General features: G+C 62.4%; 211 protein-coding genes, 2 tRNA genes, 1 other RNA gene and 6 pseudogenes (2 of these 220 only partly in view). 99 read left to right on the top strand and 121 right to left on the bottom strand.

The annotated features are described in order from the left end of the window. On the bottom strand, nt 1–49 hold the 5' portion of the coding sequence (locus ASC80_RS17950) for a patatin-like phospholipase family protein (RefSeq protein WP_056300074.1). It extends 1,061 nt beyond the left edge of the window; 49 of the gene's 1,110 nt are visible here — the first part of the coding sequence; the start codon lies at nt 47–49; its stop codon lies beyond the left edge, outside the window. 209 nt (nt 50–258) lie between these two features. On the opposite strand from ASC80_RS17950, the gene ASC80_RS17945 reads away from it, so the two are divergent. The 3 genes from ASC80_RS17945 to ispG all read left to right on the top strand — a co-directional run bounded on the left by ASC80_RS17945 (nt 259) and on the right by ispG (nt 3,074). Then, nucleotides 259–750 (top strand): Fur family transcriptional regulator, encoded by a 492-nt coding sequence (locus tag ASC80_RS17945; protein ID WP_056300071.1) that lies wholly within the window; start codon nt 259–261, stop codon nt 748–750. Between the two features lie 79 nt (nt 751–829). Continuing rightward, nucleotides 830–1,771: a DMT family transporter gene (locus ASC80_RS17940; protein ID WP_056300962.1), complete on the top strand. Its 942-nt coding sequence runs from the start codon at nt 830–832 to the stop codon at nt 1,769–1,771. Nucleotides 1,772–1,784: 13 nt separating this feature from the next. Further along, nucleotides 1,785–3,074, top strand: coding sequence for a flavodoxin-dependent (E)-4-hydroxy-3-methylbut-2-enyl-diphosphate synthase (ispG, locus tag ASC80_RS17935; RefSeq protein ID WP_056300068.1), 1,290 nt, complete (start codon nt 1,785–1,787; stop codon nt 3,072–3,074). 72 nt (nt 3,075–3,146) lie between these two features. Here ispG and ASC80_RS17930 read toward each other — a convergent pair whose 3' ends face one another. From ASC80_RS17930 to ASC80_RS17920, 3 genes are all read right to left on the bottom strand, one after another. After that, nucleotides 3,147–4,754: a Na+/H+ antiporter gene (locus ASC80_RS17930; protein WP_056300065.1), complete on the bottom strand. Its 1,608-nt coding sequence runs from the start codon at nt 4,752–4,754 to the stop codon at nt 3,147–3,149. A gap of 102 nt (nt 4,755–4,856) precedes the next feature. Then, on the bottom strand, nt 4,857–5,486 hold the full coding sequence (locus tag ASC80_RS17925; RefSeq protein ID WP_056300960.1) for a DUF1345 domain-containing protein: 630 nt from the start codon (nt 5,484–5,486) through the stop codon (nt 4,857–4,859). Nucleotides 5,487–5,591: 105 nt separating this feature from the next. After that, nucleotides 5,592–6,518, bottom strand: a complete 927-nt coding sequence (locus ASC80_RS17920) for a polyprenyl synthetase family protein (protein WP_056300957.1) — start codon at nt 6,516–6,518, stop codon at nt 5,592–5,594. A 179-nt stretch (nt 6,519–6,697) separates the two neighbouring features. Here ASC80_RS17920 and mtgA point away from each other — a divergent pair, with 179 nt between their 5' ends. From mtgA to ASC80_RS24200, 3 genes are all read left to right on the top strand, one after another. Further along, a complete protein-coding gene (gene mtgA / locus ASC80_RS17915) occupies nt 6,698–7,372 on the top strand; it encodes a monofunctional biosynthetic peptidoglycan transglycosylase (RefSeq protein ID WP_056300063.1) in 675 nt (224 codons plus the stop codon). A 137-nt stretch (nt 7,373–7,509) separates the two neighbouring features. Continuing rightward, nucleotides 7,510–7,695 (top strand): 50S ribosomal protein L32, encoded by a 186-nt coding sequence (gene rpmF / locus ASC80_RS17910; RefSeq protein ID WP_056300060.1) that lies wholly within the window; start codon nt 7,510–7,512, stop codon nt 7,693–7,695. 138 nt (nt 7,696–7,833) lie between these two features. Beyond that, nucleotides 7,834–8,538 (top strand): hypothetical protein, encoded by a 705-nt coding sequence (locus ASC80_RS24200; protein ID WP_056300057.1) that lies wholly within the window; start codon nt 7,834–7,836, stop codon nt 8,536–8,538. A 45-nt stretch (nt 8,539–8,583) separates the two neighbouring features. Here ASC80_RS24200 and ASC80_RS17900 read toward each other — a convergent pair whose 3' ends face one another. Beyond that, nucleotides 8,584–8,919, bottom strand: a complete 336-nt coding sequence (locus ASC80_RS17900; RefSeq protein ID WP_056300055.1) for a hypothetical protein — start codon at nt 8,917–8,919, stop codon at nt 8,584–8,586. A gap of 279 nt (nt 8,920–9,198) precedes the next feature. Here ASC80_RS17900 and ASC80_RS17895 point away from each other — a divergent pair, with 279 nt between their 5' ends. Further along, nucleotides 9,199–10,899, top strand: coding sequence for a putative bifunctional diguanylate cyclase/phosphodiesterase (locus ASC80_RS17895; RefSeq protein ID WP_056300953.1), 1,701 nt, complete (start codon nt 9,199–9,201; stop codon nt 10,897–10,899). 74 nt (nt 10,900–10,973) lie between these two features. Here ASC80_RS17895 and phaR read toward each other — a convergent pair whose 3' ends face one another. Then, the gene (gene phaR / locus ASC80_RS17890; protein ID WP_056300052.1) at nt 10,974–11,576 is read right to left on the bottom strand and encodes a polyhydroxyalkanoate synthesis repressor PhaR; all 603 of its coding nucleotides are present in this window, start codon (nt 11,574–11,576) and stop codon (nt 10,974–10,976) included. Nucleotides 11,577–11,858: 282 nt separating this feature from the next. Here phaR and ASC80_RS17885 point away from each other — a divergent pair, with 282 nt between their 5' ends. From ASC80_RS17885 to yddG, 3 genes and pseudogenes are all read left to right on the top strand, one after another. After that, nucleotides 11,859–13,034, top strand: a complete 1,176-nt coding sequence (locus ASC80_RS17885) for an acetyl-CoA C-acetyltransferase (protein WP_056300050.1) — start codon at nt 11,859–11,861, stop codon at nt 13,032–13,034. Nucleotides 13,035–13,188: 154 nt separating this feature from the next. Further along, nucleotides 13,189–13,914: an acetoacetyl-CoA reductase gene (gene phbB, locus ASC80_RS17880; RefSeq protein WP_056300048.1), complete on the top strand. Its 726-nt coding sequence runs from the start codon at nt 13,189–13,191 to the stop codon at nt 13,912–13,914. A gap of 99 nt (nt 13,915–14,013) precedes the next feature. Continuing rightward, a pseudogene (gene yddG / locus ASC80_RS17875) lies at nt 14,014–14,888 on the top strand (aromatic amino acid exporter YddG). Between the two features lie 64 nt (nt 14,889–14,952). On the opposite strand, the gene ASC80_RS17870 reads toward yddG, so the two are convergent. Both ASC80_RS17870 and gloB read right to left on the bottom strand, forming a co-directional pair. After that, the gene (locus tag ASC80_RS17870; RefSeq protein WP_056300045.1) at nt 14,953–15,384 is read right to left on the bottom strand and encodes a cupin domain-containing protein; all 432 of its coding nucleotides are present in this window, start codon (nt 15,382–15,384) and stop codon (nt 14,953–14,955) included. Continuing rightward, complete coding sequence (gene gloB, locus ASC80_RS17865) at nt 15,381–16,148, bottom strand: hydroxyacylglutathione hydrolase (RefSeq protein WP_056300042.1); 768 nt, start codon at nt 16,146–16,148, stop codon at nt 15,381–15,383. Before gloB ends, ASC80_RS17870 begins: the two co-directional genes overlap by 4 nt. A gap of 147 nt (nt 16,149–16,295) precedes the next feature. On the opposite strand from gloB, the gene ASC80_RS17860 reads away from it, so the two are divergent. After that, a complete protein-coding gene (locus ASC80_RS17860) occupies nt 16,296–17,063 on the top strand; it encodes a class I SAM-dependent methyltransferase (protein WP_056300041.1) in 768 nt (255 codons plus the stop codon). A gap of 21 nt (nt 17,064–17,084) precedes the next feature. Here the strand turns inward: ASC80_RS17860 and ASC80_RS17855 are convergent, their stop codons facing one another. The 6 genes from ASC80_RS17855 to ASC80_RS17830 all read right to left on the bottom strand — a co-directional run bounded on the left by ASC80_RS17855 (nt 17,085) and on the right by ASC80_RS17830 (nt 24,791). After that, complete coding sequence (locus ASC80_RS17855; RefSeq protein ID WP_056300037.1) at nt 17,085–17,798, bottom strand: DUF4167 domain-containing protein; 714 nt, start codon at nt 17,796–17,798, stop codon at nt 17,085–17,087. Nucleotides 17,799–18,280: 482 nt separating this feature from the next. Continuing rightward, nucleotides 18,281–19,168, bottom strand: a complete 888-nt coding sequence (gene prmC / locus ASC80_RS17850; protein WP_056300035.1) for a peptide chain release factor N(5)-glutamine methyltransferase — start codon at nt 19,166–19,168, stop codon at nt 18,281–18,283. Then, on the bottom strand, nt 19,165–20,241 hold the full coding sequence (gene prfA, locus ASC80_RS17845; RefSeq protein WP_056300033.1) for a peptide chain release factor 1: 1,077 nt from the start codon (nt 20,239–20,241) through the stop codon (nt 19,165–19,167). Before prfA ends, prmC begins: the two co-directional genes overlap by 4 nt. Nucleotides 20,242–20,299: 58 nt before the next feature. Next, complete coding sequence (gene ptsP / locus ASC80_RS17840) at nt 20,300–22,567, bottom strand: phosphoenolpyruvate--protein phosphotransferase (protein ID WP_056300031.1); 2,268 nt, start codon at nt 22,565–22,567, stop codon at nt 20,300–20,302. A 278-nt stretch (nt 22,568–22,845) separates the two neighbouring features. Then, nucleotides 22,846–23,511: a MarC family protein gene (locus ASC80_RS17835; RefSeq protein WP_056300029.1), complete on the bottom strand. Its 666-nt coding sequence runs from the start codon at nt 23,509–23,511 to the stop codon at nt 22,846–22,848. Nucleotides 23,512–23,537: 26 nt separating this feature from the next. After that, a complete protein-coding gene (locus tag ASC80_RS17830; protein WP_056300027.1) occupies nt 23,538–24,791 on the bottom strand; it encodes an aspartate kinase in 1,254 nt (417 codons plus the stop codon). A gap of 148 nt (nt 24,792–24,939) precedes the next feature. Between ASC80_RS17830 and ASC80_RS17825 the strand changes: the two genes are divergently transcribed. The 3 genes from ASC80_RS17825 to ASC80_RS17815 all read left to right on the top strand — a co-directional run bounded on the left by ASC80_RS17825 (nt 24,940) and on the right by ASC80_RS17815 (nt 27,186). Then, nucleotides 24,940–25,407, top strand: a complete 468-nt coding sequence (locus tag ASC80_RS17825; RefSeq protein ID WP_056300025.1) for a PH domain-containing protein — start codon at nt 24,940–24,942, stop codon at nt 25,405–25,407. A 30-nt stretch (nt 25,408–25,437) separates the two neighbouring features. Further along, complete coding sequence (gene ubiG / locus ASC80_RS17820; RefSeq protein WP_056300022.1) at nt 25,438–26,187, top strand: bifunctional 2-polyprenyl-6-hydroxyphenol methylase/3-demethylubiquinol 3-O-methyltransferase UbiG; 750 nt, start codon at nt 25,438–25,440, stop codon at nt 26,185–26,187. 99 nt (nt 26,188–26,286) lie between these two features. Further along, nucleotides 26,287–27,186 (top strand): EamA family transporter, encoded by a 900-nt coding sequence (locus ASC80_RS17815; RefSeq protein ID WP_056300019.1) that lies wholly within the window; start codon nt 26,287–26,289, stop codon nt 27,184–27,186. Here the strand turns inward: ASC80_RS17815 and ASC80_RS17810 are convergent. From ASC80_RS17810 to ASC80_RS17795, 4 genes are read right to left on the bottom strand one after another with little or no spacing between them, the layout of a single operon-like run. Then, nucleotides 27,183–27,650 carry a DUF1178 family protein gene (locus tag ASC80_RS17810; protein ID WP_056300016.1) on the bottom strand — a complete coding sequence of 156 codons (468 nt, stop codon included), beginning with the start codon at nt 27,648–27,650 and terminating at the stop codon, nt 27,183–27,185. The two genes, ASC80_RS17815 and ASC80_RS17810, sit on opposite strands and share 4 nt — an antisense overlap. Then, nucleotides 27,647–28,537 (bottom strand): carbon-nitrogen hydrolase family protein, encoded by an 891-nt coding sequence (locus ASC80_RS17805; RefSeq protein ID WP_056300013.1) that lies wholly within the window; start codon nt 28,535–28,537, stop codon nt 27,647–27,649. Before ASC80_RS17805 ends, ASC80_RS17810 begins: the two co-directional genes overlap by 4 nt. Beyond that, nucleotides 28,534–28,809 (bottom strand): glutaredoxin 3, encoded by a 276-nt coding sequence (gene grxC / locus ASC80_RS17800; RefSeq protein WP_056300010.1) that lies wholly within the window; start codon nt 28,807–28,809, stop codon nt 28,534–28,536. The genes ASC80_RS17805 and grxC overlap by 4 nt, the downstream gene beginning before the upstream one ends. A 31-nt stretch (nt 28,810–28,840) precedes the next feature. Then, nucleotides 28,841–29,671 (bottom strand): ComF family protein, encoded by an 831-nt coding sequence (locus ASC80_RS17795; RefSeq protein WP_056300008.1) that lies wholly within the window; start codon nt 29,669–29,671, stop codon nt 28,841–28,843. An 86-nt stretch (nt 29,672–29,757) separates the two neighbouring features. Between ASC80_RS17795 and ASC80_RS17790 the strand changes: the two genes are divergently transcribed. Next, a complete protein-coding gene (locus ASC80_RS17790) occupies nt 29,758–30,609 on the top strand; it encodes a methyltransferase domain-containing protein (RefSeq protein ID WP_056300007.1) in 852 nt (283 codons plus the stop codon). Nucleotides 30,610–30,691: 82 nt separating this feature from the next. On the opposite strand, the gene mutT is transcribed toward ASC80_RS17790, so the two are convergent. From mutT to ASC80_RS17775, 3 genes are all read right to left on the bottom strand, one after another. Continuing rightward, nucleotides 30,692–31,093 carry an 8-oxo-dGTP diphosphatase MutT gene (mutT, locus tag ASC80_RS17785; RefSeq protein WP_056300004.1) on the bottom strand — a complete coding sequence of 134 codons (402 nt, stop codon included), beginning with the start codon at nt 31,091–31,093 and terminating at the stop codon, nt 30,692–30,694. Beyond that, nucleotides 31,093–32,334 (bottom strand): bifunctional glutamate N-acetyltransferase/amino-acid acetyltransferase ArgJ, encoded by a 1,242-nt coding sequence (gene argJ / locus ASC80_RS17780; protein WP_056300001.1) that lies wholly within the window; start codon nt 32,332–32,334, stop codon nt 31,093–31,095. Before argJ ends, mutT begins: the two co-directional genes overlap by 1 nt. 160 nt (nt 32,335–32,494) lie before the next feature. Continuing rightward, on the bottom strand, nt 32,495–33,418 hold the full coding sequence (locus ASC80_RS17775) for a peptidylprolyl isomerase (protein ID WP_056299996.1): 924 nt from the start codon (nt 33,416–33,418) through the stop codon (nt 32,495–32,497). A gap of 341 nt (nt 33,419–33,759) precedes the next feature. Here ASC80_RS17775 and secA point away from each other — a divergent pair, with 341 nt between their 5' ends. Continuing rightward, the gene (gene secA / locus ASC80_RS17770) at nt 33,760–36,597 is read left to right on the top strand and encodes a preprotein translocase subunit SecA (RefSeq protein WP_056299993.1); all 2,838 of its coding nucleotides are present in this window, start codon (nt 33,760–33,762) and stop codon (nt 36,595–36,597) included. A 32-nt stretch (nt 36,598–36,629) separates the two neighbouring features. Here the strand turns inward: secA and ASC80_RS17765 are convergent, their stop codons facing one another. The 6 genes from ASC80_RS17765 to ASC80_RS17740 form a co-directional block, all read right to left on the bottom strand. Beyond that, complete coding sequence (locus ASC80_RS17765; RefSeq protein ID WP_056299991.1) at nt 36,630–37,751, bottom strand: hypothetical protein; 1,122 nt, start codon at nt 37,749–37,751, stop codon at nt 36,630–36,632. Nucleotides 37,752–37,753: 2 nt separating this feature from the next. Further along, complete coding sequence (locus ASC80_RS17760) at nt 37,754–39,121, bottom strand: MBOAT family O-acyltransferase (RefSeq protein ID WP_056299988.1); 1,368 nt, start codon at nt 39,119–39,121, stop codon at nt 37,754–37,756. A gap of 100 nt (nt 39,122–39,221) precedes the next feature. Further along, nucleotides 39,222–40,724 carry a L,D-transpeptidase family protein gene (locus ASC80_RS17755; protein WP_056299987.1) on the bottom strand — a complete coding sequence of 501 codons (1,503 nt, stop codon included), beginning with the start codon at nt 40,722–40,724 and terminating at the stop codon, nt 39,222–39,224. Between the two features lie 263 nt (nt 40,725–40,987). Continuing rightward, entirely contained in the window at nt 40,988–41,950 is a 963-nt protein-coding gene (locus ASC80_RS17750) for an acetyl-CoA carboxylase carboxyltransferase subunit alpha (RefSeq protein ID WP_056299984.1), read from the bottom strand. 120 nt (nt 41,951–42,070) lie between these two features. After that, nucleotides 42,071–43,030 carry a site-specific tyrosine recombinase XerD gene (xerD, locus tag ASC80_RS17745; RefSeq protein WP_056299982.1) on the bottom strand — a complete coding sequence of 320 codons (960 nt, stop codon included), beginning with the start codon at nt 43,028–43,030 and terminating at the stop codon, nt 42,071–42,073. 15 nt (nt 43,031–43,045) lie between these two features. Continuing rightward, the gene (locus tag ASC80_RS17740; RefSeq protein ID WP_056299979.1) at nt 43,046–43,192 is read right to left on the bottom strand and encodes a hypothetical protein; all 147 of its coding nucleotides are present in this window, start codon (nt 43,190–43,192) and stop codon (nt 43,046–43,048) included. Nucleotides 43,193–43,382: 190 nt separating this feature from the next. Here ASC80_RS17740 and ASC80_RS17735 point away from each other — a divergent pair, with 190 nt between their 5' ends. From ASC80_RS17735 to ASC80_RS17725, 3 genes are read left to right on the top strand one after another with little or no spacing between them, the layout of a single operon-like run. After that, nucleotides 43,383–43,994: a shikimate kinase gene (locus ASC80_RS17735; RefSeq protein WP_056299976.1), complete on the top strand. Its 612-nt coding sequence runs from the start codon at nt 43,383–43,385 to the stop codon at nt 43,992–43,994. A gap of 2 nt (nt 43,995–43,996) precedes the next feature. Then, the gene (gene aroB / locus ASC80_RS17730; RefSeq protein WP_056300951.1) at nt 43,997–45,148 is read left to right on the top strand and encodes a 3-dehydroquinate synthase; all 1,152 of its coding nucleotides are present in this window, start codon (nt 43,997–43,999) and stop codon (nt 45,146–45,148) included. A gap of 10 nt (nt 45,149–45,158) precedes the next feature. Next, nucleotides 45,159–46,460 (top strand): HlyC/CorC family transporter, encoded by a 1,302-nt coding sequence (locus ASC80_RS17725; RefSeq protein WP_056299974.1) that lies wholly within the window; start codon nt 45,159–45,161, stop codon nt 46,458–46,460. A 68-nt stretch (nt 46,461–46,528) separates the two neighbouring features. Here ASC80_RS17725 and ASC80_RS17720 read toward each other — a convergent pair whose 3' ends face one another. Then, nucleotides 46,529–46,804 carry a BolA family protein gene (locus tag ASC80_RS17720; protein WP_056300949.1) on the bottom strand — a complete coding sequence of 92 codons (276 nt, stop codon included), beginning with the start codon at nt 46,802–46,804 and terminating at the stop codon, nt 46,529–46,531. Between the two features lie 145 nt (nt 46,805–46,949). Here ASC80_RS17720 and ASC80_RS17715 point away from each other — a divergent pair, with 145 nt between their 5' ends. From ASC80_RS17715 to ASC80_RS17685, 7 genes are all read left to right on the top strand, one after another. Beyond that, complete coding sequence (locus ASC80_RS17715) at nt 46,950–47,606, top strand: J domain-containing protein (protein WP_056299971.1); 657 nt, start codon at nt 46,950–46,952, stop codon at nt 47,604–47,606. Between the two features lie 374 nt (nt 47,607–47,980). Continuing rightward, nucleotides 47,981–48,979 carry a cobaltochelatase subunit CobS gene (gene cobS, locus ASC80_RS17710; protein WP_056299969.1) on the top strand — a complete coding sequence of 333 codons (999 nt, stop codon included), beginning with the start codon at nt 47,981–47,983 and terminating at the stop codon, nt 48,977–48,979. 165 nt (nt 48,980–49,144) lie between these two features. After that, entirely contained in the window at nt 49,145–51,043 is a 1,899-nt protein-coding gene (gene cobT, locus ASC80_RS17705) for a cobaltochelatase subunit CobT (protein ID WP_056299966.1), read from the top strand. 4 nt (nt 51,044–51,047) lie between these two features. Next, nucleotides 51,048–52,082, top strand: coding sequence for an esterase-like activity of phytase family protein (locus ASC80_RS17700; RefSeq protein WP_056299963.1), 1,035 nt, complete (start codon nt 51,048–51,050; stop codon nt 52,080–52,082). Between the two features lie 227 nt (nt 52,083–52,309). Further along, nucleotides 52,310–53,323 (top strand): Bug family tripartite tricarboxylate transporter substrate binding protein, encoded by a 1,014-nt coding sequence (locus ASC80_RS17695; protein ID WP_502690981.1) that lies wholly within the window; start codon nt 52,310–52,312, stop codon nt 53,321–53,323. A 66-nt stretch (nt 53,324–53,389) separates the two neighbouring features. Next, a complete protein-coding gene (locus ASC80_RS17690) occupies nt 53,390–53,893 on the top strand; it encodes a tripartite tricarboxylate transporter TctB family protein (protein WP_056299960.1) in 504 nt (167 codons plus the stop codon). 53 nt (nt 53,894–53,946) lie between these two features. After that, the gene (locus tag ASC80_RS17685; protein ID WP_056299957.1) at nt 53,947–55,458 is read left to right on the top strand and encodes a tripartite tricarboxylate transporter permease; all 1,512 of its coding nucleotides are present in this window, start codon (nt 53,947–53,949) and stop codon (nt 55,456–55,458) included. Nucleotides 55,459–55,611: 153 nt separating this feature from the next. Here the strand turns inward: ASC80_RS17685 and rpmB are convergent, their stop codons facing one another. Further along, nucleotides 55,612–55,905 (bottom strand): 50S ribosomal protein L28, encoded by a 294-nt coding sequence (rpmB, locus tag ASC80_RS17680; RefSeq protein WP_056299954.1) that lies wholly within the window; start codon nt 55,903–55,905, stop codon nt 55,612–55,614. 376 nt (nt 55,906–56,281) lie between these two features. Between rpmB and ASC80_RS17675 the strand changes: the two genes are divergently transcribed. The 5 genes from ASC80_RS17675 to ASC80_RS23250 all read left to right on the top strand — a co-directional run bounded on the left by ASC80_RS17675 (nt 56,282) and on the right by ASC80_RS23250 (nt 62,777). Continuing rightward, on the top strand, nt 56,282–57,130 hold the full coding sequence (locus ASC80_RS17675) for a DUF3108 domain-containing protein (RefSeq protein WP_056299951.1): 849 nt from the start codon (nt 56,282–56,284) through the stop codon (nt 57,128–57,130). Nucleotides 57,131–57,428: 298 nt separating this feature from the next. Beyond that, nucleotides 57,429–60,788 carry a helicase-related protein gene (locus ASC80_RS17670; RefSeq protein WP_056299948.1) on the top strand — a complete coding sequence of 1,120 codons (3,360 nt, stop codon included), beginning with the start codon at nt 57,429–57,431 and terminating at the stop codon, nt 60,786–60,788. An 8-nt stretch (nt 60,789–60,796) separates the two neighbouring features. Beyond that, nucleotides 60,797–61,066, top strand: coding sequence for an RNA-binding S4 domain-containing protein (locus ASC80_RS17665; RefSeq protein ID WP_056299946.1), 270 nt, complete (start codon nt 60,797–60,799; stop codon nt 61,064–61,066). 198 nt (nt 61,067–61,264) lie between these two features. Continuing rightward, a complete protein-coding gene (gene fdxA / locus ASC80_RS17660) occupies nt 61,265–61,603 on the top strand; it encodes a ferredoxin FdxA (protein WP_056299944.1) in 339 nt (112 codons plus the stop codon). 391 nt (nt 61,604–61,994) lie between these two features. Then, entirely contained in the window at nt 61,995–62,777 is a 783-nt protein-coding gene (locus ASC80_RS23250; protein WP_502690980.1) for a CarD family transcriptional regulator, read from the top strand. Between the two features lie 94 nt (nt 62,778–62,871). Here the strand turns inward: ASC80_RS23250 and ASC80_RS17650 are convergent, their stop codons facing one another. Genes ASC80_RS17650 through ASC80_RS17635 form a run of 4 tightly spaced genes read right to left on the bottom strand, consistent with a single transcriptional unit; the run spans nt 62,872 to nt 67,451 of the window. Then, on the bottom strand, nt 62,872–64,359 hold the full coding sequence (locus tag ASC80_RS17650) for a M48 family metalloprotease (RefSeq protein WP_056299941.1): 1,488 nt from the start codon (nt 64,357–64,359) through the stop codon (nt 62,872–62,874). A 23-nt stretch (nt 64,360–64,382) separates the two neighbouring features. Next, nucleotides 64,383–65,138, bottom strand: coding sequence for a thermonuclease family protein (locus tag ASC80_RS17645; protein WP_349509669.1), 756 nt, complete (start codon nt 65,136–65,138; stop codon nt 64,383–64,385). A 38-nt stretch (nt 65,139–65,176) separates the two neighbouring features. Continuing rightward, entirely contained in the window at nt 65,177–66,493 is a 1,317-nt protein-coding gene (locus ASC80_RS17640; protein ID WP_056299938.1) for a flavin-containing monooxygenase, read from the bottom strand. After that, the gene (locus ASC80_RS17635) at nt 66,486–67,451 is read right to left on the bottom strand and encodes an NAD-dependent epimerase/dehydratase family protein (protein ID WP_056299937.1); all 966 of its coding nucleotides are present in this window, start codon (nt 67,449–67,451) and stop codon (nt 66,486–66,488) included. The genes ASC80_RS17640 and ASC80_RS17635 overlap by 8 nt, the downstream gene beginning before the upstream one ends. A gap of 229 nt (nt 67,452–67,680) precedes the next feature. On the opposite strand from ASC80_RS17635, the gene ASC80_RS17630 reads away from it, so the two are divergent. The 4 genes from ASC80_RS17630 (at nt 67,681) to ASC80_RS17615 (ending at nt 72,668) form a co-directional block, all read left to right on the top strand. After that, the gene (locus ASC80_RS17630; RefSeq protein ID WP_056299934.1) at nt 67,681–68,886 is read left to right on the top strand and encodes an ABC transporter substrate-binding protein; all 1,206 of its coding nucleotides are present in this window, start codon (nt 67,681–67,683) and stop codon (nt 68,884–68,886) included. A 75-nt stretch (nt 68,887–68,961) separates the two neighbouring features. Continuing rightward, nucleotides 68,962–69,750: an enoyl-CoA hydratase gene (locus tag ASC80_RS17625; RefSeq protein WP_056299931.1), complete on the top strand. Its 789-nt coding sequence runs from the start codon at nt 68,962–68,964 to the stop codon at nt 69,748–69,750. Nucleotides 69,751–69,763: 13 nt separating this feature from the next. Beyond that, on the top strand, nt 69,764–70,528 hold the full coding sequence (locus tag ASC80_RS17620; RefSeq protein WP_056299928.1) for a VOC family protein: 765 nt from the start codon (nt 69,764–69,766) through the stop codon (nt 70,526–70,528). A gap of 10 nt (nt 70,529–70,538) precedes the next feature. After that, nucleotides 70,539–72,668: an acetate--CoA ligase family protein gene (locus tag ASC80_RS17615; RefSeq protein ID WP_056299926.1), complete on the top strand. Its 2,130-nt coding sequence runs from the start codon at nt 70,539–70,541 to the stop codon at nt 72,666–72,668. A 179-nt stretch (nt 72,669–72,847) separates the two neighbouring features. Here ASC80_RS17615 and ASC80_RS17610 read toward each other — a convergent pair whose 3' ends face one another. The 3 genes from ASC80_RS17610 to ASC80_RS17600 are packed head-to-tail and all read right to left on the bottom strand — an operon-like array spanning nt 72,848 to nt 75,938. Continuing rightward, nucleotides 72,848–73,633 (bottom strand): enoyl-CoA hydratase/isomerase family protein, encoded by a 786-nt coding sequence (locus ASC80_RS17610; protein WP_056299923.1) that lies wholly within the window; start codon nt 73,631–73,633, stop codon nt 72,848–72,850. A 55-nt stretch (nt 73,634–73,688) separates the two neighbouring features. Then, nucleotides 73,689–74,849 (bottom strand): acyl-CoA dehydrogenase family protein, encoded by a 1,161-nt coding sequence (locus tag ASC80_RS17605; protein ID WP_056299920.1) that lies wholly within the window; start codon nt 74,847–74,849, stop codon nt 73,689–73,691. 30 nt (nt 74,850–74,879) lie between these two features. Next, a complete protein-coding gene (locus tag ASC80_RS17600) occupies nt 74,880–75,938 on the bottom strand; it encodes an acyl-CoA dehydrogenase family protein (RefSeq protein WP_056299917.1) in 1,059 nt (352 codons plus the stop codon). A gap of 267 nt (nt 75,939–76,205) precedes the next feature. Here ASC80_RS17600 and ASC80_RS17595 point away from each other — a divergent pair, with 267 nt between their 5' ends. Continuing rightward, nucleotides 76,206–76,988, top strand: coding sequence for an SDR family NAD(P)-dependent oxidoreductase (locus tag ASC80_RS17595; protein WP_056299914.1), 783 nt, complete (start codon nt 76,206–76,208; stop codon nt 76,986–76,988). A gap of 36 nt (nt 76,989–77,024) precedes the next feature. On the opposite strand, the gene ASC80_RS17590 is transcribed toward ASC80_RS17595, so the two are convergent. The 3 genes from ASC80_RS17590 to ASC80_RS17580 all read right to left on the bottom strand — a co-directional run bounded on the left by ASC80_RS17590 (nt 77,025) and on the right by ASC80_RS17580 (nt 78,340). Further along, nucleotides 77,025–77,294, bottom strand: a complete 270-nt coding sequence (locus ASC80_RS17590) for a GlsB/YeaQ/YmgE family stress response membrane protein (RefSeq protein ID WP_056299911.1) — start codon at nt 77,292–77,294, stop codon at nt 77,025–77,027. A 93-nt stretch (nt 77,295–77,387) separates the two neighbouring features. Beyond that, on the bottom strand, nt 77,388–77,954 hold the full coding sequence (locus ASC80_RS17585; RefSeq protein WP_056299909.1) for a YidB family protein: 567 nt from the start codon (nt 77,952–77,954) through the stop codon (nt 77,388–77,390). A gap of 104 nt (nt 77,955–78,058) precedes the next feature. Further along, nucleotides 78,059–78,340 carry a DUF6496 domain-containing protein gene (locus tag ASC80_RS17580; protein ID WP_056299905.1) on the bottom strand — a complete coding sequence of 94 codons (282 nt, stop codon included), beginning with the start codon at nt 78,338–78,340 and terminating at the stop codon, nt 78,059–78,061. Nucleotides 78,341–78,672: 332 nt separating this feature from the next. Between ASC80_RS17580 and ASC80_RS17575 the strand changes: the two genes are divergently transcribed. Continuing rightward, nucleotides 78,673–81,039: an efflux RND transporter permease subunit gene (locus tag ASC80_RS17575; RefSeq protein WP_056299903.1), complete on the top strand. Its 2,367-nt coding sequence runs from the start codon at nt 78,673–78,675 to the stop codon at nt 81,037–81,039. Nucleotides 81,040–81,114: 75 nt separating this feature from the next. On the opposite strand, the gene ASC80_RS17570 is transcribed toward ASC80_RS17575, so the two are convergent. From ASC80_RS17570 to ASC80_RS17560, 3 genes are all read right to left on the bottom strand, one after another. Further along, nucleotides 81,115–81,615, bottom strand: coding sequence for a hypothetical protein (locus tag ASC80_RS17570; RefSeq protein ID WP_056299901.1), 501 nt, complete (start codon nt 81,613–81,615; stop codon nt 81,115–81,117). Nucleotides 81,616–81,885: 270 nt separating this feature from the next. Next, on the bottom strand, nt 81,886–82,296 hold the full coding sequence (locus tag ASC80_RS17565) for a VOC family protein (RefSeq protein WP_056299899.1): 411 nt from the start codon (nt 82,294–82,296) through the stop codon (nt 81,886–81,888). Between the two features lie 88 nt (nt 82,297–82,384). Then, complete coding sequence (locus tag ASC80_RS17560; RefSeq protein WP_056299896.1) at nt 82,385–82,807, bottom strand: DUF1810 domain-containing protein; 423 nt, start codon at nt 82,805–82,807, stop codon at nt 82,385–82,387. A gap of 128 nt (nt 82,808–82,935) precedes the next feature. Here ASC80_RS17560 and ASC80_RS17555 point away from each other — a divergent pair. The 4 genes from ASC80_RS17555 to ASC80_RS17540 all read left to right on the top strand — a co-directional run bounded on the left by ASC80_RS17555 (nt 82,936) and on the right by ASC80_RS17540 (nt 86,328). Beyond that, nucleotides 82,936–83,012 (top strand) — tRNA-Arg (locus ASC80_RS17555). A 283-nt stretch (nt 83,013–83,295) separates the two neighbouring features. Next, nucleotides 83,296–83,496, top strand: coding sequence for a hypothetical protein (locus ASC80_RS17550; protein WP_056299895.1), 201 nt, complete (start codon nt 83,296–83,298; stop codon nt 83,494–83,496). A gap of 60 nt (nt 83,497–83,556) precedes the next feature. Continuing rightward, the gene (locus tag ASC80_RS17545) at nt 83,557–84,333 is read left to right on the top strand and encodes a hypothetical protein (RefSeq protein ID WP_056299893.1); all 777 of its coding nucleotides are present in this window, start codon (nt 83,557–83,559) and stop codon (nt 84,331–84,333) included. Between the two features lie 189 nt (nt 84,334–84,522). After that, on the top strand, nt 84,523–86,328 hold the full coding sequence (locus ASC80_RS17540) for a glycoside hydrolase family 15 protein (RefSeq protein WP_056299890.1): 1,806 nt from the start codon (nt 84,523–84,525) through the stop codon (nt 86,326–86,328). On the opposite strand, the gene ASC80_RS17535 is transcribed toward ASC80_RS17540, so the two are convergent. From ASC80_RS17535 to tkt, 7 genes are read right to left on the bottom strand one after another with little or no spacing between them, the layout of a single operon-like run. After that, nucleotides 86,329–87,135 carry a Cof-type HAD-IIB family hydrolase gene (locus tag ASC80_RS17535; RefSeq protein WP_056299888.1) on the bottom strand — a complete coding sequence of 269 codons (807 nt, stop codon included), beginning with the start codon at nt 87,133–87,135 and terminating at the stop codon, nt 86,329–86,331. Beyond that, the gene (locus ASC80_RS17530; RefSeq protein ID WP_056299885.1) at nt 87,132–87,683 is read right to left on the bottom strand and encodes a gluconokinase; all 552 of its coding nucleotides are present in this window, start codon (nt 87,681–87,683) and stop codon (nt 87,132–87,134) included. Before ASC80_RS17530 ends, ASC80_RS17535 begins: the two co-directional genes overlap by 4 nt. Before the next feature lie 16 nt (nt 87,684–87,699). Then, nucleotides 87,700–88,428, bottom strand: coding sequence for a 6-phosphogluconolactonase (pgl, locus tag ASC80_RS17525; protein WP_056299882.1), 729 nt, complete (start codon nt 88,426–88,428; stop codon nt 87,700–87,702). After that, nucleotides 88,425–89,942, bottom strand: a complete 1,518-nt coding sequence (zwf, locus tag ASC80_RS17520; RefSeq protein ID WP_156464441.1) for a glucose-6-phosphate dehydrogenase — start codon at nt 89,940–89,942, stop codon at nt 88,425–88,427. The genes pgl and zwf overlap by 4 nt, the downstream gene beginning before the upstream one ends. Beyond that, the gene (gnd, locus tag ASC80_RS17515; RefSeq protein WP_056299878.1) at nt 89,942–90,976 is read right to left on the bottom strand and encodes a phosphogluconate dehydrogenase (NAD(+)-dependent, decarboxylating); all 1,035 of its coding nucleotides are present in this window, start codon (nt 90,974–90,976) and stop codon (nt 89,942–89,944) included. Before gnd ends, zwf begins: the two co-directional genes overlap by 1 nt. Before the next feature lie 10 nt (nt 90,977–90,986). Next, on the bottom strand, nt 90,987–93,836 hold the full coding sequence (locus ASC80_RS17510) for a bifunctional transaldolase/phosoglucose isomerase (RefSeq protein ID WP_056299873.1): 2,850 nt from the start codon (nt 93,834–93,836) through the stop codon (nt 90,987–90,989). Continuing rightward, nucleotides 93,833–95,935 (bottom strand): transketolase, encoded by a 2,103-nt coding sequence (gene tkt / locus ASC80_RS17505; protein ID WP_056299870.1) that lies wholly within the window; start codon nt 95,933–95,935, stop codon nt 93,833–93,835. Before tkt ends, ASC80_RS17510 begins: the two co-directional genes overlap by 4 nt. 218 nt (nt 95,936–96,153) lie before the next feature. Here tkt and ASC80_RS17500 point away from each other — a divergent pair, with 218 nt between their 5' ends. The 3 genes from ASC80_RS17500 to ASC80_RS17490 all read left to right on the top strand — a co-directional run bounded on the left by ASC80_RS17500 (nt 96,154) and on the right by ASC80_RS17490 (nt 100,071). Beyond that, the gene (locus ASC80_RS17500; RefSeq protein WP_056299867.1) at nt 96,154–96,957 is read left to right on the top strand and encodes an N-acyl homoserine lactonase family protein; all 804 of its coding nucleotides are present in this window, start codon (nt 96,154–96,156) and stop codon (nt 96,955–96,957) included. A gap of 409 nt (nt 96,958–97,366) precedes the next feature. Then, complete coding sequence (locus ASC80_RS17495) at nt 97,367–98,263, top strand: patatin-like phospholipase family protein (RefSeq protein ID WP_349509668.1); 897 nt, start codon at nt 97,367–97,369, stop codon at nt 98,261–98,263. A 176-nt stretch (nt 98,264–98,439) separates the two neighbouring features. Further along, nucleotides 98,440–100,071 (top strand): FMN-binding glutamate synthase family protein, encoded by a 1,632-nt coding sequence (locus tag ASC80_RS17490; protein WP_056299864.1) that lies wholly within the window; start codon nt 98,440–98,442, stop codon nt 100,069–100,071. Between the two features lie 176 nt (nt 100,072–100,247). Here the strand turns inward: ASC80_RS17490 and ASC80_RS17485 are convergent, their stop codons facing one another. From ASC80_RS17485 to ASC80_RS17475, 3 genes are all read right to left on the bottom strand, one after another. Next, complete coding sequence (locus ASC80_RS17485; RefSeq protein WP_056299862.1) at nt 100,248–102,212, bottom strand: carbohydrate porin; 1,965 nt, start codon at nt 102,210–102,212, stop codon at nt 100,248–100,250. Between the two features lie 365 nt (nt 102,213–102,577). Further along, the gene (locus ASC80_RS17480) at nt 102,578–102,853 is read right to left on the bottom strand and encodes a hypothetical protein (protein ID WP_056300940.1); all 276 of its coding nucleotides are present in this window, start codon (nt 102,851–102,853) and stop codon (nt 102,578–102,580) included. Between the two features lie 144 nt (nt 102,854–102,997). After that, a complete protein-coding gene (locus ASC80_RS17475) occupies nt 102,998–103,813 on the bottom strand; it encodes a creatininase family protein (protein ID WP_056299860.1) in 816 nt (271 codons plus the stop codon). Between the two features lie 124 nt (nt 103,814–103,937). Between ASC80_RS17475 and ASC80_RS17470 the strand changes: the two genes are divergently transcribed. Genes ASC80_RS17470 through ASC80_RS17450 form a run of 5 tightly spaced genes read left to right on the top strand, consistent with a single transcriptional unit; the run spans nt 103,938 to nt 108,330 of the window. Continuing rightward, nucleotides 103,938–104,987, top strand: a complete 1,050-nt coding sequence (locus tag ASC80_RS17470) for an ABC transporter substrate-binding protein (RefSeq protein ID WP_056299857.1) — start codon at nt 103,938–103,940, stop codon at nt 104,985–104,987. A gap of 49 nt (nt 104,988–105,036) precedes the next feature. Then, complete coding sequence (locus tag ASC80_RS17465) at nt 105,037–105,807, top strand: ABC transporter ATP-binding protein (RefSeq protein ID WP_056299854.1); 771 nt, start codon at nt 105,037–105,039, stop codon at nt 105,805–105,807. After that, a complete protein-coding gene (locus ASC80_RS17460; RefSeq protein ID WP_056299852.1) occupies nt 105,804–106,604 on the top strand; it encodes an ABC transporter permease in 801 nt (266 codons plus the stop codon). Before ASC80_RS17465 ends, ASC80_RS17460 begins: the two co-directional genes overlap by 4 nt. Next, a complete protein-coding gene (locus ASC80_RS17455; RefSeq protein ID WP_056299849.1) occupies nt 106,604–107,590 on the top strand; it encodes a 2-hydroxyacid dehydrogenase in 987 nt (328 codons plus the stop codon). The genes ASC80_RS17460 and ASC80_RS17455 overlap by 1 nt, the downstream gene beginning before the upstream one ends. A 2-nt stretch (nt 107,591–107,592) precedes the next feature. After that, a complete protein-coding gene (locus ASC80_RS17450; RefSeq protein ID WP_056299846.1) occupies nt 107,593–108,330 on the top strand; it encodes an AprI/Inh family metalloprotease inhibitor in 738 nt (245 codons plus the stop codon). Nucleotides 108,331–108,504: 174 nt separating this feature from the next. On the opposite strand, the pseudogene radC reads toward ASC80_RS17450, so the two are convergent. The 4 genes and pseudogenes from radC to ASC80_RS17430 all read right to left on the bottom strand — a co-directional run bounded on the left by radC (nt 108,505) and on the right by ASC80_RS17430 (nt 112,323). Continuing rightward, nucleotides 108,505–109,225, bottom strand: a pseudogene (gene radC, locus ASC80_RS17445) (RadC family protein). A 109-nt stretch (nt 109,226–109,334) separates the two neighbouring features. Continuing rightward, nucleotides 109,335–110,162: a type I methionyl aminopeptidase gene (map, locus tag ASC80_RS17440; RefSeq protein ID WP_056299843.1), complete on the bottom strand. Its 828-nt coding sequence runs from the start codon at nt 110,160–110,162 to the stop codon at nt 109,335–109,337. 128 nt (nt 110,163–110,290) lie between these two features. Beyond that, nucleotides 110,291–111,004 (bottom strand): DNA/RNA nuclease SfsA, encoded by a 714-nt coding sequence (gene sfsA / locus ASC80_RS17435; protein WP_056300936.1) that lies wholly within the window; start codon nt 111,002–111,004, stop codon nt 110,291–110,293. 5 nt (nt 111,005–111,009) lie between these two features. Beyond that, entirely contained in the window at nt 111,010–112,323 is a 1,314-nt protein-coding gene (locus ASC80_RS17430) for a mechanosensitive ion channel family protein (protein ID WP_056299840.1), read from the bottom strand. A 233-nt stretch (nt 112,324–112,556) separates the two neighbouring features. Between ASC80_RS17430 and ASC80_RS17425 the strand changes: the two genes are divergently transcribed. Next, nucleotides 112,557–114,350 (top strand): potassium/proton antiporter, encoded by a 1,794-nt coding sequence (locus tag ASC80_RS17425; RefSeq protein WP_056299838.1) that lies wholly within the window; start codon nt 112,557–112,559, stop codon nt 114,348–114,350. Here ASC80_RS17425 and ASC80_RS17420 read toward each other — a convergent pair. After that, the gene (locus ASC80_RS17420; protein WP_056299835.1) at nt 114,347–115,132 is read right to left on the bottom strand and encodes an ABC transporter ATP-binding protein; all 786 of its coding nucleotides are present in this window, start codon (nt 115,130–115,132) and stop codon (nt 114,347–114,349) included. The two genes, ASC80_RS17425 and ASC80_RS17420, sit on opposite strands and share 4 nt — an antisense overlap. Further along, nucleotides 115,129–116,139 carry a FecCD family ABC transporter permease gene (locus tag ASC80_RS17415; protein WP_056299831.1) on the bottom strand — a complete coding sequence of 337 codons (1,011 nt, stop codon included), beginning with the start codon at nt 116,137–116,139 and terminating at the stop codon, nt 115,129–115,131. The genes ASC80_RS17420 and ASC80_RS17415 overlap by 4 nt, the downstream gene beginning before the upstream one ends. Nucleotides 116,140–116,210: 71 nt before the next feature. Here ASC80_RS17415 and ASC80_RS17410 point away from each other — a divergent pair, with 71 nt between their 5' ends. After that, nucleotides 116,211–117,059, top strand: coding sequence for an ABC transporter substrate-binding protein (locus ASC80_RS17410; protein ID WP_056299828.1), 849 nt, complete (start codon nt 116,211–116,213; stop codon nt 117,057–117,059). Here ASC80_RS17410 and modC read toward each other — a convergent pair. From modC to mepA, 6 genes are all read right to left on the bottom strand, one after another. Further along, nucleotides 117,043–117,726, bottom strand: coding sequence for a molybdenum ABC transporter ATP-binding protein (modC, locus tag ASC80_RS17405; RefSeq protein ID WP_056299825.1), 684 nt, complete (start codon nt 117,724–117,726; stop codon nt 117,043–117,045). The two genes, ASC80_RS17410 and modC, sit on opposite strands and share 17 nt — an antisense overlap. Nucleotide 117,727: 1 nt before the next feature. After that, nucleotides 117,728–118,423: a molybdate ABC transporter permease subunit gene (gene modB, locus ASC80_RS17400; protein ID WP_056299821.1), complete on the bottom strand. Its 696-nt coding sequence runs from the start codon at nt 118,421–118,423 to the stop codon at nt 117,728–117,730. 3 nt (nt 118,424–118,426) lie between these two features. Then, nucleotides 118,427–119,233, bottom strand: a complete 807-nt coding sequence (gene modA, locus ASC80_RS17395) for a molybdate ABC transporter substrate-binding protein (protein WP_056299818.1) — start codon at nt 119,231–119,233, stop codon at nt 118,427–118,429. Between the two features lie 170 nt (nt 119,234–119,403). Continuing rightward, entirely contained in the window at nt 119,404–119,604 is a 201-nt protein-coding gene (locus ASC80_RS17390) for a hypothetical protein (RefSeq protein ID WP_056299815.1), read from the bottom strand. Between the two features lie 2 nt (nt 119,605–119,606). Then, a complete protein-coding gene (locus tag ASC80_RS17385; protein WP_056300935.1) occupies nt 119,607–119,816 on the bottom strand; it encodes a TOBE domain-containing protein in 210 nt (69 codons plus the stop codon). A gap of 153 nt (nt 119,817–119,969) precedes the next feature. Further along, nucleotides 119,970–120,893 (bottom strand): penicillin-insensitive murein endopeptidase, encoded by a 924-nt coding sequence (mepA, locus tag ASC80_RS17380; protein WP_056300931.1) that lies wholly within the window; start codon nt 120,891–120,893, stop codon nt 119,970–119,972. Between the two features lie 369 nt (nt 120,894–121,262). Here mepA and ASC80_RS17375 point away from each other — a divergent pair, with 369 nt between their 5' ends. Beyond that, complete coding sequence (locus ASC80_RS17375) at nt 121,263–123,011, top strand: putative bifunctional diguanylate cyclase/phosphodiesterase (RefSeq protein WP_244487307.1); 1,749 nt, start codon at nt 121,263–121,265, stop codon at nt 123,009–123,011. Between the two features lie 92 nt (nt 123,012–123,103). Here the strand turns inward: ASC80_RS17375 and ASC80_RS17370 are convergent. Next, nucleotides 123,104–123,285 (bottom strand): annotated as a pseudogene (locus tag ASC80_RS17370) (YegP family protein). Nucleotides 123,286–123,499: 214 nt separating this feature from the next. Beyond that, the gene (gene lepA, locus ASC80_RS17365; RefSeq protein WP_056299814.1) at nt 123,500–125,305 is read right to left on the bottom strand and encodes a translation elongation factor 4; all 1,806 of its coding nucleotides are present in this window, start codon (nt 125,303–125,305) and stop codon (nt 123,500–123,502) included. Between the two features lie 175 nt (nt 125,306–125,480). On the opposite strand from lepA, the gene ASC80_RS17360 reads away from it, so the two are divergent. Next, entirely contained in the window at nt 125,481–127,169 is a 1,689-nt protein-coding gene (locus tag ASC80_RS17360; protein WP_082512650.1) for a glycosyltransferase family 39 protein, read from the top strand. Here the strand turns inward: ASC80_RS17360 and ASC80_RS17355 are convergent, their stop codons facing one another. The 5 genes from ASC80_RS17355 to ASC80_RS17335 form a co-directional block, all read right to left on the bottom strand. Beyond that, nucleotides 127,170–127,475 carry an HPr family phosphocarrier protein gene (locus ASC80_RS17355; RefSeq protein ID WP_056299809.1) on the bottom strand — a complete coding sequence of 102 codons (306 nt, stop codon included), beginning with the start codon at nt 127,473–127,475 and terminating at the stop codon, nt 127,170–127,172. It lies immediately after the preceding gene. Beyond that, nucleotides 127,472–127,873: a PTS sugar transporter subunit IIA gene (locus tag ASC80_RS17350; RefSeq protein WP_056299806.1), complete on the bottom strand. Its 402-nt coding sequence runs from the start codon at nt 127,871–127,873 to the stop codon at nt 127,472–127,474. The genes ASC80_RS17355 and ASC80_RS17350 overlap by 4 nt, the downstream gene beginning before the upstream one ends. Nucleotides 127,874–128,066: 193 nt before the next feature. Beyond that, the gene (locus tag ASC80_RS17345; protein WP_056299802.1) at nt 128,067–128,528 is read right to left on the bottom strand and encodes an HPr kinase/phosphorylase; all 462 of its coding nucleotides are present in this window, start codon (nt 128,526–128,528) and stop codon (nt 128,067–128,069) included. Then, entirely contained in the window at nt 128,525–130,222 is a 1,698-nt protein-coding gene (locus ASC80_RS17340; protein ID WP_244487321.1) for a sensor histidine kinase, read from the bottom strand. Before ASC80_RS17340 ends, ASC80_RS17345 begins: the two co-directional genes overlap by 4 nt. 225 nt (nt 130,223–130,447) lie before the next feature. After that, complete coding sequence (locus tag ASC80_RS17335; RefSeq protein WP_056299798.1) at nt 130,448–131,152, bottom strand: response regulator transcription factor; 705 nt, start codon at nt 131,150–131,152, stop codon at nt 130,448–130,450. Nucleotides 131,153–131,362: 210 nt separating this feature from the next. Here ASC80_RS17335 and ASC80_RS17330 point away from each other — a divergent pair, with 210 nt between their 5' ends. From ASC80_RS17330 to ASC80_RS17300, 7 genes are all read left to right on the top strand, one after another. Further along, nucleotides 131,363–132,100: a HugZ family pyridoxamine 5'-phosphate oxidase gene (locus ASC80_RS17330; protein WP_056299795.1), complete on the top strand. Its 738-nt coding sequence runs from the start codon at nt 131,363–131,365 to the stop codon at nt 132,098–132,100. Nucleotides 132,101–132,297: 197 nt separating this feature from the next. Continuing rightward, nucleotides 132,298–133,914, top strand: a complete 1,617-nt coding sequence (locus ASC80_RS17325) for a phosphoenolpyruvate carboxykinase (protein ID WP_056299794.1) — start codon at nt 132,298–132,300, stop codon at nt 133,912–133,914. A gap of 262 nt (nt 133,915–134,176) precedes the next feature. Continuing rightward, on the top strand, nt 134,177–134,422 hold the full coding sequence (locus tag ASC80_RS17320) for a hypothetical protein (RefSeq protein ID WP_056299791.1): 246 nt from the start codon (nt 134,177–134,179) through the stop codon (nt 134,420–134,422). Next, nucleotides 134,419–134,685: a hypothetical protein gene (locus tag ASC80_RS17315; protein ID WP_056299790.1), complete on the top strand. Its 267-nt coding sequence runs from the start codon at nt 134,419–134,421 to the stop codon at nt 134,683–134,685. Before ASC80_RS17320 ends, ASC80_RS17315 begins: the two co-directional genes overlap by 4 nt. Then, nucleotides 134,682–134,978, top strand: a complete 297-nt coding sequence (locus tag ASC80_RS17310; protein WP_056299787.1) for a hypothetical protein — start codon at nt 134,682–134,684, stop codon at nt 134,976–134,978. The genes ASC80_RS17315 and ASC80_RS17310 overlap by 4 nt, the downstream gene beginning before the upstream one ends. Nucleotides 134,979–135,053: 75 nt before the next feature. Continuing rightward, nucleotides 135,054–135,233: a hypothetical protein gene (locus ASC80_RS17305; RefSeq protein WP_056300929.1), complete on the top strand. Its 180-nt coding sequence runs from the start codon at nt 135,054–135,056 to the stop codon at nt 135,231–135,233. A 35-nt stretch (nt 135,234–135,268) separates the two neighbouring features. After that, a complete protein-coding gene (locus tag ASC80_RS17300) occupies nt 135,269–135,547 on the top strand; it encodes a DUF1488 family protein (protein ID WP_056300927.1) in 279 nt (92 codons plus the stop codon). 78 nt (nt 135,548–135,625) lie between these two features. Here ASC80_RS17300 and ASC80_RS17295 read toward each other — a convergent pair whose 3' ends face one another. The 4 genes and pseudogenes from ASC80_RS17295 to ASC80_RS17285 all read right to left on the bottom strand — a co-directional run bounded on the left by ASC80_RS17295 (nt 135,626) and on the right by ASC80_RS17285 (nt 138,293). Beyond that, nucleotides 135,626–136,462, bottom strand: coding sequence for an acyl-CoA thioesterase (locus tag ASC80_RS17295; RefSeq protein ID WP_056300924.1), 837 nt, complete (start codon nt 136,460–136,462; stop codon nt 135,626–135,628). A 147-nt stretch (nt 136,463–136,609) separates the two neighbouring features. Beyond that, complete coding sequence (locus tag ASC80_RS17290) at nt 136,610–136,969, bottom strand: adenylate/guanylate cyclase domain-containing protein (protein WP_283805053.1); 360 nt, start codon at nt 136,967–136,969, stop codon at nt 136,610–136,612. Next, nucleotides 136,966–137,343, bottom strand: coding sequence for an adenylate/guanylate cyclase domain-containing protein (locus ASC80_RS24575; RefSeq protein WP_283805052.1), 378 nt, complete (start codon nt 137,341–137,343; stop codon nt 136,966–136,968). The genes ASC80_RS17290 and ASC80_RS24575 overlap by 4 nt, the downstream gene beginning before the upstream one ends. Before the next feature lie 142 nt (nt 137,344–137,485). Beyond that, a pseudogene (locus tag ASC80_RS17285) lies at nt 137,486–138,293 on the bottom strand (tripartite tricarboxylate transporter substrate-binding protein). 444 nt (nt 138,294–138,737) lie between these two features. Here ASC80_RS17285 and ASC80_RS17280 point away from each other — a divergent pair. Then, complete coding sequence (locus tag ASC80_RS17280) at nt 138,738–139,169, top strand: hypothetical protein (protein ID WP_056299784.1); 432 nt, start codon at nt 138,738–138,740, stop codon at nt 139,167–139,169. A gap of 177 nt (nt 139,170–139,346) precedes the next feature. Next, a pseudogene (locus ASC80_RS17275) lies at nt 139,347–140,396 on the top strand (alpha/beta fold hydrolase); the annotation flags it as partial. A 41-nt stretch (nt 140,397–140,437) separates the two neighbouring features. Here ASC80_RS17275 and ASC80_RS17270 read toward each other — a convergent pair. The 4 genes from ASC80_RS17270 to pyrE all read right to left on the bottom strand — a co-directional run bounded on the left by ASC80_RS17270 (nt 140,438) and on the right by pyrE (nt 144,407). Beyond that, nucleotides 140,438–141,208, bottom strand: a complete 771-nt coding sequence (locus ASC80_RS17270; RefSeq protein WP_056299781.1) for a DUF2865 domain-containing protein — start codon at nt 141,206–141,208, stop codon at nt 140,438–140,440. A gap of 183 nt (nt 141,209–141,391) precedes the next feature. Further along, nucleotides 141,392–142,279, bottom strand: coding sequence for a ketopantoate reductase family protein (locus ASC80_RS17265; RefSeq protein WP_056299778.1), 888 nt, complete (start codon nt 142,277–142,279; stop codon nt 141,392–141,394). 12 nt (nt 142,280–142,291) lie between these two features. Further along, nucleotides 142,292–143,737, bottom strand: a complete 1,446-nt coding sequence (locus tag ASC80_RS17260; RefSeq protein WP_056299766.1) for a sodium:proton antiporter — start codon at nt 143,735–143,737, stop codon at nt 142,292–142,294. Nucleotides 143,738–143,843: 106 nt separating this feature from the next. After that, the gene (pyrE, locus tag ASC80_RS17255; RefSeq protein WP_056299765.1) at nt 143,844–144,407 is read right to left on the bottom strand and encodes an orotate phosphoribosyltransferase; all 564 of its coding nucleotides are present in this window, start codon (nt 144,405–144,407) and stop codon (nt 143,844–143,846) included. A gap of 110 nt (nt 144,408–144,517) precedes the next feature. Here pyrE and ASC80_RS17250 point away from each other — a divergent pair, with 110 nt between their 5' ends. Then, on the top strand, nt 144,518–145,144 hold the full coding sequence (locus ASC80_RS17250) for a glutathione S-transferase family protein (protein WP_056300921.1): 627 nt from the start codon (nt 144,518–144,520) through the stop codon (nt 145,142–145,144). A gap of 30 nt (nt 145,145–145,174) precedes the next feature. Here the strand turns inward: ASC80_RS17250 and ASC80_RS17245 are convergent, their stop codons facing one another. From ASC80_RS17245 to ASC80_RS17235, 3 genes are all read right to left on the bottom strand, one after another. Next, nucleotides 145,175–145,885 carry a glutathione S-transferase family protein gene (locus tag ASC80_RS17245; RefSeq protein ID WP_056299762.1) on the bottom strand — a complete coding sequence of 237 codons (711 nt, stop codon included), beginning with the start codon at nt 145,883–145,885 and terminating at the stop codon, nt 145,175–145,177. Between the two features lie 115 nt (nt 145,886–146,000). Further along, the gene (gene polA / locus ASC80_RS17240; protein ID WP_056299759.1) at nt 146,001–149,078 is read right to left on the bottom strand and encodes a DNA polymerase I; all 3,078 of its coding nucleotides are present in this window, start codon (nt 149,076–149,078) and stop codon (nt 146,001–146,003) included. A gap of 114 nt (nt 149,079–149,192) precedes the next feature. Further along, nucleotides 149,193–150,254 carry an acyltransferase family protein gene (locus ASC80_RS17235; RefSeq protein ID WP_056299757.1) on the bottom strand — a complete coding sequence of 354 codons (1,062 nt, stop codon included), beginning with the start codon at nt 150,252–150,254 and terminating at the stop codon, nt 149,193–149,195. A 192-nt stretch (nt 150,255–150,446) separates the two neighbouring features. On the opposite strand from ASC80_RS17235, the gene ASC80_RS17230 reads away from it, so the two are divergent. From ASC80_RS17230 to ASC80_RS17220, 3 genes are all read left to right on the top strand, one after another. Beyond that, nucleotides 150,447–151,754, top strand: a complete 1,308-nt coding sequence (locus tag ASC80_RS17230; protein ID WP_056299755.1) for a UDP-glucose dehydrogenase family protein — start codon at nt 150,447–150,449, stop codon at nt 151,752–151,754. A 209-nt stretch (nt 151,755–151,963) separates the two neighbouring features. Continuing rightward, a complete protein-coding gene (gene hrpB / locus ASC80_RS17225) occupies nt 151,964–154,441 on the top strand; it encodes an ATP-dependent helicase HrpB (protein WP_056299754.1) in 2,478 nt (825 codons plus the stop codon). A 140-nt stretch (nt 154,442–154,581) separates the two neighbouring features. Then, nucleotides 154,582–155,118 carry a TIGR02281 family clan AA aspartic protease gene (locus tag ASC80_RS17220; protein WP_056299751.1) on the top strand — a complete coding sequence of 179 codons (537 nt, stop codon included), beginning with the start codon at nt 154,582–154,584 and terminating at the stop codon, nt 155,116–155,118. 155 nt (nt 155,119–155,273) lie between these two features. Here the strand turns inward: ASC80_RS17220 and ASC80_RS17215 are convergent, their stop codons facing one another. Continuing rightward, a complete protein-coding gene (locus tag ASC80_RS17215; RefSeq protein ID WP_056299749.1) occupies nt 155,274–155,876 on the bottom strand; it encodes a DUF938 domain-containing protein in 603 nt (200 codons plus the stop codon). A 145-nt stretch (nt 155,877–156,021) separates the two neighbouring features. On the opposite strand from ASC80_RS17215, the gene ASC80_RS17210 reads away from it, so the two are divergent. Beyond that, nucleotides 156,022–157,521, top strand: a complete 1,500-nt coding sequence (locus ASC80_RS17210) for a phosphomannomutase/phosphoglucomutase (protein ID WP_056299745.1) — start codon at nt 156,022–156,024, stop codon at nt 157,519–157,521. A gap of 260 nt (nt 157,522–157,781) precedes the next feature. Here the strand turns inward: ASC80_RS17210 and ASC80_RS17200 are convergent, their stop codons facing one another. From ASC80_RS17200 to ASC80_RS17185, 4 genes are all read right to left on the bottom strand, one after another. Beyond that, a complete protein-coding gene (locus ASC80_RS17200) occupies nt 157,782–158,288 on the bottom strand; it encodes an Lrp/AsnC family transcriptional regulator (RefSeq protein WP_056299741.1) in 507 nt (168 codons plus the stop codon). Between the two features lie 88 nt (nt 158,289–158,376). Further along, a complete protein-coding gene (locus tag ASC80_RS17195) occupies nt 158,377–159,327 on the bottom strand; it encodes a sugar kinase (RefSeq protein WP_056300918.1) in 951 nt (316 codons plus the stop codon). A gap of 87 nt (nt 159,328–159,414) precedes the next feature. Next, nucleotides 159,415–160,353, bottom strand: coding sequence for an NAD(+) diphosphatase (gene nudC / locus ASC80_RS17190; RefSeq protein WP_056299738.1), 939 nt, complete (start codon nt 160,351–160,353; stop codon nt 159,415–159,417). Between the two features lie 4 nt (nt 160,354–160,357). Next, nucleotides 160,358–160,780: an HIT domain-containing protein gene (locus ASC80_RS17185; RefSeq protein ID WP_056299735.1), complete on the bottom strand. Its 423-nt coding sequence runs from the start codon at nt 160,778–160,780 to the stop codon at nt 160,358–160,360. Between the two features lie 266 nt (nt 160,781–161,046). On the opposite strand from ASC80_RS17185, the gene ffs reads away from it, so the two are divergent. The 5 genes from ffs to ASC80_RS17165 all read left to right on the top strand — a co-directional run bounded on the left by ffs (nt 161,047) and on the right by ASC80_RS17165 (nt 164,530). After that, nucleotides 161,047–161,143, top strand: an RNA gene (ffs, locus tag ASC80_RS23245) — signal recognition particle sRNA small type. A gap of 120 nt (nt 161,144–161,263) precedes the next feature. Further along, nucleotides 161,264–163,117, top strand: coding sequence for a DNA polymerase III subunit gamma/tau (locus ASC80_RS17180; RefSeq protein ID WP_056299733.1), 1,854 nt, complete (start codon nt 161,264–161,266; stop codon nt 163,115–163,117). 21 nt (nt 163,118–163,138) lie between these two features. Then, a complete protein-coding gene (locus tag ASC80_RS17175) occupies nt 163,139–163,459 on the top strand; it encodes a YbaB/EbfC family nucleoid-associated protein (protein ID WP_056299730.1) in 321 nt (106 codons plus the stop codon). A 1-nt stretch (nt 163,460) separates the two neighbouring features. Next, entirely contained in the window at nt 163,461–164,066 is a 606-nt protein-coding gene (recR, locus tag ASC80_RS17170) for a recombination mediator RecR (protein WP_056299728.1), read from the top strand. Between the two features lie 92 nt (nt 164,067–164,158). Then, nucleotides 164,159–164,530: a hypothetical protein gene (locus ASC80_RS17165; protein WP_200941214.1), complete on the top strand. Its 372-nt coding sequence runs from the start codon at nt 164,159–164,161 to the stop codon at nt 164,528–164,530. A 6-nt stretch (nt 164,531–164,536) separates the two neighbouring features. Here the strand turns inward: ASC80_RS17165 and ASC80_RS17160 are convergent, their stop codons facing one another. Then, complete coding sequence (locus ASC80_RS17160; RefSeq protein WP_056299722.1) at nt 164,537–165,889, bottom strand: AmpG family muropeptide MFS transporter; 1,353 nt, start codon at nt 165,887–165,889, stop codon at nt 164,537–164,539. Between the two features lie 44 nt (nt 165,890–165,933). Beyond that, on the bottom strand, nt 165,934–167,139 hold the full coding sequence (locus ASC80_RS17155; protein ID WP_056299720.1) for a DNA recombination protein RmuC: 1,206 nt from the start codon (nt 167,137–167,139) through the stop codon (nt 165,934–165,936). A 173-nt stretch (nt 167,140–167,312) separates the two neighbouring features. Here ASC80_RS17155 and def point away from each other — a divergent pair, with 173 nt between their 5' ends. The 3 genes from def to truA all read left to right on the top strand — a co-directional run bounded on the left by def (nt 167,313) and on the right by truA (nt 169,642). After that, nucleotides 167,313–167,828 (top strand): peptide deformylase, encoded by a 516-nt coding sequence (gene def, locus ASC80_RS17150; RefSeq protein ID WP_056299717.1) that lies wholly within the window; start codon nt 167,313–167,315, stop codon nt 167,826–167,828. Between the two features lie 144 nt (nt 167,829–167,972). Beyond that, a complete protein-coding gene (fmt, locus tag ASC80_RS17145) occupies nt 167,973–168,905 on the top strand; it encodes a methionyl-tRNA formyltransferase (protein WP_056299715.1) in 933 nt (310 codons plus the stop codon). Further along, complete coding sequence (truA, locus tag ASC80_RS17140) at nt 168,905–169,642, top strand: tRNA pseudouridine(38-40) synthase TruA (RefSeq protein ID WP_056299713.1); 738 nt, start codon at nt 168,905–168,907, stop codon at nt 169,640–169,642. The genes fmt and truA overlap by 1 nt, the downstream gene beginning before the upstream one ends. On the opposite strand, the gene ASC80_RS17135 is transcribed toward truA, so the two are convergent. The 11 genes from ASC80_RS17135 to rpmH form a co-directional block, all read right to left on the bottom strand. Further along, nucleotides 169,636–170,202: a phosphorylase family protein gene (locus ASC80_RS17135; RefSeq protein WP_056299711.1), complete on the bottom strand. Its 567-nt coding sequence runs from the start codon at nt 170,200–170,202 to the stop codon at nt 169,636–169,638. The genes truA and ASC80_RS17135 overlap by 7 nt on opposite strands. Then, complete coding sequence (dapE, locus tag ASC80_RS17130; RefSeq protein ID WP_056299708.1) at nt 170,199–171,356, bottom strand: succinyl-diaminopimelate desuccinylase; 1,158 nt, start codon at nt 171,354–171,356, stop codon at nt 170,199–170,201. Before dapE ends, ASC80_RS17135 begins: the two co-directional genes overlap by 4 nt. Nucleotides 171,357–171,486: 130 nt before the next feature. Next, nucleotides 171,487–172,332: a 2,3,4,5-tetrahydropyridine-2,6-dicarboxylate N-succinyltransferase gene (gene dapD / locus ASC80_RS17125; protein ID WP_056299706.1), complete on the bottom strand. Its 846-nt coding sequence runs from the start codon at nt 172,330–172,332 to the stop codon at nt 171,487–171,489. Between the two features lie 97 nt (nt 172,333–172,429). Continuing rightward, nucleotides 172,430–173,125, bottom strand: coding sequence for a pyrimidine 5'-nucleotidase (locus tag ASC80_RS17120; RefSeq protein ID WP_056300914.1), 696 nt, complete (start codon nt 173,123–173,125; stop codon nt 172,430–172,432). After that, nucleotides 173,125–174,135: a DUF1036 domain-containing protein gene (locus ASC80_RS17115; RefSeq protein WP_082512676.1), complete on the bottom strand. Its 1,011-nt coding sequence runs from the start codon at nt 174,133–174,135 to the stop codon at nt 173,125–173,127. Before ASC80_RS17115 ends, ASC80_RS17120 begins: the two co-directional genes overlap by 1 nt. A 112-nt stretch (nt 174,136–174,247) precedes the next feature. Continuing rightward, a complete protein-coding gene (gene argB / locus ASC80_RS17110) occupies nt 174,248–175,144 on the bottom strand; it encodes an acetylglutamate kinase (protein WP_056299704.1) in 897 nt (298 codons plus the stop codon). A 93-nt stretch (nt 175,145–175,237) separates the two neighbouring features. Further along, a complete protein-coding gene (locus ASC80_RS17105; protein ID WP_156464460.1) occupies nt 175,238–175,591 on the bottom strand; it encodes a DUF423 domain-containing protein in 354 nt (117 codons plus the stop codon). Nucleotides 175,592–175,602: 11 nt separating this feature from the next. Then, on the bottom strand, nt 175,603–176,274 hold the full coding sequence (gene yihA / locus ASC80_RS17100; protein WP_056300910.1) for a ribosome biogenesis GTP-binding protein YihA/YsxC: 672 nt from the start codon (nt 176,272–176,274) through the stop codon (nt 175,603–175,605). A gap of 146 nt (nt 176,275–176,420) precedes the next feature. After that, entirely contained in the window at nt 176,421–178,250 is a 1,830-nt protein-coding gene (gene yidC, locus ASC80_RS17095) for a membrane protein insertase YidC (RefSeq protein ID WP_056299700.1), read from the bottom strand. 3 nt (nt 178,251–178,253) lie between these two features. Next, a complete protein-coding gene (rnpA, locus tag ASC80_RS23240; RefSeq protein ID WP_082512649.1) occupies nt 178,254–178,643 on the bottom strand; it encodes a ribonuclease P protein component in 390 nt (129 codons plus the stop codon). Nucleotides 178,644–178,684: 41 nt separating this feature from the next. Further along, the gene (gene rpmH, locus ASC80_RS17085; RefSeq protein ID WP_006609582.1) at nt 178,685–178,819 is read right to left on the bottom strand and encodes a 50S ribosomal protein L34; all 135 of its coding nucleotides are present in this window, start codon (nt 178,817–178,819) and stop codon (nt 178,685–178,687) included. Between the two features lie 425 nt (nt 178,820–179,244). On the opposite strand from rpmH, the gene ASC80_RS17080 reads away from it, so the two are divergent. Together ASC80_RS17080 and ASC80_RS17075 are read left to right on the top strand one after the other, a co-directional pair. Then, nucleotides 179,245–180,618 (top strand): ATP-binding protein, encoded by a 1,374-nt coding sequence (locus tag ASC80_RS17080; RefSeq protein WP_156464459.1) that lies wholly within the window; start codon nt 179,245–179,247, stop codon nt 180,616–180,618. A gap of 175 nt (nt 180,619–180,793) precedes the next feature. Continuing rightward, nucleotides 180,794–180,870 (top strand) — tRNA-Arg (locus tag ASC80_RS17075). 187 nt (nt 180,871–181,057) lie between these two features. On the opposite strand, the gene ASC80_RS17070 is transcribed toward ASC80_RS17075, so the two are convergent. The 4 genes from ASC80_RS17070 to ASC80_RS17055 form a co-directional block, all read right to left on the bottom strand. Further along, nucleotides 181,058–181,495, bottom strand: a complete 438-nt coding sequence (locus tag ASC80_RS17070) for a hypothetical protein (RefSeq protein ID WP_056299693.1) — start codon at nt 181,493–181,495, stop codon at nt 181,058–181,060. Between the two features lie 13 nt (nt 181,496–181,508). Then, nucleotides 181,509–181,910, bottom strand: coding sequence for a DUF1398 domain-containing protein (locus tag ASC80_RS17065; protein WP_056299691.1), 402 nt, complete (start codon nt 181,908–181,910; stop codon nt 181,509–181,511). A 41-nt stretch (nt 181,911–181,951) separates the two neighbouring features. Beyond that, nucleotides 181,952–182,404, bottom strand: a complete 453-nt coding sequence (locus ASC80_RS17060; protein WP_056299688.1) for a MarR family winged helix-turn-helix transcriptional regulator — start codon at nt 182,402–182,404, stop codon at nt 181,952–181,954. A 517-nt stretch (nt 182,405–182,921) separates the two neighbouring features. After that, nucleotides 182,922–183,548: a TetR/AcrR family transcriptional regulator gene (locus tag ASC80_RS17055; RefSeq protein WP_056299685.1), complete on the bottom strand. Its 627-nt coding sequence runs from the start codon at nt 183,546–183,548 to the stop codon at nt 182,922–182,924. Nucleotides 183,549–183,741: 193 nt separating this feature from the next. Between ASC80_RS17055 and ASC80_RS17050 the strand changes: the two genes are divergently transcribed. The 6 genes from ASC80_RS17050 to ASC80_RS17025 are packed head-to-tail and all read left to right on the top strand — an operon-like array spanning nt 183,742 to nt 189,273. Further along, nucleotides 183,742–184,626, top strand: a complete 885-nt coding sequence (locus ASC80_RS17050) for an ABC transporter permease (RefSeq protein ID WP_082512648.1) — start codon at nt 183,742–183,744, stop codon at nt 184,624–184,626. Next, the gene (locus ASC80_RS17045) at nt 184,626–185,399 is read left to right on the top strand and encodes an ABC transporter ATP-binding protein (protein WP_244487306.1); all 774 of its coding nucleotides are present in this window, start codon (nt 184,626–184,628) and stop codon (nt 185,397–185,399) included. The genes ASC80_RS17050 and ASC80_RS17045 overlap by 1 nt, the downstream gene beginning before the upstream one ends. Before the next feature lie 39 nt (nt 185,400–185,438). Further along, nucleotides 185,439–186,449 (top strand): ABC transporter substrate-binding protein, encoded by a 1,011-nt coding sequence (locus ASC80_RS17040; protein WP_056299679.1) that lies wholly within the window; start codon nt 185,439–185,441, stop codon nt 186,447–186,449. A 41-nt stretch (nt 186,450–186,490) separates the two neighbouring features. Continuing rightward, nucleotides 186,491–187,456 carry an NAD-dependent epimerase/dehydratase family protein gene (locus ASC80_RS17035; protein ID WP_056299678.1) on the top strand — a complete coding sequence of 322 codons (966 nt, stop codon included), beginning with the start codon at nt 186,491–186,493 and terminating at the stop codon, nt 187,454–187,456. A gap of 18 nt (nt 187,457–187,474) precedes the next feature. Continuing rightward, complete coding sequence (locus ASC80_RS17030; RefSeq protein WP_082512647.1) at nt 187,475–188,416, top strand: transketolase family protein; 942 nt, start codon at nt 187,475–187,477, stop codon at nt 188,414–188,416. Then, nucleotides 188,413–189,273: a transketolase gene (locus ASC80_RS17025; RefSeq protein ID WP_056299672.1), complete on the top strand. Its 861-nt coding sequence runs from the start codon at nt 188,413–188,415 to the stop codon at nt 189,271–189,273. Before ASC80_RS17030 ends, ASC80_RS17025 begins: the two co-directional genes overlap by 4 nt. A gap of 320 nt (nt 189,274–189,593) precedes the next feature. Here the strand turns inward: ASC80_RS17025 and ASC80_RS17020 are convergent, their stop codons facing one another. The 10 genes from ASC80_RS17020 to ASC80_RS16975 all read right to left on the bottom strand — a co-directional run bounded on the left by ASC80_RS17020 (nt 189,594) and on the right by ASC80_RS16975 (nt 200,155). Beyond that, a complete protein-coding gene (locus ASC80_RS17020) occupies nt 189,594–190,775 on the bottom strand; it encodes a LysM peptidoglycan-binding domain-containing protein (protein WP_056299669.1) in 1,182 nt (393 codons plus the stop codon). A gap of 351 nt (nt 190,776–191,126) precedes the next feature. After that, the gene (locus ASC80_RS17015; protein WP_056299667.1) at nt 191,127–193,457 is read right to left on the bottom strand and encodes a xanthine dehydrogenase family protein molybdopterin-binding subunit; all 2,331 of its coding nucleotides are present in this window, start codon (nt 193,455–193,457) and stop codon (nt 191,127–191,129) included. Further along, on the bottom strand, nt 193,454–193,933 hold the full coding sequence (locus tag ASC80_RS17010) for a (2Fe-2S)-binding protein (protein ID WP_056299665.1): 480 nt from the start codon (nt 193,931–193,933) through the stop codon (nt 193,454–193,456). Before ASC80_RS17010 ends, ASC80_RS17015 begins: the two co-directional genes overlap by 4 nt. Then, on the bottom strand, nt 193,930–194,799 hold the full coding sequence (locus tag ASC80_RS17005) for an FAD binding domain-containing protein (protein WP_056299662.1): 870 nt from the start codon (nt 194,797–194,799) through the stop codon (nt 193,930–193,932). Before ASC80_RS17005 ends, ASC80_RS17010 begins: the two co-directional genes overlap by 4 nt. A 5-nt stretch (nt 194,800–194,804) precedes the next feature. Beyond that, complete coding sequence (locus tag ASC80_RS17000) at nt 194,805–195,587, bottom strand: alpha/beta fold hydrolase (protein WP_056299660.1); 783 nt, start codon at nt 195,585–195,587, stop codon at nt 194,805–194,807. Between the two features lie 11 nt (nt 195,588–195,598). Then, on the bottom strand, nt 195,599–196,318 hold the full coding sequence (locus tag ASC80_RS16995) for an ABC transporter ATP-binding protein (protein WP_244487305.1): 720 nt from the start codon (nt 196,316–196,318) through the stop codon (nt 195,599–195,601). Beyond that, nucleotides 196,308–197,051 (bottom strand): ABC transporter ATP-binding protein, encoded by a 744-nt coding sequence (locus tag ASC80_RS16990; protein ID WP_056299656.1) that lies wholly within the window; start codon nt 197,049–197,051, stop codon nt 196,308–196,310. Before ASC80_RS16990 ends, ASC80_RS16995 begins: the two co-directional genes overlap by 11 nt. Then, nucleotides 197,048–198,049, bottom strand: a complete 1,002-nt coding sequence (locus ASC80_RS16985) for a branched-chain amino acid ABC transporter permease (protein WP_056299654.1) — start codon at nt 198,047–198,049, stop codon at nt 197,048–197,050. The genes ASC80_RS16990 and ASC80_RS16985 overlap by 4 nt, the downstream gene beginning before the upstream one ends. Beyond that, complete coding sequence (locus tag ASC80_RS16980) at nt 198,049–198,909, bottom strand: branched-chain amino acid ABC transporter permease (protein WP_056299652.1); 861 nt, start codon at nt 198,907–198,909, stop codon at nt 198,049–198,051. The genes ASC80_RS16985 and ASC80_RS16980 overlap by 1 nt, the downstream gene beginning before the upstream one ends. Nucleotides 198,910–198,934: 25 nt before the next feature. Next, entirely contained in the window at nt 198,935–200,155 is a 1,221-nt protein-coding gene (locus ASC80_RS16975) for an ABC transporter substrate-binding protein (RefSeq protein WP_056299651.1), read from the bottom strand. 233 nt (nt 200,156–200,388) lie between these two features. Here ASC80_RS16975 and ASC80_RS16970 point away from each other — a divergent pair, with 233 nt between their 5' ends. The 7 genes and pseudogenes from ASC80_RS16970 (at nt 200,389) to ASC80_RS16945 (ending at nt 207,615) form a co-directional block, all read left to right on the top strand. Further along, nucleotides 200,389–201,024: a GntR family transcriptional regulator gene (locus ASC80_RS16970; protein ID WP_056299648.1), complete on the top strand. Its 636-nt coding sequence runs from the start codon at nt 200,389–200,391 to the stop codon at nt 201,022–201,024. A 35-nt stretch (nt 201,025–201,059) separates the two neighbouring features. Then, the gene (locus ASC80_RS16965; protein ID WP_082512645.1) at nt 201,060–202,127 is read left to right on the top strand and encodes an amidohydrolase family protein; all 1,068 of its coding nucleotides are present in this window, start codon (nt 201,060–201,062) and stop codon (nt 202,125–202,127) included. 262 nt (nt 202,128–202,389) lie between these two features. After that, on the top strand, nt 202,390–202,665 hold the full coding sequence (locus ASC80_RS16960) for a hypothetical protein (protein ID WP_244487304.1): 276 nt from the start codon (nt 202,390–202,392) through the stop codon (nt 202,663–202,665). 298 nt (nt 202,666–202,963) lie between these two features. Continuing rightward, complete coding sequence (locus tag ASC80_RS16955; protein WP_082512644.1) at nt 202,964–204,859, top strand: hybrid sensor histidine kinase/response regulator; 1,896 nt, start codon at nt 202,964–202,966, stop codon at nt 204,857–204,859. Between the two features lie 127 nt (nt 204,860–204,986). Next, a pseudogene (locus ASC80_RS24795) lies at nt 204,987–205,097 on the top strand (ABC transporter permease); the annotation flags it as partial. Between the two features lie 36 nt (nt 205,098–205,133). Next, nucleotides 205,134–206,876 (top strand): L-arabinonate dehydratase, encoded by a 1,743-nt coding sequence (araD, locus tag ASC80_RS16950; protein ID WP_056299645.1) that lies wholly within the window; start codon nt 205,134–205,136, stop codon nt 206,874–206,876. Nucleotides 206,877–206,898: 22 nt separating this feature from the next. Then, nucleotides 206,899–207,615 carry a ribonuclease activity regulator RraA gene (locus tag ASC80_RS16945; protein ID WP_056299644.1) on the top strand — a complete coding sequence of 239 codons (717 nt, stop codon included), beginning with the start codon at nt 206,899–206,901 and terminating at the stop codon, nt 207,613–207,615. Nucleotides 207,616–207,711: 96 nt separating this feature from the next. Here the strand turns inward: ASC80_RS16945 and ASC80_RS16940 are convergent, their stop codons facing one another. Further along, nucleotides 207,712–209,526, bottom strand: coding sequence for a chloride channel protein (locus tag ASC80_RS16940; RefSeq protein ID WP_056299641.1), 1,815 nt, complete (start codon nt 209,524–209,526; stop codon nt 207,712–207,714). Nucleotides 209,527–209,611: 85 nt separating this feature from the next. Between ASC80_RS16940 and ASC80_RS16935 the strand changes: the two genes are divergently transcribed. Next, nucleotides 209,612–210,067: a MarR family winged helix-turn-helix transcriptional regulator gene (locus ASC80_RS16935; protein ID WP_056299638.1), complete on the top strand. Its 456-nt coding sequence runs from the start codon at nt 209,612–209,614 to the stop codon at nt 210,065–210,067. Between the two features lie 32 nt (nt 210,068–210,099). On the opposite strand, the gene ASC80_RS16930 is transcribed toward ASC80_RS16935, so the two are convergent. Further along, nucleotides 210,100–212,451, bottom strand: coding sequence for a mechanosensitive ion channel domain-containing protein (locus ASC80_RS16930; protein ID WP_056299637.1), 2,352 nt, complete (start codon nt 212,449–212,451; stop codon nt 210,100–210,102). A gap of 127 nt (nt 212,452–212,578) precedes the next feature. After that, nucleotides 212,579–213,199 carry a hypothetical protein gene (locus ASC80_RS16925; protein ID WP_056299636.1) on the bottom strand — a complete coding sequence of 207 codons (621 nt, stop codon included), beginning with the start codon at nt 213,197–213,199 and terminating at the stop codon, nt 212,579–212,581. Between the two features lie 138 nt (nt 213,200–213,337). Between ASC80_RS16925 and ASC80_RS16920 the strand changes: the two genes are divergently transcribed. Then, a complete protein-coding gene (locus ASC80_RS16920; RefSeq protein ID WP_056299633.1) occupies nt 213,338–214,627 on the top strand; it encodes an acetyl-CoA C-acyltransferase in 1,290 nt (429 codons plus the stop codon). A 5-nt stretch (nt 214,628–214,632) separates the two neighbouring features. Here the strand turns inward: ASC80_RS16920 and ASC80_RS16915 are convergent, their stop codons facing one another. Next, nucleotides 214,633–215,532 carry a transcriptional regulator GcvA gene (locus tag ASC80_RS16915; RefSeq protein WP_056299631.1) on the bottom strand — a complete coding sequence of 300 codons (900 nt, stop codon included), beginning with the start codon at nt 215,530–215,532 and terminating at the stop codon, nt 214,633–214,635. A gap of 190 nt (nt 215,533–215,722) precedes the next feature. Here ASC80_RS16915 and ASC80_RS24460 point away from each other — a divergent pair, with 190 nt between their 5' ends. Both ASC80_RS24460 and ASC80_RS16905 read left to right on the top strand, forming a co-directional pair. Next, complete coding sequence (locus ASC80_RS24460) at nt 215,723–215,857, top strand: DUF1127 domain-containing protein (protein WP_244487303.1); 135 nt, start codon at nt 215,723–215,725, stop codon at nt 215,855–215,857. A gap of 71 nt (nt 215,858–215,928) precedes the next feature. Beyond that, nucleotides 215,929–216,549 carry a GNAT family N-acetyltransferase gene (locus tag ASC80_RS16905; protein WP_056299625.1) on the top strand — a complete coding sequence of 207 codons (621 nt, stop codon included), beginning with the start codon at nt 215,929–215,931 and terminating at the stop codon, nt 216,547–216,549. Between the two features lie 9 nt (nt 216,550–216,558). On the opposite strand, the gene ASC80_RS16900 is transcribed toward ASC80_RS16905, so the two are convergent. Further along, nucleotides 216,559–217,395 (bottom strand): enoyl-CoA hydratase, encoded by an 837-nt coding sequence (locus tag ASC80_RS16900; protein ID WP_056299622.1) that lies wholly within the window; start codon nt 217,393–217,395, stop codon nt 216,559–216,561. A 175-nt stretch (nt 217,396–217,570) separates the two neighbouring features. Here ASC80_RS16900 and ASC80_RS16895 point away from each other — a divergent pair, with 175 nt between their 5' ends. The 3 genes from ASC80_RS16895 to ASC80_RS16885 are packed head-to-tail and all read left to right on the top strand — an operon-like array spanning nt 217,571 to nt 219,624. Beyond that, complete coding sequence (locus ASC80_RS16895; protein WP_056300890.1) at nt 217,571–218,242, top strand: LemA family protein; 672 nt, start codon at nt 217,571–217,573, stop codon at nt 218,240–218,242. A 21-nt stretch (nt 218,243–218,263) separates the two neighbouring features. Next, on the top strand, nt 218,264–219,127 hold the full coding sequence (locus ASC80_RS16890) for a TPM domain-containing protein (RefSeq protein WP_056300888.1): 864 nt from the start codon (nt 218,264–218,266) through the stop codon (nt 219,125–219,127). 2 nt (nt 219,128–219,129) lie between these two features. Continuing rightward, nucleotides 219,130–219,624 (top strand): TPM domain-containing protein, encoded by a 495-nt coding sequence (locus ASC80_RS16885; protein WP_056299619.1) that lies wholly within the window; start codon nt 219,130–219,132, stop codon nt 219,622–219,624. Between the two features lie 324 nt (nt 219,625–219,948). On the opposite strand, the gene putA is transcribed toward ASC80_RS16885, so the two are convergent. Beyond that, nucleotides 219,949–222,960: a bifunctional proline dehydrogenase/L-glutamate gamma-semialdehyde dehydrogenase PutA gene (putA, locus tag ASC80_RS16880; RefSeq protein WP_056299617.1), complete on the bottom strand. Its 3,012-nt coding sequence runs from the start codon at nt 222,958–222,960 to the stop codon at nt 219,949–219,951. Between the two features lie 114 nt (nt 222,961–223,074). On the opposite strand from putA, the gene ASC80_RS16875 reads away from it, so the two are divergent. Together ASC80_RS16875 and ASC80_RS16870 are read left to right on the top strand one after the other, a co-directional pair. Continuing rightward, nucleotides 223,075–223,536: an Lrp/AsnC ligand binding domain-containing protein gene (locus tag ASC80_RS16875; protein ID WP_056299615.1), complete on the top strand. Its 462-nt coding sequence runs from the start codon at nt 223,075–223,077 to the stop codon at nt 223,534–223,536. A gap of 171 nt (nt 223,537–223,707) precedes the next feature. Next, nucleotides 223,708–224,259 (top strand): hypothetical protein, encoded by a 552-nt coding sequence (locus ASC80_RS16870; protein ID WP_244487320.1) that lies wholly within the window; start codon nt 223,708–223,710, stop codon nt 224,257–224,259. Between the two features lie 468 nt (nt 224,260–224,727). Here the strand turns inward: ASC80_RS16870 and ASC80_RS16865 are convergent, their stop codons facing one another. Continuing rightward, nucleotides 224,728–225,704 carry the 3' portion of an acyl-CoA synthetase gene (locus ASC80_RS16865; RefSeq protein WP_056299612.1) on the bottom strand. Its footprint extends 559 nt past the window's final position, so only the last 977 of its 1,536 coding nucleotides appear in the window; its start codon lies off the right edge, out of view — the gene reads right to left on this strand; the stop codon is at nt 224,728–224,730.

The following is a 225,704-nucleotide window of genomic DNA, read 5'->3' as shown; positions in this document are numbered from 1 at the left end:
TGCTCCACGGCGTCAGGCTGTCGAGGTAGGATTTGAGATTGGCCGCCACGGGCGCTCCTTTCTCTCAGGACCGAACGGATGATATGGTCCGGGTCCTGGCGCGCTTTGGCGCAGGTGATGCAGGTGATTAAGTGTGTCGGATCATCTGGTGCTTCTATGGTGCAATGCAATAGATAATGCTGCATTGCGAAATATTCATGATGGCAGGGTGTTGAAAAAGCACGCGAAACCGGCCTCGTTGGGTGACATGGTTCCATAATGACGCTGACAAAACCGGCCTTTCCCACACCCGGTCACGATCACGGCAGGTGCACCGAAGATGCGATCGCCCATGCCGAGCGCATTTGCCAAAATCGCGGACAGAAGTTCACGCCGATCCGGCGGCAGGTGCTCGAGGCGCTGCTGTCGAGCCACCGCCCGCTTGGCGCCTATGAGGTGATCGATGCACTGGCGAAGGACATGCCGCGTCCCGCGCCGATTACGGTTTATCGCGCACTCGATTTTCTCATGGAGAACGGGCTCGTCCATCGCATCGAAAGCCGCAACGCGTTTCTTGCCTGCGCGCATAATCACGATGCCGGGTCAGTGGTCGCGTTCCTGATTTGCGAAACGTGCGGGTCTGTCGGCGAATTTCCTGCTACAACTCTGGCGAAGAATTTCAACGACGCCGCGCGCAGCACCGGCTTCGTGCCGAAAATGTCGGTGGTGGAAATCACCGGGGTCTGCGCCCATTGCCAGAAGGCGGCGTAGTCACCACAAAATCATGTTGCTCTCCTGCTGTGACCTGCAGCAAGAACAACAACACGGCGGGAAGCCGGACCGGAGCGTCATGCCGAAAAATCAGAAAACACCCGGGGCGCGCCCGCTCGATGCGATGGCGATCGCGTTGATGCTGATGCTGTGCCTGAGCTGGGGCTTCAACCAGATCTCGGTCAAGGTCGCGCTTCCTGACATTCCCCCGTTCACGCAGGCGACGATCAGGTCGATCGGCGGGCTGCTGGTCATCATGCTGGGTGCATGGCTGCGCGGTGTGAAAATGTTCGAGCGTGACGGCACGCTCGGCGCAGGCCTATTTGCCGGTGTTCTGTTCGGCTTCGAATTCATCCTGATTTATCGCGGGCTGGTCTACACCACGGCGTCGCGCGCCGTGGTATTTCTCTACGTCGCGCCGTTCGTGGTCGCGCTTGGCTCGAAGCGGTTTCTCGGAGAGCACCTGACGCCGATGCAATGGGGCGGACTTGGCCTGTCGTTCGCCGGCGTCGCGCTCGCGATCGGCGTGCCGCAAGCCTCGGTCGATACCAGCGTAATCCTGGGCGATCTGATGATCGTCGGTGGTGGTGTGCTGTGGGCAGGGACCACGCTCGTGGTCAAGGCAACAAGGCTTCTTCATGCGCCCGCGGAGAAGATGCTGGCCTACCAGGTCGCTGTCTCGATTCCGATTCTCGCCGCCGGCGCCTGGTGGTCCGGCGAGCAGATCACCCATATGCCGGGGATCGTCGCCTGGGGGTCGATGATCTATCAAACGGTGTGGATCGTCGGGACGACGTTCCTGATCTGGTTGTTCCTGGTGAAGTATTATTCGGCCAGCAAATTGTCGGCATTTACCTTTTTGACCCCTTTATTTGGTGTAATTGGGGGCTATTTCATCATGCATGACACCCTGACGCTGGCATTCGGCGGAGCGGCCTTACTGGTCATGGCCGGGCTGTTTCTGGTAAACCGGCGCCAGGAAGTCGCCGCCGATCCCCTGTTTCCTGTCACAAAGACCTGATATTTGGCCCCCCATGACTGATCTCCAAGAACGAACCAAGACCATCGAGGCCGGACCGAAAGGCCGCCACCGGACCGTTCAGGTCGTCGTCGGCGGCGTGAAGGTTGGCGGCGGTGCGCCCATCGTGGTGCAGTCGATGACCAACACCGACACGGCTGACATCGAGGGTACAGTGAACCAGGTCGCGGCGCTGGCGCGAGCCGGTTCCGAAATGGTGCGCATCACTGTCGACCGCGACGAAGCGGCCGCGGCGGTTCCTCATATCCGCGAGAAGCTCGACAAGCTCGGCGTCGACGTGCCGCTGATCGGCGACTTTCACTACATCGGCCACAAGCTTCTGGCTGAGCATCCGGCCTGCGCTGCGGCGCTCGCCAAGTACCGGATCAATCCGGGCAATGTCGGTTTCAAGAACAAGCGCGACAGCCAGTTCACCGACATCGTCGAAATCGCCATCAAGAACAACAAGACCGTTCGCATTGGTGCCAACTGGGGTTCGCTCGATCAGGAATTGCTGACGCGCCTGATGGAAGAGAACGCCAAGTCACCGAATCCGATCGACGCTCGCGCGGTGACGCGCGAAGCGATGGTGCAGTCGGCGCTTCTGTCGGCGGCGCGCGCCGAGGAAATCGGCCTGCCGAAGAACAGGATGATTTTGTCGGCGAAGGTTTCCAACGTGCAGGATCTGATCGCGGTCTATCGCGAACTCGCCGCACGCTCCGATTACGCAATCCATCTCGGTCTCACCGAAGCCGGCATGGGCTCGAAGGGCATCGTCGCATCGTCGGCGGCGCTCGGCATTCTGCTTCAGGACGGCATCGGCGATACCATCCGCGTCTCGCTGACGCCCGAGCCGGGCGGTGATCGCACCCTCGAAGTGAAGGTCGGTCAGGAAATCCTGCAGACCATGGGCTTCCGCACCTTCGTGCCGCTGGTCGCGGCATGCCCGGGTTGCGGCCGCACCACTTCAACCGTGTTCCAGGAACTGGCGCGCGACATTCAGGCTTTTATCCGCGATGAAATGCCGAGCTGGAAAACGCGCTATCCCGGCGTCGAGCAGCTCAATGTTGCGGTGATGGGCTGCATCGTGAATGGCCCCGGCGAATCCAAGCACGCCGACATCGGCATTTCGCTGCCGGGCACCGGTGAAACGCCGGCCGCTCCGGTGTTCGTCGATGGCCAGAAATTCCGTACCCTGCGCGGGGCGACTATCGCCGCCGACTTCAAGTCGCTGGTGATCGACTATATCGAGCAGCGCTATGGCGCGAGCAGCAGCAAGGCGCCGGCCGTGACCGCGGCGGAATGATCGCCCGATAAAATCTTAGGCATGAAGACGATATGTAGTGGCCGGGATTGCCCGGTCATCGGCATTTCCGATCTAGAGCGGCGCGTTCTTCTCGCGGTTGTCGACCACCGCTTCCTCGAGGTCGAGATCGCGTTCGATCCGCCGCCGCGTTTCGTCGGTGATCTGCCCCTCGCGCAAAAGCTTGTGCAACAGTTTGCGCTCGATGTTGATCATCTCGCGAACCAGCCCGGCTCCCTTGGTGGCAGGCGTATGCTGACCTTCCTCGGTGGGAGGATCGGGCAGTGCCCGCATCCGGGTTTCGTGGCGCGCTTCGAGGAATCGCGCGAGGCTTTCCGGCAGATTGCGCTCGGCGATGATCGTCTTCAGCGAGCCGCGCGCCGCATGGAGGATATTCCGCCGCGCTGTGATCTCGGCCTCGCGTTCGTGAATCGCTTCGGCGTGGCCGTGTTTTGACAGACCAAGCACATTAACCAGCAGCGGCAGCGTCAATCCGATTCCGATCAGTGTGACGCAGATCACCCCGAAGGAAACAAAGAGGATCAGATCGCGATGCGGGAAGTCGCTGCCGTCAGGCAATGCCACCGGTAGTGCCAGTGCGACGGCCAGTGACACCACCCCGCGAATGCCGGTGAAGCCGATGATCACGACCGAACGCCAGTCGGGCGTGGGGTCTCGCTTGGAAAGACGCTTGCTAAATGCGCGCGTCAGATAGGTGCCGGGGAAGACCCAGAGAAAGCGCGCCACGATGACGATGGCCGAGATCAGCGCGACGGCGGCGAGCACTTCGTTCAGCGGAGTGGCCTTGGCTTTCTCCATGAGCAGCCGCATCTGGAATCCCGCCGACAGGAACAGCACGCCTTCGATCAGCCAGATCACGAAGTCCCAGAAGAACACGCCTTGCAGGCGTGTTGCGGCCGAAATCAGCAACGGTCCGTTCCAGCTGACGTAAAGCCCCGCGGCGACTGTGGCGAGGACGCCGGAGCCGCCGAAATGTTCGGGAACCCAGAACGCGAGATACGGCGTCAGCAGCGACAGGCAGATTTCGACACGCGGATCGCGCGACCACTGGCGGAGTCGCAGGCTGAGCCAGCCGACGGCGATGCCGAACAGCACTTCACAGGCGACGATCGCGACGAACGACTCAGAGGCTTTGGTCAGTGAAAATGTGCCCGTGCTGACCGCCAGCACGGCAAAGCGATACAGGATCAGGGCGGTGGCATCGTTGGCGAGACCCTCGCCTTCGAGAATGACAAGGATGCGATGCGGCAGATTGAGCCGCCGCGCGATCGCCAGCGGTGCGACAACATCGGGCGGCGATACGATGGCGCCGAGCACGAAGCCGACGCCCCACGGCAGGCCGAGAATCCAGTGCGCGGCGCCCGCCACGGCGCAGGTGGTGAAGATAACGCAGCCGATTGCGAGCAGGGTGATCGGCTGCAGATTGGCCTTGAACTCGCGCCAGCTCATCGAGACGCCGGCCGAATAAATCAGCGGCGGGAGAACCAGAAGTAGCACGCCCTCCGGCTTCAGCTCGACGACCGGGAACCCCGGCACGAAGGCCAGCGCGATGCCGACCAGCAAGAAGACGATGGCGGGCGCGAGCGCCAGCTTCCGCGCCACGATCGCGGATGCCGACAGCGCAGTCAGGATCAGCAGAAACGTAAAAAAGCCTTCGATCATGGCAGCGGAAATCCGAACGGATCATCATGGTTTGCAAGCGGGCAGTGTCGCCAATATGTCGTTTGCCCCGGGAAATTGGAATGGCTTGCGTCCCGCGGCCGCCTAGATTGCGCTGGCGGCGATATTCACCATCAGCGCGAGCAGCGCGGTGTTGAAAATGAAAGATACGATGCCGTGCGCGGTGGCGGTGCGGCGGATTAGCCGATCGGTGATGCCGACATCCGAGACCTGCGCGGTCATGCCGATCACGAACGAGAAATAGACGAAATCCCAGTAGTCGGGTGTGTCGTCGCCGGGAAAGGCGAGACCGCCCGCCTTGGCGTTACGATAGTAGTCGTGCGCGTAGTGCAGCGCGAATGTTGTGTGGATTGCGATCCAGGTCAGGGTGATGGTCGTCACCGCCAGAACCAGTTGCAGGGGCTGTCGCGGCGTTTCGCCGAGTACGAGAATGATCGCCGCGAGGCTGGCGAACGCTCCGACGCCTGTCATCCCGAGGATGATGAACCGTCCGTCGTCCTGAAGCCTCACTTGTCGGCGGATGTGGTCCGTATTGAACGAAAACATCGTCGCATAGGCGAATGCGAGATAAAGCGCGATGAAGATGTCCCAGGCGATCAGAAGGCGCGTCGCCGGCTGCCATGCATCAGGCATGAACAGCAATGAAGCAAGGCCGAGGGCGAGCGCGGTGAAGGTGCGTCGCCGCCCGTAGACGATGCGCACCGCGGTCGGCATTTTCTCGAATCGCGCAATAAAGTCGTCGCCGTGCGCGGTGCCTTCGTCCTTGTTTTTTCCGGAGGATGGCTGGCGCGTCACGGCCCTGGGTTGCTTTCTGTGGCGTCAGTTCTGCCGCTCGGCGACGAAGCGTGCTGCGGCGCGCAGGACGTCACCCCTGGCGCCAAATGGCGCCAGCGCAGCATCCGCCTGTTTCAGGAGATCTCGCAATCGCGCCTTGGCACCATCCAATCCCAATTGCGTGACGAACGTGGTCTTGCCGAGTGCGGCGTCCTGTCCCGCGGGCTTGCCGAGCGCGGCCGCGTCGCCTTCGACGTCGAGCAGATCGTCGGCGATCTGGAAGGCTTCGCCGAACGCGTGTCCATATGCGTCGAGCGCGGTGTATTGATCCTTCGAAGCCTGACCGAGAATCGCGCCGGCGATGCAGCCGTATTTGAGCAGCGCGCCGGTTTTCATTTGCTGGAGTCGCGCGACATCCGGCGGCTCGCGGTCGCCGAAGCGGCCTTCGCCGGCGAGGTCGAGCATCTGGCCGCCGGCCATGCCGCCGATGCCGGAGGCGCGCGCCAGCGCCCGCGTCAACGCCAGACGCACACCGGCGTCACGATGCACTTCGTCGCGGGTGATGATGTCGAACGCCAACGTCAGCAGCGCATCGCCCGCAAGGATCGCGGTGGCATCGTCGAATTTTTTGTGCGCCGTCGGCCGGCCGCGCCGCAGGTCGCTGTTGTCCATCGACGGCAGATCGTCGTGAATCAGCGAGTAGCAGTGGATACACTCGAGCGCGGCGCCAGCCATCAGTGCGCCGTTACGAGGGATGCCGAACATGTCCGCGCTGGCAACCACGAGAAACGGCCGCAGCCGCTTGCCGCCGTTCAGGCTCGAATAGCGCATTGCCTCGATCAGGCGATGCGGGCGGGCAATCTCGCCGGGCAGCGTCGCATCGGCCAGCAGCTTGCCGAGCAGGGTCTCGGTATCGGCCGCGGTGGCGTCGAGCAGTTTCATGAAATCTTGCGGGGAAGTGCCGGTCGTCATCGAAAACTCCAGGAATTTGGCGGGACAATCGGTCATGCGACCGGCCGCGTCAATTCCAGCCGGCGGGCCGATTCCGCTGGAGCCGCCAACACGGTTTCTGTTAGCTAAAGGCCTTCGGAACGCCTTGTGTGGCGGGGAGGGTGGTGCGGCGATCGTCCGCATGAGCAATCAGGGAAGCCATGCGACGAGCGATCCGCGTAATCCTGCTGGTGATCTTTCTGGCGATCCTGTTGCCCTATCTGCTGGCGCCGCTCTATGCCGCCGGACATCCGGTCTCGACCTTGATGATCGGGCGGTGGCTGACCGGCCAGCCGGTTACGCGCGACTGGGTCGATCTCGATGCGATGTCACCGGCTTTGCCGGCTTCGGTGGTGGGGGCTGAGGATGCGAAATTCTGCCGCCATCACGGGATCGACTGGGATTCCGTGAGCGAAATTATCGAAGACGCCCAGGATGGCGAGTTCGTGCGCGGCGGGTCCACCATCACCCAGCAGGTCGCCAAAAACCTGTTTCTGTGGCCGGGCCGCAGTGTGATCCGCAAGGCACTGGAGTTTCCGCTCGCGCTTTGGATCGATTTCGTGCTGCCGAAAAAGCGGATTTTGGAACTCTATCTGAACATCGCGGAACTGGGCCCGGGCGGCCAGTTCGGTGCCGAAGCCGGATCGCGCTATGCCTTCGGCCGCCCGGCCTCGTCCCTGTCGGCCCGGGAAGCTGCCCTGCTGGCTTCGATCCTGCCCAATCCGATCACCCGCAGCGCCAAAAAGCCGGGCCGTGGGGTCAGCCGGATGGCCGGAACCTACATGGCTCGGGCGCGATCGCCTGAAATCCTCCATTGCTGGGGCCGGGGACGATGATTTTAAGGTCTTTTTCGGCCATTTCAGCCGGTCTCGGGCCTAGCGCTAAGTCCATCCTTCATCTATAAGCGCGGCCTCAATCCCAATTTCCGGAAAGCGCCCGCCCGGCGGGCCTGCTTTGACCAGAGGACTAATCCATGGCCGTTCCACGCAGGAAAACATCGCCGTCGCGCCGCGGAATGCGCCGCTCTGCCGACGCGCTCAAGAAGCCGACTTACGTCGAGGACAAGGATTCTGGCGAATTGCGCCGTCCGCATCACCTCGACCTCAAGACCGGCATGTACAAGGGCCGCCAGGTCCTGAAGGTCAAGAAAGACAGCTAAGCCCGGGTCCGTCAGGACACGGGTGAGGTACGGCCGCGCGATAATGTGATGGCCGTGGGGCTTGCGACAAAGCGGGCGCAGCGCGTAGACGAAATAGCTCCGCGAAAGCTAAAGAGCATCCGATCAGAAAGCCCGCCGATGCCGACAATCGGTTTTCCGCTGCTTCTTATTCCGTTCGCCCTTTACAATATCATCGTTTTTCTGATGCCCGGCGTGGCTTTCACTGCGCCGGTCGCGACGCTTGCGCTGCCGTCCGGCGTATCGTGGACGTTTACGTTCGGCGATGTGCTGCTGGCGCTGGGCCTGATCCTGTTGCTGTTCGAGGTCGTCAAGGCCGCGCGGCCCGGCTCCAAATACGTAACCGACCATTTGCTGTCACTTGGGGTGTTCGGCGGCGCAGCTGCCGAATTCCTGCTGCTCAAGCCGTTCGGCACCTCGACGTTTTTCCTGCTGACGCTGCTTGCCGGCGTGGACTTTCTTGGCAGTGCGTCGATCGCATTGCGCCGTGACCGGCGGCGTGCTGCCGCGCCCGCTCCTGCCGTCGTGGTCCCTGCGCCGGCGCCGGTCGAAGAGCCTTTACGGTCCGCGCCGCGCGTCGAACCGGTGATCGAGCCGTCGCCAAAGCCGGTGCCCGAGCCGGTATCGCCGCCGCCGATTGTGACGGTCGCGCCGCAGGACAACGCGCCGGTCACGGCTGAGCACAAGGCGCCAGACAAGATCGCGAACTGGAATGTTTCGGAGATCGTGTCGGGAATCGAAACCCCGCCCGACAAGGCTCCCGAGTCACATGCTCCCAAGGCGCCGGATTCGAAGATCGAGCCGAAGCCGTCCGACAAGCTCTGACATCGGCAAAATGCTGGGCCTCTCGTGCGGCGGCGACAATCCGTTTTATGCGGTTCGTGACAGTGTCGCTGAACCGTGTGGCGCCGTCGCGGTGCCGGTCGTGAGCCGGTAGCGCGTCAGGGCATCGGCTGGCGAAGCCCGCCGCAGCGACCTTGTCTGAGGTTCATGGGCGGCTGTCGCGATCAGATGGGTCACGAACGCCGCGTCGGGGCGGCCTGAGTGCGGGGCGGGCTGGGCGCGCAGCGGCGGCGGCTGGAGAGGGATCAGGGCGGTGCCATTGCCGTTGTGAGCAGCTGTGGACGCGGTTTGAACCGGGCTCGCCAGCGGGCTGGTGCGGTCTGTCACATGCCCCGAAACCGGGCCGATCCCAATGGTTCTCATGCGCAATCCGATCGGTTGTGTCTCATTTCGGGACAATTCAACCCCGATTGGAATCGGCGTCGCAAGGATCGTGCCGTGCCGTTCGGTAGAAGCCTGCCTCCGTTTCGGGGGTGACCGGTCGGCTGCTTTTTATAATCTTTAGGAACTGCGGCTAGTCTGATCGGCGCAGGAAGCACTATTCTGAAAAACGAATCACTATCCGTGTCCCAGAACGAGGCGATTTTGGCAGCCGCCCATCCATCCACCATCGATGGTCTGATCCCCCGCTCGCCGTCCGAGATTGTCGCGCCGCGCAAGCCGTCGCGCCCGGACGCGTCGGCGATTCTGTCGGCGCTGGGGCAGGCGACGTTCGTCTGGGATCTGGTAACCGACGCGCTCGTGTGGAGCGATAACGTCGCCGCGGTTTTCCCCGAGTTTCCGGCACCGATGCTGGCGACGGCGAATGATTTCGAGAAACTGATCGAGCCTCAGCCCGGCATCAGACGCGATGCGATCGTCAGTGCATCCGCGAAGGGTGCCGGCCGTGGCGCCCGCTACCAGATCGAATACGGTCTGCGCGCATCCACCACGGCGCCTGTAATCTGGGTCGAGGAAAGCGGCTTCTGGTCCGCCGGCGCTGACGGCGAGCCGGCGCGCGTCGTAGGCATCGTCCGTATCAACAGCGATCACCATGCCCGCGAGGAACAGCTTCAGAAGCTGTCGCAACATGATCCGCTGACCGGGGAACTCAATCGCTCCCATCTGGTCGTCTCGCTCACCGAGATGATGGAAGAGGCCACGCGGTTTCGCTCGTCGTTCGCTTTCATGCTGGTCGGTATCGATCACCTCTCCCGTCTCAACGATGCGTTCGGTTTCGACGTGGCGGACGAGGTGATCCTTGATGTCGCCAAACGGATTCGCGCCCGCTTGCGTGGTGGCGATGTAATGGGTCGCTTCTCGGGCAACAAGTTCGGATTGATCCTGAAGAACTGTACCCCTGATGACATGAATATCGCCGCCCAACGTTTCCTGGCCGGAATCCGCGACGAGGTGGTGCCGACGAAATCAGGTCCGGTTTCGGTTACCGCCTCGATTGGTGCCGTCAACGCGCCGCGCTACGCGCGCAACGCCGAAGAGGCCATGAGCCGCACCCAGGAAGCGCTCGAGATGGCCAAGGCGCGCCGCCGCGGTTCGTTCACGATGTGGCGTCCGAATGTCGAGCGTGACGCGCAGCGCCGCGTCAACATCCGCGTCACCGATGAGATCGTCACGGCGCTGAACGAACGCCGGATCGTGATGGCCTTCGAGCCGGTGGTGGATACGCGATCCAGGAAGCCTGCGTTCTACGAATGTCTGGTGCGGATGCGGCGCGATGACGGGCAGTTCTCGCTGGCGCCCGACATCGTGCCGGTCGCGGAAAAGCTCGGCCTGATCCGGCTGGTCGATCATCGCGTTCTTGAACTGGTGATCGCCGAGCTTGCGGATGCGCCGGGCGTTCAGATGAGCCTGAACATCTCGCCCGACACCACGATGGATCCGGATTGGTGGTCAAGCATCGAGACCTTGTTTCGCGCCCATCCCGGCGTCGCCGAGCGGATGATCGTGGAGATCACCGAGACGGTCGCGATCCAGGACATCGACGACGTCCGCGGCTTTGTCACGCGGCTGAAGAATCTAGGCTGCTGGATTGCGATCGACGATTTCGGCGCGGGCTATACGTCGTTTCGTAACCTGCGCAAGCTTGGCGTCGACATCGTGAAGATCGACGGCGCTTTCGTGCAGAACATCGCGCGATCGTCGGACGATCGTGCCTTCGTGCAGACCCTGATCGATCTGGCTCATCGTCTCGATATCAAGACGGTTGCCGAATGGGTACAGGACGAGGAAGCCGCATCCTTCCTGCGGGACTGGGGCTGCGATTACATCCAGGGCCGCCTCATCGGACTCGCTTCGGCGAGCCGGCCGTGGGGGCCGCAACCTGCCCGCATCGCGCAGGGTTAGCCCGGTATTCTGAAAGCAAAAACCCCGCATCTGATTAATGCGGGGTTTTTCAGGATGGGTGCGGCGCGATGCCTTTAGCTGCTGCCCTTCTCGGGCTCGCGCGACATCCGTTCGAGCCGCTCCTGCATGTCCTTCATCTGGCGGCGAAGATCGTCGATGTCGTCGCTCTCATGAGGGGAGTTCGCGGAGTTGCTGTCGGACGAAGGAGTATCTTCCTTGCGCGCCGGCGTGAACGGCTTGAACATCGAGAACGTGCGCTCGAACATTTCCATGTTGCGGCGGACATGCTCTTCCAGCGGCGCGAAAGGTGTCCCGCTGAAGGTGTTGGTCATCTGCTTGCGGAATTTTTCCTGTTCGCGCGTCAGGGTATCGATCGATTGTTCGAGATATTTCGGCACCACCATCTGCATGCTGTCGCCATAGAAGCGGATCAGCTGACGCAGGAATGTGGTTGGCAGCAAATTCTGCCCCGCCTTGTTTTCCTGTTCGAAAATGATCTGAGCCAGAACCGAGCGGGTGATGTCGTCGCCGGTCTTTGCGTCATAGACGAGAAAGTCTTCGCCTTCCTTCACCATCGCCGCCAGGTCTTCCAGCGTCACATAAGTGCTGGTGCCGGTGTTGTAGAGTCGCCGGTTGGCGTATTTCTTGATCGTGATCGGTTGGTCGGATTTCGCCATAAGCAATCACACCTAACATACCGAGGAATGGAACCGGCGGATGCCGCCGAACGCAATGCAAACAACGCATTGCACAAACTAAGCATTTTAGGTTCGGCTCGGCTACCGTTTTGTGCGGCACGGTTAACATGGGGCGGTATCCCGGTCACTGCAAGATCAGCCGTTTCGGCGCTGGACAGGAAGTTTGGTTGACACGCAAGGCTGAGGTTAACAGGATAGTGCAGTGCACAGGCCCCGCTATCCCGGCGGGCGGCCTTAGCCTTTAAAGACCAGGAGATGCCCATGTCCGACGATGTCGTCATCGTCAGCGCCGCTCGTACCGCCGTCGGTTCGTTCAATGGTGCGTTTGCAAATACACCCGCCCATGAACTCGGCGCTGTTGCGATCAAGGCGGCGCTGGAACGTGCCGGCATCGAACCGGCACGCGTGTCCGAAATCATCATGGGCCAAATCCTCACGGCCGCCCAGGGCCAGAACCCGGCCCGTCAGGCGGCCATGAAAGCCGGCATCCCGGTGGAAAGCCCGGCATGGGGCATCAACCAGCTTTGCGGTTCCGGGTTGCGCACCGTCGCGCTGGGCTACCAGGCGTTGATGAATGGCGATTCCGAGATCGTTGTCGCTGGTGGCCAGGAATCCATGAGCATGGCGCCTCATGCGCAGCATTTGCGCGGCGGCGTGAAGATGGGCGCCTTCGACCTGGTCGACACCATGATCAAGGACGGCCTGTGGGATGCGTTCAACGGCTACCACATGGGCAACACCGCAGAGAACGTTGCGCGTCAGTTCCAGATCACGCGTCAGCAGCAAGACGAGTTCGCGGTCAAGTCGCAGAACAAAGCGGAAGCGGCGCAGAAGGCCGGAAAGTTCAAGGACGAGATCGTGCCGTTCACGGTCAAGACCCGCAAGGGCGAGGTCGTCGTTGACGCCGATGAAGGTCCTCGCCACGGCGCGTCGGTTGACGCAATGGCCAAGTTGCGGCCTGCTTTCGAGAAGGAAGGCACCGTGACTGCCGGCAACGCGTCCACCATCAATGACGGTGCTGCTGCGCTGGTGCTGATGACCGCGAAGCAGGCGGCCAAGGAAGGCAAGACGCCGCTTGCGCGGATCGTGTCGTGGGCCCAGGCCGGTGTCGATCCGTCGATCATGGGCACTGGTCCCATTCCGGCATCGCGTGCGGCGTTGAAGAAGGCGGGCTGGAAGCCAGGCGATCTCGATCTGATCGAAGCCAACGAGGCGTTTGCCGCGCAGGCTTCCGCCGTCAACAAGGAGATCGGCTGGGATCCTGCGAAGGTCAACGTCAATGGCGGCGCTATCGCCATCGGCCACCCGATCGGTGCGTCGGGTGCACGCGTGCTGGTGACGCTGCTTCATGAAATGCAGAAGCGTGACGCCAAGAAGGGCCTTGCGACACTTTGTATCGGTGGCGGCATGGGCATCGCGCTCTGCGTCGAACGATAGACAGTTTTACAATTGGCAGACGCGTAACCGCAGCGCACTGCACAATACAAATACAGAATGCCCGGCAGCTTGCCGGGCATTTCTTCTTGCCGTCGGCAAATTTGCTCGAAATACTTCTCTTCCAAAACGATATTGTTTTGGAGGAGAATTTATCATGGCACGGGTGGCATTGGTTACGGGCGGCACGCGCGGCATCGGCGCGGCAATCAGCAAGGCTCTGAAAGCGGCAGGCTACAACGTCGCGGCGAGCTATGCGGGCAACGACGAAGCCGCTGCGAAGTTCAAGGCGGAGACCGGCATTCCGGTTTACAAATGGGATGTCGGCGCTTTCGACGCCTGTGTCGAGGGTGTCAAGAAGGTCGAGGCTGATCTCGGACCGATCGATGTCCTGGTCAACAATGCCGGCATCACCCGTGACGTACCGTTTCACAAGATGTCGCTCGATCAGTGGAATGCCGTGATGAATACCAATCTCGGTTCACTGTTCAACATGACGCGGCAGGTGATCGAAGGGATGCGCGCGCGCAAGTTCGGCCGGATTATCAACATTTCATCGATTAACGGTCAGAAGGGCCAGTTCGGCCAGGTGAATTATTCGGCGGCGAAAGCCGGCGACATCGGGTTCACCAAGGCGCTTGCGCTGGAGAATGCTCGCGGCGGCATCACCGTCAACGCGATCTGCCCCGGCTACATCAATACCGAGATGGTTCAGGCAGTGCCGAAGGACGTGCTGGAGAAAAACGTCATTCCGCTGATCCCAGTCAACCGGCTCGGCGAACCGGAAGAGATCGCGCGGGGCGTGGTCTTCCTTGCTGCGGATGATTCCGCGTTCATCACCGGTTCGACGCTGAGCATCAACGGCGGGCAATTCCTGCACTGATGCAGACGCTGCATGCCGGGTGTCCGACACGGCATGCGGTGCGCCTACATACGAGCGGCCGTTGACGGATGCGAGCAGGCTCGCCATGACGGTGTGATGATCGAATCGCGCGCCGCTACTCTCATCGGTCCGACCGCCATTCTGATGTGGTCGCTGCTTGCAGCCCTCACGGTCGCGACCGGTCGCGTTCCGGCCTTTCAGTTGCTGGCGATGACGTTCGCGATCGGCGCCTGCATTGGCCCGCTCATGTGGCTGTTTCGTCCCGGCGCGATGCGGGCACTGCGCCAGCCGACGCTGGTGTGGCTTGTCGGCGTCGGCGGGCTGTTCGGTTATCACGCCCTGTTTTTCATCGCGCTGCGTCTGGCGCCACCGGCCGAAGCCGGGGTGGTCAATTATCTCTGGCCGCTGCTGATCGTGCTGCTGTCGTCGTTGCTGCCGGGCGAGCGGCTGCTGCACATCATGTCATCGGCGCAGTGCTTGGCCTTGCCGGCACCGTGCTGCTGTTTGCCGGCAATAGTGGCGGACAGTTCGAACTTTCCCACATTCCGGGTTTCGTTGCCGCGTTCATCGCAGCCTTTGTCTGGGCCGGATACTCGGTGATGTCGCGCAAGCTTGCCGCGGTGCCGACCGATGCCGTCGCCGGCTTCTGTCTCGCCACCGCGGGACTCGCGGCGGCGATCCATCTTGCGGTGGAGCCGACGGTGTGGCCGGAAACGGCGCTGCAATGGAGTGCGATCGTCGCGCTTGGCATTGGTCCGGTGGGCCTTGCGTTCTATGCCTGGGACATCGGCATGAAGCGCGGCGACATCCGGGTGCTGGGCGCTGCGTCCTACGCGACGCCGCTGCTGTCTACGTTGTTCTTGATCGTGTGCGGATTCGCGCAACCGACCGCGACGCTGGCGCTCGCCGCGCTGCTGATCGCGAGCGGCGGCCTGATCGCTGCAAAAGACATGTTTGCCAAGCGTAGCCGCTGAGCGTCGATAGCGCTTTCAGGCGAAGCGGGTGCCGGTTCGCAACGAATTTCACGAAGCCTTAGCGCTATGGTGACCATCTCGGCGCAGCAAGCTCGAAGTGCGTGAACTCGAAGCCGGGCGCGACGGTGCAGCCCACCAGCGTCCAGTCGCCGGTCGTTTCCGCAGCCTGCCACGCATGGGCGGGCACGATGGCTTGCGGCTGTTGACCGGCAGCGAGATCGGGGCCGAGGCGCACCTCGCGCCGGCCGCTGTCGTCGGCGATCTGCAGCACCAGTGGATGCCCTGCGTAATAGTGCCAGATCTCGACGGCGTCGATGCGATGCCAGTGCGAGCGCTCGCCGCGCGCCAGCAGAAAATAGATCGTCGTCGAGGCGGCGCGGCCGTCGATGAGACGGGCGTCGCGAAATGTTTCGCGATAATGCCCGCCCTCGGGATGAGGCTTGAGATCGAGCTGTGCGATGACCTGCGCCGCGGTCAGAGACGGCGTGTCCGTCATCCCTTGTTCTTGCGCTCGCGCAATTCGCCGAACACGTCGGAGGGACTCTTGCCGGTCATGCCGAGCGCGGCGGCGACTGTCGGGACGTCGGCGCGCAGAAACACGTTGGCTTCCTTCTCGTCGCGGATCAGTGTCGGCACCGTCGGCTTGTTGGCAGCCCGCAATTGGGCGACTTCCTCGGCGCGGGCTTTCAGGGCCGGATTGTTGGGCTCGATTCCAAGGGCGAACTTGACGTTGGATGCCGTGTATTCGTGGCCGCAATAGACCCGTGTATTGTTCGGCAGGGCACGCAGTTTCAGCAGCGAGTCCCACATCATCGGATAGGTGCCCTCAAAGACGCGGCCGCAGCCGATCGAAAACAGCGTATCGGCGCAGAACAGCGCGTGTTCATGGTCGAACATGTAGCTGATGTGGTCGAGTGTATGGCCTGGTGTTTCCAGCACGCGCGCGGTGAGATTCCCGACCTTGACGGTGTCGCCTTCCTTGACGCGCTCGTCGACCTGATGAATCTCGGCCCCCTTGTCGTGAGGCGCAATCACCCGGCAATTGTACTTGGCCTTGAGTTCGGCAATGCCGCCGACGTGATCCTCGTGATGATGGGTGACGAGAATGTCGGTCAGCGTCCAGCCTTCGCGCTGCAACGCCTTGACGATCGGTCCGGCCTCGGGCGCGTCGATGGACGCCGTCGCCTTGGTCATGGGATCGTGGATCAGATAACCGAAGTTATCGGACAGGCATGGAAACAGTCGAATCTCGGCAGCCATGATATCTCCGATGTTGAGATGTACCTCGATGCTAGCACGGTGTCGCAATCGGGTGAAAGTCCGCGTTGACGCCGGATCTTAGCAATCGCGTCACGATGTTTGACGCCGCGGGCTGCGCTGGCGTCGCCGCCGTGGTAGCTTGCCGCGATGACAATCGATGTAATCGACCTTCGCAATTTCTATTCCCAGCGCATCGGCATCGTGGCGCGGCGCCTCATCAATCGCGGCATCCATGCGCGCTGGCCGCATGCCGAAGGCATGCGGGTTCTCGGCCTCGGCTATCCAACGCCATATCTCGGACTGTTCCGCGAGGATTCCGAACGCTGTATCGCGATGATGCCGGCGGCGCAGGGTGTGCTGAAATGGCCGACGGCACGGCCGACACTGGCGACGCTGGTCGATGAATTTTCGCTCCCGCTGCCCGATGCGGCGGTCGACCGCATCCTGCTGGTGCATGCGCTGGAGATGTCGGACGACCCGGAAGGATTGCTGCGCGAAGTCTGGCGGGTGCTGGCGCCGACCGGACGAATGATGGCGATCATCCCTAATCGCCGCGGCGTCTGGACGCGGACTGACAGCACGCCGTTCGGCCACGGCCGGCCTTATTCACGGCTACAGATTACGCAGTTGCTGCGGCAGACCTGGTTCACGCCGACGGCATGGGGGGAAGCCCTGTTTGTGCCGCCGCTTGCGAATGGCTGGTTTCTGCGTTCCGCGATGGCGTGGGAGCGAATCGGCGCGGCGCTGTCGATGCCGTTCGCCGGTGTGCACATCGTCGAGGCGTCGAAGCAGGTCTATCGCGCGATTCCCGCACATCGCGAGCGCACCCGCCTCATTCCTGCAATGCCCGTGCTGGTGCCGTCGACATCGCGGCGGGATCAGCCGCCGCGACACGTCATTCAGGACCGAAGCTGAAGCTGGATACGCCGATTGATCTTATTCGTTGCCTCGGTTGGCGTCGTCGCTGGCGGCTGGCTGGTCTTGCGTGCCTTGTGCGAACGAGCCTTCGGGGCGCGGACGACGGCGGCGGCGATGGCCGAAACGGCCGCCGCCTTCACCATTGCCGTTCGCCTCTGTGCTGCTGCCAGCAGGCTGCGGCTGCGCGCCGCCGGTGATGAACGAAGGCAACCGGTCAACGTTGTCGCCAGCCTGTGCCGGAGGCTGCTGCGAGCGGCTTTCGCGTTGCTCGCGAAGCTGTGGCTGCTGCTGTTCGCGGGGGTAGGGCTGGGCTTGGGGTTGAGGCTGGTGGGGCTGGGGCACAAAGCCCGGCTCGGCGCCGAAGTTCGAATAGCTTTCGCTGTCGTCGCCGCCTTCGTCTGAAATATCGCTTTCGGAGCGCAGCTGCGGCTGAGGCTGGCTCTGGCGAAACTGTTCCTGCGCGGCGGCAATCAGCCGGAAATAATGCTCGGCGTGCTGGTAGTAATTCTCGGCGGCAACGGGATCGCCGGAGCTGCGCGCATCGCGAGCGAGTTGAACGTATTTCTCTGCGACATGCGAGGCGGTGCCACGAATCTTGATGTCGGGTCCGTTGGATTCGTAAACCCGGGTCATCGGGTTCTGGCCACGCCTGTTATTGTTGTGGCCTCCGCCGCCGCCACTGGTATTGTTGTTGCGGCTACGCATGCGCTTGTTGTTCTGCCCGTTTCTCATATCGTGCCTTTGTACCAGTCCTGCATGGTGGTGGTCGCTTGAAGATCATTCCGCGCGATGCCGCGCGCTTGCGCGCAAGGCACAACGCCGTTCAACGTCGAATAAAGCTTGTCGTTCGCGTTCAGCAAAGACGCGTTCCCCGAGTGCCCATGGGACAACAACTGGTTCCCCGGGCTGATCAAATCAGCCTGTCTGCACAAGCGTGAGTTTTCATCGTTGAGTGTTCGAGTGCAAAATCAGGCTTTCGTTCGCTTTGCGGTTCCAAGCAGCGTGGCCTCAGCCGACGACACGCTCGAAAACATCCGCCTTTCAGGAACCTTTCACTCGGCGGGCGCCCCATCTCTGAGAATTGTCTCTGGAGAGGTCTGACTTTCGCCGTCGTCCGTGACGGTAGCCAATGGCCCTGAACCGATGTTGTGGCCGGAACCTAATCGCTCCGGAGCGATATTCCAAGAGGTTTTTTCGCTTGTCAGACCAGCTAGTCAGGCGGTTTTCCGGGCCGTGATGACCCTTTGAATGCCCCCCAGATCGGTCCTGGGCGGGCCGTGCAGCGTTAACCCCGCTGACATCAGAATCCGGGCGACATCGCCCGTCTGACCTTGTCCGATTTCGAGAACCAATGCCGCACCTCGGTCCAGCAAGGCGGCGGCTTGCGGTGCGATCACGCGATAGGCCTCAAGGCCATCGTCGCCGCCATCAAGGGCTAAATGGGGATCGTGGGCGCGAACATCAAGCGGCAGCCCCTCAATATCGCGCGACCGGATATAGGGCGGGTTCGAGATCATCAGATCGAACGGGCCGGTCAGCGCCGCTGCATAATCGCTTTCGACAAAGACTGCGCGATCGGCGAGGCCGAGGCGCTGCGCATTGCGCGTCGCGGTCTCGAGCGCCTCGCGGCTGATGTCGGTGCCAAGACCCGTCGCCTTCGGCAGCTCCGATAGCAGCGCGAGCAGGATTGCGCCGGTGCCGGTGCCGATATCGGCGATGCGAATTGGTTCGCCCGAAAGGCCGCTATCGCGCAGGATGTCGAGCGCGGTCTGGACCGCGGTTTCGGTATCGGGACGCGGGACCAGTGTCGCCGGCGACAATTCGAAAGACAGGCTCCAGAATTCCTTGTGGCCGAGAATGCGCGCCACCGGCTCGCCCGCCGCGCGGCGCGCGACCCATTCATCAATGCGCTGCGCCTGCTCCGCGGTCAGCGTCTGGTTGGCGGCGGTGATCAATCCGGTCAGATCGAGATCGAGCGCTGCGCCGAGCAGCAGCCGTGCATCCAGCTCGGGATTGTCGATGGCGTGCGTCTTGAATGTTGCTGCGAGCGCGCGCCGCGCCGCGTCGACGCTCACGCCGCCAAGCGCGGGGAGGGCGCTCACACGCCGCCCTGCGCCGCGAGTTGTGCGGCCTGATGTTCGGTGGTCAGCGCCTCGACCAGTTCGCCGAGCGCTTCGCCGGCGATCACCTGAGGCAGCTTGTAGAGCGTGAGGTTGATGCGGTGATCGGTCACGCGCCCTTGCGGAAAGTTGTAGGTCCGGATTCGTTCGGAACGATCGCCCGAGCCAACCTGACCGCGGCGATCCGCAGAGCGCTCGGCATCGATCCGCTGCTGTTCGGCGTCGTAGATGCGGGCGCGCAGGATGTTCATCGCGCTGGCGCGATTTTTATGCTGCGAACGGCTGTCCTGCATCATCACCACGATGCCGGTTGGAATGTGGGTGATCCGGATCGCCGACTCGGTCTTGTTGACGTGCTGGCCGCCGGCGCCCTGTGCGCGCATGGTTTCGATGCGAAGATCGGTATCCTTGATATCGACATCGACATCCTTGACTTCCGGCAGCACCGCGACGGTCGCCGCCGAGGTGTGAATGCGGCCGGAGGCTTCGGTATCCGGCACGCGCTGGACGCGGTGGACACCGGATTCGAATTTCAGTTTGGCGAACGCACCGCGCCCCTGCACGTCGGCGACGATTTCCTTGTAGCCGCCCATGGTGCCGTCGCTCGCCGAGACGACCTCGACCTTCCAGCCCTGCAACGCGGCGAAGCGCTCGTACATCCGGAACAGGTCGCCGGCGAATAGCGAGGCTTCATCGCCGCCGGTTCCGGCGCGGATTTCGAGCATCACGCTGCGCTCGTCCATCGCGTCCTTGGGCAACAGCGCGACACGAATCGTTTGCTCGAGCTCGGTGCGCCTGGCTTCCAGTTGGGGCCGCTCGCTTTCTGCCATCGCGCGCATGTCAGGTTCGGTGGCTGCGTCCGCGATCATGGCGTCGAGATCGGCGAGCTCCGTCACGACAGAGCGATAAGCCTTGACGGCGTCCACCACGGGCGTGAGTTCGCTCAGCTCGCGGGTGAGGCGGACATAGGTTTCCGAATTGACCTGGCCGAGCAGTTCGGCTTCGAGCGCGGCGTGTCGGGCCAGCAGAACATCGAGTTTGGCTTCAGGAAGCATCGGAAGTCTCAGGCATCAAACAGAAAGGGAAGACGTGCGGTTGTCGCGAGAAGCCTCGCTACAACGGCAGCCCCTCGGCCTCGGCGAACTCGATCAGCTTCTTGCGGATCGAGACGCTGCTGGTCGGCGCATCGAGCAGCGGCGCAATCATCGCCGCCGCTTTTTTGGCGTCGAGGTCGAGAATCAGTGCTTTGACCGGGCCGTGCGCGGTAGCCGACAGCGACAGCGAGCGATAACCGAGCGCGATCAATGCGAGCGCGCCAAGCGGTTGCGACGCCATCTCGCCGCACAGCGATGCCGATTTTCCTGCCGCCTTCGCCTTGCAAACGATATCGCGCAGTGCGCGCAGGATCGGCGCCGACAGCGTGTCGAAACGGTCGGTCACGCGGGCGTTGCCGCGATCGACGGCGAACAGGAACTGGAACAGATCGTTGGAGCCGACGGAGACGAAATCGACCCGCTCCAGCAATTCGTCGAGCTGATAGAGCAGGGCCGGGACCTCGACCATGGTGCCGACGTCGACACGCTCGGGGAGGGTGTGGCCGTGCTGGCGCAGATAGGTCAGTTCGCGTTCGATGATGGCCTTTGCCTGATCGAACTCATCGACCTGCGAGATCATCGGGAACATGATGCGCAGCGAGCGGCCGCTGGCGGCCCGCAGCAGTGCGCGAATCTGGCCACGCAGCAGCCCCGGACGGTCAAGGCCGAGCCGGATCGCGCGCCAGCCGAGCGCGGGATTTTCCTCGACCACCGTGTCCATGTAAGGCAGCGCCTTGTCGCCGCCGATGTCGAGGGTGCGGAAGGTGACCGGCTTGATGCCGGCCGCATCGAGTACGGTGCGGTAGAGCGCAAGCTGTTCGCTGGTGCGCGGCAGGCTCGGGCTCACCATGAATTGGAGTTCGGTCCGGAACAGTCCGATGCCGGACGAGCCGGTGTCTTCGATATGCGGCAGGTCGATGACGAGGCCGGCGTTGATCATCAGCTCGACAGGCTGGCCGTCCTTGGTGACGCAGGGCTTGTCGCGCAGCTCGCGATACTGCTCCTGCCGCCGCGCGCGGAAGCGCACGCGTTCGGCATATGCCGACTGAATTTCCTGCGACGGCCGGACGTAGATCGAGCCCGACGTGCCGTCGACGATGATCGCGTCGCCGGACTCGGCGATACCTGCTGCGTTCGGAACCTCGCCGATGGCGGCGATGCCGAGCGCCCGCGCCACGATCGAGACATGGGAATTGGCGGTGCCTTCCTCGAGCACGAGGCCGCGCAGCCGCTTGCGGTCGTAATCGAGCAGCGCTGCCGGGCCCATCGAACGCGCGATCAGGATGGCGTTGTCGGGCAGATGTTCGCGTGACGGCGCGTGATCGCGCCCGACCAGTTGGCGCATCAGCCGGTGACCGAGGTCTTCAAGATCGTGCAGCCGATCGCGCAGATAGGGGTCGGTGGAGCGCAGCATCCGCGCACGGGTGTCGGATTGGACGCGCTCCACCGCGGCTTCCGCGGTGAGGCCGGTGGCGACGGCCTCAAGAAGCTTGTGCTGCCAGCCCTGGTCGTTGGCGAACATCCGATAGGCTTCCAGCACGTCGCGATGCTCGCCGCCATCGGCGACGTCACCGCGCTCCAGCATGCGGTCGAGATCCGCCCGCAACTGGATGATCGCCGTTTCGAGCCGCTTCACCTCTTTCGGCACGTCCTCGGCGATGTAGTTGGTGATGACGACGCGCGGCTCGTGCAGCACGACGTGGCCGAGCGCAATGCCGTCCGCCAGGATCGAGCCGGTCTTGTGCAGGGAGTGCCGGGCTGCGGGTTCGGCGCCGGGTTTCGCCAGCGCCGACAGCTCGCCCGAGGCGATCATTTCCGCCACCACCATGGCGGTGGTCTGCAGGGCCTCGACTTCCTCCTCGACATAGGTGCGGTGGGCGCGATTTTGCACCACGAGCACGCCGAGCGTGTTGCCGGCGCGCAGGATCGGCACGCCGAGGAAGGAGTGGTAGATTTCTTCGCCGGTTTCCGGGCGATACGAATACGCCGGATGGGTTTGCGCGTTGGACAGGTTGAGCGGCGTCGCTTCGCTGGCGACGAGGCCGACGAGGCCTTCATGCGCGCTCAGCACGGTCTGGTGGACGGCGTCGCGGTTCAGACCTTCGGTGGCGTAGAGCTCGAGGGTGTTGTCGACGCGCAGCACGTAGGTCGAGCAGACCTCCGCCACCATGTTGGCGGCGATCAGCACCACAATCTTGTCGAGCCGGTCTTGCGCGCTGACCTTCTCGGCCATCACCTCGCGGAGCCGTCTCAACAGGACGCGGGGGCCTCCCAGCGCGCTCCGCATGTTGTTGTCACCCTCGCTTGCAAGTCCGGCGCGGCGCGTGAATCGGCGCGTCGGGGTAACTCATTATCAAAAAACGGTTTTTAGCGCTTGTCTGGCGCCGCTCACCGTTACGGGCATTGTCTGTTGCGTCGCAGTATCCGGCACGCGCCTCAGTTGCCCCTGAATGAGGCTATAGCGAATTGAAGCTCATGTTGCCAAGCAAAACACCTGCCATTTCCGGGCGGTCATCCCACCGAAAAAGCCGTGACAGAGTAGCGCAGTGCCAGGCGAACCCGGCGTCAATGCGTCGCCGGGATCAGGGACATATAGCCGTTCCAGATGATCTGGATGCCGATACAGAACAGGATGAAGGCGGACAGCCGCATCACCACGCGGGATCCGCGGTCGCCGAGCCCGGCCACGATGCTCCCGGCGTAGCGGTAGCAGACGTAGACCGTCGCTGCGATCGCGGCGAGGCCCGCGATGGCGCCGCCGCCGAACATCGCCAGCTGGGACAGATCGACTGCCGAGGACGGCCGCTGGCTGCCGAGCGTGACCGCCACCGAGATCGAGCCCGGGCCGACCGTGAGCGGCATCGTCAGCGGATAGAATGCATCGACCGATGCGCCCGGGGTGTTGTCCGCGGCGCTGCGCCGGTCGTCGGGCTCCTCGCCGGCATGCAGCAACTTCCAGCCGAACGCCGCCACCACGAGGCCGCCGGCGATGCGGACGATCGGCAGTGTGATGCCGAAAAAGACCAGGACGTGAGAGCCGATCAGCAGCGAACCGAGCAGCAGCATGAAACTGTTCACGGCAACGCCGCGTGCCAGCGTCTCCCGCGCCGGCTGGCTGACGAACTGGGTCAGGCGCAGGAACAGCGCGGCGCTGCCGACCGGATTGACGATGGGAAACAGGGCCGCATAGACCAGCAGGAAGGCATTGGCGACATTTGCGATGTTGTTCAATGCCGTCCCCGTGTGTGGTTGTTCGTCTAGGCTTGGTCGAGCCCGTATAGTGTGTGCAGCGTTCGCACCGCGAGTTCGGTATAAGCGGCGTCGATCAGAAGCGAGAACTTGATCTCCGAGGTCGTGATCGCCCGGATGTTGATGTTGCGTTCCGACAGGGCCTTGAATGCCTGCGCCGCAACACCGGCATGGCTGCGCATGCCGATGCCGATCACCGACACCTTGGCGACATCGGTCGCACTGTCCATCGTCTTGTAGCCGATCTTGTCACGGGCCTTTTCGATGGTGTCCCTGGCGCGGTTGTAGTCCGATGCCGGAACGGTGAAGGTGAGATCGGTCGTCTTGCCGTCAGGCGAGATGTTCTGAACGATCATGTCGACGTTGATGCTGGCGTCTGCCAGCGGTCCGAAGATCGCGGCGGCAACGCCCGGCTTGTCCTCGATGTGCCGGACGGAAATCTGGGCCTCGTCCTTGGAGAAGGCGATGCCGGTGACGACTTGGCTTTCCACGATTTCCTCCTCGCTGCAGATCAGCGTTCCCGGCGGCGTGCCGTGTGGATCGATATCTTCTGGCTTTTCGAAGCTGGAGCGGACGAACACGCGCACGTTATGCACCATGCCGAGTTCGACCGAGCGCACTTGCAGGACCTTGGCGCCCTGCGAGGCGAGTTCCAGCATTTCCTCGAACGCAACCTTGTCCAGCCGCTTGGCCTTCGGCACCACGCGGGGATCGGTGGTGTAGACGCCATCGACGTCGGTGTAGATGTCGCAGCGGTCGGCATGGATCGCGGCGGCGATCGCAACCGCTGAGGTATCCGAACCGCCGCGGCCCAGCGTGGTGATCCGGCCGGTCGCCTCATGGATGCCCTGGAAGCCGGCGACGACGGCGACTTCCTTGCGCTCCTTGAAACGCTTGATCAGTTCCGCCCCGTCGATTCCGAGAATCCGGGCCGAGGCATGGGCATCGCTGGTCTGGATCGGAATCTGCCAGCCCTGCCATGAGCGGGCCTGGACGCCGAGCGACTGCAAGGCGATCGCCAGCAGGCCGGACGTGATCTGCTCGCCCGAGGCGACCACGGCGTCGTATTCCCGCGCGTCATGCATGGGCGACGCCGCCGATGCCCAGGCGACCAGTTCATTGGTCTTGCCCGACATGGCGGAAACCACCACGGCAACGTCATGCCCGGCATCGACCTCGCGCTTCACATGACGCGCGACGTTGTGGATGCGTTCGATATTGGCGACCGAAGTGCCGCCGAATTTCATCACGAGGCGGCCCATGGAGCAGCACTATCCCGTTTGAGTTCGCAGGTGGGCAGGCGGTTCCGTGCAAAACGGCAGCCCCCTCCCCGAAAAGGCGGCTATACATAGCCAGACGGTTGCGGGCAAGCAATTCAGTTCCACGCCCGGATCGGGGAGGATTGAGGTTTTGGGGCGTTATATCGACGAAGTTCTTCAGCCCGGCGAGCGGGTCCGCTACTCGACCACGATTCACGGGATTATCTATGTTCCCGGCGTGGTGTGTTTGGCTCTGGCCGTTGCGGCGTTCGTCGCGTCGCGCTCTTTCCAGGGCGATGGCCTGACCTTGCTGCTGCTGGGCGGGAGTGCCGTGCTCGCTGCGATCGGCGCTATTCTGGTCCTGCGGGCGTGGTTCTGGCGCTGGACCGTCGAAACCGACGTGACCACCATGCGAGTTGTTCACAAGGAAGGATTTATCAAGCGACGAACCTTTGAAATGAATCTGGATAAAGTGGAAAGTGTCGATGTGGACCAAAGCATCGCCGGTCGCATTTTCGGATGGGGCGATGTTACGATCCGCGGCGTTGGTGAGGGCGAGGAACGCATCAGAATGATCGGCTCGCCGCTCGAATTCCGGAACCACATCACGGCGCACTGACAACGCCTCATTGAAACGAACAAGAAAAAGATGAACACCGAGACCAACACAGTGCCGTCCACGGTCGATCCCGCCGAAGTTGCGCGGTTTTCCCAGCTGTCCGAACAGTGGTGGGATCCCAAGGGCAAAATGGCGCCCCTGCACAAGATCAACCCGCTGCGGCTGACTTACATTCGCGATGTCGCCTGCCGGAAGTTCGACCGCAATCCCAAAAGCCTGAACTGCCTCTACGGGTTGCGCATTCTCGACATCGGCTGCGGCGCCGGCCTGCTCTGCGAGCCGCTGACCCGGCTTGGCGCCGAGGTCGTCGGCGTCGATCCGTCGGAAACCAATATCGCCGTGGCGCGGATGCATGCGGAGAAATCGCAGCTCACCATCGACTATCGCTGCACCACGATCGAGGAGATGAACCCGCGCGAACGGTTTGACATCGTGCTGGCGATGGAAGTGGTCGAGCATGTCACCAATGTCGGCGCGTTTCTCGATCAGTGCGCGGCTTTGAAAAAGCCGTCGGGCCTGATGGTGGTGTCGACGCTGAACCGGACCTGGAAGAGCTTCGCGCTGGCCATCGTCGGCGCCGAATATGTGCTGCGCTGGCTGCCGCGCGGCACCCACCAATGGGACAAGTTCGTCACGCCCGATGAACTGACGCACCATCTGGCGCGCAACAGCCTGGCGATCTCGGATCAGGCCGGCGTGGTCTACAGCCCGCTCGGCGACCGCTGGAGCCTGTCGTCCGACATGGATGTGAACTACATGGTCGTGGCGGAATCGATTTAGGACCGCGCAGGCCTGACATGAAGGCTTGCCCGTTGACGCGGGGGCAATCGCCGTGGCTTGTGCAGTGAGGCCGTTGTTTCCCCTCGCTGCAAGTTTCCCATGACCTACGTCGTCTGGCTCTGGATTCCCTTCACCATCGTGGCTGCGCTCGGGCAGGTTGCGCGCAATGCGATGCAGCGTCAGCTGACCGGCCCGCTCGGCACATGGGGCGCGACCAACATCCGCTTCCTGTTCGGGTTTCCGTTTTCGCTGGTGTTTTTCGCCATCGTGATCGCGGTCATCGGCGATCGCGTGCCGTGGCCGGGCGTTGCGTTTTGGCCATGGCTGCTGCTCGGTGCGCTGTCGCAGATCGTCGCCACCGGGCTGATGCTGGCGGCGATGAACGACCGCTCGTTCGTGGTGACGACGGCTTATCTCAAGACCGAAGCGATCCAGACCGCGGTCTTCGGTTTCGTCTTTCTCGGCGACCGGCTGACGGCGATGAAGGTGATCGCGATCCTGATCGCGACGGTCGGCGTTGTCGTCACCGCGGTACGGCCCGGCGGCACCAAGGGATTCGGCAGCCTGAAGCCGACCATGCTCGGCCTTGTCGCCGCGGCATTCTTTGCGCTGTCGGCGGTCGGGTTTCGCGGCGCGATTCTGGTGGTGCCCGGCGTATCGTTTGTTACGGCGGCGTCCTACACGCTGGTGTTTGGGCTGTTCGTGCAGACCCTGATCCTGACGGTCTATCTGCTGGTGCGCGCGCCCGACGTGCTGAAAGCGATCTTCGGTTTGTGGAAGCCGTCGATGTTCGCCGGCTTCATGGGCTCGTTCGCGTCGCTGTTCTGGTTTCTGGCCTTCGCGCTGACCGCGGCCGCCAATGTGCGCACGCTTGCGCTGGTCGAGGTGCTGTTCGCCCAGGCGGTGGCGTACTATGCGATGAAGCAGCCGCTGTCGCTGCGCGAAATCGGCGGCATTGCCTTGATCCTGATTGGCGTCGGACTGCTGGTGGCGGGCTAGTTGCGATCTTCCGGCAAAATCGGAAGCGGCAACACCTCGACGCCTTCCTCGATCAGCGAGCGCGCCTCGTCGGGAGACGCTTCGCCATAGATCGCGCGATGCTCGATGTCGCCGTAGTGCATCTTGCGTGCTTCTTCGGGAAATTTCTGGCCGACATTGTCGGCGTTCTTGGTCACGTGGTCGCGCAACTCCCGCAGCTTGGAGAGAAGCTCGCGCTCCTGCGGCGCCATCACCAGTTGGGCGGGCTCGGGCGTCTGCGTTGCTGGCGCCGCATCAGGCTCAACGGTCTTGCCGCGGCCTTTGCGGGTGATTTGCGGAGCCATGATGGCCTTTTCGACCTTGGCGGAATCGCACACCGGGCAGGTGACGAGCTTGCGCTTGCGCTGGCTTTCGTAGACGGCGGAACTTTGAAACCAGCTTTCGAACGCATGGCCGCGGTCACAACGTAGCGCGTAGCGGATCATGCCGATCCCCGCACCAGATGCAGGTGGTCCGGCCCCGCCTTCGGGTCGCTGACGCTGAAGCGCCGGCCATGCTGCAACGACGGAATGTTCTTGCGGACTTTCGCCACCTGTGCCGGATCGATCCTGGCCAGCACGACGCCGGGTTCATCGTTGCCCGAGTCGGCAATCACGGTGCCCCACGGATCGACGATCAGCGAATGGCCGTAAGTCTCGCGCTTGTTTTCGTGCGTGCCGCCCTGCGCCGCGGCGAAGACGTAGCAGCCGTTCTCGATGGCGCGGGCGCGCAGCAGCGTGTGCCAGTGTGCTTCGCCGGTCTTGCGCGTAAAGGCGGACGGTACGGAGAGAAATGATGCACCGGCCTCCGCCAGCGCGCGATAAAGCGCGGGGAAGCGCACGTCGTAACAGATGGTCAGGCCGAGGCGGCCCCACGGCAGGTCGGCGATCTCGGCGGTGTCGCCGGGCTGATAGTTCGCGGATTCGTGGTAGCTCTCGCCGTTGCCGAGATCGATGTCGAACATGTGGATCTTGTCGTAGCGAGCCACGATCTCGCCTGCCGGTCCGATCAGGAACGAACGGTTGGCGGCGCGCTCAGGCGTTGCCCGCAGCGCAAGCGATCCAACGTGCAGATGAACCTTCAGTTCGCTCGCAAGGTCACGATAGGCCTTGAGCGATGCGTCGTCGTCCTCCGACGCCAGCAGTTCGAACAGGCCCTTGCGGTTCACCTGCATCATGTTGCTGACTTCGGGCGTCTGGATGTAGTCGGCACCCTTGTCCCTGGCTTCGCGGATCAGTTGCGTCGCCTGCGCAAGCGAATCCTGCGGCAGCAGGGTGCTGCGCATCTGGATCATCGCTGCGGTGAACGGTGCGCCGCTGTTGATCTCGCTCATGTGGTTTCCTTTTCACCTGCGAGCAGGGCGTCGAGTTTGCCGGCGCGGTCGAGCGCATAGAGGTCGTCGCAGCCGCCGACATGCGCGCCGTCGATGAAAATCTGCGGGAAGGTAGCGCCGCCGTTGGCGCGCTCGATCATCTTGCCGCGCAGCGATGGATCGGTGCTGACGTCGAACTCGGTGAAGGCCGCGTTCTTGCGTGCAAGGAGCGACTTGGCCGCGCTGCAATAGCCGCAGCCGGGCCGCGTGTAGATTTCGATGACGGCGGTCATGTGAATCCCGGAAAAATCGTTTCGTTGCCGATTATATGGGAGTTTTGAAGGGGTCCACAACCCGCGCAAAGACCAGCACATCCACCGATGCAGCTCCGGCCCGCAGCAGTGCGCGGGCGCAGGTATCGGATGTCGCACCGGAGGTCAGGACATCGTCGATCAGGACGAGTCGGCGGCCCTTGACGGTTGCCTTTTTTTCCGTGGCGACCTTGAATGCGCCCTGCACGTTGCGCGCGCGCTCGGACCGGGACAATCCGATCTGTTGTTGGGTCTGGCGGATGCGCCGCAACGCATCGGTCCACACCGGAACGCCGGAGTTGAGTGCAATGGCACGGGCCAGCGCTCCGGACTGGTTGTAACGGCGGCTCCAGCTTCGTTTCCAGTGCAACGGAACCGGAATCAGGGCGTCGGCACCGGTCAACAGCTCGTGACCGGCCCGCGCCATCCAGCGCCCCATGGTCGGAGCGAGATCGGTGCGGTCCTGATATTTCAGTGCATGGACCAGTGCACGGGCGACGTCGTCATAACGCACTGCGGCGCGGGCCCGCTGGTAGGCCGGTGGACTGGCGATGGCTTCCATCGACAGCAGTCCGGGTCCGGGATCGTAAACGAAGGGGATGCCGAGCCGCGCACAATAGGGTGGGGCGATGAATGACAGTTGCGACCAGCATGCCGCGCAGACGCCTTCACCGGACACCGGCTCACGGCACGAGACGCGCAGCGTCGGCAAAGCGATGTCGAGTGCAGTCCGCACTGTGGCCGTCAAACCGGAGTGGCAAGCCGCCCAAGCGGCACCAAGCCTGCCTTTCCATGCAAGCCTGCTCCCCGATGAACGCGATGACGCCCCGGCCCCGGTGTCCATCCGTTAAGGCTAGCGCTGACGATCTTGCCGCTCAAGCGGCTGCATGGCGGATTGCCAGAGCGGCGGAGGTCGGCGTAACAACGGCTATGGCTACCCCTTCGAACGACACCACGCCGCGCCTGTTCGACCGCGCTCTGTTACGCGCGCGGCAGGATCGCGCGCGTCGCGCCGGCGCCGAGCCGTTCCTGCTCGAGCGCGTTTCAGCCGACCTTGCAGAGCGCCTGCAAGCCGTGACGCGGCAATTCTCTCACGGTGCCGATCTCGGGACGCCCGGCGATCAGGTGCGCCGTGCGCTGGCCGGGCAAACCGAGCTGAAGAACATCGCGTTACCGGACGGCGACGATGACGCGCTGCCGCTGGCGGCCAGCTCGGTCGATCTTGTCGTGTCGGCGCTGGCTCTGCACACTGTCAATGACCTGCCCGGCGTGCTGGCGCAAATTCGCCGCGCCCTGAAACCGGACGGGCTTTTTCTGGCCGCAATGACCGGTGGCGATACGTTGACAGAATTGCGGCAGGCGTTCGCGGCTGCCGAAACCGAGGTCGAGGGTGGAATTTCTCCGCGCGTCGCGCCGTTCGCCGATTTGCGTGACGCCGGAGCGCTGTTGCAGCGCGCCGGGTTCGCGTTGCCGGTGACCGATGTCGACCGGATCGTGGTGCGTTACGACAACGCGTTCGCGCTGATGCAGGATTTGCGGCGGATGGGTGCGACCAACGTGCTGGTCGAGCGCCGCCGCGTGCCGCTGCGGCGTGCGACGTTGCTGCGCATGGCGGCGATCTACAGCGAGCGCTTCGCGGATGCCGATGGTCGCATCCGCGCCACCTTCGATATCGTCTGGATGTCGGGCTGGGCGCCGCATGAGAGCCAACAGAAGCCGCTCAAGCCTGGCTCTGCGAAGATGAGTTTGGAAGAAGCGGTGAAGGGGCGAAGGGCGGAATAGCGCCGACGTTTCTTTTGTCATGCCCGGGTCAGGCCCGGCCATGACAACTCAAGTGTGATGACTGCTTTCGTTTCCAGAAAGCCTACAGCAGCAAATCCGTCAGGTGCGCGATCAGCGGAATGTCCGCCGGTGGCATCGGATAATCGCGCAGCTTGTTGGCGCGGACCCAGGCGAGCTTCTGGCCTTCGCGCGCAGCGACATCGCCCTGCCAGCGGCGGCAGATGTAGAGCGGCATCAGCAGATGGAAGTCGTCATAGGCGTGGCTGGCGAACGTCAGCGGTGCAAGGCACGCTTCCTGCGTGATGATGCCGAGTTCTTCTTGCAGTTCGCGGATCAGCGCCGGTTCCGGGCGCTCACCGGGCTCCAGCTTGCCGCCGGGAAATTCCCACAGGCCCGCGAGCGTCTTGCCCTGGGGGCGCTGCGCGATCAGGACGCGGTTGTCCGCATCGATCAGCGCGCAGGCGACGACGAGGGTGAGTTTCATCACGAGCGGTAGTCGCCGTTGATCGCGACGTATTCCTTGGTGAGGTCGCAGGTCAGCACGCGGTCGCGGCCCTTGCCAAGGCCGAGGCCGACCTTGATCTGGATCTTGGGCTGCTTCATCAGCGCCGAGACTTCCGCCTCGTCGTAGGACGGATCGCGCGCGCCCTTGTGGGCGACGCGGACGCCGTTGAAGGAGATCGCAAGTTTGTCGCGGTTCGCGGGTTCGCCCGCCTTGCCGACCGCCATGACGACGCGGCCCCAATTGGCGTCCTCGCCCGCGATCGCGGTCTTCACCAGCGGCGAGTTGGCGATCGACATCGCGATTCTGCGCGCCGAGGCTTTCGAGGTTGCGCCGTCGACGATGATCTCGACCAGCTTGCGTGCGCCTTCGCCATCACGCGCGACCTGTTCGGCGAGATCGGCGAGCACGGCGTCGAAGGCCTTCTTGAAGGCCTTCAGCCGGGGATCGCCAGAGCGGCTGATTTTCGGCGCGCCCTTTGCGGCCGCAGTGCCGGTCGCGAAGGCCAGCAGCGTATCCGAGGTCGAGGTGTCGCCGTCGATGGTCACCGCGTTGAACGTGTCCTCGACGCCGCTCTTGAGCAACCCCTGTAATGCAGCGGCAGACAGCGGCGCGTCGGTGAAAATGAAAGCGAGCATCGTCGCCATGTCCGGCGCGATCATTCCGGCGCCCTTGGCCATGCCGTTGATCGTCACCTTGGTCTTGCCGAGTTTCACCGTGGCGGTCGCGACCTTCGGAAAGGTGTCGGTGGTCATGATGGCGCGTGCGGCGGCGTCCCAGTGGCCGGGCGTGGCCGCATCGGCGAGATCATCGAGCACACCGTTGAATTTGGTGGCGTCGAGCGGTTCGCCGATCACGCCGGTCGAGGCGAGAAAAATCTTGTTTGGCGTGGTGGCAGCGGCCTTGGCGGCGATCGTCGCTGTCAGCGTCGTCGCCTGCTTGCCGGTCTTGCCGGTGAAGGCGTTGGCGTTGCCGGAATTCACCACCAGCGCGCGCGCTTCACCACCCTTGAGCTTGTCGCGGCACCAGTCCACCGCGGCGCTCGGGCATTTCGATTTAGTGAAGACGCCCGCGACCGTGGTGCCCTTGTCGAACAGCGCCAGCAGCACGTCGGTGCGGCCCTTGTAGCGGATGCCGGCGGCAGCCGTTGCCAGCCGCACGCCGTCGATCGGCGGCAGGTCGGGGACGTTGGTCGGGGCGAGGGGGGAAACGGCAGTGGACATGAATAGCGCCTTGTCTCGGTCAATCAAAAGTCGTCATGGCCGGGCTCGTCCCGGCCATCCACGCCTTTTACTTTCGGAGAGATGAAGGCCTTAAGACGTGGATGCCCGGCACAAGGCCGGGCATGACGTCAAACTAATCAGTTCTGCTGGCGAAGTCGATTTACTTCTTCGCGGGAGCCGGAGCGGCCTTGGTATCCGGCTTGGCGTCCGGCTTCGCATCGGTCTTGGCCGGCTCGTCCTTCTTGTCGAGGCGCTCGATCTTGGCCTCGGCCCGCAGCTTGGCGACATAATCGGCCTGTGCCTTGCGGGTGACAAAGCTCTCGATCTGCGGCTTGACCTGCACGAACTCCGGCGGCTTGCGCGGGCGCTTTTCCTCAACCTTGATAACGTGCCAGCCGAACTGCGACTTCACCGGCGCCGAGATCTTGCCCGGTTCCAGAGCGAACGCGGCAGCGGAGAATTCCGGCACCATCTGGTCCTTGGTGAAGAAGCCGAGATCGCCGCCATCGGAGGCGCCGGGGTCCTTCGACTCCTTCTTGGCCAGTTCGGCGAAATCGGCGCCCTTCTTCAACTGCTCTTCGATTTTCTTGGCTTCTTCCTCGGTCGGCACGAGAATGTGACGGGCGTGGACTTCTTCCTGGCCGGAAATCTGCTTGGCGGCGTCGTCATAGACCTTCTTCATCGCCTCGTCGGTGACGCCGGCCTTGCCCTGCTGTTCGAGGAGATCGTCCATCAGCAGCCGGTTGCGAGTGAACGCCAGCTTCTGCTTGAACTCCGGCTTGTCGCCGATTTTCTTGTCTTCGGCCGCCTTCGAGACGATTTTCATGTCGATCAGAAAGGCGATGATGTTTTCGTGCCGCGTCGCCGGATCCATTTGCTGGAGGCTGGGGGCGAGTTCGGTCTCGGCCATGGTCACGTCGCTCTGCCGGATCTCAGCGCCGTTAACCTTGGCGACAACCGGATTCGCGTCCTGCGCGAAAACGGGCTGGGCCGCCATCAGGACGATCGCGAGGCACCCGGTCGCGACGGTCGAGAACAGGCTAAAACGCACGGCAGCGGTCGTGCGGGTCGGAGAGGCGATCATGGATAATCCTTTTCTGTGAAATCGCTGGTGCGAGGTCGCGGGACACTCGCCCAATCGCCTGCCGATGGCAACGCGAAAACCAGTCAAAATCATGAAATCGCTGTCAGGTTAGCGCGTTGACAAGGCCTGGAGCCGCCCATATCTGTCTCCGCAGCCGGGCTTTGGTGGCCGGGACGCGCTTGTTGCCGCGCCCTTGCCTTGAACCTCGGGCCTCGTTTCCTTCACCCATCCAAGGGACTGTCTCCGCGAGGATTTTTGCTGCGGATGGGGTTTTTCCGGATGGGTCGATTCCGCGGCTGCAAGGCCCAACTGCAAGACCAACTGCAAGACAGGAATTTCCGATGATCGGCGCGCTCGCCCGCAAGCTTTTCGGTTCCGCCAACGACCGACGGGTCAAAGGTTATCAATCGCGCGTCAATGCCATCAACGCCCTCGAGCCGGAAATCGCCGCGCTGTCGGATGAGGCGCTGAAGGCGCGTACCGCCGAATTCCGCCAGCAGATCGCTGACGGCAAGACTCTCGACGATCTTCTCGTCCCGGCTTTCGCGACCGTGCGCGAGGCCGCCAAGCGCACGCTCGGCCAGCGCCATTTCGATGTGCAGCTGATCGGCGGCATGGTGCTGCACGAAGGCGACATCGCCGAGATGAAAACCGGCGAAGGCAAGACGCTGGTCGCGACCCTCGCGGTGTATCTCAATGCGCTCGCCGGCAAGGGCGTGCATGTCGTCACCGTCAACGACTACCTCGCCCGGCGCGACGCCGGCTGGATGGGCGAGATCTATTCCTTCCTCGGTATGACCACGGGCGTCATTGTTCACGGTCTCGACGATGCCGAGCGCCAGGCGGCGTACGGCTGCGACATCACTTACGGCACCAATAACGAATACGGTTTCGATTATCTGCGCGACAACATGAAGTACCGCCTCGAGGACATGGTCCAGCGCGGTCACTCCTTCGCCATCGTCGACGAAGTCGACTCGATCCTGATCGACGAAGCGCGGACGCCGTTGATCATCTCCGGTCCGCTCGACGACCGTTCGGAGTTCTACAACACCATCGACACCTTCATGCCGAACCTCGAGAAGGTCACGGACTTCGAGGTCGACGAGAAGCAGCGCACGGTAACGCTCACCGAAGCCGGCATGGAGAAGATCGAAACGCTGCTGCGCGACGCCGGCCAGCTCAAGGGCGACTCGCTCTACGACGTCGAGAACGTCTCCGTCGTGCATCACATCAATCAGGCGCTGCGTGCCCATTCGCTGTTTACGCGCGACAAGGACTACATCGTGCGCGACGACGAGGTCATCATCATCGATGAATTCTCCGGCCGCATGATGCCGGGCCGGCGCTATTCGGAAGGCCTGCATCAGGCGCTGGAGGCCAAGGAGCACCAGACGGTGCAGCCGGAAAACCAGACGCTGGCCTCGATCACCTTCCAGAACTATTTCCGCATGTACGACAAGCTCGCCGGCATGACCGGTACGGCGGCGACCGAAGCGGACGAATTGTTCGACATCTACAAGCTCGAAGTCATCGAGGTGCCGACCAACGTGCCGGTGGCGCGTCTCGACGAGGACGACGAGGTCTATCGCACGGCCGAGGAAAAATACGCCGCGATCCTCGGCGAGATCGAACGCGCCAATGGCAGGATGCAGCCGGTTCTGGTCGGCACCGCGTCGATCGAGAAATCGGAACTGCTGGCCGAGTATCTGAAGAAGCACGGTTACAAGCAGATCGATTTCGCCAATCCGAAGTCGATGGAAAAGCTGTATGACGCGGCGCGCTCCGGCAAACCGTCGAAGCTGTTCGCGGTGCTGAACGCGCGCTTCCACGAGCAGGAAGCCTACATCGTCGCCGAGGCCGGCGTGCCGGGCGCGATCACGATCGCGACCAACATGGCCGGTCGCGGCACCGACATCAAACTCGGCGGCTCGCTCGAAATGCGCGCGGCCGCGGCCACCGCCGGCATCGAGGACGAGGCCGAGAAGCAGCGCATCACCGACGGGATCAAGGCCGATATCGTGCGCTTCCGCGAAGCGGTGCTGAAGGCCGAGGAGACCATCGAGATCGAGCCCGCGAAGGGCAGCAAACCTGCGAAGACCGTCACCAAGCCCGGCGGTCTCTACATCATGGGTTCCGAGCGCCATGAATCCCGCCGCATCGACAACCAGCTGCGCGGCCGCGCCGGCCGTCAGGGCGATCCCGGCCGCACCAAGTTCTTCCTGTCGCTGGAAGACGACCTGATGCGCATTTTCGGGTCCGACCGGCTCGACACCATGCTGCAGCGCCTCGGCCTCAAGGAAGGCGAGGCGATCATCCATCCGTGGATCAACAAGGCGCTGGAGAAGGCGCAGCAGAAGGTCGAGGCACGCAACTTCGACATCCGCAAGAATTTGCTCAAGTTTGACGACGTGCAGAACGACCAGCGCAAGGTGATCTTCGATCAGCGTATCGACCTGATGCGGGATCAGAACGTCGCCGAAACTGTCGCCGACATGCGTCACGCGCTGGTCGACGATCTGGTCACCAAGCACATCCCGGAACATGTCTACGCCGAGCAATGGGACACGGCCGGCCTGAAGGAAGAACTCAAGCGCGTGCTCGATCTCGACCTGCCGGTCGATGAATGGGCCAAGGAAGAGGGCATTGCCGACGAGGAATTGCTCGCCCGTATCGAGCAGCGTGTCGATGAGCACATGGCGGCGAAGTCGGCGCAGTGGGGCCCCGACGTCATGCGCTACGTCGAGAAGTCGATCCTGCTCCAGACCCTCGACCACCTGTGGCGCGAACATCTGATCATGCTCGATCATTTGCGGCAGGTGATCGGCCTGCGCGGCTACGGCCAGCGCGATCCGTTGCAGGAATACAAGTCCGAGGCTTTCGCCCTGTTCGAGGGACTGATCGCGCATCTGCGCGAGGCAGTCACCGCCCAGCTTGTTCGCGTCGAAATCGTGCCGCCGGAGGACGAGCAGCCTGAATTGCCGCAGATGGAAGCGCACAAGCTGAACCCGAACACCGGCGAGGACGAGATGGCCTTCGCCGGCGCGTCGCTGGTTCCGGTGTCGGCCGCGGATCGCGATCCCTCCAACCCCGCGACCTGGGGCAAGGTCGGCCGCAACGAGGATTGCCCGTGCGGCTCAGGCAAGAAGTTCAAGCACTGTCACGGCCGCTACGCCTGACCTCATCAGCATCGGAACATCGAAACCGCCGGTCAATGACCGGCGGTTTTTTGTTGGCGCTGGAGAATTTTGTAGGTGCCGTCCGTCGAAGGACGGCCATCGATGACGGCCTCGGCGAGTTCCTGCGAAATCCGCTGCGCCACCGGCACGCGGTAGTGAAGAGGATCCCAGTAGTTGCTGTCGTTTGTGGTCAGCACGGATGGAATCCGCCAGTCGATGACGGTGGCATCGTGACGCCGCGCGATCCCGACGATCGCATCCTTGCACATGGCTTCGACGGCGGCAGTCATGCTGCCGGCAAGGGGCTGTCCGGCGGCATGGACCGGCATGAAGGCAACCACTTTGGTGGCGGACGGCGCGGCGGCGAACAGCTCTTCGAGCCACATCAGGGCGGGAAACCTGGCGGCAGCGCGCTGCTTTTCGGACAACGTGTACGGTTTGGTTGTCGCTGGATCAGGCAGGGTGCGCGGCGGTCCGCCCCAGATATGGGTTTGCGCTCTCGCCAGATCGTAGCTCGCCTCCGGCGGCACGAAAACCTGATAGCCGTCGTAGCGGCTTCGCTCGCGCAGGAGGCCGAGGTGATAGCCAGCAAGGCGGCCGGCAATTTCGATGGCGCGAGAGTTCATCAGATACTGCAGATCGTTCCACCGGTTGTCGTCATAGAGAAAGTCGGGGAAACCACGAAAGGTGATGCGATCCTCGTCCGCGCGCTTGTCGCACCACACGGCATCGACCCCGACGATCATGACCTTGGGCGGGCCGGATTTGCGTATGAAGTATTGCGCAATTTGCGTTTGCTCCCACGCCGTTGCTGAATCCATCGCGAGATTCACAAAGCGTGAGGCGAGTCCCGCACTTAAAATCTGCGGATCGATCAACCGCGATGTCGATGTGCCGACGATAAATGAGTCGAAGCGTTTGCTGCGGGCGACCTGAGGATACATGTAGCGCTGATTGACGCTCATCAGCGGCCGCTCGATGGGGAGCGAGAACGGAACGTCGTGATACGGATCCATCAAGAGCACGAAAGCGTAAAGCGCGATGGCGCCGCCGCCAAAAACGGTCAGGAACGTCAGCGAAAAGCGCGCCCATGAGACCTGGCGGTTGTCTCCGCTAAGGATCGAACGTGCACGCTTGAGAAGGTCGATGTTCATGTTCAGAACTGGAAATAAATGAAATTCACCGCCGCACCGGTCCCGGCCTCGAGACACCCGAATAGAGCCAGCACTGCGCACACCGTAGCCATGACGGGATCCGGTTTCAGGTTGTGAATGATCGTGTGAGCGGACGGAATCAGGACGGACGCTGCTGCCGCGGATGCAAGCAACTGCGGTTTTGCAAGCGCGCCATGGAAGCCGTTGCCGCCCGTCAGCGCGATGAGCATGCCGTGCGCTTCGCCGAATGTCGCCGCGCGGAAAATCACCCACCCGACAATGACGAACACCATGGTGATGACCCATCCCGCCACGGCGGGCAGCGGCCGGCCCAGTTGCTGCCAGCCGCGGCAGACGATCAGGCCGACACCGTGCCAGAGACCCCACACCACATAAGTCCATCCCGCGCCGTGCCACAGGCCGCAGATACCCATGCTGGCAAGCGTCGCGACGACATAGCGCGGAGTGCCGTGACGGCTGCCGCCGAGCGGAATGTAGAGATAGTCGCGGATGAAACGCGACAGCGAGATGTGCCAGCGTTGCCAGAAATCCCTCAGATTGGCGGCGAGATAGGGTCTGTTGAAATTTTCCGGCAGGATCAGGCCGAAGAGTAGCGCGGTCCCGATCGCCATTTCGGTGTAGGCCGAGAAATCGAGAAAGAGCTGAAAGGAAAATGCCAGTGCGGCTGTCCCGGCTTCGCCGAAGCTGATGGCGTGCGAGGTGGCCTTGGCGAACAACGGATCGGCGACTTTCGCGAGCGGATCGGCCAGCAGGAGTTTTTTCACCAGCCCGACGGTGAAAACGATCAGCCCCGCGCCGATGCGATGCCACAAGCCGTCGCGCAAGGGATTTTCCGCAAACTGCGGGACCAGTTCGTTGTGCCTCACGATCGGCCCGGCGATCAGGTGCGGGAACAGCAACACGAACAGTGCGAACGGACGATACGGATAGATCGGCGCATCGTTGCGCATCCGGTCGACCAGATAGGAAATCAGCTGGAACGAAAAGAAGCTGATGCCGATCGGCAGCACGATGTGCGCGCGAGGCAGCGTAATGCCTGTCATCGTTTCGGCCGAGCCGATCAGGAAGTCGAGATATTTGAACGTGCCGATCGAGAGCAGGTTGAGAACGACGCCCCCGATCAGGAGCCAGCGCTTGCCGGTGCGCTCGTGAGCCTTGGCGAGCAGCCATGTCAGCGTGATCTGGCCCACCAGCAGAGGGATAAACCGCGCATCCCACCAGCCGTAGAAAACCAGCGACGCGCCGACCAGAACCCCTTGCCGGATAACCAGCCTGTCCGCGCACAGATAGTAAAGCGCGAGCGTGGCCGGCAAAAACACCAGAATAAAAATCTGCGACTGAAAAAGCATGGTCTCTCGTCAGGCCACGAGAGATCAGTAACGCGAAGTCACCGTGTTGATGTCAAGAGGGTGCCGGGGCAGTGCACGGGCTATTAGCCTGAGCGCTGTCTTACCGGAAGGACGACCAGCGCTGGTCGAATGAATTCGCCTGCACCGTCGACCGCGCACCACTGATCGTTTGCGGCGGCGTCGGACGGGAGATCACCGGATCGGGGAATGTCGATCTGGCTTCCGCCTGCTGCTTCTCCAACGAGATCACGCGAGCGGCGGGGGCTTTCGGCTCGGCAGCACGGGCCACACTGGTCGATTTGGCAGCCGATGAAGACTTCGGCTCGGCCTTGCGTTTGTGGCCGATCACACGAGCGGTCGTCGTGGGTTTGGCCGGTTCGGTCTTCGGTTCCGCGTCCTTGCGCAGGCCCACCTTCTGGGCGAGGCGGCTGAAGAACCCGCCGGATGCGCTGCTGCCGGTGTCGGCGGTTTCGGTCTTCGCTGCGGGCGGAGGCGGCGGCGTATCGGCCGAACCGGCGGCAGGGGTCGATGCGAACGTAAATGCCGAGACCTGACCCTCGGGCAGGCGCGGAGGATTGACGTGCGAGGGTATCGTACCTGGCGCCGCGCCGTTGGCCGACACTGCGTAGTCATTGACGTCGGCAATCGCGATCGACTGCGCATCGGGCAGCTTGTTGGCGAACACCGGATGCATCCCGCCGTCGATGCCGGCCCGCGATTTCGGCGCCGACACGCCGTGCGAGATCAGTTCGGCGACCTTCGCGTTGTCGCGTTGTTCCTTCTCGGCAACCGCCTGCGCGATTTCCGGATTGACCTCATACACTGGGCACTTGCCGGCTGCGTTGAACGTTAGCGGCCGCGACGCATTGGCGGGCTGCTCGGCATCGAAGACATAGCGCTTCTCGCAGACGTCGATCTTGGGCTCGAGTTTCGAGACCTCGAAATGGTCATTGCCTTCCTTGAGCATGCGCCAGAACGGCATGTTCGGATTGCTTCGGTATTTGGCCATGTTCTGCGCGGTCATCCGGAACGGATAGGCCTGCACCTGGAACGCGGTCTGGCCGCCGAAGAAGGATTCGCGGCCGAGCGAATAGATTTCCGAAATCTGTTCGTCCGTCATCGCGTAGCAGCCGCGCGACGAACAATCGCCATGCACCATGAGCTGCGAGCCGGTGCGTCCCCACGCTTTGTCGTAGGCGTTGGGGTAACCCATGTTGAACGACAGATAGTAGGAGGATGCCGGATTCATCTGTCCCGGCGTGATCGAATAGAAGCCTTCGGGCGCCTGGCGGTCGCCTTCGCGAATCTTAGGGCCGAGATCGCCGGACCAGCGGCAGATCGGATAGGTTTTCAGAAGCGCGAAGCGGCCGCTGCGGTCCTGCTTCCAGACCTCGAGTTCAGCCTCCTGCTTGAACAGACGGACAAGCATGGGCGAACCCTTGTCCATGTTCTTGGCTTCGATCTCCTTGAGGAGCTTTTCGGGGATCGGCTTGCTGGCTTTCGCGCTGGGAGAAAGGCTGTCGCCGTTGCATCCGGACAGCACAAGGCTGGCCGTCAGAGCAGCCGAAATCAGAAGCCCACGCACAGACACTCGCTCAATCAAAACAGGCTCCCCCACACGCCAAGCAACCCCAAAAATACCGCGGACATTTCTAAGTGTGGTTGAACAATTATTATCCTTAAGCAGCATCACTCGCAACCAAACCGCGTGGCGGTGCGGTGGCTTGCATCAGGGATGGTGAATGCGGCCTAAATGGTCCTCGTGCCGATGGTTCCAGGTGCAACGCCCGCTCACGTCCAGAAAAAGCCACAATTTCTGAAGGGTGGAACTCTCGTCGCGCAGGCAACGTCGCGTGCGACTGCGGCTTATCCGAGGCGTCGTCCGATATTAAGGAACTTCTGGCGCCGCTGCTGGCGGATCGCCGCGGCGTCCAGGCTGCGCAGGTCGTTGAAGGCCTGGGCGATGGCGTCGCCGGTGCGGGTGATCATGGCGTCGGGATCGCGGTGTGCGCCACCCGGCGGTTCCTTGAGGACGGTGTCGATCACGCCGAACCGGGCCAGATCCTGGGCGGTGATCTTGAGATTGGTGGCGGCTTCCTGGGCTTTAGCGGCATCGCGCCACAGGATCGAGGCTGCCCCTTCCGGCGAAATCACGCTGTAGACCGCATGCTCCAGCATCAGCACGCGGCTGGCGGTGGCGATCGCGATGGCGCCGCCCGAACCGCCTTCGCCGAGAATGACCGCGACATTGGGCACGCCGAGGTTGAGGCAGGCATCGGTCGAGCGCGCGATGGCTTCGGCCTGGCCGCGCTCCTCGGCGCCGATGCCCGGATAGGCGCCGGCGGTGTCGACCAGCGACAGCACCGGAATGCCGAAGCGGTCGGCCATCTCCATCAGGCGCACCGCCTTGCGGTAGCCCTCGGGCCGCGCCATGCCGAAATTGTGCTTGAGACGGCTCTCTGTGGTCGCGCCTTTCTCCTGGCCGATCACGCAGACGCTTTCGCCGCGAAACCGGCCGAAGCCGCCGACCATCGCCTCGTCGTCGCCGAATTTGCGATCGCCGGCGAGCGGCGTGAATTCGGTGATCAGACCGGCGATGTAGTTGACGCAATGCGGCCGCTGCGGATGTCGCGCGACCTGGGTCTTCTGCCACGGCGTCAGGTTGGCGTAGAGCTCGGCGAGCGCCTCTTTGGCCTTGTCCTCTATCCGTTTGACTTCTTCGCTGATGTCGCTGCCGGATGCGGCTAACACGCGCAGTTCGTCGACCTTCGAATCAAGTTCGGCGACGGGTTTTTCAAAATCAAGATAGCTGCGCATCGGGTCCGGCATGGAAGGCATATATAGGAGCAATTAAGGGGATTGCTGGCGGCGCGCGAAACTGGACTCCGGGGTGAGCCAAGTCAAGCGCGGCGGGTAAATCAATGAAGCCCCTGAAATCGTTGCCATTTGTTAGTTTTCAGCAAGCGGATGAAGGTCTCGCACAAGACTCTTCAAGCGCTCCGCGACGACATGCGTGTAAATCTGCGTTGTCGAGATGTCGGTATGCCCGAGCAACGTCTGCACGATGCGCAAATCCGCGCCGTTGTGCAGCAGGTGGCTGGCGAAGGCATGGCGCAGCACGTGCGGGCTGATCAGGCGCGGCGACAGGCCGGCGGTCGCGGCAAGTTCCTTCAGATCGCGTGCGAAATGCTGACGGGTGAGATGGCCGCTCTCGCCGAACGACGGAAACAGCCACTTCGACGGCGCCGCCGATTTTTTCTGCTCCTGACGATGCGTGTCCATCGCGGCGAGATAATCCGCCATCGCCTGCCGCGAGGTCTCGTTGAGCGGAACCAGCCGCTCCTTGTTGCCCTTGCCGCGCACCACGATCATGCGCGCATCGCGGCGCGCCGCCGACAGCGGCAGCGTCACCAGTTCCGATACGCGCAAGCCGGTGGCGTAGAGAATTTCGAGCAGGCACGACAGCCGCGCCGCGCGAAAGCGCTGCAACGCCGGCTGATCCGGCGCGTCCGCGAGGGCCCGCGCCTTGGTGAGTAGTTTGTCGACATCGGCCATCGACAGCACCTTGGGCAGGCCGCGGCCGCGCTTCGGCCCCGCCAGAATGGCGGCGGGGTCGTCGAAGCGCACACGCTCATTGAGCATGAAGCGGAACAGGTGGCGCATCGACGACAATCGACGCGCGACGCTCGACGATTTGAAGCCGCGTCCGTCGAGGTCGGCGAGAAAGTCCCGCAAGTCCTGGGTTTCGGCTGCTGTGAAGCTCTTTCCGGATTTGCCGAGAAACTGCGACAGGTCCTCGAGATCGCGGCGATATGCCGCCAGCGTGTTGTCGCCGGCGCCCTGCTCTGCGGCCAGCATGTCCAGGAACAGGTTGATCAGCTGTGCGTCGGAGGATTTGTTCGGCCTCATGCGCTCCGGCACCGGTTACTTTTTCTGGAACTTGTCCGGCGGGATGACAATGGTCATCTCGCGCGGCTTGGGGTTGACGAGATTCGCCAGCGCGAACAGCCCGCCATAGATCAGTCCGCCGATCACCGCGACAACAGTCAAAAAGCGGAAAAGGCTGGGCATCGGTCAGGGCCTCGACGTCGCGTGTTAACCAGTGAAATACACCCCAAATCTTAAGCGACACCCAACATGTTCGCACCATCGGTGCAAGGGCCTCTGGCGGCAGGATCGGCGAGGGTAGTATACGTGAGGGTCACGGCTGCACCGGCACATGCAGGTATCGGCCGGCCGGTTGAGGAACGAAAACACCACGATGTCCGATACAGTCGCCAGGCAGGATGCGCACGCTCATCGCGAGGCCGAGATCGTCTCGGCGCTGGGCGGCCGGCCTGTCGTGCTTGTCGGCATGATGGGATCCGGCAAATCGACCATCGGACGGCGTCTGGCTGGGCGGCTGCATCTGCCGTTCCTCGATGCCGACCATGAAATCGAGGCGGCAGCAGGCATGTCGATCGCCGACATTTTTTCGACTCACGGAGAGCCGTATTTCCGCGACGGCGAGGCACGCGTGATCGCGCGCCTGCTCGACAGCGGGTCGTGCGTGCTGGCCACCGGCGGCGGCGCCTTCATGCGCGAGGACACCCGCCAGCGCATTGCCGCGAGAGGCGTATCGCTCTGGCTCAAGGCCGATGGCGATGTGATTCTGAAACGGGTGAAGCGCCGCGCCGACCGCCCGCTGTTGCAGACCGCCGATCCGGCGGCGACGATCGATCGTCTGATCGCCGAGCGCAGTCCGATGTATGCACTGGCCGACCTCGCGATTTCCTCGCGCGACGTGCCGCACGAGAAGATCGTCGACGAATGTGTCGACGCGCTCCATGCCCGCCTGACTGGCGGCGACCCCCAATTCCCGGCAAGCGAATGACCATGACAGTGCCTTTGAAGAATTCCGGTCCGATCACCGTCGATGTTGCGCTTGGCGAGCGCGCCTATGACATCGTCATCGGCCGCGACGTGATTGGTTCGCTCGGCGGGCGCATCAAGGCGCTGCGTCCCGGCGCGCGCGTGGCCATCGTTACCGATCGAACAGTGGCGAAACACTGGCTCGCCAGGGTTGAGGCGATCCTTGCGGAAGCGGGCATCGAGTCGAAAGCCATTGTGGTCGGTGAGGGCGAAGCCTCGAAGACTTACGGTGTTCTGCAGGAGGTCTGCGAAGCGCTGATCGCGGCAAAGATCGAGCGCAACGATCTGGTGGTGGCGCTCGGCGGTGGCGTGATCGGCGATCTCGCCGGATTTGCCGCCGCGATCGTCCGGCGCGGCATCGATTTCGTTCAGGTGCCGACCTCGCTGCTGGCGCAAGTGGATTCATCGGTCGGCGGCAAGACCGGGATCAATTCGCCGCAGGGCAAGAATCTGGTCGGCTCGTTTCACCAGCCGGTGCTGGTGGTGGCGGATACGTCGGTGCTCGACACGCTGTCGCCGCGCCAGTTTCGCGCCGGTTATGCCGAAGTCGCCAAATACGGCGTACTCGGCGATGCCGCGTTCTTCGGCTGGCTCGAAGCCAATCACGCCGATATTTTTTCCGGAGGGGCTGCGCGTGAACACGCCATCGCCACCAGCTGCCGCGCCAAGGCCGCGATCGTCGCCCGCGACGAGCGCGAGACCGGCGAACGGGCGCTGCTCAATCTCGGACATACCTTCGGCCACGCGCTGGAAGCCGCGACCGGATTTTCCGACCGCCTGTTCCACGGCGAGGGCGTGTCGGTCGGCATGGTGCTGGCGGCGGAATTCTCTGCCGCCCTCGGTATGATCTCGCGTGATGACGCGGCGCGCGTGCAGCGTCATCTTGCAGCAGTCGGTCTGCCAACCCATCTGCAGGACATCGCGGGATTCCAGCAGGAAGGCCTTGCCGATGCCGACACGCTGATGGCGCTGATGGCGCAGGACAAGAAGGTCAAACGCGGCAAACTGACATTTATCCTGCTGGAGAAGATCGGCCAGGCCGTGATCGCGAACGATGTCGCGCCCACGGCGGTTCGTGATTTCCTCGTCGATAAACTGGCCCGCAAACCGGATTGATGGTTCGATCATGGACTGGATGATATTTTCGATCGTCGTCGGCTGTCTGCTGATTTCGGCGTTTTTCTCCGCCAGTGAAACCGCGCTCACCGGATCGTCACGCGCCAGCATGATGCGGCTGCAGAAGCAGGGCAGCGCACAGGCCGGAGTCGTGACATGGCTGCTGGAACGGCGCGAGCGCATGATCGGTGCGCTGCTGGTCGGCAACAATCTCGCCAACATCGGTGCGTCGGCGCTGGCCACCGGCGTCCTGACCGCGTGGTTCGGCGACGTCGGCGTGCTGTATGCGACCGGTGTGATGTCGGTTCTGGTCATCATCTTCGCCGAGGTGCTGCCGAAGACGGTGGCGATCAACGCGCCGGATCGCGTGTCGTTGCTGGTGGCGCGACCGATGACATGGGTGGTGGCGCTGCTCGGGCCGGTGCTGACGGTGATCGAGGTCGTCGTGCGGCTGCTGATGCGTATCCTCGGGATTCCGCTCGGCGCCAATCAGCCGCTGCTGTCGCCGACCGAGCGGCTGCGCGGTGCGGTCGATTTGATCCATCACGAGGGCGGCGTCGAGAAGCAGGATCGCGACATGCTCGGTGGTCTGCTCGATCTCAAGGATTTGCAGGTGTCCGACGTCATGGTCCATCGCACCGAGATGGTGATGATCAACGCCGACCTGCCAGCGGAAGAGCTGGTGCGCGAGGTGCTGGCGACGGAATACACCCGCATTCCGCTATGGCGCGAGAAGCCGGAGAACATCATCGGTGTGTTGCACGCCAAGGATCTGCTGCGCGCGATCCGCGTCGCCGGCGATATTTCCAAGGTCGATGCCAGCGCGATCGCGCTGCCGCCGTGGTTCGTTCCGGAAATGCGGCCGCTGTCCGATCAGCTCAAGGCGTTCCGCCGCCGCAAGACGCACTTCGCGCTGGTGGTCGATGAGTACGGCGAGGTCGAAGGCATGGTGACGCTCGAGGATATCCTCGAGGAGATCGTCGGCGATATTTCCGACGAGCATGATATTGTCGTCGCCGGCGTCCGCGCCCAGCCGGACGGTTCGGTGATCGTCGATGGGTCGGTGCCGATCCGCGATCTCAACCGCGCAATGGACTGGCATCTGCCGGATGAAGAGGCGACCACTGTCGCCGGACTTGTGATTCACGAAGCGCGTTCGATTCCCGATCGCGGCCAGAGCTTCACATTCCACGGCTTTCGCTTCCGCGTGCTGCGGCGGGAACGCAACCGCATCACCGCGTTGCGAATCGTGCCGATCCCGCGCGAGGACGATGGCGAGGCGGTTCCGCGCCGCGCCGGGACCGCGTTCTGAATCATCGCGTTTTCGGGTGACGTGGATACCGGTCCGCGTGAAGAAATACGCCAGAGCGCTGCCTGGAGTTACGCCTTGTTTTCGCCGGGTGCGTGCGCCTTGATGGCAAGGGCGTGAACGCGATCCGCCAGATCCTGCGCCAGCACCGAATTTATCATGCGATGGCGTTCGATCCGGCTCTTTCCTTCGAACGCTTTCGATACGATATAGACCCTGAAATGCGTTTCGCCGCCTGGCCTGTGGCCGGCGTGGCCTTCATGCAAATGGGACTCATCGGCAACGTCGAGGTTTTCGGGAACGAAAGCTTCGTTCAACTTTTTTGTGATGTTATCTTTGACGGTCATCATCCGCGCAATATCGCGCGTTATTCGCGAAGGTCAATGGCCGTTTCAATTGCGATTCATCGTCATAGCGATGTATAGTCTGCGGCCGTGAAAAATTCGCGTCCGGACTTGAAGCTTCTTAAACAAGGCGTCGTCATAATCAGCCATGGCCATCGACTCATCCAAATTTTTCGACAGCATCCGCATCAAGCCCAACAAGCTAAGCGCGAAGCAGCAAGCTGCTGCGCGCGAGGAAGCGATGATGTGCGAGGCGCCCGGTTGCAAGAACAGGGGCGCACATCGCGCGCCCAAGGGCCGAGGCCATGAGAAGGAATACTGGCATTTCTGTCTCAACCACGTCCGCGAATACAATCAGGGCTACAATTTCTTCACCGGCATGAGCGATGACGCGGTCGCGCGCTACCAGAAGGACGCGCAAACCGGCCATCGCCCGACGTGGAAGATGGGCGCCAACGGCGGTCCGAAGCGCAAGAAGAGCAGCGTCGAGGCCGAACTCGATGAGGCGCTCGACCCGTTCGCCATGTTCGCCGAGATGAATGGGCGCGACCGCCGGAGCCCGGGTCCGGGATCAGACGCCGAGCCGAAGGCGGAAACCCGCAAGATCTTCAATGCCGAGCGCAAGGCGCTGGTGGTGATGGGGCTCGGCCCGGACGCGACGCTCGAGACCGTGAAGGCGAAATACAAGATGCTGGTGAAGCAGCATCACCCGGATGCGAATGGCGGCGATCGCTCGACCGAGGATCGCCTGATCGAGATCATCAAGGCCTATAATTATCTCAAGACGGTCGTGCGCGACGTCTGACGCGGGCGTTTTATGTTCTGGCTTGGCGTTGTGCCGCGTGTGGTAGGTCAGTGCGAGGCCGATGCAGTGGCGCAGCGCGTGCGCTGATCAGGTCTCCGATCCTTCGAGCGCGTCAGGCGCGGCCGCGATTATCCCCGGAGCGGACATTGGGCGATTCGCGCCGTCCGCCAAAGTCCGGTGGCCGGGCCCAAACTTATCGCAACGCTGCCCTTCAAATCCCGCTAGCATCGCTTATCTTGATGATATTCCACGGGAACTTTCATGAGACGGGAGGCTTCTGCCGTGCCCGTGTCTCTGCTACGTTGCAGCCCGCATCCCACCCGTCGCGAACATGCACGTCTGGTTTCGGGAGCGTCCGAGACCACGGAGGATTAATGACCGCCGCCGCCATGACCACTACGCAGGAAACCGCCAATCTGCCCGACATGAAGGTGTCGGTGCGGCAGGTATTCGGCATCGATAGCGATCTAGAAGTTCCGGCCTATTCCAATGTCGATCCGCACGTCCCTGACGTCGACTCGGATTACCGCTTCGACCGCGCCACCACTCTCGCCATTCTCGCCGGGTTTTCGAGGAACCGCCGCGTCATGATCACCGGTTATCACGGGACCGGAAAATCGACCCACATCGAGCAGGTCGCTGCCCGCCTGAACTGGCCGTGCGTGCGCGTCAATCTCGACAGCCACATCAGCCGCATCGACCTCGTCGGCAAGGATTCGATCGTCATCAGGGATGGCAAGCAGATCACTGAATTTCGCGATGGCATTCTGCCGTGGGCGCTTCAGCACAATGTCGCGCTGGTGTTCGACGAATACGACGCCGGCCGCCCCGATGTGATGTTCGTGATCCAGCGCGTGCTGGAAGTCTCCGGCCGCCTGACGCTGCTCGACCAGAACAAGGTCATCAAGCCGCATCCGGCGTTCCGCCTGTTCGCGACCGCCAACACCGTGGGCCTCGGCGACACCTCGGGCCTCTATCACGGCACCCAGCAGATCAATCAGGGCCAGATGGACCGCTGGTCGATTGTGTCCACGCTGAACTATCTGCCGCATGACGAGGAAGTCGAGATCGTGCTCGCGAAGGCGAAGCACTACCGCACCGATGCCGGCCGCGACATCGTCAACAAGATGGTTCGGCTTGCGGACCTGACGCGTAATGCCTTCGCCAACGGCGACCTGTCCACGGTGATGAGCCCGCGTACGGTCATCACCTGGGCGGAGAATGCCGAGATTTTCGGCGATATCGGCTTCGCGTTCCGCGTCACCTTCCTCAACAAGTGCGACGAACTCGAGCGTCCGCTGGTCGCCGAGTTCTATCAGCGCTGCTTCAACGCGGAACTGCCGGAAAGCGTTGTCAACGTGGCGCTGAGCTAAGGACTGATCCGCGTTATCCCGGCAATCACAATGTCGTCCCCGCGAAGGCGGGGACCCATACGCCGGGATGTTTCGGGTGAGGTTGGAGTTGAGGTCTTGGACTAAAAATTACCGCCGGTGATTATGGGTCCCCGCCTTCGCGGGGACGACCTGCGGAGAGGCGCGATGACAACGTCCAACATCAAGTTCAAGACCGGGTCCAAGGAATCGCCGACCGAGCCGTTCAAGCGCGCGGTGACGTCCACCTTGCGTGCCATCGCCAAACGGCCCGAGCTTGAAGTGACTTTCGCCTCCGAGCGCCCCGGCCTGTCGCCGGGCAAGGCGCGGCTGCCCGAACCTGCGCGCAAGATGAGCAAGAAGGACGCCGCGATTGTCCGCGGCCATGCCGACTCCATCGCGCTGCGCATTGCCTGCCACGATCCGAAAATCCATCGCAAGCTGGTGCCCGGCAATCCGCAGGCGCGCGGCGTGTTTGACGCCATCGAGCAGGCGCGGGTCGAAGCGATCGGTTCGCGGCGCATGAGCGGCGTGGCGAAGAACCTCACCGCGGTGCTCGACGATCATTTCCATCGCGGCAAATACGACGAGATCACCGATCGCGCCGATGCGCCGCTGGCCGATGCGCTCGCCATGATGGTGCGCGAACGGCTGACCGGGCAGGCGCCGCCGGTCGCGGCGCGCAAGATCGTCGACCTGTGGCGGCCGATCCTCGAAGACAAGGTCGGTCCGCGGCTCGATGAGCTTCGCAACTTCACCGAAGACCAGGCGCGTTTTGGCGATGTCATCCACGAATTGCTGACCGCTCTCGAACTCGGCGACGATCGCAACGCGGATCAGGACGAGGACGACCAGGACGACGACAATCGCGAAGGCGAGAAGGATCAGTCCGGTCAGGAAGGCTCGCCCGAAAGCGATGCCTCCGAGGAAGCCAGCGCCGATCAGGCCCAGTCCTCGACCGAGGAAATGGCCGAAAGCGCGATGGACAGCGCGCAGGCCTCCGCCAGCGATTCCTTCGACGACGGGGAGCTTGGCGACGATGAAACCCCCGGTGAGGCGCAGCGCCCGAACGGCCGCGGCGCCAACGAACCGCGCGGGCCGGAGTATCACGCCTTCGCGCCGAAATTCGACGAGGTCGTCTCGGCCGAGGATCTTTGCGACCACGACGAACTGGAGCGTCTGCGCGGTTATCTCGACAAGCAGCTCGCCCATTTGCAGCATATCGTCGCGCGGCTCGCGAATCGGCTGCAGCGAAAGCTGATGGCGCAGCAGAACCGTGCGTGGGAGTTCGATCTCGAGGAGGGAATCCTCGATCCGGCGCGGCTGTCGCGCGTCGTCACCGACCCGCAGCATCCGCTGTCTTTCATGCACGAGAAGGAAGCGACGTTCCGCGACACCGTGGTGACGCTGCTGCTCGACAATTCCGGTTCGATGCGCGGCCGCCCGATCACGGTGGCGGCAACCTGTGCCGACATTCTGGCACGCACGCTGGAGCGTTGCGGCGTCAAGGTCGAGATTCTCGGCTTCACCACGCGGGCTTGGAAGGGTGGTCAGTCGCGCGAGGCGTGGCTCGCGGCCGGCAAGCCGGTCAACCCCGGCCGTCTCAACGATCTGCGTCACATCATCTACAAATCCGCCGACGCGCCGTGGCGTCGCGCGCGCAAGAATCTCGGGCTGATGATGCGCGAGGGTCTGCTGAAAGAGAACATCGACGGCGAAGCGCTAGACTGGGCACATAAGCGGCTGCTCGGCCGCTCTGAACAGCGCAAGATCCTGATGATGATTTCCGATGGCGCGCCGGTCGACGATTCCACGCTGTCGGTCAACGCCGGCAATTATCTCGAGCGCCATCTGCGGCATATCATCGAGGAAATCGAGACCCGCTCACCGGTCGAACTGATCGCGATCGGCATCGGTCACGACGTGACACGCTACTATCGCCGCGCCGTCACCATCGTCGATGCCGAGGAACTGGGCGGCGCGATCACCGAGAAACTCGCCGAACTGTTTAGCGAAACCCACGGCGAGCCTGCTCAGCCGTCACGCCGGCGCAAGCTGCACGCCTGACATCATGGCCGATGGGCTCACACGCCGCCGCGTATTACAGGGCGCCGCGGTGGCGTCCGGGCTCCTTGCTGCACGCGCCGCCGGCGCGCGCGCGCTAGAGCCCGCCCTCGTTGGCGCACCGATCGCTGTGTCCGCGCGGCCGATTCCATCTTTCGATCCGCGCGATGCATCACATGTGCGGTTCGGCTCGCTGCAGTATCGCAGCGGTGTGGTGCTGACCTCGCCGTTCAAAGGTTTCGGCGGCCTGTCCGGGTTTCGGATCGCGCGCGATGGCCGCGCGTTTACGATGATCAGTGACAAGGCGAACTGGTTCACCGGCCGGCTGACTTACAGCGGCACGCAAGTCACCGGTCTTGCCGATGTCCGCACCGCGCCGATGCGCGGCAGTGACGGCAACCGGATTACCGCGCGCGGATGGTACGACAGTGAGTCCCTCGCGCTCGATGGTGCGATCGCCTATGTCGGACTTGAGCGTGTGCACCGGATTCTGCGGTTCGATCTCGGCCGCGGCGGCATCCGCGCCCTCGGCGAGCCGATCATCATCCCGCCGCCGATCGGCAACCTGCCATCCAACAAGGGCATCGAGGCGCTGATCGCCGTCGGCGAAGGCCAGAAACTGGCCGGCACATTGATCGCGATCTCCGAGCGAGGTCTGGATGCGGAAGGCAATATCCTGGCGTTTTTGATCGGCGGCCCGACGCCGGGACAGTTCTCCGTCACGCGCTCCAATAATTTCGACATCAGCGACGCGACACTGCTGCCATCCGGCGATCTTTTGGTGCTCGAACGAAAGTTCTCACTCCTGTCGGGTGTCGGAATCCGCATCCGGCGAATCCCGCTCGCCGCAGTCGCTCCGGGCGCATTGGTCGATGGGCCGGCGATCTTCGAGGCCGACCTCGGTTACGAGATCGACAATATGGAGGGGATCGACTGGCACACGGCGGACAATGGCGACATCGTGCTGACCATGGTGTCCGACGATAATTTCTCCATGATTCAGCGCACGTTACTGTTGCAGTTCACGCTGGTGGAAGAGTGATGTGCGTTGCATCATTGCTCTTCGCGTTGCAGCGAATCTAATTTTCAATAAAGGGATTGCAGCGGACCACGTGCGTCAGATAGCCTCGGGGCGAAAAAATTGGTATATTAAATACCTGTTCTTGTCGCACCATCGAACCGAACGACCGGACAATGTTTACGGTCGAATGAAATGAAAATTCGACGAGCCGGCAAAAAGACCGGTCCAACTCAACTGGGAGGTTATCAATGATGCTTACGCGTTATACGGCAAGCTGCGCCTTCGCGGCAGTACTGAGTGCTTCTTTTGCTTTCTCGACAATTCCGGCGACCGCAGCGTGGGAGCCAACGCGCCCGGTCGAACTGATCGTGCCGGCAGGCACGGGCGGCGGCGCGGATCAGATGGCCCGCGTGGTTCAGGGCATCGTCTCCAAACACAACCTGATGAAACAGCCGATGGTTGTGATCAACAAGTCGGGTGGCGCCGGCGGCGAAGGATTTCTCGACGTCAAAGGGGCGCGCAACAATCCGCACAAGCTGATCATCACGCTGTCGAATCTGTTCACGACCCCGCTCGCGACCGGCATCCCGTTCTCCTACAAGGACATCACGCCGGTCACGATGATGGCGCTCGACGAATTCATCCTGTGGGTGAACGCCGACAAGCCATACAAGACCGCGAAGGACTATCTCGCGGCGATCAAGGCTGGCGCGGATGGCCAGTTCAAGATGGGCGGCACCGGCTCCAAGCAGGAGGATCAGATCATCACTGCCGCGCTTGAAAAGGCGACCGGCAAGAAGATGACCTACATCCCCTACAAGGGCGGTGGTGAAGTCGCGGTGCAGCTCGTCGGCAATCACGTCGACTCCACCGTGAACAACCCGATCGAAGCGGTTGCGCAGTGGCGCGGCGGCAAGGTGCGTCCGCTCTGCGTGTTTGACAGTAAGCCGCTCGCCTACAAGGACAAGGTGGCTGGTGATCAAACGTGGGCCGATATCCCGACCTGCAAGTCGCAAGGCATCGATGTCGAATACCTGATGCTGCGCGGCTTCTTCATGGCGCCTGGCGCCACACCGGATCAGGTCGCCTACTACGTGGACTTGATGAAGAAGGTGCGCGCGACGCCGGAATGGGCGCAGCTCATGAAGGATGGTGCGTTCAATCAGACCGCCCTGTCCGGTCCTGAGTATCTCAAGTGGGTCGAGGCGGCGGAGAAAACCCACCAGACCCTGATGAAAGACGCGGGTTTCCTCGCCCAGTAATCGCCTTCATCGTCGCCGGCGGAGCCACTCCGCCGGCGAATGTTTATCCGCGCAAGGATCAGCTTCATGAGCAACTCAGGCACAACCGCGACTGATGGCGGTCCAAGGCATCGCACCGTCGAGATGAGCGTTGCGATCGCCTGCATCGTCTTCGGCATCATCGCTATTCTTGGCAGTCTCCAGGCTGGCGTTGGCTGGGGCGCGGAAGGTCCGAAATCCGGCTTCTTCCCATTCTACCTCGGGATCATCATCGTCGGCGCGAGCCTGATGAATCTCAAGGATGCCTGGGCCCTCGATCGGGTCGTGCTGTACGCGACATGGCACCAGCTCGGGCAGGTCCTGGCAGTGGTGATCCCGACCACTGTCTATGTGGTGGTGCTGCCTTACACCGGCATCTACATCGCCTCGATGGTTCTGATCTCCGGGTTCATGATGTGGCTCGGTAAATATCCGTGGCCCAAGGCGCTTGCGGTGGGCATCGGCGTGCCCGTGGCAATCTATTTCATGTTCGAGAAATGGTTCCTGGTGCCGCTGCCGAAGGGGCCTATCGAATACGCGCTCGGGCTGTAACGCATCGACATTCGTACATTGTTGAAGCTTCAAGAAAACCGGTAGGAAACCCAATGCTCGCCGATATCGCCAATCTGTTTCACGGTTTTGCGGTCGTGTTGCAGCCCTATAATATCATGCTGATGGTGATCGGCATCCTGCTCGGTGTGATCATCGGCGTGTTGCCCGGCCTCGGCGGCGCGAACGGAATCGCGATCCTGCTGCCGCTGACCTTCAGCATGACGCCGACATCCGCGATCATCATGCTGTCGTGCATCTATTGGGGGGCGTTGTTCGGCGGTGCGATCACGTCGATTCTATTCAACATACCCGGAGAGCCGTGGTCGGTCGCGACGACATTCGACGGCTATCCGATGGCGCAGCAGGGCAAGGCCGGCGAGGCGCTGACCGCGGCTTTCACATCTTCGTTCGTCGGTGCGTTGTTCGCGGTCATCGTCATCACTCTCGTTGCGCCGCTGGTGGCGAGTTTTGCGCTCGAGTTCGGGCCGCCCGAAAAGTTCGCGGTGTTCTTCCTCGCGTTCTGCAGTTTCATCGGGATGGGCAAGGAACCGCCCTTCAAGACGCTCGCGTCGATGATGATCGGATTCGCGCTTGCCACCGTCGGTCTCGACAGCATGACCGGACGCCTGCGCCTGACGTTTGGTTTTACCGAACTGCTCAATGGCTTCGACTTCCTGATCGCGGTCATCGGACTGTTCGGCATCGGCGAAATCCTGCTGACGATGGAAGAAGGGCTGTCGTTCAAGGGCAAGGCCGCCGGCATCAATCCGAAGGTGGTGTGGCAGACATGGAAGGAGCTGCCGCGCTACTGGATGGTGTCGCTGCGCTCATGCCTGATCGGCTGCTGGATGGGCATTTCGCCTGCTGGTGCGACGCCTGCCTCGTTCATGAGCTACGGTATCGCCCAGCGCATTTCAAAACGCGGCCACAATTTCGGCAACGGTGAAATCGAAGGTGTCGTCGCGCCGGAAACAGCCGCACACGCGGCCGGCACCTCGGCGCTGCTGCCGATGCTCGCGCTCGGCGTGCCGGGCTCGCCAACGGCGGCGGTGCTGTTGGGCGGTCTGCTGATCTGGGGTCTGCAGCCCGGTCCGCTGCTGTTCGTCGAACAGCCGGACTTCGTCTGGGGTCTGATCGCCTCGATGTATCTTGGCAACCTCGTTGGCCTGATCCTGGTTCTGACCTGTGTGCCGCTGTTCGCCGCGATTCTGCGCGTTCCGTTCAGCATCATCGCGCCGGTCATTCTCGTGATCTGTGCCATCGGTGCTTACACGGTGCACAACTCCGCGTTCGACGTGATCCTGATGATGGTGTTCGGCGTGGTCGGCTACGTGATGAAGAAGACCGGCTATCCGCTGGCGCCGATGGTTCTCGCCATCGTGCTGGGCGACAAGGCGGAGGAAGCATTCCGGCAGTCGCTGCTCGCATCGGGCGGTCACCTTGGCGTTTTCTTCTCCAACGGACTGGTCGGTACGATCATGGCGCTTGGATTGATCGCGCTGTTCTGGGGCGGGATCTCGGAGCTCTGGGCCCGCGTGCGTAACCAGCCCAAGATGGCTGCCTGATCGGCGACGTCATGCCGGTGTATTCGCGCGCGGTCCGAAAGGGCCGCCCGTCATCGTTTGAAAGCACGTGGTTTCACGGGATCCGCGAGACTCAGGACAACAAAAAAGCCGGGCTTGCGACCCGGCTTTTTAAACTCAATCAGACGTCGGCGATCAGCTTGCCGCAGCGAGCTTCTTCTTCACGATCTGGCGCTTGAGATCGACCGCCTTCGGCGACAGATCGTCGGCGTGCGCCTTGATCAGGAAGGCATCGAGACCACCGTTGTGATCGACGCTCTTGATCGCATTGGTCGAGACGCGCAGGCGCACCGAGCGGCCCAGCGTTTCGGAGATCATGGTGACGTTGCACAGGTTCGGCAGGAACCGGCGCTTCGTCTTGCGGTTCGAATGGCTGACCTTGTGGCCAACCTGAACGCCCTTGGCTGTAAGTTCGCAACGCCGCGACATGGCGAAAATCCTCTGTCATCCCCGGAACCCGCCCCATAAGGTCGAGGGCTCGCGTGGGGGTTTGAAACCGTCCATTTCAGGAACCGCGGACCTATACGGGCTGGGCCGTCCAGCGTCAAGGCAACAGGGCGGCTTCTGGCGCAATTTGCGCTCCCCGGCGCGCCGGGGGCGCGGCCGCCGCCCGTGGTGATTTCGGCAGCGGAAGCAGGCATTTCCCAACATATAATCGACGTAATCGCTACCAGAATGTTGCTGTAACAGGGTTTTGGCGAAGCGGACGCCGCGATTTCGCGATATTGGTCTCGTGAGATATTTTTGGCTGGCCTCTTTGCCGCTCTGGCGCCATGCGCCCACAACAGGAATTCCCGCCTTGGTCATGTCCGCTTTCTCGATCCCCCGGCGGGCGCTGGTGCCGGTGCTTTGCGCGTCCGGCATCCTGGTTGCCGGCGCCGCGGCGGGCCCTGCGAGCGCGCAAGGGCAGTTGAACGCCGCCTACGAGGTGTCGCTGGGCGGCCTCGTGATCGGCAAGGGCAATTGGGCGGTCGCGGTCACCGAGGATACATACTCCGCCGCAGTCAACGGCAGGACAACCGGCCTCCTTGCCTCCATCGGTGGCGGCAGCGGCACCGCGACGGCACAGGGCCGGATGACGGCCGGGCAGTTCGTGCCGGTCAGTTATGTGACCTCCATTCTCTACGGCAAGAAGCACGAAACCATCCGCATGACTCTGGCCAACGGCAATATCAAGGAATCGTCGATCACGCCGGAGCCGCCGGTCAATCCAGACCGGATTCCAGTGACCGAGGCCCATCGCCAGGCGGTCATCGATCCGATGACGGGGTCTCTGTTGCGCGTCGCCGGCACCGGCAATCCGGTCGGACCTGAGGCTTGCCGGAACAAGGTTTCGATCTTCGATGGCCGGATGCGGTACGATCTGCGCCTCGAATACCGGCGCATGGAAACCATCACGGCGAAGAAGGGCTATCACGGCCCGGCGGTGGTCTGCGGTGTCTTCTTCACGCCGGTGTCGGGCTATGTGCCGGATCGTTTTGCGATCAAGTATCTCGCCGAGCGCCGCGACATGGAGATCACCTTCGCGCCGATCGCGGGAACGCGGGTGCTGGCACCGTTCAGGATCAAGATTCCGACGCCGATCGGTGCCGGTCTGGTCGAGGCCACGGAATTTTCCTCGGTTGCCGCAACACGCACAGCGAAAACCAACTAGATCGTTCCTATCTATGAATCGTGTTGACTCCCGGCGCGATCGGAGTCCTCGCTCTCGTTAAGAAATGGACCTCCGTCGTGGCACTCGGCGGATGGCGAAAAACCCAATCTGGTATCCGCACTGCGCATCCCACGCGACATGTTGCGGTGAACGAAGCCAGATACGACAGGAGTCAGCGATTCGGGCCTCTTTCGTTCCGGACTCGTTCCAATGCTTAAGTCACAAGGCGAAAAGCGTCGCATTGTGAGACACTTGCTCCGGCATCTGCGCTGCGGGCACCACGCGGACCCCCGATATCATGCCATTTTCGCCATCAGCTTCGCCCTTTGCCCATGAACGCGCGCCCGGTGCGGGCGTCACCGCGGTTCTCGGGCCGACCAATACCGGCAAGACGCATCTCGCGATCGAGCGGATGCTCGCGCATTCGTCGGGCATCATTGGCCTGCCGCTGCGGCTGTTGGCGCGCGAGGTCTACAACAAGATCGCCGCGCGGGCGGGCGCCGAGTCCGTCGCGCTGATTACCGGCGAAGAGAAGATCAAGCCGCCAAGGGCTCGGTTCTGGGTCTCGACGGTCGAGGCGATGCCGCGCGATCTCGATGTGTCGTTTCTCGCCGTCGACGAAATCCAGATCGCCGCTGATCTCGAGCGGGGCCACGTCTTTACCGACCGTATTCTCAATCGTCGCGGACGGGACGAAACCCTGCTGCTCGGTGCTGCGACCATGCGCCCCATCATCGAGCGGCTGCTCCCGGGCGCCAGTATCGTCACGCGGCCGCGATTGTCGCAGCTGGAGTTCGCCGGCGACCGCAAGATCACGCGCCAGCCGCGGCGGACCGCGATCGTCGCCTTTTCGGCCGATGAGGTTTACGCCATCGCCGAACTGATCCGCCGCCAGCACGGTGGTGCGGCAGTGGTGCTGGGCTCGCTCTCGCCGCGCACGCGAAATGCGCAGGTTGAGATGTTCCAGTCCGGTGATGTCGACTATCTGGTCGCCACGGACGCCGTCGGCATGGGCCTCAATCTCGACGTCGATCACGTCGCCTTCGCATCCGACCGCAAATACGACGGCTATCAATTTCGCCGCCTGAATCCGGCGGAATTCGCGCAGATCGCGGGCCGCGCCGGGCGCGCCACACGCGACGGCACCTTCGGCACCACCGGCCGCTGCGCGCCGTTCGAGCCGGAACTGGTCAATGCGCTGCAGAACCACACCTTCGACAGCGTCAAGATGCTGCAGTGGCGCAACGCCAAACTCGATTTCTCGTCTCTCGGCGCGCTGCAGGTCTCGCTGGCGCTGACGCCGGACCACGAGGCGCTGACCCGCGCGCCGATCGCCGAGGATCTGCGGGTGCTCGATCACGCCGCGCGCGATGAGGATGTGCGCGATATGGCGAAATCCGCCGCCGCCGTGGAGAGGCTGTGGGATACCTGTCAGGTGCCGGACTATCGCAAGCTCGCGCCGGCGGCCCATGCTGAGCTGGTGACCACGCTGTATGGCTTCCTGATGAAAAAGGGGCGGATTCCCGACGACTGGTTCGCCGCCCAGGTCGCGCAGGCCGACCGCACCGACGGCGATATCGATACCCTGTCAGGGCGGATCGCGCAGATCCGGACCTGGACGTTTGCGGCAAATCGCCCTGATTGGCTGGCCGATCCGGAGCATTGGCAGGCAATTTCGCGTGGCGTCGAGGATAAATTGTCCGATGCGCTGCACGAAAGGCTAACTGAGCGTTTCGTTGATCGCCGGACCAGTGTATTGATGCGCCGCTTGCGGGAAAACACGATGCTGAATACCGAGATTGGAAAGACCGGCGAAGTGACTGTTGAGGGCCATGTGATTGGCCGCCTCGACGGATTCATGTTTGCGCCGGAAACAGCGGAAGCCGGCTCCGACGCCAAGGCTTTGCAGGCCACGGCGCTCAAGGCGCTGGCCGGCGAAATCGATGCGCGCGCTGAAAAGCTGTCGGGTGCTGCCGACGACCAGTTCGCACTGGCCTCCGATGGCACCCTGCGCTGGACCGGCTATGCGGTGGCCAAGATCGTCGCCGCCGACAACACGCTGGTGCCGCGTCTGCGCATCATCGCCGACGAGCGACTGACCGGCGCGCCGCGTGACGCGGTGCAGGCGCGGCTCGATTTGTGGCTGAAGACGCATATCGAAAAGATTCTCGGCCCGCTGTTCGAACTGTCGAAAGCGGAAGACGTCACCGGCATCGCGCGTGGCATCGCTTTCCAGTTGATCGAGGCGCTCGGCGTGATCGAGCGCAGCAAGATCGCCGCCGAGATGAAAGATCTCGATCAGCCGTCGCGCGCGACCTTGCGCAAATACGGCGTGCGGTTCGGCGCCTATCACATCTATGTCCCGGCGCTGCTGAAGCCGGCGGCGCGCGGTCTCGCCTCGCTGTTGTGGGCGCTCAAGCATGACGACATCGATCTGTCGGCGCTCGGTGGCGCACAGCATCTGGCGTCGAGCGGCCGCACGTCATTCCCGGCGGACAAGGTGTTGACGCAGGAAGCCTACCGCACCCTCGGTTACAAACTGTGCGGCGAACGCGTGGTTCGTGTCGATATTCTGGAGCGGCTTGCCGATCTCATTCGTCCGGCGCTGTCGTGGCGTCCGGGCACCGCTGTCGAGAAGCCGGCCGGCGCATTCGACGGACGCTCGTTCACCGTAACCCAGGCGATGACGTCGCTGACCGGTTCGGCCGGCGAGGACTTCGCGTCGGTGCTGCGCGCGCTCGGCTATCGCATGGATCGCCGTCCGCCTTTGGCCGAAGTGCCGCCGCCCGCAGCCCCGGAGACCACAGATGTCGCCGCGACCGGTGCGGCCGAGCCTGAAGTCGCCGCAGCGACCGGCGATATTGCCGACATAACTGCCGACGTCACCGATGACGCGGCTGTCGCGGATGCGCCCACAGTTGCAGAAGAGGCTGCGCCCGCTGAAGAAGCTACGAGCGCCGCCAAGCTCCCGGACATCGATTTCGTTCCGGCCGCTGATGAACCGGCTGTGACGCCTGAGGTTGTAGCTGTCGCCACGACCGAGACACCGGTATCCGAGCCGGTCAGTGCGGCGACAGAACAATCTGCCGTCGAAACATCGGCGCCTGATCAGGCTGCCGCAGCGGCGGATACCGCCGCGGTGGATGGAAACGCCGGGCCTGCCGCAGCCGAGGCAACGCCTGCCGAACCGGTGTTGGTCGAGGTGTGGCGTCCCGGCGGCCGTCCGGACGAGCGCCGTCCGCGTCATCATCGTCACCGCAATGCGAATCGTGGCCGCGATGCCGGTCAGGCCGCGGCTGCGCCGGAAGGCGAAGCTGTCGCCGAGGAGGCGAAGCGCGAACATCACGGCCGTCACCGCCGCGACCGCAATGAGAATCGCCGGCCGAGCCGCGAGGGAGCGGGGGAGGGCGCGCAGGCGCGCGCGCCGCGCGAGGATCGCGGCGAGCGACCGTCACGCGAACGCTTCAAGGGACCGAACAAAGGCAAGGGCAAGTTCGAAGGCAAGGGCCGCGACAATCGACGCGAAGGCGGCGGATCGCATCGGACCTTCGCGACCAGCGCCTCGCCGCGTGAGCGCGATCGTCCCGCCGATCCGAATTCACCGTTCGCGAAACTCGCGGCGCTCAAGGACCAGCTCGCCGCCAACCGCAAGGACTGACGTTCAGGTTGGATCGCCAGCGCCTCGACAAATGGGTGTGGCATGCGCGGATCGTTCGGACCCGCGCCGATGCCGCCGCGCTGGTGAGCAAGGGACGGGTTCGGATCAACGGAGCGCGCGAAACCTCACCGGGGCACGGCGTCAAGACCGGCGATGTCCTCACCATCGCGCTCGACACCCGCGTGCGGGTTCTCAAGGTGATCGCCTTCGCCGAGCGTCGTGGTGACGCCGAGGTCGCCCATCATCTCTACGAGGATTTGCAGCCGCGCCCGGATTAGCGATCGGTTCGCGAGCGAAGGTCGGAAAATCGTTCCTGCAATTTATTAGCCATCCGGCTGCTTTTATTGCGCTGTGCCAATGTCGAAACGGCCGGAAAACACTATATGTCTCAGAAGAAATGGGCCCCGGACATCACTTGCAGCGCTCCGGTTCCTGCGCTAACCCAACGCCAAATCTGATCGTTTCCGGAGCCTTGGATGACTTACGTCGTCACTGAGAATTGCATCAAGTGCAAGTACATGGACTGCGTGGAAGTATGCCCCGTGGATTGTTTCTACGAGGGCGAGAACATGCTGGTGATCCATCCGGATGAATGTATCGATTGCGGCGTGTGCGAGCCTGAATGTCCCGCCGACGCGATCAAGCCCGACACCGAGCCAAATCTCGAAAAGTGGCTTGAGGTGAATGCTGAATACGCCAAGTCGTGGCCGAACATCACGCAGAAAAAAGACGCTCCGGACGACGCCAAGGAATTCGACGGTCAGGACGGCAAGTTCGAGAAATTCTTTTCTCCGAACCCCGGCACCGGCGACTGATGCGCGCCTCGGTTGAGTTTGGCGGGTGCCTCACGGCCCCTGATTGCAGCCCCGCTTAACCGTAAATCGCTGTTTGGTCCGCCCAACCCCCTGCCGGAACCGGTTGGGGGCATAAATCATTGATTTTTCCGCAAAATGTGGTATTATGGGCACATTCGGTAATGAGAGAGCCCCTTTGCGCCCCGTGATCTGGGCCCGTCGGGTTCCAGATAAACCATCGAACAGGGGCGTGGCGGTTCCACGCATAGGCGCCGTGTCAGACAAATCGCGTCATAAGAAAACCAAAGCATCCAAGGATAAGGGCACCAAGAAGGCGTCCGCGGCGAGCCGCGATGCCACCAAGAAGGATGTTCGCGCATCCGCAAAATCCTCGAAAAACAAAAGAAGCACAATGCCCACCAAAAAAACTGCAAAAACTCCCGTGAAGGCCGCCGGTTCGAAGGCTCCTGCTTCGAAGGCTGCCGTTTCCAAGAGCAAGACCGTTGCGAAAGCTCCCGCCAAGGCTGCTGCGGCCAAGCCCGCCGCGAAGCCGGTGGCGAAAGCCGCGCCGCGCGTGGAAGAGCCGAAAAAGGTTCTGACCCAGCGTCAGGGATTCAAGACCAACGAGTTCGTCGTCTACCCGGCGCATGGCGTCGGCCAGATTCTTGCGATCGAGGAGCAGGAAATCGCGGGCGCGAAGCTGGAACTGTTCGTCATCAACTTCACCAAGGACAAGATGACGTTGCGCGTGCCGACCGCAAAGGTTGCCAATGTAGGCATGCGGAAGCTGTCCGATCCGGCACTGGTCAAGCGTGCGCTCGAGACGCTCAAGGGCCGTGCCCGCATCAAGCGCACCATGTGGTCGCGCCGCGCGCAGGAATACGAAGCGAAGATCAATTCCGGCGATATCGTCGCCATCGCCGAAGTGGTGCGCGATCTCTACCGCTCCGAGTCGCAGCCCGAGCAATCGTACAGCGAACGCCAGCTTTATGAAGCGGCGCTCGATCGGCTGTCGCGCGAGATCGCGGTGGTTCAGCACGTCACCGAGACCGAAGCAGTCAAGGAGATCGAATCGAATCTCGCCAAGAGCCCGCGCCGTGGCGCTGCCAAGGCAGAGGCCGAAGCCGGCGCGTCGAGCGACGATGCCGAGGACAGTGACGGTGACGATTCGGTTGCCGAGGATGAAGCCGCCTGATCCGGCCATCCTCTGCGGTACCATCAAACGAAAACGAAAAACCCGGCCTCGCAGGCCGGGTTTTTTGTTGCCGCATGTTCAGGCCGTTCTGTGCCTAATCAACCACGATCTTGACGCGGTCACGCGGCTTGATGGCTGTGTGTGCGTCGAGACCGTTGAGCACACGGAATCGCTCGGTCGGATGATCGACGCCCTGCATCCGATGTGACAGCGACTCGACCGTATCGCCGGGCTGCACGGTGACGATCTTGATACGTAACGGGCGCGCTGCCTGAATTTCCGCCAGCGTCAGGCGGCGGAACGAGTTGACCGCGGCGCGGAAGCTGCGGTCGCTTTCCGGCGTTTGCTGTTTGGCGGCGAAGATGAAGCGATAGACGTCGCTGCCGAAACGCAATGCGTAGATCCGGAATTGCCACTGATCGCCGCCGGCGGTTGCCGTTGCGGCGGGGAAGCCGTTGACCGTGGTGGTTTCGGTCGACGCCTTGTTGACGTTCTCCATCCACCCTGAATTGAGATAGTCGCCGAGCGACTGTTCGGCCGGGACGCGAACGACATCGAACCGCATCGCCTGCGTTCCGCCTTCACGGACGCCGATAACCGCCTGCGCGGTGTTGTCGAGGCTGAAACCATCCGGTGCCTGGAAGGTGAAGCCGAGTTTGGGATGCAGGAAGCGGCGGCCGCGGACGAAGCCTTCGCTGGGATCTTCGCCGTAGACCATATTGTCGATCGCACTGAGATAGGTGTCGCGGTCGCGCTCGCCGCTTTCCGGCGAGCGATATTGCCGCGCGTTTGCCTGCGCGTTTTGCACACGTTCGGGCGTCGCCGGATGCGAGGACAGGAAGTCCTGGGTGCGCGGATCGAGTGAGGCGCGCGGGGCTTTCAGGGCGGCATTGCGTTCCATCGCGGTCAGGAAGCGCGCGGCGCCATAGGGATCGAAGTGCGCGTGCGCCGCGATGCCGACTCCGATCGCGTCGGCTTCGAATTCCTGCGCGCGAGAGAAGCTCGCCATCGTCAGCTTGGTTTTCGCCAGCGCCAGCGCCGTCATGTCGGCGTCGTTGTTGCCCATGTCGTTGACGACGCGGGTCACGATCGCGGCCTGCCGCGCCTGTTCCTCGCGGATCGAAGCGTGCTTCGCCAGCACATGCGCCATTTCATGCGACAGCACGCTCGACAATTCCGAAGTGTCGCTGGCAAGCGCAACCAGTCCGCGCGTGACGTACAACTGACCGGTCGGCAGCGCGAAGGCATTGACCGCGCCGGAGTTCAGGATCGTCACCTTGTAGGCGAGATCGGGCCGGTCCGACGCCGCAACGAGGCGATTGACGGTCTTGGTGATCAGCGCCTCGAGCTTCGGATCGTCATAGGCGCCGCCGTAAGACAGCAGGATGCGTTCGTGTTCGCGTTCGGTCGCCGCTGTGTGAACCGCCGGCTTGGCGGGCTTTGGCGCCGCGATGGTGCTGGCCGGCCCCGCGACCTGGAAGCGGCCCATGTCGCCGCAGGCGCCGAGGCCAAACGCGATGCACAGCGCCGCCGCGGCCAGAAAGCGGCCTCCGGGATTCCTGTGCTGGGTCGTCATCGCCATCGTCACGCCGCTACTCGCCATTCCTATGGGTTGCCGCCGTTTGGTTGCCCGCGACCAGTTCGATCTGTCCGGCACGGGTCGCCTCGATCCGGGGGGCCGCCGTGTCGCACGATCCAGCCCCGGATCCGAATCCGTTTGTTGGCCAGCGACTTGAGATCAATCCCCGCAGCCTCGAAAGACGGCATCATGCGCCTTGAAATGGTCACCGCAAAGTCTCGCGTCCATCGCCGGCCGAAATTGATATAAAAAGTCGCTCCAGCCAGCTTTGCCGACAGAACCTTGCCTTCCACCACCGCAAATCGCCCCATCTCGGCCAAAATATCGTCCGGTCTTTCCGCGTTTTTTATGGCGGTCGGGTTGTCCCACAGCCCTTGTTTGCCTTCTCTGGCTCCCGCCTCGGCGGCGGCGAGTTCCATGGCACAGGGATCCGCGACAGAGGCGGACGCCAGCGCAAAACCGGAAGCCAGAAGCTCGCGCTGGACCGAAGTTCGGGAACCCGTCACCATGACGAAAGCGGGCTGGCGACCGTAGCGGTCCGGTGCGTCGGTGAGAGCATGCAAGGTCACGTCGCGGCCGGCAATCAGCGCTCCAAGGGCCTTCGCTCCTTCGGCGGATGGGAGGCCCGGGCCGGGTTCGATCCCAGCCAGGCGGACCTCGCGGCCGTCATCCATGCGAAAGGTGCGCCCGTCGATGATTTCGGCGACACGGCCTTCGCCTTGTGGTTCGAATTCACAGGCGGCGCGTGAGGGCGTCGCCGTCAGTGACATCAGCGCCAACATGGCTGCCGACGTGACGATGGCAAACCGGATACGGCCGGTCAGGCGCCGGCGCGAACGAGGTCCCTGCGCAGTGCCGCGGTGTAACTGCGGGCGTCGACTTCCAGCGTGTAGCGCGCCGAGTTGAGCCATGTGCGTTGTTTGCGCTCGTGATGCTGCGCCACCTCCCGCGCCATTTCGGTGACGGAAGGGAGCGCAATGTTGCCTTTGAGCGTAGCAGCGATCCAGCGCGCCTGCACCTCGACCAATGGGATGGTGGCGCCGATCGGCTGCACCAGGCCGGCGAAGAACAACCCGGGCTGTGTCGGCGGCGTCATGCGGCGGTAAAGATCGACCGTCTCGCCTTCGGTTACGGAAAACAGCTCCGGCGCCAGAAATGGGAACGTCGTCCTGTAGCCGGTAGCATAGATCACCGCATCGAACGGCGCGCGTGAACCGTCGGCAAACTCGATCTCGCTGCCGTCGAGTTTGGTGACATTCGGCTTGATGCGAATCCAGCCGTGGCCGACGAACGGCAGCAATTCCTGGCTGAGCGTGGCGTGCTCGCGCCACATCGGATGTTTGGGGCGCGGCACGCCGAAGCGGCGCTGGTCGCCGACCGCGAAGTAGATCAGCCGGGCCATGACCATGCGTGTCAGCAGGGTTGGGAATTTCAGCTTGCGCGAGAAAAACGCCGACCAGCGGTCGATCGGAATTCCCATCATGTATTTCGGCATCACATAGGCGCCGGTGCGGGTCGACAGGGTCACGCTCTTTGCGCGCTTGCAAAGGTCGACGGCGATATCGACCGCCGAATTGCCGATGCCGACCACCAGGACGTTCTTGTCGTCGAACGGCTGCGCAGTGCGATACTCGCTCGAATGAAGCGCCGCGCCGGTGAACGTTCCGGGAAAGGACGGCCAGCGCGCATCCCACAAGTGACCGTTGGCGACGACGACCGCGCGATAATCGCGCGCCGTGCCGTCATCCATGGTGACGCGCCAGTGCCCGTTGCCGAGTTTCTCGACCGATGTTACTTCGGTGTTGAACTGGATGCTTCGCCGCACATCGAAGTGATCGGCATAGGCTTCCAGATAGCCGAGCAGTTCATGATGAGCGAGGAAGTCCGGCTTGTCGTCGGGAATCGGAAAATCGGGATAGCCGAGATTGTTGCGGCTGGTGTCGATGTGCAGACTCTTGTAGGCGCACGACAGGCCGTTGTCGTTGAGGTAGCGCCACATCCCGCCGACGTTCGAACCCTTCTCGAAGCAGTCGAAAGTCAATCCGTTGTCGCGCAGCGCCTTGCCGACGGCGACGCCGGACGATCCGGCGCCGATGATGCAGATATCGGCGGTGGCGCCGGGCTGGCTCTCAGACATTCTTCAGGCCCGCGATGTAGTGGGCGACGATACGGGTGAAATTGGCGTCGGGCACGATGCCGATGCGGTGCGCATGGTTCGAGACGAAACCCTTCGGCCAGCTTGCGACGATGGTTTCGAGTTCGGGTTGCGGTGAAAACTGGATCCGGCCGGCCTCTCCCGTGATCTGGCGCAGCGCGGCGACCGTATCGGCCATGCTGACGGTCAGCGCGGGCAGATTGATTGCCGTGAGGCCGCCGAGCGTCGATCTGGTTGCATTGTGAAGCGCGATCAGACTTGTCGCGACGGTCTGCACCGAGGCGACCGGCACGCGCGTATCCTGCCGGAGCGGGACGATGACGTCGCGACCCGCCACGGCGTCGCGAACGATGCCGGCGATCCGATCGGACACCGATTGCGTCGGTGGTCCGGGATGGACCAGCACGATCGGCAGCCGCAGCGCGCGGCCGTCGATCAGGCCATGGCGCGTCGCATCCGCCAGCATCAATTCGGCGATGGCCTTGTGGGTGCCGTAGGAGGTCTGCGGCCGCTGCGCGAGGTCGTCATCGACGATGTCGGGCAGGGAGCCGCCGAACACAGCGATCGAGCTTGGGAAAATAAGCCTCGACGGCGTTTGCATTCCGCCGAGCGCTTCGATCAACTGCGCAAGGGCCGACACGTTGACGGACAGCGCCCGTGCCGGGTCGCGCTCTGCGGCCGTGGTCAGGACTGCGGCGAGATGAAACACGCTGTCCGGTTTCCATGCGGCGACGGCGCACGTTGCGTCGGCTTCGGACAGGTCCTGTCGCAACGGAACGATGCGCGGATCGGATTGCGGCGGCAGATGCGTATCGACCAGCAGGAGCTGCTCGATGCTCTTTTCACGTCCATGAAAATCGATCAGCCGGCCGTCACGCAACAAGGTGCGCGTCAGTTCGGTTCCGATAAACCCACCCGCGCCTGTGACCGCGACCCGCATTGAATTCCATCTAGCGAAACATAAACAAGCGTTTGAAAGGCGTCGATGAGCAAAATCGAGACAATGACGGCGTGAGTCAAGCCGCGCGCGTCGCGGTTCATGCACGCAGCGCTTGCGAGGCATGACGATCGCGCGAGCGAACGGCTTTGGCTTGCCGCAAGCGAACGCTTGAGCCATGATCGAACGGTAAAATCGCCGGCAAGAGCGGTGTCACTCAAGGGAGGATCAAGTGAAGAAAATTTTCGCAGGCGTGTTCGCTTCGGCCATCGTTCTTGCAGCCGGGACGGCATCGGCGCAGACGAAGCCGCCGCTCAAGCTTGGTGCCATTCTCGATATGTCGGGTTTGTATGCCGATATCACCGGCGTCGGCAGTGAGACCGCAGCCAAGATGGCGGCGGAGGATGCCGGCGGTGAAGTGCTCGGCCGCAAGATCGAGATCATCGCGGCGGACCATCTGAACAAGGCTGACGTCGCCGCGAATATCGCGCGCGAGATGCTCGACAATCAGGGTGTCGAGGCGATCATTGACGTCGCCGCATCGGCCACCGCGCTTGCCGCTGGCGAGGTTGCGAAGGCCCGTAATAAGATCATCATGTACTCGGGCCCGGGTTCGATCCGCCTCACCAACGAGGCTTGTGGTCCGTACACTGTCCACTATGCTTACGACACATTCGCGCAGGCGCACTCTACCGGCCTCGCAACGGTGAAGCAGGGTCTCGACACCTGGTTCTTCCTGACCGCCGATTATGCGTTCGGTCAGGATCTCGAGAAGGATACCACCAACGTCATTCTGAAGACGGGCGGCAAGCTGCTCGGCTCGGTCCGTCACCCGATCAATACATCTGACTTCTCGTCGTTCCTGCTGCAGGCGCAGGCTTCGAAGGCCAAGGTGATTGGTCTCGCCAATGCCGGCGGCGACACCATCAATGCCATCAAGCAAGCGGCCGAATTCGGCATCCTCAAGGGCGGCCAGAGAGTTGCGCCGCTGCTGGCTTTCGTGACGGATATCGACAGCGTCGGGTTGCAGACAGCACAGGGGCTGATTCTCGCTGAAGCTTGGTACTGGGATCTGAACGACGAGACCCGCGCCTGGACCAAGCGATTCATGGAGAAGGTCAAGCATGCGCCGACGTCCGCACAGGCGGGCATCTATTCATCCACGCTGCACTATCTGCAGGCGGTGAAGAAGGCCGGCACGACCGATGCTGCGGCGGTGATGAAGGTGATGAAGGAAACCCCGATCAACGACATGTTCGCCAAGAACGGCAAAATCCGAGAGGACGGCCGCATGGTCCATGACATGTACCTGTTCGAGGTCAAGAAGCCGTCGGAATCCAAGGCGCGCTGGGACGACTACAAGCTTCTCGCCACCATTCCGGGTGACGAGGCGTTCCAGCAACTGAGCGATTCCCGCTGTCCGCTGGTGAAAAAGTAAACGCAGGCGCGGGGGCAGGGCGAGCAGCCTTTCTCCCGCGCTGCAATTTCGTCAAGTCGCAACAAGGATCACATCATGACCGATATCGTCCAGCAAAGCCTCGATCGCGGCCTGCTCACCATCACCATGAACCGGCCGGATCGACGCAATGCGCTCAGCCCGGAGATGACCGTCGCGCTGGTCGAGGCGGCACGGCGGGCGGCTGAAGATCATGACGTGCGCGCCGTTCTGTTGCGCGGAGCGGGTGGAACGTTTTGCGTCGGCGGTGATGTGAAATCGATGGCAGCCGGCCGTGCGCCGCTGTCGTTCGAAGCAAAGCGAACGAATCTGCGCCGCGGCATGGAAGTCTCGCGCATTCTTCACGAAATGCAGAAGCCGGTGGTCGCCCAGATCGACGGCGCTGCGGCCGGCGCGGGGCTCTCGATCGCGTTGTCCTGCGATCTGCGGGTCGCGGGCAAGTCCGCCAAGATCACCACGGCATTCGCCAAGGTCGGATTCTCCGGCGACTACGGCGGCACCTATTTTCTCACCCAGATGCTCGGCAGCGCCAAGGCGCGCGAGCTTTACCTGTTGTCGCCGGTATTGACGGCAGATGAAGCCCTCGCGCTCGGCATGGTAACGAAGGTCGTGCCCGATGCCGACGTGGCGCAGGCCGCGACCGACCTCGCGCTGTCGCTGGCGCAGGGACCGTCGATCACCTACGGCTACATCAAGCGCAACATCAACAATGCCGAGCAGATGTCGCTTGAGGCCTGCTTCGACGGCGAGTCGCTGCATCACACCCGCTGTTCGGAGACCGAGGACCACAAGGAAGCGGCAAAGGCTTTCGTCGAAAAGCGCGCCGCGGTTTTCCAGGGACGGTGACAGGACACGGTTGATGTCCGACAGCGTCCGATTGCGGCAGATATGTCTGGTCGCGCCCCATCTCGAGCCGGCGATCGGAGACATCGCGGGCATCATGGGGCTCGAGGTCTGCTACCGCGATCCCAACGTGGCGCGTTACGGTCTGGAGAACGCGCTGCTGCCGGTCGATACCATCCTGCTTGAAGTCGTCGCGCCGTTCCAGGACGGCACGGCGGCCGGACGCTTCATTGCCAAGACCGGCGGCCGCGGCGGCTATATGGCGATTTTCTCTTGCGACGATCCGCGCGAGCGCCAGCGCAATGCGGAAGCCATCGGCGTGCGCACGTCGCATGTCATCGACCGGCCGCCGTATCTCGGCGTGCAGCTTCATCCGCGCGATTGCCGGGCGGCTTTCATCGAGTTCAATCGGACCGATGACAGCGACAATATCGGCGGCCCCTATCCGCCGGCCGGTCCCGACTGGCACAAGGCGATCCGCAAGGATGTCACCGAGGCGTTGACCGGCGTCGTGATGCAAAGCCCCGCCCCGGACGATCTCGCGCAGCACTGGAGCCGGATCATTGGCCTGCCGGTGTCGAAGCGCGGCGATGGCGCTCCCGTCATTGCGCTTCCCAATTGCCGATTTCAGTTTGTGAAGGGCGCCAGCGACGCGATGAGCGGCCTCACATTTCGCGTCAAGGATCCCGCGCGCGTCGGCGCGGCCGCGCAGGCTCGAGGGTACACCGTCACGGCGAATTCATTCGTTGTGGCCGGCGTGACCTTCCAAATCGAAACATGAAAACAAAAAAATGCATCCTCTCGACTCGTTCTTCTCGCCCTCCAGCGTGGCTGTCATCGGTGCGTCGCGCGACCCGCTGAAAATTCCCGGTCTGTTGCTGGCGTTCCTGCGCAAAAACGGCTTTGCCGGCCAGATCTTCCCGGTCAATCCATCCTACGGCGATATCGATGGCCTGAAGTGTTATCCGTCTGTGTCGAGCATCGGCCAGCCGATCGACCTCGCCATCGTCATCATTCCGGCCAAGGTGGTGCTGCCCGCGCTCAAGGAGTGCGCCGAGGTCGGCGTCAAGAACGCGATCATCATCTCGTCAGGCTTTGCCGAGGAGGGTGGCGACAGCGCCAACATGCAGGCGGAAATCGCCGCGCTGGCGAAACGAACCGGCATGCGGATTTCCGGCCCCAACGCTGAAGGTTTCTACAACGAACCGAAGCGCGTCGCGGCGACTTTCAGTCCGACCGTCGATGTCAAGCCCGATGCACCGCGGCTGCTGGCGACGTCGCGCCGTGTCGGTATCGTCGCGCAGAGCGGCGGCATCGGCTTTGCGATCTACAATCGTGCCAAGGCGATGGGTGTCGCCGTCAGCTATGTCGTCTCCACCGGCAACGAATCCGATCTCGGCGCGGGTGAATTCCTCGATTACATGGTGCAGGACAAGACCACCGATGTGATCCTGCTTTTCATCGAGGGCATCCGCGACCGCGACAAGTTTCTCGCGGCTGCCCAGCGCGCGGCGGAGGCGGGCAAGCCGGTGATTGTCTCGAAGGTCGGCCGTTCCGGCGCCGGCGAGCGCGCGGCCGCGTCGCACACCGCCAGCATGGCGGGCTGGAGCGCCGCCTATGATGCGGTGTTCGCCAAATACGGCTTCATCGTTTCGAACGATCTCGATGAAGCTGTCACCATTGCCGCTGCGCTGACCAGTGCGCCGCCGCCGAAGGGCGACCGTGTCGCCGTCGTCACCGTGTCCGGCGGGGCCGGTGCGTGGATGGCGGATACGCTGGCCGCCGAAGGCCTCAACGTGCCCGAACTGTCGGCGCCGATTCAGGCCGAGATCCGCAAACTGATTCCGTCCTACGGCTCGCCGCGGAATCCGGTCGACATCACCGCGCAGGCGGTGCATAGCGGCGGCTTGCAGAAGACCATCGAGCTGCTGGAGAAGGCGGACGAGATCGACGTCATCGTCGTGGTGAGTTCGTTCTCCAGCGAAACCCGCATCTCGGTGAAGCAACCGGAGATCAAACCGCTGATCGACGCGCAGAAGAAGCCGATCCTGTTCTACACCTACACGCTGCCGTCGCAGTTCGCGCGCGCAGCGCTGGCGGAATCCGGGATTGTCGCATTTCCGGGGCTGGCGCCGTTCGGCCGCGCGATTCGACGCATGGTGGATCGCGCCCGGTTCAAGCTCACTGCCCCGGCCGTCGTTTCGGCGGCCGCGCCGTCGGAGAAGATCGTCGGCAATTTGTCCGAGCATGAAAGCAAGGAACTGCTGCGCACAGCCGGCTTCACACTGCCCGAAGAAATCCTGGTGACGCAGAAAGCAAATCTTGATGCTGCGGTGGCCAAGGTCGGTTTCCCGCTGGTGATGAAAATCCAGTCGCGCGACATTCCGCACAAGAGCGAAGCGGGCGGCGTGCGCGTCAACATCGCGAATGCGGACGAGGCGTCGGCCGCCTACACGCAACTGGTCGAGAGTGCCCGGCGCTTCAGCCCGTCGGCCAACATCCAGGGCGTTCTGGTCGGGCCGCTGGCGAAGAAGGGCGTCGAAATGATCGTCGGCACCATCAACGATCCGACCTTCGGGCCGATGGTGATGGCGGGTCTCGGCGGCGTCACCACCGAGCTGTTCAAGGATGTGGTCTATCGTCCCGCTCCGGTGAGCGCGGAGGAGGCCTCGATGATACTGGACGATCTCAAGGCCGCGCCTTTGCTCGATTCATTCCGTGGATCCGCGAAATCCGACCGGACGGCGCTTGCGAAGCTGATTGCGCAGGTCTCGCAACTGGCCGCGCAGCGCGCGGATGACGTGTCGGAAATCGAGGTCAACCCGGTCCTTGTCCATCCGGTGGGCGAGGGCGTCACCATTGTCGATGCGCTGGTGGTCGGCCGCGACAAGCCGGTTGGCGCGACGCAGGACAGGTACTGATTGAGGATAGGTTCCCCTCATCCTGAGGAGCAGCGCGTAGCGTTGCGTCTCGAAGGATGAGGGAAGACTTCTGGCCTCATGGTTCGAGACGGCGCTGACGCGCCTCCTCACCATGAGGATCGAGCGGCCAAATGAAAATGGCCGGGCGAGCGCCCGGCCATTTCGATTAGGCCGCGTATTCACCGTCCCTTGAAATTCGGCACACGGCGTTCTTCGGTGGCTTTGACGCCTTCCTTGAAATCCTCGGTGGCGCGCAACGTGGTCTGTTCGGCGAGTTCGTGATCGGTCTGTGCCGCGACACGATCGGCCAGACCGGCGCGCATGGTCGCGCGGGTCGAGATCAGGCCGAGCGGCGAGTTCTCGGCAATCTCGCTGGCGAGCTTCAGTGCCTCGGCGCGGACTTGATCCTGCGGCACCAGCACGTTGGCGAGCCCCATGCGTAAGGCATCTTCGCCGATGACGCGGCGGCTGGTGTAAAACATCAGCTCGGCGTTGTTCTTGCCGATGAGTTCGGGCAGCGTCACGGTGAGCCCGAAACCGGGATGGAATCCGAGCCGGGTGAAGTTGGCGGCGAAGCGCGCTTCCGGACACGTTACGCGGAAATCAGCCGACACCGCGAGGCCCAGCCCGCCGCCGATGGCTGCTCCCTGTACCGCGGCGACGATCGGCTTCTTGTTGCGGAAGATGCGCACCGCTTCCTGATAGAGATGATTGATCTTTCCGAGCTGGACGGCGGGATCCTTGTCGCCCGGTTCCGGTGTGCCGAAGTTGGCGCCGGCGCAGAATGCCTTACCCTGCGCTGCGAGCACCACAGCGCGGTAGTCCGGATCGGCGTCGATCTGGTCGAGCGCGGTGGCGATCTGCCCGATCAGCGAAATATCGAAAAAATTCAGCGGTGGGCGGCGGATTTCGATCAGGGCGACATGACCGTGTTTCTCAACGACGATGTCGGTGAAAGTGCTCATGAGAGGTCCTTTATAGTGGCTCAATGCAAATGGTTCAGCGCAGGTCAGCCCGCGCTTAGCGCAGACCGAGCCCGCGCGCGATGATGCCGCGCAGCACCTCGGTGGTGCCGCCCTGGATCGTGAGTTTCGGTGCAATCTTGGTGGCGAAGGCGAGCTGGTCTTCCAGCGTTTCATGGTTGGTGGCGTCGGGTTCGACGAACGCGGCAAGATCGCGAACGCGATGCGGCAACTGCTGTTCCCAGATGGTGCCGATATCCTTGACGATGGACGCCTCGACCACCGGCTCCTTGCCACCCTGCAGCATGCCCGCAACCGAGACCGACATCCGCCGCATGGTGTGCAACTGAGCGACCAAGCGTCCGATGCCTTCGGCGCTGCGGGTATCTGGCTCACTGCCGAGCGCACGCACAAGTTCAGTCAATACATAAGATGTTTCGAGAAAGCGCTCCGGGCCGCTGCGCTCATAAGCGAGCTCGCTGGTGGCCTGCTTCCAAGCGCCGTCGATTTCGCCGAGCGCATGATCATCCGGCAGGAACACGTTCTCGAATACAACCTCGTTGAATTCCTTCAGCCCGCTGAGTTGCGCGATTGGATTGACGGTGATGCCGGGCGCTTTCATGTCGACCAGAAACTGGGTCAGGCCGTGGCGACGGTTCTCCTGGGTCGGCGGCGAGGTGCGGAAGATGCCAAGCATGTAGTCGGCGATATGGGCAGACGTGGTCCAGATCTTGGTGCCGTTCAGCAGCCAGCCGCCGTCTGTTTTTGTCGCCTTGCTCTTGGCCGCGAACAAGTCGGAGCCTGAGTTCGGCTCGCTCATGCCGATCGAAAAACAGACCTCGCCGCGGCAGATGCGCGGAATGATGTCCATCTTGATCCGCTCGCTGGCATATTTCAGCAGCACCGGTCCGCTCTGGCGGTCGGCGACGAAAAACCGCCGGGTCGGTGCGTTGGCGACGCGCATCTCCTCGGTGACGACATAGCGTTCAAGAAAGGTGCGCTCGTGGCCGCCGTATTTCTTCGGCCATGTCATGCCGATCCAGCCGCGCTCGCCGACGCGGCGGCTGAATTCGGGAATGTCGGTGTCTTCGGCCTGTGGCTTGTGCGGATTGAACACGCCTTCGGCGATCTGTTCGGCGAGAAAGGCGCGAACCTCCTCGCGCAGTTTCTGGCACACCGGCGGCAGGCGGATCGGATCGAACTGGAGTGCAGCAGTCATGAGCGTATATCCGGATTGTCGTGTAGCGTGTCAGCGCGAGGCGACCAGCGGCCACAGCTCATCGGCGCCGCGTTTGGCGACGAATTTGCCAAGCTCAACGGCCCAATAGCTTTCGGAGCCGAAATCGTCACGCCAGGCCAGCGCGCGCAGCGTGTAGCGATGAAGAATGTGCTCCATAGAGAAGCCGATGGCGCCATGGACCTGATGGGCGATCGCGGCGCCTTTCTCCGCGGCTTCCGCGCAGCGGATTTTTGCCGCGGTCGCCTCGAGGAACACGGCGTCGTCAAACGATGTCGCGTTGGCGATGGTGTCGGCAGCCGAGCCCGCTGCCGCAACGGCGGCAGCGACTTCGCCGGCGAGCTTCGCCAGATTGTGCTGGACTGCCTGGAATTTCGAGATCTTCTTCTCGAAGGCGACCCGTTCGTTGGAGTAGCGCACGCTGATGTCGAGCATGGTCTCGAGCGTGCCTGCCATCTGCAGGCTGCGCGCGACCGCTCCCATGAGCATCAATGACGTGGTGTTGAACCCGGCGGACGCGGTCTTGGCTGCGGCCGGTTTGGCATTGCTGAATGTCACAGTGCTGGCGTCATCGCTGCCGAGGTTTTGGCCAGCATCGATCCGGCAGGCCGAGGTTTCGACCAGCGCGACCGTATCGCCGGTCGCGCCCTGCGCGACAACGGCGATGTGCTGCGCTTCTTTCGCGAACGGCACGCCGCGCACCTTCCCGGTGAGCGTGCCGTCCGCGCCGATGGCGATGCGGTCGCGGGGATGGCACGGCGCGACGGTCATCATGCCGGATGGCGAGGCGATGCCCGCCTGCGACAGCAGCCAGCCCGCCAGCATGGTTTCGGCGAGCGGCACCGCGACGGCATGTCGTCCGGCTGCGCCGAGCACGCCGAAACCGTCCGCGAGGCTGGCGCCTGCGCCGCCGAGATCGTCGGCTACCCACGACAGCGGCAGGCCGGCGTCTTCCAGCGCGCGCCACAGAGGCTTTTTCCAGTCGTCTGTTTTGGTGGAGTTAAGGGTCTGCGCATCGCCGAGATCGGTAAATATCCGCTCGGCGGTTTCGACGACGATGTTATCGGTCACGCTGTATTGCTCCCGAGGCTGAAACACGCTCGCATTCGGGACAGGCCGGAAACGGGGGTGTCGTACGTTTATTGCGGACCATGATGGGGAAAAGCCATAGCCATGACAAGCGCCGAACTCGTCAAGGGCGGTCGGTCATTTTGCATGAACAATGTTCCTTGCTAGGAATAGAACGACGGCGTCGCACCAATGTACGGTTGTTAAAAACATTGTTTTGTTTTGAGATCGCGCGATAGGTTGCCGGATCACTCACAAGGAAGAAGAAACATGTCAAAGGGCGGGTTGCGAGTCATTGTTACGGGATCGGCGTCGGGCCTCGGCGCTGCGTCGGCGGCCATTCTGGCGAAGGAGGGCGCGCGGCTCGTCATCAACTATTCGTCGAGCAAGGATGACGCGGAAAAGGCCGCCGAGATGTGTCGCAAGGCGGGCGCCGCAGACGTCGTGGTGGCGCAAGGCGATGTCTCGCGCGATGAGGATTGCAAGCGGATTGTCGCCGCCGCCGAGAAGTGGGGCGGCCTTGATGTGCTCATCAATAATGCCGGCACCACCAAGCATGTGGCGCTCGATAATCTCGACGGACTTTCGGCGGAAGATTTTCAGCGGATATATGCGGTCAATACCATCGGTCCATACCAGATGGTTCGCGCGGCGCGCGCCCTGCTGGAAGCTGCGGCGAGGGAGACGGGCCGGGCGTCCGCAGTGGTCAACGTCTCATCGGTCGCGGGGATCGAAGGCTATGGTTCGTCGATCGCCTACGCGGCGAGCAAGGGCGCGTTGAACACGATGACGCTGTCGCTGGCGCGGGCACTGGCTCCCCTCATTCGCGTCAACACTGTCTGTCCGGGCTATATCGACACGCCATGGTTCACAAAGGGCCGCGGCGCCGAGGCTGCGAAAAACATCCGGGAGACCTACACCGCCAAAACGCCGTTGAAGATTGCGTCCACTGCGGACGATATCGCTCAGGCTGTCTGCTTCCTGGCGCGTCCACAGTCAGGGCACATGACCGGCGAATTGCTGCGCATGGACGCCGGATTGCATCTTGGGTAACAGGCGCGGCGAATTGCTGGCCGCGACTTTCCGCGGTCAGCGGCTGCCGGGATCGGAGATCATCCGGCGCGCGACGAGCCTGTTCCAGATGAACAGCACCACCACGGCGCCGATGGTTGCGGTGATGTATCCCGCGCCCTGGTTCGGGCCATAGTGACCGATGGCCTGGCCGAGGAAGGTCGCAAGAAAGGCGCCGACGATGCCGAGCACGATGGTCAGGATGAAGCCTGTCGGATTGTTCGGTCCGGGCGACAAAAGGCGAGCGAGAAAGCCGGCGACCAGACCGACCAGCAGAACATGAAGCATTGTCGCTATCCTTCTTTCGTCAAATTGATGAAACATCGAGACACGAAGCACGGAGCGGAAAAGGCCGCTCCATGCTCCTAACAGGCGCGCGCATCAAATCCAGCGCGAGGCTTCATTTTCGGTGGGCACCCGCCCGTCCGGTGTCAGATGGTTGATGACGTCCGGCAACTGTTTGGCAAGTCCGGACAGCAGATCGTCGCGTGACAGACCTGTTTGCGCGGTAAGCGCATTGATCTGGTCGGAGCCGAGCGCGCTTTCGAGATCGTTCGGTGAAATCTGCTTGTTCGGACCATTGTCGACCCACGATTTGGCGATATCGGTTTGGCCGTTCTGTTCGAACTGCTTGAGCAAGTCGCCAAGGCCGCCACTCAAGATGCTTCCAGCGGCTCCGCCGGCGAGCAATCCGCCGAGCAGGCCACCCAATCCGCCACCGAGCCCGCCGGTGCTGGCGGTCGTGGTGCCGGGCAGTGTCGCGGGTCCGGCAGGTGCCTGCGCGGGCGCTTGAGATTGGCTGCCGCCGATATGTTTGACGGCCTTGTAGGCAAGCAGGGCCAGAATCGCCATCGTCATTGGCGACATGCCACCACCGCTGCCGGGGGTCTCATCGCTGGGACCGCGCGGTCCGTTCTGCATTCCGTTCAGCACATCAAGCAAACCCATTGGATTCTCCTGTCGACAGCCGCCCTTGGTTAAAATGATAGGGCCTGCCCATGACGGTTACAAGGCACCGGCTTGTGCCGGCGCGGACTGACGGCGTGCTGCGATTACGATCGGGATTTTCTGGCGCGCTTCTTTGCTGACGACTTTGCGCGCGAACCGGCGGACTTCTTTTTCGCTGTCTTCTTTTTGGCCGTCATCTTCTTGGCTGATTTCTTCTTCGGGACTTTCTTGCCTTCCTTGCGCGCTTCGGAGAGACCGATGGCGATCGCCTGCTTCCGGCTTTTTACTTTCTTGCCGCTGCGGCCGCTTTTCAGTGTGCCCTTCTTGCGTTTGTGCATCGCACGGGCGACCTTCTTAGCGGCACCTTTGGAGTATTTCCTCGCCATGACGGCATTCCCTGTCGTGAATCCCGCTCATGCAATGCGGAAAAGCCGGCATTGTTCCCGAAGGCCATATTCCATGGCCAATCTTGAGACAAAAAAAGGCAGAATGGTGCGAGGCAATCTCTGCCGGGCGGGATGAGGATCATCGCGGGCGGCACCCGGAGGTGGCGATTGTGCGGCCGCTCTGATAAGGAATCATTCGGGCCAACATCCCGAATCGGGACAGACAGGTGCGGTTTTGCACCGGGGATTTATGCGCGCAATGCCGCCAGAGAATTGCAGGCCACGGTCGATTTGATCTCACACTGAATTTTCCCGATAAAGCCGGATCAGCAATGACAGCGCCAAGCACACACGAATCTGCGCACGGAACGGACGGGCGTCCCCGGTTCAGCATCGCGTTCGGTCTGGAGCGGATCGGGCTGATCGCCATGCGGACCCCGCTGCTGTCGATCTGCATTCTCATCGCCCTGTGCGCGGGCGCCTTCCTGGGACTTCAGCGCATCAAGATCGACGATTCGCTGAGCCAGCTGTTTCGCTCCGATACGCCTGAATACAAACAGTATGAAGAAGTCACCAAGCGTTTCCCGTCGAGCGAGTACGATGTGCTGGTGGTGGTTGAGGGCAAGTCGCTGCTTCAGCGCGCATCGCTGTCGAAGTTGCGCGATCTGGTCACGGACCTGCAGCTGATCGACGGCACCCGCGGCATCATTTCGCTGTTCTCGGCGCGTCAGCCGCCGGAGAACGGCAATCTGCCCGCCGCCCTGTTTCCTCAGGTGCTGCCTGAAGGCGCCGCCTACGACCAGTTGATCGAGCGTGTTCGCACCAACGAGGTCATCAAGGGCAAGTTGCTATCGGATGACGGGACTTTGGCGCTGGTCGTGCTGGCGCTCGATCCCAAGATCGTCGGCAACAAGGGCCTTAGCGCCACGGTGGGCGACATCCGCAAGACCATGACGGACGATCTCGCCGGCACCGGCCTGACCAGTCAGCTTTCCGGCGTCCCGGTGATGCAGCTGGAGATCCGCAACGCCGTCGAGCGCGACGGCCTGATCTACAACATCGCGGGCATTCTCGCCGGCTGCCTGATCGCCATCGTGTTCTTCCGGCGTGTTTCATTCATGGTGGTTGCTGCGTTTCCGCCATTGATTGCGATCCTGCTGTCGCTCGGCGCGCTCGGCTGGTTCGGTTTCAGCCTCAACATGTTCCTCAACGTGATGACGCCGCTCATCATGGTCATCAGTTTTTCGGACTCGATGCAGCTGACGTTCGCCGCGCGCGACCGGCTGATGGCGGGAGAGGACAAGGTATCGGCGTTCCGCAATGCCGTTCTTGTCGTCGGCCCGGCGTGCGTGCTGACGCACGGCACCGCGGCGCTGTCGTTCATCGCGCTGCAATTCTCGGATTCCGACCTGATCCGCACCTTCGGCGAGGCCGGTCTCACCGCCACCGTGATCGCACTGATCGCGGTCCTGTCGCTGGTGCCGCTGTTCGGCGTGCTGCTGGTGCGCAAGGAGGGCCTGTTCGTTGCCAAGATCAAGGGCGCGGATGCCGGCGTCGAGGCGCTGCGCAGTTTCTGTCGCTGGATCGCGGTGCGAATGGTCGGCCGTCCCGGCCTGTTCAGCCTGATCGCGCTGCTCGTGGTGGTCGGGCTTGGCGTCATCTATGCCAATCTGGAGCCTCGCTATCGTCTGGCCGATCAGGTGCCGGACAAGCAGCAAGCCGTGGAAGCCAGCAGCCGGCTCGATGCCAAGCTCACCGGCGCCAATCCGATCGATGTCCTGATCGAATTTCCCAAGGGCCAGAATCTCTATTCACCGGAGACGCTCGCGACCATCGCCGAGGTTCACAGCCTCATCGAAAAGCAGGCCGGCGTCGGCAACGTCTGGTCGCTGGAAACATTGCGCCGCTGGCTGGCCGAGAAGGCCGGCAGGTCCGATGTCGCGATCTTGAAGGAATATGTCGATCTGCTGCCGAAGCATCTGGTCCGGCGCTTCATCTCTGAGAATCAGGATGCGGTTGTGGTGTCAGGGCGTGTGCCGGACCTGGATTCGAGCCAGATTCTTCCCGTGGTCGAAAAGCTCGACAAGGCGATGGCGGCTGTGCGCCTTGCCCATCCTGGTTATCGTGTTTCAGTTACGGGCCTGTCGGCGATCGCGGCGCGTAACAGCGCCAGCATGATCAGCAAGCTCAATCATGGCCTGACTATCGAATTCGGTCTGGTTGCTGTCTTCATCGGCCTGGCGTTCCGTTCAGTGGTCGTGATGTTCGCCAGCATCCTGCCGGGCATCTTCCCGGTGGTGTTGTCCGGGACGGTGCTGTGGCTGCTCGGTGAGGGCCTGCAGTTTGCCAGCGTGGTTGCTCTGACGGTGTCGTTCGGTCTGGGCTTGAGCGCGACGATTCATTTCCTCAATCGCTTGCGGCTTGAGGAAAAGCCCGGCGTCAACGAGGCTGAGGCCGTGGAACGGGCCACTGTGCTGGTCGGGCCGGCGCTGATCCTGACCACGGTCGTGCTGGCCTGCGGTCTGGTGGTCACGGTGTTTTCGGATTTACCGTCGCTGCGGCTGTTCGGCTGGCTGAGCGCGTTCTCCATGATCGCGGCCCTGGTTGCCGATCTTTTCATTTTGCGGCCGACGGCGATGTTCCTGATCAGCCTGTCGCACCGGCTGCGTGGCGCGATGCGTACCAAGCCGGCGGAGTAGGCGGCGTCGCCACGTTAACAAAATGCCCGAAGCGAAATCGCTTCGAGCATTTTGATTCAAACTGTCGGAGCGACGTCAGCCCCTGGTCAGCGAAATACTGACTTCGCGCAGATCGCCTTTCGAGGTGACGTGGACGGATTGCTTCGAACCGCGGGTGCTGATCGAGAAGTTCGCCGCATAGCCGTTGGTCTGAACCAGCGCCGTGACCTGCCCGGCCGAAACGCGACCGGAGACCGAGCCGTTGACGTTGCGACTGGCTTCGGTCCACGACCCGTTCAGGTTTTCGCCATACGCAGTGACGTCGCTGTTCAGATCGAAGCGGTAGCTGTCGCTGGCGCAGCGCAGGGCCAGTTGCAGGGTATTGCCGCTGTTGTTGACGATGTAGGTGCCCTTGCAGCGAATCCGCTCGGTTCCGGCATTGGCAATCGTGATCGTTCCGTTGCCTGTCCAGCGACCGGCATAGCCGTTGAACGCTCCCGGATCGGCGTGAGCGGCTGGCGCGATCATCAGCAGCGCCGTGCCGACACCGGCGATCTTCAATCCTCGCAATACATGATGTGAAACAACCGTTGTCATTTTGGTTTCCCGAATTCAGCTTCCATTTTCCAGACTCGGCTTGTGGCAGGAGCACTGCCCAATCAATATGGCTCTCAAGAGAATACGACCAATCCCCCAAAAGCAATTATTTAGCCCCCGATTTCCGCAAAAAAGCCGGGTTCTCAGGTTTGGCCCTCCAGCCGCGCAGGCATCGGCGCCTGCGTCGTCCGGTCGCAACTGTACAAGCCCTGCACGGTGGTGTGCCGCGAACCCCAAAAGGTTCAAATCACCCCGCTGTTCCCTCTCTATTTATTGGTCATAGGACGATATTTCGATCAGGCTGCCGTCCGGATCCCGGCAATAGACCGAGTTCAGTGTCCCGATCGCGCCCAGCCTTTTGACCGGCCCTTCCTCGATGGCGACACCACAGGCCTTCAGGTGATCGACCACCTGTTGCGGTGTGGACGTGGTGAGAAAGCACAGATCGTCACTGCCCGCCTGCTCATGATCGGCGGTGAACCACTCGATCTTGTCAGCCGTGACCGGCCGCAGATTGATCTTCTGCCGGCCAAACGTCATGGAAATCCGTTTCGATTTGCCGCCACGCTCATCGAAGTCCTGCCGTTTCATGCCAAGGACGCGCGCGTACCAGTCGGCCGCACGTTCGGCATCCGTGACGTTGACGACCACATGGTCCAAGGTTTCGATTTGTATCGGCATACGCAGTCCTGCTTCAGGTGAGAACAAATAAGTCGCGTGCTAGTCTATGATGCCGTGTCGCTAAGGCCAAGATGCCGGTCTTGCGCCGTCAGAGTCGGTCAAGCGTCGCCTGGTCCAGCCGGCGGCCATAGTATTTTCCGAGCGCGGCAGCAAATTCGTCATTCCCGGTCGCCACCTGGGCGAACAGCGTCATTGAGGAGTGAAATTTGAGATCGTCCGGTGGGCCGAGGATCTGCTCGATCGCCCGATCCTGGATAGCGTTCACCAGCCGGGTGCACTCCCTGAGCCTGGGCCCGAGAATGGGGTGAGCGAGATAGCTGCGCGCTTCCTCGCGCGAAGCAATGGCGTATCGCTGCGCCATCGCGCTGTAGCCGAGCCCCGCGATCTGCGGGAAAATGAACCACATCCAGTGGCTCTGCTTCTGGCCGTCGCGCAACTCGGCGACCACACGCGCATAGACCGGCGCCTGTGCATCAACGAAGCGCTCGAGATCGAAGCTGTCAGTGACCATGGATCGGACTCTCAGGGCCGTTTCCGGCAGCTGGAAGGCAACCGGCCCGCAGGGTAGCGGTTTCTTGGCGTCTCTGGTATGGGATGGCTGCCAGTGCGTGCCGGGTTTCGCCCGGTGCGGGTGCATCCGGTCCCGTAGCTCAGCCGGATAGAGCGACGGTTTCCTAAACCGTAGGTCGGAAGTTCGAGTCTTCCCGGGATCGCCATCCGCTTTCCGAATCAGGGTGCGGCTTCGTCTGTTCATCAATTTGTGACGATGCCGGAGAAAGCCGTCACGACACACGAATGCCCGGAAACGTCTGACCCGCGCCGCCAGCATACATACCCCTTAGGTGTATCTGGTCTCTTTCGGACTGCGACCGCAATACTCTCAAGTCATTTTATATTCATTGTCTTATGACCATCGACATCTCTCAAGAACGATTAAGAAAACTTCATCTATCGGTCTGTTTGGGGCGTCGACTGGTTGCAGGAGACTGGAGAATTCCGATGAACCGGATCTTCATTTCTATCCTTCCATTGTTTCTCGCCTGGAGTGCTGCAACGGCCGACCAACGTACCGTGCGCGGTACCGGTGGAATCATCAACTACCATTTGCAAACGGCGCTCAACGGTTTCGGCTCATCTTTCGGCGAACGGAATCGTCTCGCGGACGAGAGAAAGTCCAACATCGATCAGTTGCGCAGCTAGCTCGAGGCTTGCGACCGTTGTTCCGATCGCAAACGGATTGAAGCTGATCTGGAGTATTGGATGGCGCTCAACGCCATCATTCATGAGTCGGAAAAAGCGGCGGTCCGCGCTGTTGGACTTGAAAAATACGGTGATTTCGACGGAATCCGAAGAGGCCTTGCCGAATTCCTGACCAACAAGGATTTCAGGCCGTCCGAAGTAGAGAAGCTGAAATGGGCTTATCAGGCTGCCGGCGCTGCCGCGCTGGCTTACTGCAGCGCTCTTTCAAGGCGGGCAAATGAAAAGCCGAAGAACCGCCCTTTGTATGAGCGATGCATGGCCGACAACACCCCAAGATTCATGGTGATCCAGGACGCCGCCGGGAAGGCGTTCTGCGCATCACTCAAAATGAGCACGCGTGGTTATTCCGAGGGAGAAAGATTTGTCTACACCAATGAGTGTCTAAACTGGAATCTTCCGAGCCTTCGTCTGCAGGTTCTTGCGAAGCGCATGGACTACCCGACGCGCGAGCCGACCAATGTCGTATTGGCCTGGTGCGAACGTATCGGGGCGCCCGTTAGAGCTACTGACAAGATCGGGTACCAGCGACGACAGGAGCGATGGGCTCAGATCAAAGCCTGTACCGACAGGTTCAATGTCGCGGAATTGATGCAGCAGCGCGATTCAGCCGAAAAATTCTGTCAGGAATACCGATCAGAGAGCGCGACGGGTGCGGGAATGGATTCGATCGTTTGTCTCTACGAGAAAGACCCGCTCAGGCGGATGAAAATGGAGCACGACAAACGACAGACCGAGGAAAATCGGGCCTTCCTGAACCGGTTCACCGGCAGAAAATAGGTGCACCCCTGGCGAGGACGGGATGAGTTCGGAGGGGTGCCTTGATTATTCTGAGCGAAGGGATCGCATGGAGTTGTCTGGATTGTTCATCAATTTGTGACGACCAAGGGGAAACATTGGTTCCCGTTGCGGGTTATGCTGACGCCACGTTCGTGGCATTTCTCCCGTATTCCTGATCGGCGAGGGCTCGTGGCATCACGTATTGAAGACTATGCCCTGATCGGCGATTGCCTGACGGCGGCCCTGGTCGGCAGAGACGGTTCGATCGATTGGCTGTGCTGGCCGTCGTTCGATTCCGAGGCCTGCTTCGCGGCGCTCGTGGGCTCGACGGACAACGGGCGCTGGCAGATAGCACCGAAAGCCAAGCCGAAATCCGTGACGCGGAAATATCGCGGCGAAACGTTGATCGTCGAGACGCTGTTCGAGTGCGAGGACGGCGCGGTCACGTTGATCGACTTCATGCCGCCGCGCGGTCAGGCGTCGGACGTGGTCAGGCTGGTGCGCGGCGAACGCGGCACAGTCGCCATGTCGATGGAACTGGTGATCCGCTTCGGCTCAGGCTCCAATATCCCGTGGGTCAGGCGTCTCGATGACGGAACGCTGCTGGCGATCGCCGGCCCGGACATGGCGGTGCTGCGTACGTCCGTGCCGGTCAAGGGCGCCGACATGACCACGGTTGCCGATTTTGAAGTCAGCGCCGGCGAGACGGCGTCGTTCGTTCTCAGTTACGATGCGTCACATCTGCCGGTCCCGGAGCCGATCGACCCGGAGCAGGCATTGATCGACACCGAGACATTCTGGGCCGAGTGGTCGGCCGCGTGCATCTACAAGGGCGATCATCGCGATATCGTTCATCGTTCGCTGATCACGCTCAAGGCGCTGACCTATGCGCCGACCGGGGGCATCGTCGCTGCGCCCACGACGTCGCTGCCGGAAAAACTCGGCGGCTCGCGCAACTGGGATTATCGCTTCTGCTGGCTGCGCGACGCCACCTTCACGCTGCTGGCGCTGATGAACGGCGGCTATCACGATGAAGCGGTGGCATGGCACAACTGGCTTCTGCGCTCGGTCGCCGGCGCGCCGGCCGAGATGCAGATCATGTACGGCATCATGGGCCAGCGGCGCTTGCTGGAGTGGGAGGCGGACTGGCTGTCCGGCTACGAAGGCGCAAAGCCGGTGCGTTTCGGCAACGCCGCTCACGCCCAGGTTCAGCTCGACGTCTTCGGCGAACTGATGGACGCCTTCTATCAGTCGCGTGTGGCGAAACTTCAACTCGACGGTGTGACGTGGGGGCTGGAGCGGACGCTCCTCAAACATCTTGCGAAGATATGGGATCGCACCGACAGCGGCATCTGGGAGCGTCGCGGCCCCGGGCGGCACTATGTGTTTTCCAAGGTGATGTGCTGGGTCGCGTTCGATCGCGGCATCAAGAGCGTGGAGACGTTCGGCTTCGAGGCGCCGGTCGATGAGTGGCGCGCGATCCGTGACGAGATCCACGCCGATATCTGCGCTCGCGGTTTTGACCAGCACGGCAACACATTCGCCGAATCCTACGGATCGCACATGCTGGATGCGAGCCTGCTGCTGCTCCCGGCCGTTGGCTTTTTACCGATGTCGGATTCGCGTATGGCCGGCACGGTCGCCGCTATCGAGAAACATCTGATACGCGACGGGTTGGTGATGCGGCACGATCCGCGCGAACTGCAACCGGATGAGAACGAGCCGATCGAAGGAGCCTTTTTGGCCTGTACGCTGTGGCTGGCCGACGCGCATGTGATGGCCGGCGATCTCGACAAGGCGAAGGAGCTGTTTCGGCGCGTGACCGGCGTCGCCAATGATGTCGGCTTGCTGGCGGAAGAATACGACACCATCGCGCGCCGCCAGACCGGAAATTTCCCGCAGGCGCTGACCCACATCGCGCTGATCAACACCGCGCAGAATATTTATGAAGCGCTCCATCCGGCGAAACAACCGACGGTCCAGCGCTCCACCTGATCAGGCGTTCATCTCAACAATGGCCGCCACGGCCTTGGCGAAGCCATCCTCCTCATTCGACGCAGTGACGTCAGTCGCTTGGGCCTTGATCGCGTCGGCCGCATTGCCCATCGCGAACGACGTGCCGCTGGCGCGGAACATCGGCAAATCGTTCGACATGTCGCCAATGGTGGCAATCTCGTGCAACGGGATGCCGAGCCGCTGGCTCATCGCCTGAACGAACGTGCCCTTGTCGTGACCTGGCGGTGTAACGTCGAGATAGTAGTTCTGCGATCGTGCTGCATGGGCATCGTTGCCGAGGAGATTCTGCAGTTCCGCCTCGCATCGGGCGAGCAGATCGAACTCGCCGCTGACGCCGACGATCTTGCAGATTGCGTCAGGGAGAGCCTGTCCGGCAGCGATGATGGCCGGAGGCATGGCGACGGTCTTCTGCTCGCGGGGAACGTAATGGCCGTCATCGCGCTGGATCAGCCAGCGGTCGGTGGTGAACAGCCAGGCATCGACGCCATGGCGCGCGAACAGCGCGAGGCTTTCCGTCACGGCGCGCCGGGGAATCGTCGCCTGTTCGAGGACCGACAGGTCCGGCATGACCAAGGAGCTGCCGTTGAACGGGCCGATCGGCAGGTCGAGCGCGAGCGGTTCGCACAACATCCGCATCCCGAAAGGCGGCCGGCTGCTGGTGATCGAAAATCTGATGTCGTGGTCGCGCAGCGTCTGCACCGCTTTGATGGACGCGGGCGTCAGCCGTTTGTCGCGGGTGACCAGTGTGCCATCGACATCGGAAATCAGCAGGCGGATTTTGCTCATGACTCCTTCGCCTCGCCCACCGCCGGGTCCATATGCGCCACGATATCGGCGACGATCTTGTCCACGGTTGCGTCGATACTGACCGTGATGATGTGTTCATCCGGAGCCGGCTCTTCGAGAGCCGCGAACTGGCTATCGAGCAGCGACGACGGCATGAAGTGATGATCACGGTGGGACAGCCGCCGCGCGATCAGATCCTGCGTACCTTTGAGATAAACGATGCGGACATCGCCGCGGCCGTGAACCAGAACGTCGCGATAGGTGCGCTTCAACGCTGAGCAGGCAATGATCACCGGCGTGTGTGCATCCGCTTTGCGATCGATCTCGGCGGCGATGGCCTTCAGCCACGGCCAGCGGTCGTCATCGGTCAGCGGGATGCCGGCGTGCATTTTCTCGACATTCGAAGCCGGATGATAAGAATCGCCATCCTCGAAATCGAACCCGATTTGCTTTGCCAGTGCTTCCCCGATGGTGCTTTTTCCTGAGCCTGACACGCCCATCACGATGATGGCTGCAATGCCGGAGTTGGGATGGCGTGGCGAGGTCATGGTCGCTCTTTGTGGCTCAAGGGGTCGCCGCTTCATCGAGCAGCCATACCGTCTTGCCGTAGGCCGCGCCAGCCCGGGCCGCCGGCAAATCCTCGCCGGACAGCAGCCGTGTCATGATGGGAGCCTTGTCATGACCGGACACCAGAAACAACATTTCCCGTGTCGAGGCCAGCGCCTCGAAAGTCAGCGTCACCCGCGGCACGAATGGCGCGACATTGGCCTGCGGAACGCCGACCACCCAGCGTTCGCGCACGCTCGGCGCCGACATCCCCGGAAACAGCGACGCTGTGTGGCCATCGGGGCCGATCCCCATCAGCACCAGATCGAACAGCGGCGCGGATAGATCCGGTTGCGCGGCACGGAAGGCGCGCAACTCGTCCTCATAGCGCCGCGCCGCGTCGTCCGGTGTCGGAGCGGCGGTGTCGATGAGGTGAACATTTTCGGCGGGTGCGCAGGTGTCGAGGAAGGTGCGGCGCGCCATGCCGCCATTGCTAAGAAGATCGTTCTCCGGAACGAAGCGATCGTCGGTCAGGAACCAGTGTACCCGCGGCCAGGGAATTCTGTCGCGCCAAGGTGGCGCCGACAGCAATTCATACAGCCGCGCCGGGGTCGAGCCGCCGGTCAGACAGATCGCGATGCGTCCGTCATTCTGTTCGATCCGTGCGATCAGATGTCTCGCGGCGACTTCCGCGAGCCGCTGTGGATCGGGGACGGTCACGAATTCCCGGGTGGGCGTCTTGCTCATGCCGGCTCGATGCTGCGCCAGCGGCGCCCGTCGCGGCCGATCAGGTCGTTGGCTTCTTTCGGTCCCTCACTGCCGGCCTTGTACATGGCGAGGCCATGTCCGCCGGCTTTCTTCCATGCTTCGATGAAAGGTTGCACGATCCGCCATCCGGCCTCGACGCTATCGGCACGCTGGAACAGGATATTGTCGCCGATCATGCAATCGTAAATCAGGGTTTCATAGCCCGTGCTCGGCGCGGCCTTGAAATGATCCTTGTAGCGGAATTTCATCTCGACGCCGTCCACGGTGACTGACGGTCCAGGCACCTTGGTGTTGAATTGCAGCGTCACGCCTTCATTCGGCTCGACGCCGATGACGAAGTAGTTTTGCGACAGCCGTTCGACCTCGGTGGCGCGAAACATCGACAGCGGGGCATCCTTGAAGCGAACCGCGACCTCGGTGCGCTTCGCCGTAAGAGATTTTCCGGTGCGCAGATAGAACGGCACGCCCGCCCAGCGCCAGTTGTCGATGGTCAGCTTCAGCGCGGCGTAGGTCTCAGTCACACTCTGCGGGGAGACCTTGTCGGTCTTGCGATAGTCGCTCACCGCGCGTTCGCCGATCGTGCCCCCGAGATACTGCCCGCGGACTGAATTCCTGAGAGCTTCTTCCTCGGTCTGCACCTGGACGGCGTTCAGCACGTTGGATTTCTCCGAACGCACCGAATGGGCATCGAATCGCGAGGGCGGCTCCATCGCCACCAGTGACAGGAGCTGGAACAGATGGTTCGGCACCATGTCGCGCAGCGCGCCGGTGGCATCGTAGAAGCTGCCGCGGCGGCCGACGTCGAGGGTTTCCGACACGGTGATCTGCACATGGTCGACGTGATTGCGATTCCAGATCGGCTCGAACATGCCATTGGCGAAGCGCAGCACCAGGATGTTCTGGACCGTCTCCTTGCCGAGATAATGATCGATCCGGTAGATCTGGTGTTCGCTGGCGATCTTGAGCAGATCGCGATTGAGTGTTCTCGCGCTTTCGAGGTCGGTGCCGAACGGCTTTTCGATTACCAGCCGCCGCCAGTGCGTGTTGTCCTGTTTGAGCAGTCCGGCCCGGCCGAGCCCGATGCAGATCGGCTTGAACGCGGTCGGCGGCACTGCGAGATAGAACAGGGCATTTGTGATGCCGTCCTGGGCCAGTCCGTCGAGGTGATTCTTCAGGTGAGTGAAGGACGCCGGGTCGCTGGCATCCGCCTGCACCGTGGTGAGGCAGCCGAGCAGCTTGTCGGCAATCGCCTTGTTCACCGGGCGGGTCGCGAAGCGGTGCAGACTTTTCATCAGGTCGGCGCTGAGCGCCTGGCTATCCAGTTCGTTGCGCGCGACGCCGACGATGCAGAATTCTTCGGGCAGCAGGCCCGATTCAGCGAGATTGTAGAGCGCCGGAATGACAAGGCGATGGGTGAGATCGCCAGTGATGCCGAAAATGACAAAACAGCAGGAATCGGGGACTTTCGGTTTCGTTGTTGCTGCAGAGTTCATCAACGATCCTTCGGCGGGGGTTTTCCGGACGCTTTCTTCTGCCCGGCATTCGGATGCTGCGGCGGCTCCTTGTGGCCGCCGAAACCGTGGCGCATGGCGGAGAGGATTTTTTCGGCGAAGGTGTGCTCCTTGCGCGAACGGAAGCGCGCATACAGCGCCGCGGTGATGACTTCCGCAGGCACGGACTCATCGATCGCGGCATTGACGGTCCAGCGGCCTTCGCCCGAATCCTCGACGAATCCGGAATAGCTGTCGAGCGTCTCGTTCTTGGCCAGCGCCGCAGCGGTGAGATCGAGCAGCCATGAACTCACCACGCTGCCGCGTCGCCACACTTCGGCGATATCGGCGATGTCGAGATCGAAGCGATGCGCTTCCGGCAGTGCATCGATATTCGCGTTCTTGAGAATGTCGAAGCCTTCGGCATAAGCCTGCATCAGGCCGTATTCGATGCCGTTATGGACCATCTTCACGAAATGGCCGGCGCCGGTCGGGCCGGCATGGATGTAGCCCTGCTCAGCACGCGGATCGCGGCCTTCGCGGCCTTCGGTGCGCGGGATCTTGCCGAGGCCGGGCGCAAGTGCCGCGAAGATCGGATCGAGCCGCTTCACGACATCGGCCTCGCCGCCGATCATCATGCAGTAGCCGCGCTCCAGTCCCCACACGCCGCCGCTGGTGCCGACATCCATGTAATGGATGCCGCGTTCTTTCAGCGCCTGCGCCCGGCGCACGTCGTCCTGCCAGAACGTGTTGCCGCCGTCGATGATGGTGTCACCCGGTTGCAGTGATTGGCCGAGCGTCGCCACGGTGTCCTCGGTGATTCTGCCTGCGGGCAGCATCACCCAGATCACGCGCGGCGCTTTGAGTTTGCCGATCATGTCCGTGATCGACGTGCTTGCGGTCGCACCTTCGCTCGCCAGCGGCTGGATCGCCTTGGTGTCCTTATCCCACACCACGACATGGTGCTTGCCCTTGGCGATCAGGCGTCGAACGATATTGCCGCCCATGCGTCCAAGGCCGATCAGTCCGATTTGCATGGGCGGGGTCCTATTTCAGCGCGGTGTTGACGGCGGCGTGGATGTCGGCGAGGCCTTTGGCGACATCGCCCTTGATGTGGAGCCGAAGGGCGCGCCGGTCGCGTGACGTCAGGACATCGAAATCGCCGCGCGCCTGAGCCGCCTTGATGATCCCGAAGCTCGCCTTCTGATCCGGCACCGGCAGGTCCTTGGCGTCATCCGCGGTGATTTGCAGGAATACGCCGGTGTTGGGCCCGCCTTTGTAAGCCTGCCCGGTGGAATGCAGGAAGCGCGGGCCGAAGCCGACGCAGGTGGCAACGTGTTTTTGATTGCGGATCGCCATGCGGATGGTCTGCGCGGCGTCGACATTGTCGTCGTCGTGATCGACATAGGCCAGCAGCGCGGCGTAGTCGTTCGGCTGGATGCGTCCGAGGTGCGCCTTGAGCCAGGACGCAAGACTGCCGTCGGCGCCGGCCTTGCGTAGCACCTCCGCATTCTTCTTGTCGGTGAAGATCGCGATGCTGCCGTCGGTTGCGGCGGGACTTTCATCCGGCAACTGGCCGGATTTGTCGAACGCCTCGATCAGCTCGCGGGTGTTGACCTTGGCCGATTCGACATCCGGCTGGTCGAACGGATTGATACCCATCACTGCACCGACGACAGCGGTTGCGATCTCGAAGCGGAAGAATTCCTGGCCGATGTGGTCGGGACTGGTGACTGCAATACGGATCACCGGGTGTCCGGCTTTCTCCAGCGCGGCGAGCGCGGCCTCTCGGTCGCTATCGTCATCGCCTTTCAACCGCAGGTCGATGAAAATGCGGTCGCGGCCGTAGAGCTCAGGCTTGCCGAGGGTTTCGCCCTCGAGCGGAATCAGCGCCTTGCCGTTCTTGCCGGTGGATTCGGCGATCAGCTGTTCGGCCCACGCGCCGAAATCCTCGATCTGTTCTGAGGCGCTCAACGTGACCTTGTCTTGTCCAGCCTTGGCGGCAGCGCCAAGCGCCAGCCCGAGCTGCACGCCGGGATTTTCCGCAGGCGGCACGTCGGCGCCGCAGGCGCGGACCATTGCCGCCGAGAGATCGAGAAATTTGGTGAGATCGATGCCTGCCGCTGCGGCCGGCACCAGCCCGAACGGCGACAGCACCGAGTAACGGCCGCCGATGGTCGGCTCGCCATGGAAGATGTGTGCGAAGCCGCGGTTTTTCGCGACCTTCTCCAGCGACGAACCGGGGTCGGTGACGGCGACGAAGTAATTGCCGGCCTCGCCCCCGGTCGCTTCGCCAACGCGTGCAAAGAAATAATCCATCAGCGCGTTCGGCTCGGTGGTGCCGCCGGACTTGCTCGAGACGATGAACAGCGTCTTGCCGAGCGTGACCGATGCCTCAGTGCGCATCACCTGCGCCGGATCGGTCGAGTCGAGGATGCGCAGCTGCGGGAATCCGCCCTGACGTCCGAAGGTCAGCGCCAGCACTTCAGGCCCGAGGCTCGAGCCACCCATGCCGAGCACGACGGCATCGGTGAATTTTTCGCGCTTCACCCAATCCGAGAACGATTTGTATGTCGTCAGCGCGGCCTGTTCGCGCTCCACCGCATCGAGCCAGCCGAGCCATTTGGCCTCGTCCTTGCCGGTCCACACCGAAGCGTCGCGCCGCCACAGCGCGCGGATTTTTCCATCCGCCCGCCAGTCTTCCGCGAGCGCCTTCGCGGCCTTGTCGAGATCGGCGCCGAGGGCAAGCGCCTGTCCATCGACGCTGGCGCCGAGCATCGCCGCGCGCTTGTGCGCGACAGCGCCGAGCAATTTGTCGGCGGCTTCGGCAAACAACTGCACGCCTTCATCGACGAGCTTGTCGGTGATCGCATCCAGCGAAATCCCGGCCTTGGCGAGATCGGCGAGAACCTGCTCGGCGTCCTTGACGTTCTCTTCGAGGCTGTCGCGCAGCTTGCCGTGGTCGCGGAAGGCATCGAGCGTCGCCGGCGGGACGGTATTGACGGTGTCGCGGCCGACCAACTCCTCGACATAGAGAACGTCGCTGTACGCCTTGTTCTTGGTGCCGGTCGAGGCCCACAGCAGACGCTGAACCTGCGCGCCCTTGGCGGCGAGTTTTTTCCAGCGATCGGAGGCGATCACCTTCTTGTAATGCTGATAGGCGAGCTTGGCGTTGGCGATAGCGACCTTGCCCTTCAGCGATTCGAGATGCGCTTTCTGATCCTTGTCGTTGGCGGCTGCAATCTTCTCGTCGAGTTGCTTGTCCACCGCGGTGTCGATGCGGCTGACGAAGAAGCTGGCGACGCTGGCGATCTTTTTCGGATCGCCGCCCGCGGCGACGAAGGTTTCAAGACCGTTGAGATAGGCTTCAAGAACGTCGGCATACATCGTCTGCGAGAACAGAAGCGTAATGTTGATATTGATGCCCTGCGAGATCAGTTTCTCGATCGCCGGAACGCCTTCGCGGGTGCCGGGCACCTTGACCATCAGGTTGTCGCGCTTCACATCGCGCCACAGGCGCTGGGCTTCGGCGATGGTGCCTGCGGTGTCGCGCGCCCGATAGGGCGATACTTCAAGGCTGACGAAGCCGTCCGCGCCTTTCAACTCGTCGAACACCGGGCGCAGCACGTCCGCTGCCTTCTGGATGTCCTGCACCGCAAGCGCCTCGTAAAGATCCCCGACCGTCCGGTCACGCTCCTTGAGCAAGGCAGATACGGCGCTGTCGTACTCGTCGCTGCCGCCGATCGCCTTCTCGAAAATCGATGGGTTGGAGGTGACGCCACGAACACCGTCCGTGTCGATCAGTGCTTTCAATTCACCCTTGGCGATGAAGCCGCGGGCGAGGAAATCGAGCCAGACGGCCTGGCCGTGTTTTTGAAGTGCCTTGACGGGATTCATGATGCCTTGTTCTGTTCGATCTGACGCAACGCCGCGCCGAGGACTTTGTCCGACGTAAAGCCGAACTTTGTCAAAAGGTCTTTCAAGGGCGCAGACGCGCCGAAAGTATGCATCGCGATGATCTCGCCTGAAAGCCCCGTATAACGGTCCCAGCCGAGTGGCGATGCCTGTTCGACTGCGACGCGAGCGGCAATGCCGGGCGGGAGCACGCTGTCGCGATAGGATTTATCCTGCCGTTCGAACAGGTCCCATGACGGCATGCTGACCACCCGGGCGTGAATACCGCGCGATGTGAGTTCTTCATAGGCGGCGACGCAGAGCTGCACCTCGCTGCCGGTGCCGATCAGGATCACCTGTGGCGGGCCTTTGCCGGATTCGGCCATGGCATAGGCTCCGCGCGCCAATCCCGCTGCGGGCGCGAATTGCGTGCGGTCGAAGATCGGCAGTGGTTGACGGCTCAGCACCAGTGCGGCCGGCTGATCCTTCAGATTCATGATGACGCGATAGGCTTCGCGCACCTCATTGGCGTCGGCGGGCCGCAGCACGACGAGATTGGGAATCGCGCGCAGGCCCGCAAGCTGCTCGACCGGCTGATGGGTCGGGCCGTCTTCGCCGACACCGATGGAATCGTGGGTGAAGACGTGAAACACCGGCAGCTTCATCAGCGCGGCGAGCCGGATCGGCGGCCGCATGTAGTCGCTGAAGATCAGGAAGGTCGCGCCGAAAGCGCGCAAGTGGCACAGGCCCATGCCGTTGACGATCGCGCCCATCGCGTGTTCGCGAACGCCGAAATGCATGTTACGGCCGCCGGGCGTTGCTTTCTCCAGCACGCCTGCGTTGTCGAACGACAACTTTGTCTTGGTCGAGGGAGCGAGATCGGCCGCGCCGCCCAACAGCCAGGGTACGCGCGCGGCAATCGCGTTGAGCACCTTGCCCGAGGCCTCGCGGGTGGCGATGCCTTTGGCGTCGGCCTTGAATTCCGGCAGCTCGTGGTCCCAGCCGTCGGGCAATTCGTGGCGCAGTCCGCGTTCGATCTCATTCGCACGGTCTGCATACTCTTTCCGATAGGAGGCGAAGGATTTCTCCCAGTCGGCGCGCAATTTGGCGCCGCGCTGTCCGATGCCCTCGGAAAAACAGTCATAAACTCCGTCCGGCACCAGGAACTGTGCATCTTCCGGCCAGCCAAGAAATTTTTTTGTCTTGCGGACTTCCTCTTCACCCAGCGCGTCGCTGTGAATCGCCGATGTGTTCTGCTTGTCGGGCGAGCCGTAGCCGATGATGCTGTTGACGACGATCAGCGTCGGGCGGCCTTTGGTGTCCTTGAACTCGTCGAGCGCCTCGCGGACGCGCCGGCGATCGTTGGCATCCGGGACGTGGACGATGTGCCAGCCATAGCTGCGAAAACGCTCGGCGACGTTTTCGCTGAAGGCCAATTCGGTGTGACCCTCGATGGTCACGGTGTTGCTGTCGTAGATCCAGCACAGATTGTCGAGCCCGAGATGGCCCGCCAGCGAGGCCGCCTCACTGGCGACGCCTTCCATCAGATCGCCGTCGCTGCAGATGACGTAGACATTGAAATCGAACACGGTCTGCTGCGGCTGGTTGTATGTCGCGCCCAGCCAGCGCGAGGCGATCGCCATGCCGACGCTGTTGCCGCAGCCTTGCCCCAGCGGCCCCGTGGTGGTCTCGATGCTGGTGGTGTGGCCGAATTCGGGATGGCCCGGCGTTACGCTGTCGATCTGGCGAAACGATTTGATGTCGTCGAGCGAGACCGCTCCTTTATTCGTCACGTGGCCGTCGTGAACGCGTTTGACGCCGGACAGATGGATCAGCGAATACAGCAACAGCGACGCGTGGCCTGCGGACAGTACGAAGCGGTCGCGGTTTGGCCACAGCGGATCGGCGGGATCGTAACGCAAGACCTCCTGCCACAGCGTGTAGGCCACCGGCGCCATGCCCATCGGCGTTCCAGCATGTCCGGAATTGGCTTTCTGAACGGCATCGATGGTCAGGGTGCGGATGGTGTTGACGCACAATTCGTCGATGTCGCGCTCGCGTGAGCGCGGCCGCCCGTCATTCTTCAGATGCGCGAAATTCATTCCAAATGTCCGCAAATCGATATGTGCAGGATGGCCGCGGTGCGGTCGCGTGAGAAACGGAAAACGCCGCACCGCAGCGAAGGTTCCGCCGGGTAGAGACAATCGCACCGTTGTGAAGAGATTCTGATCGTGCTCTGTTTCGGCGCGAGCTGGATTGCACGGCACGTTGCGCGATCGTAAGGTTGCGCCGTCAAACAACAAGATGATGGGGGCGAACCTTGGGCAACACCTACGAAATGTACGCGCTGCGCTATGCCACCATGACCGGGCGAGGACCCCAGCAGAATTATCTCTATCCCGACGTGCACAATGAAGGCACCGATCTCGACTACTTCGTCTGGCTAATCCGTGGTGAATCAGGCGATATTCTCGTCGATACCGGCTTTAACGATGTCGCGGCGAAGGAGCGCGCGCGGACGTTGACCATCAATCCCGCCGATGCGCTGGCGAAGTTTGGGGTGAAGCCCGAGAGCATCCGCGATGTGGTGGTCACGCATTTGCATTACGACCACGCCGGCAATCTCGACCGCTTCCCCAATGCGCGCTTTCATCTGCAGGATCGCGAGATGATGTATGCGACCGGGCGCTGCATGTGCCACGGTGTGCTACGTCATCCGTTCTCGTGCGAGGATGTCACGCTGATGGTGCGCCATGTGTTCAACGATCGTGTGGTGTTTCACGATGGTGACGATGAGATTGCGCCGGGCATCCCGCTGCATCATGTCGGCGGCCATTCCGATGGCTTGCAGGTGGTGCGCGTCGAAACGAAGCGAGGTCCCGTGGTGCTGGCTTCGGACGCCGCGCACTATTACGGCAACATCCACCGCCGCAATCCGTTTCCGATCCTCTACAATCTCGGCGACATGTGTGAGGGCTGGCGCGAAGTTGAGCAACTCGCCGGCCATCCGGATCGGGTCATTCCCGGTCATGATCCGATGGTGCGCGAACTCTATCCGCGCGTGAACGGCAGCGAGGATATCGTCGCGCTTCACGAGAAGCCGCTACGTTCGTTTGTGGGGTAGGGAGAAAAGGCGCGCTGATTGTTGGAGTATTGTCATGCCGGGGCATAGCCGTTCGAAGAACGGTGTCGCTTCCGGTCGCCTATGTCCCGGGCATCCCGATTCAATGGGCAAAGTGCATCCCTGAGCGGGATGGCCGGAATAAATTCAGCCATGTCAGAGCGTGTGAGGCGCCGCTCGTCTTTCTTCTCCCTCTCCCCTAGGGACGATCGCTGCACTGAAGTCGCGCCGATGCTTCGCATCGGCTATGGCGAAGCGAAGCCGGGGTGGGGGTATCTCGTACAAAGTCCTCAGCAGGCGGCCGCCAGCGACGGCATACAGGCAATCGTGATGACTCCCTTCCGGCGTGTATTGATATATAAATCCCGTATCCGGGGTTGAATGCTCCGGCCCCGCCGGAGCGACGACTCCATTGGTGCCATCGAGCGAGCAGATCGCGCCCACGAATACGGCCGATGCCAGGCCTTCGACGGCGTTTGTCTTTGCCGGAGGCGGCAGTTTTGGCGCCATTCAGGTCGGCATGATGCAGGCGCTGGCGGCGCACGGCGTTGTCGCCGACATCGTCGTCGGTTCGAGCGTCGGCGCGATGAACGGTGCCTATTACGCCGGAAATCCAACCCTCGCAGGGGTTGAGAGGCTTGCCGAGATCTGGCGCGGGTTGACCCGCGAGGATGTGTTTCCGGTCTCGCTACGCACCCTGGCCGGTTTCCTGTGGCGGCGTGATTTCCTGATCTCGCATGATGGCCTGCGCAAGCTGGTTGACGATCATCTGCCGTACAAAAATCTTGAGGATGCGAAAATTCCGGTTCACATCGTCACCACGGACATCGTTTCCGGCGATGCGGTGGTGTTATCGCAAGGCTCGGCGGTGGAAGCCATCGTCGCCAGCACCTCGATCCCCGGCGCTTTCGCCCCGGTGAAGCATGACGGCCTCTACCTCGCCGACGGGGCGATCTCGAGCAATACCCCGATCCGGACCGCGATCGACAAGGGCGCGATGCGGCTCATCATCCTGCCGACCGGCTACGCGTGTGCGGGACATGCGCCGCCGGCAGGCGCGGTGGCTAACGCGCTGCACGCCTTGACGCTGCTGATCGCCCGCCAGATGACCACCGAACTGGAATACCTTGACCCGGCCATCGATTACAGCGTGGTCCCGCCGCTCTGCCCTCTGGTCGGTTCACCTTACGATTTCTCGCGCACCGCCGAGCATATCGACCGGGCGATCAAGAGCACCGGGAGATGGATCGCCGATGGCGGCCTCGAGAAAAGCCATATCCCGGGTGAGTTGCGCCCTCATCGTCATTGAGGGACGCGTCGGCCGGCGCGGATTCGAAAAACACGATCTCCGGCAAAACGTGCAATCTTTGTGTATACTGCGGGAGTTTTCCGGGATGATGCCCGGTTTGTAACTTTTGTCATTCTGGCGCATCCATCTTGATCTAGGAAATTGCCCAGTCCGCGCGTCTTGCCATCGGGGATGTCATGGAAACGCTTATGCTACCGTTCTCGCCGCGTTTCATCATTCTGACGATCTGCGCGGTCATCACGGCGCTTCTGGTGACGCTCGGCGGCTTCGAGCCCAGGCTCTTCAAGTTTCTCTGGATACCGATCCTGATTTTCGGCGGGCTGACAGCGCTCGGCTTCAGCGATCTCTTGCAAAAGAGCCATGCGGTGCTGCGCAATTATCCGATTACCGCGCACATCCGTTTTCTGCTGGAAGAAATCCGCCCCGAGATGCGGCAGTATTTCTTCGAGAGCGAAAAGGACGGCAAGCCGTTCAGCCGCGATACCCGCGCTGTGGTCTATCAGCGCGCCAAGATGGTGCTCGACAAACGCCCATTCGGCACTCAGGAGGACATTTACGGAGACGGCTACGAATGGATGCATCATTCGGTCGCACCCAAGCCGCTTTCCGATGCGCATTTCCGGATCACGATCGGCGGTCCGGATTGCGCCAAACCGTACTCGGCATCGGTGCTCAACATTTCGGCGATGAGCTTCGGCGCGCTCAGCCCGAACGCAGTGCGAGCACTCAATGCCGGCGCGAAGAAGGGTAACTTTGCGCATGACACCGGCGAAGGCGGTGTCAGCCCCTATCATCGCGAGAATGGCGGCGATCTGATCTGGGAAATCGGATCGGGCTATTTCGGCTGTCGCAACCGCGATGGTTCGTTCAATGCCGAAGAGTTCGCGCGCGTCGCGACCGACGACCAGATCAAGATGGTCGAGCTGAAAGTCAGCCAGGGTGCCAAGCCCGGCCATGGCGGCGTGCTGCCGGCGGCGAAAGTTTCCGAAGAAATTTCAAGGATTCGCGGCGTCGCGATGGGCGAGGATTGCATTTCGCCTGCTTCGCATCGTGCCTTCTCGACGCCGATCGAGATGATGAAATTCATTGGCGAGATGCGGCGGTTGTCCGGTGGCAAGCCCGCCGGCTTCAAGCTGTGCATCGGCCATCGCTGGGAATTCCTCGCGATTTGCAAGGCGATGCTGGAAACCGGCATCTATCCGGACTTTATTGTGGTCGACGGCAACGAAGGCGGCACCGGCGCGGCACCGGCCGAATTCATGGATCACCTCGGCATGCCGATGCGCGAGGGCGTGAACTTCGTTCATAACGCGCTGATCGGTATCAACGCGCGCGATCGGATTCGCGTTGGCACCGCCGGCAAGATCGCGACCGCGTTCGATCTGGCGCGGGCGATGGCGCTCGGGGCCGATTGGTGCAACTCGGCGCGCGCTTTCATGTTTGCGCTCGGCTGCATCCAGTCGCTGAGTTGTCATACCGATCGCTGCCCGACCGGCGTGACGACGCAGGACCCCACGCGCAATCGCGCGCTGGTGGTGCCGGACAAAACCACCCGCGTGTACAATTATCACCGCGCCACGCTCCATGCCTTGGCGGAGCTGCTCGCTGCCTCGGGTCTTCAGCACCCGCAGGAGATCCGGCCGATCCATTTCTCGCACCGGATTTCCAGCACCGATGTGCTGTCGTTCGCGCGGCTCTATCCGCAGCTTCGTCCCGGCGAGTTGCTGGATGGCACCGACAACCCCCGCTTCCGCGACGCCTGGGAGCTTGCGCAGGCAAGCTCGTTCGCGGCGAAGGCGTTGATGTGAGGTCTCATCGAGGCATGTGAACGGTGCTTGCGTGACATTTCCGACGGGCGGGCCGCGATCCTGCCTCACATGTGAATGTCATCACCGGCCTTGTGCCGGTGATCCGGTCTAGACCGGCAGAGTGCGTCTCTAAACGAGATGGCCGAAACAAGTCCGGCCATGACAGATCGCGCGATTCAAAACTCCCCACGCAGACGCCCGGAGAAGATCGATACCGGTCCGCGGTCGGCGTTGTAGGCCGGGTTCTGCACGAACTGGTAGTCGGCGGTGAAGGTCATGTGCTTGGTCAGCGCGAGCGCGTAGTACGCCTCGATGATGCTTTCCTCGCGATAGTTGAGCCGGCCGTCGCCGATCAGTGGCCCGAGTCCGCCGGCGGCGACGAAGTCGCGATGGTCGCGCGACAGCGCGTTGACTGCGCCGGCGATGCCGATCACATCGTCCGGGCGGCCCCATGATGTGCCCTTGAGCGAAGCCCCGAGCGACAGGCTGGCGTCGATGTCGGTGAAAGCCATGATCTCGGTCTTGCCGTTGTTCCAGCTCCAGCGGCCGAACAGGCCGATATCGTCGGTCACGGCTTGCTCGACGTTGAATACATAGCCGTATTTGAAGCGGCCCTTGCGGGTCTGGGCGATGTCGAGATTAAGCGCCGGGTTGTCGAACGTTTCGCGGTAGCTTCCCGAGAACGCGCTGTTGAGCCAGGCGATGGTGCGGAATTTTCCGGGCCTGCCGAACAGCGCGTAGCGCTGCTCGAGTTCGAGCGCATAAGTGCCGCGCTCGAACACGCGCATGTCGAAATTGGCGGAATTCGATTCCGCATCCATCAGGAAATAGCCGGCGCGCACAGCCCACGATTTCTGGTTGAACTCGGCGGCGACGCCGTAGGTGCCGCCGAGTTTGTCTGCGGCATAGTCGAACGCGCCGGGCGCCCAGATCGCCCAGTTCATGAAATCCTTGCGCGGGTCCTTGGCGTAGGCGTTGTTGTCGAACACATCGAGCACCGCGAACTTGCCGGCCTGAATCGTCAGCCGCGAGACGTCGACCTTGCCGCCGAGCTGGGTCGGGCCGCTTTCCAGCGTTTCCTGTTCGCCGCCGAAGCCAAAGGTTTGGCGCAGATAGAGGCGCGTCGGATTGAAGCGCGGTGAGGGGAAGTTCGATTTCTGCGCTTCGCCGCTGGAGAAGCCGGCAAGGCCGACGGTGTCGCTGAGGCCGAAGCCCTGCGAGAGTTCGGGATTGAAATAGACTTCTCCGCCGTCCCACAGCCGCGCGTTGAGATAAAGGCTGTTGCTCCATGTCGCCTTCGCCTGCGCGTTGGGCGAGAGAGAGTTGATGCCGGAGTAGGGCGCGTGGAAGCTCGGATAGCCCTGCGCCAGATAAGTGGACTGTCCGTAGATTTCCCACATATCCGAGCCGCTCGTGTTGCTCGCGTTTGTGGATGGTGGCTTGCCCGATCCCGGCCAGTCGATCTTGCGGTTGAGGCCGATGCGCACGGTCTGGAAATCCATCGCCGACGCAGAGCGCGTGCCCGACGCCAGCGTGACGTCGGCATCGCCGAAGCTGCTGTAGAGATATTCGAGCCGCGCGGTCCATTGCGGCGCGATCGCATATTCGAATCCCGCACCTGCCGCCCAACCGGTGCGGGTATGGAGCTTTTTCTCGTCCAGTCCTGACGGCGGTGTGTTGAGAAAGCGCTCGCCGGTCCAGGCGAAGCCGGCGGTTGCGTAGATCATCCAGTCCGGCGCGGCGTAGCCGATACGGCCGCGCAGCGTTCCCACGTAATCCATCCGCTCGATCAGATCGGAGTTCACGGTGATGATGCGCGAGACATTGGTGTTGGATTCGAGGGCGCTTGGAAACGTCAGGTCCGCCTCGACGCCAAGCAGCAAGCGCGATGGCAGCACGACGTTGTATCCGGCCTGGACGCCGCCATTGACGCCGCTGTAGGTGTGGTTGCTCGCGAAAGGTGCCGGATCGAAAATGGTCGCGCTTGATTGGCCACCGCCATAGCCGAAATGCGCGCCGATATAGAGCCCACGCCAGTCAAACGGTTCAGCGGGCGGAAACGGCCGCGGCAGATCGGCGGCCACAGCGATGCCGCCGAAGGGAAGAACGCCAAGAAGTAGACTGGCATAGATCCGCTTCATGAGGTGCGCTCTCCCGGGTCGCTTGCGGCGACGGAGGGGTAATGGCATCGCCGCGCAGCCGTCAGCATGGGTCACCGGGGGCGGGCCGTCACCACCGGAAGAAATGAATGGGTGGGCTGTCTTCCGGTTGTCACGGATTTTCACGATGAGATGTCCCCCGAAGCTTGGGATCAACCAAATCGTTATTGCGAATTGCTGTCAACTATTTTTGCGAATAGTTTGCAACTAGCTCGCCTTTCTAACGGGATGCTGAACCGCAGAGACGGACCAGACAAGAAAAGGCCCACCCGGGGGGACAACCGGGCGGGCCCTGGCCGGCGCGATGTGGATGAGGCACCGTGCCGGACGCAACTCAAGAAGTTGGATTAGTAATCGCAGGTGCGGACGCGGCCGACATAATTGCCGTATGCGTCGAACTGGCGAACCCAGGCGCAGCGGCGATAGGCATAGCCGTCGGCATAAACCGGGGCGCCATAAGCGCTGCTGGCGACCGCCGCGCCGAACAGCGCACCGGCGGCGAGGCCGACGCCGATCCCGATGCCGCGGTGACCCGCTTCGGCCTGCTGTGTGGTGGCCGCGAGGCTGCCGCTCAGGGCAAGGCTGGCAACGGCGAAAGCGGCGATTTTGGTCTTGATCGACATGAGACTCTCCATCCTCAATCGGGGGCGGACATCATGTCCGCATGTCCATTGGTGGGGGGTGCGCGCCAATCGGTTCGATCTCGGCGGCAGAAATTTTCTGTCAGTCGAAACACAAAGTATTTCAGGGATTTAATGGGTGCCTGCTCAGGCCTTGGGGCGGTGCGTGAGCATTTTGAGGTCGAACGCCTGCATGTCGGCGAGCAATTCGCAGAACGCGCGCGCGCCATGATCGAGCAATTGCCGGCCCTTGTCCGCTGTTGCCAGGGTGGCGTCACCAGTCACGCCGCTGGCGTGAAGATCCTGCGCCTGCCAGGCGAACGGCGCCGGACGATGCGCTGACAGCCAGTGGAAATCCTTGTCCATCTGCGCGCTGACGGGACGAAAGTTCGCAATCTTGTCGTTGCGGACGTGCTGAGGATGCGCCGCCAGCATGATCGAGGTTTCGATCGCGCCGCCGTGGACGCCGTGCCGCACTTCATCGACGGCGAACAGTCCATCGGGCATGCCGAAGCGATGCCAACCGGTGGCAACCACCAGCATCTCGTGCCGCGCGCGCAGTTCTTGCGCCACCAGCGTCATCGCCGCGCTGTTGCCGCCGTGACTCGTGACCATCACCAGTTTGCGGATACCGGCGCGCGCCACGCTTTCGCCGAGCGCCATCCAGCTCTGCAGCGCCACCTCGGGCGGCAGCGTCAGCGTGCCGCGATAGTCGATGTGCTCGGTTGAAATACCGATTGACTGAACCGGCAGGAAGGTCGCGGGAATGTCTTTCGGTAGGATGTCATGGACACGTGCCAGAAACGCCTCGGCGATCATGCTGTCGGTGCCGAGCGGCAGATGCGGGCCATGCTGTTCTGTGGCAGCCAGCGGTAATACCGCGATCCAGTCCGCGCAGGCGGCGGCGTCGATGTCCGGCCAGCGGAGATGGGTCCAGTCGCGGGGAGGAATCGTGCCTGTCATCGCCGTTTCATTGCATCGATTTGCGGAGTAACTTGAGAGTCCTCATTGGCCTCGATCCCAAAAATCCATGGATCGTGCGCCCTCGGTTCCTATCATGGGCCAGAATGATCGACGGAGTCCAATCATGACCCCAGCCCTTTTGCTGCGAGCGTTAACCACCGGTGTCGCCGTGTTGGCGCTGGCGGGCTCCGCATCGGCGCAAAAAGCGGCTCCTCCGCCGGCCCCGACGCTGGACAAGGTGTCGTTCGGCACCAACTGGGTGGCCGAAGCCGAGCATGGCGGGTTCTTTCAGGCGGTCGCCGATGGTACCTACAAGAGCTACGGCCTCGATGTCACGATCGTGCCGGGCGGTCCCAACGTCAACAACCGGGTGCTGCTGGTTGCGGGCAAGCTCGACTTCTTCATGAGCGCCAATAATCTGCAATCACTCGACGCCGTGGCTAACAAGGTACCGGTGGTCGCGGTGGCGGCGATGTTCCAGAAGGATCCGCAGGTGTTTCTCGCGCATCCGGAATCCAAAGTGAAAACACTTGAAGATCTCAAGCCGCTGACGCTGTTCGTGTCGAAGGAAGGGATGCCGACCTATTTTCAGTGGCTGAAAACCGAGTTCAAGTTCAGCGAAGACAAGGTGAAACCCTACACATTCAACGCGCAGCCTTTTATCGCCGACAAGAACAGCGCGATGCAGGGCTATGTGACATCCGAGCCGTTCGCGGTCGAGAAGCAGGCGAAGTTCAAGCCGACGGTGATCCTGCTCGCCGACTATGGCTTCAACGCTTATTCGACGCTGATCGAGACCCGCTCGAAGCTCGCCGACGACAAGCCAGATCTGGTGCAGCGTTTCGTCGATGCGTCGATCATCGGCTGGTATCATTACATCTACGGCGACAACAAGCCGGGCAACGATCTGATCAAGAAATTGAATCCGGAGATGAGCGACGAACTGCTTGCCTATTCCGTCGCCAAGATGAAGGAATACGGCATTGTCGATTCCGGTGACACGCTCAAGGACGGCATCGGCGCCATGAGCGATGACCGGATGGCGGATTTTTTCAGCAAGATGGTGCGTGCCGGCGTGGTCAAACGCGACATCGATTACCGCAAGGCCTATACGCTGCGGTTCGTCAACAAGGGCGTCGGTCTCGACCTGCGGCCCGATAAGTCCAGCAAGTAATGGCGGCGCGGTGAGCGATACCCCGATCCTCGAATCCGATAGCACGGCGATGTCGTCCGCGGGCATCGCCGTCAGTCTGCGCGATGTCACCAAGGTCTATGATAACGGCGTGATGGCGCTGGGGCCGATCGACCTCGATGTGCGCAAAGGCGAGTTCATCTCGCTGCTCGGGCCTTCGGGCTGCGGCAAATCCACCGCTCTGCGCATTATAGCCGGGCTCAGTGCGCCGACGGCGGGTCGTGTCGGGACCTTGTCCGGCGCGCATGGCGGCGGGCGCGGCATCGGCTTCGTCTTTCAGGAGCCGACGCTGATGCCGTGGGCGAGCGTGCGTGACAATGTCCGGCTGCCGTTCCGGCTCGGTGCGCGCGGCGATGCGGATGCGCGCATCAACGATGCGCTGGCACAGGTCGGGTTAAGCGAATTCGCCGATGTCTATCCGCGCGAACTGTCTGGCGGCATGAAGATGCGGGTGTCGCTGGCGCGGGCGCTCGCCACCGATCCTGACATCCTGCTGATGGATGAGCCGTTCGCAGCACTCGACGAGATCACCCGCTTCAAGCTGAACAACGATCTGCTGACGTTGTGGCGCAAGCTGAAAAAGACCGTGATCTTCGTCACTCACTCGGTGTTCGAGTCGGTCTATCTGTCGCAACGGGTCATCGTCATGACGCCACGGCCGGGGCGGATCGCAGCGGAATGCCGCATCGATGCGCCGGAGCCGCGCGGCGAGGATTTCCGCACGTCGGGCGAATACGCCGCGCACTGCCGCGAAGTCTCCGCCGCGCTGGCGCAGGCATCCGATGTGAGGGCCGGCCGATGACGGCGGGCGAGACATCCGCGACCAAACTGCTGCGCATCGTTCTGCCGGTGGTGGTTCTCATGGCGACCGTTGCGGTTTGGGAAGCGTTCGTGCGCGTCCGGGGCATCCCGCCGTACATTTTGCCGGCTCCCAGTCTGGTGCTGCAAACGTTGATCCATGACTGGGCGGTGCTGTTCGCGTCGCTGCTGACGACCTTGCTGACCACGCTGGAAGGTTTCGCCGCGGCGGCGGTCGGCGGCATTGCGCTTGCGCTGTTGTTCAGCCGCTCGAAATGGCTCGAGTATTCGCTGCTGCCCTATGCGGTGATTCTGCAGGTGACGCCGGTGATCGCGATTGCGCCTTTGCTTTTGATCTATCTGCCGCAACATGCCGCCGTGGTGGCGTGCGCATGGATCGTGGCGTTCTTTCCGGTGCTGGCCAACACCACGCTCGGGCTCAAGTCCGTGGATCGGAACCTGACCGGATTGTTTCAACTGTATGGTGCGTCACGAACCCAGACGCTGCGCTACCTGAAACTGCCCTCGGCGCTGCCCTATATTCTCGGCGGCTTGCGGATCGCGGGCGGACTATCGCTGATCGGTGCGGTGGTCGCTGAAATCGCTGCCGGTTCGGCCGGCGCCGGGTCCGGACTGGCGTACAGGATCGCGGAATCGGGCTACCGTCTCAACATTCCGCGCATGTTCGCGGCCCTGCTGCTGCTGTCCGTCGCCGGGATTGTGATTTATATGGTTCTCTCGCTGGTGTCGTATCTTGTGCTACGACGCTGGCACGAAAGTGCGCTTGGAAAGGATATCTGATGGCTGCTGCAAACAATTCCCAAGAAAAGATCGACCTGCTGATTTACGGCCAATCCAAGCCGACCGTTGACAACGGTTTCCCGCCGAATTTCGTCCTGCACAAGGCCCAGAGCCATCACGATCTCGAACGCCTGTCGGCCGATGTCGTTGGTCGCATCCGAGGCATCGCCGTCACCGGCCTCGTCAAGGCCGACAAGGCCGCGCTGTCGCATTTTCCGAAACTTGAAATCGTTTCGAGCTTCGGCGTTGGTTACGACCATGTCGACTCGAGCTTTGCCCGCGACAACAATATCATCGTCACCAACACACCGGACGTGCTGACCGAGGAGGTCGCCGATGTCGCGCTGGGTCTGCTGATTGCGACGCTGCGCGAGTTTCTGGGGGCTGATCGCTATGTGCGCGACGGCAAGTGGGCCACCAAGGACTATCCGCTGAGCAAGGGCTCACTGCGCAGCCGCACCGTCGGCATGGTCGGCATGGGCCGCATCGGCCAGGCGATCGCGCGCCGTCTCGAGGCGTCGCAGGTCGCGGTGGTCTATCATTCGCGCAATCCGGCGAAGGGCGTGAAGAACAAGCACTATCCCAGCCTGCTGGAGATGGCGAAGGATGTCGACACGCTGGTCGTCATCACGCCGGGCGGCGCTTCGACCGCGAAGATCGTCAACGCCGATGTGATGAAGGCGCTCGGCCCGACCGGCGTGATCGTCAACGTTGCGCGCGGATCGGTGATCGATGAAGTGGCGCTGATCGCCGCACTCAAGGACGGCACCATCATGGCCGCTGGCCTCGATGTGTTCGCAGCCGAGCCGAACGTGCCTGAGGAACTGCGCGCGCTGCAGAACGTCGTGCTGCTGCCGCACATCGGATCGGCCTCCATCGCGACGCGCAATGCGATGGATCAGCTGGTCGTCGACAATCTGAAACTGTGGTTCGACGGCAAGGCGCCGCTGACGCCGATTGCCGAAACGCCCGTCAAAGCCCGCTGACCATGGCTCGGGCCGCGCCTAGCTCCGTGATCAATGGTTTATGCTCCTTCGGGAGTGTCGTGGCTTGCGCCGCGATCGCTATTGTCGTCGCGGGCTGGTCGCAGGCTCTTGCGCAGAGCGGGACATCGTTGACCGAAAACATGGTCGGGCAATGGGAGTTCTCCACGGCGGGCCGCGACAAGACCTGCGTTGTCACGTTGCGCGGCGACGCGGTGCGGCAGGACGGCAAGAGGCTGGAGCTTGAAAAGGGTTGCGGCGAGGTCTTGCCTTTCATGAAAAGCGTCGCGTCGTGGAGCATCAAGGGGCTGGACATCGTTCGCCTTCAGGACGCGCAGGGCCAGCCGGTGATCGACATGACCGAGGTTGAGAGCGGCATTTTCGAGGGCTTGCGTCCGGGCGAGGGCGTCTATCTGTTGCAGAATCTCGAAGCCGCACGAGCATTGTCGAAATCCGCTGACCAGATGATCGGCGACTGGTCGATGGTGCGCGGCAACGGCAACGCCATTTGCGGACTGACGCTCACCAACACCGATGCCGGCGACGGCAACTTCCAGGTTTTTCTCAAGCCGCGCTGCGATGCCATGGTCGCGAGCTTCGCGCCGACGCTGTGGCGCATCGAGCGCGGCGAAATGCTGTTGCAGTCGGCCAAGGGCGAGGTCTGGCGTTTTGAAGCCGATGACAACGCGCAATGGCGGCGCGTTCCCGACAGCGCAGATCCCCTGATCATGATGCGGCAATAGATTTCCGCGAGCGAAATGTGGGTGCGTAGAACTTGAAAGGCGTCATGCCCGGCCTTTGGGCCGAGCACTCACTCTTCTTCTGGCAGGAAATCTAAGACGTGGATGGCCGGGACAAGCTGAGCCGTGACGAGATAATTGCGTAATGGATCATACGAGTGAAATCGCGTCCGGCTATCACATCAGCCGCAGGCCCTTCAGGCTGGCATGGCCGTTCTTGCCGACGATGATGTGATCGTGAACCGAGATGCCCAGCGAACTGGCGATCGCGATGATTGATTTTGGTCATCTGAATGTCGGCGGTTGAGGGTGTCGGATCGCCCGATGGATGATTGTGGACCAGAATGATCGCCGTAGCCGACAGTTCGAGGGCACGCTTGACGACTTCACGCGGGTAGACCGGCGTGTGGTCGATCGTGCCGACCTGTTGCAACTCGTCGGCAATGAGCTGGTTGCGCTTGTCGAGGAACAGGATGCGAAACTGCTCCTTGTCGGCGAAGGCCATCGCCGCGCGGCAATAGTCGATCACCGAGGACCATGAGGACAAGACGGTGCGCTGCTTGAGCTGTCCCTTGGCGACGCGGCTCGCGGCGGCCGCGATCAGCTTCAACTCGGTCACGGCGGCATCGCCGAGGCCGCTGGTTTCGCGCAACCGCGCTTCGGGCGCATGAACGACCTCGGCGAACGATCCGAATTTTCCGATCAGCGTCTTGGCCAGAGGTTTGACGTCGCGGCGTGGCAGCGCGCGGAACAGCACCATTTCGAGCAGTTCGTAGTCGGACAGCGCATCGGCGCCGGCGTCGCGAAAACGGTCGCGCAGCCGCTCGCGGTGGCCGTGATAGTGCGGCGCTTCGGAAAAGCCGCCTGGCTTGGAAGAGTCGTCGGACATTTCAGACATGGCAGGCAATGTCGCTCGCGTGACATGCCAACCATGCCGCGCTGAATCCGATTTGCAATAGCCAAATGTTCCGATGACCGGAGTTTTACCGCAATCGGACGAAGCCGCGTCAGGCCGTCGCGTAAGGCGGCTTGTCGAGCTTGCCGGGAGAGAGCGTGAAGATCTCGACGCCGGTCTGGGTGACGCCGACCGAATGCTCGAACTGCGCCGACAACGAGCGGTCGCGGGTCACCGCGGTCCATCCGTCGGAAAGGATTTTGACGTGCGGTTTGCCGAGATTGATCATCGGCTCGATCGTGAACAGCATGCCGGGGCGCAGCACGACGCCTTCACCCGGCCGGCCGATATGGATGATGTTCGGCTCGTCGTGAAACAGGCGGCCGAGACCGTGCCCGCAGAAATCGCGCACCACGCTCATCTGTTGCGGTTCGACAAAGCTCTGGATCGCATGGCCGATGTCGCCGGTGGTGGCGCCGGGCTTGACGGCGGCGATCCCGCGCATCATCGCCTCGTAGGTCACGTCCATCAGTCGTTCGGCGCGGCGCGATACTGCGCCAACCGCGTACATGCGGCTGGAATCGCCATACCAGCCGTCGACGATGAACGTCACGTCGATATTGACGATGTCGCCTTCCTTGAGGGCGCGGTCACCGGGCATGCCGTGACAGACGACATGATTGATGGAGGTGCAGGTCGAATAGCGGTAGCCGCGATACATCAGCGTCGCCGGAAAGGCGCCGTGGCCGAATGCGAACTTGCGGACGAAATCGTCGATCTGCGAGGTGAAGATACCGGGCCGAACGATGGACGCAAGCTCGTCGAGGCACCGCGCCACCAAGGCGCCGGCCTTGCGCATCCCGGCGAAGGCGGCAGGGCCATGCAGCTTGATCTGCCCGGTCTTGCGCAGGGAGGCGTCGGTGGCTTCAACGTAATTCATGTCAGCGTCGTTCGTGGGGCCGGAGTGTGGAAATGATTGGAGAATTTCCCCCAATCTAATGGATCGGGCCGGTTGTGCAAGCCGCCGACACGGCGGGGCAGATCACTCTTATTGTCTATTGTCTATCGTCAGGACTGGATCGGAACAGGCCGATCGAGAGTGATGCCTTGGCGGCTGAGCTTGCAGGTCCAGGCGAGCGCCTCGACGCCGGCCTCGCGCGCCCGGTCAAAAGCGCGGCCATAGGCGGGGTCGATGTCGCGCGCCAGCGAAAAGGCCGTCGCGGAACCAATCTGGATCACGAACAACATCACCGCCCTGTTCCCGGCCGCGACCATCGCGGCCAGCTCATCGAGATGCTTCGCGCCGCGCGCCGTCACCGAATCCGGAAATTCAGCGATGCCGGATGAGCGCATCAGATGGACGTTCTTGACCTCGACATAGCAGGGCGGCCGCTCGGGCCGCTCGAGCAGGAAATCGACCCGCGAGCCGGTGCCGTATTTCACCTCGCGGCGAATGGTCGTGTAGCCGGCCAGTTCGGGGATCGTCTCCGCCGCCAGCGCGGCCGCGACCACCGGATTGGGGTGCATGGTGTTGACCCCGACCAGTTCGGGGCCGCCGCCGAAATCGGCTTCGATCAATTCCCATGACCACGGCAGCTTGCGCGCGGCGTTGGCCGATTTCGACAGCCAGACTCGAGCGCCCGGCGTTTGCAGGCCGGTCATCGCGCCGGGATTGGCGACATGCACGGTCGCGATAGTGCCGTCCGCGAATTCGACGTCAGCGAGAAAACGCTTGTAGCGCCGCAGCAGCGTCGCGGGAGTGAGATCTCCGGAAAACGTCAGCACGCTCAGCCCGGTCCTTCGACAATGGTTTCCACCGGCAAGGCGCCGCCGCGCACCCGGATCTCGCGCACCGGGTACGGCACGCGGATATTCTCCTGCTTGAACGCCTGCCACAGCGCCAGCATGACGTCGCTGCGGACGTTGTCCATTCCGGCGTAAGGGTCGTCGATCCAGAAGGTGAGCGAGAACTTCATTCCGGTTTCCGCGAATTCCGCGAGCAGGCAGTTCGGCGGCTTCTGCCCGCTGACGCGCGGGGTCTTGGTTGCGATGTCGACGGCGAGCTTGCACACCAGATTCGGGTCGGCATCGTAGTTGGTGCTGAAGTTGACCTTCACCAGCGTATTCTTGTCGGTGTAGGTCCAGTTGACGACCTTCTGGGTGATGAGGTCCTCGTTCGGGATCAGGAATTCGCGGCCGTCGCCGGCGGCCACCGAGATATAGCGGGTGTTCATCGCGCTGATGCGGCCGAAATTATCGCCGATGGTGACGAGGTCGCCAGGCTTCACCGACTTGTCGGCGAGCAGGATGATGCCGCTGATGAAATTGGAAATGATCTTTTGCAGGCCGAAGCCGATGCCGACGCCGACCGCGCCGGAGAAGAACGCGAAGGCCGACAGATCGATGCCGACCGCCGACATCACGATCGCGACGGCCACCACGATCAGCGACACCCGCATCAGCTTGATCAGCAGAACCTGAACCGACGGCGTCAGATCGCGGGTCCGGACGATCCGGCTCTCGAGGAAGTCTCCGCCGATGCTGGCCAGCCACAAGGCAACGGCGAGAAACACCGTGACCTTGATGATGAGGAGAGGCGTCAGGCGCAGCGATCCGAGCATGATCGAGACGGAATCAAGTGCCGCGACCGCCGGCTCCAGCTGCCCGATGATGCTCAGCGCGGCGATGGCCCATGCGACGATCGAGACGACGCGGACAACGAAGTCGTTCCGGATCAGGCTGGTGGCGAGGCGGATGATCAGCCAGGCGGACGCGAGGCTGAACGCCGTCGCCAGCAGGTAGCTCCGGCTTGGCCATGTCGTATGGACCATGACGAGGCGGACAAGGCCGATCAGCGCCGCAAAGATCACGGTGCCGATGCTGCCGATCAGCACCCGGATGAACAGCCGCAGCGGACCGGGCCAGCCCATGCCGAGCGAGGGGCTGTCGATGCGTGCGCGCAGCAGGCTCGCGATCGCCATCGCGGCCCCTGCGGCGGCGATGAGAATGCCGGCCTGGACATAAAACCACGGCGCCGTGATCTCGGCGCCGACCGCGCGGGCGGCGGTCTGCAAGGTGGTCAGAATGTCATCCCAATCCATCGGCGGGTCTCTCTGGCAATGGTGCTGTCTCGTGCCGCGAGGGCGATTCTCGTGGCTGATTCGGGATGCCGCGAGATTTCCATATTTGTAGCATTACGGCTGCCGGCAAATTGTTCGCGGTGATGATTTTACACCAGCCGATCCGCTGTGTTGCGAGCGCGCACAAATCGTTTGGTGATCCGGCATTGCGACGATAAGCATGGACTTCAGTTCTCCGAGGTCCTCAGCCGTTCATGGCATCTCTGGATGCAGTCAGCATAGCCGTTCTTCTTGGCGCCGTTCTCGTGATGGCGGGCATTCTGTCGAGTGTCCTGGCCCTGCGTTTCGGCGCTCCGTTGCTGCTGGTCTTTCTGTTTGTCGGCATTTTAGCCGGTGAAAGCGGCCCCGGCGGGCTGCACTTTGACGATGTTCGGGTCGCCTATCTGGTGGGGTCGGTGGCGCTGGCGCTGATCCTGTTCGACGGCGGCCTCAAAACCCGGTTTCAGAGCATTCGCGCGGTGCTTGGCCCGTCGGTGATTCTGGCGACCGTCGGCGTCCTGGTCACGGCCCTGCTGACGGCTCCGGTGGCCAAATATGCACTCGATATCGGCTGGGCCGAAGCGCTTCTGGTCGGCGCTGTCGTCGCCTCGACCGACGCCGCGGCAGTGTTCCTGCTGATTCATGCTCAGGGGCTGCGGCTGCGGCCGCGCGTCGGCGCCACGCTTGAGGTGGAATCGGGAACCAACGATCCGTTCGCGGTATTCCTGACGCTGATGCTGGTCGAACTGCTGTCGCTTGGGCAGACGTCGGGGACGCATATCGCGATCCAGTTTGCCCGCGAGACCTCGCTTGGTGTCCTGGCCGGCATGGTCGGCGGCCGGCTGGTGGTGCTGGCGCTCAACCGCGTCGCCTTGCCGCAGGGGCTGCACGCACCGTTCGTGACCACGGCGGCGCTGGTGATCTTTGGTTTCGCCCAGATCTTCCATGGCTCCGGGTTCCTTGCCGTCTATCTCGCCGGCCTGGTGGTCGGCAATCGGCCGACGCGAGCGCACAATTCGGTGGTGACCTTTCTCGATGCCGCCACCTGGCTTGCGCAGATCGTGATGTTCGTTCTGCTCGGCCTGCTGGTCTCGCCGCAGCGGCTCCTCAACACGGCATTGCCGGCGTTGGCTGTTGCGTTTGTGTTGATGCTGGTGGCACGGCCTGCCGCCGTATTCCTGTGCCTCGCACCGTTCCGTTTTCAGTGGCGCGAAAAAATTTTCATCGCCTGGGTCGGCTTGCGCGGCGCGGTCGCGATCTTTCTCGCCTCGATACCGCTGTTGCTGGAATTGCCGAACGCCTACATCTATTTCGATGTCGCCTTCGTGGTCGTCATGATCTCGCTGCTGCTGCAGGGCTGGACACTCGGGGCCGCCGCTCGTCGTCTCCAGGTCGCTCTGCCGCGCACAGACCGGGGGCCGCGCCGTATCGAACTTGATTTGCCCGGCCAACTCGAACAGCAGCTGGTCGGCTATTCGGTGCGCGCCAATAGCCTGTTTCTGCGGCGCGGTCTGTTTCCGTCATGGTCGAAGCCGACACTCGTTATCCGCGACGAAAAGATTCTGTCCCCGGACGAAGCCCAGCCCTACGTCAAGGGCGACTATGTATATCTTCTGGCGCCGCCGGAGCGCGCCGAGGCGCTCGATCGTTTCTTTGTCGATACGCCGCCTTTGCCTGTGCCCGATCCACATCTGCTCGGCGACTTCATGGTCGCGGGCAATGTGACGCTGGGTGCGCTCGCGGAAATCTACGGCGTCGAGATTAACCCAGCCGATGCATCACGTTCGCTGGCGGATTATTTCGACATGCACCTGATCAAGGCGCCGCGCATCGGTGCCGAATTGCCGTTGGGCGCGATCATGCTGGTGGCGCGAAGCATCGGTGGTGGCCGCGTCAACGTCGTCGGCCTGCGATTGCCGGAAGACGAAGCGCCGGCCTTTCCTCCGGCAACGAAACGCGCGCGGCTGCGCAAAAAGGCGAATGGCATCTGGAAAGCGCTGGCCGGCTAGAGCGCGCGCGACGGGATCAGCAGCGGGCCATCCGGCGTTTCAACGCGATTGACGGAAATGCCGAATACGGCGGCGATGCGGTCCGGCGTCAGGGCCAGCGGCGGCGTGTCGTTGGCGACGATGCGACCCTCGTTCATCAGCACCACGCGGTCGGCGAAGCGCATCGCCAGCGTCAGGTCGTGGATGATAGCGAGCACCGCGGCGCCCTGATGGGCGATCTGCTGCAGCAGTTCCATGACGATCAGCTGATGCCGCTCGTCGAGCGACGCTGTCGGCTCATCGGCGATCAGCACGGGAGCTTCGGTCGCGAGCGCCCGCGCCATCGCCACCCGTGCCCGTTCACCGCCGGACAGCGTGGTGATCGTGCGCGTGGCGAAATCCTCGGTCGCCGTCGCCTCCATCGCACGCTGGATCGCGGCGCGGTCGGCGGCGGATTGCTGCGAGAGCGGATCGGCATGTGGCTCGCGGCCGAGCGCGATAATGCTGCGCACGCTCATCGGCCAGTGAAATTGATGCCCCTGCGGCAGATAGGCGAGCGCGCGGGCGCGAGCGCGAGGCGGCATGGCGGTGAGATCGCCGCCGTCGAAGGTGACGCTGCCGTTGAACGCAAGCACACCGGCCATCGCGCGCGCCAGCGTGGTCTTCCCGGCGCCGTTCGGCCCGGCGAGAATTGTCAGTTCGCCAGTGTTCAGGGCCATGGTCGCATCGTCGACGATGCTGCGTCGTCCGCGGATCACGCTGACGTTTCGGGCCGAGAGGCGCGGCGCGGTGTCCGGTTTCATTGCGAGCTGTCCTCCAGCACGCGACGCTCGCGGAAGATCATCGCAAGAAAGAACGGCACGCCGATCAGCGCGGTGACCACGCCGATCTTGATTTCGACGGCGCCCGGCACAAGGCGCACCGCGATATCGGCGGCGATCAGCAGGGCTGCTCCGGCAAGCGCCGATGGCAGCAGCACGCGCGCCGGATCAGACCCGTAGAACCGCCGCACCAGATGCGGCGCGACCAGGCCGACGAACGAGATTGCGCCGGCGACCGCGACCGCGGCGCCGACGCCAAGTGCGACGCCGATCACCACCAGCACACGGGTGCGCTCGACATTGATCCCGAGCGACGCAGCCGCATCCTCGCCGAGGGTCAGGGCGCGGAACGCACCGGCGTTGAGCGCGAGAATGATCCAGCTTGCGATCATGAATGGCGAGGCCAGCCAGACATGATCCATGCTGCGGTCGCGCAGCGAGCCGAGCAGCCAGAACGCAATCTCCAGCGCGATGTAGGGGTTGGGCGCGAGATTGATGATCAGCGCAATCGCCGCGCCGGCGAGTGAGGCCAGCGCGAGGCCTGCGAGCAACGTTACCGTCAGCGATGCCCGCCGTCCCGCGATCGCGACCAGTGCGCCGACCGACAGCAACGCGCCAGCGATCCCGCCGAGCGGTACCGCCAGCGACAGCGCACCGGCGAAGCCGAATGCCATGATCGCCGCTGCTGCAGCCGCCCCCGCCTGAGGTGCGCCGAACAGCGACGGCTCCGCCAACGGATTGCGCAACAATCCCTGCAACGACGCCCCGGCGATGCCGAAGGTTGCGCCGATCAGTGCCGCCAGCAGGGTGCGGGGCAGGCGAATATCGCGCACGATGATCGAGGCCACGCCCTGATCGGAGACGAGTGAGGTAGCGACTGTGCGCAACGAGAAATGCGCCGGGCCCGTCATCAGCGACAACGCAAGCAGCGCCGTCACCAGAACGGCGAGTCCCACGGTCAGCCAGCGGCCTTGTTTGTCGACGCCCATTGCGATCCGGTATGATGGCCACGGCGCAAGGACGCTGACGCGGCGCGATGGCCGTGGCATAACAGGTCGTCATGACCAAGAAAACCTCTATCGCCGCGCTCACCGGCCTTGCCATGTTGATCGGCGTGTGCGGTTTCGCGGGCCGGTCGCAGGCGCAAGATGTGCCGAAGCATATCGTCTCGTTCAATCTCTGCGGCGACCAGCTTCTGGTGGCGCTGGCCGATCCCGGTCAGATCGCCGGTCTGTCGCCCTATGCCGCCAATGCGGCGTTGTCGGTGGTGGCGAAAGAGGCGATGAAATTTCCGCGCCTCGACTGGAACACCGAGTCGGTCGTCAATCTCGCGCCCGATCTTATTCTGGTCGGACCGAGCGATCGCCCGACGCGAGCGATACTGAGCGCGACCGGATTGCGGGTGGTCGAAGTCGGCCTGATCAGCGATCTCGCTGCGGCGCGCCAGCAGGCCCGCGAGATCGGCGCGCTGATCGGACATCCGGAGCGCGGTGAAGCGCTGGCGCACGCTCTCGAGCAGGCCGAGCAGAAACTGGCCGCGGTCGCGTTCAAGCCGCCGCGCACGGCATCCGTAGTCCAGCGCGGAGGCTGGACCGAGGGTCCGCAGAGTCTGGTGTCGGCGATGTTGACGGTCGCGGGTCTGCGGTCGCCGCCGTTTGCAGCCGCAGGTTTCGGCGGCTACGTCTCGATGGAGCAATTGCTGGTCGACGGTCCCGACATTCTGGTTCTGCAGGATCCGCCGCGTGAGGCCGCCGATCAGGGTGCATTGTTCATCACCCATCCGGCGCTGCTGGCAAAGTACGGGCCGAAGCGCAGAATCGACATGCCGTCGCGTTACGCGCTGTGTGGCGGGCCGGCACTGGTGCAGGGGCTGGATTTTCTGAGCGCCGCGATCACGGCGCTCCGTTGATCGTGCGCGGCAGCACGTCCGGCCCGCCGAAGGCGGCGACTCGACCGCGCTTCAGCATCACGATGTTGCCGGCAAGCTGCAGCATCTCGTCGGGATCGTGGCTGACATAGACCATCGGTACACTGCGTTCGTCGCGCAGCCGGATCAGGTAGGGCAGGATTTCCGCCTTGCGGCTTTCATCGAGCGAGCCGAGTGGTTCGTCGAGCAGCAGCAGGCGCGGCTTGATCAGCAATGCGCGGCCGAGAGCAACGCGCTGACGTTCGCCGCCGGACAGTTGCGCCGGCCGGCGGCGCAGCAGATGGCCGATGTCGAGCAGGCCGATCACCCGCTCGACCTGCGCCGGATCGCGCGGCAACCCATTCATGCGCCGGCCGTAGTCGAGGTTCTGGTCGACATTGAGGTGCGGAAACAGCCGCGCTTCCTGAAACACGTAACCGATTCGGCGCCGATGCGGTGGCAGATGAATCCGGGCCGCGGTGTCGTCCAGGATTTCGCCATTGACGGTGATCGTGCCGCGATCGGGCCGGATCAAGCCGGCGATCATGTTGACGAGCGTGGTTTTGCCGGCACCGGATGCGCCGAACAGGCCGGTGACGCGGCTGTCGCTCTCGAACGATACGTCAAGCGTGAAATCGCCAAGCCGTTTTGCGGCGTTCATCGACAGCATGTCATTGTCCGTGCAGACGCTGGGTGGCGCGGCGCGCGAAGACTTCCGACGCAATTAAGGCCGCGACCGCCATAACGATGGATACAATAACCAGTCGTAGCGCCGCGGGGTCGCCGTCCGGCGTCTGGATCAGTGCATAGATCGCGGACGAGATGGTCTGGGTTTCGCCGGGAATGTTGGAGACGAACGTGATGGTTGCGCCGAATTCGCCGAGAGCCTTGGCGAAGCCGAGCACCATGCCGGCGAGGATGCCGGGCAGCGCCAGCGGCAGCGTCACGGTCAGAAAAATCCGCCACGGCGCCGCACCCAGCGTGCCGGCGGCCTGTTCGAGCTTGCGGTCCACGGCCTCGATCGACAGCCGGATCGGGCGCACCAGCAGCGGAAACGACATGATCCCGCAGGCCAGCGCCGCACCGGTCCAGCGAAAGGCGAAGACGATGCCGAGATGATCGGCGAGCCACGCGCCGACCAATCCGCGGCGCCCGAAGGTCAGCAGCAGCAGATAGCCGGTGACGACCGGCGGCAACACCAGCGGCAGATGGATCAGCGCATCGACCAGCGACTTGCCCCAGAACTCACGCCGCGCGAGCAGCCATGCCACCGCGACCCCGAGCGGGGTCGCGATCAGCGTTGCAACGACGGCGACCCGCAACGAGAGCTCGATCGCCGTCCATTCCGTGGGAGATATGTCGAACACGCCTTAGGAGGTCGGTTTGATCAGGAAGGTGAAGCCATACTTCTCGAAGATTGCCTTTGCGGTTGAGGAGCGCAGGAATGCGAGATAAGCGACGGTGTCAGTGTTGGCGGTTGCAGTCGCCGCCACGGGATAGATGATCGGCGGATGCGAGCTTTCAGGAAACGCACCGACGATCTTCACACCGGGATCGACCTTGGCGTCGGTCTCATAGACAATGCCAAGGACGGCCTCGCCGCGAGACACCAGCGTCAGTGCTGCACGCACGTTTTCAGCCATCGCGAATTTCGGCTGAGCGGCTTGCCACGAGCCGAGTTTCTCGAGCGCGGCCTTGGCGTATTTTCCAACCGGCACCGAGGTGACGTCACCGGTAGCGATCTTGCCGTCGCCGGCGAGCTTCGCCAGATCGAAGCCTTGCCTGATGTCGACCTTGTCGATCATCGAATCCTTCGGCGCAATCAGAACGATCTTGTTACCGAGCAGGTTCACCCGCGTCGCCTCATTGATTGCGTTCTTCTGAATGGCGTAGTCCATCCAGGCCGTGTCGGCGGAGACGAAAACGTCGGCAGGTGCAGCCTGTTCGAGCTGCTTGGTGAGGACAGAACTGGCGGCATAACTCGCAACGATCTTCACGCCGGTTTTCGCGGTGTAGGCAGCGTTAGCTTCGTCGAGCGCATTCTTCATCGAAGCCGCGGCGAAAGCCGTAACGGTTTTGGTTTGTGCGGGTGCTTTCGCATCCTTGGCGTGAACAATGGGAAGCAGCGGCGCGAACGCCAGCGCGGTTGCAATTAAAAGACGGGCAAACAGATTCATGGCGGCGCTCCATGGCAATCCGTCGCGCTGTCGCGCGGACGGATTCCAGCTTCGAGAAATAGGACTGTCACGACAGGCGGAAGCGCCGTTCCGTCAATCCGGCAAGCTTACGGCGTGCCGGAGGGTCGTCCAAAGTCACATTAGCAGGCGCATCACCAGCGTAAAGACCCTTAAGGCGAGGCCAGAGCAACTGCTATTGGCGGCGGAGCAGACATTTCCGCGCCAGTCGCGAGTTCCGGCAGATCAGGGACCGATAGCGCAGCGCGCTCCCGCTCGATCGGCCAGTTGAACTTGTCGCAGCCGACCGGATCGGCGGCATGTGCCTGCGCGACGCTTACGATCAGTGCAGCGGCGGCGAACAGCGGTCTCATTGTCAATCGACCGCTATCATCACGTCGGACGCCTTGATGACGGCATAAACCGAGCCATTGGCATTGAGTCCGAGTTCGTCGACCGCCTCGTTGGTGATCGCGGCGGTTAGAACCTGCCCGTGGCCGACTTCGACGCGGACATGCGCGGTGGTCGCGCCCTTGGTGACGCCGATAATCTTGCCCTTGATCTGATTGCGAGCGCTGATGCGCATGTCGGTCTTCCCGTAGCAGCGCGACAAGACGCTGCGACAGGTTGCAGGTCGATAACGGGACCGCGTCCCTCGACACGCGCCGCGCTTACGGCGCGACGGAGGTCACTCTATCAGGATCGCGGGTGACTTCAAATGTGGCTCGTTATGCGCCGATCAGGGCGTCGCCGCGACCTGTTTGCAGGCGGCCGGCAGATCGGCGAGCGTCAATGGCGGCTTCGGCTTTGGCGGTTTGGGCGGCGGCTTGGGATGGAGCACGGCGTCGCTGAACCAGTAGGCGAGGTCGCCCGCGCTGCAATGCTCATGATCGTCCGGTGGCGGCTGCGGCGTGCAGCTTTCGCTGCCGGCGGGACATTTGATCCGGACGTGGAAATGATAGTTATGTCCGTACATCGGACGCACCTTGGAGAGCCAGCTCCGGTTGCCCTTGGCTTCGCGGCACAGCGCCTTCTTGATCGCGGCATTGACGAAAATACGTTCGACACGCGGCTCCTGCGCGGCGGCGCGGATCACATCGAGATGTTGCGGCGTCCACACCTTCGGATCGATATCCAGGCGATTGGCTGCGACCATGTTGACCGCGGACATCTCCTCGCGCTCGTTGCGCGACAGCAGCCGGTTCGGCATCGGTGTCAGCCAGATATCGGCGTCGAGTCCGATCTGATGGCTGGCATGCCCGGTGAGCATCGGGCCGCCGCGCGGCTGGGACATGTCGCCGATCAGGAGTCCGGGCCAGCCCGCGGTCTTGTGAACCTTCGCCGAAATCTTTTCGATCAGCGCAACCATCTCGGGGTTAGCCCAATTGCGGTTGCGCGACAGCCGCATCACCTGCCACGTCCGCCCAGTGATGGGCAGCGCCTCGCCGCCGGACAGGCAGCCCTTGGCGTAAAATCCGATCGACTGCACGCCGAGTGCGGCAGGCGTCAGCTTGCGCCCAAAGATTTCCTTGGCCGCCAGATGCGGATCGTTGGGGTGAGCGAGCGCGGGCAGCGGCTTGGGGTTGAGTGTGCCGATGGTCTGCGCCTGAGCAGCAGTCGATAGTCCGGCGGCCGTCGCCAGCAGCATCACGCCGAGAATCATGCGAGGCAGCAGCATCCGCAGCTTATAGCGCAAGGTGGCCGTGAGGACGAGCCGCGATGGCTGTGCGGCCGAATTTTACCGCGTTTTAACTGTACCGCGGATTGTTCCGCCCGACGGATCGGAAATGCCGGAATATTCCCGAGGTTGCGGTGTCAGGCGGTCTGTTTCCGCCCTGATCCGAGTACGCGGCGGGCGCCGAACACGCTTTTTTTAAGACTTGCCCGAAATACTCGCCGTGCAGAATGCAAGCGGGGCTTACGGAAGATGCCGACGGATCGGCCAACAACAAAAAGCAGAATCAGGGGTCGTGCGTCTTTTGCCGGACGAAAACTCAAGACTGCAGGGAAACTGGCGCCGAAACGGCGCAGGGTGACGACGGCCGGTGCCGCCTCGCGCCAGCATGCCGATCGTGCGCGCGTTGATATCGCCGAACTGAAACAGCGTGAGGCATCGTTCCGCCTGCTGTTTGACGGCAATCCGGTGCCGATGATGGTGTGCGCCCGCGACGACGAGCGCATCCTCAGTGTCAACGACGCGGCGCTGGTTCATTACGGTTATGCGCGGTCCGATTTCGAGACGCTGAAGCTGTCCGACATCCAGGCTTTCGAGACCGCGACGCCATGGTCCGGCGGCCAGACCGCCGACGAGCGGGCAACGCGAATCTGGAAACACATCAAGGCCGACGGCTCGCTGATCGACATGGCGATTTATGCGCGCGACCTGACATTCAACGATCAACCTGCCGTGATGCTGGCGTTGATCGATATCACCGAACGCAAGCGTGCCGAGGCGCGCCTGGCCTTCATGGCGCAGCATGACGGCCTGACCGCCTTGCCGAACCGCATCATGTTGCGCCAGCGTCTTGACGAATCCCTGGCGCTGACACGCCGCAACGGCGAGAAAGTCGCTGTGCTGTTCGTCGATCTCGACGGCTTCAAGGGGATCAACGACACGCTCGGCCATGCTGTCGGCGACAAATTGCTGAAGTGCGTCACCAAGCGGCTGCGGTCGTCGGTGCGTGAGGAAGACGCGGTCGCGCGACTCGGCTCCGACGAATTCGCCATCGTCCAGGCCGGCGCCGGCCGGCCGGAAGATGTCGCCGTGCTTGCCAAGCGGCTGATCGATGCAATCGGTGAGCCCTATATGCTCGACGGCCACACTGTTCTCAGCAGCGCCAGTATCGGAATCGCGATGGCGCCGGGCGACGGCGACGATGCCGAGAAGCTCCTCAAGAATGCCGACATGGCGTTGTCCCGCGCGAAAAGCGAGGGACATGCGACGTTCAGCTTCTTCGAAGCTGAAATGGACGCGCGGGCGCAGAGCCGCCGCCTGATCGAGATCGACCTCCGCGCCGCGATCGAGGCCGATGCGCTTGTGCCGCATTATCAGCCGCTGATCGATCTCAGGAGCGGCCGCATCACCGGTGCGGAGGCTCTGGTGCGCTGGCCACACCCGGTGCGCGGCATGATCTCGCCAGCGGAGTTCATTCCGGTGGCCGAGGAAACCGGATTGATCAACGTGATCGGCGCGCTGATGCTCCGCCGCGCCTGCACGGACGCCGCGCGATGGCCGTCCGAGGTCAGCGTCGCGGTCAATTTGTCGCCGCTTCAGTTCCGTACCGGAAATTTACTGTCGATCGCGATGGATGCGCTCCGGCAATCCGGATTGCCGCCGAACCGGCTTCAGCTTGAGATCACCGAAACCCTGCTGCTGGAAAAGAGCGATCAGGTGTTGGCGACGCTGCATGCGTTGCGTGCGCTCGGCGTGCGGATTTCGATGGACGATTTCGGCACCGGCTATTCGTCGCTCAGCTATCTGCGCAGCTTTCCCTTCGACAAGATCAAGATCGATCGTTCGTTCGTCCGCGATCTCGATTCCAATCGCGACGCGCAGGCGATCATGCGGGCGATCGTTTCGCTGGGCACCGGCCTTGGCGTCACCATCACCGCCGAAGGCGTCGAGACCGAAGCTGAACTGAGCTATTTGCGCGCCGAAGGCTGCCATGAGGGGCAGGGTTTCCTGTTCAGCCGTGCGCGGCCGAATGCCGAGATCGTCCGGTTGCTCGCCGCGCAGAATGACAGCCATGCCGTGCCGGATATTTGTCTCGCAGCCGGCTAGGTAACAGCATGATTCCTGAAAAATCGCCGCGCACCTGCGGCGGCGGCGATCATGGCGATGGTTCAATCCTGAACGACTAAATGAAATCGGACCTACTTGGTCTGGTCGTCGACGTCGGCACCCGGCGCATTCTTCCTGATCGATTCGATGGCGCTCAATGCCGAAGCCTTCTGTGCGTAGCCTTCCGATCCGAACATGCTTTCGCCATTGGGCGCCTGAAACGGAAACGGAATTCACCAGCCTTGTCCTTGTAGACCTCGAATTTGTAAGCCATCGGATTCTCCAGATTCTGGGGCGTGATGCGCTGCGCGGGACCGCCAGCGCATCAATCGTCTGTCCGGTTCCGGATTGAGTCAAGCCGGATTGATGCGGGAAGAGCGGCCATGTCGCCGAGCTCGAAGCTTCAACATCAGGGAAACTCAGATCCGGTGAGGGAAAACGGTCGATCCGGAGATCGATAGGAAGGCCAGAGGGGCGGTCGTTCTGCCTCAGCTATCCACCTTCAGCGCGGCAATGAAAGCTTCCTGCGGGATGTCGACCTTGCCGAACTGCCGCATCTTCTTCTTGCCTTCCTTCTGCTTCTCCAGAAGCTTGCGCTTGCGCGTGATGTCGCCGCCGTAGCACTTCGCGGTGACGTCCTTGCGCAGCGCGCGCACGGTCTCGCGCGCGATCACCTTCCCGCCGATCGCCGCCTGAATCGGGATCTGGAACATGTGCGGCGGGATCAGCTCCTTCATCTTCTCGACCATGGCGCGGCCGCGGCCTTCGGCGCGGGTGCGGTGGACCAGCATCGACAGTGCGTCGACCGGCTCGTTGTTGACGAGGATCTGCATCTTCACCAGATCAGCCTGGCGGTAGTCGGTGAGGTGATAGTCGAACGAGGCGTAGCCCTTCGATACCGACTTCAGGCGATCGTAGAAATCGAACACGACTTCGTTGAGCGGCAGTTCGTATTTCACCATCGCGCGGCTGCCCACATAGGTCAGCTCTTTCTGGTTGCCGCGGCGATCCTGACAGAGCTTGAGCACGCTACCGAGATAGTCATCCGGCGTCAGGATCGTTGCCTCGATCCACGGCTCGTGGATTTCCGCGATCTTCACCACGTCCGGCATGTCGATCGGATTGTGGATCTCGATTTCCTGTCCGTCGGTGAGGTGCATCTTGTAGATAACGCTCGGCGCGGTCGCGATCAGGTTGAGATTGAATTCGCGGCTCAATCGTTCCTGGATGATTTCCAGATGCAACAGGCCGAGGAAACCGCACCGGAAACCGAAGCCGAGCGCGGCCGACGTTTCCATCTCGAACGAGAAACTCGCGTCGTTGAGGCGCAGCTTGCCCATCGCGGCGCGCAGCGTTTCGAAATCGTCGGCGTCGACCGGGAACAGGCCGCAGAACACCACCGGGATCGCGGGCTTGAAGCCCGGCAGCATGTCCGTGACCGGCTTCTTGTCGTCGGTGATGGTGTCGCCGACGCGGGTGTCGGCCACTTCCTTGATCGCGGCTGTGATGAAGCCGATCTCGCCGGGGCCGAGTTCGTCGACCTGCGTCATCTTCGGCGTGAAGAAGCCGACGCGTTCGACGTCGTAAGCGGCATTGGTGCCCATCATGCGGATGCGCTGACCCTTCTTCATCACGCCGTCGACGACGCGGATCAGAACCACGACGCCGAGATAGACGTCGTACCAGGAGTCGACCAGCAGCGCTTTCAGGGTCGCGCCGCGATCGCCCTTCGGCGCTGGCAGGCGGTTGACGATGGCTTCGAGCACGTCGGGAATACCCAGACCCGTCTTCGCGGAGATCATCACCGCGTCGGATGCGTCGATACCGATCACGTCCTCGATCTGCTGGCGTACCTGCTCAGGCTCGGCGGCCGGCAGATCGACCTTGTTCAGCACCGGCACGATCTCGTGACCCGCATCGAGCGCGTGATAGACGTTGGCGAGCGTCTGCGCCTCGACACCTTGCGAGGCATCGACCACCAGCAGCGAGCCTTCGCAGGCGGCCAGCGACCGCGACACCTCATAGGCGAAGTCGACGTGGCCGGGCGTGTCCATCAGGTTGAAAATGTAGTCCTTGCCGTCCTTGGCCTTGTAGGAGAGGCGGACGGTCTGTGCCTTGATGGTGATGCCGCGCTCACGCTCGATGTCCATCGAATCGAGCACCTGCTCCTTCATCTCGCGGTCCTGCAGCCCGCCGGTGGTCTGGATCAGCCGGTCGGCGAGCGTCGATTTTCCATGGTCGATATGGGCGACGATGGAGAAATTGCGGATGTTGGAAATCGGGGTTGTAGCCATGGGCGCGAGATAGCATCGGCACCCATGATCGGCAATGGCAATGGGCCGTTCCGGGGCCGACTTCCGTCGAAATGACAGGGATTTATGTCGTCCGCGACAGCGTGGCGTGGAACGCATGTGGGCTGGCGGGGATGTGTATTGCCGGTTGCGCCTTGGGCCTGCTAGCAACGCAACCATGTCAGACACATCGACGATCGGCCCGAAGCCCCGCACCGGCCTGAAATCCCGTCAGAAGGCGCGCCTGCGCCATGTTCCGGTCACGCGGCGCGTTGCCGCATGGATCGTGGCTGCGGCCGAGGATGAGCGCACCGGCTTCAGGTTCGTGATCGGCTTCGCCTTCGTGCACGCGCTGTTGTGGACCATCATCCTGACCGCGCTGAAGGGCGCGCAGGACATCCACATGGATGTCGCCGAAGCCTACGCCTGGGGGCAGAAATTCCTGCTTGGCTACGGCAAGCATCCGCCGCTGGCCGGCTGGGTGGCCGGCGTCTGGTTCAGGGTGTTCCCGGTCACCGACTGGGCGACCTATGCGCTGGCGATGGTGGTGGTGAGTATCGGCCTCGTATTGTGCTGGCTGATCGCGGTGCGGGTGGTCGATCATCGCCGCGCGATGTTCACCGTGGCGATGCTGGCGATCTATCCGATCTTCAATATCAAGGGTTTCAAGTACAATCCCGACCTGCTGCAACTGGTCACGCTGCCGCTGGTGGTGCTGGCCTATCTCAACGCCTTCGACAAACGCACCGTGCGCGCCGGCATCTGGCTGGGTCTTGCGGGCGCCGTCGCGGTCTTGACCAAATACTGGGTGCTGACGATGATCGGCGCCGTCGGTCTTGCGGCACTGATGCATCCGCAGCGCCTTGCATTCCTGCGCTCGCCGGCGCCGTGGATCGCACTACTGACGATGGCGGTGGCGCTGACGCCGCATTTCCTGTGGCTGAAGCAGGTCGATTTCGTGCCGCTGACTTATGCCGAAGGTGTTTATGGCTCGCGGACGTTCGCCGCGTCGCTGAAACTGGTGACCAGTTACGCGCTGCATACGATCGGCCTGCTGCTGGCCGCGTTCATCGCCGCTTATGTCGCCCTGACGTGGAAGCTGCAATGGTGGAAATCGATCCGCAGCAGGGGCGTGTTCCGCGAGATCGTGGATTCTGCGAAACGGCCGTGGGTGCGTGGATCCAATCCCGGCGTCGATGGCGTACAGGCGCTGAACATCTGGCTGATCCAGGGCATCGTCGCCGTCGGGCCGCCGCTCGGCGCGCTGGTCTTCGGCATCTACATGAAGACCGACTGGGGCATCTCGCTGTTTTTCCTGACGCCGCTGGCGCTGATTGCGATTCCGGCGCTGCGCGTGACGCAGATGGCGCTGATCCGCCTGTTGCTGATCTGGGCGATCTTCACCTTCACGATGCTGCTGTTGTCGCCGATCATCGCCGCGCAGCATGTGCCCCAGCACGGCGACCGCGCAGCACCGTTCCGGCCGCGTTCGGAATTCGCGCTGCAACTGACGGAAGCCTGGCGCGCGCGCTTCAACACGCGGTGGGCGATCGTTGCCGCCACCACCGAGGCCGGCGATTCGATGACGTTCTACAGCCCGGATCATCCGCTGACATTCACGCCGGGCGAATTGTGGTCGTCGGGGCTGACATCGCTCGAGAAGGCGATGCAATCGGGATTCATCGGCATCTGCGACACCACCGATGCTCGGCTGCCGAAGTGCGAAACCTGGATGAATGAGAACGCCGCCGACGCGGAAAAACTCAACATCACGTCGCGGCGCTACTTCCACGGGAAGGCCGGACCTGCGGTACGCTGGAAGATCTGGATCAAGGCGCCGCTGCGGCCGGAGCCGGAAGAGGACTGATTATTCCTCGCCGAACTTGCTGGCGACGAGTTCTGAGATCGCGTCGATCGCGGCCTTGGCTTCGCGTCCGGTGGCCGACACGGTGATCGAGGTGCCGATGCCGGCTGCGAGCATCATCAGTCCCATGATCGAGGTGCCGCCGACGGTCTCGCCGTTGCGCGTCACCGTCATCTCGGCGTCGAACCGTTCGGCCATCTGCACGAACTTGGCGGAGGCGCGGGCATGAAGGCCGCGCTTGTTGATAATAGGAAGTTCGCGGACAACCGCGCCGGCTTGAGAAATCTGCTCGTCCGGCGGTTGGGTCATTTTCCGGCGAGAACCCGGCTGGCGATGGTGACGTATTTGCGGCCCGCTTCCTGAGCCATCGCGATCGCTTCGGGCAACGGCTTTTCGTCGCGAACCTTGGCGAGCTTGACCAGCATCGGCAGGTTGATGCCAGCTAGTACCTCGACCTGGGGGCGGCTCATACACGAGATCGCCAGGTTCGAAGGTGTGCCGCCGAACATGTCGGTGAGAATGGCAACGCCATCGCCACTGTCGACGCGCTTGACGGCTTCGATAATGTCGCTGCGACACAAATCGGCATCGTCTTCGGCGCCGATCGTGATCGACTCGATTTGCTTTTGTGGACCCATCACGTGTTCGAGAGCTGCCCTGAACTCATCGGCAAGACGCCCGTGGGTCACCAGTACTAGACCAATCATTCAAGACTCCTCGCGGGCGCTTTTGATGCACCGCACGAAAGGGCCACATGTTGACCATCCCGAGCCTCGGCGCAAGGGGGCATCTTGACGTTCGCCCCCTCGGCGTGACGGAGCTACGCTGGTCCGCTCAGTGGCTATGTTGGGTCATATATGGTTACCACTACCCTTCCAGCAATCAGCCTTATGTCGCGGGTCAGGTCTGCAGGCCGGGTTGTGTGGTCATGGCCGCCACTACCAAGGGGAGTGGGGAAGCTCCCGCAGCCACCGGAATTCGCGGCAAATCGCAGCCGGAAAGGGTGGTTTTGAGCGCTTCCGGCAGCGGCAGGCGTTCGGCGTCAGCGGCGTCGAGATCGACAACAAGTCCGACGGTCCCCTCGGGCATGAAGTCGCAGCGGCGAATCCCGAGCCCGCGAATCTCGATCAGACCCGCGAGTTCCATCACCGCATGGACGGTCAGTTGTCCGCCGGTTTTCCCCAGCCGAACGCGATCGTCACCGATCAGGACGGCCGGCGGAATCCATTGCGCGCGACCGGCGAGAATCAGATCGAACGCCAATCTGGATTTACCCGAACCGGACGGACCGCGGATCAGGACGGCGCGATCGCCGACGCGCACGGCCGAGGCATGAATGCTGGTGCCGGCGGCATCGCTCATATCGCGGGCAGCCGGACCACGAAGCGTGCGCCGGCAATTCTTGAATCGCCTTCGGCATTGGCCGGCGCGGCGCGGTTCTCGGCGCGGATGCGGCCGCCATGCGCCTCAATGATCTGCTTGGAGATTGACAGGCCGAGACCGGAGTTCTGGCCGAAGCCGTGCTGCGGCCGGTCGGTGTAGAAGCGCTCGAAAATCTTGTCGAAGGCTCCGGGCCGAATGCCGTCGCCATCGTCATCGACGACGATCTCGATTTCGGATTTCAGGCGGCGGCATGTGACACGTACCTCGCCCCCGGGTTCGGAGAACGATTGCGCGTTGGACAGCAGATTGGCGATCACTTGCCCGAGCCGTGAATCGTGACCAGGCACCGAGAACGTGTCGTTCGCCACGCCTTCGAACCGTGCTTTCACCTTTACGTCGGTGCCGTACTGGGTTTCGTTGGCGACCGATGTCAGCGTCTCAATCAGGCGGCGGATGTTGACCGGCGCCGCGTCCTGCCGCTGCAGTTCGGCATCAAGGCGGCTCGCGTCGGAAATATCGGAGATCAGCCGGTCGAGCCTGCGTACGTCGTGGGAGATGACGGCAAGCAGGCGGCCGCGGCTGTCCTCGGTCTTGGCCAGCGGCAGAGTTTCGATGGCGGAGCGCATTGAGGTCAGCGGGTTTTTCAATTCGTGCGCGACGTCGGCGGCGAACCGCTCGATGTCCTCAATGCGGTTGTAGAGCGCGCCGGTCATGTCGCGCAGCGCGCCGGACAGATGGCCGATCTCATCGCCGCGACGCGAGAAATCGGGAATCTCGACGCGGGTCTTGATGCGGCGGCGGACGCGCTCGGCACTTTCGGCGAGCCGCCGGACCGGACCGGCGATGGTCGACGCCAGCAATAGCGACAGCACGATCATGACGGCGGCCGCGATGCCGAACACCTTGAGAATGGCGAGGCGCTCCGCGGTCACCATCTGGTCGATGTCGTCGCCCTGGGTGGAAAGCATCAGCGCGCCATGCACCGCGCGGAAACGCTGCACCGGCACCGACACCGAGACGATCACCTCGCCGCGATCGTTGATGCGCACCATGCTGGCCTTGCGGCCGTTGAGGGCTTGCTGGACTTCCTCGTAGCCGTTGCCATTTTCCGGACCGAGTTCGCGATATAGCGGCAGGTCGCCGCGGTTGAGCCAGGTGCGGATCGCGATCATCGTCCGCTCGGCGATGCCGGGTTTCTCGGTTGACGGCGGCGCAAGCTCGAAGCGCAGCACGTCGCCGCGTCCGTAGAGATTGCGGCTGTCGAGGGTAAGCACGCCGTCGCGGTCGTAGATGCGCGCGCGGGTCTTGGTCGGCGAAATCAGGCGGCGCAGCACCGGCGCGACGCGCTCGGGATTGATCGGAAATTCAATGCCGGACAGCAGCTCTTCGCTCGGCCCGTAGGTTTCACCGGTCTTGAGATCGCTTAAGCGATCGGGATCGACAGTGATGGTGTTGGTCTCGACGGTGGCAGAGGCTGCGATGGCGCTGGCAATGATCTCGGCCTGAACCAGAAGGCTTTGCGCGCGAGCGTCGATCAGGCCGGCGCGGAATTGCGAGAGGTAGAGGATGCCGGTGACGAGAGCGATGAGACCGACGAGATTGAGCGAGACGATGCGCCGGGTCAGGCTCGAAAAGGTGAGGGCGGTGAAATAGCGCCAGCCGCGCTTCAGCACCTCGGCAGGACGCCATCCGCTGCGCGGTGTCGGTTCGGCGATCGTCTCGACGGCGGAGTCGGCTTCAGGAGCGATCGACGGCGCGGCGTCATCGTCGGGATGTTTTTTTCGATCCAGCTGCGTTCGATCCAGCAATCGCCGACCTGCCTGGTTGTTTCGGGTGCGGCAGTCTATCCCGGATACGCCGGCACGTCAGCGCCAGCGCAGCCGCGGCAGTGGCGCGGACTATGCTGCTTCCTTGAAGCGATAACCCACCCCGTAAAGCGTTTCGATCATCTCGAACTCGTCGTCGACCACCTTGAATTTCTTGCGCAGCCGCTTGATGTGGCTGTCGATGGTGCGATCGTCGACATAGACCTGATCGTCGTAGGCGGCGTCCATCAGCGCATTCCGGCTTTTCACCACGCCGGGGCGGGTCGCCAGCGCCTGCAGGATCAGGAATTCGGTGACGGTCAGGGTGACCGGCTCGTTCTTCCAGGTGCAGGTATGGCGCTCCGGGTCCATGCGCAGCAGCCCGCGCTCAAGCGCTTTGGCGTCCAATTCTTTCTGGACGACGGTGGGATCCTTCGGGACCGCGCGGCGCAGCACCGCCTTCACCCGCTCGACCAGCAGACGCTGGGAGAACGGCTTCCGGATAAAATCGTCGGCGCCCATCTTGAGGCCGAACAATTCGTCGATTTCCTCATCCTTCGAGGTGAGGAAGATCACCGGCAGGTCGGACTTCTGGCGCAGCCGGCGCAGCGTTTCCATGCCATCCATGCGCGGCATCTTGATATCGAGAATGGCCATGTCCGGCGGCGAGGTCTTGAAACCCTCGAGCGCGGACGCCCCATCGGTATAGGTCATGATGCGGTAGCCTTCGGCTTCCAGCGCAATCGAGACCGACGTGAGAATGTTGCGGTCGTCGTCGACCAAGGCGATTGTGGGCATGAGCCTGCTTTCCGAAACTGTGTTTTGCATGCGTGTACGGTTCAACCAAGAAGCCGTACGAAATGTGGCAACAGAAGTTCCCAGCGAGCAACGCAAGCTTGGCTGAAATGTGACCGGGTTCCCTTGACCGGATATAGGGCCGAAAACCGGTAGAAAAACCCCTCTGGCCAACAAAAGCCATAACCGTTCAAAGACTTTGAGGTTCCGTCGATGAAGCCCTCGACCACATATAAATCCGCCGACCTGACCCGATCGCTGCTGCGGCGCAGTCGGCAGGGGGCTTTAGCGACCCTGATGCCGGGGTCCGGGGACCCCTACTGTTCGCTGGTGAATGTCGCGACCGCCCCGGACGGGACGCCGCTTTTGCTGATTTCCCGGCTCGCGATCCACACCAAAAATATCCTGGCCGACCCTCGGGTGTCGCTGATGCTGGACGAGCGGGCACCCGGGGACCCGCTCGAAGGCGCTCGGATCATGCTCGCCGGGCTGGCCGTGCCGATCCCTGAGGGAGAGCTCGAAACCGCGCGCAGGCGCTATCTGGCCGCCCACCCTTCAGCTGAAACCTTTGTCGATTTTCCCGATTTTTCGTTTGTCGGACTTCGACTGCAAAATGCCCATCTGGTGGCCGGTTTTGGCAGGATCGTCGATCTGCCGGCTTCGGATTTTCTGACCGCGACCGACGGTGCCGAAAGCCTGATCGCAGCCGAACCTGAAATCGTTGCCCATATGAATGCCGATCATTTGGGCACGATGAATCTTTATGCGACGGTGCTTCTCTGTGCCGAATCCGACGACTGGCGATGCACCGGCTGCGATCCGGACGGTCTCGATATGCAGGCCGGATCGCGCACCTTGCGGCTAGCGTTTCCGGCGCGGATTCAAACGCCTGCTGCGCTGCGGCAAACTCTGAAGGAGATGGCGGACCGCGCTCGCGCAAGCCAGCGGTGATGTCTGCAACATCATCGCTGCGGCATCTGATACCGCATAAACCAAATTTTGCCCGATCAGCTTGGCAAGTTCTTAATACGACACTAAGACATCGCCGTATCGAGGCTGGGACGTTATAGTTCTGGCACCCTGTAGCGGGCTGCGCGTTCTCGGCTTATCGCGTTTCACCGGCCGCAGATTTCTGGGAGGAGCCCTTCGTGAAAGAGACTGGCGTACGTAACGGTGCCTTCGGTGCCGACAAATTCGGTTTAAAAAAACTCGGTGGGGTAAACTGGAATCTGGGCACGGCGCCGCTTTATGAATACGCCCTCCGCGCCAACGAAGCGGAGCTCACGGCTGATGGCGCGCTCTGCGCCGAGACTGGTGTTTTCACGGGCCGTAGCCCGAAGGACAAGTTCACTGTCCGCGACGCCAACACCGACAAGACCATGTGGTGGGACGGCAACCAGTCGATCACCCCGGAGCAGTTCGAAGCGATCTATCAGGACTTTCTCAAGCATGCCGAAGGCATGACGCTGTTCGCGCAGGACCTTTACGGCGGCGCCGATCCGAAATTTCACATCAAGGTTCGCGTTTTCACCGAACTCGCCTGGCACTCCCTTTTCATTCGCACGCTGTTGCGCCGTCCGGAGATGGCCGAGCTCGCAAGCTTCGTGCCGGAATTGACCATTATTGACCTGCCGAGCTTCCGCGCCGACCCGAAGCGTCACGGCGTGCGGTCCGAGAACGTTGTCGCCATCGACTTCACCCGCAAGATCGTTCTGATCGGCGGCAGCCAGTACGCCGGCGAAATGAAGAAGTCGGTCTTCACCACGCTGAACTACTATCTGCCTGCTCAGGGCGTGATGCCGATGCATTGCTCGGCCAACGTTGGTCCTGACGGCGACAGCGCAATCTTCTTCGGCCTGTCGGGCACCGGAAAGACCACGCTGTCCGCCGATCCTAACCGCACGCTGATCGGCGACGACGAACATGGCTGGGGTCCGGACGGCGTCTTCAATTTCGAAGGCGGCTGTTACGCCAAGACCATCAAGCTGTCTCGCGAGGCGGAGCCTGCGATTTACGACGCCAGCATGCGCTTCGGTGCGGTGCTCGAGAACGTGGTGCTCGATCCGGTCACCCGCCAGCCCGATTTCGACGACGGTTCGAAGACCGAGAACACCCGGTCCGCTTATCCGCTGGAATCGATTCCGAATGCCTCGCGCACCGGCCGCGCCGGTCAGCCGAAGAATCTGGTGATGCTCGCTGCGGATGCGTTCGGCGTGCTGCCGCCGATCGCCAAGCTGTCGCCTGCGCAGGCGATGTATCACTTCCTGTCTGGCTATACCGCGAAGGTCGCGGGTACTGAGCGTGGTCTCGGCAACGAACCGCAGCCGGAATTTTCGGCCTGCTTCGGCTCGCCGTTCCTGCCGCGCGATCCTGCCGAATACGGCAACATGCTCCGTGAACTCGTTGCCAAGCACAACGTCGATTGCTGGCTGGTGAACACCGGCTGGACCGGCGGCAAGTACGGCACCGGCAGCCGCATGCCGATCAAGGTGACCCGTGCGCTGCTCACCGCCGCGCTCAACGGTTCGCTGCGCAACGCCACGTTCCGCACCGACAAGTATTTCGGTTTCGCGGTGCCGACCGCGCTGGAAGGCGTGCCGTCAGAGATCCTTGATCCGGTCAACACCTGGAAGGACAAGGCCGAGTTCGACAAGACCGCGCGTAATCTCGTTGGCATGTTCCAGAAGAATTTCGCCAAGTTCGAGAAGCAGGTCGACGCTGAAGTTCGCGCCGCCGCACCCGAGGTCAAGCTCGCGGCCGAGTGATTTCTTCAAAATATCTAAAACAAAAGGGCGATCCCTCAGGATCGCCCTTTTTTGTTGCGCACGCCAGTGTGCTGGTTGCGATGCTCCGCCGGCACTCAGCATTGTCGTGGCCAAAAAGAAAACGGCCCGGCAGCCTGGAAGCATACTCCTAGATCAGATGACTATGAATCCCCCGAAGACAAGGCGATGAGGTTGCAGGCTGAGGCGTTCAGCGCGGAATAAATAGATAGCTATTCACCGGGAAAGAGCGCACCGTCGCCCCATGTTCGATTATGGCGCTGAAGCAGAACTGTTTCCGAAGCGCCCCGGACTGAACGTTCGCAGAAAAATGGGATACCGGCGCTTTTCCCATGCCGCGGACGCGGTTCAGTTTGCAATCGAGACGCTTTCACCCGCATTGCTCGACGGTGCCTGTCTCGAGGTGAAGGAAGAACGGTTCAACGGCCGGGAAATCCGCTTGCTCTACGATGACACCCGGTTTCCTTTGCAAAGGAGCCCAGGCAAATGACAACTCGATCACGCCGGGAAATGGTGGTGTTCAACCATCCGTTCCGCATCAAGGGTATCGATCGCTCGCTCGCCGCCGGTTCTTATGAAGTCGTCACCGATGAGGAACTGATTGAAGGACTGTCGTTTCCCTGCTTTCGGCGCGTCGCAACCATGATCATGGTGCCGGCTGCCCCTCCGCATGGAAAGACGACGGAGATGATCTCGATCGCCTCGTTCGATCTGGCTGAAGCGCAGCGTATCGACGCAGGCGCGCAGCGGTGAGCGATCGCCCCGTCGATCTCGACAAGCATCGCGGCATGGCGGCGCAAAAGGCGACTGACATTCGACGTGTGGTGGCGGATGTCGAAGCGAATGCCAGAACGCTTCGGGAGCGCACATCCGAACTCGAAACCCAATTGGTGGCGGTGCCCGCAACCTCATGGCCGGAAGCCGCGGCAAAGGCCCGCTACGTTCTCAATCTTTATGTCGATACCCTCGGCAACCAGGATTCCCGGCACCGGGAACTGGTCGCCGCCGTTCTCGCCGATTTCGACCGGCTGTCCGTGGAGAACTGAAAACGTTCTCGACAAGTGAACCGAGACGCGACGCGCCGCATTCCGCCGCGCGCGGGTTTCATCCAAGGAAACAAGATGCAAAATCTTTCGCCGCGCCACGTCAAGACCGAGGAATCCCTTCGCCTCGGTGTCCAGTCGGGCTGGTACAGCACCAAGGTCAGCGGTACCTTCGTCACCGGCCCGCATGAAAGTGAAGGCGACTGCCTCAAGAAAATTGCGGAACTGAACCCTGCACCGGCGAAACGCAAGTTCTGAGCGCGAGGTCGGATTTGATGGAAAGGATCGTTGTCATGGCGCTCGCTCAGGGCGATTTCAAAGCCTACGATTCCGACCGGGGTGTCGTGCTGTTCACGATGAAAAACGGCGATGCCGAGGTGCCCTGCGCGATCAGCACCACGGCGATGGACGATCTCGATGGCGCGGCCAAGGCCAAAAGCAGCCAGCGTGAGGCGCAGTTCATGCGGTTGCGCCAGCGCATTGAGGAATGTGCGACGCGAAAATTCCGCGATGTCGAATTCGAGGGCAAGCCTCCGGGGATCATCCTGCGCAGCATCGATTTCCGGAGCTAACAAAGCCCCTTTCAGATGTAGACGCGAACACGCAAAGGGCAGCCTCATTGGCCGCCCTTTTGGTTTTGAGATGCGCGCTTACGCCTTGAAGTAGCAGACCTGCGTCGTGGTCGCGAGCAGGCGGCCGCTTGGCGCCCAGAGCTGCCCGATCTGATCGCTGTAATTCTTGTGAAAGATGTTGGCATCGGCGACGCCGAGTACGGTGGTGGTGTCTTCCGCCGCGAGGTCGGTCGCGTCGGCATGGAAAGCGGTGGTGAGTGACACCGTGCCGATCGGCACGATTACGCCAAGCACATGGAAGATGCGGGCGAAGAATGTGTCGGACATCGACAGCAGCGACAGGAAATCGACCGGTCGCGGCGTGGCGTCACTCAGCCACATCTTGGAAAACGCGCTTGCCGGAATTTCGCGACGCGTCCCCCCATTGTAATCCGGCGTGCCTTCGACGAAACGGAATTGATACTGCTGCGTCCAGTTGGCGATACCCGCGTTGGGCAGTGGAGCGATCTGCCCCGCGAGCGGCGCGGCCGGCATGGCCGTCTGTTGATGTGACCATGACTCGCGGCGGGTGGCGAACACGGCAGTCGCGAAGGCCACTACACCGTTATCCTCCTGGGCCAGTTCGGCCATCCAGTGCTGGCTTGAGCGGTTCGCCCGGAGGAGGCGGACATTGACTTGAAATTCTGCTCGCGCCAACGGCGCACAGAAATTTACCGTCACCGTCAGGGGATCGCCCGCACGGTCCGGGTGCTCGATCATCGCGCGCAGGAGCGTCGCGCCGGTCGCGCCGCCGAACGGGCCGACGAAGGCCCAGTAGTCTTCGCTGGCGGTGCCGTGTAGGCGGCCATCGATTGTCGTGGTTTTGGTGGCGCGGTCGAACGGATGGACGCTGTCGCCCGGCGTTTTCTCAAGCATGATTGGCTCCCGGTTGCGCTCACTTATCGCGAGATCGTCGCCGAATTCAATGACGCGCGACGTAAGGACGGTCATGCGCCGCCTGACGCGCAGTCGCGCCGTTTCCTTTGCTGGGTCGGATTCTGCGCTGAAAATACCGCTCGACGTTCAGGCCGGGAAAAGCCGCACCGACTGGTCGAAGCCTTTGAGGGCGTAGTCCTTGCCGTCAGCGGCGACGAGGTCACCGGCGCGGTCGCGAACGGCGCCCGTCACCAGAATTTCGCCGCTCTTGGCTGCGGCCTGCGCTCGAGCGGCGCGGTTCACGACGGTGCCGATCGCCGTCAGATCGCGATGGGTATGACCGAACTCGCCGAAATTGGTTTCACCGCTATCGATGCCAATGCCGATTCCGACGCCGGCGTAGTCCGCGCCGATCGTCTCGGTCAGCTGATCGTGCCGATCGCGGAAGCGTGTCTGGATTTCGCGCGCCGCAAGTAACGCCTGCGTCGCATGGTCGGGCTGCTTCACCGGAAAAAATTGAAAATGGCGAGAACAGCATCGCCGATCGTCTTGTTCAGCAGGCCGTCATAACGCCAGATCGCGGTCGAACAGTCGTCGTAGAAGGCATCGAGCAGCGACATCATCCGGGTGCTGTCGACGTGCTGCGTCAACGCGGTGTAGCCGCGCAGATCGGCGAACATCACCGTGGCGTCGATGGTGACGGCGCGCGCCTTCATCACCTTGGTAAATGCCATTTCGCAAATGGTGCAGGTGTTCGGATTCATTCGGCTCGGTCGAATGCCGAACATGCGCAAGGGCACGGAGAACGGACCGCGCAACGGCACTGGCAGATGCAATTGCTGCCAGCAGCCGATGCAGATGGTGGCAGGCTCCGGGGTCACGGTGCAGCCCTCGCGGTGGCCCCGCCAAAGCTACTCCCGTTCGCGCAATGCCGATACCAACCAATGGAGGTATGACGTCGACGGTCGATCGACTCCGGCAGGGCGAATCCGCACGCTCCTGCCGTCATCACGACAGGCTGGATCATTCCAGCGTAATATTCGCGGTCTTGATCACCTTGGCCCATTTGTCTGCTTCGCTGCGGATATAGGCTGCCATCTCGTCCGGTGTGCTTTGCAGTGGATCGATTCCGGCTGCGAGCAGCTTCTTTTTGATTTCCTCGTCGTTCGCCGCCTTCAGATAGGCGTCACGCAGTTTGGCGACGACCGCAGGGGGCGTCTTCTTCGGTGCGACGAAGCCCTGCCACGCCCACGCCTCGAAGCCGGGCACCACGGCCGACACCGGCGGCACGCCAGGCAGGCCGTAGAATTCGCCGGGGGAGGCGACCGCGATCGCCTTGATGCCCTTCAGTGAAAGTTGCGCCCGCGCGCTGGCGAAATCGACGAACATCATGCCGATCTGGCCACTGGCGAGATCCTGCAATGCCGGGCCAGCGCCCTTGTAGGGGACGTGGTTGATCTTGATGCCGGCGGCTTGCGCGAGCAATTCAGCGGCGAGATGAAACGGCGAACCGACGCCGGCGCTGGCGTAATCGATCGCGCCCGGCGCTTTCTTCGCAGCGTCGATCAGTTCCTTGACCGAGCCGACGTTGAGCTTGTCGGTGTTGACCAGCAGCACGATGGCGAAACGGCCTGTCAGCGAGATCGGCGTGAAGTCTGACGTTGTAGGACAGTTTCCTGTAGAGGCTGCGGTTCGAGGCATAGGTCGAAGTATCGCCGAGCAGGAAGGTGTAGCCATCAGGCTCGGCGTGGGCGACGACGTCGGCGCCGATATTGGTGCCGGCACCCGGCCGGTTCTCGACCACGATCTGCTGGCCGAGCGTTTTCGACATCGATGCGCCCGCGAGACGAGCGAAGAAGTCAGTGCCGCCGCCGGCGGCGTAAGGCACCACGAGCCGCACCGGCTTGGTCGGATAGGCATCGTCGGCGATAGCACCTCGTGTGACGAGCGCGGTGGCCGTGCCCAGCGTAGCGGCGAGAAACGAGCGACGATCAAATGACATGGAAAATCTCCCTGTGCCGCCAGTCGTCGCCGGCGGCTTTATCGCGGCGCATTGCGCGCCACAGATTGAATTGCGCAGAGGCTAGCAAGTTGGTGTGCAACCGAGAAGCTGGCTGTCCAGCCAAGATCGATCAGGAGTTGGACGTGGGCGTTCGATGTAATTTTCTTGTCATCAGAACAAATAAAGAACATATTAGTAAGTCTTTGATATATCGTCATGATTCGAGCCGTTGCGGCCCCATATCTAGGGCCTGTCCATTGAGTTGAGGACTACATGTCCACTATTGCCTTCGATCAGTGCGCACTGACGCGCATCGCCGATTTCGCCCGCACCCTGTCGCGGTTGCATCAAACCGCGCGTCGTCGCGCCGTCGATGACGATCAGTTCGACCGCGCCTTCAACGCCGTGTGCATGTCGATCTGGGGCTACACCACCGACGATTTCTGCGACGGCATGTTCTCCGTCGCGGATCACGAATTTCTCGACACCCTCGACGAGGCGCGGGCGCGGATCTTCGCCGCCGAGCAGGGATACGATCTGGTCGACGACGACGGCATTCTCACTGACTGGTGGGGCTTCTGCTGGATGATCCTGGCCGAAAAGCGCGGCCTGCTGACATCGGAGAACAAGGCGATCGCGCGCATGGAGATGGAGGAGCGGTATCTCGCCGCGCCGAATGTGATCGGCGTCATCGTCGGTCGGTGACGGATTATTCCCGGACGGTTCGCATTTTTTTGATGGCGGCGCGGGTCTCGCCTGCGCCCAACGCATCGGGAATCCGCTTGTCGGCAACCGCATCTGCTGTACCTTTCCTCCCGAACCGGAACGGGAGCGCAACGTTGCGCCGGGATTCCGGCAGGGAGTGAACAGCAGGAGCAGGGCATGAAGCCTTTTCGCGTCACGGCGGCGATCGTTGGTGCCATCACACTTGCATGCAGTGCGGCGTGGGCTGCTGATTATCCGGCACCCAAGACCGGCGACTGGATCGCCAAGGATTTCAAATTCCATACCGGCGAGGTGATGCCGGAACTGCGGCTGCACTACACGACGGTGGGTGAACCATCCGGCCAGCCGGTGGTGGTGCTGCATGGCTCGGGCGGCTCTGCTGCCAGCATGTTGACGCCGGCTTTCGCCGGTGAACTGTATGGCCCCGGCCAGCCGCTCGACGCCACGAAATACTACATCATCATTCCAGATGCGATCGGCCACGGCAAATCGTTGAAGCCGTCCGACGGGCTGCGAACGAAATTTCCGCAGTACAACTACGACGACATGGTTGATGCCCAGTATCTGCTGCTCACCGAAGGGCTTGGCATCAAGCATGTTCGCATGATCATCGGCAATTCGATGGGCGGGATGCAGACGTGGATTCACGGCGAGAAGCATCCGGACTTTATGGACATTCTGGTGCCGATGGCCTCGCAGCCGACTGCGATGGCAAGCCGCAACTGGATGCTGCGGCGGATGATGCTGGAAACCATCCGCAGCGATCCGGACTACAAGGACGGCAATTATACCACGCAGCCGCGCTCGCTGAAAATTGCCAACGTGTTCTTCGGCCTCGCCACCAGCGGCGGCTCGCTTGCCTACCAGAAGCTGGCGCCGACCGCCGAGAAGGCCGACAAACTGGTCGACGATCGTCTGGCCCTGCCGATCAAGGCCGACACCAACGACTATCTGTATCAATGGGGATCGTCGCGCGACTATGACGCCTCGCCGAATCTCGAACGCATCGCAGCAACGCTGCTGGCGATCAATGCCGCTGACGACGAGCGTAATCCGCCGGAGACCGGCATCATGGAGCGCGAGCTCAAACGGGTGAAGAACGGCAAGCTCTATCTCATTCCGGCGAGCGAAAGCACGCGCGGCCACGGCACCACGGCGCAGGCAAAATTTTACAAGCAGCAACTGAAAGAGGTGCTGGATACGGCGCGCAACGCGCGATGTAGCGCGCACCGGCACGACGCGCACTATCAATCGATGGCGGCGCGTTTTTCGTTCGGAGAGATGATTCTCGGTGCGGCGGTTGGCGGCGGCAGTGTGGCTTCGCCAAGCGCGCCGGTGGTCTCGGGCGCCGTTGCCTCAAGATCGTCGGGAATGGTTGCGCTGACCGGCGCGACCTTCATCTCGCCCAGCCGCGCGCGGATGTCGGCCGTCAGCCCGGGATAGTCGTTGACCGGGGTGAACTCCGCAGTCCGATCATTGCCGATATGGACCCCGGTATAGGCAACGAGTCCGCTGGTGGTCGCCACGATGTCGCCGGGGCGAAGCGTGGTGTCGAGCGACAGATCGACCGGCGCAAGCCCGGCTGGGTCGCGGCCGTTGCAGGTACAGTCGGCTTTCAACGCCTTGCGGTAGGCAAAGGCGTTGGCCATGTCGGGATAGCGCTCGCCTGCGGTGGTCACCGCGCGCTCGATGGTCGAGCCTGAAAAGACCTTGGTGCCACTGGCCGGGCAAAACGCCTGGCAAGTCTGGGCCGCACTGGCGCCGCGTACCGTGATCGGAAAATAGCGGCCATCGCAGGTGCGCACGCAATACACCGCATAGCGTCCGCCATTCGCAACCGGTGGTGCTGTCGGCGCGACGGAGGGGTCGGCGAAGGCGTTGGCGACGGGTGGTGCGTTTTGGGCGGGCTGGGTTCCGCCAAACAGAAAATCGAGGAATCCGGCGGCCGCCGCTTGGGGGGCAAGCGCCAAAGGCACGGTCAGCATGAATGCGAGGACGAGCGCGATGCGGCGCCGCATCGGCGATTGGCGCAACTCCTGACGCAACACGGACCCACCCCACGCAACGGACGCAACGCGTACATTCGCCAGAGTTCTCAGCGACTCCGGCAATACGGTGACCTTAGTGCGGGATGGTAAACGCGCGGTTAGGATACGGCCATGACGAGAAGGTGCGGCGCATGTTTGCTAGCCGCGGAGTGACTAGCGCGCTTCGCGCGCCTTGACCATTGTCTGAAGCGTCAGGTTTACCGGCGTTGGAATTTTGAGCTCCGCGCCCTGGCGTACGACATAGCCATTGAGGTGCTCGATCTCGCTCGGCCGGCCACGCGCGAGGTCCTGCGCGGTCGAGGAATACTGATTCGGCATCGTGGCGGCGAGTCCCAATACCGTGTCCGTGATGTTCGCGGGAAGCGGAATCCCCAATGTGCGGGCAACGATGGTGCACTCGTTCACGGCGGCCCGCATCACCTCGGAGACGCCCGGCACCTCGAGCAGAGGACCGTAGGGAAGCTCCGCGACCGCCGACAGGGCGTTGTAAGCGCAGTTAGTCGTGAGCTTCACCCAGAGTTCATTGACGACGTGTGCCGAAACCGTGGTTGGGATCGCGGCGTCGGAAAACTGCTTGGCGATGTCCGCGCTTGCGGGCGACGCGCCGATGATCAGTTCGCCCCGTCCGTGATGCCTGACATGGCCGGGGGCTGTCATCTCGACGGCGACATAGACGGCCGCGGGAACGGCAACGGCCTTAATGAGAGGCTGTAAACGTTCGGCATTGTCGACGCCGTTCTGCAAGCACAGCACGGTTGCGCCCGGCTTGAGGTGAGGGGCGATGGATTGTCCGGCGGATTCGGTGTCGGTCGATTTCACGCAGAACAGCACCACTTCCGCGCCTGTCACGCCCGCCGCTTCTGTGGTCGCCAGCGCTGGAATGTGCTCTCGCGTGCCGCCGCTTTCGAAGATCAGGCCATGCTGCGTGATGGCGTCGACATGCGCCGGCCGCGCGATCAAGGTGACTTCGTGACCGGCACGGGCGAGGCGCGCGCCGAAATAACATCCGACAGCGCCCGCACCCATGACGGCGATCTTCATGTGTGCGACCCCTCAGAAGAACAGGAAAGTCGCCAGAATGAAGGTCGGGATCAGCACCAGCCCCGACCACACCATGTAGCCGAAGAAGCTCGGCATCTTCACGCCGGCCTGCCGTGCGATGGCGTAGACCATGAAGTTCGGCGCGTTGCCGATATAGGTGTTGGCGCCCATGAACACCGCGCCCGACGAGATCGCCGCCAGCGTCGCTGCCTGCACTGTCATCAGCACCTGCGGATCACCGCCGGCAAGCTGGAAGAACACCAGATAGGTCGGCGCGTTGTCGAGGAAGGACGACAGGCCGCCCGAGAGCCAGAAATAAGCCGCTGCATTGTTGCTGCCGTCGGGGTTGGTCACCAGCGCGAGCAATGGCGCGAACGGGCCGTGCGTGCCCGCCTGCAGCATCGCCATCACCGGCACGATGCAGATGAAAATGCCAGCGAACAGGATCGCCACTTCCTGGATCGGTCCCCAGCTGAATCCGTTGGCGTCGCGGTCCTTCTTCGGCGTCAATGCAACCGACGCCATGGCGCTGATGACGAAGATCGCGTCGCGCAGCAGGTCTTGCAGCTGCAACTCCGCGCCGGCGATCGTGAACGAAATACCCGGCTTCCATCGCGCGCTCATCAGGATCGCAGCGATAACAACCGCGAGCAGAATGAAGTTGATCTTGCCGTGAATCTTTAGCGGTGAGTCAGGCGTCGGATCCTTCGGATATCCATGGACGCGATCAAGCCGGTGGCAATAGAGGTCGATTGCAGTGAACACCGCGAGCACGATGGCGGCAACCGTCAGCGTTTCCAGCCACAGGTGCTGCGTGGTCCAGAAGAAGTCGACGCCCTTGAGGAAGCCGATGAACAGCGGCGGGTCGCCGAGCGGCGACAATGACCCGCCGATATTGGCGACAAGGAAGATAAAGAACACCACGACATGCGCGTTGCGGCGCCGGTCGTCGTTGGCGCGGATCAGCGGCCGGATCAGGATCATCGCGGCGCCGGTGGTGCCGACGATGCTGGCGAGCACTGTTCCGACTGCGAGCAGCACCGTGTTGGTGAACACGCTGTTGTGCAGGTTGCCTTCGACATAGATGCCGCCGGCGATGGTGAACAGCGCCAGCAGCAGCAGGATGAAAGGCATGTATTCAAGCAGCGCGGTGTGCGCGAGTGCGGTGGTGGCAGTGTGCAGATCGATGCTCGCGAACAACGGCAGCACGATCAGCGCCGCCCAGACGGCGGTGAATTTACCGAAATGATGCTCCCAGACATGCGGGTAGAACACCGGGCCGGTCGCGATACAGAGCAGAATACCGACGAATGGCAGCGCCCACAGCATCGACAGCTCGCCGCCGTCGAGCCCCTCCGCGGCGAAGGCCGGAGCCGGAACAATCAAGGCAATAAGCGCCAGCGTGGCTGCGAGCAATATCGGCGCGCGGCATCGCGCCGCATAAGAAAGACCCGTCATCAATTGTCCCCGGTGGTCGCACATTGCAATCGGATTTCGGCTCGGATTTCGGCAATGATCGGTGCCAAGATCGTGCGCTGTGTCAACCCCCGGAATAGTCGCACAATCAGGAGCGGAGGAATTCCCCGGCCTTGTAGAGCGAGCGGAACGGTATTTTTGCCGCTGCGAACGTCTCCGCCGCGCCCTCGTCGCGGTCGACCATGGTGAACACCAGCGCGACCTCGCCGCCGGCATCGCGCACGGCGTCCACCGCCTTGATGGCGGAGCCGCCGGTGGTGGTGACGTCCTCGACGATGACGATACGCTTGCCCGCGAGTGTCTCGCCCTTGGCAAGTCCTTCGACCGCAAGCCGCGCGCCATGTTCCTTGGGTTTCTTGCGGACGAAGAATGCCGCGATCGGCGCGCCCCTCATCCACGACAGTTGCGCGATCGCGCCGGCCAACGGTACCGCACCCATTTCCAGCCCGCCGATATAGTCGATGCTGTCGCCCTTCAGTGCGTCGAGCGACAGCTCCGCGAGCAGCGCCGCGCCTTCTGGGTCGAGCATGGTCGGCTTGAGGTTGAAGTAAAAATCGCTCTTGCGTCCGGAGGCGAGGGTGATCTCGCCGCGTCCGAACGAGCGCGTGCGGATGATCTCGGCGAGACGAGCGCGGGAGGCGGGGTTGGACACGGGCAATCTCTTCGGTGCGGGGAATTTGGCGGAATTTAGCGCCCGCGGCGTGGACATTCCAGAGCCGATCGCGCACCGTCAACAGCGCAAGACCAATATAGGGAATGGGAATGACGATCGAACTTCACACCTGGAATACGCCCAACGGTCGCAAGATCAGTGTCGCTCTGGAAGAAATGGGACTGCCCTACACGGTGCATCCCGTGAATATTTCCAAGGACGAGCAATTCAAGCCGGACTTCCTCAGGATCAGCCCGAACAACAAGATTCCTGCCATCGTCGACCCGGACGGGCCGCATGGCAAGCCGGTCAGCATTTTTGAATCCGGCGCGATCCTGCTCTATCTCGGCGAGAAGACCGGCAAGTTCCTGCCGAAGGATTTCGGCGAGCGAATTCCGGTGTGGGAATGGCTGATGTGGCAGATGGGTGGCTTCGGTCCGATGCCGGGCCAGGTGCACCATTTCATCGCGCTGGAGAACGAGCAGGACCGCCGCTATGGCCTCGCGCGTTACTCCAAGGAGACGCGGCGGCTCTACGGTGTGCTCGATCGCCGGTTGAAAGATCGCGAATTCGTTGCGGATAAATTGTCGGTCGCGGACTTCGCCATTCTCGGCTGGGCATGGCGGCACGAGCGCCACAAGGTGCCGCTTGCTGATTTCCCCAATGTCGAACGCTGGTACGCCAACCTGATGGCGCGGCCGGGGGTGAAGCGGGGATTCGACGTGAAGCTGGGGTGATCCTGCGGCGTGCTTTTCGTCACGCTGCAATCAAGGCTGAGGCCGGGACGGGATGACCAAGCCACGTTGCACGGCCGGTCGCGCGAGGCAGCGGTCCAGCCAGACCGGCACGTGCTTCAGGTTGTCGAATTCGACCAGTTCGCGGGCCTCGTAGAAGCCGATCAGGTTGCGCACCCAGCCGAGCATTGAAATATCGGCGATGGTGTAGCCGTCGCCCATGATCCATTGACGGCCGTCGAGCCGCCGATCGATCACGCCGAGCAGGCGCTTCGACTCGCTCACGTAGCGCTGAAGCGGGCGCTTGTCCGCGTATTCCTTGCCCGCGAACTTGTTGAAAAATCCAACCTGCCCGAACATCGGACCGACGCCGCCGATCTGAAAATGGACCCACTGAATGGTCTCGATCCTGCGCGCGGAGTGGGGCGGAATGAACTTGCCGGTCTTGCCGGCAAGGTAGTCGAGGATAGCTCCCGATTCGAAGAGTCCGAGCGGCCTTCCGCCGGGACCGTCGGGGTCGAGGATCGCCGGAATCTTTCCATTCGGATTGAGCGACAGGAATTCGGGCGTCTGCTGGTCGTTCTTTCCGAAATCGACCAGATGCGCCTCATACGGCAGTCCGATTTCCTCGAGCATGATCGAGACTTTCACGCCATTCGGTGTCGGCAGCGAGTAGAGTTGCAGCCGGTCGGAATGTTTCGGCGGCCAGCGTTTGGTAATTGGAAATGCGGAGAGGTCAGGCATGTGGGCGATGTGCTCCCGCTATAGCGTTTTCGAGCGAGGTGGATACCGGTTCGCATAAAGAAACGCGTCAAGGACTCCAGGCGCGTCTCGAAGGACTAAGCCGATTTGAGATAATCTAGTGCGCCTCGTCCCAATTGCTGGCGGCGCGGGCATCGACATGCAGCGGCACTGACATGGCGACCGCCGGGAACGGCGCGTCCTCCATCACCTTCTGAATCACCGGCAAGGTTCTCTCGACTTCCTTGTCGGGCACCTCGAAGATCAGTTCGTCATGAACTTGCAGCAGCATCTGCGCCGATAGCGTTTTCTCGGCGAGCGCGTCATCTATCCGGATCATGGCGCGGCGGATGATGTCTGCGGCAGTGCCCTGCAGCCGCGCATTGATTGCGGCGCGCTCGTTAAAGGCACGGATCGATGCATTGCTTGCCTTGATGTCCGGGTAATGACATTTGCGGCCGAACAGCGTCTCGACATAGCCATGCTCGCGGCAGAAGTCGCGCGTCGCATCCATGTAGGCGCGGATGCCGGGGAATCGCTCAAAATACTTCTTGATGTAGGCGCCGGCTTCCTCGCGAGGAATGCCGAGCTGGTTGGCGAGGCCGAACGCCGAGATGCCGTAGATGATGCCAAAATTGATCGCCTTGGCGCGGCGGCGGATTTCAGCCGGCATATCCTTTATCGGCACGCCGAACATTTCGGAAGCGGTCATCGCATGAATGTCGAGGCCGTCCTTGAACGCCTGCTTCAGTGTCGGAATGTCGGCGATCTCGGCGAGCAGCCGCAATTCGATCTGAGAGTAATCCGCTGATACCAGTTTGTGACCGGGCGTCGCGACGAAAGCCTTGCGGATCTTGCGGCCTTCCTCGTTGCGCACCGGAATGTTTTGCAGGTTCGGTTCGTTCGACGACAGGCGGCCGGTCGTCGTCGCCGCCAGCGCGTAGGTGGTGTGAATGCGGTGAGTCTGCGGATGGACATAGGCCGGCAGCGCGTCTGTGTAAGTCGATTTCAGCTTCGACACCTGCCGCCAGTCGAGAATTTTGCGCGGGAATACGTGGCCTTCGTCGGCGAGGTCTTCAAGGATTGATGCCGATGTCGACCACGCGCCGGTCTTGGTTTTCTGTCCACCGGGCAGACCCATTTTTCCGAAAATGATGTCGCCGAGCTGCTTCGGGCTGCCCGGGTTGACCGGCTCGCCGGCGAGTTCCTGAATTTCCGCTTCGAGGCGAGCGGCAGTCTGGGCGAATTCGCCCGACAGCCGCGACAGCACCTGGCGGTCGATGGTGATGCCACGCCGCTCCATCTGCACCAGCACCGGCACCAGCGGCCGCTCCAGCGTTTCGTAGACGGTGTTCATCCGTTCGGCGATCAGGCGCGCCTTCAGCACCAGCCAGGCCCGCAGAATGACGTCGGCGCTCTCGGCTGCGTATTCGGTCGCGCGTTCGAGCGTAACCTGATCCAGCGAAATCCTGTTCTTGCCGGTGCCGGTCACGTCGGCCGTGGCGATCATCGTGTGACCAAGCAAGCGCTCGGCCAGCGTATTGAGGCCGTGGCCGCTGCGCCCGGCATCAAGCACGTATGACATCAGCTCGACATCGTCGATGGTGCGCACCGTCACGCCATGCTGGGCAAGCAGCACGGTGTTGAACTTGATGTTGAAGCCGGATTTAAGCACGGCCTCGGTTTCGAACAGTGCGCGCAACGCGTCGAACACCTTCGTCGCCTCGATCTGGCCGTCGGCGAGCCCGCCGGAGAACAGATCGGAATCGCCGGCTTTCTTGTGGCCGATCGGGATGTAGCAAGCCTCGTTGGGCCGAAGCGCCAGCGCCACGCCGCAGATGTCCGCCTGCATCGGATCGTCCGATGTCGCCTTCACGTCGATCGCGACATGGCCGAGGTCGTGGGCGCGCGCGATCCAGACCTTGAGGTCGTCATGGGTGCGGATGATGACGTATTTGCTGCGATCGAGCGGTACCTTGAGCGCGCTCGCTGCACGGGCTTCCGCGAGGGCTTTGGGCGTGAGGGGACCTGCCGCCTTGCCGTTCGCGCCCGGTCTGCCGCCCGCGGCGGACGACGGCGACATCGTGCCTTTGGCGCGGGCGTCGGGCTCGCCGCCGAGTGATGGCGTTTCCGGTGAATCGGCATCGGGTGTCGAGCGCGCGAACTCGCTTTTCAGCTTGTCGTCGGCGGTGACATCCGCCGGATCGATCTGGGCGTATTCGGCGACGCGCCTCGTCAGCGTGGTGAATTCCATCGCCTTGAGAAATGAAATCAGCTTGCGCGAATCCGGTTCATGCACGGCAAGCTCATCAAGCGGGACGTCGAGCTTGACGTGATCGTCGAGCAGCACGAGGCGGCGCGAAATCCGCGCTTTCTCGGCGTTCTCAATCAGCGCCTCGCGGCGTTTCGGCTGCTTGATCTCGCCCGCGCGAGCCAGCAGCGTCTCGAGGTCGCCATATTCATTGATGAGTTGCGCCGCGGTCTTGATGCCGATGCCGGGCACGCCCGGCACGTTGTCAACGGAATCGCCGGCCAGTGCCTGCACTTCGACCACCTTCTCGGGCGGCACGCCGAATTTCTCGATCACCTCGGGAATGCCGAGGCGACGATCCTTCATGGTGTCGTACATGCTGACGCAGTCGGTGACGAGCTGCATCAGGTCCTTGTCGGAGGAGACGATGGTGGCGGTAGCGCCGCGCTCGCACGCCTCACGCACATAGGTTGCGATCAGGTCATCGGCCTCATAGCCGATCTGTTCCAGACACGGCAGGTCGAACGCACGCACCGCCTCGCGGATCAGCGCGAACTGCGGAATCAGATCATCCGGCGCCGGCGGGCGCTGCGCCTTGTATTGCGGGTAGAACTCGTTGCGAAATGTCTTCTCGGACTTGTCGAAGATGATAGCGAGATGGGTCGGCCGGTTGTCCGGCGGCATGTCGCGCATCAGCTTCCACAGCATGTTGCAGAAGCCGAGTACGGCGTTGACCTGCAAACCGTCGGACTTGCGGTTCAGCGGCGGCAGCGCGTGATAGGCGCGGAAGATATAGCCCGAGCCGTCCACCAGAAAGACATGGTCGCCCTTGCCGGGGAGATTGACCCCGGCGGGCTTGGCGGCGGCAGGTTTTGCAGTCGCCGCCTCGGCAGCGGGCTTTTTGGGGGCGGCTTGTTTGGCGGGCGGTGCGGGCTTTTTCGACATGGCGGCAACTTAAGGATTTTAGCCGCGATTGACAGCCCTTCGCATGGCAGATGCGCACGGGATTTTTCGCGATGGCCGGGGTTGACCCGGCCACCGACACTGATGGGATATGCGCTACTCCGCCGCCTGCAGAGCGACGCGGTGCTTGTTCGGCGCGATCCAGAACATCGCCGGCCGTTCGAACAGGAAGTTCAGGCCGGCGCGCCGCGCGCCCCACCACATCGCCAGCGCGCCGAGTACGCCCATGGCGGTGACGATCATCGCGATCACGCCGATATCGGTGACGATACCGGTTTTCAGCAGCAGGGTGCGGGTGATCGCCATCGGCAGGAAGAAGGCGAGATAGATCACGATCGAATGTTCGCCGCAGAAGCGCAGGCCACCGAGCCAGCCCTTCCGCGCCAGCAGCACGCCGGTGGTGATGATGGCGCATGCACCCGCGAAGCCGAGTGCCAGAGAGATGATGGGCAGGGTGCTGACGCCGGCGAACACCAGCGTTGCATTGACGATACCCCACAATGCCAGCCCGCCGAGCGCGAGAAGAGGCCATGCCCGGGCACGATCCGCCATTGCGAACACATAGCTCGCGAACAGATAGCCCGAATAGAAGTAGACGAAGCGTGCGGCGAACTCGTCGATGACCGTCCAACCGGTGGCAATATGTGACATTTCCAGCGCAGCGCCGACGAACCAGATCGCTGCCGCCGGAACACGCAGCGTTGCCTTGGTGACGACAAAGAAGATCGGCAACAGATAGATGAACCATAGCGTGCCGAACGGCTCGATGAAGGATTCGAGATACATGACACCGACGTGACCCCAGCCGCCTTCGGCCGCCATGCCCGGCGCTTTGAAAGCGAACTGGATCGTCACCCACAGGATATAGAAGTAGGCGAAATGCATCACCTTGCGGTCGAGATAAGTGCGCCAGTCACGGTTAATGACGCGGGCCAGGAACAGGCCGGAAATGAGGAAGAAGTCGGGCATCCGGAATGGGCGGGCGAATTCGACCACATGATGCATGAAGCCGGTTTTTCCGGCCGCCAGTTCAACGCCGAGCGTCGAGTGCATCATCACCACCATGATGATGCAGATGCCTTTGGCATAGTCGACCCAGTCGATGCGCTCGGAAGAGGCATTCGGCGCGGCGATGGTCGCTGTCTCGTTACCGTTCATGGCTGTCCCGTTTCAGGATGGTTGCGCCCATTATCGGGGCGAAGGGGTTTCCGTCCCCTTTATTCATCCAAATGTTATGCCAGTATTCCCGCCATGATCCGGTTTCCGTTCCGCCTTGAAACGCGCTAAGACCCGCGCGAAAGTCGCGCAAATCTCACCCATCCCGTTAACCAACTCAGGACAGGTTTTTGCATGCGAATTGCCATGATCGGCTCGGGTTACGTGGGGCTGGTATCCGGCGCCTGCTTTGCGGATTTCGGTCACCGGGTGACCTGCGTCGATACCGATGCGAGCAAGATCGCGGCGCTGATGCGCGGCGAGATTCCGATTTTCGAACCCGATCTGGATCGCCTCGTTGAAACGTCGGTGAAAGCCGGGCGGCTCGATTTTACTACAGATCTCGCGGGTCCGGTTGCAGAGGCCGACGCAGTGTTCATTGCTGTCGGCACGCCGTCGCGTCGCGGCGACGGTCATGCGGATTTGAGTTACGTCCACGCAGCGGCGCGCGACATCGCAGCGGCGCTGAAGGGCTTCACTGTCGTCGTTACCAAATCGACCGTCCCGGTCGGCACCGGCGACGAGGTCGAGCGCATCATCCGCGAGACCAATCCGCAGGCCGATGTGGCGGTGGCGTCCAACCCGGAGTTCCTTCGCGAGGGTGCGGCGATCCGCGACTTCAAGCATCCCGATCGCATCGTGGTCGGCACCAGTGAGGAACGCGCGCGAAAAGTTCTCGGCGAGGTCTATCGCCCGCTGTATCTCAACCAGGCGCCGATCATGTACACGGCGCGGCGCACTGCCGAACTGATCAAGTACGCGGCCAATGCTTTCCTCGCTACCAAGATCACCTTCATCAACGAGATCGCGGACCTGTCGGAAAAGGTCGGTGCCGACGTGCAGGAAGTTGCGCGTGGCATCGGCCTCGACAACCGCATCGGTTCGAAATTTCTCAACGCCGGCCCTGGCTTCGGGGGCTCATGCTTTCCGAAGGACACCCGTGCGCTGGTGAAGACGGCGCTCGATCACGATGTGCCGCTGCGCATCGTCGAGGCGGTTCTTGCCGTCAACGATAACCGCAAGCGGGCGATGGCGCGCAAGGTCTCCGCCGCGCTCGGCGGTAGCCTGCGCGGCAAGACCGTTGCGGTGCTGGGACTCACCTTCAAGCCGGAAACCGATGACATGCGCGAGGCGCCGTCGATTCCGCTGGTGACGGGATTGCTCGATCTCGGCGCGAATGTGCGTGCTTACGATCCGGTCGGGATGGATCTGGCGAAGCACGAGTTGCCGGACATCGAATATTGCGAGGATGCCTATGCCTGCGCCAAGGGTGCGGACGCCATTGTCATCGTCACCGAATGGGTTCAGTTCCGCGCGCTCGATCTGGCCCGGCTGAAGCGCGAAATGGCGACGCCGGTGATCGTCGATCTGCGAAATATCTACCGCCGCGAGGATATGGAAGCCCACGGCTTCACTTATGAGAGTGTCGGGCGGGGCGAGTAGTTTGCCTAAAACCCGCTCGCGCCGGCGTTGCTTCAGAACTGGGTCTTTTCTTCCCTCTCCCCGTGTGGGAGAGGGTGGCGAGGTCGAGTGAAACGAGATCGAGACGGGTGAGGGGAGAACGCTTCTCGGCCCCTTCCCCCTCACCCGGTTTCTCGCTGCGCTCGAAACCACCTCTCCCACAAGGGGACAGGGGAAGATGCGAGTGCCCATTGACGACAATATTCACCACGCCTCTTCCCATCGACGCGGTTCTTGAGGACCTGACGGCGACGCTCACGCGCAGCAACAGCGCCGTGCTGATCGCGCCGCCGGGCGCGGGCAAGACCACGCGGGTGCCGCTGGCGCTGCTCGATGCGCCATGGACGCAGGGCAAGAAGATCATTGTCCTGGAGCCGCGCCGGATCGCTGCACGGGCTGCGGCCGATCGCATGGCGCAGACGCTGGGCGAAAAGGCTGGCGAGACGGTGGGCTATCGGGTGCGCTTCGGCTCGAAGGTTTCGCGCGCGACACGGATCGAAGTCGTCACCGAAGGAATTTTCTCGCGACAGATTCTCGACGATCCCGAATTGAACGGCGTCGCGGCCGTGCTGTTCGACGAATTCCACGAACGCTCGCTGGATGCGGATCTGGGTCTGGCGCTGGCGCGCGACACCCAAGGCGGGCTGCGCGAGGATCTGCGGATCCTGGTGATGTCGGCGACGCTCGATGGCGCGCGTGTCGCCAAGTTGCTCGGTGACGCTCCGGTCGTTGAGAGCGAAGGCCGCACCTTTCCGGTCGAGACCCGTTATCTCGGCCGCAAGCCCGACGTGCAGATCGAGCGTCAGATGGCGGACGCGATAGCAAACGCTCTGCGTGCAGATGCCGGGTCGGTGCTGGCGTTCCTGCCGGGCGCGGCGGAAATCCGCCGCACCCAGACGTTTCTCGCCGAGCGCGTGAGCGACCCGAATATCGAAATCGTGCCGCTGTTCGGTGCGCTCGATGCCAGCGTGCAGGATCGCGCCATCGCGCCGCCGCCGAAGGGTCAGCGGAAAGTGGTGCTGGCGACATCGATCGCCGAAACCTCGCTGACCATCGAAGGCGTTCGCATTGTCGTCGATTCCGGCATGGCGCGGGTGCCGCGCTATGAGCCGGACATCGGCCTGACGCGGCTCGAGACCATCCGGGCCTCGCGCGCGGCGGTCGATCAGCGTCGCGGCCGTGCCGGGCGCACCGAGCCCGGCGTCTGCTATCGGCTGTGGGATGAGCCGCAGACGGCAGCATTCGAGGCATTCACACGGCCGGAGATTTTGTCCGCCGATCTGTCGTCGCTGGTGCTCGATCTCGCCGAATGGGGTGTCAGCGATCCGGCGACGCTGGCGTTTCTCGATCCCCCGCCGCTGCCAGCGTTGACCGAGGCGCGCGCGCTGCTGCACGAACTCGATGCGCTCGATGATGTCGGTCGCATCACTGCCGAAGGAAAAAGCCTGCGCGCGCTGGCACTGCCGCCGCGTCTGGCACGGATGATCGTGGATTCGCATCGGCTCGGAGCGGGCGACGAGGCTGCGTCGATCGCCGCGGTTCTTACCGAGCGCGGGCTTGGTGGCGACAGCGCCGATCTCGACACGCGGCTCGATCAATTCCGGCGCGACCGTTCGCCACGCGGGGCGAGCGCGAGGCAAATGGCGCAGCGCTGGGTTGCACAAGTGCAAAAGAGTTCTGTGCGAGAGCAGGGCGCGGAAGGACTGTCCACGGGCTCGATTCTGGCGCTCGCCTTTCCCGATCGCGTCGCGCGCAATCGCGGCAAGGGCAGTTTCACCCTCGCCAATGGGCGCGGAGCCAATGTCGATCAGGCGTCCGGTCTGGCGCGTGCGCCCTATATCGCCGTCGCCGAACTGACCGGCACCGCGGCGGCCGGCCGCATCCTGCTGGCGGCGCCGATCACGCAAGCCGAGATCGAAACGCAATTCGCCGCGCATATCCAGACGCGTGACGAGATCACGTTCGACCGCAACGCGATGGCACTGCGTGCGCGGCGGCGGAAAAAACTTCACGCCATCACGCTGTCCGAACAGACTTTGGCGCTGACGCCGTCGGCGGAGACAGCGCGCGTACTGGCGGATGGCCTGATCGCTGCCGGTCTCGACCGCCTGCCATGGTCGAAAGCACTGAAACAATGGCGCGACCGCGTGATGTTTTTGCGCGCGACGTCTCCTGATGAGTGGCCCGATCTGTCGGATACGGGACTTGCGGAGGCGCATACCGATTGGCTGGTGCCGGCGCTGTACGACAAAACCTCGCTCGCCGACTTCTCCGTTGCCGATATGTCCGATGCGCTGATGGCGCTGGTGCCATGGAACCAGCGGGCGCAACTCGATCGCGAAGCGCCGACCCATTTCGAGGCGCCGACCGGCACCGCGGTGCCGATTGATTATGAAGCCGAGGAAGGCCCGAAGATTGCCATTCGTCTTCAGGAGTTGTTCGGACTCAACGTCCATCCCTCGATTGCCCGTGGTAAGCTGCCGCTGGTGGTGGAGTTGCTGTCGCCGGCGCATCGTCCGGTGCAGGTGACGCGTGATTTGCCCGGTTTCTGGCACGGCAGTTACGCCGCAGTCCGATCCGATCTGCGGGGCCGCTATCCGCGGCACCCCTGGCCGGAAGATCCCGCCAATGCTGCACCGACGCGGCGGGTGAAACCGCGCGGAACCTGATGCGCGTCGTTGCCCGGCACGTGAATTAACCTTTTGCTTACCCTTTTCGCCCAAACACGAATTTGTCGCCTCATTGGCCGCCGCGATGTCAGGCCGGTGTGGTCAACTTACCGGCGTGATCAAGAGCGGGCGTGAGCGTGATGCGTAGCATTATGATAGTCGCGGCGATTCTGGCGGTGCTCGGCACAGCCATGGCCCAGCTGGCGGACCGAATGACCGACGCCAGGGCCGAGACCACGGCCGCGCAGCGTGCGAAATCGATGAACGCGTTCGCATCGATGCAATCGGATGTACCGCAAGCCGGCACCCGCAATCTCGTCATTCCGCGCGATCGTCGGGGTCATTTTCAGACTGACGGGCGGATCGACGGCCAGCGTATCGGCTTCATGGTCGATACCGGCGCATCAGTGATCGCACTCAATGAAACGTCCGCGGCGCGGATCGGCGTGCGGCCCTCGCGCAGCGATTACAATGCCATGGTTTCCACAGCCAATGGAACGATCAAGGCGGCGCGCACGCGGCTGGCGATGGTCGATGTCGGCGGTCTGATCGTGCGCGATGTCGATGCCATGGTCCTGCCCGACGAGGCATTGTCGGAAAATCTACTCGGTCTGTCGTTTCTCTCGAAGCTCAAGCGCTTCGAGTTTGCCAACGGCAAGATGATTCTCGAACAGTAAGCAGCATCCCGACCGGGTCGTCATGCGCGAGCTTGACCCCCATCCATCAGTTTTGAGGTTGGGATGGCCGGGACATAGGCGAGCGAAAGCGACGCCGTTTTTCGAACGGCTATGCCCGGCCATGACAGTTCCAGAATCTTTTCTGCCTCTGTGCTTCACTCCCGCCGAAACACCACGCTCAGATTGTTTGCCGGCATCGTCGTGATCGACGGTACGGAAAACCCGGCGTCACCGGCTGACGCGGCGACGTCGTCGAGATGACGGATTCCCCATGCCGGATTGCGCGCCTTGAGGCTGGCGTCGAAGGCCTCGTTGCTGGGCGCGGTAACGACACCGGTCTGGATATACGGCCCATACAGATAGAGTGGCGCGCCAACGGGTAACACTTTCGCCGCGCCGCGCAGCAGGCCGAGTGTCGCCGCCCATGGCGAAATGTGGATCATGTTGATGCACAGAACTGCGTCGGCCGCTACTACCGGCCAGTCATTCGCGGTGACATCCAGCATCAATGGAGGGCGGATGTTCGGAGCGCTGACGTCCGCAGTCCAGGCTGCGATGCTGCGCAATGCGCTGGCATCGGGGTCGGTCGGCTGGAAGGTCAGCCCGGGGAGGGCTTGAGCGAAATGCACGACATGCTCGCCGGAGCCGCTGGCGATTTCGAGCACAAGGCCTACGGGCGGCAGCACGCCGCGCAGGACATCGAGAATGGCATCACGGTTGCGCAGAGTGGCCGGAGCCTGAAGGCGATCGTCGGTCATGTCGTTCCTTGCCGGTGGATGCCGCGTGGCGCTGCCAAACTGCCGCAATTCACCTCTAAAGCCGATGGTCCCGCCTTTCCACAGCGCATGGCATTCGCTAAAGCTGATGGAACTTGAACCAATTCTTTTTTACGAGGCGATTTGAATGTTTCCCAAGCCGAAACCTGCGCTGGTTCCGAACACCTATGCCTACGAATCCGAGCCGATGGTCAAGGCCACCGGCTTTCGCGAATACGACGCGCGGTGGCTGTTCGGCAAGGAAATCAACCTGATGGGAATTCAGGCGCTGGGCATGGGGCTCGGCACCATGATCGGCGAGATGGGCGCGAAGCAGGAAATCGTCACCGCCCATGATTTTCGCGGCTATTCCGCCTCTATCAAATACGCACTGATCTCCGGCCTTCTGGCCTCGGGCTGCAAGGTCCATGACATCGGCCTGGCGGTGACGCCGATGGCTTATTTCGCGCAGTTCGATCTTGACGTGCCGTGCGTCGCGATGGTCACCGCCTCGCACAACGACAACGGCTGGACCGGCGTCAAGATGGGCGCCAATCGTCCGCTGACCTTCGGGCCGGATGAGATGACGCGGCTGAAAGAGATCGTGCTCAATGCCGATTTCAAGCTGAAGCCGGCTGGCGGCTACCAGTTTCATGAGAACTTCCCGGCGCGCTACATCGCCGATCTCACCAATCGGCCGAAGCTCAAGCGCAAGCTGAAAGTCGTGGTTGCCTGCGGCAACGGCACCGCCGGCGCGTTCGCGCCGAAGGTAATGGAAGCGATCGGTTGCGAAGTGGTTCCACTGGATACCGAGCTTGATCACACCTTCCCGAAGTACAATCCGAACCCGGAAGACATGGAGATGCTGCACGCGATCCGCGATGCGGTTCTCGAACACAAGGCCGATGTCGGCCTCGGCTTCGACGGCGACGGCGACCGCTGCGGCGTGGTCGATAACACCGGCGAGGAGATTTTCGCCGACAAGGTCGGCGTGATGCTGGCGCGCGACATGTCGGCGATCCACAAGAATGCCGAGTTCGTGGTCGACGTGAAGTCGACCGGTCTGTTTGTCACCGATCCGGTGCTGCAGAAACAAGGCGCGAAGACAACCTATTGGAAGACCGGGCACTCCTACATGAAGCGCCGCACCAACGAGTTGAAGGCGCTGGCGGGCTTCGAGAAGTCGGGGCACTTCTTCTTCAATGCGCCAGTGGGGCGTGGCTATGACGACGGTCTGGTGTCGGCGATCGCGATTTGCGAAATGCTCGATCGTGCCTCGGGCAAGACAATGGCGGACCTGAAGAACGCGCTGCCGAAAACCTGGTCGTCGCCGACCATGTCGCCGCATTGCGAGGACGAAGCCAAATACGGCATCGTCGAGCAGGTGGTGAAGCATTTCGAGGATGTGAAGGCGAAGGGCGGCAAGGTCGCCGGTCAGCCGATCCGCGACCTTGTCACCGTCAATGGCGTTCGCGTCACCTGCGAGGATGGCAGCTGGGGTCTGGTGCGCGCGTCGTCCAACAAGCCGGAGCTCGTGGTCGTCGTTGAAAGCCCGGTGTCCGAACAGCGGATGCGCGACATGTTCGAGGCGATGGACAGCGTGCTGCGCACTCATCCCGAAGTCGGCGAGTACAATCAGAAGATCTGACGGCGTTCTTTGGCTGAAGTGAAGGCGAGATAGGGTCTGCGGTCTGTCATGACCGGCCATAGCAGTCGCAGACTGCGTAAACTTGTCTGCGTGCCGGGCAGCGCACGCACGCCCAGGGCCGCGGTGGCGATCAGGATGATCAGAAAAACCTCGGGCGAGATGCCAAAGTCCGCAGCTGCCGGCTGGCTGCCAGCCGTCCGCGGCCATGCCTGGAGCAAGGGCGTGCCAGATCGGCCGAAACAGAAAAATTCTTCGCTGCGTCAGGCTACCGCGGGTACCGGGAGCGCGGTGACCGACTTGATTTTTTCCATCGCGAAACGCGAAGTGACGTTCTTCAATGCGACGGCGCTGATGAGCTTTTTGTAGAAAACGTCGTAGCTCTGCATGTCCGCGACCACGACGCGCAGCATGTAATCGACGTCGCCGGCCATGCGATAGAACTCCATCACTTCTGGCATGGCGCTGACGGCGTCGGCGAATTTCTTCAGCCAGGCGTCCGAATGGTCGCCGCTTTCCACCGAGACGAACACCGTGATGCCGAGGCCGATCTTGTTCTGGTCGACCAATGCGACCCGGCGCAGGATGATGCCTTCGGCCTCCAGACGCTGGATCCGCTTCCAGCACGGCGTCGAGGACAGGCCGACCCGGTCGCCGATTTCGGCAACCGACAGCGATGCGTCATCCTGCAGGACAGTCAGGATCTTGCGGTCGATGGCATCGAGGCGGCGATGGCTCTCAGCAGGGGGCGCCACAGCTAAGTCGGTCATTAGAAGAACTTTCTTCCATAAATAGGGCCAGGAAGCCTGATATATAGAAAAAACTTCTAGCGCAAGTTGAATGTCTCCAGCGAACCGGTCATGCCAGCCGCAGGGCGGGGCTTTCCTGCAAAAGCGCTTCAACTTCAGTGCGTTGCGGAGAGGCGAAAGCGCCGCCGAACCGGGTGCATTTGAGCGCCGCCGCCGCCGAGGAAAAGCGCATGGCGCGTTCCAGCGGCTGTTTCTCGGCGACCGCCAGGGCGAAGGCGCCGTGGAACACGTCACCAGCCCCCAAGGTGTCGACGGTATGGACCGGGAACGACGGCAAATGGTGAGGTTGGTGCTCCTTGTCCAGCCACAGCATGCCCTGCGCGCCATTGGTCACCGCTAGGAATGCCGGGGTCAATTCGGCGATCTTGCGCAACGCCTCGGTGTCGTCGGTGAGGCCGGCAGTGGCATGCAGCGCTTCGCTGGAGAAAACGATATGGCTGGATGCGACCAGCAGGCCCTCACGCAGCGACATGATGTAGTCGGCATCGAGGATCACCGGAATGCCGCGCGCACGCGCCTCGACGCAGACGTCGGTGACGAATTCGGCGCAGCGGCTCTCGGTCAGGATGGCATCGCAGTCCGCCAGCAACTCGTCGGGATTCGGCAACTTGACCTTCCACAGTTCCGGATCGCGATAAGTCACGATGGTCCGCTCGCCGGTCTGGTCGATCATGATGTTGGAGATCGGCGTCACCAGCCCCGGCATGTGGATCACGGCGCTGCCGTCGATGCCCTCGCGCTTCATGTCGTCGAACATGTACATGCTGGATTTTTCGCGCGCGTCGCCCATCGGGCCTGACATCAGGACGCGGCCGCCGAGGCGCGTGATCGCGACGCCGGCATTGAAGGCGTTGCCGCCGCTCAGTTCGCTGTAATGCGTCGCGCGTTTCTTGTTGCCGCGCGCCGGCAATTCATTGACGCGGAAAATGAGGTCGCGCACCGGCATGCCGATGCACAGGATTCGCGGAGGCTTGGCGGGCAGTTTGTCCTGAAAATTCATGATTGCTTCCTTCGGCCGATGACGGAACGGCGGATGGCAACTCACAGGACAATGGATGAGCGGGGATCGGGTTCCCGAATCGTGTTTTCAGGCTGTGTCCTGAACCCATTGCGCCAGAAGATGATGCGCGATTGCGACCGGATGAGGGCCGGTATGTCCGTCCGGATGATCCCTGCGCAGCATCGCGACAACATCCGCACGATCGAACCAGCGTGCGTCCTCGAGTTCATTTCTGTCGACGATGATATCCGTGGAGGTGGCGCGCGCTGTGCAGCCGATCATCAGCGATGACGGATAGGGCCATGGCTGCGTCATGTAATAGGAAACGTCGGTGCACTGGATGTTGGACTCTTCGAGGATCTCCCGGCGCACCGCATCTTCGATGGTTTCCGCCGCTTCGACGAAACCCGCGAGGCACGACCACATGCCGGCCGGGAATTGCGACTGGCGTCCGAGCAGGCACTTGTCGCCGGAGGTGACCAGCATGATGACGACGGGATCGGTGCGCGGAAAGTGCTCTGTCTTGCAACTGGGGCAATCGCGCCGCCAGCCGCCTTGCGACATCGATGTGCGAGCGCCGCAATTAGCGCAGAAGCCGTGCCGCTGATGCCACGACACCAGAGATTTTGCCATCGCGATGGTCGACAGTTCATGCGCGGGCACTTTGCCCTGCGCCGCCAGCGCGCGCAGGTTTTCGATCATGACGTCCTGGCGGCCGAGCAGGTCTTCGGCGGCTGCGGCGCTGATGCCCATGCCGAACACCGCTGCACCGTCCTTGAGCCCGAGGAAAATCGTACCGGGATTGGCGCCGAATTTTCGCGCCTCGTCGAGTGTCACCAGCGCGCGAGTGCCGTCCGGCCCCTGTTTCACCAGCAGCGAATCGCGGTGCACCACATAGGCGCGGGCGTCGCGATGACCTTCGAGTGCAAACAGCTTGTCGGAATCGGTGCGGATGTGGGCCGCGCGATCGATCGGATGTGAAACGAAGCCCGGCTGGCCGAGCGGAAAAGAAGCGTTGGTTGTCATGAGGTCAGGTCAGCCAGATCTTGCGGCGCAGGGCGCCAATGAAGGTTTCGAGTTCTTGCGGGTCGTGGTCCAGCGCCGGGACCACGCCCCAGACCGGACGCGGCCATGCGGCGTCGCCGGTGCGGCGGGCGATGATGTGGACGTGCAGTTGCGACACCACATTGCCGAGAGCGGCAATGTTGAGCTTGTCCGGCTTGGAGATGTCCCTCAGTGCCCGCGCCACGCGGTTGATCTCGGTCGTCAACTGCGCCTGCTCGACCTCGTCGAGGTCGATGATTTCGGTCGCGTTGGGCCGTCGCGGAACCAGAAGCAGCCAGGGATAATTGGCATCCTTGATGACGAGCACCCGGGACAGCGGCAGATCGCCGATGTTGACGGTGTCTTTTTCGAGCTGCGGGTTGAGCGTCCAGGAAGAAGCAGCAGACATTTTTGTTCTCGATGTTCCCGACAACCTCGCAGACCGGCATTGTCGAAACAATACCCGTCGTGCCTGGCATGGTAGCCTTGCGCAGCCCGCGTAATGCCTGCCTGTGCTGCCGGGAATCCACGGCTTTCACGCAGCCGGGAATCGGCGTGGAGAGCCGGGCGGGCCCCGATTCATGAGGATAACAGCAAGGTTTCCGGATGATAACAATGCCGCAGCCGCTGTCCGGGCGCTTGCTTTCCGCGCCCTTTGGCCCCAAATAGACGGTGGGAGATTGGCGGTGGACGAGCCACTCGCCAATCGGGTCAGGTCCGGAAGGAAGCAGCCCTAACGAGAACCGGATCGGGTCGCTCGTCAGTCTCCTACCTCTTCATCTGAGGCGCCGACTCTAGCACGCTTAAGTCCGGTGCTTCGCACCGGGGCGCGGGATCCGCGAATTATTGCTTTCGGCAATATGGCGTGACGGGACAAATCGCGGATCGTTCGATGGCCGATGCTGACAGTTCCGGAAAGACTTTGACCGCCCCGGACGAGCAGGGCGGTTTCGCGCTCGGCGCGACCGGGCCGGCCAACGGCTACCGGGTGCTGGCGCGGAAATATCGCCCGACCGATTTTGAGGATCTGATCGGTCAGGAGGCGATGGTTCGCACCATCTCCAATTCGTTCGAGGCTGGACGGATTCCGCAGGCCTGGATTCTCACCGGCGTGCGCGGCGTCGGCAAGACCACCACCGCGCGTATCCTGGCCCGCGCCCTCAATTACGAACTGTCAGACGGCTCGGTCAAAGGGCCGACCATTCACATGCCGACGCCCGGCGTGCATTGTCAGGCGATCATGGAAAGCCGTCACATCGACGTGCTGGAAATGGACGCCGCCTCGCACACCGGCATCGACGACGTGCGCCAGATCACCGACGGCGTGCGTTATGCGCCGTCGAGCGCGCGCTACAAGGTTTACATCATCGACGAGGTCCACATGCTGTCGGAGAAGGCGTTCAACGCCTTTCTCAAGACGCTGGAGGAACCGCCGGAACACGCCAAGTTCGTGTTCGCCACCACTGAAATCCGCAAGGTTCCGATCACGGTGTTGTCGCGTTGCCAGCGCTTCGATCTGCGCCGCGTCGATGCCGATGTGCTGATGACCCATCTGGCGAACATCGCGGCCAAGGAAAATGTCGAGATCGAGTCTGAAGCGCTCGGCCTGGTGGCGCGCGCAGCCGAAGGCTCGGTGCGCGATTCGCTGTCGCTGCTCGATCAGGCGATCGCCCACGCTGCAGGTCAGGTGCGCGCCGACGATGTGCGACAGATGCTCGGCTTGGCCGACCGCACCCGCGTGATCGATCTGTTCGAACATCTCGCCAAGGGTGACATCGCCAGCGCTTTCAAGGAATTCCGCGAACAGTACGACACCGGCGCCGATCCGGTGGTGGTGTTGAGCGATCTTGCCGAGTTCGTCAATTTCGTCACCCGTGTGAAAGTGGTGCCGGCGACCGCCGACAACCTTGCGCTCGGCGAGACCGAGCGCACTCGCGGCCGCGATTTCGCTGCCAAACTGTCGATGCGGGTGCTGTCGCGGATGTGGCAGATGCTGCTCAAGGGCATCGCCGAGGTGCAAAACGCGACACGTCCGCAGGCTGCTGCCGAAATGGTGCTGGTGCGCATCGCCTATGTTGCCGATTTGCCGACGCCGGACGAGGCGATCCGGATGATCGAGCAGAACGGCGGTGCATCGCCGTCGCTCGGCGGCAATGGCAACGGCTCATCGTCGCGCGCCCCATCGATGACGCAGGCGTCCGATCAGGGGACGCCGCCGCGCACCATGGTGTCGCCTTCAATGTCGCGCTCGGGTGGCGAGACGACCGCGCGGGCGCCGATGATGGCACCTGTGCAGGAACCGTCATCCAAACCGCAATTGCGGATTGCAAGTTTTGCCGAACTGGTCGCACTCGCCGGCGAGAAGCGCGATCTGCAGATCAAATCGGCGCTGGAAGCGGATATGCGTCTGGTGCGGTTCGAGGACGGGCGGCTTGAAGTCGCGCTCGAGCGCACTGCGGCGCGTTCCGTTGTCAACGATTTGTCGCGCAAGCTCGAGTTCTGGACCGGGCGGCGCTGGACCGTGATTATTTCCAATGACGCCGGCCAGCCGACCCTGCGCGCGCAAGCGCAGGCGAAAAAGGAACAGCTCACGGTCGGCGTCCATGCCGACCCGCGGGTGCAGGCGGTGATGGCGCGCTTCCCCGGCACGCAGGTAATCGACGTCCGCAGCCTCGCGCCCGAGCCGGCCGACGACGCGGCCATGGATGATGGCATCGAACCGTCCGACAACGACGACGATCTCTGACAAATTCAAGAAGGATACCGCATGGCTGATTTTCTCGGCATGATGAAGCAGGCGGCGCAACTGCAATCGAAGATGAAGGCGCTGCAGGACGAACTCGAACACGTTGAGGTCGAGGGCGTTGCCGGCGGCGGTATGGTCACCGTGCGCATGACGGCGAAGGGTGAAGCAAAGGCGGTCAGCATCGATCCGTTGCTAATCAAGGTTGAGGAGCGCGAAATCCTCGAGGACCTGCTCGTCACCGCGCATAACGACGCGCGCCGCAAGGCGGAAGCGGCGATGCAGGAGAAGATGCAGGCGCTGACCGGCGGGCTCGGTCTGCCGCCGGGATTGGGCCTCGGCTAGTATGGCTGCTGCGGTTGCCGGACCTGAAATCGAGAAACTGATCCAGTTGCTGGCGCGGCTGCCGGGCCTTGGCCCGCGCTCGGCCCGGCGCGCGGCGCTGCATTTGATCAAGAAGCGCGAGGCGCTGATGACGCCGCTGTCGTCGGCGCTGCAGGTCGCGATCGAGAAAATTCAGGTCTGTCGCACCTGCGGAAATATCGATACCCAGAACCCCTGCACGGTCTGTACCGATCCGCGTCGCGATCCATCGATCATCGTGGTGGTGGCGGACGTCGCCGATCTGTGGGCGCTGGAGCGCGCCAATGCCACCACCGGGCGCTATCACGTGCTTGGTGCTACTCTGTCGCCGCTCGACGGCATCGGCCCTCAGGACCTGACGATCGATGCGCTGGTGACGCGCGCACTTGATTCGCAGGTGACGGAAATCATCCTCGCGTTGAACGCGACGGTCGACGGCCAGACCACGGCGCACTACATCACCGATCTCTTGCAGGAGGCCGACGTCAAGGTGACGCGGCTTGCCCACGGCGTGCCGGTCGGCGGTGAACTCGACTATCTCGATGAAGGCACGTTGTCGGCGGCGATGCGGCAGCGGACGCTGTTCTGAAATCCACGAGTTGAACGATACGACAGGTCGAATAGATGCTTTCCACGTTACCCGATGCTTTTCGAGTTCCGGTACGATCCGTCGCTGCGGTCATGCTCGCATTCTGTCTGGCCGTGACGTTCGCCGCCGACGCATCGGCGCAGAAGCCGAAACCTTTGAAAGACGGTGGTGTGCTGTCCGGCGAACTGACCGCGACGCGCAGCGGGCCGCGCAAGAAGCGCGTGGTGGTCTATCAACTCACCAGCGAGCCGCGCAGCCTTCCCGCGCCCGGCGGGCTATGCAATCTCGAAACCGGGCCCGAAACCTTCCAGATCGTCACAAGCGACGCCGCCGAGGTGGCGGTGCTGAAGCCGTTCCTCGGAAAGACCGTGGTGCTGAAGGCGGAAGAACTGTCCTGCTCGAACGCGGCCGGTCAACTCAGCGATGCAATCGTCTCCAAATGGAGCCTGCTGACGAAGCGCTAAGCGGCGTCAGTTCGTTTTCCCGAGCGTGTCGAAATGGCCGCGCCTCTGCAGCCTTGCGAGCAGGAACAGGCTGGGGATCGCGACCAGCACACAGATCACGAAGAACAACGGCCAGCCGGTCGCTTTCGCCACATATCCCGCGCCGGACGACAGATAGGTGCGGCCGACGGCAGCGAGTGCGGTGAGCAATGCATATTGCGTCGCAGTGTGCAGTGGGTTGCGGCACAGCGCCGACAGATAGGCGACGAAGATCACGGTGCCGATGGCGCTGGTGAAATTCTCCGCGGTGATCGCGAACGCCAGCGCCCACTGGTTGACGCCGACGATGGCAAGCCACGAGAACGACAGGTTGGCGATCGCCTGCAGCACGCCGCCGATCCACAGACAGGTGGTGAGCGGATAGGCGCGAGCCAGAAAGCCGCCGGCGAAGCCACCGATCAGGGTTGCGGCGAGGCCGACGCCTTTGACGATGGCGGCATAGTCGTTGCGGGTGAAGCCGAGATCGATCACGAACGGCGCAGTCATGGTGCCGGAGAACGCGTCGGTGAACTTGAAGAGCACCACGAAGGAGAGCACCGCCCATGCATCCTTGCGGCCGAGGAATTCCGAGAACGCACCGATTGCCGCCGTCAGCACGCGGTTGAAAGCGCTTTCGCCGGATGTAGCCGCCTCGGCACGGCGCGATTGTTCCGGTTCGGTTGCAAGCAGCGCGGTCAACGTGCCGATCAGCACCAGCCCGGCCATCGCCACATAGCCCCACATCCACGCCGTGGTGCGCGGCAGGCCGGTGGATTCGAACGCGCTGACCATGAAAAGCGCGCCGGCGGTGGAAACCAGCATGCCGATGCGATAGGCCGCGACATAGGAGGCCATGCCGGCCGCCTGTTCGCTCTCCGGCAGGCTTTCGACGCGGAAGGCATCGACCACGATATCCTGGGTTGACGAGGCTGCCGCTACCAGCAGCGCGCCGCAGGCGACGTAGAACGGCGAGCGAGCCGGATCGGTGAGCGCCAGCAGCAGGATGGCGACAATCAGCAGCAATTGCGACAGCACCAGCCAGCCACGGCGGCGGCCCAGCACCTGGGTGAGAAACGGGACATGCAGCGCGTCGACCAGCGGCGCCCAGAGAAATTTCAGGGTGTAGGGCGTGCCGACCAGTGCAAACAGGCCGATGGTCCCGAGATCGACGCCGGATTCGCGCATCCACACCAGCAGGGTCGAGCCCGACAGCGCCAGCGGCAGCCCGGACGAGAATCCGAGGAACAGGACGATCAGCACCCGTGGCTGGAGATAGACGGCCAGCGTTTCACGCCATGACGGGCGGGACGGCTGCGCGGACTGCTCGGGTGTGACGGCCATGCTCCCACCTAACTGATTTGGGTGGGTGCCGCCACTGGCTGCGGCTATTCGCCTGCCTGCAGCTTGCGGGGAGAGGCGAACAGTTCCGGTGCGCTGGCCTTTGGCGTCTCGGCTGTCTCGGCTGTATCGGTCTTCTCGAAATCGAGTTCCTCAATCTTGGCAGCGCGTTTGCCGATCTTGTTGACAGAGATCAGCACCTGACGGACATCCTCGTTGACCTGATCGAAATGGCCGCCGAGTTTGCTGACGCGATCGCGCAGCCGCTCGACGTCGCCCATCATGTTCATGACTTCGGTGCGGATCTGATCGGCGGCATCGCGCATCCGCGCGTCCTTCAGGATCTGCTGCATCACCTGAATGGCAAGCATCAAAAGCGACGGCGACACCAACACGACACGGGCGCGATAGGCCTTCTGGATCACGTCGTCGAAGCCGTCGTGGATTTCGGCGTACACGGACTCCGAGGGCACGAACATCAGCGCCGTGTCCTGGGTTTCGCCGGGAATGAGATACTTGTCGGCAATATCGCTGACGTGCTTCATCACGTCCTGACGAAGCCGTTGCGTGGCGTATTTCTTTTCGTCGTCGGAGCGCGCGTCGCGAAGCGCCGTGACTGCCTCAAGCGGAAATTTCGCATCGATACACAGCGGCCGCTGATCGGGCAGGAACACCACACAGTCTGGCCGCTTGCCGGTGGACAGCGTGTGCTGGAACGCGAACGCGCCTTTCGGCATGCCGTCCTGCACGATCGCTTCCATCCGCGCCTGCCCGAATGCGCCGCGCGACTGCTTGTTGGCCAGCACGTCGCGCAGCGTCGTCACCTGCGAGGTCAGGTCGGTGAGATTCTTGTGGGCGTTGTCGATAATGCCGAGACGCTCATGCAGGACGCGCAGCGAATCCATCGTGCTGCGTGTGGTGTTTTCCATCGATTGGCCGACGCGGTGAGTCACCGAATCCAGCCGCTCGTTGACGGCGCGCGCCATTTCCGCCTGCCGCCCGACCAGCGCCTGTCCCATTTCGTGGACGCGGCCTGTCGCCTCGTTCTGGATGCGCAGCACTTCGCTCAAGCGCTCCTCGAGTTCGTCGGCACGAATGGCCTGCGCCATCGCCGTCTCGGCGCCGCGTCGGCCGGAGCGGGCGATGATGATGGCAATGATGAGCAGGAGGATGAGCGACAGTGCGCCGAAGGCGATCAGGGCAGCACCGGTGTGAACCGGCAGATCGCCGATCATGAAAAGGATGTCGTTCATGACGCCAATCTAGCACGATTCGAAGAGGAAATAGAACAAAAGAAGAACAAATATGGTTAATAAACCACTGATTTTTATGGTTAATGCGGAGTTAACGGGTATTGCGCCCGGTAGGAAGGCATTGCGCGACAAGGGATTTGACCCCGCCAACGGCGCCCATTACATCGCCCTTCATGGCCATTCGCGACATCATCATTCTGCCGGACACGCAGCTTCGGCTCGTCTCCAAGCCCATCGAGAAGATCACGCCGGAAATCCGCGCGCTCGCCGACGACATGCTCGAGACCATGTACGACGCGCCCGGCATCGGGCTGGCCGCGATCCAGGTCGCGCAGCCGCTCCGGCTGATCACCATGGATCTGTCGAAGAAGGAAGGCGAGAGCGATCCGCGTGTCTTCATCAACCCGGAAATCCTGTCGTCGTCCGAGGAATTTTCGGTCTACGAGGAAGGCTGCCTCTCGATCCCCGAATACTACGAGGAGGTCGAGCGGCCGGCGCGGGTGCGCGTGCGCTTCATGGATATTCACGGGAAAGTCCAGGAGGAGGATGCCGATGGCCTTTACGCCACCTGCATCCAGCATGAGATCGATCATCTCAACGGTGTGCTGTTCGTCGATTACCTGTCGAAGCTGAAGCGCGACATGGTGGGGAAAAAATTCAAGAAGGCCGCCAAGCTCGCGGCGAAATAGCTGACGGCGTGTTTCAAAATCGTCATGGCCGGGCTTGACCCGGCCATCCACGTTCTTGCCAGCACTCCAGGACGACGTGGATGCCCACGACAGCGCGGGCATGACAGAGTAGAAGACCAAACCTGCTAGGAACAAATCCGCAATATGCCGCTTCGTCTGATTTTCATGGGCACGCCGGATTTCGCGGTGCCGACCCTGCTCGAACTTGTGGCTCACGGTCACGAGATCGCGGCGGTCTATACCCGCGCGCCGAAGCCCGCGGGCCGCGGCATGAAGATGCAGGTGACGCCGGTGGAGCAGGAGGCGCGGCGCCTGAACATTCCGGTGTTGACGCCGAAGACGCTGAAAACCCCCGAAGCCGAAGCTGAATTCCGTGCCCACAATGCCGACGCTGCGGTGGTCGTCGCCTATGGCCTGATCCTGCCGCAGAACATTCTCGAGGCGGTGCCGCTCGGCTGTTTCAATCTTCATGCCTCGCTGCTGCCGCGCTGGCGCGGTGCTGCGCCGCTCAACCGCGCCATCATGGCCGGTGATGTCGAAAGCGGCGTGATGGTGATGAAGATGGATGTCGGGCTCGACACCGGCGATGTGGCGATGGCCGAGCGCATTCCGGTTACTGACATCATGACCGCGCATGATTTGCACGATGCTCTGGCGCCGCTCGGCGCCGATCAGATGGTGCGGGCGATCGGCGCGCTGGAGCGCGGCAAATTGCAACTCACCAGACAGTGCGAGCAGGGCGTCACCTACGCCGCCAAGATTGACAAGGCGGAAGCAAGGATCGACTGGGCCAAACCCGCGCGCGACGTGCTGCGCCACATTCACGGCCTGTCGCCGTTTCCCGGTGCGTGGTGCGAAGTGCCGATCGAGGGTGAGCAAGTGCGAGTGAAAATCCTGCGCTGCGAACTGGCGAAAGGCGCGGGCGTGCCGGGTGAATTGCTGGGCGACGATCTCATTATCGCTTGCGGCGAGGGCGCGATTCGCGTGCTCGAACTGCAGCGCGCCGGCAAGCAGCCGATGAAGGCGCCAGACTTCCTGCGCGGTACGCCGCTGAAGCCGCCAGCGCGGGTGGGATAATGCCGCGCTACAAGCTCACCATCGAATATGACGGCACGCCGTTCTGCGGCTGGCAGTATCAGGACAATGGGCCCTCGGTGCAGGGCGCGCTGGAAGCGGCCGTCAAGGCGATGACCGGCGACAATGTCCGCGTTCATGGAGCGGGCCGAACCGATGCCGGTGTGCACGCGCTGGCACAGATCGCGCATATCGATCTGGCGAAGGACTATCGTGCCGATCGCGTGCGGGATGCGCTGAACGCTCATCTGCGGCCGCATCCGATCGGGGTGCTGTCGGCGGAGATCGTGCCGGACACATTCGAGGCGCGGTTCTCGGCGATCCGGCGGCACTATCTCTATCGCATTGCCAACCGCCGTGCGAACCTCGCCCTCGGCGTGAACCAGGCTTGGCGCGTGGCGCGGCCGCTCGATGTCGCGGCAATGCATGAGGCCGCGCAGGTGCTGATCGGCAAACACGACTTCACCACCTTCCGCGACACCGAATGTCAGGCGAAGTCGCCGGACAAGACGCTCGATGTGTTGAACGTCTCGCGGGAGGGCGATGAGGTGCACATCGTCACCTCGGCGCGCTCGTTCCTGCACAGCCAGGTGCGCTCGATGGTTGGCTCGCTGGTCTGGGTCGGTCACGGCAAGTGGAGCGCGAAGGATATGCGCGCGGCGCTCGATGCGCGCGATCGTGCCGCGTGCGGTCCCGTCGCTCCGCCGGATGGGCTTTATCTGGTACGGGTGGATTACTGACGGCCGAGAACGTCGCGGGTCAGCGCATCCCAGAACAGGTCTTCGCCGTTTGCCAGGTTGGCGGTCCAGTGTTCGTGGGCGAAATCGTTGGCGTCATCGGTGATGAATTTGAACGCGCGCCACGGCACGTCATAGGACTTGCAGACATGAGCGATGGCGAACAGCTCCATGTCGACCAGATCGACCTTGTTTTCGATCAACCATGGATCGGTCGCGGTGACGAAGCTGTCGCCGGTGCCGCACACCACGGTGCCGAAGCCTGACGTCAGCACAGTCGCGTCGTCGCATAGCGGCGTCACACCGCGCGGAGCCAGCGGCATCGCCATCATGTCGCGCTGGATCACGCGCGCGACCTCCGATAGACCATGTAGACCTTCCGCGATTTTGCCGGCGGTGCCATAGTTGACGACGAGGCGCGGCTTGCCGGCGAGGAGCGCGGCAGTGGTCGCCATCGCGGTGTTGATCTTGCCGACGCCGGTATAGATCACTTTCACACCGTCAGGCGCGCGCGAGGCTTTCAACTCGCTCTCAAGCGCGGTGAGAACGAGAACGCCGCTCACGCAAAATAGCGGTCCAGCACGCCGCGATAGATTTTCTTCAACCGCTCAAGATCGATCACCGGCGTGCGCTCGTCCACCTGATGCATGGTCTGGCCGACGAGGCCGAATTCCAGTACCGGGCAATAATTGGTGATGAAGCGCGCGTCGGAGGTGCCGCCGCCGGTGTTGAGATCGGGCTTGCGTCCGGTTTCTTCCTCGATTGCCGCCACCACGAGGTCGGTGAATGCGCCGGGCTTGGTGCGGAACACGTTGGCGTTGGACGGCTCCCACACGATATGCGCCTTGATCCGATTACCGCTGGCCTTCGCGACCCGCGCCTCGATCAACTCGCGCAGCGAGTCCTGTGTGTGGCAATCGTTATGGCGGATGTTGAAACGTGCGCGCGCCTGCGCAGGGATCACGTTCCACGCGCGATTGCCGACGTCGAGCGAAGTAAATTCGAGATTCGACGGCTGGAAATGTTCGGTACCCTGATCGAGCGGCTCGGTGGACAACGCCGCGACCAGCGTTGCGACGTCGGGCACGGGATTGGAGGCACGGTGCGGATAAGCGACGTGGCCCTGCACACCATCGACGATCAGCGTGCCGGACAGCGAGCCGCGGCGGCCGATCTTGATGCAGTCGCCAAGCTCGTTGACGTTGCTGGGTTCACCGAGCACGCAATGATCGAATTTTTCGCCGCGCTCTGCCGCCCATTGCAGCAACTTCACCGTGCCGTTGACGGCAATGCCTTCTTCGTCGCCGGTGATGAGGAACGAGATCGAGCCTTTGGGCTGGCCGTCGTTGGCTGCAAGATAATCCAGCGTCGCGGCCACCGAACAGGCGATCGCGCCCTTCATGTCGACCGCACCGCGTCCGAATAGCACGCCGTCCTTGATGTCGCCGGAGAACGCGCCGTGGCTCCACGCCGCGTCGTCGCCGGGCGGCACCACGTCGGTGTGGCCGGCGAAGGTGATGTGCGGCGCGCCGGTGCCGATCCGGGCGTAGAGGTTCTCGACGTCGTCGGCGCCCGGCTCGCTGAAGGTGACGCGATGGACCTCGAAGCCCGCAGCCTTGAGTTCGCGTTCAAGCACGCCGAGCGCACCGCCCTCTGCCGGCGTCACCGATGCGCAGCGGACCAGATCGCGGGTGAGGGTGACGGCGTCGGTTGGCATTGAACTCTCATTTATCATCACCGGGCTTGTCCCGGTGATCTCGATCAGGTTGGCACTTGCGTCCCTTGTCAGATTGCCGAGTTCAAGCCCGGCAATGACATCGAAACACAGGGACGTTCGGCACGAAATCTCAATCCCGCAGCAGTTCGTTAATGCTGGTCTTGGCGCGGGTGCGCTCGTCGACGCGCTTGACGATGACGGCACACGACAGCGACGGACCAGGCTGGCCGTTTTTCATCGGCTTGCCCGGCAGCGCGCCCGGCACCAGCACGGAGTAGGACGGCACCTCGCCGATAAAGACTTCGCCGGTTTCGCGATCGACGATCTTGGTCGACGCGCCGAGGAACACGCCCATCGACAGCACCGCGCCCTTGCGCACGATGACGCCCTCGGCGACTTCCGAGCGTGCACCGATGAAGCAGTCGTCCTCGATGATGACTGGTCCGGCCTGCAGCGGCTCGAGCACGCCGCCGATGCCGACGCCGCCGGAGATGTGCACGTTCTTGCCGATCTGGGCGCAGGAGCCGACCGTCGACCAGGTGTCGACCATGGTCGATTCATCGACGTAAGCGCCGAGATTGACGAAGGACGGCATGAGTACGACGTTCTTGGCGATGAAGGCCGAGCGGCGGACGATCGCGCCGGGCACGGCGCGGAAGCCGGCATCGCGGAAACGGTTCTCGCCCCAGCCCTCGAACTTCGAGGGCACCTTGTCCCACCAGTTGGCTTGGCCCGGGCCGCCGGGGATCGTGGTCATGTCATTGAGACGGAACGACAGCAGCACCGCCTTCTTCAGCCACTGGTGAACCTTCCACTGGCCATCGGCCTGCCGCTCGGCGACGCGGGCCTCACCCTTGTCCATCAGGTCAAGCGCGTGATCAACCGCTTCGCGGACTTCGCCTTTGGTCCCGGAATTGACTGTGTCGCGAGCGTCGAAGGCAGTGTTCAGCGTGGTCTCAAGGGCGGACAGGGACATTTTAATTCCTTGGAAAATGGCCGAAACGGCAGGCAAACGTGTGCTTTTGTCGGGATTTGGCGACCGTGAGTCAAGCGGGGAAGGTGGCCGCGCAGTCCTATTGGGTAAGCAGATTTTGCAGAAACCCGGTTAGATCGTCGGTGATGTGATCGACATAGGCGGCGTCACGACCTTCCAGTTCCCAGTCCTCGCGGACCACGTTCTTGGTGCCGCCCGGCACTACCAGCGTCGTTGTCATGCCGAGATCATGTGGCACCACGAGATTGCGGGCGAGGTCCTCGAACATCGCCGCCTTCGCCGGATCAACGCCGTGCAGCTTGAGGAAGCGCTGATAGGTCCGGTGCGCGGGCTTGGGTTCTAGTTCGGCAGAGACGATATCGAACACGTCCTCGAAATGTTCGCCAATGCCGAGACGCTCCAGCACCTTGCCGGCATGGGCGCGCGAGCCATTGGTCAGGATCAGCTTGCGGCCCGGCAGCTTTTCGATCGCCGCACCCATCGCCGGGTTGGGTTCGAGCGGCGAATGGTCGATCTCGTGGACGTAGGCAAGGAAGTCATCGGCGTTGAGGCCGTGCTCGGTCATCATGCCGCGCATGGTGGTGCCGTAGCGGCGGTAATAGTCCTTTTGAATCTTGAACGCTTCTTCTTTCGGCACCTTGAGATATTGCGCGACGAAATCCCTGATCCGCACGTCGACCTGCTGCCAGAGGTTGACGTGATGCGGATACAGTGTGTTGTCGAGGTCGAACACCCACGTCTCGACGTGGGCAAAGGTGCGTTTGGGATGAAGCATCATGGCATTCCAAATCTCAGCGTCTTGCCGCTGTCCGTACCGATGTCGACAGTGGCATAGCCGGTGGCGTTGAAGCCGCGCGCGTCGCAATCGCGCTGCTGGTTGGTTTCGAACTGGTTTTCACGGGTGCAAAGCGTGGTGCCCCCGCCCCAGTTCAGCGGCTTGCCGTCGACCTTGATGGTGCGGCCATCGTTATCGACGGCTTCGGCGAAACTGAAAACATGCTTCGGCTGTCCGATAATGTCGGGATGCAGGCATTTGCCGGGTTCGATGCGGTACCAGCCGCGCGTGGTCACGGCCTTGCCGTCCTCGGTGCCGATCGACGCCATCACGCGATAGCGCGTATCATTGCACCAAGTGACGCCGGGGCCGCTCGGCGCCTGCACCGCGTCGATCATGATCTGGAAGAAATTCGGCGCCTGTACGATGTCAGGGGTGAGATTATGCGCCTTGAGAAACGAGGCCAGCGCGCCTTGAGTCTTCGGGCCATCGACACCGTCGATCGGCGCGGCATCGTAGCCGGCGATCACCAGCAGACGTTGAATCGCCGCGAGCCGCGCCTGCTCATCGTCGTATTCGCTGCCCTCCGCAAGATAGGCGGTCGTGTGCCCGTCCTCGCCGGTCGATGGTTTGACCTCGGTGAACGGTGCAGCGCTTTGCTTGCCGCGGCAATCGCGCGCGGCGGCGATAATGAAATTATCCGGCGCGATGCAGAGATTGTCGGTGCCGCTTTGAGGAATCGGCGACGCACCGTACACCGGCAGCGCCCGGGCGTGGAGCAGGAGTCGGTCGACATTCAACGAGCCTTGCGCGACGACGCGGCACGCCGCCGGGTCAATCCGGAACCAGCCGCGGGTTGCGGTGGCGCCCTTGTCGTCGATCCCGATCGCCGCCTCGACCACATAGCTCATGCGGTTGCAGATTTTCAGGTCGGCGTGAGCGGCGGCGGGAAGCCCGAGGAGAAGTGTAGTTAGAGCAACAAGGCTTGCTCCGTGTGACTTTGATCGCATCATGGCCGGGCTCCGTCCCGGCCATCCACGTCTGTCACAAGTCGTGAGATCAGGCGGGAATGCCCGTGACAAGCACGGGCATGACGGAGGGAAATCGTCGCATCCCGCCGCATTACTTGTGGATCAGCGTGCCGGTGCCCTGGTTGGTGAACAGTTCCAGCAGCACCGCGTGCGGCGTCTTGCCGTCGATGATGACGACGCCCTCGACACCGGCTTCCAGCGAATAGATGCAGGTCTCGACCTTGGGGATCATGCCGCCGGAAATCGTACCGTCGGCGATCAGCTTGCGCGCATCCTTCACCGACAGTTCGGGAATGAGCTTTTTCGATTTGTCGAGCACCCCCGGCACGTCGGTCAGCAACAGCAGCCGCTTGGCCTTGAGCGCGCCGGCAACGGCGCCGGCAAAAGTGTCCGCGTTGACGTTGAAGGTATGGCCGTCCTTGGACGCCGCGACCGGAGCGAGCACCGGAATCAATTCGTAGCCGATGAGCTGGTTGAGCAGGGTCAGGTCGACCTTGTCCGGTTCGCCGACGAAACCGAGATCGATGATCTTCTCGATATTGGAATCCGGATCGACCATGGTGCGCGTCGCCTTCGTGGCGGTGACCATGTTGCCGTCCTTGCCGGAGAGACCCACGGCCTTGCCGCCGGCCTCGTTGATGTGGCTGACGATCTGCTTGTTGATCGAACCTGCCAGCACCATTTCGACGATCTCGATGGTGGCGGCGTCGGTGATGCGGAGCCCCGCCGCGAATTCGGACTTGATGCCGAGCCGGGCCAGCATCGCAGCGATCTGCGGGCCGCCGCCGTGCACGACCACCGGATTGATCGCGGTCTGTTCTAGCAGCACGATGTCGCGTGCGAACTGCCGGGCCAGCGCTTCCTCGCCCATGGCGTGGCCGCCGTACTTGATGACGATCGTTTCCTCGTCGTACTGCTGCATGTGCGGCAGCGCTTCGGACAGGATGCGGGCCTGATCTTGCGGGCTGATATTGGGCAGGTCGATCATGAAGCGGTCTCGTTCATCACGGGTCGCCGCGTTCTAGCCGATTGCCGTGCCCGCGCAAAGCACCGAAACCGGGGCCTGCGGTCGTTCAGTTTGTCATGTTTTTCGCGGCCACGCCGCGGCCAGCGCGAGAGCGAGCCAACTCAGAATCAGTAATGTGCCGCCGGTGGGGGCGGCCATCGGAAACAGGCTGTGTCCGGCGTATTGCCGCAGGACGAGATCGCCCGCGAACAGGCCTGCGCCTGCGACGAAGCCCCAGGTGGCGGCAAGGCCGAATCCGCCCTGGGCGAAACCGTGGGCCGTCAGGAGTGCGGCCGCGATCACGGCGCTGGCGTGGAACAGCAGCATCGATGAGGCTGACGCCAGCCGCGTTGCGTCCGGCTGGTGGGCCGAGGGGGCCGCCAGTGCGACACCGGCCGTACCCATCAGGCCGGCGAACACCACAGCCATTCGCGATGCCGTCACGAGGTGCGCTCCTGCAACAATTTCACCATGGCCGCGCGCAGTTCGGCCATGCCGCCGCCGGTGCGTGACGACGTCACGAGCAGTTCGGGGAAGGCCGCAGGGTGCTTGCGCAGCGCATCCGTTACGGCGGCGAGAGTCGCATCCAGCTCTGTTTTCTTGACCTGATCGGCCTTGGTGAGCACGACTTGGTAGCTTACTGCGGACCTGTCGAGTGTCTTCAATACGTCAGTGTCCACGTCCTTGATGCCGTGACGCGAGTCGATCAGCACGTAGACCCGTGCGAGATTGGCACGCCCCTGGAGGAATTTGTGGATCAGCGCGGTCCACGAGGCGACCTTGGTCTTGGGCGCGGCGGCGTAGCCATAGCCCGGCATGTCGACCAGCCGCAGGCTGGTGTCCTTGCCCTCAACCGACGATTTCGGCCCTTCAAAGAAAATCAATTCCTGGGTGCGGCCCGGTGTGTGCGATGTGCGGGCCAGCGCGTTGCGATTGGTCAGCGCGTTGATGAGGCTGGACTTGCCGACATTGGAGCGCCCAGCGAAGGCGACTTCGACGCCGGCCATCGGCGGCAGGGCCTCGATCGACGGCGCCGCCCAGAAGAACTGCCAGTCACCGGCGAACAGTTTTCTTCCGGTCTCGATCAACTCCGCATCGGTGTCGGCGGTCATGCGAAGTTCGCTTTCGATGTCAAAGAGGTCGTTGCGGAGCAAGGACCGGGTTCAGCCTTTCGGCCATTTGTCGATGTTACAAAAATGAACATGCCCGGCACAAGGCCGGGCATGTCGATGGAGAAAGCCGAGGATCGGCGCGCCCGCTAACTTGCTTTCTTGCCGGCGAACGTCGATTTGAGATTGTCGAACAGTTCGATCTTGACACCGTTCCTCTGCATGATCGCGCCCTGCTGGATTACCGACAGCAGGTTGTTCCAGGCCCAGTAGATCACGAGACCGGCCGGGAACGACGCCAGCATGAAAGTAAAGATCAGCGGCATCCAGTCGAAGATCATCTTCTGGGTCGGATCCGGCGGCGTCGGATTCAGCTTCATCTGGAACCACATCGTGATGCCCATGATGATCGGCCACAGGCCAAGTACGAGATAGTGTCCGATGATCGGCACATGCGTCGGATCGAACGTCAAGAGGCCGAACAGGTTGAAGAGGTTGGTCGGATCCGGCGCCGAAAGGTCGTGAATCCATCCGAAGAACGGCGCGTGCCGCATTTCGATGGTGACGAACAGCACCTTGTAGAGGGAGAAGAACACCGGAATCTGGATTGCGATCGGCAGACAGCCCGCAATCGGATTGATCTTCTCCTTCTTATAGATCTCCATCATCTCCTGCTGCTGCTTCACGCGGTCATCAGGATATTTCTCCTTGAGCGCGGCAAGCTGCGGCTGCACGGCCTTCATCTTGGCCATCGAGGCGTAGGACTTGTTGGCGAGCGGGAAGAACACCGCCTTCACCAGCACCGTGACGAGAAGGATCGCGACGCCGAAATTGCCGACCAGGTGATAGAGGTGATCGATCAGCCAGAACATCGGCTTGGTGATGAAGTAGAACCAGCCCCAGTCGATCAGCAGTTCGAAGCGGTTGAGTTTGAGCTGCTTGTCGTAGCCGGTAATGACCGCATTTTCCTTGGCGCCGGCGAACAGATGGACGCTGGTGGACGCGGTGCCGCCGATCGACACTGTCAGCGGATCGAGCAGGTAGTCGGTCTGATAGGTGTTGACCTTGTTGACGAGGTTCGACGAATAGCGCGCCTGAATAGGCGCCGATGGATCAGGCAGCAGCGCGGCCGCCCAGTACTTGTCGGTGATGCCCAGCCAACCGTTGGTCACCTTGAAGGTGACGGATTTGTCCTCGTCCATCTTCTTGTAGGAGTATTCCTGCAGGCCCTTGTCGCCGAGCACGCCGACGAGGCCCTCGTGAAGGATGTAATAGCCCGAGACCTGCGGAGTGCCGTGGCGCGAGATCAAGCCGAACGGATAAAGGGTAGCGGCGGCGTTTCCGACGTTCGAGACGTCGTCCTTGATCGTGAACAGGTACTTGTCGTCGATCGAAATCGTACGCTTGAAGGTCAGGCCTTCGCCGTTGTTCCAGGTCAGCGTCACAGGCGTCGAGGCGGTGAGGGAATTCGATCCCTCCTGTTTCCACACCGTGGTCTGGTCCGGCATCTTGAGGGTCGATCCGGCGGCAGGAACGAAGCCGAACTCGGCATAATAAGGCTCGCGTGATCCCGATGGCGAGAACATCACGATTGCCGGCGATTTCGGATCGACGGTCTCGCGATACTTCACCAGTGCGACATCATCAATGCGGGCGCCCTTCAGCGCGATGCTTCCGATCACGCTCGGGGTGTCGATCTTGATGCGAGCGGAATCCGCGATCACGGCAGCACGATCCCGAACCGGTTCAACGTTGGCCTGTTGCGCCGGTGTCTGCTGGCCGGGCGCGGTGCCCGCAGCCGGCGGCGTTGAGGTCGAGGTCGCCGGGGCGTCGGTTTTGGCCGCCTTCTGTTGAGCCTGCTGCACCTGCTGGGCGGCGCGCTGCTTTTCCATCTGCGGAATGTTGTAGAAATACTGCCAACCGATCAGCACGATGCCGGACAGAATGACGGCGAGGATGGTGTTGCGATTGTCGATCATCGATCAGGTCTCGTCATTCCGCTCGGCTGGTTTCGGGGAAGTCTGTCGGTTGGCAGGCCGGTTTCCGCCCTGCCGCTCGAGGCGCCGCAGCGCCGTATGGAGATCGTCGAGCATGGTGTCGAAGTCGCGCTTCAGCGCGGTCCGACGGCCAACTATCACATAATCATGGTGGGGTCGCATGGATATGACGTCCAGGCGCTTCACCAATTCGCGAAGCCTGCGGCGCACACGATTGCGTTCGGTGGCGGTGCCGACTTTCCTGGTCACGGTAAAACCGACCCGGACCGGTCCGGTATCGTCCCGGTGCCGGGTCTGTACGACAAAGGCTGGACCGGCCACGCGGGAACCGCTGGCGGCGGCAACAAAATCCGCGCGTCGTCTCAACCGGTCCATGATATCAACCGGCGCATGGAAGGTGTCTCTTGAGAGGCCGTTCAGGCGCTCAGACGCTTGCGGCCACGTGCGCGGCGCGCGGCGAGGACCTTGCGGCCGCCGGTGGTGGCAAGGCGTGCGCGAAAGCCGTGGCGGCGCTTACGCACCAGTTTGCTGGGTTGATAGGTCCGCTTCACGGGTGGTACTCCGCTGACCGGGCAATGTGCCGCGTTCGTTAATGATGCAAGTCCGGAGATGGTAGTTCAGGCAAGGGCGGAACGGAGCCCAAAAATGAACCGGCCCGGTCGAGCCGGGCCATCGCGGACAGTTGGCGGGCTTATACGGGAGCGACCTGTTTTCGTCAATCTTGGGATATAAGAGAAGTTTCTGCGGCAAAACGGCCAAATGCCACGGGCGGGTCCGTAATTGTGGCGGCTTTTCAGGGGTTTGACGATACCTCCATCGAGGCGCATCGTACCGGCTCTTGGGGTTCATCAGGGAAGTGGAGGCCATTGGCGTGTCGGCCAGTGACGAACGGACGGATTTGACGCCGCCACGGCCGCTGCCGGGTCGGGGGATCGGCCTGTCCGGCAAGCTGCTGCTGCTGACAATTCCGCTGGTGATGATCGCGGAAGTGCTGATCTACGTGCCCTCGATCGCTAATTTCCGTGTGAACAGGCTCAACGACCGGCTCGCCGCGGCCAATACCGCCGCCCTGGTGCTCGACGCCGCGCCGAGCGGCATGGTGCCGGATTCGCTGGCCAAGCAGATTCTCGAAAGCATCGGCGCCCGCGCCGTCGCCATCAAGATGGGCCAGCAGCGCCGCCTGCTGGCGATCGCCGACATGCCGCCGGCCATCGATCATGACATCGACATGCGCGAAATGACGGCGTGGCAGGCGATCATCGGTGCGTTCGAGACGATGCTCGAGAACGGCAACGAGGTGATGCGCATCATCGGCCCGGCGCCGCATGGCGGCCAGTTCATCGAGGTCGTCGTCGATGAGGCTCCGCTGCGCAAATCGATGTTTCGCTTCTCGGTCAATCTGCTTCTGGTGTCACTCGGCATCGCGATCATGACGGCGGCGCTGGTTTATCTCGCGCTGCATTATCTGTTCGTGCGGCCGATGCGGCGAATGACCGCCAACCTCGTGGCATTTCACGCCAATCCGGAAAGCGTTGCGCGCATCGCGGTGCCGTCGCAGCGCAAGGACGAGATCGGCGTCGCCGAGCGTGAACTGGCGGATATGCAGCGCGATCTGGTGTCGATGCTGCATCAGAAAAGTCATCTTGCGGCACTCGGTCTCGCGGTTTCCAAGATCAATCACGATCTGCGCAATTTGCTGGCGTCGTCGCAATTGCTGTCCGATCAGCTTTCAAGCGTGCCGGATCCGCGCGTTCAGCGTTTCGCACCGAAATTGATGCGGTCGCTCGAACGTGCCATCGCCTTCTGTCAATCGACGCTGTCCTACGGCAAGGCGCAGGAAGCACCGCCCGACCGGCGGATGATTGCAATCGAGCCGATCGTCAACGAGGTGAGGGAATCCGCCGGCCTCGCCGCCGATGCGTCGATCGTCTGGATCAACGCCGTCGAGCGTGGCCTGACGGTGGATGCCGATCCCGACCAATTGTTCCGTGTGCTGCTCAATCTGGTACGTAACGCCGCGCAGGCGCTGGAAAGTCAGGATGTCGGTGAGGCGTCGCCCAAGCAGATTCGCGTCGCCGGACGCCGGGAGGGCACTGTCGCGATCATCCAGGTGTCGGACACCGGCCCGGGCGTGCCGGCGAAGGCCCGCGAGCATCTGTTCGAGGCGTTTCAGGGCTCGTCCCGCGACGGCGGCACCGGCCTTGGGCTCGCCATCGCCGCCGAACTGGTCCGCGCCCATGGCGGCGATCTCAATCTGGTGGAAGGCACCATCGGCGCCACCTTCCGGATCGCGATTCCAGACCGCCCCGTGGCACTGCACGACCACCGCAATGAGCGGGCAAGGGCGTAAGACGTCTTGTAAATCAAAGCTGAAGTGACCGCCGGGTCGACGCGGATGCCAGAGAGAAGGTTGTCCAATTCCCCGGAATTTTGGCCCGGTCCGACACTTGCCAAGCCCATCCGGAGCCGTTAGCTATGGCCCTCTTCGCGAGGGGGCTTTCAGCTCATTCCTGTCCGCGAAATGCGCGCCCGTAGCTCAGCTGGATAGAGCACCAGACTACGAATCTGGGGGTCAGAGGTTCGAATCCTTTCGGGCGCGCCAAATCTCCAACACTCCAGAATAAAACTGGGCACCTGAGCATCGCCGGGCTCGTTGATCAATTGAAGCCCCCGATCGTGCGATCTCAACAAGAGAGACGATCAGTCCGAGCGCAAAGAAACTTAGCGATCGTGCGATATCACGAAGCAGATGGTCGTTTTGATAGATCGGCCAACATTGCGGGGATTCTTCAACGTGAGAGGGAGATGACCGTCGCCCCGGCACAGATCAAAAGAGTACCGAGGGCAACGAGCGAGAGATTGAGGTTGCGCCATTCAGAAAAGGCCACGGCGCCGACAAGGACGGCGATCAGGGCATTGCTGTTGGTCAATGGCGCGATGACGGAAACCGGCAGTTTGAGCACGCCCATCCCATAGGCCATGCAAGCAATTGCCAATGTCCAGGTCGTCCCCATCGCGGCGGCGAGCATCACGGACCGGGCCGAAAGTACTGCGCCGCCTGTCCAGATGAAGGCCGACCAGCCGAGCAGGGCCACGACGCTGCCAACGACCCCCAGATAGAGGGGAATGGATGCGCCGGCGCCCAGGCTCGCCCGCATGAGCACAGTGCCCAGCCCGAGGCAGACGGCGGGAATGGCTCCGCCGATGAAAAATCCGGAAAGTGTCATGACTGGTACCCCGTCACTTTGGAAAGTGCTCGACATGGGTTTCGGCGGTACGGCCGAAATAAACGACCCGCCGGCCCGGGAACGAGACGAGGTATCCCGCGCAGCCGGCGGCTTTGACCTTTTCGCAGAAGGCGACGTAGCTGTAGTCGGCGGGATTGGCCTGCGCCCAACGTACCAGACGCTCAACCTCCGCGGCATCGAGGGCAGCGGCGACGGTGCCGGTGGAGGGGTGCATGTCCATCGTGACACTGTCTCCGTCAGGCAGATAGTTGGTCTGGCTCTTGCGGCGATAGTCGACCAGATAGCCCTCGAAGCCGGCGGCGATCAGCTTTCCGACAATCTCCGGAAAGCTCAGGCTTCCATCGCGAGCCGCAAGGAGGCAAGTTTTGGCAATAGAAATCCGTCCCGCGTCCATGGCGGTTTCCTTTCTTTTCGATATGAGTTTGGCCGGCGGGTTCAGTCCACCGGGATTGCGTTGAGCTCGCGCCGTTCGGCGAGAACCCTCAGGATACGGTCGAGCGCTTCGTGCTCTTCCTTCGTCAAAACGCCGAAGAACTCAGCGTCATTCTTGTCGGCAAGTGATGCCAGGACGGGGATCTTGGTCCGGCCCTCGGTCGTCAGGGACAGGCTGTGAGCGCGCTTGTCCTCCTGGCTTTCCGCTTTCTCAACCAATCCCTTAGCCACCAGCCTTTCCGCAAGCTTGCTGATAGCCCCCTTGGTCATGCCCATCTTCTCCGCCAGAACAGACGGGGGCGTCGGCTCGCAGTCGTAGAGTGCGCGCATGAAGGACCACTCCGCGACGGTGACCTCCTCGCCCGATACCTTGCGCGCGAACTCCTGCGACACGGCGTTTGACACCATTCGCATCCAGTAGCCGGTGTGGTCGGTGAGTTCCGAAGCCGAGGTCATGACGCATCCCCCGTTGACTAGGAAACTATCTCGATTAAGTTTCCTAGTCAACAACAATGTTCAGGCCGGATGAATCGGAGCGATGGGTATGATCTAGAGGCGCCTCCTGTCAGCCCCCGGCGGGCGTGGTCAGGCATATCCACATCCCCTCGAGACCCGGAAACGGCGCACGCTGCAAGGTGATCCCGTGGAAAATGGATAGCAAACACAATAACATACGAGTTCCCAGTTTCATCCTCCCGGGCGCGCCATTCTTCGAAAAATCAAATGGATACGATGTATGAAAATTGCCCGCACTGGCTCGGGTGATTTTTGACGCCTGACTCCCCGTAATGATGCGGACGGTCAGCTTCCGGCCAAATCCAGACCTCGAGATGCGGCGTCGAACGCTGGCGATTGGCGCAAGCGGGCGTCGATCAGCGCTGGCAGGAAAGGCCGTCAGAGTCATTTCCTGAGACACAAGTTAGCCAACGCGGGTTTCGAACCGATCAATGGACGAGGGAATGGGTGAGAAATGCTAGCCGATACGCGGGAAGCACTGCTCGATTCCCGTCACAAGTATGTCGAGGCTCCTCTCGAACTCGAGATCAAAATTTCCTGTTGTGTAAGCCGGCTTCATTCTCGACGTTTCGAGCAGGACAAAGCCGGCGACAAAGCAGGTCATCGCGCGATACGCGATGACCGCTTGCTCCGCATTCAAGCCTGAAGCAGCGAATGCGTCGGTCAGAGCCTGGCCCACTCTCTTGGCCGCGGCCGTGCGAAGGGTGCGCTGTGCAACAAGCCGGAAGCCATTCGGATGCCGATTGCCGACGATCCTGTATGCGGTGATGAATTTTCGCGCCGCTGTTTTCCAGTTCTGATTGCGCCGGTGATTCTTGTCGACGGTATCGATGATTTCCTGCATCACGGCCTCGACTACACCGTCGAGGAGGTCGTCGCGATTCTTGAAGTAGTGATAGATCGACATCGCCTCGACGCCGAGCGCTTGTCCCAACTGCCGCATGCTGAGCGAGTCGATGCCGTTCGCGTCGATCATCTCGAGCGCGGCGTGGAGAATCACGTCGCGACTGAGGGGCTTTCGAATCGGCCGCGATTGAGCCTTGCGGGCAACCGGCGTCCTCTTGCTTCGTGTCAGGGCGGGCATTCGTTTCAACGATTGTGATGCGCATATCCGGCGCGCAATTGTTCCAATAAGCGCGTCTGCGTCAAGCCTTCGCACCTGTATCAGAGTTCGCGTCCGTTGGAATAGGCGCGGCGGTTGAAGTCAGGACTTGACAGATTGTCGACGACCTTACACTGTAAGGTTAAGTACAAGAAACGATCAGGGATGGAATGCCATGCGTGGGGCGAAAGCCGTTTCGCAGGGGGATGATTTTGCCCGATCTTCTTCCCCGGCGGACGAGACTGAAAGCGAGCACGATCGGCCGAAAGGTGATGCCACAGCGCGGGCTGCATGGCTTGGCGCTGCACGTAACGTTGGCTTTGGAATTCTTGGCTTCGCAATCCTTTTTGCCCTTTGGTATGCCACGTGGGCAATCGGGTTCGTCAACCGCGATCTGGTGCCGCGCCCTGACCAGATATTTCTTCGACTGATCCATAATTTTGCGGTCTCCGGCCTCGCATGGGACGTGCTCGCCAGTGTGCAGCGCGTTCTGACCGGCATGATCATTGGGATGGCGCTGGCGATACCGGCAGGGTTCGCCTTAGCGTGGTATCCGACTCTCGGCCGGATCTTTCAGCCGGTCATCAATTCGTTCCGCGCAATTCCACCGATCGCGCTTAGTCCGCTCGTGATTGTCTATCTTGGGATTGGTGAGGTCGCGCGCGCGAGTATCCTGGTTTACGCCGCATTTTTTACGTCGCTGATTGTCATTTATGAAAGCGTCTCAGCAATCGAGGAGATCTATATCCGTGCCGCGCGCGTGGTCGGCGCGACCGAGACCGAGATCTTTCGCAAGATCGTCGTTCCGTTGCTCGTTCCAAATCTGTTCGTCGCGCTTCGCCTGACGTTGGGCGTGTGCTGGGGCACGCTGGTGGCGGCGGAATTACTCGCAGCTGAGCGTGGGCTGGGCGCGGTCATCCAGAATGCCGGAAACTACTTCGTTATTCCCGATATTTACGTCGGTCTCGTCTGCATCGGCGCGATTGCGCTGGCGATGGACGCGATGATCCGCAAGGGAATGGCTGTCGTCGTGAATTGGCAGGAGCGGGTCGAGCGATGATGACCCGAGCGAATACGGCGCCAATCGAATTCAAGTCGGTCAGCAAATACTACGGCGACGGTCCAGGTCGTCACGTGGTGTTCGACGACCTATCGCTCACCATCAGCGAAAATGAATTTGTTGCCATCGTCGGTGGCAGCGGTTGCGGCAAGACAACGCTGCTCAACATGGCGGCGGGCTTTACGCGACCGAACCGTGGCACCGTTCTGGTGCATGGTGAGGAAATCCAGCAGGCCGGCCGCGACCGCGGCGTGGTCTTTCAGCAATATGCGGTCTTTCCTTGGCTGACGGTTCGTCAGAACATTGAATTTCCGCTCAATCTCAAATGCTGCAATCTCGACAAGGCGGCCAAGGACAAGATCGTCGAGCACTATCTCGCGACGACCGGACTCAAGCGTTTCGAGAATGCTCTACCCAAGGCTTTGTCTGGCGGCATGAAGCAGCGCGTCGCCATCGCCCGGGCCTACGCCGCTAATCCGCAGATCCTGCTGATGGACGAGCCGTTTGCGGCTCTCGATGCGCAAAGTCGCGGCATCATGCAGGAAGTCCTGCAGAAGATCACCGCCGAGGAGAGGAAAGCGGCGATTTTCATCACGCACTCTGTCGAGGAAGCGATCTATCTCGCCGATCGCATCGTCGTTATGGCGCAACGGCCTGCGGTCTTCTCCGAAGTCATCACCGTTCCATTCGGCAAAAACAGAACCGCAGATATGCGGCTTGCGAACGAATTCATCGATCTCCGGCGGCACATTGAAGGTCAACTCAAACACTAAGTGTGGCCGGTCCAGTTCAACAAGAGGGAGGGTAAGCATATGTTGCAAAAACTGATGCAGGCGTTGACAGCCACGGTCATGTTGTCCTTCACCATCGTGTCTGCCTATGCGCAGTCCGGCGGTCAGCCTCTCAAGGTGAGGATCGGCTATCTGCTGTCGGAAGTGGTGGCGCCGCCGCTGCTCGTTGCGCGGGACGAAGGTCTGTTCAAGGCCCAGAACCTCGATGTCGAACTGATCAAGTTCGACAACGGCACGCAGATGACCCAGGCTCTGGTCGGCAACAGCCTTGACGGGGCATTGGCCGGCGCCGCCGTGGTATCGAGTATCGCGGTGCGCGGTCTCGGTGTCCTCGTCAATCCGACTTATCTCGAGTACGACACCAACCTGCTTTATGCGACCGGGGAGTCCGGAATCAAGACGGTTCAGGATCTGAAGGGCAAGCAGGTCGCCTTTCCGTTCGGCACCACCGCCCATGTGCTCGTGGTGAACGCCCTCAAGAAGAGCGGCTTGAAGTCCAGTGACATCAAGCCGGTTAACACCGGTTATCAGGCCACCACCACGGCTCTCATCGCGGGTGCGGTACCCGCCGCGGTGATCACGGCAGGTTTCGTCGAGGCGGCGACGAAGAAGGGTGCGGTTCGCGTGACATCGCTCAAGGATTTCTATCCGGAAACTGCGGTGCTCGGCGGCCTGGTTATCTCGAATGCTTTCTTCGACAAGCACAAGGCTGATTTGCCGCATGTGGGTGCGGCCATCATCCAGGCGCAAGTGAAGCTGAACGAAGAGCCTATCCGCAAGAAGAACTACGATAAGTATTTCTCGAAGATGGAAAGCTACGACGCCTATACGTTCAGCTTTGAACTCGGGAAATACCCCACCGCCGATGAATGGCTGAAATCGTTCAAGGAGGGCAAGGTTGCGAATTGGGCGTTGACCACCGCGCAAATCCTGAAGGACGCAGGTACGATCGACAAGATCGGCGAGCCGTCGAAGTTCCTTGCGCCAGACGTTTTCGAGAAAGCTGCCGCACTGGCGAAAGCCGGGAAATAACAAGCTCAGCACACTGAGCAGGAAAGGAAACGACTGTGAGTATGGCGAAAGAGCACTTCGTGGTCATCGGGGCGCGAGGTTTTATTGGATCATGGATCTGCCGGCTTCTGATCGAGGAAGGCGTGAAGGTCACGGCGACCGATACAAATCCTGATCCGCGCAGCATGAGTTCGGTGCTTGATCCCGGCCATCTCAGCAAGATGACATATCTCGTCAGTGACGCGCGTAACCCGGAAGCGGTGTCTGCGCTGATCGGCGAGGACGTCACCCACGTCATCTATCTCGCCGGCCTGTTGCGGCCGGCGAGCGAGAATAACCCGTTGTTGTCGTCTCAAGTCAGCATCGGTGGCCTTATCAACGTGCTCGACGTATCAGTCCGCCGGAGCGGCAAACTGGGAATTGCGTATTCAAGTACAGCGGCGGTCTATGGCCCGGCATCGGACTATCCTAACGGCCAGATCGACGACAAATCGCTCCCTGCACCGAGGGATCACTACGGAGTACATCGGTACACGATGGAGATGACCGCAAACGCCTATTTCAATGAGCATGGCGTGACGTCGATGGGGTTGCGGCCATGGGTTGTCTACGGTGCCGGCCGGTTCAATGGACTCTCCGCCCAACCTTCGCTCGCAATGCTCGCTGCTGCTGCAGGCACGCCGTTCCATATGCAGTTCGGCGGGCGAAACGTGGTCCAGCATGTTCGGGACGTGGCGCTTGCGTTCATTCGCAGCGCTCGCGCCAAACTCGATGGCGCGAAACAGGCCAATATTCCCGGCGAGTCGATCGAGATGACCGATTTGATTGCGGTGATTGAAAAAAGTGCCCCCAAGGCACGCGGAATGATCACTTGCGAAATGAAGGATCTGGGTGCACCCAGCCGACTGGCGGATCCGAGGCTCGAGCAATTGATCGGCCCGCTGCCATCGCCGACCGCAGAGCGGGTCGAGGAGACTATCGCGGACTATCGCAAATTGCTGGCCGACGGCCGGATCTCCTTTCCATAGCCCTTCCCGGAGCCAAAAATGTTGCTTGCAGCAGATGAGCCAGGCGTCGTCGCGCCTTTTGACGGTGTCACGATGGAGCTTTGTGAGGCTAACCCTGACGTTATGATCATGACGGCGGATTTGCAGCCTTATGTCGATATCTTTCGTGTGCCGAAAGAGAAGCCAAAACAATTTCTCGATGTCGGCATGGCCGAGCAGAACCTGCTTTCGGTCGGTGCGGGAATTTCGAAAGCCGGGTTCATTCCTATCGCCACGACGTTCGCCTGTTATGCATCGCGGCGCGCCTTCGATCAGATGGTGATCTGCATGGGGACCGGCCCGAAAACCTGCGTGGTTGTTGGATTCACACCGGGCATCACAAGCCCGGCGCGGATCCATCATCAATCAACGGAAGACCTCGCGATGACCCGCGCGATTCCGCATGCGACGGTGATCGATCCCGCCGATGCGACCGAATTCATCCAGGTTATTCGAGCCGCTGTGAAGCAACCGGGTCTGGTTTACACGCGCGGGCTTCGCGGCACGGTGTCGCGCCTGCTCGATCCGGAAAAATATTTGTTCGAGATCGGAAAGACTTATCGTCTCAAAGAGGGCGGTGGCCCCGGAATCATTGCAACCGGCGCGGGCACCGAATGGGCGATCGAGACGTCGCGCCTTCTCGCGCGGGCAGGAGTTGACCACGCGCTGCTGCATGTTCCAACACTCAAGCCGGTACGGCACGAAGAGATCTGGAAATTCTGCGAAGGCCGCAGCCAGGTATTCTCAATCGAAAATCACAACATCGTCGGTGGACTTGGTGGCCTCGTCGCCGAGATCGTGGCGAATCATCGTGGCGGACCGAAACTCACGCGGCTCGGCGTTCCCGATCGCTGGGCGCCCGGTGGCTCACTTGCCTACATTCGGAAATCACTCGGCCTCGATGCCGAAAGTCTTGCCCGGCAGATCAAGGAGGCGGCATGAACATCATGACCAAGCAGGGCAGGAATCTCTCGGTTCCGGAACTTGAACATCTGGCGCTAAAAATGCGGCGCAACGTCATGGATATCTGCATGCAGCGTGGCGGTTATGCCGGGCAGGGCGTTGCGTTGGCCGATCTTGGCGCAAGCCTTTACTTTCATGAACTGCGGCCGGACGGCAATGGATGGTACCACGACGTCTTCGTCAACTCGAACGGACATGATGCTATCATGTGCTACTCCGCGTTTGCGGAGCAGGGGCTCTACACCATGGAAGAGCTTCGCACTTACAACGCTGATGGGACCGAGGTGGATATGAGTCCCTGCGAAGGCCGACGCGGCTTCGTCATCACGATGGGGTCTCTCGGGCAGGGGCCGTCGCAAGCTGCTGGAATTGCTTATGGCGAGCGGGTGAGAGGATCTGACAAGCGCGTGTACTGCCTGCTGTCGGACGGAGAGCTGCAGGAAGGCAATGTCTGGGAGGCCGCGATGTTTGCCGGCCACCACAAGCTGGATAATCTTGTGCTGCTGATCGACAACAACGACCTTCAGGCTGGCGGGCACACCAAGAATATCCTGAGTGTCGAGCCGGTGCCGGAGAAATTCGAGGCTTTCGGGTTCAAGGCCCGCCGCATCAATGGCAATAGCATTCAGGAAATTCTGGATGCGTTTGAAGAGGCGCGCAGCACCAAGGATAAGCCCTATGCGATGGTCTGCGATACCAGGCTGTTTCAGGGCAGTCCGTACATGCAGGCGCGTTTCCCGACCGCGCATTATATGCAGACGGATATGGAGACATGGAAGACAGGTCTCGCTGAACTGGAAGGATTCCTTGCGGCAAGTGCCGGCAGCGCAGAGTAAGCTTTCTGCCCAATCCAATACCAGATCTACGATGGCCGATTACTACCAGTGAATCGTCGTAGCTGCGGCCAGCCAACGAAATTCATAATCTTAAAATGAGGTGCTCAGGTTTTCGCCGCTGCATTCGTCGTCACAGTCAGCAAAGCAGCGAGGGTTGAGCCGCGCGAAGCGACTTGAGCGGCAGTTCCTGGCACACTGCGCAAATTCCGCTGCGATGCAAAATTTATTCGCTACGGGAGCAAGAGCGGACGTGGCTGGCCTACGGTAAGCGCAGGCAAAGGCGCGCAACTTTCCCTCGGGCTATCGACTGGGGCCACGCTTTACCGCGTCGGAAGGACAAAGATCTGGCCAGGGTAAATCAGGTCGGGATCGCGGATCTTCTCGCGGTTTGCCCTGTAGATGGTGGGGTAGCGCGTGCCCGCGCCGTAGGTGAGGCGGCTGATGTGCCATAGGCTGTCACCACGGGAGACGGTGGTGGTCGTGATCTTCGGCACAACCACGACGGAGGGCGAACCTCTTTCTGGCGGAGCGGTGGACACAGCGGTCGCCGGTTGCGGTAGCTGTGAAGCGGCAATGTCCGGCCCCTTGGACGATGTGGCTTGCGCCGGCACGGACGCGGTCAAGACTTTATCAGGAACGTTAAAAGGTACCTCCGCGCGCGCGCGGACCGCGTTGGAATTCGGCTCCACCTCGTCCAGCCTGACACGGTAGTTGCCAGGCGAGACGCCCTTGTTGATGGTGACCACAAAACGTTCATCCGCGCCCGCTGTTGCAGACGCAACAAAGCTGTCGTTGAGATAAAGCCTCACCGTGGCACCCGCGCCGGCACGGCCGGTCACATGGAATTTGCCGTCCGGCTCGGTCTCGATTGCCTCCACAGCCACCATCCCGGTCATTGGCGTTGGCGCGGCGGGCTGCGCCGGCGCGACGGAAGGTTTGTCCGGCGTCATCCGTGCCACCATCGGACGGTCGGTCGGAGTCGGCTGAAGTGCCACTGCCACGCTCTTTTTGGATGTGGCCACCGTGCCGTCCGACTGCGTGGAGCGCAACGTCAGGTCATAGGTCCCTGGAGGAAGTCGGGGTGGGACCATGACGAATCGTCCGGATTGATCCGCGGTCGCGCTAACGTGCAACTCGCCATTGCGCAATAACTCTACAGTTGCGCCCGGTGCCGCCCGACCTGCGATCACCGCGTCGCCTGTCGGCTCGATGCGGGCAATGTCGAACGCCGGCCCGCCATCTCCGCTCTCCGGCGTTGGGGACGATCCGGACAGCGTGGCCCCCAAGGCCTTTGTTTCCGCTTCAACCGCCGCGAGCCCGGCCGGACTTTGATCTTGCACGCCCGGCGCCGGCGTCGAAACCGCTGGTGAGGCGGTGGCTGCCTTGGCGTCCACTGGCGGCTCACGATGGGCTTGCTTGACGGTAAAGACAAGCGCCAAACCACCGGCTGCAATCAGCGCCAGGAACACCATGACCATTCGGCTCGTCGATGTGGCAATCATATTGTTGTCCGTCGGCCAAGTTGTTAGCTGGGCCGCAATATATCGCGTTTTCTGGCGAAGTGGGTAAGCTTTCTCGGCTTCCCGTCTTTGACGTTTTGCGATTTTTACCGCGCCAACGACGCTGAACGATCGAGCACCCGGACGTAAGCTGCGATGCTCGCTAAGGGTTGGCTGCTTTCCACGTTCCGGACTTGGCGCTCTCGCTACGAAGATACTTAGCCCGTCTTGAGCCAGAAGCTGACATTTACGAGCGACGATCGACGACGTCATCGCTGAAATCGACGCTACAGGTATCTGACCGGACGGCAGGCGAGGCAGAGAGCATGCAGGTTGCCTGCCGCACCGATTTCGTCATTCCACGGGCATTGCTTCAAGCCACTGCACCACCTGCTGCGGCGAGACCGGGTGGAGAGGAATGAACGGGCCTTTTGGTCCCAATGCATCTTCCACGGCGGAGATCACGCAGGCGGCAGCAGGAATAGTGCCGCCTTCGCCGGCGCCCTTGACGCCGATCGGATTGCGCGGCGATGGTGTTTCGATGTGATGGACCTCGATCTGCGGCATTTCGGACGCCATCGGCAGAAAATAATCGCCATAGGTCGTGGTCAGCGGCTGGCCTTCTTCATCGTAGATCATCCGCTCGAACAGCGCATTGCCGATGCCGTGCACGACGCCGCCGCGAATCTGGCCGTCGACGATCAACGGGTTGATCAGCTTGCCGCAGTCGTGAACCACGACATAGCGGACGACACTGATATCGCCGGTCTCGGGATCGACCTCAACCTCGCAGGCGTTTGCGCCGTAGGCAAATGTCAGGGCATTGGAGTTGAAGTATGCCGTCGCGGCGAGATCCGGCTCCATGTCGCCCGGCAAGGTCATTCCGGTGTTTCCCGCGAGTACGCGGGCGATTTCGGACAGCTTGACCTTCATCTCCGGAATGCCTTTCACCCGGACCGCGCCGCCTTCGAGTTCGAGGTCGTGTTCGCCAACCTCCAGTTGATGGGACGCGAAGGTGATAGCCTTGGCCCGCACCTTGTGGGCTGCAAGCTGCACCGAGGACCCGGCCGTCACCGCGATGCGGCTGGCGATGGTGGAAATGCCGAGCGGAAACTTCGCGGTGTCCGCGGTCTCAACCGTCACGTCTTCCAGTTCGACGCCAAGCGCGTCCGCGGCAATCTGCGCAAACGCCGTGCGATGGCCCTGGCCCTGGCTGGATGCGCCGGTGGCGATGATGACCTTGCCCGCCGGCGTCACGCGCACAGATGCACCTTCGAATGGGCCAAGTCCGGTGTCCTCGACGCACGAGGCGATGCCAAGCCCGCGCAATTTGCCGCGTTTTCTGGCTTCTGCGCGCCGCGCTTCGAAACTCGTCGCTTCGATCTTGTCGAGGACGAGATCCAGCGCAGCGACATAGTCGCCGCTGTCGTAGGAGATCGGTGAACCGTCACGCGCCTTCATCCCGGTGGTGTAAGGCATCTGATCGGCGCGCACGAAGCTGCGCCGCCGTACGTCCTGCCGATCTATGTTGAGATGGCGCGCGATACGGTCGGCCAGACGCTCGAGCAGAAATGCGACATTGGGTCGGCAGGCGCCGCGCACCGGCGATGTCGGCACCAGATTGGTGAGAACGACGTCGACCGACAGATCGAGCGCATCGAGAGCATAGGGGCCGGGAAAACTGGCGAGCGCAGTTGCGGGCAGGATCAGGCCATAGGGTGCATACGCGCCATTGTCGTGAATGCAATGTCCGCGGATCGCGCGCATGCGTCCGTCGTTGTCGAACGCCACGTCCAGCGCCCAGACCTGACCGCGCTGCTGCGTCGTCGCAACGAAATGCTCCTGGCGGTCCTCGATCCATTTCACCGGCCGCCGGCTCTTGATGGCGGCGATGGCAACCGCGAATTCCTCCGCATAGACGTTGGCTTTCGGCCCGAAGCCACCGCCGACATCCGGCGTCAAGACACGAATGGTGTTCTCGTCGCGTTGCAGATAGGTGGCGAGATGGCGCCGCACCATGTAGGGCGATTGCGAAGAGGTCGAGATGGTCAGCGCGTCGGTTTGCAGGTCGATGTTGGCGACGACGCCGCGGCACTCCATGGCATGACAGCCGCCGCGATGAATGTCGAAGTGTTCGGTCAGCACATGGTGTGCTTTGGCGAATACCCCTGCGCAATCGCCGAAGCTGGCCTTCATGGTGGCGATGACATTGCTGGCATGTTGCGAGTGCACCTTGGGCGAACTGGCTTCGCGGGCGAGAACGGCATCCGATACTGCGGGCAGATACTCGACATCGAGCATCACCGCGGCCGCAGCGTCCTCGGCATGGGCGCGATTATCGGCGAGCACGATGGCGATAGCCTCGCCGACATGGCGAACTTCCGCGTCGGCCAGTGGATGATAGGTGATGGGCGTCTTCAGAAGGGGATGTGGCGCCATTGGCGGCATAGATCCCTGCGCGATGTCCGCGAAGTCCGCCATCGTATAGATCGCGGCCACGCCCGGCATCGCGAGGGCGTCGCTCGTGTCGATGTTGCGAATCCGGCCATGAGCAAAGCTCGCCCGCACGAAAGCGGCATGCAGCATGTCAGGCAGTTCGATATCGTCGACATAGTGGCCCTTGCCCGTCAACAGGCGTGCATCTTCCACGCGGGTGATGGCGGTTCCAAAAAAACGTCCACTCATGACCGGTTCGCCCTTGATGATGCGGTGTCCAGCGCCGCCTGCACGATGCCCTGATAGCCGGTGCAGCGGCAGATATTTCCGGAGATCGCGATCCTCACGTCGTGTTCGGTCGGGGTGGGTGTGACGCGCAAGAAGGCTTCAAGGGTCATCAACATGCCCGGCGTGCAGAACCCGCATTGCAGGCCATGATTGACCGCGAACGCCTGTTGAAGCGGAGACAGTTCGCCAGGCTTGCCAAGGCTCTCGACGGTCTCGACGGTACAGCCGTCGATTTGCACCGCCAGCATCAGGCAGGAGCGAACCGGCGCGCCGTCGACGATCACGGTGCATGCGCCGCAAACGCCATGCTCGCATCCGATGTGCGTGCCGGTCAGTCCGAGCGAGTGGCGCAGGAAATCGCCGAGATGCGTGCGCGGATCGACAGCGGCTTCGCGTTGTTCGCCATTGAGCGTGAATGTGACGGATTGTTCGGTCATGAACGCCGCTCCAGTGTTGTGCGAGCCTCCTCCAGCGCCCGGCCGATCAAGACACCAGCAAGATGACGGCGATAGTCGGCCGTTACTTGAACGTCTTCCATCGCGTCGAGCGCACGTGCCGCGGCAACGGCAGGTTTTGCGTCGAGGCTGTCAATGTGCTGACCGATCAGGGACGATTCGGCGTCCGGCAGCCGCCGTGGTGCGGATTCAACGCCGAACGACAGCAGCGCCGCGCGGGTGATCCGGCCGTCCTTGCCTGCCTCAAGAAGAGCCGCGCCGCCTGCAATGGCGAAGTCGCCGTGGCGCCGCGCATATTCCGCGAAGCCATGACCGTGGCCTTTGCCCCACGGCTTGAACCGCAATCCTTCAAGGAGTTCCTGGTCACCGAGCGCGGATTGTAGCAGGCCCTCGAACCATTCGCCCGCCGGAATGGTTCGGCGGCCGTCGGGGCCGGAGACGATGAACTCCGCGTCGAGCGCTGCGCACATCGCGGGTTGTTCGGCCGAGGGATCGAGGTGGCAGCAGCTTCCGCCGATCGTGCCGCGGGCGCGGGTCTGGATGTGGCCGACGTGCTCAAGCGCGCGCGCCAAAAGCGGGAGACGCGATCGGACGATCGGTGACACCAGCACGTCGGCCTGGCGGGTCATCGCGCCGATTTCGATACCTTCCGCCGTTTCCCGTATTCCCGCGAGGTCGGGAATACGGTTGATGTCGATCAGATGATCGGGCGCGATCACCCGAAGATTCATCATCGGCATCAGCGACTGTCCGCCGGCGAGAATCTTGGCGTTCTCCAGACGTGCGAGCAATGCGCCGAGCTCTTCGCGCGTTTGCGGGCGGTGATATTGAAACGGCGAAGCCTTCATGCCGGTTACGCCAGATCGAGGAACTTTGAGATCGCCTTGATGAACGCCTCGGGCGCTTGCGCCATCGGTGCATGGCCGCATCCCGGCATTTCGATCAACTCAGCACCCGGAAGTGCCTTGGCAAGGGCGCGCGTCATTTCGGGCGGTGTCGCCGCATCAAGTTCGCCCACCACGACCAGGGTCGGATTGCGGATCGTGCCGATGTGAGGCGTCAGATCCAGCGCGGCGAGGGCGTGACAGGCCTCGGCGAAGAATTCCGGGTTGGTTTTGACCAGCGCAGCACGGCGCTCGGCCATGATCGCGGGATTGGCAGAAATGAAGTCTTCCGGAAACAGTCGTTTCAGCGCGACGTCAACGATGGCTTCCATGCCGCTCTGGCGCACGCGCTCCGCCATCGCGAAGAAGGATTGCTTGCCCTCCGGCGTAAATCCGACACCTGTATCGGCGAGTATCAGCCGGTCGAACTTCGTGCCATGACGAACGGCTAGCGCGCTGGCAACGAAACCGCCGAAGCCGTTGCCCAGGACATCGGCCGTGGTGCCGAGATCGAGCGCGTCAAACAATCCGGAGATGCGGTCCGCGATGCCTTCGATGGTCGCGCCGGCCGAGGACGAGCCGCCAAAGCCCGGCAGGTCCGGAACGATGACGCGCCGCTGACGCGCCAGTATCGGAACGATCTTGTCGAAGATGGCCCGATCGGCAAGCAGCGAGTGCAGCAGCACGATGGGCTTGCCGGCACCCGCCTCAATGATATCTAGCGCGCCATCACGCAAACGAACGGAAGTCATTCTTCAACCTTTCAATAAACGCCAAGTAGTTGTTCGGCCAAACGATCGTTGGAGCGGAGCGAATCCACGCCACCCGCGTGCGCGACATAGCCGGTGTTGAGCACCACCACCTCGTCCGCGATATCCAGCGCCAGCTTGATGTTCTGTTCGACAAGAACGATCGAAAGACCGCTGTCGCGCAGCCGCTTCAGCACCGCCGCGACTTCGGCGACAATTTGGGGCGCCAGTCCTTCCGAGGGTTCGTCGAACAGGATAAGGCGCGGATTGGTCATCAGGGCGCGGCAGATCGCCAGCATCTGTTGCTCACCGCCGGACAGCGAGCCGGCCAGTTGCCGCTGTCGTTCCGACAGCCGGGGGAAAGTGGCATAGACCTGCTCCAACCCCCAGCTTGAGCTGTTTTCGGCATGTCCACGGCGGGCCGCCACGGTGAGATTCTCGTAAACCGTGAGGGATGGGAAGATGCGCCGCCCTTGCGGCACCAGGCCGATGCCCTTCAGCGAAATCGCTTCCGGCGACAGGCCGGAAATGGACTGGCCGAACAGATCGATGCGTGTTGCCCTGGCCTTGACCAGCCCCATGATCGCGCTGATGCAGGTCGTCTTGCCTGCGCCGTTGCGTCCGAGCAGGCCGAGGACTTGGCCTTTCTTCACGCTGAACGACAGATCGTGCAGGACATGGCTCTCGCCGTAGAATGCGTTCAGGCCGCTGATCGTCAGCGCGTCAGTGTCCAAGATACACCTCCCGGGTCTTGGGATCGGCGACCACATCGGCGCGGCTTCCTTCCACCACCACCTGTCCGTGCTGCATCACCGTGATCACATCGGCGAAGGCGAGGGCGACGTCCATGTCGTGCTCGATCATGACGATGGTGACGTCACGCGGAATGGATTGAAGCAGGCGCTGAACATCCTGGCGTTCGTCGGCGGAAAGACCGGCCAGTGGCTCGTCGAGCAGCAGGAGCTTCGGCTTTTGCGCGAGCGCCATGGCGATCTCGAGCCGGCGACGCTCGCCATAGCTGGTCTCCGCGACGGTCCGGTCGGCGAGGTGCTCCAGTCCGACGAGGGCGAGCGTTGCGCGCGCTTCGTCCCAAAGTGCCGTCTGCCGGCGTAAATCGGACCATGGATTGAAACGTATCTCTCGAAGGCCGACGAGTGAGATGACGACATTGTGCAGCAGCGTATTCTTCTGAAACAGCGTGATGATCTGGTAGGTACGCGCCATCCCAAGATGAGTGCGCTGGTTCGCTGACTTCCGGGTGACGTCCTGGCCGAAAATGCGGATCGCGCCCTGCGATGGCGGAAAGTCGCCGGCAATCAGATTGAAGAACGTTGTCTTGCCCGCTCCGTTGGGGCCGAGCAGCAGCCGCCGCTCGCCGGCCGGAACGCGCATCGTCACATCGCGCACGGCCGGCAGCCCGCCGAAATAGCGACAAAGTCCCGTGACTTCGAGGACAGGTGTCGTCATGAGGCGTTGTCCTTGACGATGGACGGCGCGTTCGTAACCTTGTTCCCGCGCGACCGGCGTTTCAAGGCGCGGACTCCGCGCATGATGCCGGGCACCAGACCCTCGGGCATGAACAGAACGATCGCGACGAAGATGACGCCGAGCAGAATCAGCCAGCGCGTGATGTAGGCGCTGACGACATTCTTGAGGATAACCACCAGTGCCGCGCCGACCACCGGCCCGAGCAACGTTCCGGTGCCGCCGGCGATCACCATCAGCAGTGTTTCGGCTGACGTCGTCAGATGCAGCGCCTGCGGGCTGACAAACTGGTGGTAATAAGCATAGAGGAGGCCTGCCACCGCACCCCAGAAGCCGGCGAACACAAAGCTCAGCCACTGGATCAGCCACACATTATAACCCAGCGCGCGCATGCGCCGCGGCTGATCGCGCGTGCCCTGCAGGCTTTGGCCGAGGCCGGACTGAATGAAGCGCGCGATGCACCACAGTGCGACGCCCAGGAAAAACAGGACGAAATAGAAGAAGATCGTGGGGTCCATCAGATCGAGGCCGAACGGATGCGGCCGCTTCAATCCGCCCAGTCCATTGTCGCCGCCGGTCAGGCTGGCCCATCGATAGGCGACGCCCCACAGGATTTGGCCAAGCGCCAGCGTGATCATCAGAAATCCGAGGCCCGACGCGCGCAACGCCAGATAGCCGAACAGCATTGCCAGGGCCGTTGTCGCGCCAATAGCGATCAGAGCGCCCGCGAGATGGCCGAATCCGGCGTGAGCGGTGAGGTAGATCGACAGATAGGCGGCCACGCCGAGATAGACCGCGTGACCGAGTGAGATCATGCCGCCGAAGCCAATCAGGAGATTGAGACTGAGCGCAAGAATCGCTGCGATGACGATCTGGCTTGCGATGTTGACATAATATTCAGACGTCACCACCCACGGCGTCGCGAGCAGCGCGGCGAGGGCGATCAACCACAATAGAACGTTTGAAGCCGGAGCGCGCATCAGATGGCTTGCCTTCCGAACAGGCCGGTCGGCCGCAGGGTCAGAACCAGAACCATCGGCAGGAACAGGATCACGTAGGCGAGATCCGGAAACAGCGCCTGCCCATAACTGTAGATGAAGCCAATGATCAGACTGCCGATGAACGCGCCGAGCAGGCTGCCGACGCCGCCCAGAATGACGACAACCAGTGCCAGCGGCAGCATGTCGGTATCGAGTCCGGGATAGACCGACAGGATCGGCCCGGACAGCACGCCACCGGCTCCCGCCAACGCAGAGCCGAGGCAGAACACCACGGAGAACAGAAGCGAGGTCCGGATCCCCATGGCGCGCGCCATGGTCAGATCGTCGACGCCGGCGCGGATCATTGCACCAAGGCGGCTGCGCTCAAGCAGGAACCAGAGTGCCGCAGCCAATGCGAACGCCACGCCGATCACGAACAGGCGATAGATCGGAAAAGCCAGATGCGAGATCCGGAACGCACCTGTCAGTTCGCTCGGCATCGGCACCGGGCGCGGATCGCCGGTCCAGATCCAGACGCAGGTGTCGGCGATGATGAACGCAATGCCGAGCGTTACCAGAACCTGCGCCAGCGGCTGACCGGTCAGCCTGCGAAGGATGAAGCGCTCGATGACGGCACCGAGAATGCAGATGGCGCCGCCGCCGATCAGGATCGCGATCCAGAAATTCACGCCGGCCTCGATCGCCGACAGTCCGACATAGGCGCCGAGCATGAAATACGCACCGTGCGAAAGATTGACGATGCGCATCAGGCCGAAGATCAGCGAAAAGCCCGACGCAAGAATAAACAGGAGGGATCCGAACGCCAGACCGTTCAAACCTTGAATGATCCAGAAATTCATGCGGATCCCTCCCGACGATTGCGAATTACTTCGCCGGTGCCCAGTCGCGCGAGTAGACCGGGCTCTTGAGGAATTCATCCGCGCCGTAGGTCCAGAACTGGCTCACAGCGGGATAAGTCTTGATGACGACGTTCTGCAGTCGTCCGTCCTTCTTCTCGACCTTGCGGATCGCGATATCGAGGATGGGCTGGCCGTACTTGTCGAGTTTCACGGGCCCGTAGGGGCTTTGAGGAATATCGACGTTGCGCAAGGCCTTCATAAAGGCTTCCTTGTTCGAGATGTCGCCCTTCACCTGCTCCAGCGCATTGTTGAGGAACTGGCAGGCCATGTACGCGCCGACCGTGTAGTAACCCGGATCGGCGCCGTAAGCCTTGCGGACGGTTTCAACGAACTTCTTGTTGGCAGGCGTATCGGTGGCGGCGCTGTACCAGCCCGACGAAATCACGCCGACGGCTTCGCTGCCCATGCGCTTCAGGATGCCTTCATCCACGGTCGTCATGGCACCGAGAACAGGCTTTTGCATGCCGTAGTTCTTGTATTCGCCGAGGAACTTGATGCCGTTGCCGCCGGCGAATGCCGCAAACACCGCATCGACGTTCGGATCGATCTGCGTGATGTAGGTGCCGTATTCCGCGGCATTGAGCGGAGACCACAGCTTCTGGACCACCTTGCCGCCGTTTTGTTCGAACGTGCGCTGGAAGCCGGCTGCGATTTCATGACCGAACGCGAAGTCGTCGGCGATGATCGCGATCTTCTTGTAGTGCAAATCCTTGGCGGCATACTCGCCGAGCGGATGGTGGGCCTGCGCGGACGTGCCGACGGCGCGCACGAACCACGGGTTCGGCTTGCGCTGGGTCAGGTCCTCCGCCGCAGCGGACGGCGAAATGATCGGCGTCTTGGTCTGGCGGATATAGTCGTCGATCGCCAGCGCCTCGAAGGCCGCAAGCGGGCCGATCAGGACCTGCGCGCCGTCTCGTTCGACAAGTTCCTGTGCCTTGGTTTTGGTGACAGCGGGCTGGCCGGCGGTGTCGGCGGTGATGATCTCGATCTTCCGCCCGGCCATCTCGCCCTTATGCTCGTCCATGCACAGCTTGAGACCTTCCTCCATCTGCCGGCCGCCGGCCGCCAGAGCTCCGGAACGGACGGTCATGAAGCCGACCTTGAGCGGTTCGGCCGCCTGCACCGGCGCCGCCAGAGCCCACGCCGCGAGAATTGTCGTCGATAGAAGGATGCGGGAACGCACCATGTCATACCTCCCTTGAAATCCAGTTTTGATACATCTGGTTTTATATTCTTATCAATTTCTAGGATGTCACTGAGTGCTGACCAGAGTCAATAACCCAAATCAATTTGACGAATTATGGCTTGATTTGCGCAATATCTGGTAGAAAACATATTACGGTTGAGGATACTATCCGTGAGTTGAACTGATATTGTGATATCTCACAAATGAGAGTCAAACGATAGCCGCGGGATAAAATGCAGGGGCAACGGATCTACGATTTTCTCAGGCAGGGCATTCTGACCTGCGATCTGCCGCCGGGGCGCGAATTGCGCGAGCAGGAGCTCGCCCAGCAGTTCGACGTCAGCAAGTCGCCGGTACGCGAGGCGCTTCAGCATCTCGTCAGCGAAGGGCTGGTGATCGTGATCCCCCGTCAGGGCTATCGGGTCTCGCCGGTCTCGTTGCGCGACGCCAACGAGATTTTCGCGTTTCGTCAGGCGCTCGAACTCGCCTGCATCGCGGAGTCCGTGAAGAATGCGTCCGATGAGGAATTGAAGGCGCTCGATCGGTTTCGTGAATTCCACGGCGATTGCGAGAACGAGTTCATCACCTACAACCGGGATTTCCATTGCGCTCTGGCACGATGCTCGAACAACGGCCGCATGTCGCGGACCGCCTGCGACCTGATCGAAGAGACGGAACGTCTTGTCAGGATGAGCGTGGCCGCCGTTCGGGGCCCAAAAGCTCACAAGTTCGTCGAAGAGCACAACGCCATCATCTCAGCACTCCAGGATCGGGATTCGCGCCGGGCCGTGAGCCTGCTCAAATCCCACGTTTCGGCTGCCGTGAAACGCTTCAGCACCGCCCTCGAATGGACGGCGATGCAGGCTTGAGCTTCAGCGTTCAACAATAAGAACGGGACATTTCAATGATCGACCGCAAGAATCGCTATGGCCTCACGGCTGCCCGCATCCACGACGCCGATGGCCGCGCCCGCCGTCCATCGTCGACGACCCTCGATATTCATTCGCACATCTTCGTGCCGGAAGCGGCCAAGGTCGCGCAGCCGCATATCGATATCAGCCGCATCTCGCTGGCCTATTTCGCCGACGACGCGACCAAGGCGATCAATGCCGGTCAGGAAAAAGATATCAACGAGGTGATGACCACCATCGACCGGCGTTTGCGCGACCTCGACAGGATGGGTATCGACATCCAGGTCGTCGCGCCGGCACCGGGCCAGTGCTACTATCATCTTCCTCCAAAAATCGCGGAAGAGGCCCATCGCATTGCCAATGACGGCGTTGCGGAATTCTGCGCGCGCCGGCCTGACAGGTTCCTCGGCCTTGGCGGTGTGACGCTGCAGGAGCCTGAACTGGCCGTGCGCGAACTCGACTATGTCATGACGCACCTGAAGCTGAAGGGTGTGCAGATCTTGACCAATGTCGACGGCAAGGAGTTATCAGATCCGGCTTACCGGCCGTTCTTCGCCAGAGCCGAACAGCTCGGCGCGTTCATCATGCTTCATCCCAACGGCTTTACGCAGGGCGAACGCCTGACGCACTTCTACTTCAACAACGTGGTTGGAAATCCGCTGGAGACGACGCTGGCGCTGCATAATCTGATCTTCAGCGGAACGCTCGCACGTTTCCCTGATCTGAAACTCATGGCTGTCCATGGCGGCGGCTATCTGCCGGCTTATTCCGGACGCATCGATCATGCGTGGGGCGCGCGGCAGGATTCTCATGGTGACCTGCCGCTGCCGCCGACCACTTATCTGCGTCAGGTTTATCTCGACACGGTCGTGTTCAGCTATCACCAGCTGGCTTATCTGCTCGATGTGTTCGGTCCCGACCGGATTTTGATGGGGACCGACTATCCCTATGACATGGCTGAGTACAATCCGATCGGCCATATCGCGGGCGTCAATGGGATGGACGAGACGACGCTGGCGCAACTGACCGGCGGCAATGCGATGCGGCTGCTACAGCTATAGCTGAGCCTGACCGCGCCGGCTGGTTTGAGCTGATGCCGCCTGCCGGGCGTGCTTTGGGTCGACGCGTCGGGATATGCGCTCGGCAGGATGCGCAAAACAATCACGGCACCGATGCGCGGATATCGGAGTACGACATGGCCGCGCGGCCATAGACCGCAGCTGTGACCTTACCGCGACGTGCTATTTATGGTCTCGGGTAAGTCCGCTGTATCGGAATTATCTGGCCGATACGCCACGTTCACTCGAGGTAGGAGATCAGGCCATGAAGACCGCGCCAATGAAATTTGCGCTCGTGGCGGGCTCTGCGTTGGTGGCTTCGATGTTTGTGTCTGTGGAGACGTGGGCGCAGGGGACGTCGCAGGAACGGTCGGCCTGCATGGGCGATGCATTTCGATTTTGCAGCGCAGATATTCCCAACGTGACGAAGATCGAAGCGTGTCTGAGCCAGAATCGAAACAGTCTGACGGCAGCCTGCGCGGCTGAATTTCAGCCGTCCCAGAGCACCAAACTCAAGCCAGAGCATTTCCGGAAGGATTAAGCCTCGGGCCCCTTCCACTCGTGGACCACGGACGGTGCTCACTGTGATTTCGGGATGCTTCAGCGCGTTCGCGGCGCGGCATATCTATAAACATCAATGATTTCAATGATATATTCTGCATTGCAAGTCGAGGGAGACCCCTGATGACCGCGATGAACCGCCTCTATTGGTTGGCGCGAGGAGAACAGTGGCGAATCCGATAACGTACCGGATATGCCTGAGCGGAGGCCGCAAGCTCGCTTTCGGAACGAACGATGCCGCAAAGCATTACCGCTTGCGGGCAAGGAATGTCATGACAATGCGAGCTAAGCGGTCCCTTGATGAGCAGGGGCTCTATGAGAGCGAACGGATATTCCGGCTGCTGGTCAATGGCGTCATCGACTACGCCATCTATATGATCAGTCCGCAAGGGATCGTGACGAGTTGGAACGCGGGCGCGAAGCGCATCAAAGGCTATTCTGCTGACGAGATTGTGGGTCAGCACTTCAGCAAGTTCTATACACGAGAGGATTTCGATGCAGGTTTGCCGGCGCTAGCCTTGCAAACCGCGTTGAAGGCTGGAACGTTCAGCGCGACGGGTTGGCGGGTTCGGAAGGATGGCTCGAAGTTTCTCGCTTCTGTCGTGATCGATCCGATTTATGAGGACAGTAAACTCATCGGTTTCGCAAAGATCACGCGTGACATTACGGAGCAGAACGAAGCGGCGGCTGCGCTGGCGAGTAGCGAGAGCAGGTTTCGGCTTCTCGTCAACAACGTCACGGACTACGCCCTTTATATGCTGGGTCCCGACGGGATCATCAACAACTGGAATATCGGCGGGGAAAGAATCAAGGGCTATACGGCGGACGAAATCGTCGGTCAGCATTTCTCCCGTTTTTATACCGAGGTCGATCAAGCCGCGGGCCGGCCCGCGCGTGCACTGGAGATAGCGAGAACGGCCGGACGGTACGAAGAAGACGGCTGGCGGGTCAGGAAAGACGGCACGTTCTTCTGGGCCAGCGTCGTTATCGATCCTGTGCGCAACGACGCCGGCGAGCTGGTCGGTTTTGCGAAAATCACGCGCGACATTACCGAGCGGCGAGAAGCACAGCTCAGACTTCAGCAAGTCGAACGTCAGCTAGCCGAATCGAGAAAGATGGACGCGCTGGGCCAACTGACCGGAGGAGTAGCTCACGACTTCAACAACTTGCTGATGATCATTTCGGGCAGCGCGCACGCCCTCAGGAAAGCCGCCGCTGGCGATCCGCGCGCGATAAGGGCCTTGCAAGCGATCGAGGGGGCGGCGCAGCGAGGTGGTGCCCTCACCAAGCAGCTTCTCAGCTTTGCACGGCGACAGCACCTCAATCCGCAGGCGATTAACGTGGCTCACAGCGTTGCCATGCTTTCGGACGTGCTGGACAGCGGCACCGGCTCGGCGGTTCATCTTGTGATTGAGATCGATCCGCAGACATGGCCCATTGTCGCCGATCCCGCTGAATTCGAGGTTGCACTGGTGAATCTCGTTCTCAATGCGCGCGATGCGATGCCGAAGGGTGGCACAGTCACGGTTACGGCGAAAAATCTCCACGTCGACGAAAGCATTGACCAGGTCGAGATCGTGGTTTCGGATGTCGGCGAAGGAATTCCCCCCGATGTTATCTCCAAGGTGTTCGATCCATTCTTTACCACCAAGCCAACCGGCAAGGGCACGGGTCTTGGTCTTTCCCAGGTATACGGCTTCGTTCATCAAGCGGGAGGTACGATCCACATTCAAAGCGAACTTGGGTCGGGGACTTCTGTGATCATAACCCTTCCGCGAGCTGATTCTTCGATCCAGGGCGCAAGTGAGCGTTCGTCGATCGGCTCGGGAACGGTTCTCCTCGTCGAGGATAATCCGGATGTCGCGATGGCGAGTACGACGCTGTTGGAGCAACTCGGATACTCTGTGCGATGGGTGTCGAATGCCAGCGACGCGTTGCACGAAGTCGCCAAAGACGACGTCGATCTGGTGTTCAGCGACATTGTCATGCCAGGTGAGATGGATGGTCTGGCGCTTGCCCGCGTGATCCATCAGCAGCGTCCGGATCTGCCTATACTTCTCGCCACCGGCTACAGCGAAGCTGCACATGCAGCGACGGCGAAGTTTCCCATCATCCGGAAGCCTTACGAACTGCAAGAGCTGAGCCGCACGCTGACCACTCTCCGGTCTCGATAAACGCCTCGGCATTCGAACTGTCCTCACGAGTCTGAAGATTGGCTGGGCGTTCGCGCGGTGGACCCTAATCGCCGCGTATCGTCAGGCAGGACGGGTTTTTCGAGAACCGAAGTTGGCTCGATACCAGGTGGTCTTCGCTGGCCTGTTGACCGTCATCGTGATCGGCTTCATCGTCCAAAATCACATCTGCCGGACCATCGAACGCAAGACGGTATTGCGATGGGTAGTCCAGTCCTGACCGGCGGCGACGAATGAACTCACCAACAGGTGCCCGATGACAAACAAGAACAAAAGAAACCCCGCCTCGCTGCGCAGCGCCCGCTGGTTCGCTCCCGACGATCTGCGATCGTTCGGCCATCGTTCGCGGGCGATGCAGATGGGTTACGCGCCGGAGGAATGGAAGGGCCGTCCCGTCATCGCCATCCTCAACACCTGGTCGGATGCGCAGCCCTGCCACATGCACTTCAAGAGCCGCGTCGATGACGTCAAGCGCGGGGTGCTGATGGCGGGCGGTTTCCCGATGGAGTTGCCGGCGCTGTCGCTGTCGGAATCGTTTCTCAAGCCGACCACCATGCTCTATCGGAATCTGCTGGCGATGGATGTCGAGGAACTGCTGCGCGGTCATCCGGTGGACGGTGTGGTGCTGATGGGCGGGTGCGACAAGACCACCCCGGCGCTGCTGCTCGGCGCCACCAGCATGGGATTGCCCGCGATCTATCTACCGGCGGGCCCGATGCTGCGCGGCAACTGGCAGGGCAAGGTGCTTGGCTCAGGGTCGGACGCCTGGAAGTACTGGGATGAGCGCCGCGCCGGCAAGATCACCGAGGCCGACTGGGTCAATGTCGAGGCCGGTATCGCCCGCAGCTACGGTACCTGCATGACCATGGGCACCGCCAGCACCATGACTGCGATCGCGGAGGCGATCGGCATGACATTGCCGGGAGCGTCGTCAATTCCGGCCGCCGATGCCGGTCATATCCGCATGAGCGCGGAATCCGGCCGCCGCATCGTCGATATGGTCTGGGAAGATCTGACGCCGCAAAAGATTCAGACTCGCGCGGCGTTCGAGAACGCGATCACCGTGGCGATGGCGATGGGGTGTTCGACCAACGCGATCATTCATGTCATCGCTCAGGCGCGCCGCGCCGGGCAGGACATCGGCCTCGATGATTTCGAGAAGGCCAGCCGCAAGGTGCCTGTCATCGCCAACGTGCGCCCGAGTGGCGACAAATACCTGATGGAGGATTTCTTTTACGCTGGCGGTTTGCCCGGTCTGATGATGCGGATCAAGGATCACCTCCATCTCGATGCCATGACCGTGACCGGCAAGACGCTCGGCGAAAATATCGCCAGTGCCGGCGTCTACAATGACGACGTCATCCGTACCGTCGACAATCCGATCTATGCCGAAGGCGCGCTCGCGGTGCTGCGCGGCAATCTCGCGCCGGATGGCTGCGTTATCAAGCCGAGCGCCTGCGAGCCGCGCTTCCTCAAGCATACCGGCCCGGCGCTGGTGTTCGACGATTATCCGTCAATGAAGAAAGCGATCGACGATCCTGACCTCGATGTCACCGCCGATCACGTTCTGATCCTGCGCAATGCCGGGCCGCAAGGCGGCCCCGGTATGCCGGAATGGGGCATGCTGCCGATCCCGACCAAGCTGGTGAAGCAGGGCGTGCGCGATATGGTGCGGCTGTCGGATGCGCGGATGAGCGGCACCAGCTACGGCGCCTGCATCCTGCACGTCTCGCCGGAATCCTATATCGGCGGGCCGCTGGCGCTGGTCCGCACCGGCGACATGATCTCGCTCGATGTTGCCGCACGCACCATCAATCTCGATGTGCCGGAAGCCGAGCTGGCGAAACGGCGCAGCGAATGGAAAGCGCCCGAGCCCCGTTACGAGCGCGGCTATGGCTGGATGTTCACCCGGCATATCCGGCAGGCCAATGAGGGCTGCGACTTCGACTTCCTCGAGACCGATTTCGGCGCGCCGGTGAGCGAGCCGGTGATTTATTGAACACCCACAGCGAGTGAATGTGATGCCGTTGAATGCCCAGACCCGCGACAAGCTCAAGACCGTCAGCACCGCTACCGTTGCCACCGCGCTCTACAAGCGCGGCTTCCGCAATCAGGCGATTCAGGATGTCCATCCGCTTGGTCCCAATCAGCCTGTGTTGGTCGGTGAAGCCTACACGCTGCGTTACATGCCGGCGCGCGAAGATCTCAACCCGATCACGGTGTTTCGCGATCCCTCTCATCCGCAACGCAAGGCGGTCGAAGAGTGTCCGCCCGGTGCGGTGCTGGTGATGGACAGCCGCAAGGACGCGCGCGCGGCTTCAGCGGGCTCCATTCTCGTGACGCGGCTGATGCAGCGCGGGGTTGCCGGCGTCGTCACCGATGGCGGCTTCCGGGACTCGGTGGAAATCGGCCAGCTCGGATTCCCGGCCTATCATCATCGCCCCAGCGCGCCGACCAATCTGACGCTGCATCAGGCCATCGATATCAATGTGCCGATCGGCTGCGGCGACGCGCCGGTGTTTCCAGGCGATGTCATTCTCGGCGACAGCGATGGTGTGATCGTGATTCCGGCGCATCTCGCCGACGAGATCGCGAGCGAGGCAGTCGAGATGACTGCATTCGAGGATTTCGTCACCGAGCAGGTGCGCAAGGGCCGATCAATCAGAGGGCTCTATCCGGCAACCGACGATCAGACCATGGTCGATTTCGCGGCATGGCGCAAAGCGGCGGGGCGCTGACCGTCTTGCGCTGATGCGTTCGCGCTTTCGATACGAAATCGGCTCCGTCGCGGTTGCGGCGGAGCCGATTGATTGTGACGGACACTCAGGCGTGACTTAGCTGGCCTCGGTCTCGTCCACCGCTCCCGGCCGGAAGGGGAAGAAGGATGCCTTCTTGCTTTCCTCGGCCTGCAGCTTGGCGCGCACGCGCATTAGATCCTTCCAGCCGATATAGCCGACGAGGCTTTGATCCTCGCGCGACACCACTGGAAGGTGCGCGACGTTGACCTGCGACAGGCGATCGGCGAGCGCTTCGAGATATTCGTCGGGATACGCGAGGGTGATCTTGCCTCCGCTCAACAGCTGGCCAAGCGTCATGGTGCGATGCTTGCCGGCCCGGCGCCAGCGCAGCACCGACGGCGGGTCAATGATGCCCAGCACGCGCCGGTTGTCGTCGAGCACCGGAAAGCTCGGGTGGTTCGCCTTCGGACTGGTGAGAAACGCAGCGGCGCCGTGCAGTGTCATGGTCGCCGGAACTGTGTCCACCGCTGAGGTCATCACCTCGCGCACACGGGTCAGCGCGAACGGATCGACACGATATTCGCGGACGAGATGATGGCCGCGTCGCGCGACTTTCTCGGTGAGGATCGAGCGCTTCATCAACAGTACGGTGACGATATGCGCGGTGCCGCACGCGGCAATCAGCGGCAGCAGCACGTGGGTATTGCCGGTCAGCTCGACCGCGAAGAAGGTCGCGGTCAGCGGCGAGCGCATCGTGCCGCCCATGGTGGCGGCCATCGCCAGCAGCGCCCAGAAGCCGGGGCTGGCCGACGGCAGGTAGCCCGTCAGTGCCGTGCCCATCGCGCCGCCCATGATGAGCAGCGGAGCCAGCACGCCGCCCGAGGTGCCCGAGCCGAGCGCGACCGACCAGATGATCGCCTTGACGACGAGCAGCAGGATCGCGGCCTTCGCCACCACATCGCCGCGGAGCATCCCGGCGATGTTGTCGTAGCCGACGCTCAGCGCCTGCGGTTCGATCAGGCCGCCGATACCGACGACGAGGCCGCCGATTGTCGGCCACCACATCCAGTGAATCGGCAGCTTGAGGAAGGCGTCCTCGCAGCCATAGACCATCTGGGTCAGCAGGCCGGACAGCAGCCCGCCGAGAATGCCGATGAAAATCCAGGCACCGAGCTGGAGCAGTGAAATATCGACACTGCCCGCAAACGGAAACAATGGTGCCGGCATATGCAGGAAGGTGCGCTCGACTGCCGCGACCACGGCGGCCACGGTAACCGGGATGAAGCTGCGCGGCGTCCATTCGAACAGCAGCAGTTCGACGGCGAGCATGATCGCGGCAATCGGCGTGCCGAACACCGTGGTCATGCCGGCTGCCGCCCCTGCGACCAAAAGCGTCTTGCGTTCATTGTCGCTGACCGGAAGCATCTGTGCGATCAGTGAGCCGATAGCGCCGCCGGTCATGATGATCGGGCCTTCGGCGCCGAATGGGCCGCCGGTCCCGATCGCCACTGCGGAGGATAAGGGTTTGAGGATTGCGACCTTGGCATCGAGCCGCGAACGTCCGAGGAGAATCGCCTCGATGGCTTCCGGGATGCCATGGCCGCGGATTTTCTCGCTGCCGAACCGCGCCATCAGCCCGATGATCAGCGAGCCGGCCACCGGGACGAGCACCGTCCACAAGCCGAGAGGCGAATGTTCGATGTTTAACTCGGTAAAGTTGAACTGGCCGAAATATGCGATGTTGGTGGCCAGCCGGATCAGCTTGAGGAGGAGGACTCCGGTAATGACGCCGGCGGTGGCCACGATCACGGAAATCCCCGCGATGATCAGGACGCGCGGGTCGGTCGTGAAATCACCAAGGTGACGGATGGCTTTGGCAGACGCTTTTGACGCCGCGGATGGAACGCTCATTGACGATGGATGCTCAAAAGGAGGGGTTGATGCTGGCCGATGTCGTATCGCACTACGATATAAATAGGCAAGCAGGCGAAGGGGGATGGCAGCAATGAAAAAGCCGGCCAAAAAGGGTTCCGCGGGCAGGAAACGGCGCCCAAGCCAGGCGGATTACGAGGCATTGTCGCAGTTCCGCTACCTGATCCGGTGCTTTCTGGAGTTCAGCCAGAATGCGGCCCGTGCCCACGGGCTGACGCCGCGGCAGCACCAGGCGCTGCTGGCAATCCGGGGCTATCCGGACGGCAAGCCGGTCGCGATCGGGGATCTGGCCGAACGGCTGAGAATCCGCCATCACACCACAGTCGAACTGGTCGACCGCTTGTCGGAGGCGGGGCTGGTGGAACGTGTGATCGACCCCGACGATCAGCGCCGTGTCCTGCTGGGGCTGACCAATCTTGCGGATCGCCACCTCGCCGGCCTGTCGGCGGCCCATCTCGACGAGTTGTCGCGGATCGAACCGCTGCTCAGGCAGGTGCTGTCGCGCCGCGCTGCACGGTGACGGGCTGATGGCCGCCCGTCAGGGCGCCCGGGTTATGCCCGCGCGCTGCGCCGGGTAACATCGGGCGGTTCGACCTCGGCGGGATTTGCGCTCTGGATCACCAGCGTCTGGTTCGGGGACGCGATCTCGATGCCGTGCTGCTGGAAGCGTTGCTTGACCCGCCGGTTGAACTCGCGCTGAACCGGCCAGCGGCCGGCGTCGGTACAGGGGATCTGCCCGACCAAGGACGCCATCGTGCCGTCGATCTTGTCGACGCCCCACAGGTCGAGATCGCTCCGGATCAGGTGCGAAAATTTCGGCTCCTGCCTCATTTCGGAGACGATGTCCTTCAGCATCTGACCGACATGGTCGGTATCCTCGCCGAATGCGACGTCGACATGAACAGCGGCATTGCCAACGCCGCGACTGGCGTTGGTGACGCTGGTGACGGCGCTGAACGGCACAATGTGGATCGAGCCGTCGCCGGCGCGCAGGCGAATGGTGCGGATCGACAGGTTTTCGACTTTTCCGGTCAGCCCAGAGACGGTGACGGTGTCGCCGACCTGAACCACGTTCTCGATCAGAAGGAACAGGCCGGTGATGACGTCCTGCACCAGCTTCTGGGAGCCGAAACCGATTGCGATGCCGAGGATGCCGGCACCGGCGAGCAGCGGCGCGACGTTGACGCCGATTTCGCTCAATGCCGTGAGTCCGACGACAGCGACGATGACGCACAGCAGTGTGGTGCGGAGCATCGGCAGAAAGGTCCGGAGCCGTGCGACGCGCATGTGATGTCCGTCGCGGGTCAACTGCGCGATCTTGCGGTCCATCAAGGCATTGCTGATTTCCCAGACCGCGATCGCGGCAAGCGTGGCGACGCCGATGGTGCCGATCGCCGACAGCAAGCGGTTGCCGATCTGGCCGCCGTAGAACCAGACCATCGCATCCACGCCCCACACTTCCAGCATCGCGACGAAACCGATCACCGCGATGATGCCTGAGATGGTCCGGCGCACCACCGGCAGATAGCGGTTGGCGCTCAGTTCGAGACCGGGGAAGCGGGCAGCCATCTCCGGCTTGATCTTGAAGACCTTGTCCATCGCGCCCAATGCGACGATGGAGACCAGCCGCGTGATCGCGATCACGGCGATGGTGCCGAGTAGATATTGCAACAGCAGCGCATAGCCGTTGCGGACGTTCATCGCCCACACCACCCACAGCGCCATCACCACGGCCACCGCGAGATAGTGCCACCAGTTCGCAGTGCGATTGCGGATTGCCGCGAATGCATTGTTGTTATCGTTGGCGGCGCGGATGGCGCGGGCGACCGGACGACGGCATTGCAGGATCACGACCACGACAAGCAGATGGACCGCGAGCATCACCAGGCGGATCAGCGCGTGATAGGCGCCGCGATAGAGGCCGAGCAGGAGAGCGACATTGGCGAGCGCAATGCCGAACACGCCGATGGTGGCGATGCGCCGCGCCCAGATTTCGATATAGGCGCCGGTTTGCTCACGCACCGGAAACAGGCTGAGGCGGCTCGACGACGCGATGGTGCGAACCACGGAGACCAAAACCCTGTTCAATGCATAGGCGTTGACGATGGCGAGGATGACAAGTTGCGTCGTTCCCGGATCGACGAGGTTCGTGCCGATCAAGATGGCCGCGGTGACCAGAAACGCCGCAACCGGCAGCAGGTCGATCACAAGGCGGGCAAGGACGAACGGCAGCCGCTTCAACGATTGCCACAGCCGGGTCAGTTTGCGCCGTGATGTTTCGGCTTCGGCGGCCGAAACGGCGTCATCGGAGGGCGTGCGGTCGGGTGGCGGCATCTGCGACGGAGCGTTCGCGGGCGCGGGTGCATTTCTCTCCAGCGCCGCCAGCGGCTTCTTCATCGCCGCGCGGACCAGCCATTCGACGGCGAACGCGCAGATCAGAACGACCGCCAGCTTCCAGGCGATGTTGAGCAGCAGGTTGAAAGTCCAGGGATCGTTCGCCGTGCGGACCGCCCAGCGCCACAGCGCAGGAAAATGCGTTACCGCCCGCGCCGCGTCGGCGATCTGCCGGGATGTTTCATCGACCTGCTCCGACAGGCGCAGCAGCAACTGGGCGCCGAGACTGTCGGCCGGCAGCGCTGTCGGTGGATCGTTTTGGGGCGGCGTTGCCTGCTGCGCGCCGCTGGCGGAGCTGGTGTTGGCGATGGCGCGCAGCGCATTGATGATCTCAGAGCGCTTGGCGTCGTTTTGCAGGGTGTCGATCGCCTGACGCGCCTGCTCCGGAGTCAATTGCGCGGCCGCGGCCGCGGGCGCAGCGGTTGCAGTGGCAGGGTTCGCGGTCTGGGCGTGAGATGGAACGGTGACAATCAGGCATCCAAGGATCGCCAGCGGCTTCAGTATTTTCATCAGTAGTCCTGGCACGAAATGTTCCTCAGCCCTGGATGCTTGCGCGGCTGTTGGGCCGCAGTCATGTGTTGGAAGTTGGCCATTCTGGCGGCGGTGGCTTGGCAATTGTAGGAATCGCGCTCGCATCTCAATGCACCTTGGAGGCTGTGGGATGGAGGACGGGACGATAACCCGCGGCGATCGCATTCAACGTCGATGGCGGCGTGACCAGCATCGGTGCAGTCGGTACCTCCGCGATCCGGTAACCATCGGGGGTCCACCGATGCGCCCGCCCACCCGCGATCAGATAGGCCCGGCCGCCGTCTGCGATTATCGCGCCGTCAGGCAGATCATCGATCGGGCGCGGCAGCGGATGCAGTTGCTTGACCCGATGCGCGAGCCGCTCGCCATGCAGCACGTCATCCATCGCGGATGCGTTCGGCGGATCGATACCGTTGCCGCGCGCCCACGCATCGCGAAAAGCAGTCGCGTCCTTGTAGCGACAGAAGAAGCACGGGCGATGTCCTGCCGCGAGAGCTGTCGCCTCATCAAGAAAGAACAACTCGGTCCAGCTTCGTCCGCCCATCACCTTGCGGCGGCGGCCTTTATACTCGCAGGTGCAGACGATCCAGGCCTTGGTGGTCCAGCGCTTGGTCAGCAACGTGCGGGTGGCGGGATCGTGGATGATGCCGCGATTGCCGGTGAACAGGCCGCGCTGTGCGATGGCGACGATCTCGCCGAACGGTGTCACGCGATTCTGCAACGGCATCGGATATGGTCCCGGGAGTGATAAGTGAGTCGCTTGCACAATACGCTTTCGTGACGCCGATGTCGGCACCGGCATCCGGCGGCGATATGCTATGGAGGGAGCGGTATTCCGGCTCCTCGCCATCATGAGGTTTTGTCCATGGCCAAATCGGCTTTTTCCAAAAACGACATCTGGCTGGCTGCGGGGGTGCGGACACCGTTCTCCAAGGTCGACGGAACGTTGAGTACAATCGACGCCATTGCGTTGTCGGTGCCGGTGGTCAAACACATGATCGCGGAACTGCACGGCGGCAAACCGGATTTCGTCGTCTGGGGCAACGTCGTGCCCAGTCTGACATGGAGCAACATCGCCCGCGAAATTCTGATGGATGCCGGTGTCGATCCCGCGGTGCCGGCGTTCTCGACGGTGATGGCGTGTTCGACCAGCATGGCCGGCGTGATCGAGGCGGCCGGCATGATTGACGGCGTCAGCCGCAATCTCGCGCTGGTCGGCGGCGTCGATAGCCTCAGTCAGGTGCAACTCGGACTTGGCACATCGCTGTCGAACTGGATGCGCCAGTTTCAGTCGGCGCGTTCGCTCGGCGAAAAGCTGAGCCACGCCTTCGACCTGAAGCTGCAGGACGTTCGCCTCTTCATTCCGGCGGTGAGCAACCGGACCACTGGCAAGAGCATGGGTGAGCATACCGAGATCACGGCAAAGGAATGGAATATCGGCCGCGCCGAGCAGGACCAGATTGCGTTGCAAAGCCACCAGCACGCCATTGCCGCGTGGGAGCACGGCTTCTTCGACGATCTGGTGATTCCGTTCGGCGATCTGCGCCGCGATACCATTCCCCGCAAGGACACCTCGCTGGAAAAACTCGCCAAGCTACCGCCGGCGTTCGACCGCATCAGCGGCAAGGGGACGCTGACCGCGGGCAATTCGTCGCCGCTGACTGACGGCGCATCGAGCATCTGGGTCGCTTCGGAGGCGGGCCTTGCGAAGTTGCCGCCGACGCTGCCGCGAGTAAAGCTGATCGACTGGGAAATCGCGTCGGTTGATTTTCGCGTCGAGGGGCTTTTGATGGCGCCGCCTTACGCGATTCCGCGATTGCTGGCGCGCCACTCGCTGACCTATGCCGATATCCATCTGTGGGAGATTCACGAAGCCTTTGCCGCGCAGGTGCTGGCGCACATCAAGGCGCTTGAGAGCACGGAATTCATCAAGACCAAGGCGGGTGTCGCCGCGTCGTTTGGTGCGTTCCCGCGCGACCGCCTCAATCCGAACGGCGGCAGCGTTGCGCTAGGTCATCCGTTCGGCGCCACCGGCGCACGCATTCTCAGTCAGGCGGTGAAGCAACTGGCGGGCATGCCGTCGGGACAGCGCGCTATCGTCAGCATTTGCGCCGACGGCGGGCAGGGCACTGTCGCGCTGCTCGAATCGGCCTGACGGCGTCACGTCACCGGCTTGGGCCGGGCTGCTTCCGTCAGCCAGGTGCGAAATGCGTCGAGCTTCGGTGAATGCGATCGTTCTTCCGGCGTCACGAGATAGAAGCCGGCGTCGGCCGGCAGCGCGATCTTGAACGGCACCACGAGGCGGCCCTTGGCGATGTCGTCCTCGACATAACTTGTTCGTCCGATCGCGACGCCCATGCCGTCGATCGCGGCCTGCAACGTCACGAACGTCAGGTCGAATGACACGCCACGACTGTGAGGCAATGACAGGCCTGCGGCGGTGAGCCACAGACGCCAGTCATCGCTCATGCCGCCGCCGGTGTGCAGTAGCGTGTGATGCGCAAGATCTTCGGGACATTCGAGTTTGCGCGGCCCTTTCAGCAGCGCCGGAGAGCAGACCGGAAAAATTTCATCCGCCATCAGCCAGTCGGCGCGCAGTCCGGCCCACTGGCCGTGGCCGTAGCGGATTGCGGCATCGACGTCGCCACGGCGAAAGTCGATCAGCTCCGTGGAGGTTGTGATCCGTACATCGATGTTCGGCGAGGCTTCCTGAAAACCGCCGAGCCGCGGCAACAGCCACTTCGCGGCGAACGACGCCAGTGTGCTGACGGTGAGGACGCTTTCATTCCCCTTGCGCCGCAGCCGGTCGGTGGCGGTGCGCAAATCCTGAAACGCGGCACGCACGCCGGGCAGATAGTCGCGCGCATCGGCTGTCAATGTCAGCGATCGCTTCTCGCGAATGAACAACCGGGTGCCGAGTTCGTCTTCCAGCCGCCGGATCTGATGGCTGATCGCGGTTTGCGTCACGTTCAGTTCGGCGGCGGCGACGGTGAAGCTGAGGTGGCGTGCCGCCGCCTCGAAAGCACGCAAACCATTGAGCGAAGGGAGCCGTCCCGCCATTGGGCGCCTATATATGAGAATATCTCATATATTCGTGGACAAAGTGTCGTTTGTCAACCGGCCCATCCGAGACGATATTCCCGCCAGAAACTGAACTCCGGAGGCAAAAATGGCCACGTGCACAGCAGATCAGATGACAAATCATCATCACAAAGACGTTAATGCGGCTAATTCGACAGGATTGGGGCAGTTGCTCCGGACCTGGCATCAGCGCTTCACGCAGCGCGACGAACTCGCTCATCTCACCGAACGCGATCTGAACGACGTCGGCATCACCTGGGATGACGTTGCTCACGAGGTCGACAAGCCGTTTTGGCGCGCATGACGCCAAGGCCCCTGGCCGGCGGCTCCCCAATGGCCGCCGGTCCTTTTTCCTGAACGGATCCGAGGCTCGCCATGCTTGCTATTCGGCCCGAAAATTTTTCGCACTTCGCGGATGTGGTTCGCACGAAGTCCGGTAACGCGGTCATCGTCCGGTTTGTTGAACCGTCCGACGAACTTGCCGTGCAGACCTACTTCCGCAATCTGTCGCAGGCTTCGCGCTACAACCGGCTGCTCGGTGCGGCGAGCGAACTTCCGCGCGGCGAACTCGAGAAGGTCCTTCACGTCGGCGAGAACAACCATTTCGCGGTGATCGCGGAAACCCGAAGCAACGGCGTCAGCACCGTCATCGGTGAGGCGCGGTATGTGTTCGATGAAGGCAGCGGCGAATTCGAATTCGGGCTGTCGGTTGACGACCGGTCGCAGGGCCAAGGCATCGGCGCGGCGCTGATGTCGAATCTCGAGTGCCGCGCGGCGGCGCTGGGCGCCACGCGGATCGTCGGCGAAACCCTGCGCAGCAACGCGCAGATGATCTCCCTGGCGCGGAAATCCGGCTTCAGCTTCGCGTCCACGCCGGACGATTGGCGCCTGGCCCGGTTCACGAAGGAACTGCATGTCGCGCCGCAGGACATTCCGTGCGCGAACTGGAAACAGGCCGCGCTCGATGCGCTGGCGTCGGTCAACGCGGCGGCGTAACGGCGCCTGCTATTTCCCTTTGAAGTTCGGCTTGCGCTTCTCGATGAAGGCCTGCACCGCCTCGCGATGATCTTCGGTCGCGGCAGCGCGCACCAGCCGTTCGGCCTCATGATCGAGCGCGGTGTCGAAATCGAACGACAGCGCCTCGTCGAGATTGTTCTTCATGTAGCGCAGCGCGACGGTCGGACCCTCGGCCATCGTTTTCGCCAGCGCGAAGGCTTCGGCCTGCAACGCCGTGTCGGGCACGACGCGGTTGACGAGGCCGATGGCCTCGCAGCGCTTCGCATCGATCTTCTCCGACAGGAACATCAGTTCCCGCGCCCTTGATGTGCCGACAAGGCGCGTCAGCAGCCAGGCGACGCCGTAGTCGCCGCTGAGGCCGACGCGCATGTAGCCGGAACTGACAAAGGCGGACTCCGCCGCGATCCGGATATCGCAGGCGAGCGCGATCGACAGGCCCGCGCCTGCGGCGGCGCCGGGAAGGGCGGCGATGGTCGGCTTGCGCACCGAGATCAGCGCGCCGGTCAGCGCGCGCTGGCGCTGCTGCAGATCGAGCACGCGCTCGTCGAAGGTCATGGCCTTCTTCGTGCTGTTCTGGCCCATGCCCTTGACGTCGCCGCCGGCACAGAACGCCGTGCCCGCGCCGGTGATCAGCAGCGCGCCGATGCTATTGTCCTCGCCGCACACCTTGATCATGCTCCGCAATGCCGGGCTGAGCTTGTCGGACAGCGAATTGCGGGCTTCCGGCCGGTTCAGCGTGATGGTGGCGACGCGGTCGCGGACCGAACACAAAAGTTCGTCGGTGCCGGTGTCGATGGACACCGCGTTGGTCGTGCCGTTGCTCATGTGACGATCCGGTGAGAGGGTGTGGCTGGCCGACTGTGGACGCAGCCGCGCATGAACTCCAGAAAAAATCCGCGCAACCCTGTCATGACCGTGTAAGGTTGGGGCGTTGTCTTACGGCCGCAGGTTCTTTGCTCGATTGCGGATCGCCGAAGTCGAAACGTCACCGGAGACTGACATGCGTAAATTTTTCACGATTCTTGCCGCGCTGGCCTCATTGAGCCTCACCAATTGCGGATACAACGCCATCCAGCAGAACGACGAGGCGGTCAAATCGGGCTGGTCGGAGGTCGTCAACCAGTATCAGCGCCGCGCCGATCTGGTGCCGAACCTCGTCAACTCGGTGAAGGGTTTCGCGCAGCAGGAGAAGGACGTGCTGCTCGGCGTGACCAATGCGCGCGCCAAGGTCGGCAGCGTGCAGGTGACCCCGGAGGTTCTCAACGACCCGGCGGCGCTGCAAAAATTCCAGGCGGCGCAGAGCGAACTGACCAGCGCGCTGTCGCGGCTGCTGGTCGTCACCGAAAATTATCCGCAGCTCAAATCCGATCAGCTGTTCCGCGATCTGGTGGCGCAGCTCGAGGGCACGGAAAACCGCATCGCGGTGGCGCGCAACCGCTACATCAAGGCGGTGCAGGATTATAATGTCGGCATCCGCACCTTCCCCAACAACCTGACCGCGATGATGTTCGGCTACAAGGAGAAGGCCAACTTCACGGTCGACAACGAGAAGTCGATCTCGACCGCGCCGAAGGTGGACTTCAATGTGCCACCGCCCGCAGCGCAGACGCCGTCTCCGGCGCCCGCGCCTGCGCCGACACCGCCTGCGGCGATCCCGGCACCCGCCAAGTAGGTGCGTAAACCGGTCGCTGCGATGTCCGTCGTGAGAGCGGTCCTCGTTGTCCTCTCGCTGTGCTGGGCGTTTGCCGCAGCCGCGGATGTCGCAGTGCCGCCTCTCACCGGGCGCGTGGTCGATCAGACCGGCACGCTCGGCGCCAGTCAGGCCGCCGACCTCGAACAGAAGCTGAAGGATTTCGAGGAGCGCAAGGGCAGCCAGATCGCGGTGCTGATCGTGCTGACCACGGCGCCGGAAACCATCGAGCAATATGCGCTGCGCGTCGTCGAGCAATGGAAGCTCGGGCGCAAGAAGGTCGATGACGGCGCGCTGCTGCTCATCGCCAAGGACGATCGCAAGCTGCGCATCGAGGTCGGCTACGGTCTTGAAGGCGCGCTCAACGATGCGACGGCCAGGCGCATCATCGACGAGATCATCGCGCCGCGCTTCCGGACCGGCGATTTTGCCGGCGGCATCACCGCAGGCGTCGATCGGATGATCAGCGTGATCGACGGCGAGCCGTTGCCTGCACCGGCGGGCCGGTCGAATATGCCGCAGGGAACATTCGATGCGATCGGAGAGTTTTTTCCCGTCATCATTATAATGACGCTGGTGGTCGGCGGGATTCTGCGGGCTGCGCTCGGGCCTCTTGTCGGGTCGCTCGTCACCGGCGGCAGTGTCGCATTTGTCGTCTGGCTGTTCATCGGTGTTGTGACGGTCGCGGGCCTTGCAGGTCTGATTGCCTTCGTGTTCACGCTGCTGAGCAGCACGGTCATGTCATCCGGACGCGGCGGCGGTTACGGTGGAGGATTCGGCGGCGGATCGGGTTCGGGGTCGCGCGGCGGCGGATTCAGTGGCGGCGGCGGCAGCTTCGGCGGCGGCGGCGCATCGGGCAGTTGGTAGGAATGGGCATCAAACGCATCAGCAAGCATCTGCTTCTCAACCGCTGGCGCGTCCGCCGGGCGTTCCCTCGCGGCGCGCTCACCAAGATCGAGAACGCCATCAAGGCCAGTGAGAAGGGCCATGGCGGACAGGTACGCTTCGTGGTGGAAGGCGCGCTCGACGGCGCGCCGCTGTTCAGCGATCAATCGCCGCGCGCCCGCGCGCTCGATATTTTCTCGCAGCTGCGGATCTGGGACACCGAGCAGAACAACGGCGTGCTGATCTATCTGCTGCTCGCCGATCGCAAGGTCGAGATCATCGCCGATCGCGGCATCGATGCCAAGGTGCGCAAGGCGGCGTGGGAAGACATCTGCCACAGCATGGAAACCGAATTCCGCAGCCGCCATTTCGAGGCCGGCGTGGTCAACGGCATCGCCGCGGTGAGCCGGCTTCTCGCCGCGCATTATCCGCCGCCGTCGCCGCGCAACGAGCTGCCCGACGCGCCGCTGGTGATGTGAGGACGGACGACAGCATCTGCTTCGCGGCGTAGTGCTCTTTTCCCCTCTTCCCTTGTGGGATTTGGTCGTCCCGGCGAACGCCGGGGCGACACCGATATTGGCGCGGGCTTCGCGAAACGTTCTCATCCTTCGAGACGCGATCCTGCGGATCACTCCTCTGAGTGACTTATTCACTGGATGTCATCACCGGGCTTGTCCCGGTGATCCCGATCAGGTGAGCACGGTGCGTCCCTGAGCGGGATGCCCGGCACAAGGCCGGGCATGACAATTGAAAATGTCGAAAGTCCGGTGATGACACCGGAGATGCTAGCAGCGAATACCCGCCTATCCCCCCGCCATCAGCGTGGCGTTGCCGCCGGCGGCGGCGGTGTTGATCGACACCGTCTGCTCGGTGGCGAAGCGCGAAAGATAATGCGGACCGCCGGCCTTCGGCCCGGTGCCTGATAATCCGAAGCCGCCGAACGGCTGCACGCCGACCACGGCGCCGATCATGTTGCGGTTGACGTAGACGTTGCCGACCTGCAGCCGCGCGGTCACGGTCTCGACCATCTCGTCGATGCGCGAATGGATCCCCAGCGTCAGGCCATAGCCGCTGCCCTCGATGGCGCGCAGCACCTTGTCGAGATCGGCCGCGTCATAGCGCACCACGTGCAAAATCGGGCCGAACACTTCTTCTGTCAGGCGCGCGGCACTGTCGAGTTCGAAAACATGGGGCGCGACGAAATTTCCGGCGCGCGGCGCGTTGCCCGCGAAATGCACACGCGCCTCGCGGGTCATTTTTGCAATGTGCGCGTCGAGTTTTTCCTTGGCTTCCGCGTCGATCACCGGGCCGACATGGGTCGCAGGATCGCGCGGATCGCCGATGCGCAATTCGCGCGCGGCGCCGGCAATCATCTCGATCATGCGGTCGGCGACATCGTCCTGCACCAGCAGCAGCCGCAGCGCCGAACAGCGCTGCCCGGCCGACCGAAAGGCAGACGTCACCACATCATCCGCCACCTGTTCGGGCAACGCGGTGGCATCGACGATCATCGCATTGATGCCGCCGGTCTCGGCGATCAGCGGCACGATCGGGCCGTCTTTGGCGGCAAGCGCGCGGTTGATCGCGCGCGCCACCTCGGTGGAGCCGGTGAACACCACGCCGGCGATGTCGCGGTGCGCGACCAGCGCCGCGCCGATCTTGCCGTCGCCCTGCGCGAGTTGAAGCGCCGATGGCGGCACGCCGGCCTCATGCAGCAGGCGCACGGCCTCGGCGGCGATCAGCGGCGTCTGCTCGGCGGGCTTGGCGATCACGCAGTTGCCCGCCATCAGCGTCGCGGCGATCTGGCCCATGAAGATCGCCAGCGGAAAATTCCACGGCGAGATCGCGACGAACACGCCGCGCCCGCGCAGCCGCAGGGTGTTGCTCTCGCCGGTCGGGCCGGGCAGTAGGCTTGGCTCCGCGAACTGTTTGCGGCCTTCGCTTGCGTAATAGCGGCAGAAGTCGATGGCCTCGCGCACTTCGGGCACCGCGTCGTCGATGGTCTTGCCGCCTTCGTCCTGCAGGAGCGCGATGAACCGCGCCCTGCGGTGTTCGAGGAGATCGGCGGCCTTTTCGAGAATGGTGGCGCGCGTGGTCGCGGGCGTTGCGCTCCATGACCGGAATGCGGCGCGGACGGTTGTCATGAGATCGTCGATCTGCTCCGGCGATGTCTGAGGCGGCGGCGTCATCGTCAGTTGCCTGCGCTCCTCCGCGACCGCATCGAGCAACGCGTCGAACGCGGCGCGGTCGCCGAATTCGATGCCGCGCGAATTGCGGCGCGGCAGATAAAGATCCGGCGGGGTCGGCAGATGAGGATTGGCGGCCTGATCGGCGGTGCCGATCTCGGCCTCCGGCCGCCGCAACAGCGTCGCGACCGGAATCGACGCGTCGGCGGCTTGCGCCACGAACGACGAATTGGCGCCGTTCTCGAGCAGGCGGCGCACGAGGTACGCGAGCAGTTCGCGATGGCTGCCGACCGGCGCATAGGTGCGGCAGGCGAGCGCCGGACGATCCTCGCGCAATTGCGTGTAAAGCGCATCGCCCATGCCGTGCAGGCGCTGCAATTCGTAGCCGCCGACGGTGCCCGCAAGCTCGATCACGGTTGAGACCGAGAGCGCGTTGTGGGTGGCGAACTGCGGATAGATGCGCGGGCGCAGCGCCAGCAGCTTGCGCGCGCAGGCGACGTAGTTGAGGTCGGTCATCGCCTTGCGGGTGAACACCGGATAATTGTCCAGCCCGCGCTCCTGCGCGCGCTTGATCTCGGTGTCCCAATAGGCGCCTTTCACCAGCCGCACCATCAGGCGGCGGTCGAGCCGCGCGGCGAGATCGCCGATGAAGTCGATCACATCGGCCGCGCGCTTCTGATAGACCTGGATCGCGAGGCCGAAACCATGCCATCCCGCGAGCGAAGAGTCCGCCAGCACGGCGGCGATGACGTCGAGCGAGAGTTCGAGGCGGTCGGCTTCCTCGGCATCGACGGTGAAATTGAGATCGTAGGCTTTGGCTTTGCGTGCGAGGTCAATGACACGCGGCGCCAGTTCGATCATCACCTGCGCGCGGTTGAGCGGCTCGAAGCGCGGATGGAGCGCGGAGAGCTTCACCGAAATGCCGGGACGATCCGGCAGCGGCTTGTTGCCGGCGGCGCGGCCGATGGCGTCGATGGCGGTGGCGTAGGACGAGAAATAGCGCCGCGCGTCGGCGGCGGTGCGCGCGCCTTCGCCGAGCATGTCGAACGAATAGCGCTGGGCGTGATCGCGGTCGCGCGCCGCACGCTCCAATGCGGCGTCGATGGTTTCGCCGAGCACGAAATGGCTGCCCATCAGCCGCATCGCCTGCCGCGTCGCGACGCGGATCGCCGGCGCGCCGATCCGCTTGGCGAGTTTGCCGAGCGTATCCTGCGGCGTCTCGCCGGGCTGGATCACCCGCGCCGACAGGCCGAGCGCCCATGCCGAGGCGTTGACGACAAACGCATCGGATCTGGTGCGATGATGGATGAAGTCGCCCTGTCCAAGCTTGTCCTCGATGAACTGGTCGGCGGTCGCGGCATCCGGCACGCGCAGCAGCGCCTCGGCCAGCACCATCAGCGCGAGGCCCTCCCTGGTCGAGAGCGAGAACTCGCGCAGCATGTCCTCGACGCCGCTGACGCTGCCGCTGGATTCGCGGATTGCATGGACCAGCCGCGTCGCCATGGCCTCGATCCGCGCATTCGTCTCCGGGCTCAGCAGCGCCTGCGCCAGCAGGGGGTCGGCGAGGGCGGCATCATCGGGCGCGTAGGGTGCGGCAAAGGCGGGCAGCGGCGGATCGGGGCTGAGCATGGACATCCTCATGAAATATGCCCGGAGTCTAGCTTTGACCCGTTCCGCAGTTCGATAGACAAATCCGCGATTTTGCTTTAGAAAATGCGGGTGAAGGATAGATTATCCGCATAAATGAGTGAAATCGACAAAATCGACCGAAAAATCCTCGCAACGCTGCAGAGCGACGGGCGCATCGCCAATGTTGAGCTGGCGGAGCGCATCGGCCTGTCGCCAACCTCGATCGGCGAGCGGCTGAAACGGCTGCAGCGCGACGGTTTCGTCGAAGGTTATGGCGCGCGGCTCAATCCGCATCGGCTCGGATTTGGCTTGCTGGTGTTCGTCGAGGTGCTGCTCGACAAGACCACGCCCGATGTGTTCGAGCATTTCGCCGAAGCTGTGCGCCGCGCGCCCGAAGTGCTCGAGTGCCACATGGTGGCGGGCGGTTTCGATTATCTGGTGAAAACACGCGTCGCCGACATGACGGCGTATCGGCGTTTTCTCGGCGACACGCTGCTGGCGTTTCCCGGCGTGCGCGAAACCCGCACCTACGCGGTGATGGAAGAGGTCAAGCGCGACGCGCCGCTGCCGGTGTGACGGAACTCACACAGCGCACAACGCATCGTCGCCAAGGTCTTGTTGGCCGCGCACGGAATCCGTCATACTCGGCCGGTGTTGAACGGGCAGGGTGAGCGCGTGGTTCGGATTGTTTGTCGTCTCGCGGCGGTGGCTGCATTTGGTTTGCTGAGCGTGCCGTTTGCCTCGGCGATGGATCTCACGCCCGAGCAGGGCCAGTTGTTCACCTCGGTGTCGATCAATCCGCCGAACGCGCATCAGATGACGGTGTGCTACGGCTTCGGCTGCCGCCGCCGCGCGATGCTGGATTTCTCCGCCGCCGATCGCCGCACGCTGACGCACATCATGGCGTCGGGCCGCGCCTCCGCCGCCGCCGAGCGCATGGCGATCCAGAAGGCGGTGGTGTGGTTCGATCGCCGCGTGGGTCCGATGATCGGCACCGACAAGCGCGTCGCCAATGCCGACATCCGCGCCGGCTCCGACGCCACCAATTTCGATTGCTTCGACACCACGCGCAACGCGGCGAGCCTGCTGCTGGTGCTGCGCGAATGGGGGCTGCTGAAGCATCACACCGTGGACAATCCGCGCTATCGCGGCAATCCGTTCAAGCTGCAGTTGCCGCACAACACTGCGGTGATCCGCGACAATACGACCGGCGTGAAATGGGTCGTCGACATGTGGCCGACCAAATACGCCCACGTGCCGGACGTGATGCCGCTCGACCGCTGGCTCAACGAGAGTTGATTCTCTCCAACCTGTTGGAACGTAGTTTTTGTCATGGCCGGGCTTGTCCCGGCCATCCACGTCTTGATTTCATGTCGACGCGAAGGCGTGGATACCCGGGACAAGCCCGGGCATGACGGTTCCGTGTAAACAGTACCTTCTGCGTTGTCTCGGATGACGCCGTGAGCGCTCGCTTGTCTTCCCCTCTCCCGCAAGGGGAGAGGGGAAAGAGTTCAATCTACATCGTCGGTGGGCGCGGACTCTCAGATGTCATGGCCGGACTTGTTCCGGCCATCCCGCTTAGGTGGGCACCGTGCATCCCTGATCGGGATCGCCGGGACAAGCCCGGCGATGACAGTCCGAATGATATTGGTGACGACCAGCCGCTCTTTCGAAAGACGTGGATGCCCGGGTCACAGGCGGGCGGAAGCGACGCCGTTCTTCGAACGCTCTGCCCGGTGATGACAATCGCGCGATCTTCGCGAAGCCTCACGCCTTCTTCGGCCAATAGCGGTCGCGCAGGTGGCGCTTGACCAGCTTGCCGGTGGGGGTGCGCGGCAGTTGGGCTTCGAAGTCCACGCTCTTCGGGCATTTGATCGGCGACAGATGCTGGCGGCAGAACACGATGAGGTCGGCTTCCAGTTGCTTGCCGGCCATCGTCATGTCGTGCGGCTGCACCACGGCCTTGACCTCTTCGCCCATTTCCTCGTTCGGCACGCCGAACACCGCGACATCGGCCACGGCGGGATGAGTAATGAGAATGTCCTCGGTCTCCTGCGGGTAGATGTTCACGCCGCCGGAAATGATCATGTAGGACTTGCGGTCGGTCAGATAGAGATAGCCATCGGCATCGACATAGCCGACGTCGCCGAGCGTCGACCCGCCCTTGTCGTTGAAGGCGCGCTTCGTCTTGTCGGGATCGTTGTGATAGGCGAACGCCGGCGCGTCGGCGAAATACACCGTGCCGATTTCGCCCGCCGGTAGTTCGTTGTCGCTCTCGTCGAGAATCTTGATCTTGCCGACCACGGCGCGGCCGACGGTGCCGCGATGGCTCAGCCATTCCTGCGAATTGGACACGGTGACGCCGTTGCCTTCGGAGCCGGCGTAATATTCGATCAGGATCGGTCCCCACCACGCGATCATTTTGGCTTTCACGTCCGGCGGGCAGGGCGCGGCGGCATGGACCGCGCCTTTCAGCGTCGAGATGTCGTAGCGCTGCCGCACGTCGTCCGGCAGTTTCAGCATCCGCACGAACATGGTGGGCACGAGCTGCGAATGGGTGACGCGATGGCGTTCGCCAAGGCGCAGATAATCCTCCGCGTCGAAATTCTCCATGATCACCGAAGTGCCGCCGAGCACGCCGACCATCATGTTGAAGCGCAGCGGAGCGGCGTGATAGAGCGGCGCGGGCGACAGATAGATGCTGTCCGCCGAGATGCCGCACATCTTCTCGCACAGCAGCCGCA

Source organism: Afipia sp. Root123D2, from assembly GCF_001425835.1.
In the GTDB taxonomy this organism is placed as follows: Bacteria; Pseudomonadota; Alphaproteobacteria; order Rhizobiales; family Xanthobacteraceae; genus Afipia.
This window is presented reverse-complemented; position numbering and strand designations above follow the sequence as displayed.

Excerpts from the sequence above, each read along its gene's own strand:
- map (WP_056299843.1), bottom strand. The coding sequence starts at position 110,162 with ATGAATTACGTTGAAGCCACCGACGCCTCCCTGCGCAAGACCGGGCAG.
- ASC80_RS17455 (WP_056299849.1), top strand. The coding sequence starts at position 106,604 with ATGGCTGCTGCAAACAATTCCCAAGAAAAGATCGACCTGCTGATTTAC.
- ASC80_RS17010 (WP_056299665.1), bottom strand. The coding sequence starts at position 193,933 with ATGACCGAACAATCCGTCACATTCACGCTCAATGGCGAACAACGCGAA.
- ASC80_RS17015 (WP_056299667.1), bottom strand. The coding sequence starts at position 193,457 with ATGAGTGGACGTTTTTTTGGAACCGCCATCACCCGCGTGGAAGATGCA.
- ASC80_RS16900 (WP_056299622.1), bottom strand. The coding sequence starts at position 217,395 with ATGAGCAACGGCACGACCAACGCGGTGTCCATCGACACCGGCACCGAC.
- ASC80_RS17300 (WP_056300927.1), top strand. The coding sequence starts at position 135,269 with ATGGCGCTCGCTCAGGGCGATTTCAAAGCCTACGATTCCGACCGGGGT.
- ASC80_RS17235 (WP_056299757.1), bottom strand. The coding sequence starts at position 150,254 with ATGAACGGTAACGAGACAGCGACCATCGCCGCGCCGAATGCCTCTTCC.
- ASC80_RS17900 (WP_056300055.1), bottom strand. The coding sequence starts at position 8,919 with ATGAGAACCATTGGGATCGGCCCGGTTTCGGGGCATGTGACAGACCGC.
- ASC80_RS17925 (WP_056300960.1), bottom strand. The coding sequence starts at position 5,486 with ATGCCGACCGCGGTGCGCATCGTCTACGGGCGGCGACGCACCTTCACC.
- ASC80_RS17355 (WP_056299809.1), bottom strand. The coding sequence starts at position 127,475 with ATGACCCAACCGCCGGACGAGCAGATTTCTCAAGCCGGCGCGGTTGTC.
- fmt (WP_056299715.1), top strand. The coding sequence starts at position 167,973 with ATGCCGCTTCGTCTGATTTTCATGGGCACGCCGGATTTCGCGGTGCCG.
- ASC80_RS17640 (WP_056299938.1), bottom strand. The coding sequence starts at position 66,493 with ATGTCTGAGAGCCAGCCCGGCGCCACCGCCGATATCTGCATCATCGGC.
- ASC80_RS16975 (WP_056299651.1), bottom strand. The coding sequence starts at position 200,155 with ATGGTGCGTTCCCGCATCCTTCTATCGACGACAATTCTCGCGGCGTGG.
- ASC80_RS17425 (WP_056299838.1), top strand. The coding sequence starts at position 112,557 with ATGGCATCTCTGGATGCAGTCAGCATAGCCGTTCTTCTTGGCGCCGTT.
- pgl (WP_056299882.1), bottom strand. The coding sequence starts at position 88,428 with ATGAGCAAGACGCCCACCCGGGAATTCGTGACCGTCCCCGATCCACAG.
- ASC80_RS17475 (WP_056299860.1), bottom strand. The coding sequence starts at position 103,813 with ATGACAGGCACGATTCCTCCCCGCGACTGGACCCATCTCCGCTGGCCG.
- ASC80_RS17000 (WP_056299660.1), bottom strand. The coding sequence starts at position 195,587 with ATGACTTCCGTTCGTTTGCGTGATGGCGCGCTAGATATCATTGAGGCG.
- recR (WP_056299728.1), top strand. The coding sequence starts at position 163,461 with ATGGCTGCTGCGGTTGCCGGACCTGAAATCGAGAAACTGATCCAGTTG.
- mtgA (WP_056300063.1), top strand. The coding sequence starts at position 6,698 with ATGCGACGAGCGATCCGCGTAATCCTGCTGGTGATCTTTCTGGCGATC.
- ASC80_RS17195 (WP_056300918.1), bottom strand. The coding sequence starts at position 159,327 with ATGAATTTTCAGGACAAACTGCCCGCCAAGCCTCCGCGAATCCTGTGC.
- secA (WP_056299993.1), top strand. The coding sequence starts at position 33,760 with ATGATCGGCGCGCTCGCCCGCAAGCTTTTCGGTTCCGCCAACGACCGA.
- ASC80_RS17760 (WP_056299988.1), bottom strand. The coding sequence starts at position 39,121 with ATGCTTTTTCAGTCGCAGATTTTTATTCTGGTGTTTTTGCCGGCCACG.
- xerD (WP_056299982.1), bottom strand. The coding sequence starts at position 43,030 with ATGAGGCCGAACAAATCCTCCGACGCACAGCTGATCAACCTGTTCCTG.
- ASC80_RS17560 (WP_056299896.1), bottom strand. The coding sequence starts at position 82,807 with ATGGTCACTGACAGCTTCGATCTCGAGCGCTTCGTTGATGCACAGGCG.
- ASC80_RS17485 (WP_056299862.1), bottom strand. The coding sequence starts at position 102,212 with ATGAAGCGGATCTATGCCAGTCTACTTCTTGGCGTTCTTCCCTTCGGC.
- ASC80_RS17080 (WP_156464459.1), top strand. The coding sequence starts at position 179,245 with ATGATCGCGGAAGTGCTGATCTACGTGCCCTCGATCGCTAATTTCCGT.
- ASC80_RS17725 (WP_056299974.1), top strand. The coding sequence starts at position 45,159 with ATGGACTGGATGATATTTTCGATCGTCGTCGGCTGTCTGCTGATTTCG.
- gloB (WP_056300042.1), bottom strand. The coding sequence starts at position 16,148 with ATGGCTGCCGAGATTCGACTGTTTCCATGCCTGTCCGATAACTTCGGT.
- ASC80_RS16970 (WP_056299648.1), top strand. The coding sequence starts at position 200,389 with ATGCAGGGGCAACGGATCTACGATTTTCTCAGGCAGGGCATTCTGACC.
- ASC80_RS17580 (WP_056299905.1), bottom strand. The coding sequence starts at position 78,340 with ATGGCGAGGAAATACTCCAAAGGTGCCGCTAAGAAGGTCGCCCGTGCG.
- argJ (WP_056300001.1), bottom strand. The coding sequence starts at position 32,334 with ATGTCCACTGCCGTTTCCCCCCTCGCCCCGACCAACGTCCCCGACCTG.
- truA (WP_056299713.1), top strand. The coding sequence starts at position 168,905 with ATGCCGCGCTACAAGCTCACCATCGAATATGACGGCACGCCGTTCTGC.
- ASC80_RS17615 (WP_056299926.1), top strand. The coding sequence starts at position 70,539 with ATGCATCCTCTCGACTCGTTCTTCTCGCCCTCCAGCGTGGCTGTCATC.
- ASC80_RS17410 (WP_056299828.1), top strand. The coding sequence starts at position 116,211 with ATGACCAAGAAAACCTCTATCGCCGCGCTCACCGGCCTTGCCATGTTG.
- ASC80_RS16945 (WP_056299644.1), top strand. The coding sequence starts at position 206,899 with ATGCCGTTGAATGCCCAGACCCGCGACAAGCTCAAGACCGTCAGCACC.
- ASC80_RS17350 (WP_056299806.1), bottom strand. The coding sequence starts at position 127,873 with ATGATTGGTCTAGTACTGGTGACCCACGGGCGTCTTGCCGATGAGTTC.
- ASC80_RS16895 (WP_056300890.1), top strand. The coding sequence starts at position 217,571 with ATGCGTAAATTTTTCACGATTCTTGCCGCGCTGGCCTCATTGAGCCTC.
- cobT (WP_056299966.1), top strand. The coding sequence starts at position 49,145 with ATGACAACGTCCAACATCAAGTTCAAGACCGGGTCCAAGGAATCGCCG.
- ASC80_RS17625 (WP_056299931.1), top strand. The coding sequence starts at position 68,962 with ATGACCGATATCGTCCAGCAAAGCCTCGATCGCGGCCTGCTCACCATC.
- ASC80_RS17385 (WP_056300935.1), bottom strand. The coding sequence starts at position 119,816 with ATGCGCATCAGCGCTCGCAATCAGATCAAGGGCAAGATTATCGGCGTC.
- ASC80_RS17200 (WP_056299741.1), bottom strand. The coding sequence starts at position 158,288 with ATGACCGACTTAGCTGTGGCGCCCCCTGCTGAGAGCCATCGCCGCCTC.
- prfA (WP_056300033.1), bottom strand. The coding sequence starts at position 20,241 with ATGCTTCCTGAAGCCAAACTCGATGTTCTGCTGGCCCGACACGCCGCG.
- rnpA (WP_082512649.1), bottom strand. The coding sequence starts at position 178,643 with ATGGACCGGTTGAGACGACGCGCGGATTTTGTTGCCGCCGCCAGCGGT.
- ASC80_RS17635 (WP_056299937.1), bottom strand. The coding sequence starts at position 67,451 with ATGCGGGTCGCGGTCACAGGCGCGGGTGGGTTTATCGGAACCGAACTG.
- ASC80_RS17265 (WP_056299778.1), bottom strand. The coding sequence starts at position 142,279 with ATGAAGATCGCCGTCATGGGTGCGGGCGCTGTCGGATGTTATTTCGGC.
- ASC80_RS17450 (WP_056299846.1), top strand. The coding sequence starts at position 107,593 with ATGGCTCGGGCCGCGCCTAGCTCCGTGATCAATGGTTTATGCTCCTTC.
- ASC80_RS17175 (WP_056299730.1), top strand. The coding sequence starts at position 163,139 with ATGGCTGATTTTCTCGGCATGATGAAGCAGGCGGCGCAACTGCAATCG.
- ASC80_RS17795 (WP_056300008.1), bottom strand. The coding sequence starts at position 29,671 with ATGGACACCGGGGCCGGGGCGTCATCGCGTTCATCGGGGAGCAGGCTT.
- ASC80_RS17280 (WP_056299784.1), top strand. The coding sequence starts at position 138,738 with ATGTCCACTATTGCCTTCGATCAGTGCGCACTGACGCGCATCGCCGAT.
- ASC80_RS17120 (WP_056300914.1), bottom strand. The coding sequence starts at position 173,125 with ATGCTTCATCCCAAACGCACCTTTGCCCACGTCGAGACGTGGGTGTTC.
- phbB (WP_056300048.1), top strand. The coding sequence starts at position 13,189 with ATGGCACGGGTGGCATTGGTTACGGGCGGCACGCGCGGCATCGGCGCG.
- ASC80_RS17415 (WP_056299831.1), bottom strand. The coding sequence starts at position 116,139 with ATGGGCGTCGACAAACAAGGCCGCTGGCTGACCGTGGGACTCGCCGTT.
- ASC80_RS17685 (WP_056299957.1), top strand. The coding sequence starts at position 53,947 with ATGCTCGCCGATATCGCCAATCTGTTTCACGGTTTTGCGGTCGTGTTG.
- ASC80_RS17940 (WP_056300962.1), top strand. The coding sequence starts at position 830 with ATGCCGAAAAATCAGAAAACACCCGGGGCGCGCCCGCTCGATGCGATG.
- araD (WP_056299645.1), top strand. The coding sequence starts at position 205,134 with ATGACAAACAAGAACAAAAGAAACCCCGCCTCGCTGCGCAGCGCCCGC.
- ASC80_RS17480 (WP_056300940.1), bottom strand. The coding sequence starts at position 102,853 with ATGTCGATCAAGACCAAAATCGCCGCTTTCGCCGTTGCCAGCCTTGCC.
- ASC80_RS17270 (WP_056299781.1), bottom strand. The coding sequence starts at position 141,208 with ATGCGGCGCCGCATCGCGCTCGTCCTCGCATTCATGCTGACCGTGCCT.
- mutT (WP_056300004.1), bottom strand. The coding sequence starts at position 31,093 with ATGAAACTCACCCTCGTCGTCGCCTGCGCGCTGATCGATGCGGACAAC.
- yihA (WP_056300910.1), bottom strand. The coding sequence starts at position 176,274 with ATGACCGCCGACACCGATGCGGAGTTGATCGAGACCGGAAGAAAACTG.
- ASC80_RS17775 (WP_056299996.1), bottom strand. The coding sequence starts at position 33,418 with ATGATCGCCTCTCCGACCCGCACGACCGCTGCCGTGCGTTTTAGCCTG.
- ASC80_RS17870 (WP_056300045.1), bottom strand. The coding sequence starts at position 15,384 with ATGACGGACACGCCGTCTCTGACCGCGGCGCAGGTCATCGCACAGCTC.
- ASC80_RS17330 (WP_056299795.1), top strand. The coding sequence starts at position 131,363 with ATGAAGCCCTCGACCACATATAAATCCGCCGACCTGACCCGATCGCTG.
- dapD (WP_056299706.1), bottom strand. The coding sequence starts at position 172,332 with ATGTCCCTGTCCGCCCTTGAGACCACGCTGAACACTGCCTTCGACGCT.
- ubiG (WP_056300022.1), top strand. The coding sequence starts at position 25,438 with ATGAACACCGAGACCAACACAGTGCCGTCCACGGTCGATCCCGCCGAA.
- ASC80_RS17315 (WP_056299790.1), top strand. The coding sequence starts at position 134,419 with ATGACAACTCGATCACGCCGGGAAATGGTGGTGTTCAACCATCCGTTC.
- ASC80_RS16985 (WP_056299654.1), bottom strand. The coding sequence starts at position 198,049 with ATGCGCGCTCCGGCTTCAAACGTTCTATTGTGGTTGATCGCCCTCGCC.
- ASC80_RS17065 (WP_056299691.1), bottom strand. The coding sequence starts at position 181,910 with ATGGACGCGGGACGGATTTCTATTGCCAAAACTTGCCTCCTTGCGGCT.
- yidC (WP_056299700.1), bottom strand. The coding sequence starts at position 178,250 with ATGATCGACAATCGCAACACCATCCTCGCCGTCATTCTGTCCGGCATC.
- ASC80_RS17545 (WP_056299893.1), top strand. The coding sequence starts at position 83,557 with ATGGCGCTCAACGCCATCATTCATGAGTCGGAAAAAGCGGCGGTCCGC.
- ASC80_RS17005 (WP_056299662.1), bottom strand. The coding sequence starts at position 194,799 with ATGAAGGCTTCGCCGTTTCAATATCACCGCCCGCAAACGCGCGAAGAG.
- polA (WP_056299759.1), bottom strand. The coding sequence starts at position 149,078 with ATGTCGAAAAAGCCCGCACCGCCCGCCAAACAAGCCGCCCCCAAAAAG.
- ASC80_RS17105 (WP_156464460.1), bottom strand. The coding sequence starts at position 175,591 with ATGGCTGTGGTGTTCGCCGGCCTGATGGGTACGGCCGGTGTCGCACTG.
- ASC80_RS17750 (WP_056299984.1), bottom strand. The coding sequence starts at position 41,950 with ATGCCGGACCCGATGCGCAGCTATCTTGATTTTGAAAAACCCGTCGCC.
- ASC80_RS17245 (WP_056299762.1), bottom strand. The coding sequence starts at position 145,885 with ATGCCTGACCTCTCCGCATTTCCAATTACCAAACGCTGGCCGCCGAAA.
- ASC80_RS17180 (WP_056299733.1), top strand. The coding sequence starts at position 161,264 with ATGGCCGATGCTGACAGTTCCGGAAAGACTTTGACCGCCCCGGACGAG.
- ASC80_RS17115 (WP_082512676.1), bottom strand. The coding sequence starts at position 174,135 with ATGCGATCAAAGTCACACGGAGCAAGCCTTGTTGCTCTAACTACACTT.
- ASC80_RS16935 (WP_056299638.1), top strand. The coding sequence starts at position 209,612 with ATGGCAGCAATGAAAAAGCCGGCCAAAAAGGGTTCCGCGGGCAGGAAA.
- ASC80_RS17595 (WP_056299914.1), top strand. The coding sequence starts at position 76,206 with ATGTCAAAGGGCGGGTTGCGAGTCATTGTTACGGGATCGGCGTCGGGC.
- ASC80_RS16915 (WP_056299631.1), bottom strand. The coding sequence starts at position 215,532 with ATGGCGGGACGGCTCCCTTCGCTCAATGGTTTGCGTGCTTTCGAGGCG.
- ASC80_RS17510 (WP_056299873.1), bottom strand. The coding sequence starts at position 93,836 with ATGAATCCCGTCAAGGCACTTCAAAAACACGGCCAGGCCGTCTGGCTC.
- ASC80_RS17210 (WP_056299745.1), top strand. The coding sequence starts at position 156,022 with ATGTTTCCCAAGCCGAAACCTGCGCTGGTTCCGAACACCTATGCCTAC.
- ASC80_RS17460 (WP_056299852.1), top strand. The coding sequence starts at position 105,804 with ATGACGGCGGGCGAGACATCCGCGACCAAACTGCTGCGCATCGTTCTG.
- ASC80_RS17465 (WP_056299854.1), top strand. The coding sequence starts at position 105,037 with ATGTCGTCCGCGGGCATCGCCGTCAGTCTGCGCGATGTCACCAAGGTC.
- ASC80_RS17155 (WP_056299720.1), bottom strand. The coding sequence starts at position 167,139 with ATGAACGACATCCTTTTCATGATCGGCGATCTGCCGGTTCACACCGGT.
- ASC80_RS17815 (WP_056300019.1), top strand. The coding sequence starts at position 26,287 with ATGACCTACGTCGTCTGGCTCTGGATTCCCTTCACCATCGTGGCTGCG.
- ptsP (WP_056300031.1), bottom strand. The coding sequence starts at position 22,567 with ATGCGGAGCGCGCTGGGAGGCCCCCGCGTCCTGTTGAGACGGCTCCGC.
- tkt (WP_056299870.1), bottom strand. The coding sequence starts at position 95,935 with ATGAATTTCGCGCATCTGAAGAATGACGGGCGGCCGCGCTCACGCGAG.
- ASC80_RS17490 (WP_056299864.1), top strand. The coding sequence starts at position 98,440 with ATGGAAACGCTTATGCTACCGTTCTCGCCGCGTTTCATCATTCTGACG.
- ASC80_RS17230 (WP_056299755.1), top strand. The coding sequence starts at position 150,447 with ATGCGAATTGCCATGATCGGCTCGGGTTACGTGGGGCTGGTATCCGGC.
- ASC80_RS17030 (WP_082512647.1), top strand. The coding sequence starts at position 187,475 with ATGTTGCTTGCAGCAGATGAGCCAGGCGTCGTCGCGCCTTTTGACGGT.
- ASC80_RS17320 (WP_056299791.1), top strand. The coding sequence starts at position 134,177 with ATGTTCGATTATGGCGCTGAAGCAGAACTGTTTCCGAAGCGCCCCGGA.
- ASC80_RS17610 (WP_056299923.1), bottom strand. The coding sequence starts at position 73,633 with ATGAGCACTTTCACCGACATCGTCGTTGAGAAACACGGTCATGTCGCC.
- ASC80_RS16925 (WP_056299636.1), bottom strand. The coding sequence starts at position 213,199 with ATGCCGTTGCAGAATCGCGTGACACCGTTCGGCGAGATCGTCGCCATC.
- ASC80_RS17645 (WP_349509669.1), bottom strand. The coding sequence starts at position 65,138 with ATGTTGGCGCTGATGTCACTGACGGCGACGCCCTCACGCGCCGCCTGT.
- ASC80_RS17550 (WP_056299895.1), top strand. The coding sequence starts at position 83,296 with ATGAACCGGATCTTCATTTCTATCCTTCCATTGTTTCTCGCCTGGAGT.
- ASC80_RS16875 (WP_056299615.1), top strand. The coding sequence starts at position 223,075 with ATGAGTGAAATCGACAAAATCGACCGAAAAATCCTCGCAACGCTGCAG.
- ASC80_RS17020 (WP_056299669.1), bottom strand. The coding sequence starts at position 190,775 with ATGATTGCCACATCGACGAGCCGAATGGTCATGGTGTTCCTGGCGCTG.
- ASC80_RS24200 (WP_056300057.1), top strand. The coding sequence starts at position 7,834 with ATGCCGACAATCGGTTTTCCGCTGCTTCTTATTCCGTTCGCCCTTTAC.
- rpmB (WP_056299954.1), bottom strand. The coding sequence starts at position 55,905 with ATGTCGCGGCGTTGCGAACTTACAGCCAAGGGCGTTCAGGTTGGCCAC.
- ASC80_RS17740 (WP_056299979.1), bottom strand. The coding sequence starts at position 43,192 with ATGCCCAGCCTTTTCCGCTTTTTGACTGTTGTCGCGGTGATCGGCGGA.
- ASC80_RS16885 (WP_056299619.1), top strand. The coding sequence starts at position 219,130 with ATGGGCATCAAACGCATCAGCAAGCATCTGCTTCTCAACCGCTGGCGC.
- ASC80_RS17430 (WP_056299840.1), bottom strand. The coding sequence starts at position 112,323 with ATGGATTGGGATGACATTCTGACCACCTTGCAGACCGCCGCCCGCGCG.
- ASC80_RS17040 (WP_056299679.1), top strand. The coding sequence starts at position 185,439 with ATGTTGCAAAAACTGATGCAGGCGTTGACAGCCACGGTCATGTTGTCC.
- nudC (WP_056299738.1), bottom strand. The coding sequence starts at position 160,353 with ATGACAACCAACGCTTCTTTTCCGCTCGGCCAGCCGGGCTTCGTTTCA.
- ASC80_RS17220 (WP_056299751.1), top strand. The coding sequence starts at position 154,582 with ATGCGTAGCATTATGATAGTCGCGGCGATTCTGGCGGTGCTCGGCACA.
- ASC80_RS17060 (WP_056299688.1), bottom strand. The coding sequence starts at position 182,404 with ATGACCTCGGCTTCGGAACTCACCGACCACACCGGCTACTGGATGCGA.
- ASC80_RS17930 (WP_056300065.1), bottom strand. The coding sequence starts at position 4,754 with ATGATCGAAGGCTTTTTTACGTTTCTGCTGATCCTGACTGCGCTGTCG.
- ASC80_RS17420 (WP_056299835.1), bottom strand. The coding sequence starts at position 115,132 with ATGAAACCGGACACCGCGCCGCGCCTCTCGGCCCGAAACGTCAGCGTG.
- ASC80_RS17530 (WP_056299885.1), bottom strand. The coding sequence starts at position 87,683 with ATGACCTCGCCACGCCATCCCAACTCCGGCATTGCAGCCATCATCGTG.
- ASC80_RS16920 (WP_056299633.1), top strand. The coding sequence starts at position 213,338 with ATGGCCAAATCGGCTTTTTCCAAAAACGACATCTGGCTGGCTGCGGGG.
- ASC80_RS17575 (WP_056299903.1), top strand. The coding sequence starts at position 78,673 with ATGACAGCGCCAAGCACACACGAATCTGCGCACGGAACGGACGGGCGT.
- ASC80_RS17650 (WP_056299941.1), bottom strand. The coding sequence starts at position 64,359 with ATGGCGATGACGACCCAGCACAGGAATCCCGGAGGCCGCTTTCTGGCC.
- ASC80_RS17945 (WP_056300071.1), top strand. The coding sequence starts at position 259 with ATGACGCTGACAAAACCGGCCTTTCCCACACCCGGTCACGATCACGGC.
- ASC80_RS17585 (WP_056299909.1), bottom strand. The coding sequence starts at position 77,954 with ATGGGTTTGCTTGATGTGCTGAACGGAATGCAGAACGGACCGCGCGGT.
- ASC80_RS17590 (WP_056299911.1), bottom strand. The coding sequence starts at position 77,294 with ATGCTTCATGTTCTGCTGGTCGGTCTGGTCGCCGGCTTTCTCGCTCGC.
- ispG (WP_056300068.1), top strand. The coding sequence starts at position 1,785 with ATGACTGATCTCCAAGAACGAACCAAGACCATCGAGGCCGGACCGAAA.
- ASC80_RS17025 (WP_056299672.1), top strand. The coding sequence starts at position 188,413 with ATGAACATCATGACCAAGCAGGGCAGGAATCTCTCGGTTCCGGAACTT.
- modA (WP_056299818.1), bottom strand. The coding sequence starts at position 119,233 with ATGAATCTGTTTGCCCGTCTTTTAATTGCAACCGCGCTGGCGTTCGCG.
- ASC80_RS17675 (WP_056299951.1), top strand. The coding sequence starts at position 56,282 with ATGTCCGCTTTCTCGATCCCCCGGCGGGCGCTGGTGCCGGTGCTTTGC.
- ASC80_RS16960 (WP_244487304.1), top strand. The coding sequence starts at position 202,390 with ATGAAGACCGCGCCAATGAAATTTGCGCTCGTGGCGGGCTCTGCGTTG.
- ASC80_RS16905 (WP_056299625.1), top strand. The coding sequence starts at position 215,929 with ATGCTTGCTATTCGGCCCGAAAATTTTTCGCACTTCGCGGATGTGGTT.
- ASC80_RS17735 (WP_056299976.1), top strand. The coding sequence starts at position 43,383 with ATGTCCGATACAGTCGCCAGGCAGGATGCGCACGCTCATCGCGAGGCC.
- ASC80_RS17805 (WP_056300013.1), bottom strand. The coding sequence starts at position 28,537 with ATGAGCGAGATCAACAGCGGCGCACCGTTCACCGCAGCGATGATCCAG.
- ASC80_RS17920 (WP_056300957.1), bottom strand. The coding sequence starts at position 6,518 with ATGACGACCGGCACTTCCCCGCAAGATTTCATGAAACTGCTCGACGCC.
- ASC80_RS16980 (WP_056299652.1), bottom strand. The coding sequence starts at position 198,909 with ATGAATTTCTGGATCATTCAAGGTTTGAACGGTCTGGCGTTCGGATCC.
- ASC80_RS17830 (WP_056300027.1), bottom strand. The coding sequence starts at position 24,791 with ATGGGCCGCCTCGTGATGAAATTCGGCGGCACTTCGGTCGCCAATATC.
- ASC80_RS17035 (WP_056299678.1), top strand. The coding sequence starts at position 186,491 with ATGGCGAAAGAGCACTTCGTGGTCATCGGGGCGCGAGGTTTTATTGGA.
- ASC80_RS17295 (WP_056300924.1), bottom strand. The coding sequence starts at position 136,462 with ATGCTTGAGAAAACGCCGGGCGACAGCGTCCATCCGTTCGACCGCGCC.
- argB (WP_056299704.1), bottom strand. The coding sequence starts at position 175,144 with ATGATCGACCTGCCCAATATCAGCCCGCAAGATCAGGCCCGCATCCTG.
- ASC80_RS17185 (WP_056299735.1), bottom strand. The coding sequence starts at position 160,780 with ATGTCTGCTGCTTCTTCCTGGACGCTCAACCCGCAGCTCGAAAAAGAC.
- putA (WP_056299617.1), bottom strand. The coding sequence starts at position 222,960 with ATGCTCAGCCCCGATCCGCCGCTGCCCGCCTTTGCCGCACCCTACGCG.
- ASC80_RS17720 (WP_056300949.1), bottom strand. The coding sequence starts at position 46,804 with ATGACCGTCAAAGATAACATCACAAAAAAGTTGAACGAAGCTTTCGTT.
- modC (WP_056299825.1), bottom strand. The coding sequence starts at position 117,726 with ATGCTGTCGATGAACGCCGCAAAACGGCTTGGCGATTTCACGCTTGAC.
- ASC80_RS17260 (WP_056299766.1), bottom strand. The coding sequence starts at position 143,737 with ATGACGGGTCTTTCTTATGCGGCGCGATGCCGCGCGCCGATATTGCTC.
- ASC80_RS16940 (WP_056299641.1), bottom strand. The coding sequence starts at position 209,526 with ATGAGCGTTCCATCCGCGGCGTCAAAAGCGTCTGCCAAAGCCATCCGT.
- ASC80_RS17885 (WP_056300050.1), top strand. The coding sequence starts at position 11,859 with ATGTCCGACGATGTCGTCATCGTCAGCGCCGCTCGTACCGCCGTCGGT.
- ASC80_RS16965 (WP_082512645.1), top strand. The coding sequence starts at position 201,060 with ATGATCGACCGCAAGAATCGCTATGGCCTCACGGCTGCCCGCATCCAC.
- ASC80_RS17855 (WP_056300037.1), bottom strand. The coding sequence starts at position 17,798 with ATGAGAAACGGGCAGAACAACAAGCGCATGCGTAGCCGCAACAACAAT.
- ASC80_RS17535 (WP_056299888.1), bottom strand. The coding sequence starts at position 87,135 with ATGAGCAAAATCCGCCTGCTGATTTCCGATGTCGATGGCACACTGGTC.
- aroB (WP_056300951.1), top strand. The coding sequence starts at position 43,997 with ATGACAGTGCCTTTGAAGAATTCCGGTCCGATCACCGTCGATGTTGCG.
- ASC80_RS17050 (WP_082512648.1), top strand. The coding sequence starts at position 183,742 with ATGCGTGGGGCGAAAGCCGTTTCGCAGGGGGATGATTTTGCCCGATCT.
- rpmF (WP_056300060.1), top strand. The coding sequence starts at position 7,510 with ATGGCCGTTCCACGCAGGAAAACATCGCCGTCGCGCCGCGGAATGCGC.
- gnd (WP_056299878.1), bottom strand. The coding sequence starts at position 90,976 with ATGCAAATCGGACTGATCGGCCTTGGACGCATGGGCGGCAATATCGTT.
- ASC80_RS17470 (WP_056299857.1), top strand. The coding sequence starts at position 103,938 with ATGACCCCAGCCCTTTTGCTGCGAGCGTTAACCACCGGTGTCGCCGTG.
- ASC80_RS17700 (WP_056299963.1), top strand. The coding sequence starts at position 51,048 with ATGGCCGATGGGCTCACACGCCGCCGCGTATTACAGGGCGCCGCGGTG.
- ASC80_RS17165 (WP_200941214.1), top strand. The coding sequence starts at position 164,159 with ATGCTCGCATTCTGTCTGGCCGTGACGTTCGCCGCCGACGCATCGGCG.
- ASC80_RS17305 (WP_056300929.1), top strand. The coding sequence starts at position 135,054 with ATGCAAAATCTTTCGCCGCGCCACGTCAAGACCGAGGAATCCCTTCGC.
- ASC80_RS17250 (WP_056300921.1), top strand. The coding sequence starts at position 144,518 with ATGACGATCGAACTTCACACCTGGAATACGCCCAACGGTCGCAAGATC.
- ASC80_RS17695 (WP_502690981.1), top strand. The coding sequence starts at position 52,310 with ATGATGCTTACGCGTTATACGGCAAGCTGCGCCTTCGCGGCAGTACTG.
- ASC80_RS17810 (WP_056300016.1), bottom strand. The coding sequence starts at position 27,650 with ATGATCCGCTACGCGCTACGTTGTGACCGCGGCCATGCGTTCGAAAGC.
- fdxA (WP_056299944.1), top strand. The coding sequence starts at position 61,265 with ATGACTTACGTCGTCACTGAGAATTGCATCAAGTGCAAGTACATGGAC.
- ASC80_RS16930 (WP_056299637.1), bottom strand. The coding sequence starts at position 212,451 with ATGAAAATACTGAAGCCGCTGGCGATCCTTGGATGCCTGATTGTCACC.
- ASC80_RS23250 (WP_502690980.1), top strand. The coding sequence starts at position 61,995 with ATGCCCACCAAAAAAACTGCAAAAACTCCCGTGAAGGCCGCCGGTTCG.
- ASC80_RS17860 (WP_056300041.1), top strand. The coding sequence starts at position 16,296 with ATGACAATCGATGTAATCGACCTTCGCAATTTCTATTCCCAGCGCATC.
- zwf (WP_156464441.1), bottom strand. The coding sequence starts at position 89,942 with ATGAACTCTGCAGCAACAACGAAACCGAAAGTCCCCGATTCCTGCTGT.
- ASC80_RS17765 (WP_056299991.1), bottom strand. The coding sequence starts at position 37,751 with ATGAACATCGACCTTCTCAAGCGTGCACGTTCGATCCTTAGCGGAGAC.
- ASC80_RS17345 (WP_056299802.1), bottom strand. The coding sequence starts at position 128,528 with ATGAGCGATGCCGCCGGCACCAGCATTCATGCCTCGGCCGTGCGCGTC.
- ASC80_RS17605 (WP_056299920.1), bottom strand. The coding sequence starts at position 74,849 with ATGACTGCTGCACTCCAGTTCGATCCGATCCGCCTGCCGCCGGTGTGC.
- dapE (WP_056299708.1), bottom strand. The coding sequence starts at position 171,356 with ATGCCAACCGACGCCGTCACCCTCACCCGCGATCTGGTCCGCTGCGCA.
- mepA (WP_056300931.1), bottom strand. The coding sequence starts at position 120,893 with ATGATTCTCGGCGTGATGCTGCTGGCGACGGCCGCCGGACTATCGACT.
- ASC80_RS17045 (WP_244487306.1), top strand. The coding sequence starts at position 184,626 with ATGACCCGAGCGAATACGGCGCCAATCGAATTCAAGTCGGTCAGCAAA.
- ASC80_RS17670 (WP_056299948.1), top strand. The coding sequence starts at position 57,429 with ATGCCATTTTCGCCATCAGCTTCGCCCTTTGCCCATGAACGCGCGCCC.
- ASC80_RS16890 (WP_056300888.1), top strand. The coding sequence starts at position 218,264 with ATGTCCGTCGTGAGAGCGGTCCTCGTTGTCCTCTCGCTGTGCTGGGCG.
- ASC80_RS16955 (WP_082512644.1), top strand. The coding sequence starts at position 202,964 with ATGCGAGCTAAGCGGTCCCTTGATGAGCAGGGGCTCTATGAGAGCGAA.
- ASC80_RS16990 (WP_056299656.1), bottom strand. The coding sequence starts at position 197,051 with ATGACGACACCTGTCCTCGAAGTCACGGGACTTTGTCGCTATTTCGGC.
- ASC80_RS17790 (WP_056300007.1), top strand. The coding sequence starts at position 29,758 with ATGGCTACCCCTTCGAACGACACCACGCCGCGCCTGTTCGACCGCGCT.
- ASC80_RS17565 (WP_056299899.1), bottom strand. The coding sequence starts at position 82,296 with ATGCCGATACAAATCGAAACCTTGGACCATGTGGTCGTCAACGTCACG.
- ASC80_RS17690 (WP_056299960.1), top strand. The coding sequence starts at position 53,390 with ATGAGCAACTCAGGCACAACCGCGACTGATGGCGGTCCAAGGCATCGC.
- ASC80_RS17620 (WP_056299928.1), top strand. The coding sequence starts at position 69,764 with ATGTCCGACAGCGTCCGATTGCGGCAGATATGTCTGGTCGCGCCCCAT.
- ASC80_RS17160 (WP_056299722.1), bottom strand. The coding sequence starts at position 165,889 with ATGGCCGTCACACCCGAGCAGTCCGCGCAGCCGTCCCGCCCGTCATGG.
- grxC (WP_056300010.1), bottom strand. The coding sequence starts at position 28,809 with ATGACCGCCGTCATCGAAATCTACACGCGGCCCGGCTGCGGCTATTGC.
- cobS (WP_056299969.1), top strand. The coding sequence starts at position 47,981 with ATGACCGCCGCCGCCATGACCACTACGCAGGAAACCGCCAATCTGCCC.
- phaR (WP_056300052.1), bottom strand. The coding sequence starts at position 11,576 with ATGGCGAAATCCGACCAACCGATCACGATCAAGAAATACGCCAACCGG.
- ASC80_RS17570 (WP_056299901.1), bottom strand. The coding sequence starts at position 81,615 with ATGACAACGGTTGTTTCACATCATGTATTGCGAGGATTGAAGATCGCC.
- ASC80_RS17055 (WP_056299685.1), bottom strand. The coding sequence starts at position 183,548 with ATGCCCGCCCTGACACGAAGCAAGAGGACGCCGGTTGCCCGCAAGGCT.
- ASC80_RS16870 (WP_244487320.1), top strand. The coding sequence starts at position 223,708 with ATGGATCTCACGCCCGAGCAGGGCCAGTTGTTCACCTCGGTGTCGATC.
- ASC80_RS17070 (WP_056299693.1), bottom strand. The coding sequence starts at position 181,495 with ATGACACTTTCCGGATTTTTCATCGGCGGAGCCATTCCCGCCGTCTGC.
- ASC80_RS17715 (WP_056299971.1), top strand. The coding sequence starts at position 46,950 with ATGGCCATCGACTCATCCAAATTTTTCGACAGCATCCGCATCAAGCCC.
- ASC80_RS17390 (WP_056299815.1), bottom strand. The coding sequence starts at position 119,604 with ATGAGACCGCTGTTCGCCGCCGCTGCACTGATCGTAAGCGTCGCGCAG.
- ASC80_RS17335 (WP_056299798.1), bottom strand. The coding sequence starts at position 131,152 with ATGCCCACAATCGCCTTGGTCGACGACGACCGCAACATTCTCACGTCG.
- def (WP_056299717.1), top strand. The coding sequence starts at position 167,313 with ATGGCCATTCGCGACATCATCATTCTGCCGGACACGCAGCTTCGGCTC.
- ASC80_RS17215 (WP_056299749.1), bottom strand. The coding sequence starts at position 155,876 with ATGACCGACGATCGCCTTCAGGCTCCGGCCACTCTGCGCAACCGTGAT.
- ASC80_RS17360 (WP_082512650.1), top strand. The coding sequence starts at position 125,481 with ATGTCAGACACATCGACGATCGGCCCGAAGCCCCGCACCGGCCTGAAA.
- lepA (WP_056299814.1), bottom strand. The coding sequence starts at position 125,305 with ATGGCTACAACCCCGATTTCCAACATCCGCAATTTCTCCATCGTCGCC.